At 60.6% G+C, this 230,686-nt stretch carries 195 protein-coding genes, 1 tRNA gene and 2 pseudogenes (2 of these 198 cut by a window edge); 103 read left to right on the forward strand and 95 right to left on the reverse strand.

The genetic code is table 11. The features are described 5' to 3' along the window. From HNQ40_RS04195 to HNQ40_RS04220, 6 genes are all read left to right on the forward strand, one after another. On the forward strand, positions 1 to 488 hold the 3' portion of the coding sequence (locus HNQ40_RS04195; RefSeq protein ID WP_184676629.1) for a glycoside hydrolase family protein. It extends 529 nt beyond the left edge of the window; only the last 488 of its 1,017 coding nucleotides appear in the window; its start codon lies off the left edge, out of view; the stop codon is at positions 486 to 488. A 209-nt stretch (positions 489 to 697) separates the two neighbouring features. Next, a complete protein-coding gene (locus tag HNQ40_RS04200) occupies positions 698 to 1,231 on the forward strand; it encodes a response regulator (RefSeq protein WP_184676630.1) in 534 nt (177 codons plus the stop codon). Positions 1,232 to 1,307: 76 nt separating this feature from the next. Next, positions 1,308 to 1,595 (forward strand): co-chaperone GroES, encoded by a 288-nt coding sequence (groES, locus tag HNQ40_RS04205; protein WP_184676631.1) that lies wholly within the window; start codon positions 1,308 to 1,310, stop codon positions 1,593 to 1,595. Positions 1,596 to 1,806: 211 nt separating this feature from the next. After that, positions 1,807 to 3,426 (forward strand): chaperonin GroEL, encoded by a 1,620-nt coding sequence (groL, locus tag HNQ40_RS04210; RefSeq protein ID WP_184676632.1) that lies wholly within the window; start codon positions 1,807 to 1,809, stop codon positions 3,424 to 3,426. A 141-nt stretch (positions 3,427 to 3,567) separates the two neighbouring features. Then, entirely contained in the window at positions 3,568 to 4,521 is a 954-nt protein-coding gene (locus HNQ40_RS04215; protein WP_184676633.1) for an SIR2 family protein, read from the forward strand. 428 nt (positions 4,522 to 4,949) lie between these two features. Further along, on the forward strand, positions 4,950 to 5,585 hold the full coding sequence (locus HNQ40_RS04220) for a class I SAM-dependent methyltransferase (protein WP_184676634.1): 636 nt from the start codon (positions 4,950 to 4,952) through the stop codon (positions 5,583 to 5,585). A 70-nt stretch (positions 5,586 to 5,655) separates the two neighbouring features. On the opposite strand, the gene HNQ40_RS04225 is transcribed toward HNQ40_RS04220, so the two are convergent. Together HNQ40_RS04225 and HNQ40_RS04230 are read right to left on the reverse strand one after the other, a co-directional pair. After that, positions 5,656 to 6,138: a prepilin-type N-terminal cleavage/methylation domain-containing protein gene (locus HNQ40_RS04225; protein WP_184676635.1), complete on the reverse strand. Its 483-nt coding sequence runs from the start codon at positions 6,136 to 6,138 to the stop codon at positions 5,656 to 5,658. Positions 6,139 to 6,251: 113 nt separating this feature from the next. Further along, positions 6,252 to 6,593 carry a hypothetical protein gene (locus HNQ40_RS04230; RefSeq protein ID WP_184676636.1) on the reverse strand — a complete coding sequence of 114 codons (342 nt, stop codon included), beginning with the start codon at positions 6,591 to 6,593 and terminating at the stop codon, positions 6,252 to 6,254. A gap of 630 nt (positions 6,594 to 7,223) precedes the next feature. On the opposite strand from HNQ40_RS04230, the gene HNQ40_RS18495 reads away from it, so the two are divergent. Then, complete coding sequence (locus HNQ40_RS18495) at positions 7,224 to 7,697, forward strand: beta-lactamase hydrolase domain-containing protein (RefSeq protein ID WP_184676637.1); 474 nt, start codon at positions 7,224 to 7,226, stop codon at positions 7,695 to 7,697. A gap of 162 nt (positions 7,698 to 7,859) precedes the next feature. Next, positions 7,860 to 8,810, forward strand: a complete 951-nt coding sequence (locus HNQ40_RS04240; protein WP_184676638.1) for a chemotaxis protein CheV — start codon at positions 7,860 to 7,862, stop codon at positions 8,808 to 8,810. A 50-nt stretch (positions 8,811 to 8,860) separates the two neighbouring features. Here the strand turns inward: HNQ40_RS04240 and HNQ40_RS04245 are convergent, their stop codons facing one another. The 3 genes from HNQ40_RS04245 to HNQ40_RS04255 all read right to left on the reverse strand — a co-directional run bounded on the left by HNQ40_RS04245 (position 8,861) and on the right by HNQ40_RS04255 (position 10,367). Beyond that, a complete protein-coding gene (locus tag HNQ40_RS04245; protein WP_184676639.1) occupies positions 8,861 to 9,232 on the reverse strand; it encodes a hypothetical protein in 372 nt (123 codons plus the stop codon). A gap of 301 nt (positions 9,233 to 9,533) precedes the next feature. Continuing rightward, positions 9,534 to 10,043, reverse strand: a complete 510-nt coding sequence (locus HNQ40_RS04250; RefSeq protein WP_184676640.1) for a potassium channel family protein — start codon at positions 10,041 to 10,043, stop codon at positions 9,534 to 9,536. 51 nt (positions 10,044 to 10,094) lie between these two features. Next, positions 10,095 to 10,367, reverse strand: a complete 273-nt coding sequence (locus HNQ40_RS04255) for a hypothetical protein (protein ID WP_184676641.1) — start codon at positions 10,365 to 10,367, stop codon at positions 10,095 to 10,097. A gap of 354 nt (positions 10,368 to 10,721) precedes the next feature. Here HNQ40_RS04255 and msrA point away from each other — a divergent pair, with 354 nt between their 5' ends. The 3 genes from msrA to HNQ40_RS04270 all read left to right on the forward strand — a co-directional run bounded on the left by msrA (position 10,722) and on the right by HNQ40_RS04270 (position 12,638). Further along, complete coding sequence (gene msrA, locus HNQ40_RS04260; RefSeq protein ID WP_221435369.1) at positions 10,722 to 11,381, forward strand: peptide-methionine (S)-S-oxide reductase MsrA; 660 nt, start codon at positions 10,722 to 10,724, stop codon at positions 11,379 to 11,381. A 274-nt stretch (positions 11,382 to 11,655) separates the two neighbouring features. Beyond that, complete coding sequence (locus tag HNQ40_RS04265; RefSeq protein WP_221435370.1) at positions 11,656 to 12,165, forward strand: DUF3568 family protein; 510 nt, start codon at positions 11,656 to 11,658, stop codon at positions 12,163 to 12,165. Continuing rightward, positions 12,162 to 12,638, forward strand: a complete 477-nt coding sequence (locus HNQ40_RS04270) for an META domain-containing protein (RefSeq protein WP_184676644.1) — start codon at positions 12,162 to 12,164, stop codon at positions 12,636 to 12,638. The genes HNQ40_RS04265 and HNQ40_RS04270 overlap by 4 nt, the downstream gene beginning before the upstream one ends. On the opposite strand, the gene HNQ40_RS04275 is transcribed toward HNQ40_RS04270, so the two are convergent. Beyond that, positions 12,625 to 13,125, reverse strand: coding sequence for a type II secretion system protein (locus HNQ40_RS04275; RefSeq protein ID WP_184676645.1), 501 nt, complete (start codon positions 13,123 to 13,125; stop codon positions 12,625 to 12,627). The genes HNQ40_RS04270 and HNQ40_RS04275 overlap by 14 nt on opposite strands. 103 nt (positions 13,126 to 13,228) lie before the next feature. Between HNQ40_RS04275 and HNQ40_RS04280 the strand changes: the two genes are divergently transcribed. Beyond that, positions 13,229 to 13,810 carry a thioredoxin family protein gene (locus tag HNQ40_RS04280; RefSeq protein ID WP_184676646.1) on the forward strand — a complete coding sequence of 194 codons (582 nt, stop codon included), beginning with the start codon at positions 13,229 to 13,231 and terminating at the stop codon, positions 13,808 to 13,810. A 61-nt stretch (positions 13,811 to 13,871) separates the two neighbouring features. Here HNQ40_RS04280 and HNQ40_RS04285 read toward each other — a convergent pair whose 3' ends face one another. Further along, entirely contained in the window at positions 13,872 to 14,315 is a 444-nt protein-coding gene (locus HNQ40_RS04285; RefSeq protein ID WP_184676647.1) for a helix-turn-helix domain-containing protein, read from the reverse strand. 184 nt (positions 14,316 to 14,499) lie between these two features. Between HNQ40_RS04285 and HNQ40_RS04290 the strand changes: the two genes are divergently transcribed. Further along, complete coding sequence (locus HNQ40_RS04290; RefSeq protein WP_184679176.1) at positions 14,500 to 15,300, forward strand: ion transporter; 801 nt, start codon at positions 14,500 to 14,502, stop codon at positions 15,298 to 15,300. Between the two features lie 29 nt (positions 15,301 to 15,329). On the opposite strand, the gene arfB is transcribed toward HNQ40_RS04290, so the two are convergent. After that, entirely contained in the window at positions 15,330 to 15,782 is a 453-nt protein-coding gene (gene arfB, locus HNQ40_RS04295; protein ID WP_184676648.1) for an alternative ribosome rescue aminoacyl-tRNA hydrolase ArfB, read from the reverse strand. 38 nt (positions 15,783 to 15,820) lie between these two features. Then, a complete protein-coding gene (locus HNQ40_RS04300) occupies positions 15,821 to 17,941 on the reverse strand; it encodes a putative bifunctional diguanylate cyclase/phosphodiesterase (RefSeq protein ID WP_184676649.1) in 2,121 nt (706 codons plus the stop codon). Positions 17,942 to 18,197: 256 nt separating this feature from the next. Between HNQ40_RS04300 and HNQ40_RS04305 the strand changes: the two genes are divergently transcribed. Then, the gene (locus tag HNQ40_RS04305; protein ID WP_184676650.1) at positions 18,198 to 19,682 is read left to right on the forward strand and encodes a WG repeat-containing protein; all 1,485 of its coding nucleotides are present in this window, start codon (positions 18,198 to 18,200) and stop codon (positions 19,680 to 19,682) included. A 45-nt stretch (positions 19,683 to 19,727) separates the two neighbouring features. Further along, positions 19,728 to 20,102, forward strand: a complete 375-nt coding sequence (gene hspQ, locus HNQ40_RS04310; protein WP_184676651.1) for a heat shock protein HspQ — start codon at positions 19,728 to 19,730, stop codon at positions 20,100 to 20,102. Positions 20,103 to 20,243: 141 nt separating this feature from the next. On the opposite strand, the gene HNQ40_RS04315 is transcribed toward hspQ, so the two are convergent. Both HNQ40_RS04315 and HNQ40_RS04320 read right to left on the reverse strand, forming a co-directional pair. Continuing rightward, positions 20,244 to 21,059 carry an alpha/beta fold hydrolase gene (locus tag HNQ40_RS04315; protein ID WP_184676652.1) on the reverse strand — a complete coding sequence of 272 codons (816 nt, stop codon included), beginning with the start codon at positions 21,057 to 21,059 and terminating at the stop codon, positions 20,244 to 20,246. 255 nt (positions 21,060 to 21,314) lie between these two features. Further along, a complete protein-coding gene (locus HNQ40_RS04320; protein WP_184676653.1) occupies positions 21,315 to 22,187 on the reverse strand; it encodes an FKBP-type peptidyl-prolyl cis-trans isomerase in 873 nt (290 codons plus the stop codon). Positions 22,188 to 22,356: 169 nt separating this feature from the next. Between HNQ40_RS04320 and HNQ40_RS04325 the strand changes: the two genes are divergently transcribed. From HNQ40_RS04325 to HNQ40_RS04355, 7 genes are all read left to right on the forward strand, one after another. Next, positions 22,357 to 22,815, forward strand: a complete 459-nt coding sequence (locus HNQ40_RS04325; RefSeq protein WP_184676654.1) for a hypothetical protein — start codon at positions 22,357 to 22,359, stop codon at positions 22,813 to 22,815. Between the two features lie 32 nt (positions 22,816 to 22,847). Then, entirely contained in the window at positions 22,848 to 23,564 is a 717-nt protein-coding gene (locus HNQ40_RS04330) for a transglutaminase family protein (RefSeq protein WP_184676655.1), read from the forward strand. 232 nt (positions 23,565 to 23,796) lie between these two features. Continuing rightward, the gene (locus HNQ40_RS04335; protein WP_184676656.1) at positions 23,797 to 24,180 is read left to right on the forward strand and encodes a hypothetical protein; all 384 of its coding nucleotides are present in this window, start codon (positions 23,797 to 23,799) and stop codon (positions 24,178 to 24,180) included. 200 nt (positions 24,181 to 24,380) lie between these two features. After that, the gene (locus tag HNQ40_RS04340; protein ID WP_184676657.1) at positions 24,381 to 25,424 is read left to right on the forward strand and encodes a putative zinc-binding metallopeptidase; all 1,044 of its coding nucleotides are present in this window, start codon (positions 24,381 to 24,383) and stop codon (positions 25,422 to 25,424) included. 46 nt (positions 25,425 to 25,470) lie between these two features. Further along, a complete protein-coding gene (locus HNQ40_RS04345) occupies positions 25,471 to 25,875 on the forward strand; it encodes a GxxExxY protein (RefSeq protein WP_184676658.1) in 405 nt (134 codons plus the stop codon). A 44-nt stretch (positions 25,876 to 25,919) separates the two neighbouring features. Further along, positions 25,920 to 26,957: a D-alanine--D-alanine ligase family protein gene (locus HNQ40_RS04350; protein WP_184676659.1), complete on the forward strand. Its 1,038-nt coding sequence runs from the start codon at positions 25,920 to 25,922 to the stop codon at positions 26,955 to 26,957. Between the two features lie 211 nt (positions 26,958 to 27,168). After that, positions 27,169 to 27,444 (forward strand): YkvA family protein, encoded by a 276-nt coding sequence (locus HNQ40_RS04355; RefSeq protein WP_184676660.1) that lies wholly within the window; start codon positions 27,169 to 27,171, stop codon positions 27,442 to 27,444. Positions 27,445 to 27,450: 6 nt separating this feature from the next. Here the strand turns inward: HNQ40_RS04355 and HNQ40_RS04360 are convergent, their stop codons facing one another. Further along, positions 27,451 to 28,386 (reverse strand): SMP-30/gluconolactonase/LRE family protein, encoded by a 936-nt coding sequence (locus HNQ40_RS04360; protein WP_184676661.1) that lies wholly within the window; start codon positions 28,384 to 28,386, stop codon positions 27,451 to 27,453. 23 nt (positions 28,387 to 28,409) lie between these two features. Between HNQ40_RS04360 and HNQ40_RS04365 the strand changes: the two genes are divergently transcribed. The 4 genes from HNQ40_RS04365 (at position 28,410) to rpiB (ending at position 33,407) form a co-directional block, all read left to right on the forward strand. Beyond that, positions 28,410 to 29,465, forward strand: a complete 1,056-nt coding sequence (locus HNQ40_RS04365) for a Gfo/Idh/MocA family oxidoreductase (protein ID WP_184676662.1) — start codon at positions 28,410 to 28,412, stop codon at positions 29,463 to 29,465. Positions 29,466 to 29,554: 89 nt separating this feature from the next. Continuing rightward, complete coding sequence (locus HNQ40_RS04370) at positions 29,555 to 30,907, forward strand: PP2C family protein-serine/threonine phosphatase (RefSeq protein ID WP_184676663.1); 1,353 nt, start codon at positions 29,555 to 29,557, stop codon at positions 30,905 to 30,907. 251 nt (positions 30,908 to 31,158) lie between these two features. Continuing rightward, positions 31,159 to 32,853 (forward strand): right-handed parallel beta-helix repeat-containing protein, encoded by a 1,695-nt coding sequence (locus HNQ40_RS04375; protein WP_184676664.1) that lies wholly within the window; start codon positions 31,159 to 31,161, stop codon positions 32,851 to 32,853. 104 nt (positions 32,854 to 32,957) lie between these two features. After that, a complete protein-coding gene (rpiB, locus tag HNQ40_RS04380; RefSeq protein WP_184676665.1) occupies positions 32,958 to 33,407 on the forward strand; it encodes a ribose 5-phosphate isomerase B in 450 nt (149 codons plus the stop codon). Positions 33,408 to 33,571: 164 nt separating this feature from the next. On the opposite strand, the gene HNQ40_RS04385 is transcribed toward rpiB, so the two are convergent. Continuing rightward, entirely contained in the window at positions 33,572 to 35,572 is a 2,001-nt protein-coding gene (locus HNQ40_RS04385) for a hypothetical protein (RefSeq protein WP_184676666.1), read from the reverse strand. Positions 35,573 to 36,140: 568 nt separating this feature from the next. Here HNQ40_RS04385 and HNQ40_RS04390 point away from each other — a divergent pair. From HNQ40_RS04390 to lepB, 8 genes are all read left to right on the forward strand, one after another. Beyond that, the gene (locus tag HNQ40_RS04390; protein ID WP_184676667.1) at positions 36,141 to 37,124 is read left to right on the forward strand and encodes a malate dehydrogenase; all 984 of its coding nucleotides are present in this window, start codon (positions 36,141 to 36,143) and stop codon (positions 37,122 to 37,124) included. A gap of 156 nt (positions 37,125 to 37,280) precedes the next feature. Continuing rightward, positions 37,281 to 37,883 carry a hypothetical protein gene (locus tag HNQ40_RS04395; protein WP_184676668.1) on the forward strand — a complete coding sequence of 201 codons (603 nt, stop codon included), beginning with the start codon at positions 37,281 to 37,283 and terminating at the stop codon, positions 37,881 to 37,883. A gap of 229 nt (positions 37,884 to 38,112) precedes the next feature. Next, positions 38,113 to 39,423, forward strand: coding sequence for a glyoxalase superfamily protein (locus HNQ40_RS04400; protein WP_184676669.1), 1,311 nt, complete (start codon positions 38,113 to 38,115; stop codon positions 39,421 to 39,423). A gap of 80 nt (positions 39,424 to 39,503) precedes the next feature. Continuing rightward, the gene (locus tag HNQ40_RS04405; RefSeq protein ID WP_184676670.1) at positions 39,504 to 40,577 is read left to right on the forward strand and encodes a phosphotransferase enzyme family protein; all 1,074 of its coding nucleotides are present in this window, start codon (positions 39,504 to 39,506) and stop codon (positions 40,575 to 40,577) included. Positions 40,578 to 40,659: 82 nt separating this feature from the next. After that, positions 40,660 to 41,124, forward strand: coding sequence for a 6,7-dimethyl-8-ribityllumazine synthase (gene ribH / locus HNQ40_RS04410; RefSeq protein ID WP_184676671.1), 465 nt, complete (start codon positions 40,660 to 40,662; stop codon positions 41,122 to 41,124). Positions 41,125 to 41,203: 79 nt separating this feature from the next. Then, a complete protein-coding gene (nusB, locus tag HNQ40_RS04415; RefSeq protein WP_184676672.1) occupies positions 41,204 to 41,674 on the forward strand; it encodes a transcription antitermination factor NusB in 471 nt (156 codons plus the stop codon). Between the two features lie 209 nt (positions 41,675 to 41,883). Beyond that, positions 41,884 to 42,825 carry a signal recognition particle-docking protein FtsY gene (ftsY, locus tag HNQ40_RS04420; RefSeq protein ID WP_184676673.1) on the forward strand — a complete coding sequence of 314 codons (942 nt, stop codon included), beginning with the start codon at positions 41,884 to 41,886 and terminating at the stop codon, positions 42,823 to 42,825. A gap of 57 nt (positions 42,826 to 42,882) precedes the next feature. Beyond that, on the forward strand, positions 42,883 to 43,887 hold the full coding sequence (gene lepB, locus HNQ40_RS04425) for a signal peptidase I (protein WP_184676674.1): 1,005 nt from the start codon (positions 42,883 to 42,885) through the stop codon (positions 43,885 to 43,887). Positions 43,888 to 43,929: 42 nt separating this feature from the next. On the opposite strand, the gene dtd is transcribed toward lepB, so the two are convergent. The 6 genes from dtd to HNQ40_RS04455 all read right to left on the reverse strand — a co-directional run bounded on the left by dtd (position 43,930) and on the right by HNQ40_RS04455 (position 52,576). After that, positions 43,930 to 44,379, reverse strand: a complete 450-nt coding sequence (dtd, locus tag HNQ40_RS04430) for a D-aminoacyl-tRNA deacylase (protein WP_184676675.1) — start codon at positions 44,377 to 44,379, stop codon at positions 43,930 to 43,932. Positions 44,380 to 44,464: 85 nt separating this feature from the next. Continuing rightward, positions 44,465 to 46,567, reverse strand: a complete 2,103-nt coding sequence (locus tag HNQ40_RS04435) for a DUF5060 domain-containing protein (protein ID WP_184676676.1) — start codon at positions 46,565 to 46,567, stop codon at positions 44,465 to 44,467. A gap of 183 nt (positions 46,568 to 46,750) precedes the next feature. Beyond that, entirely contained in the window at positions 46,751 to 48,550 is a 1,800-nt protein-coding gene (locus tag HNQ40_RS04440) for a VWA domain-containing protein (RefSeq protein ID WP_184676677.1), read from the reverse strand. Continuing rightward, positions 48,550 to 51,042: a tetratricopeptide repeat protein gene (locus HNQ40_RS04445; protein ID WP_221435372.1), complete on the reverse strand. Its 2,493-nt coding sequence runs from the start codon at positions 51,040 to 51,042 to the stop codon at positions 48,550 to 48,552. The genes HNQ40_RS04440 and HNQ40_RS04445 overlap by 1 nt, the downstream gene beginning before the upstream one ends. A 79-nt stretch (positions 51,043 to 51,121) precedes the next feature. Next, positions 51,122 to 51,541 (reverse strand): ExbD/TolR family protein, encoded by a 420-nt coding sequence (locus tag HNQ40_RS04450; protein ID WP_184676679.1) that lies wholly within the window; start codon positions 51,539 to 51,541, stop codon positions 51,122 to 51,124. A gap of 84 nt (positions 51,542 to 51,625) precedes the next feature. Beyond that, the gene (locus HNQ40_RS04455) at positions 51,626 to 52,576 is read right to left on the reverse strand and encodes a MotA/TolQ/ExbB proton channel family protein (RefSeq protein WP_221435373.1); all 951 of its coding nucleotides are present in this window, start codon (positions 52,574 to 52,576) and stop codon (positions 51,626 to 51,628) included. 144 nt (positions 52,577 to 52,720) lie between these two features. Between HNQ40_RS04455 and bioB the strand changes: the two genes are divergently transcribed. Continuing rightward, complete coding sequence (gene bioB, locus HNQ40_RS04460; RefSeq protein WP_184676681.1) at positions 52,721 to 53,848, forward strand: biotin synthase BioB; 1,128 nt, start codon at positions 52,721 to 52,723, stop codon at positions 53,846 to 53,848. A gap of 92 nt (positions 53,849 to 53,940) precedes the next feature. On the opposite strand, the gene HNQ40_RS04465 is transcribed toward bioB, so the two are convergent. From HNQ40_RS04465 to HNQ40_RS04475, 3 genes are all read right to left on the reverse strand, one after another. Then, positions 53,941 to 54,273 carry a hypothetical protein gene (locus HNQ40_RS04465; RefSeq protein WP_184676682.1) on the reverse strand — a complete coding sequence of 111 codons (333 nt, stop codon included), beginning with the start codon at positions 54,271 to 54,273 and terminating at the stop codon, positions 53,941 to 53,943. Between the two features lie 78 nt (positions 54,274 to 54,351). Next, entirely contained in the window at positions 54,352 to 54,645 is a 294-nt protein-coding gene (locus HNQ40_RS04470) for a hypothetical protein (protein ID WP_184676683.1), read from the reverse strand. 82 nt (positions 54,646 to 54,727) lie between these two features. Next, entirely contained in the window at positions 54,728 to 55,027 is a 300-nt protein-coding gene (locus tag HNQ40_RS04475) for a hypothetical protein (RefSeq protein ID WP_184676684.1), read from the reverse strand. A 56-nt stretch (positions 55,028 to 55,083) separates the two neighbouring features. Here HNQ40_RS04475 and plsY point away from each other — a divergent pair, with 56 nt between their 5' ends. After that, complete coding sequence (gene plsY, locus HNQ40_RS04480; RefSeq protein ID WP_184676685.1) at positions 55,084 to 55,830, forward strand: glycerol-3-phosphate 1-O-acyltransferase PlsY; 747 nt, start codon at positions 55,084 to 55,086, stop codon at positions 55,828 to 55,830. A gap of 89 nt (positions 55,831 to 55,919) precedes the next feature. On the opposite strand, the gene HNQ40_RS04485 is transcribed toward plsY, so the two are convergent. Next, entirely contained in the window at positions 55,920 to 56,264 is a 345-nt protein-coding gene (locus tag HNQ40_RS04485; RefSeq protein ID WP_184676686.1) for a hypothetical protein, read from the reverse strand. A gap of 177 nt (positions 56,265 to 56,441) precedes the next feature. Between HNQ40_RS04485 and gpmI the strand changes: the two genes are divergently transcribed. Further along, complete coding sequence (gene gpmI / locus HNQ40_RS04490; protein ID WP_184676687.1) at positions 56,442 to 58,073, forward strand: 2,3-bisphosphoglycerate-independent phosphoglycerate mutase; 1,632 nt, start codon at positions 56,442 to 56,444, stop codon at positions 58,071 to 58,073. 111 nt (positions 58,074 to 58,184) lie between these two features. Next, positions 58,185 to 59,438, forward strand: coding sequence for a glycosyltransferase (locus tag HNQ40_RS04495; protein WP_184676688.1), 1,254 nt, complete (start codon positions 58,185 to 58,187; stop codon positions 59,436 to 59,438). Between the two features lie 215 nt (positions 59,439 to 59,653). On the opposite strand, the gene HNQ40_RS04500 is transcribed toward HNQ40_RS04495, so the two are convergent. Both HNQ40_RS04500 and HNQ40_RS04505 read right to left on the reverse strand, forming a co-directional pair. Continuing rightward, positions 59,654 to 60,178 (reverse strand): acetolactate synthase, encoded by a 525-nt coding sequence (locus HNQ40_RS04500; RefSeq protein ID WP_184676689.1) that lies wholly within the window; start codon positions 60,176 to 60,178, stop codon positions 59,654 to 59,656. A gap of 187 nt (positions 60,179 to 60,365) precedes the next feature. Then, the gene (locus HNQ40_RS04505) at positions 60,366 to 61,406 is read right to left on the reverse strand and encodes an NAD-dependent epimerase/dehydratase family protein (protein WP_184676690.1); all 1,041 of its coding nucleotides are present in this window, start codon (positions 61,404 to 61,406) and stop codon (positions 60,366 to 60,368) included. 106 nt (positions 61,407 to 61,512) lie between these two features. Here HNQ40_RS04505 and HNQ40_RS04510 point away from each other — a divergent pair, with 106 nt between their 5' ends. Next, positions 61,513 to 63,459 carry an agarase gene (locus HNQ40_RS04510; RefSeq protein WP_184676691.1) on the forward strand — a complete coding sequence of 649 codons (1,947 nt, stop codon included), beginning with the start codon at positions 61,513 to 61,515 and terminating at the stop codon, positions 63,457 to 63,459. Positions 63,460 to 63,559: 100 nt separating this feature from the next. Here HNQ40_RS04510 and HNQ40_RS04515 read toward each other — a convergent pair whose 3' ends face one another. Next, the gene (locus tag HNQ40_RS04515) at positions 63,560 to 63,940 is read right to left on the reverse strand and encodes a rhodanese-like domain-containing protein (RefSeq protein ID WP_184676692.1); all 381 of its coding nucleotides are present in this window, start codon (positions 63,938 to 63,940) and stop codon (positions 63,560 to 63,562) included. A gap of 5 nt (positions 63,941 to 63,945) precedes the next feature. Continuing rightward, positions 63,946 to 64,266 (reverse strand): hypothetical protein, encoded by a 321-nt coding sequence (locus tag HNQ40_RS04520; RefSeq protein WP_184676693.1) that lies wholly within the window; start codon positions 64,264 to 64,266, stop codon positions 63,946 to 63,948. 183 nt (positions 64,267 to 64,449) lie between these two features. Between HNQ40_RS04520 and HNQ40_RS04525 the strand changes: the two genes are divergently transcribed. The 5 genes from HNQ40_RS04525 to HNQ40_RS04545 all read left to right on the forward strand — a co-directional run bounded on the left by HNQ40_RS04525 (position 64,450) and on the right by HNQ40_RS04545 (position 70,173). Continuing rightward, a tRNA-Ser gene (locus HNQ40_RS04525) sits at positions 64,450 to 64,536 on the forward strand. Between the two features lie 530 nt (positions 64,537 to 65,066). Beyond that, positions 65,067 to 66,548 (forward strand): efflux RND transporter periplasmic adaptor subunit, encoded by a 1,482-nt coding sequence (locus HNQ40_RS04530; protein ID WP_184676694.1) that lies wholly within the window; start codon positions 65,067 to 65,069, stop codon positions 66,546 to 66,548. Then, on the forward strand, positions 66,529 to 67,284 hold the full coding sequence (locus tag HNQ40_RS04535) for an ABC transporter ATP-binding protein (protein WP_246402768.1): 756 nt from the start codon (positions 66,529 to 66,531) through the stop codon (positions 67,282 to 67,284). Before HNQ40_RS04530 ends, HNQ40_RS04535 begins: the two co-directional genes overlap by 20 nt. Continuing rightward, positions 67,281 to 68,549, forward strand: a complete 1,269-nt coding sequence (locus tag HNQ40_RS04540) for an ABC transporter permease (protein ID WP_184676696.1) — start codon at positions 67,281 to 67,283, stop codon at positions 68,547 to 68,549. Before HNQ40_RS04535 ends, HNQ40_RS04540 begins: the two co-directional genes overlap by 4 nt. Continuing rightward, positions 68,542 to 70,173: a TolC family protein gene (locus HNQ40_RS04545; protein WP_184676697.1), complete on the forward strand. Its 1,632-nt coding sequence runs from the start codon at positions 68,542 to 68,544 to the stop codon at positions 70,171 to 70,173. Before HNQ40_RS04540 ends, HNQ40_RS04545 begins: the two co-directional genes overlap by 8 nt. Positions 70,174 to 70,243: 70 nt before the next feature. On the opposite strand, the gene HNQ40_RS04550 is transcribed toward HNQ40_RS04545, so the two are convergent. The 3 genes from HNQ40_RS04550 to HNQ40_RS04560 all read right to left on the reverse strand — a co-directional run bounded on the left by HNQ40_RS04550 (position 70,244) and on the right by HNQ40_RS04560 (position 73,634). Beyond that, positions 70,244 to 71,956 (reverse strand): recombinase family protein, encoded by a 1,713-nt coding sequence (locus tag HNQ40_RS04550; protein ID WP_184676698.1) that lies wholly within the window; start codon positions 71,954 to 71,956, stop codon positions 70,244 to 70,246. Continuing rightward, positions 71,953 to 72,423, reverse strand: a complete 471-nt coding sequence (locus HNQ40_RS18690) for a DUF2924 domain-containing protein (protein ID WP_390674833.1) — start codon at positions 72,421 to 72,423, stop codon at positions 71,953 to 71,955. The genes HNQ40_RS04550 and HNQ40_RS18690 overlap by 4 nt, the downstream gene beginning before the upstream one ends. 62 nt (positions 72,424 to 72,485) lie before the next feature. Further along, on the reverse strand, positions 72,486 to 73,634 hold the full coding sequence (locus HNQ40_RS04560) for a hypothetical protein (protein WP_184676700.1): 1,149 nt from the start codon (positions 73,632 to 73,634) through the stop codon (positions 72,486 to 72,488). A gap of 135 nt (positions 73,635 to 73,769) precedes the next feature. On the opposite strand from HNQ40_RS04560, the gene HNQ40_RS04565 reads away from it, so the two are divergent. Then, entirely contained in the window at positions 73,770 to 74,000 is a 231-nt protein-coding gene (locus tag HNQ40_RS04565; protein WP_221435374.1) for a helix-turn-helix domain-containing protein, read from the forward strand. Positions 74,001 to 74,012: 12 nt separating this feature from the next. Here HNQ40_RS04565 and terL read toward each other — a convergent pair whose 3' ends face one another. From terL to HNQ40_RS04585, 4 genes are all read right to left on the reverse strand, one after another. Further along, complete coding sequence (gene terL, locus HNQ40_RS04570; RefSeq protein WP_184676701.1) at positions 74,013 to 75,494, reverse strand: phage terminase large subunit; 1,482 nt, start codon at positions 75,492 to 75,494, stop codon at positions 74,013 to 74,015. A 233-nt stretch (positions 75,495 to 75,727) separates the two neighbouring features. Continuing rightward, positions 75,728 to 76,393 (reverse strand): hypothetical protein, encoded by a 666-nt coding sequence (locus HNQ40_RS04575; RefSeq protein ID WP_184676702.1) that lies wholly within the window; start codon positions 76,391 to 76,393, stop codon positions 75,728 to 75,730. Positions 76,394 to 76,471: 78 nt separating this feature from the next. After that, the gene (locus HNQ40_RS04580) at positions 76,472 to 77,767 is read right to left on the reverse strand and encodes a site-specific DNA-methyltransferase (protein WP_184676703.1); all 1,296 of its coding nucleotides are present in this window, start codon (positions 77,765 to 77,767) and stop codon (positions 76,472 to 76,474) included. Between the two features lie 503 nt (positions 77,768 to 78,270). Beyond that, positions 78,271 to 79,098 (reverse strand): helix-turn-helix transcriptional regulator, encoded by an 828-nt coding sequence (locus HNQ40_RS04585; protein WP_184676704.1) that lies wholly within the window; start codon positions 79,096 to 79,098, stop codon positions 78,271 to 78,273. Between the two features lie 316 nt (positions 79,099 to 79,414). Between HNQ40_RS04585 and HNQ40_RS04590 the strand changes: the two genes are divergently transcribed. After that, on the forward strand, positions 79,415 to 80,032 hold the full coding sequence (locus HNQ40_RS04590) for a PEP-CTERM sorting domain-containing protein (protein ID WP_184676705.1): 618 nt from the start codon (positions 79,415 to 79,417) through the stop codon (positions 80,030 to 80,032). A 221-nt stretch (positions 80,033 to 80,253) separates the two neighbouring features. Here the strand turns inward: HNQ40_RS04590 and HNQ40_RS04595 are convergent, their stop codons facing one another. Then, positions 80,254 to 80,487 (reverse strand): hypothetical protein, encoded by a 234-nt coding sequence (locus HNQ40_RS04595; RefSeq protein WP_184676706.1) that lies wholly within the window; start codon positions 80,485 to 80,487, stop codon positions 80,254 to 80,256. 90 nt (positions 80,488 to 80,577) lie between these two features. On the opposite strand from HNQ40_RS04595, the gene HNQ40_RS04600 reads away from it, so the two are divergent. After that, positions 80,578 to 81,585, forward strand: coding sequence for a PEP-CTERM sorting domain-containing protein (locus tag HNQ40_RS04600; protein WP_184676707.1), 1,008 nt, complete (start codon positions 80,578 to 80,580; stop codon positions 81,583 to 81,585). Positions 81,586 to 81,885: 300 nt separating this feature from the next. Beyond that, positions 81,886 to 81,975, forward strand: coding sequence for a transposase (locus HNQ40_RS04605; protein ID WP_184676708.1), 90 nt, complete (start codon positions 81,886 to 81,888; stop codon positions 81,973 to 81,975). Positions 81,976 to 82,353: 378 nt separating this feature from the next. On the opposite strand, the gene HNQ40_RS04610 is transcribed toward HNQ40_RS04605, so the two are convergent. After that, the gene (locus tag HNQ40_RS04610; protein ID WP_184676709.1) at positions 82,354 to 83,406 is read right to left on the reverse strand and encodes a LacI family DNA-binding transcriptional regulator; all 1,053 of its coding nucleotides are present in this window, start codon (positions 83,404 to 83,406) and stop codon (positions 82,354 to 82,356) included. 162 nt (positions 83,407 to 83,568) lie between these two features. Between HNQ40_RS04610 and HNQ40_RS04615 the strand changes: the two genes are divergently transcribed. The 6 genes from HNQ40_RS04615 to HNQ40_RS04640 all read left to right on the forward strand — a co-directional run bounded on the left by HNQ40_RS04615 (position 83,569) and on the right by HNQ40_RS04640 (position 91,816). Continuing rightward, complete coding sequence (locus HNQ40_RS04615) at positions 83,569 to 84,294, forward strand: PEP-CTERM sorting domain-containing protein (RefSeq protein WP_184676710.1); 726 nt, start codon at positions 83,569 to 83,571, stop codon at positions 84,292 to 84,294. Positions 84,295 to 84,475: 181 nt separating this feature from the next. After that, positions 84,476 to 85,300, forward strand: coding sequence for a type II secretion system protein (locus HNQ40_RS18220; protein ID WP_246402770.1), 825 nt, complete (start codon positions 84,476 to 84,478; stop codon positions 85,298 to 85,300). Positions 85,301 to 85,500: 200 nt separating this feature from the next. Further along, positions 85,501 to 87,018, forward strand: coding sequence for a sulfatase (locus HNQ40_RS04625; RefSeq protein WP_184676711.1), 1,518 nt, complete (start codon positions 85,501 to 85,503; stop codon positions 87,016 to 87,018). Positions 87,019 to 87,102: 84 nt separating this feature from the next. After that, complete coding sequence (locus tag HNQ40_RS04630) at positions 87,103 to 88,512, forward strand: GH1 family beta-glucosidase (protein WP_221435375.1); 1,410 nt, start codon at positions 87,103 to 87,105, stop codon at positions 88,510 to 88,512. A gap of 360 nt (positions 88,513 to 88,872) precedes the next feature. Next, positions 88,873 to 89,850, forward strand: coding sequence for a glycoside hydrolase family 5 protein (locus tag HNQ40_RS04635; protein WP_184676712.1), 978 nt, complete (start codon positions 88,873 to 88,875; stop codon positions 89,848 to 89,850). 436 nt (positions 89,851 to 90,286) lie between these two features. Beyond that, positions 90,287 to 91,816: a sulfatase family protein gene (locus tag HNQ40_RS04640; protein WP_390675677.1), complete on the forward strand. Its 1,530-nt coding sequence runs from the start codon at positions 90,287 to 90,289 to the stop codon at positions 91,814 to 91,816. A 231-nt stretch (positions 91,817 to 92,047) separates the two neighbouring features. On the opposite strand, the gene HNQ40_RS04645 is transcribed toward HNQ40_RS04640, so the two are convergent. The 7 genes from HNQ40_RS04645 to HNQ40_RS04675 form a co-directional block, all read right to left on the reverse strand. Then, positions 92,048 to 92,584: an integrase core domain-containing protein gene (locus HNQ40_RS04645; RefSeq protein ID WP_184676714.1), complete on the reverse strand. Its 537-nt coding sequence runs from the start codon at positions 92,582 to 92,584 to the stop codon at positions 92,048 to 92,050. Beyond that, positions 92,581 to 94,353 carry an ABC transporter ATP-binding protein gene (locus tag HNQ40_RS04650; protein ID WP_221435377.1) on the reverse strand — a complete coding sequence of 591 codons (1,773 nt, stop codon included), beginning with the start codon at positions 94,351 to 94,353 and terminating at the stop codon, positions 92,581 to 92,583. Before HNQ40_RS04650 ends, HNQ40_RS04645 begins: the two co-directional genes overlap by 4 nt. Before the next feature lie 112 nt (positions 94,354 to 94,465). Then, complete coding sequence (locus HNQ40_RS04655; RefSeq protein ID WP_221435378.1) at positions 94,466 to 96,277, reverse strand: ABC transporter ATP-binding protein; 1,812 nt, start codon at positions 96,275 to 96,277, stop codon at positions 94,466 to 94,468. A gap of 349 nt (positions 96,278 to 96,626) precedes the next feature. Then, a complete protein-coding gene (locus tag HNQ40_RS04660; RefSeq protein WP_184676716.1) occupies positions 96,627 to 97,844 on the reverse strand; it encodes a winged helix-turn-helix domain-containing protein in 1,218 nt (405 codons plus the stop codon). Between the two features lie 120 nt (positions 97,845 to 97,964). After that, entirely contained in the window at positions 97,965 to 99,278 is a 1,314-nt protein-coding gene (locus HNQ40_RS18055) for a carbohydrate ABC transporter permease (RefSeq protein WP_221435380.1), read from the reverse strand. A gap of 37 nt (positions 99,279 to 99,315) precedes the next feature. Next, complete coding sequence (locus HNQ40_RS04670) at positions 99,316 to 100,200, reverse strand: carbohydrate ABC transporter permease (RefSeq protein ID WP_184676717.1); 885 nt, start codon at positions 100,198 to 100,200, stop codon at positions 99,316 to 99,318. After that, positions 100,197 to 101,720 carry an ABC transporter substrate-binding protein gene (locus HNQ40_RS04675; RefSeq protein WP_221435381.1) on the reverse strand — a complete coding sequence of 508 codons (1,524 nt, stop codon included), beginning with the start codon at positions 101,718 to 101,720 and terminating at the stop codon, positions 100,197 to 100,199. Before HNQ40_RS04675 ends, HNQ40_RS04670 begins: the two co-directional genes overlap by 4 nt. Positions 101,721 to 101,840: 120 nt before the next feature. Between HNQ40_RS04675 and HNQ40_RS04680 the strand changes: the two genes are divergently transcribed. After that, entirely contained in the window at positions 101,841 to 103,862 is a 2,022-nt protein-coding gene (locus HNQ40_RS04680; RefSeq protein WP_184676719.1) for a hypothetical protein, read from the forward strand. Between the two features lie 194 nt (positions 103,863 to 104,056). Here HNQ40_RS04680 and HNQ40_RS04685 read toward each other — a convergent pair whose 3' ends face one another. Both HNQ40_RS04685 and HNQ40_RS04690 read right to left on the reverse strand, forming a co-directional pair. After that, positions 104,057 to 106,585, reverse strand: coding sequence for a beta-mannosidase (locus HNQ40_RS04685; RefSeq protein ID WP_184676720.1), 2,529 nt, complete (start codon positions 106,583 to 106,585; stop codon positions 104,057 to 104,059). Between the two features lie 6 nt (positions 106,586 to 106,591). Then, positions 106,592 to 107,617 (reverse strand): LacI family DNA-binding transcriptional regulator, encoded by a 1,026-nt coding sequence (locus tag HNQ40_RS04690; RefSeq protein ID WP_184676721.1) that lies wholly within the window; start codon positions 107,615 to 107,617, stop codon positions 106,592 to 106,594. A 718-nt stretch (positions 107,618 to 108,335) separates the two neighbouring features. On the opposite strand from HNQ40_RS04690, the gene HNQ40_RS04695 reads away from it, so the two are divergent. From HNQ40_RS04695 to HNQ40_RS04705, 3 genes are all read left to right on the forward strand, one after another. Next, positions 108,336 to 109,229, forward strand: coding sequence for a PEP-CTERM sorting domain-containing protein (locus HNQ40_RS04695; RefSeq protein WP_184676722.1), 894 nt, complete (start codon positions 108,336 to 108,338; stop codon positions 109,227 to 109,229). Between the two features lie 191 nt (positions 109,230 to 109,420). Beyond that, positions 109,421 to 110,824: a Gfo/Idh/MocA family protein gene (locus tag HNQ40_RS04700; protein ID WP_221435382.1), complete on the forward strand. Its 1,404-nt coding sequence runs from the start codon at positions 109,421 to 109,423 to the stop codon at positions 110,822 to 110,824. Positions 110,825 to 111,056: 232 nt separating this feature from the next. Further along, entirely contained in the window at positions 111,057 to 111,752 is a 696-nt protein-coding gene (locus tag HNQ40_RS04705; RefSeq protein ID WP_184676723.1) for a hypothetical protein, read from the forward strand. A 685-nt stretch (positions 111,753 to 112,437) separates the two neighbouring features. On the opposite strand, the gene HNQ40_RS04710 is transcribed toward HNQ40_RS04705, so the two are convergent. The 4 genes from HNQ40_RS04710 to HNQ40_RS04725 all read right to left on the reverse strand — a co-directional run bounded on the left by HNQ40_RS04710 (position 112,438) and on the right by HNQ40_RS04725 (position 116,459). Further along, on the reverse strand, positions 112,438 to 112,953 hold the full coding sequence (locus tag HNQ40_RS04710; RefSeq protein WP_184676724.1) for a hypothetical protein: 516 nt from the start codon (positions 112,951 to 112,953) through the stop codon (positions 112,438 to 112,440). 87 nt (positions 112,954 to 113,040) lie between these two features. Next, entirely contained in the window at positions 113,041 to 113,958 is a 918-nt protein-coding gene (locus tag HNQ40_RS04715; protein ID WP_184676725.1) for a type II secretion system protein, read from the reverse strand. A 596-nt stretch (positions 113,959 to 114,554) separates the two neighbouring features. After that, on the reverse strand, positions 114,555 to 115,526 hold the full coding sequence (locus HNQ40_RS04720) for a 3-keto-disaccharide hydrolase (protein ID WP_184676726.1): 972 nt from the start codon (positions 115,524 to 115,526) through the stop codon (positions 114,555 to 114,557). Between the two features lie 105 nt (positions 115,527 to 115,631). Next, positions 115,632 to 116,459, reverse strand: coding sequence for a hydroxypyruvate isomerase family protein (locus tag HNQ40_RS04725; RefSeq protein ID WP_221435383.1), 828 nt, complete (start codon positions 116,457 to 116,459; stop codon positions 115,632 to 115,634). A gap of 477 nt (positions 116,460 to 116,936) precedes the next feature. On the opposite strand from HNQ40_RS04725, the gene HNQ40_RS04730 reads away from it, so the two are divergent. Together HNQ40_RS04730 and HNQ40_RS04735 are read left to right on the forward strand one after the other, a co-directional pair. Beyond that, on the forward strand, positions 116,937 to 118,826 hold the full coding sequence (locus HNQ40_RS04730) for a solute:sodium symporter family transporter (protein ID WP_221435384.1): 1,890 nt from the start codon (positions 116,937 to 116,939) through the stop codon (positions 118,824 to 118,826). 198 nt (positions 118,827 to 119,024) lie between these two features. Continuing rightward, positions 119,025 to 121,034, forward strand: coding sequence for a Sip1-related alpha-galactosidase (locus HNQ40_RS04735; protein WP_184676727.1), 2,010 nt, complete (start codon positions 119,025 to 119,027; stop codon positions 121,032 to 121,034). 282 nt (positions 121,035 to 121,316) lie between these two features. Here the strand turns inward: HNQ40_RS04735 and HNQ40_RS18585 are convergent, their stop codons facing one another. After that, entirely contained in the window at positions 121,317 to 122,414 is a 1,098-nt protein-coding gene (locus HNQ40_RS18585) for an integrase core domain-containing protein (protein WP_221435385.1), read from the reverse strand. A 1,150-nt stretch (positions 122,415 to 123,564) separates the two neighbouring features. On the opposite strand from HNQ40_RS18585, the gene HNQ40_RS04745 reads away from it, so the two are divergent. Together HNQ40_RS04745 and HNQ40_RS04750 are read left to right on the forward strand one after the other, a co-directional pair. Then, positions 123,565 to 124,455: a type II secretion system protein gene (locus HNQ40_RS04745; protein ID WP_184676729.1), complete on the forward strand. Its 891-nt coding sequence runs from the start codon at positions 123,565 to 123,567 to the stop codon at positions 124,453 to 124,455. Between the two features lie 99 nt (positions 124,456 to 124,554). Continuing rightward, positions 124,555 to 125,532 carry an SDR family oxidoreductase gene (locus HNQ40_RS04750; protein WP_184676730.1) on the forward strand — a complete coding sequence of 326 codons (978 nt, stop codon included), beginning with the start codon at positions 124,555 to 124,557 and terminating at the stop codon, positions 125,530 to 125,532. Between the two features lie 280 nt (positions 125,533 to 125,812). Here HNQ40_RS04750 and HNQ40_RS04755 read toward each other — a convergent pair whose 3' ends face one another. The 21 genes from HNQ40_RS04755 to HNQ40_RS04855 form a co-directional block, all read right to left on the reverse strand. Then, positions 125,813 to 127,363 carry a family 4 glycosyl hydrolase gene (locus HNQ40_RS04755; protein WP_184676731.1) on the reverse strand — a complete coding sequence of 517 codons (1,551 nt, stop codon included), beginning with the start codon at positions 127,361 to 127,363 and terminating at the stop codon, positions 125,813 to 125,815. An 85-nt stretch (positions 127,364 to 127,448) separates the two neighbouring features. Further along, entirely contained in the window at positions 127,449 to 128,843 is a 1,395-nt protein-coding gene (locus tag HNQ40_RS04760; protein ID WP_184676732.1) for a family 16 glycosylhydrolase, read from the reverse strand. Between the two features lie 64 nt (positions 128,844 to 128,907). Beyond that, positions 128,908 to 131,382, reverse strand: coding sequence for a glycoside hydrolase family 2 TIM barrel-domain containing protein (locus HNQ40_RS04765; RefSeq protein ID WP_184676733.1), 2,475 nt, complete (start codon positions 131,380 to 131,382; stop codon positions 128,908 to 128,910). 18 nt (positions 131,383 to 131,400) lie between these two features. Continuing rightward, the gene (locus HNQ40_RS04770) at positions 131,401 to 132,402 is read right to left on the reverse strand and encodes a family 16 glycosylhydrolase (protein WP_184676734.1); all 1,002 of its coding nucleotides are present in this window, start codon (positions 132,400 to 132,402) and stop codon (positions 131,401 to 131,403) included. A 144-nt stretch (positions 132,403 to 132,546) separates the two neighbouring features. Beyond that, positions 132,547 to 133,497 (reverse strand): family 16 glycosylhydrolase, encoded by a 951-nt coding sequence (locus HNQ40_RS04775; RefSeq protein ID WP_221435386.1) that lies wholly within the window; start codon positions 133,495 to 133,497, stop codon positions 132,547 to 132,549. Positions 133,498 to 133,674: 177 nt separating this feature from the next. After that, on the reverse strand, positions 133,675 to 134,382 hold the full coding sequence (locus HNQ40_RS04780; protein ID WP_184676736.1) for a hypothetical protein: 708 nt from the start codon (positions 134,380 to 134,382) through the stop codon (positions 133,675 to 133,677). Between the two features lie 303 nt (positions 134,383 to 134,685). Continuing rightward, entirely contained in the window at positions 134,686 to 136,563 is a 1,878-nt protein-coding gene (locus HNQ40_RS04785) for an FAD-dependent oxidoreductase (protein WP_221435387.1), read from the reverse strand. Between the two features lie 101 nt (positions 136,564 to 136,664). Continuing rightward, on the reverse strand, positions 136,665 to 138,113 hold the full coding sequence (locus HNQ40_RS04790; RefSeq protein ID WP_184676737.1) for a sulfatase-like hydrolase/transferase: 1,449 nt from the start codon (positions 138,111 to 138,113) through the stop codon (positions 136,665 to 136,667). Positions 138,114 to 138,192: 79 nt separating this feature from the next. Continuing rightward, entirely contained in the window at positions 138,193 to 140,064 is a 1,872-nt protein-coding gene (locus HNQ40_RS04795; protein ID WP_184676738.1) for a CRTAC1 family protein, read from the reverse strand. A 193-nt stretch (positions 140,065 to 140,257) separates the two neighbouring features. Beyond that, a complete protein-coding gene (locus HNQ40_RS04800) occupies positions 140,258 to 140,974 on the reverse strand; it encodes a PEP-CTERM sorting domain-containing protein (protein WP_184676739.1) in 717 nt (238 codons plus the stop codon). A 292-nt stretch (positions 140,975 to 141,266) separates the two neighbouring features. Further along, positions 141,267 to 142,187 (reverse strand): AraC family transcriptional regulator, encoded by a 921-nt coding sequence (locus tag HNQ40_RS04805; RefSeq protein WP_184676740.1) that lies wholly within the window; start codon positions 142,185 to 142,187, stop codon positions 141,267 to 141,269. 93 nt (positions 142,188 to 142,280) lie between these two features. After that, positions 142,281 to 144,236, reverse strand: coding sequence for a glycoside hydrolase family 127 protein (locus HNQ40_RS04810; protein ID WP_221435388.1), 1,956 nt, complete (start codon positions 144,234 to 144,236; stop codon positions 142,281 to 142,283). A 174-nt stretch (positions 144,237 to 144,410) separates the two neighbouring features. After that, entirely contained in the window at positions 144,411 to 147,080 is a 2,670-nt protein-coding gene (locus HNQ40_RS04815; protein WP_184676742.1) for a sulfatase-like hydrolase/transferase, read from the reverse strand. A gap of 306 nt (positions 147,081 to 147,386) precedes the next feature. Continuing rightward, the gene (locus tag HNQ40_RS04820; RefSeq protein WP_184676743.1) at positions 147,387 to 148,604 is read right to left on the reverse strand and encodes a mandelate racemase/muconate lactonizing enzyme family protein; all 1,218 of its coding nucleotides are present in this window, start codon (positions 148,602 to 148,604) and stop codon (positions 147,387 to 147,389) included. 51 nt (positions 148,605 to 148,655) lie between these two features. Then, entirely contained in the window at positions 148,656 to 149,744 is a 1,089-nt protein-coding gene (locus HNQ40_RS04825) for a sugar kinase (RefSeq protein WP_184676744.1), read from the reverse strand. Between the two features lie 144 nt (positions 149,745 to 149,888). Continuing rightward, positions 149,889 to 150,560 (reverse strand): bifunctional 4-hydroxy-2-oxoglutarate aldolase/2-dehydro-3-deoxy-phosphogluconate aldolase, encoded by a 672-nt coding sequence (locus HNQ40_RS04830; protein WP_184676745.1) that lies wholly within the window; start codon positions 150,558 to 150,560, stop codon positions 149,889 to 149,891. Between the two features lie 66 nt (positions 150,561 to 150,626). Then, positions 150,627 to 152,033, reverse strand: coding sequence for an aldehyde dehydrogenase family protein (locus HNQ40_RS04835; protein WP_184676746.1), 1,407 nt, complete (start codon positions 152,031 to 152,033; stop codon positions 150,627 to 150,629). Positions 152,034 to 152,062: 29 nt separating this feature from the next. Beyond that, on the reverse strand, positions 152,063 to 153,499 hold the full coding sequence (locus tag HNQ40_RS04840) for a sulfatase family protein (RefSeq protein ID WP_184676747.1): 1,437 nt from the start codon (positions 153,497 to 153,499) through the stop codon (positions 152,063 to 152,065). Between the two features lie 200 nt (positions 153,500 to 153,699). Beyond that, positions 153,700 to 154,566: a type II secretion system protein gene (locus HNQ40_RS04845; RefSeq protein WP_184676748.1), complete on the reverse strand. Its 867-nt coding sequence runs from the start codon at positions 154,564 to 154,566 to the stop codon at positions 153,700 to 153,702. 458 nt (positions 154,567 to 155,024) lie between these two features. Then, the gene (locus HNQ40_RS04850) at positions 155,025 to 156,440 is read right to left on the reverse strand and encodes a sulfatase family protein (protein ID WP_315852785.1); all 1,416 of its coding nucleotides are present in this window, start codon (positions 156,438 to 156,440) and stop codon (positions 155,025 to 155,027) included. Between the two features lie 647 nt (positions 156,441 to 157,087). After that, positions 157,088 to 158,185, reverse strand: coding sequence for an ABC transporter permease (locus HNQ40_RS04855; RefSeq protein WP_246402774.1), 1,098 nt, complete (start codon positions 158,183 to 158,185; stop codon positions 157,088 to 157,090). Between HNQ40_RS04855 and HNQ40_RS04860 the strand changes: the two genes are divergently transcribed. The 5 genes from HNQ40_RS04860 (at position 158,184) to HNQ40_RS04880 (ending at position 165,687) form a co-directional block, all read left to right on the forward strand. Beyond that, positions 158,184 to 158,849, forward strand: coding sequence for a sulfatase-like hydrolase/transferase (locus HNQ40_RS04860; protein ID WP_184676751.1), 666 nt, complete (start codon positions 158,184 to 158,186; stop codon positions 158,847 to 158,849). The genes HNQ40_RS04855 and HNQ40_RS04860 overlap by 2 nt on opposite strands. A 148-nt stretch (positions 158,850 to 158,997) precedes the next feature. Then, positions 158,998 to 160,527 (forward strand): sulfatase family protein, encoded by a 1,530-nt coding sequence (locus HNQ40_RS04865; protein WP_184676752.1) that lies wholly within the window; start codon positions 158,998 to 159,000, stop codon positions 160,525 to 160,527. A 242-nt stretch (positions 160,528 to 160,769) separates the two neighbouring features. Continuing rightward, positions 160,770 to 161,393: a TetR/AcrR family transcriptional regulator gene (locus HNQ40_RS04870; protein ID WP_184676753.1), complete on the forward strand. Its 624-nt coding sequence runs from the start codon at positions 160,770 to 160,772 to the stop codon at positions 161,391 to 161,393. Beyond that, positions 161,390 to 162,541 (forward strand): efflux RND transporter periplasmic adaptor subunit, encoded by a 1,152-nt coding sequence (locus HNQ40_RS04875; protein WP_184676754.1) that lies wholly within the window; start codon positions 161,390 to 161,392, stop codon positions 162,539 to 162,541. The genes HNQ40_RS04870 and HNQ40_RS04875 overlap by 4 nt, the downstream gene beginning before the upstream one ends. Further along, entirely contained in the window at positions 162,538 to 165,687 is a 3,150-nt protein-coding gene (locus tag HNQ40_RS04880; RefSeq protein WP_184676755.1) for an efflux RND transporter permease subunit, read from the forward strand. The genes HNQ40_RS04875 and HNQ40_RS04880 overlap by 4 nt, the downstream gene beginning before the upstream one ends. A gap of 54 nt (positions 165,688 to 165,741) precedes the next feature. On the opposite strand, the gene HNQ40_RS04885 is transcribed toward HNQ40_RS04880, so the two are convergent. Next, positions 165,742 to 167,325 (reverse strand): DUF4955 domain-containing protein, encoded by a 1,584-nt coding sequence (locus HNQ40_RS04885; RefSeq protein ID WP_184676756.1) that lies wholly within the window; start codon positions 167,323 to 167,325, stop codon positions 165,742 to 165,744. A 59-nt stretch (positions 167,326 to 167,384) separates the two neighbouring features. Next, positions 167,385 to 168,746, reverse strand: a complete 1,362-nt coding sequence (locus HNQ40_RS04890) for an arylsulfatase B (protein WP_221435389.1) — start codon at positions 168,744 to 168,746, stop codon at positions 167,385 to 167,387. Positions 168,747 to 169,119: 373 nt separating this feature from the next. Here HNQ40_RS04890 and HNQ40_RS04895 point away from each other — a divergent pair, with 373 nt between their 5' ends. The 4 genes from HNQ40_RS04895 (at position 169,120) to HNQ40_RS04910 (ending at position 176,027) form a co-directional block, all read left to right on the forward strand. Then, complete coding sequence (locus HNQ40_RS04895; RefSeq protein ID WP_184676758.1) at positions 169,120 to 170,688, forward strand: sulfatase family protein; 1,569 nt, start codon at positions 169,120 to 169,122, stop codon at positions 170,686 to 170,688. Positions 170,689 to 170,765: 77 nt separating this feature from the next. Then, a complete protein-coding gene (locus HNQ40_RS04900) occupies positions 170,766 to 173,897 on the forward strand; it encodes a chondroitinase family polysaccharide lyase (protein ID WP_184676759.1) in 3,132 nt (1,043 codons plus the stop codon). A gap of 148 nt (positions 173,898 to 174,045) precedes the next feature. Further along, positions 174,046 to 174,780, forward strand: a complete 735-nt coding sequence (locus HNQ40_RS04905; RefSeq protein ID WP_184676760.1) for a DUF1961 family protein — start codon at positions 174,046 to 174,048, stop codon at positions 174,778 to 174,780. Between the two features lie 545 nt (positions 174,781 to 175,325). Then, positions 175,326 to 176,027: a hypothetical protein gene (locus HNQ40_RS04910; protein ID WP_184676761.1), complete on the forward strand. Its 702-nt coding sequence runs from the start codon at positions 175,326 to 175,328 to the stop codon at positions 176,025 to 176,027. 413 nt (positions 176,028 to 176,440) lie between these two features. Here HNQ40_RS04910 and HNQ40_RS04915 read toward each other — a convergent pair whose 3' ends face one another. After that, positions 176,441 to 176,986 (reverse strand): hypothetical protein, encoded by a 546-nt coding sequence (locus HNQ40_RS04915; RefSeq protein WP_221435390.1) that lies wholly within the window; start codon positions 176,984 to 176,986, stop codon positions 176,441 to 176,443. Positions 176,987 to 177,070: 84 nt separating this feature from the next. Further along, on the reverse strand, positions 177,071 to 177,985 hold the full coding sequence (locus HNQ40_RS04920) for a type II secretion system protein (RefSeq protein ID WP_184676763.1): 915 nt from the start codon (positions 177,983 to 177,985) through the stop codon (positions 177,071 to 177,073). Positions 177,986 to 178,402: 417 nt separating this feature from the next. Here HNQ40_RS04920 and HNQ40_RS04925 point away from each other — a divergent pair, with 417 nt between their 5' ends. Both HNQ40_RS04925 and HNQ40_RS04930 read left to right on the forward strand, forming a co-directional pair. Continuing rightward, a complete protein-coding gene (locus HNQ40_RS04925; protein WP_184676764.1) occupies positions 178,403 to 180,286 on the forward strand; it encodes a sodium:solute symporter family transporter in 1,884 nt (627 codons plus the stop codon). Then, positions 180,283 to 181,056, forward strand: coding sequence for an NAD-dependent epimerase/dehydratase family protein (locus HNQ40_RS04930; RefSeq protein ID WP_184676765.1), 774 nt, complete (start codon positions 180,283 to 180,285; stop codon positions 181,054 to 181,056). Before HNQ40_RS04925 ends, HNQ40_RS04930 begins: the two co-directional genes overlap by 4 nt. A 22-nt stretch (positions 181,057 to 181,078) precedes the next feature. On the opposite strand, the gene HNQ40_RS04935 is transcribed toward HNQ40_RS04930, so the two are convergent. After that, positions 181,079 to 182,152 (reverse strand): substrate-binding domain-containing protein, encoded by a 1,074-nt coding sequence (locus HNQ40_RS04935; RefSeq protein WP_184676766.1) that lies wholly within the window; start codon positions 182,150 to 182,152, stop codon positions 181,079 to 181,081. A 383-nt stretch (positions 182,153 to 182,535) separates the two neighbouring features. On the opposite strand from HNQ40_RS04935, the gene HNQ40_RS04940 reads away from it, so the two are divergent. Next, the gene (locus HNQ40_RS04940; protein WP_184676767.1) at positions 182,536 to 184,851 is read left to right on the forward strand and encodes a dockerin type I repeat-containing protein; all 2,316 of its coding nucleotides are present in this window, start codon (positions 182,536 to 182,538) and stop codon (positions 184,849 to 184,851) included. 38 nt (positions 184,852 to 184,889) lie between these two features. Here the strand turns inward: HNQ40_RS04940 and HNQ40_RS04945 are convergent, their stop codons facing one another. Together HNQ40_RS04945 and HNQ40_RS04950 are read right to left on the reverse strand one after the other, a co-directional pair. Beyond that, positions 184,890 to 187,382 carry an alpha-amylase family glycosyl hydrolase gene (locus tag HNQ40_RS04945; protein ID WP_184676768.1) on the reverse strand — a complete coding sequence of 831 codons (2,493 nt, stop codon included), beginning with the start codon at positions 187,380 to 187,382 and terminating at the stop codon, positions 184,890 to 184,892. A gap of 154 nt (positions 187,383 to 187,536) precedes the next feature. Further along, entirely contained in the window at positions 187,537 to 188,586 is a 1,050-nt protein-coding gene (locus tag HNQ40_RS04950; protein ID WP_184676769.1) for a LacI family DNA-binding transcriptional regulator, read from the reverse strand. Between the two features lie 601 nt (positions 188,587 to 189,187). On the opposite strand from HNQ40_RS04950, the gene HNQ40_RS04955 reads away from it, so the two are divergent. From HNQ40_RS04955 to HNQ40_RS18765, 3 genes and pseudogenes are all read left to right on the forward strand, one after another. After that, on the forward strand, positions 189,188 to 190,135 hold the full coding sequence (locus HNQ40_RS04955) for a type II secretion system protein (RefSeq protein ID WP_184679184.1): 948 nt from the start codon (positions 189,188 to 189,190) through the stop codon (positions 190,133 to 190,135). A 109-nt stretch (positions 190,136 to 190,244) separates the two neighbouring features. Beyond that, positions 190,245 to 191,090: a PEP-CTERM sorting domain-containing protein gene (locus tag HNQ40_RS04960; protein WP_184676770.1), complete on the forward strand. Its 846-nt coding sequence runs from the start codon at positions 190,245 to 190,247 to the stop codon at positions 191,088 to 191,090. 437 nt (positions 191,091 to 191,527) lie between these two features. Further along, positions 191,528 to 192,184 (forward strand): annotated as a pseudogene (locus HNQ40_RS18765) (alpha-amylase family glycosyl hydrolase); the annotation flags it as partial. Positions 192,185 to 194,581: 2,397 nt separating this feature from the next. On the opposite strand, the gene HNQ40_RS04970 reads toward HNQ40_RS18765, so the two are convergent. The 4 genes from HNQ40_RS04970 to HNQ40_RS04985 all read right to left on the reverse strand — a co-directional run bounded on the left by HNQ40_RS04970 (position 194,582) and on the right by HNQ40_RS04985 (position 198,994). Further along, positions 194,582 to 194,974, reverse strand: a complete 393-nt coding sequence (locus tag HNQ40_RS04970) for a VOC family protein (RefSeq protein WP_184676772.1) — start codon at positions 194,972 to 194,974, stop codon at positions 194,582 to 194,584. Positions 194,975 to 195,037: 63 nt separating this feature from the next. Then, entirely contained in the window at positions 195,038 to 197,191 is a 2,154-nt protein-coding gene (locus HNQ40_RS04975; protein WP_184676773.1) for a beta-agarase, read from the reverse strand. 1,097 nt (positions 197,192 to 198,288) lie between these two features. Next, complete coding sequence (locus tag HNQ40_RS04980; RefSeq protein WP_184676774.1) at positions 198,289 to 198,672, reverse strand: hypothetical protein; 384 nt, start codon at positions 198,670 to 198,672, stop codon at positions 198,289 to 198,291. Positions 198,673 to 198,682: 10 nt separating this feature from the next. After that, entirely contained in the window at positions 198,683 to 198,994 is a 312-nt protein-coding gene (locus HNQ40_RS04985; RefSeq protein ID WP_184676775.1) for a hypothetical protein, read from the reverse strand. Positions 198,995 to 199,107: 113 nt separating this feature from the next. Between HNQ40_RS04985 and HNQ40_RS04990 the strand changes: the two genes are divergently transcribed. Beyond that, positions 199,108 to 200,487 (forward strand): DUF6161 domain-containing protein, encoded by a 1,380-nt coding sequence (locus HNQ40_RS04990; RefSeq protein ID WP_184676776.1) that lies wholly within the window; start codon positions 199,108 to 199,110, stop codon positions 200,485 to 200,487. Between the two features lie 148 nt (positions 200,488 to 200,635). After that, a complete protein-coding gene (locus tag HNQ40_RS04995) occupies positions 200,636 to 201,004 on the forward strand; it encodes a hypothetical protein (protein ID WP_184676777.1) in 369 nt (122 codons plus the stop codon). 53 nt (positions 201,005 to 201,057) lie between these two features. Here the strand turns inward: HNQ40_RS04995 and HNQ40_RS05000 are convergent, their stop codons facing one another. From HNQ40_RS05000 to HNQ40_RS18695, 12 genes and pseudogenes are all read right to left on the reverse strand, one after another. Continuing rightward, the gene (locus tag HNQ40_RS05000) at positions 201,058 to 202,170 is read right to left on the reverse strand and encodes a DNA-methyltransferase (protein WP_184676778.1); all 1,113 of its coding nucleotides are present in this window, start codon (positions 202,168 to 202,170) and stop codon (positions 201,058 to 201,060) included. Further along, positions 202,145 to 202,660 (reverse strand): hypothetical protein, encoded by a 516-nt coding sequence (locus HNQ40_RS05005; protein WP_184676779.1) that lies wholly within the window; start codon positions 202,658 to 202,660, stop codon positions 202,145 to 202,147. The genes HNQ40_RS05000 and HNQ40_RS05005 overlap by 26 nt, the downstream gene beginning before the upstream one ends. Beyond that, positions 202,660 to 203,331, reverse strand: a complete 672-nt coding sequence (locus HNQ40_RS05010) for a hypothetical protein (RefSeq protein WP_184676780.1) — start codon at positions 203,329 to 203,331, stop codon at positions 202,660 to 202,662. The genes HNQ40_RS05005 and HNQ40_RS05010 overlap by 1 nt, the downstream gene beginning before the upstream one ends. A gap of 2 nt (positions 203,332 to 203,333) precedes the next feature. After that, the gene (locus tag HNQ40_RS05015) at positions 203,334 to 204,494 is read right to left on the reverse strand and encodes an AAA family ATPase (RefSeq protein ID WP_184676781.1); all 1,161 of its coding nucleotides are present in this window, start codon (positions 204,492 to 204,494) and stop codon (positions 203,334 to 203,336) included. Beyond that, positions 204,491 to 206,605, reverse strand: coding sequence for a DNA-binding domain-containing protein (locus tag HNQ40_RS05020; RefSeq protein WP_184676782.1), 2,115 nt, complete (start codon positions 206,603 to 206,605; stop codon positions 204,491 to 204,493). Before HNQ40_RS05020 ends, HNQ40_RS05015 begins: the two co-directional genes overlap by 4 nt. A gap of 53 nt (positions 206,606 to 206,658) precedes the next feature. Next, positions 206,659 to 206,922 carry a hypothetical protein gene (locus tag HNQ40_RS05025; protein WP_184676783.1) on the reverse strand — a complete coding sequence of 88 codons (264 nt, stop codon included), beginning with the start codon at positions 206,920 to 206,922 and terminating at the stop codon, positions 206,659 to 206,661. Next, a complete protein-coding gene (locus tag HNQ40_RS05030; RefSeq protein WP_184676784.1) occupies positions 206,906 to 207,154 on the reverse strand; it encodes a hypothetical protein in 249 nt (82 codons plus the stop codon). The genes HNQ40_RS05025 and HNQ40_RS05030 overlap by 17 nt, the downstream gene beginning before the upstream one ends. Beyond that, complete coding sequence (locus tag HNQ40_RS05035) at positions 207,148 to 207,531, reverse strand: hypothetical protein (RefSeq protein ID WP_184676785.1); 384 nt, start codon at positions 207,529 to 207,531, stop codon at positions 207,148 to 207,150. The genes HNQ40_RS05030 and HNQ40_RS05035 overlap by 7 nt, the downstream gene beginning before the upstream one ends. A gap of 23 nt (positions 207,532 to 207,554) precedes the next feature. Further along, positions 207,555 to 208,061: a hypothetical protein gene (locus HNQ40_RS05040; protein WP_221435391.1), complete on the reverse strand. Its 507-nt coding sequence runs from the start codon at positions 208,059 to 208,061 to the stop codon at positions 207,555 to 207,557. 130 nt (positions 208,062 to 208,191) lie between these two features. Then, a complete protein-coding gene (locus tag HNQ40_RS05045; RefSeq protein WP_184676787.1) occupies positions 208,192 to 208,461 on the reverse strand; it encodes a hypothetical protein in 270 nt (89 codons plus the stop codon). Positions 208,462 to 208,698: 237 nt separating this feature from the next. Further along, a complete protein-coding gene (locus HNQ40_RS18230) occupies positions 208,699 to 208,950 on the reverse strand; it encodes a hypothetical protein (RefSeq protein ID WP_246402777.1) in 252 nt (83 codons plus the stop codon). Positions 208,951 to 209,058: 108 nt separating this feature from the next. Further along, positions 209,059 to 209,262, reverse strand: a pseudogene (locus HNQ40_RS18695) (helix-turn-helix domain-containing protein); the annotation flags it as partial. A gap of 231 nt (positions 209,263 to 209,493) precedes the next feature. Here HNQ40_RS18695 and HNQ40_RS05055 point away from each other — a divergent pair. Both HNQ40_RS05055 and HNQ40_RS05060 read left to right on the forward strand, forming a co-directional pair. Then, on the forward strand, positions 209,494 to 210,360 hold the full coding sequence (locus tag HNQ40_RS05055) for a hypothetical protein (protein WP_184676789.1): 867 nt from the start codon (positions 209,494 to 209,496) through the stop codon (positions 210,358 to 210,360). A gap of 29 nt (positions 210,361 to 210,389) precedes the next feature. After that, positions 210,390 to 211,214 (forward strand): hypothetical protein, encoded by an 825-nt coding sequence (locus HNQ40_RS05060; protein WP_184676790.1) that lies wholly within the window; start codon positions 210,390 to 210,392, stop codon positions 211,212 to 211,214. Positions 211,215 to 211,454: 240 nt separating this feature from the next. Here HNQ40_RS05060 and HNQ40_RS05065 read toward each other — a convergent pair whose 3' ends face one another. Next, positions 211,455 to 212,108: a hypothetical protein gene (locus tag HNQ40_RS05065; RefSeq protein WP_184676791.1), complete on the reverse strand. Its 654-nt coding sequence runs from the start codon at positions 212,106 to 212,108 to the stop codon at positions 211,455 to 211,457. A 332-nt stretch (positions 212,109 to 212,440) separates the two neighbouring features. Here HNQ40_RS05065 and HNQ40_RS18590 point away from each other — a divergent pair, with 332 nt between their 5' ends. From HNQ40_RS18590 to HNQ40_RS05175, 22 genes are all read left to right on the forward strand, one after another. Beyond that, on the forward strand, positions 212,441 to 212,740 hold the full coding sequence (locus HNQ40_RS18590; RefSeq protein ID WP_184676792.1) for a phosphopantetheine-binding protein: 300 nt from the start codon (positions 212,441 to 212,443) through the stop codon (positions 212,738 to 212,740). Between the two features lie 36 nt (positions 212,741 to 212,776). Beyond that, positions 212,777 to 213,226, forward strand: coding sequence for a hypothetical protein (locus HNQ40_RS05075; protein WP_184676793.1), 450 nt, complete (start codon positions 212,777 to 212,779; stop codon positions 213,224 to 213,226). Beyond that, the gene (locus HNQ40_RS05080) at positions 213,226 to 213,873 is read left to right on the forward strand and encodes a hypothetical protein (RefSeq protein ID WP_184676794.1); all 648 of its coding nucleotides are present in this window, start codon (positions 213,226 to 213,228) and stop codon (positions 213,871 to 213,873) included. Before HNQ40_RS05075 ends, HNQ40_RS05080 begins: the two co-directional genes overlap by 1 nt. Positions 213,874 to 213,998: 125 nt before the next feature. Then, the gene (locus HNQ40_RS05085; RefSeq protein ID WP_184676795.1) at positions 213,999 to 214,388 is read left to right on the forward strand and encodes a hypothetical protein; all 390 of its coding nucleotides are present in this window, start codon (positions 213,999 to 214,001) and stop codon (positions 214,386 to 214,388) included. Next, positions 214,385 to 214,729, forward strand: a complete 345-nt coding sequence (locus HNQ40_RS05090) for a hypothetical protein (protein WP_184676796.1) — start codon at positions 214,385 to 214,387, stop codon at positions 214,727 to 214,729. The genes HNQ40_RS05085 and HNQ40_RS05090 overlap by 4 nt, the downstream gene beginning before the upstream one ends. Further along, positions 214,729 to 215,124, forward strand: coding sequence for a hypothetical protein (locus HNQ40_RS05095; RefSeq protein ID WP_184676797.1), 396 nt, complete (start codon positions 214,729 to 214,731; stop codon positions 215,122 to 215,124). Before HNQ40_RS05090 ends, HNQ40_RS05095 begins: the two co-directional genes overlap by 1 nt. Continuing rightward, a complete protein-coding gene (locus HNQ40_RS05100; protein WP_184676798.1) occupies positions 215,121 to 215,822 on the forward strand; it encodes a hypothetical protein in 702 nt (233 codons plus the stop codon). Before HNQ40_RS05095 ends, HNQ40_RS05100 begins: the two co-directional genes overlap by 4 nt. Continuing rightward, a complete protein-coding gene (locus tag HNQ40_RS05105; protein WP_184676799.1) occupies positions 215,822 to 217,261 on the forward strand; it encodes a hypothetical protein in 1,440 nt (479 codons plus the stop codon). Before HNQ40_RS05100 ends, HNQ40_RS05105 begins: the two co-directional genes overlap by 1 nt. After that, positions 217,258 to 219,642 carry a phage portal protein gene (locus tag HNQ40_RS05110; protein WP_184676800.1) on the forward strand — a complete coding sequence of 795 codons (2,385 nt, stop codon included), beginning with the start codon at positions 217,258 to 217,260 and terminating at the stop codon, positions 219,640 to 219,642. The genes HNQ40_RS05105 and HNQ40_RS05110 overlap by 4 nt, the downstream gene beginning before the upstream one ends. Beyond that, positions 219,639 to 220,469 (forward strand): HK97 family phage prohead protease, encoded by an 831-nt coding sequence (locus tag HNQ40_RS05115; protein ID WP_184676801.1) that lies wholly within the window; start codon positions 219,639 to 219,641, stop codon positions 220,467 to 220,469. Before HNQ40_RS05110 ends, HNQ40_RS05115 begins: the two co-directional genes overlap by 4 nt. A gap of 55 nt (positions 220,470 to 220,524) precedes the next feature. Then, entirely contained in the window at positions 220,525 to 221,820 is a 1,296-nt protein-coding gene (locus HNQ40_RS05120) for a phage major capsid protein (protein ID WP_184676802.1), read from the forward strand. A 102-nt stretch (positions 221,821 to 221,922) separates the two neighbouring features. Then, positions 221,923 to 222,171 (forward strand): hypothetical protein, encoded by a 249-nt coding sequence (locus tag HNQ40_RS05125; protein ID WP_184676803.1) that lies wholly within the window; start codon positions 221,923 to 221,925, stop codon positions 222,169 to 222,171. A gap of 168 nt (positions 222,172 to 222,339) precedes the next feature. Then, a complete protein-coding gene (locus HNQ40_RS05130) occupies positions 222,340 to 222,552 on the forward strand; it encodes a hypothetical protein (protein ID WP_184676804.1) in 213 nt (70 codons plus the stop codon). 3 nt (positions 222,553 to 222,555) lie between these two features. Next, positions 222,556 to 223,182, forward strand: a complete 627-nt coding sequence (locus HNQ40_RS05135) for a hypothetical protein (protein WP_184676805.1) — start codon at positions 222,556 to 222,558, stop codon at positions 223,180 to 223,182. Then, positions 223,179 to 223,898 (forward strand): hypothetical protein, encoded by a 720-nt coding sequence (locus HNQ40_RS05140; RefSeq protein WP_221435392.1) that lies wholly within the window; start codon positions 223,179 to 223,181, stop codon positions 223,896 to 223,898. Before HNQ40_RS05135 ends, HNQ40_RS05140 begins: the two co-directional genes overlap by 4 nt. After that, positions 223,895 to 224,347 carry a hypothetical protein gene (locus HNQ40_RS05145; RefSeq protein WP_184676807.1) on the forward strand — a complete coding sequence of 151 codons (453 nt, stop codon included), beginning with the start codon at positions 223,895 to 223,897 and terminating at the stop codon, positions 224,345 to 224,347. The genes HNQ40_RS05140 and HNQ40_RS05145 overlap by 4 nt, the downstream gene beginning before the upstream one ends. A gap of 32 nt (positions 224,348 to 224,379) precedes the next feature. After that, the gene (locus HNQ40_RS05150) at positions 224,380 to 224,787 is read left to right on the forward strand and encodes a hypothetical protein (protein ID WP_184676808.1); all 408 of its coding nucleotides are present in this window, start codon (positions 224,380 to 224,382) and stop codon (positions 224,785 to 224,787) included. A gap of 41 nt (positions 224,788 to 224,828) precedes the next feature. Beyond that, positions 224,829 to 226,682: a hypothetical protein gene (locus HNQ40_RS05155; protein ID WP_184676809.1), complete on the forward strand. Its 1,854-nt coding sequence runs from the start codon at positions 224,829 to 224,831 to the stop codon at positions 226,680 to 226,682. After that, positions 226,672 to 227,094, forward strand: a complete 423-nt coding sequence (locus HNQ40_RS05160) for a hypothetical protein (RefSeq protein ID WP_184676810.1) — start codon at positions 226,672 to 226,674, stop codon at positions 227,092 to 227,094. Before HNQ40_RS05155 ends, HNQ40_RS05160 begins: the two co-directional genes overlap by 11 nt. Then, on the forward strand, positions 227,091 to 229,292 hold the full coding sequence (locus tag HNQ40_RS05165; RefSeq protein WP_184676811.1) for a hypothetical protein: 2,202 nt from the start codon (positions 227,091 to 227,093) through the stop codon (positions 229,290 to 229,292). Before HNQ40_RS05160 ends, HNQ40_RS05165 begins: the two co-directional genes overlap by 4 nt. Next, on the forward strand, positions 229,292 to 229,687 hold the full coding sequence (locus tag HNQ40_RS05170; protein ID WP_184676812.1) for a hypothetical protein: 396 nt from the start codon (positions 229,292 to 229,294) through the stop codon (positions 229,685 to 229,687). The genes HNQ40_RS05165 and HNQ40_RS05170 overlap by 1 nt, the downstream gene beginning before the upstream one ends. Then, on the forward strand, positions 229,687 to 230,686 hold the 5' portion of the coding sequence (locus tag HNQ40_RS05175) for a hypothetical protein (RefSeq protein WP_184676813.1). 38 nt of this gene lie beyond the right edge of the window; the window shows 1,000 of its 1,038 coding nt (coding positions 1-1,000); its start codon is at positions 229,687 to 229,689; its stop codon lies beyond the right edge, outside the window. Before HNQ40_RS05170 ends, HNQ40_RS05175 begins: the two co-directional genes overlap by 1 nt.

Consider the following 230,686-nt stretch of genomic DNA (forward strand, 5'->3'; position numbering starts at 1 on the left):
TGGTACAGCGGCCAGATGGCAAGTTCCTGATGATCTACAAAGCCGTCGGCGACCAAAACCCCGCGCCCAAGTTCGGCCCGGTCGTCCACGTCGCTGCAATCGCTGACGCGCCCACCGGCCCATTCATCACGCTGCCCAAAGCGATCTTTACCGTGCCGGGCGTGGACTTCCCCGCGGAGGACCCGTTCGTGTGGGTCCAGGACGGCAGCTACCACGCCATCGTGAAGGACATGAACGGCTCGTTCACGCCCCACGGCATGTCGCTGGTCGCCTTCACCTCGCCCGACGGCCTGGACTGGTCCCCCGCCGAGGAGCCCTTCATCACCACGCCCCAGGTCGCCTGGAACGACGGCGAGGTGCAGCCCCTCGACCACCTCGAACGCCCCCAGATCTACCTCGAAGACGGCCAACCCAAAGTCCTGTTCTGTGCCGCCGACACGGGAGCCGAGCGGTCCCACAGCTTCAATCTGCACATCCCGCTGGGGTGATCCCGCCCCGCGATCCGCCGCCCGGGCTATGCCATTTCGACACCCGCGCCCGCCGCCGCCGAGCCACCCGGCAGCCGAGAGCGGTTTTTCGGGCCCACAAGCTTGCCCAATATTTAACGTAAGTCCTGAAAAATCAATAGCCTGATCGATTTCCCCCACCCCTGTCTCCGGCACACCGCTTGCATCTTTCCTGGCACATTATGGTGAACGTGCGCCCACCCATCCCGCCTGCCGACCCCGATGCCGGCTTCAAACCGCAGCCCGGTGGGCGGTTCAATGTCCTGCTCACCGAGGACCGGGCCCGCCCCGTCGAGCACTGGACCCGGCAGTTCCCCCGGCTGATGAAGCCCCTGGGCGTCGAGGCCCACCTCGCCACCTCCGCCAAGCAGGCCCTCGAGCTCACCGAACGCATCCGCTTCCACGCCGCGTTCGTCGACCTCGCCACCCCCAAAGACACCACCCCCTCTGCCACCCCCGCGGCCCAGTCCGACGGCGGGCTCTGGCTGCTCGAAGTCCTGCAACGCAAGCCTGACCACCCGCCGGTGGTGGTGATCAACAGCCGAGCGACCCAGCAGCAGGCCGCGCGTCTGCTCAACGATGCCCTGCGCCTCGGCGCGTTCTCCGTGGTCAACCGCCCGGACAACCTCGCGCCCCTCCTCAACGTCATCCAACGCCTGCTCAACCGCCACCACCAAGGCCAATGGCCCGCCCCCGGAAGCAACAACACTCAACCCCCCGCTTAACCCCGGCGTGCGGACTTCAGTCCGCATGCCCCCGACCTCTTTTAACTTTCAACCCTTTTTACGGAGTCTCAGTGTTATGAAAATCAAACCCCTCGGCGACAAGATCATCGTCCAGCGTCTCGAAGCCGAAGAAAAAACCGCTTCGGGCATCTTCCTCCCCGAAGGCGCTAAAGAAAAGCCCCAGCAAGCCAAAGTCATCCGCGTCGGCACCGGCAAGACCCTCGACAACGGCACCGTCACCGACTTCCAAGTCAAAGAAGGCGACACCATCATCCTCGGCAAATGGGGCGGCACCGAAATCAAAGTCGACGGCCAAGACTACATCGTCATGGGCGAAGACGAAGTCCTCGCCATCGTGGAGTGAGTGGGTAGGCGCTAGTCGTTAGGGATTAGGCGCTAGGCTTCGTTGCCAACGCCACTCGGAAGCCCCATTCCGCGGCTCCTCACTCCCGCCACACGACACGCCGATCTCCACCTCACCCCAAGGCCCTAGCGCCTAACCACGAGCGCCTAGCGCCTCAAATTCTTATCCCCAAGGCCCACTCAAACGGCCCCAAACCGAAAGCAACTAACAAATGCCCGCTAAAGACATCAAATTCGATAACGAAGCCCGCGCCGCCATCCTCCGCGGCGTGCAGAAACTCTCCAAAGCCGTCAAGACCACCCTCGGCCCCTCCGGCCGTGTCGTGATCCTCGAGAAATCCTTCGGCAGCCCCACCGTCACCAAGGACGGCGTCACCGTCGCCAAGGAAATCGAAGTCGAAGACCCCATCGAAAACATCGGCGCCCAGATGGTCAAGGAAGTCTCCGCCAAGTCCTCCAAGGACGCCGGCGACGGCACCACCACCGCCACCGTCTACGCCGAAGCCATCTTCGCCGAAGGCCTCAAGAACATCACCGCCGGCGCCAACGCCAACCAAGTGAAGCGCGGCATCGATAAGGCCGTCGACGCCATCGTCGAACAGCTCTACAAAGACTCCAAACGCATCAGCTCCTCCGAGCAAGTTGCCCAAGTCGGTACCTGTGCCGCCAACCACGACGGCACCGTCGGCGACATCATCGCCCAGGCCATGGACAAGGTCGGCAAGGACGGCGTCATCACCGTTGAAGAAGGCAAGTCCCTCGACACCAACGTCGAGCTCGTCGAAGGCATGCAGTTCGACAAGGGCTACCTCAGCCCCCACTTCGTCACCGACGCCTCCCGCATGGAAGCCGTCCTCGAAGACGCCTACGTCCTCATCCACGAAAAGAAGATCAGCTCCGCCAAGGACCTGATCCCGATCCTCGGCAAGGTCGCCGAGTCCGGCAAGCCCTGCCTCATCATCGCCGAAGACATCGACGGCGAAGCCCTCTCCACCCTCGTGGTCAACAAGCTCCGCGGCGTCCTCAACATCGCCGCCGTCAAAGCCCCCGGCTTCGGCGACCGCCGCAAGGCCATGCTCGAAGACATCGCCACCGTCACCGGCGGCCGCGCGATCATGGAAGAGCTCGGCATCGACCTCGAAAAACTCGAGCTCACCGACCTGGGCCGCATCAAGAAGGCCGTCCTCGACAAGGACAACACCACCCTCATCGAAGGTGCCGGCAAGTCCTCCGCCATCAAGGCCCGCATCGACATGATCCGCGGCCAGATCGATTCGACCGGCAGCGACTACGACCGCGAGAAGCTCCAGGAGCGCCTCGCCAAGCTCGCCGGCGGCGTGGCCCAGATCAACGTCGGCGCCGCGACCGAGTCGGAAATGAAAGAGAAGAAGGCCCGCGTCGAAGACGCCATGCACGCCTGCCGTGCGGCCGTGGAAGAAGGCGTCCTGCCCGGCGGCGGCTCGGCCGTGATCCGCGCCCGCAAGGCCCTGGCCAACATCGAAGGCCTCGTCGGCGACGAACAGCTCGGCGTCGACATCGTCTTCCGCGCCGTCTCGGCCCCGATCAAGCAGATCGCCACCAACGCCGGCCACGACGGCAGCGTCGTCGCCAAGGAAGTGGAAGACGGCAAGGGCAAGAACTTCGGCTTCAACGCCCTGACCGCCGAATACGGCGACCTGGTCGCCGCCGGCGTCATCGTCCCCACCAAGGTCGAACGTACTGCTTTGCAAAACGCCGCCAGCATCTCCGGCCTCCTGCTGACCACCGACGCGGTCATCACCGAGATCAAAGGCAAAGGCGACGACCACCACGACGACGGCATGGGCTACTAACCCCCCCCGTCTGAACCAACACCCCCTCAACACGGCCGGGTTAACGCCCGCCCGTGTTCTTCCCTTCAAAATACTTATTCCGAAGACTAGTACTTTATGCCACACACCGAGGCCACAATCCTTATTGGGAATGGGCTTGGTATGGCTTTGGATTCCCATTACCTCAACCTATCTACTGCACTCAATGCCGCTTGGAACTCTAGTGGAGATGGATCGTTATCTGCAAAAGACAAAACTAGAGTTATTCAATGCCTGCCGACAGATGACGCTAGCGATGCGCCGAAACAAGAAGCTGAACTCCATATCTTGCAACAAGTCATCACTGCTTGCGACCTAATAAACAGTATTGGTGAAGGGGAGATTCATTGGCTATCAAATGGGGGGCAGAAGTTTCCAAGAGCTGTTCGTCGATACTTCGGACTTGCGGCTTCACACTTCCACAACTACGACGAAGAGCTACCCGAAGATTTCACAAACAGTCTGTGCGAATTTATTAAGAAAACCCAATCGCATGTCGCAACCCTGAATTACGACAATTTACTCTATCGCCCCTTTGTATCCCAAGATATATGCAAGGGATACAATGGTTCTCTCGTGGATGGATTCCATCGATCCGGGTTTTCCGAATCAAATCTGAAACGGACTTACAGCAATTTCGGCTGGTACCTTCACTTACATGGATCGCCACTTTTTAAGGAAAACAGCTCTGGTGTTATCGAAAAAATCCAACTTAGTGGTTTGCAATCCACCCATTCTGAACGAAAACACCTCATCTTGACGCATCACGACTACAAGTTGGAAATCCTAAAAAGCAGTAGCATCCTCAGCGCATACTGGAAATATTTCCGACTCGCTATGAAGGAATCAAAGCGATTAATTATTTTTGGTTACTCTGGCACTGATACTCATGTGAATCGAAGAATCCGACTGCGATTGCAGCGACAGAAACTAAGAGTTGAAGTAATCGAGTGGAGCGGTATTGGGGAGCACAACAGTAGGATGAAATACTGGAAAGAAGCTCTCGGCAAGATTGACCGTCTAACTCATCTCGACAATATCCTTGATTATAATTTTGACTCTACCCCGGGTCATTGACCCGGGGCTAAAGTTTTGATTCATGTATTTCGGGAAATGGTCATGCGAAAGACGCTCGGGGTGATGATCACGTGTACGACCTACGGGATGTGGCTGCGTGGAGATCGACTTCCGGGGGCGGGGCTGGGTGGACGACGGCAAAATCCTGCCGGCCCACGCGGAACTCGAAGATGCCGACCGGGCGGCGATGAAACATTCGGCCTGGGGGTTGGCGGTCTTACCCCCTCTCCCTCCGGGAGAGGGCTGGGGTGAGGGCGGGTTGGTGATCTTGTGCGCGGGGCGTGACACGGGTGGAGCGTGGGTGCCCTCACCCTAACCCTCTCCCGGGGGGAGAGGGGATCAAGGCATGCATCTGCGGAACGGGGTGGGTGCTTCCCCGCTCGGGGTCATTGACCCCGGGCTAAAGTGGGGGGCGAAGGAGATTCGCCATGGCCGATGCGGGTTCGTTTTGGGACAAGATTGCCGAGGGGTATGACAAGGGGTCGCGGAACAAGGGGCCGAATTATGCGGCGCGGTTGGAGCGGGCCCAGGCGGTGTTTTCGCCGGAAGGCCGGGTGTTGGATGTGGGGTGTGCCTCGGGGGAGATCACGCTGGACCTGGCGGCGCACTGCGGGTCGATCCTGGGGATCGATCTGGGTGGGCGGATGATCGAGATGGCCAAGGCGAAGGTGCAGGAGCGCGGGGTGGAGAACGCCGAGTTCATGGCCATCGATCTGATGGATTCCGCGTTGCCGGTGCCGGAGGGTGGTTACGACGCGGTGACGATTTACAGCGTGTTTCACCTGGTGCCGGACGTGGAGGGGTTTGTCGAGCGGGTGCACGCGGTGCTGAAGCCCGGCGGGCATGTGCTGTGCGAGACGCCCTGCCTGGGCGACTGGATGTGGTTTTGGGGGTTGGCGATCGGCGCGGCGAAGCTGTTGGGCAAGGCCCCGGCGATCGTGCATCGGCTGAAGGCGGATGACCTCGAAGCGATGCTGCGCGACGCGGGGTTCGAGGTGCTGGATCGGAACATCTACAACCCCAAGAGCGGGCAGGTGTGCATGTTGGCGCGGAAGGCGGGGTGAGGGTGGTTGGTAAGACAATGCCCGGGGGTGGCGACGCCCGGGCATTCGAGTACAGGATTGTTTTGCGCGGCTAGAGGCCGCGGTTGAGCAGGTCGGGGTCGTTGGCCCAGATCTGGCCGGTGGAGGGGAGGTAGAGCCAGGCGATGGGGGTGGGATACGTGGTGTTGGGCGGGGCCGCGATGGTTGCCACGACGGTGCTGCCGGCTTGGGGGCCGGACTTGAGTTCGGGGATGGCGTGGACGTACGGGCCGAAGGGGTAGAGTTCGGACGGCGCTTCACTGGTTGAGCCGGCGGCATTGGAATAGAGAGTCAACGAGTTGACCAGGCCCATGCCCCCGGGGTAGTTGCCGTTGTGCTCGGCGGCGTACATGTCCAAAGCCTGGCGCAGGACCGCGAGGTCGGCGAGGGTGGCGTTCTCACTCGCGGCGGAGGCGCCCCGGCTGAAGCGCGGGATCGCGATCGCGGCGAGCAGGCCCACGATCACCACCACGATGATCAGCTCCACCAGACTAAAACCACGGCTCAGCGGTTTGCCCTGTCTCACGTTGCTCATGGGGAAGAAGCCCGAGGGTGCCGATGGCAGTAAACGCGGAAACGCGAACCCCCTAATCCCTTTATCGTGCGGATTTGGTGGTGGCTTAAGCCGGCCGGGGCGAGGGGCGGACGTTACGGGTTGTCGTTGAAATTCGGATCGAGGCGGCGGGCCTGGATCCACTCGGCGAGTTGGACGTCGGTGCGGCTGGGTCGGCTGTGGATCGCGTCGTCTCGGCCGAGACGCCAGGCGTCGCCCTCGAAGCCGGGCACGTCGCCGAGCCCGTAGCCCGCGCGGGTCCCCATCTGCAGGGCCTGCACATCGAAGTAGCCCTGGTCGTAGCCCCGGCGGGCGAGGTGCTGGGCCTGGTCGTCGGTGAGCTCAGATAAGCCGGGCGGCCCCGCGCCGCAGCCGGGCAGCAGCGTGATGAGGAGCAGGGTCGGGAGGCCGAGGGCGAGGGGGTGGCGGAGGTGCATGCGTGGGGTCCGGGTCGGTGGCGTTGGCCGGGGGTGGAGGCTCGGTTCAACATTATGTCCCGCATCGGGGCGGGGCCAGGTCGAACGGTGATGAAGGTCGGGTCGGGTTGAGCCATGACGGCCCGAAGACATTGGCTCGGGAAAACGTTGGAGCGGTGCGCACAGGGTGTCGCACTGAGGCCAAGAAAATACGGGGTAAAAAACATTTCTTAACCCTTGTCGTGAAGAGCCTCCGTGAATCTGGCGACGGTGTGGTGCGCATGTGCCCACCGCCCCACCCCTTGATGTGGGGAACTCGCACCGATCCACCACGGAGAGCGCGGAGGCACGGAGACACGGAGAAGAACAATGATTGAGCGTCAGTACCCATGGCTTCTGCCTTCCTCCGTGCCTCCGTGTCTCTCAAACTCCGTGGTGGATCGAAACGACTTTCAATCAGCCCGCGCGGAGACGGCGTGTTGCAAGCGTGGGAATAGTTGCGGTTACCCCCGACAGCAGCCCCAAAGCCCTAGCGATAGGATTGCGGGGCCACGGGCCCCACGCGGCACCCACTGGTCTGCTTTTGGTACGGCAGCAGACCACCAGACCAGACCACCAGTCCCCGACCAACCCCTGAAGGAAGCGTCCGACATGCCCCCCATCAACCTCGACGACCACGGCCTGGCGGTGCTGGGCCAACCCGATGAAGCGAAACTCACCGAGCTGGCCGAGGCGGGGGTGAAGACGGTGATCAACCTGCGGAACGACGGCGAGGACGCGATGCCGATGTCGGTGAAGGAGGAGGGCGAGGTTTGCGAGCGATTGGGGATGGATTACGTGAGCCTGCCGATGTCGATGCGGCCCCCGGAGCAAGGCGGCGCGGACGGGCGCTTGGCGACGGCGTTTGAGACCGTGCTGACCGGGGCGCGGGAGCACGGCCCGGTGGCGGTGCACTGCAAGCTGGGTCAGCGGGCGGGGGCGATGGCGCTGATCGCGCTAGCGCGGCATCAGGGGTGGAACGCCGAGACGGCCCTGGGCGCGGCGGAGGAGCTGGGGCTGGGCGAGGCGGTGAAGCCGGAGAAGCTGCGGGCGTATGTGGTGGCCTGTGTGACGGATCGAGGGTGAGCACGGCCGATAATCCCGCGGAAGATAGGGGAAACCGCCATTAAACGGACCGAGGCGGGGAAGGAGTAAACCCCGCATTCGGGCTGGCCGATCCGATTCCTAGCGGGTGTGGTCCCGCCCCGTCCGATCACGATCGATCTCCCTCATCCCGAGACCCCGAACATGCCCACTCCCTCGACCTCGGCCAAGAACAAAAGCAAAGACATCCTGCTCGAATCGGGGACCAACGAACTCGAGGTGCTGGTCTTCGAGGTAGGCGGCCAACGCTTTGGCGTTAACGTCGCCAAGGTCCGCGAGGTAATCCTGCACGTGGACGCCATCCCGACCCCCGGCCAGGCCGACACGGTCAAAGGCGTCATCCGCCTGCGCGGCAGCGTGCTGACGGTCGTGGACCTGCACAAGCAGCTCAACCGTATCCCTAAGCTGGAGGATGAAAACGAGTGGCGCATCATCGTCACCGAGTTCAACGGCGTCACCGCGGCGTTTGAAGTCGAGGTGGTGGATTCGATCTACCGCTTGTCGTGGGAAGACATCCGCCCCGTGCCCGACTCGGGCGCGAACGGCCACACCGCCGTCACGGGCATGGCCGAGGTCGGCGAAGAACTCATCATGATGCTCGACTTCGAGTCGATCTACGACACGATCACCAACAACGACAGCCACGCCAAGGCCGCCGCGGTCAACACGATGGGCGTTGATCGCAGCAAGCCGCGGATCTGGCTGGCGGAAGACTCAAGCTTCATCCGAGCGTCGATCGAGAAGATGATCCGCGACTCGGGCTTCGAGCAGTTCACCGCCTACCGCAACGGGCAGGAAGCCTGGGAAGCCTTTGCCGAAGCGGTGAAAAACAACTCGCCGCTTCCCGATGTGCTGATCTCGGATATCGAGATGCCGCAGATGGACGGGCTGCACCTTTGCAAAAAGGTCAAAGACAACCCCGCCACGTCCAAGATCAAGGTGGTGCTTTACAGCTCCTTGATCACCGCCGAGACCCGGCACAAAGGCATTGAGGTCGGAGCGGATCAGCAATTCAACAAGCCGAACCTCGAAGACGTGGTGCACACCATCGACGAGTGGATGGCCCAGGCCGCCGCGGATACGCAAGCCGCGTAACATCGACAAACACCCTGAGCCATCCCGTGACTCGCGACGCCTTGAGGGGTTCAGCGTTTCTTACGGCCGAGCTTCTTGAGCGCCCGGCGGGTGTAGGCCGAGTCGAGCTTCACCAGGTGTTGGCGACGCACGTCCAGCGTGACGTGCCGTTTATACGCGTTCTCCGCGAGGACAAACGGCAGGCACACGCCCACGATGCGCAGCGGATCGCCGGCGTCGTGCGGGATGTAGTCGGCCTTGAGCACGCGGTTGTGCGTCTCGCCCGGCGGCGGGTCTTCGCTGGCGAGCACCTGCAGCGTGACATACGCCACCGTCACCCCATCGCCCACGCGCAGGTCTTCCGCGGCCACCGTCCGCGCGGCCGACAGCTTCAGCGGCTTGGTCTGCTTGGCTTTTCGTTTTTTGTTTTTCGTCTTGGGCATCGTTCAAACCAGCCTCGCCGCGCAACCGCCAACACGGCCCGCAGCAACGAGGGAAAATCAATCCGTTCCGATACACGGCGACACCCCAACGGGTATCGCGTGAATTCATCGTTCAGTTTTTTGTGACACACAGCCCCGGGCACTCAACCGTGAGACGGTCAGGCTCGTTGCCGTGGATTCGAAATGGAAAGCAAAAGTAGACTCATCGCGGTGGCCCTCCGAAAGGGCGAGCCGACAAGATACCCGCGCCCAGCGCGGGTTCAAGCATCAATCTGAAAACGATTGAGAATTTGCCCCGGCCTCAAGGCAAGCCGGCCGGCTCGTCTTCGTTGGCAATCGCCGCGCCCGCGGCGGGCTTGGCCAGCTTCGACATCGCGACGAAAGTGAACGACGCCGACCAGGCGATCAACACCAGCCCGGCCAACGCCTCGAAGCCCACCATCAACCGCAAGTAGCCCACCGGCGTGATATCGCCGAAGCCCACGGTCGTGTACACCGCCGCGGAGAAGTAGACCGCGTCGTTGAACGTCCCGTCGTAGACACCCTGCAGCCCGTGCTCGGAATCGACCATGAAGTGGTAGGCCAACCCGAACAACACGATCTGAAACATATGGGTGAGCAGCAGGCTCAGGACCACCGCGGTCAGTCGGGCCCAAACGAATCGGCCGGGGAAGCACAGCCGCCTGAGCAGCTCGCGCATCACGACCGCGTGCACGCAGACCGACACCGAGATAATCACGCTGGACAGCGTCAGCGTCCACAACAACGATGTTTCGGCCAAGAGCACCGGCATCGTTCCTGCGTAGTCCATGAGCGATCCAAACGTGGAAATATTCACCGAGGCCAACACGCCCCGGGCGGGTCACTGGCCGCGCTGTTCGCGCTGAGCTTTGCGCTCGGCCTTGCCCTTGAGGCGGGTCATCGCCGCCTCTTCCAGGGCCTTGAGCCGGACGAGGGTGTCCTTGGCCTGCTTGATCTTCTCTTCGGGGGCCGCGGGGTCGCGGGCCAGCAGACGCTCGAGCTTCGCATTCATCCGCTGCTGTTCTTCCCTCAGCGACATGATCTTGACCGCGAGCTTCTCCATGTTCATGGCGTTGATCTTCGCCAGCGACGGCGAAGGCTCACCCAGTAGCATGGGCAGATCGGGCCCGCCGCGGCCTCCGCCGCGTGGCCGTCCGCCGCCGCCGGAGCCGAAGCTCCTGCCGCCGCGGTTTCCGCCTCCAGAGCTAAATCGGCGACCCCCGGGTCGATTGGAATTGGGTCGTCGTGGATTCATACCGTGAGTGTAACCGCATCGCCCCGGTTTTGCGGCTCCTCGCCGCGATCCTTCACCAAAGATGAACAAGCGGATCGGCTTCGGGGCGGACCGCAGCCCGAGGAATAGATTGCCGTGTCGGGGAGTTGGTCTTTCTGATCCCGCGCCTAAGATAAATGAGCCATGTCACACTTCAGACTTTCCCCTAACCGCCTGTTCCCCGGAGCCGTTCTCATGCTGCTGACTTGTTTCGCCGGGTTTGCCTGTAGCCGCCCTTCTCATGCCGCGACCGACCTGCCCGCCCCGGAAGTCGATCTTCAGGTCGAGGCTTCGGAAGAGCCGCAAACCGCCGTCGCCGTGTTGGCCGGCGGGTGCTTCTGGTGCACCGAGGCGGTCTTCGAAGAGCTCGAGGGCGTGAGCACCGTCGTCTCCGGCTACGCCGGCGGCGCGAACGACGACGCGAACTACAAAGCCGTCAGCGCCGGGATCACCGATCACGCCGAGGTTATCGCGATCACCTACGACCCCGCGGTCATCAGCTACGGGCAACTGCTCCAGGTGTTCTTCGCCGTGGCCCACAACCCCACGCACGTGAACCGCCAGGGCAATGACGTCGGCCGGCAGTACCGCTCGGCCGTGTTCTTCGCCAGCGAAGACGAGAAGCGTGTCGCCGAGGCGTACATCGCCCAGCTCACCGCCGCCGGCGTGTTCGACGCCCCGATCGCCACCACGCTCGAACCCCTCAAGCGGTTCCACCCCGCCGAGGACTACCACCAGGACTACGCCGCGCTGAACCCGAACCAGCCGTACGTCGCCTACACCTCGCTGCCCAAGGTCGACAAGCTCCGCAAGCAGTTCCCGGAACTTCTGAAATCAGAAGCTAAGTCGGAGTAAGTCTGAGTGAGGACTGCGAAATATAAACGGCCTTAATCCCCTCTCCCCCCGGGAGAGGGTTAGGGTGAGGGCACTCGCCGTCCACATGTGCCGGGCCCAACGCACACGGGCTTTCTGCCTCCCTCACCCCAGCCCTCTCCCGGGGGAGAGGGAGTAAGGCAATGCTCTGGTGCAGATTCCAATCCCCTAAACCCTACGCCTACACCTCACCTTCGAGTAAACTCCTGCTTGGTTCGAGCAGGAGTTTTCTTTGAATGGGATTCGTCGAAAAAGTGTGATCACCGCCGCGGCACTCGCCGTGCCGTTGACGTTTGTGCCGGGCTGTGGCGTCGAGCTGGCCGTGATCGGGGCGGCGGCGTCGGCCGCGTCTCAGGGCGCAGCGGTTTACAAACGCGGCAAGCTCACCGGGTCGTGGATGGGGCCGTTCGACCTGGTCGTGGCCGCGGGCGAGATCGCGATGGGCGACCTGGGCTTTGTCATCACCGATTCCAACGGCGACGTTGAAGAAGGCAAATGGAAAATCGTCGCGGTCGATGAAGACGGCGAGAAAGTCACCATCAAAATCGACCGCAAGACCCACCGCCTCACCGAGTTTCAGATCGACGTCACGTGGTTCGGCCAGGAAGCCACCGCCCGCCTCATCCTCAAACGCATGGCGTTGGCGATCGACATCGAGACCTACGAGGACGGCACGGGCAACATCATCCGCGCCTACGTCCCGCCGCCGGAGCCCGAGGCGTCAACCGAGCCCGAGCCTGCCCCCCCTTCCGAGGAGACCCCATGAACTTCGCCCCCGCGTTCTGCCTTGCCGTGTCGTGCGTCGCTTGCTTCATGTTGGCGGGATGCATCAGCCCCCAGGCCAACGAAGGCGATTGGGAGATCGTCTCCGGGCAAACCTGGAACCTCACGCGTCTGAACGGCAAAGCGCCGATCACCGCAACCGATGGCAACCTCGAGCCCCTCTCGCTGGAGCTGTCCAACGACGGCCGCGCCGCGGGCTTCGCCGGGGTCAACCGCTTCTTCGGAAGCTACGAATCGACGCCGCAGGGCGATATCCAATTCGCCGCGCTAGGCGCCACACGCATGTTCAGGGACGACCCCCCTGGACTGATGGACCAGGAGCAGGCGTTCTTCGAGACGCTCAGCGCGATCGATGCCTACCGACTCCAGGACGGCAATCTGATCCTGCTCAGCGCGGGCAAGAAACTGCTGGTCTTCGAACCCGCCCCCGAGCAGCCTGCCGCTACTCCCGAATAATGCGGTAGTACCGACCGTCTTCGAACTTGCGGAAGTTGCCGGTGCTCAGATCGCCGTCGTCGACCAACTCGTCGATCTCACGCATGTAGATGTCGTCGCGAGTCATGCCGGTGCCGTCGAAGTGCACGCCGATCGCCGACTGCACGCCACCGAGGTCCTGGTATTCGAGGTCCCAGACCCCACCGATCGGTGTCCCCGCCGACCATTTGCCTTCGTCGATGTAGTCGCCGAAGCCAGGCGGGATTTGCCCTGACGACGAGTCGGGCGGGAACTCGCCGGTGTCGAACATATAGAGCTGGGCCGCCTCGGTGTAGTGGCGGAGGTTGGAGACAAAGACAGACTTGCCCGACTGCTTGGTCGCGTCGGCAAACTGCGGAAGGACGATCGCGGTCAGCACGCCGAGGATCACCACAACAATCAGGATCTCGATGAGGGAGAAACCGTGAGAAGCGCGGGCCGTGCCGGAATACCTGGCTCGTTGATGCATGGCCCAACCATCCATTACCCCCTCAGTCATGTCCAATAAAATCACGCCCAATCGAGACACAAGGAAAAGCCTGCGGGTTGTGCGGGTCGGGTAAACTCTTGGCATGCTGATGGACCGCCCCGAGATGTTGCAGAGCTTTTTCGAAAAGGCCCTCCCGTACGAAGCGTTTGTCTCTGGCGGCGAATCGCTGGGCCACCGCACGGCCTGGGACCAGCGGTACGAACAGTGTGCGTTGACTGCCGACCAGCAAGCGATGGTCGCCGGCTTCACCCGGAAGATGCACGTGCTATGTCTTACCGGCACGTGGTGCGGGGACTGCGCCCTGCAGGGCGCGGCCATGCAGCGGGTCGCCGAGGCCAACCCCGATTGTATCGACCTGCGGTTTGTGCTGCGAGACGAAGAGAACGCGGAGCTGGTGGTGAAGTCACCGATCAACGCGGGATTCCGTGTGCCGGTGACGTGGTGGTTGGCCGAGGACTTCGCGCCCGTGGCGTGTTTCGGCGACCGCACCCTGAGCCGATACCGATCGATGGCGCGCAAGGCGTTCGGCGAGGCGTCCGGCGTCGTCGCCGAGCCGCCGGAGGACCCGGTGTTGGCGGTGCGTGACGAAGTCGTCGCCGAGTTTGAGCGGGTGCACCTGCTGCTGCGGACGAGTGCTCGGCTGCGGAAGATCCACAACGATTAAAACAACACCCGCCGGGGAAACCCACGGCGGGTGTGATCGTTGTCTTGCCCCAGAAAGAGATTTAGTCTTCGAGCATTTCGAGACGCTTGAGTGCTTCGCGTTTGCCGAGGTTGCGGATCTCGCCCCAAGCCAGGAGTTGCTTCTCGCGCGGGTTGGAATCGCCCTTTTCCCAGTTGTAGATCGTCAGGCCCGAAACACCGACCAGCTGGCCGTAGTCGGCGGCGCTGATACCGAGTTTTTCGCGGTGTTTCTTGACCCAGCCCGGGCTGAAGCGGGGACGCTTGGCACCGGACTCCTCGGCCGACGCGGGCTGGCCGAGGCGCTTCTTCTCTTGCTTCTCGACGTAGTTCAGCCGGCGTTCCAGGTCGCTGATCCGCCTTTTGAGTTCGGCGATTTCGCTGCGGTATTTGGCCACGGTCTTTTGCGTCGCGCCGACTTGGGCACGGATTTCTTTACGGGCCAGACGGCGGATTTCTTCGCCAAGAACAGTGTTTAGATTCGGCAAGACTGCCTCCTTCTCAAGGGGAAATTACGTAGAGGGCGAGGCATCGTATCAAAAACTATCTATAACATCGAATGCTTTATTCAAATATGCATTTTTGGCGACATTGCTATTTCCGCCGGGTTGGCGATCAAAACACCGACCTACCGATAGGAAATAGGTGTCTGAAGAGCAAAACAACTGCGGCATGCGTCCCTGGCAGCGGAAGTTGCACGACGTCATCTTTGAAGCCGAGACCCCCGCAGGCCGGCTATTCGATGTGCTGCTGCTGATCGCCATCCTCGCCAGTGTGTTGGCGGTCGTCCTGGAGAGCGTGGAGAGCGTCGACGAGCGGTACCACACCCAGCTCCGCGTGGCGGAATGGTCGTTCACGATTGTGTTCACCATCGAGTACGTGCTGCGTTTGATCTGCGTGCAGCGGCCCTGGCGTTACGCCCGCAGCTTCTTCGGGGTGGTGGACCTGCTCGCCATTCTGCCGAGCTTCCTCAGCCTGCTGATCCCGGGGTCGCACGAGTTGGCGGTGATCCGCGGGCTCCGGTTGCTGCGGGTGTTCAGGATTTTCAAACTCGCGCGGTACCTCGGAGAGGCCGAGGCTTTAGTCGAAGGGCTCAAAGCCAGCCGGGCCAAGATCACGGTGTTCCTGACGACGGTGTTGATCAGCGTCACGATCATGGGCGCGCTGATGCACCTGGTCGAGGGGCCGGAGAACGGCTTTGTCGATATCCCGCACGGCATCTACTGGGCGATCGTGACCATGACCACGGTGGGGTTTGGCGACCTGACCCCGATGACCGGGCCGGGCAAGTTCATCGCGTCGGTGATGATGGTCTTCGGGTACAGCCTGATCATCGTGCCCACGGGCATCATCAGCGCCGAGATCGCGGTCGGGAAATCACGGCAGAACAACACCGAGGCCTGCCCGCACTGCATGAAGGTCGGCCACGACCGCAAGGCCGAGTACTGCGACCGCTGCGTCGGTGCGTTGTAGAACGCGATTGCTTCACACCGTTAAACCCATCAACCGTCGTCGGGAGCGCGTCGCTGCGACTTGATCTGGCTGCGGTGTTTCTTAGCGTCGAGGCGGCGCTGCTTCGCGGCGGCGCTGGGGCGGGTGGGCCGGCGGATGCGCGGGCGGTTCATCGCGGCGACGATGAGTTGCCGGAGCTTGAGCACGCACGACCGGCGGTTGGCGAGTTGGCTGCGGCTGTCCGAGGCGTGGATGACCAGACGCGGCGGTTTGTCGGCCAGATACCGCCCCGCCGCATCACACAGACGGGCAAACGCCCAGGCCGGCATCGCGTTTTCGAGCGCCTCCAGCGGCAGCGTCAGCGTGGCGTGGGTGTTGACCTTGTTGACGTTCTGCCCGCCCGGCCCGCCGCCACGCGAAAACGTAAACGACATCGCCGACTCGTCGAGCCAAACCCCCGGCGCAATCGGGGCGCGTGAATCATCGTCGGGGATCGTCGGCATGGGCGTATTGTGGCACGGCCCTTTGCCGCCGCAACCCCTTAAGCCGAATTCATGTAGCTTCGGGGAGCGCTCAGGAATTCGAGCACTTCCTGCAGCGGCAACGGCTTGGCGAACAGGTAGCCCTGCAGGCTGTCGCAGTCGAGCGCCTGCAGCACCGCCAACTGTTCCATCGTCTCGATGCCCTCGGCTACGACGGTGAGCCCCAGCGTGTGGGCGAGCGTCACGATCGCCTGGATCACCGCGGCAAACTCGACGTGGTGGTCGAGGCTGCTCACAAACGAGCGGTCGATCTTCAGCACATCGATCGGGAACTGGTGCAGGCACGACAGCGAGGAGTGCCCCGTGCCGAAGTCGTCCATGGCCAGCTTGAAGCCGCGGCGGCGCATCTCTTCGAGCACCACGGTCACCTGTGCCTGGCCGTCCATAATGACCGACTCGGTGATCTCCAGCTTGATCCACTGCGGATCGACGCCGGCGTTCTCCACGACCTCGACGAGCATGTCGACGACGTCGGGCTGCACAAGTTGGCGTTTGGAGAGGTTGACGTTCATCGTGAACTCAAACCCGGGCATCGCCTGGCGAATCAGCATGAGTTCACGGCAAGACTCTTCGAGCACCCACCGGCCCAGCGGCACGATGAGCCCGGTTTCCTCGGCTACGTGGATGAAGTGATCAGGGCGGACCACGCCCATCTCGGGGTGCTTCCAGCGGACCAGGGCCTCGAACCCCACGACATCGCCCTCGGCGACGGTCACGATGGGCTGGTAGGCCATGAAGATCTGTTCGGTGCCGATGGCTTGACGCAGTTCGCGTTCGAGGACCAGGCGTTTGAGCGATTGGTCCTGCATGTCCTTGTCGAAGATGGCGTAGCGCGCCTTGCCCAGCGACTTGGCGTGATACATCGCCGAGTCGGCGTCGCAGATGGCGGCGTCGGGGTCTTCGTAACCCATGCCGCCGTCGATGATGCCGATGCTCGCGGTCGAGGTGACTTCGTTGCCGTCGATGTTGAACGGCTCGGCGAAGACCTCCAGCAGGCGGTCGGCGATGCGTTTGACCTGATCGAAATCCTCGACCTCTTCGAGGAGGATGATGAACTCGTCCCCGCCGATCCGGGCGGCGGTGTCGGTCGAACGGACCTGCCCGCGCAAGCGGTCGGCGATCTGGATGAGCAGTTGGTCGCCCGCGTCGTGGCCGAGGCTGTCGTTGATGACCTTGAACCGGTCGAAGTCCAGGAACATCATCGCGTAGTGGCGGCGTCCGCCGGTGAGCTTGTGACGACGGATGGCCTGGGCCAGCCGGGTGTGCAGCGTGGCGCGGTTGGGCAGGCCCGTGAGTTTGTCGGTCTCCGCGGCGTGGCGGAGTTTGGCCTCGGCGGCCTTGAATTCGGTGGTGTCGCTGATCGACCCGACCATGCGGATCGGCTCGCCGGCTTCGTCACGCACGAGCTCTGCACGGCACAGGACCCAACGCTTCTCGCCGGTGATGGTCGTGAGGCGGTGCTGGTTCCGCAGCGAATCGGTCTGCCCGGCCATGAACATCGCCAGATCCGCTTCGAGCTGCGCCAGGTCGCTCGACTCGACGTAGTTGAACCAGTCGTCGGGCTTGTGGACGACTTCGTCGTCGCCGTAACCCACGATCTGTTTCCACCGCTCGGAATACTCGACTTCGTTGGAGCGCAGGTCCCATTCGAAGACCCCTTCGCTCAGCCCCCGAACCATCGCGCGGTGACGCTGCTCGGCCAAATCGCTCGCACGTCGGACCTCGGCGCGGCGCACCCATTCCCCGCTGATCCACCGCGCACACGCCGCCACCAGTTCGATCTGGTTCGGCGTCACGGGCAGTTGGCGGGCCTGGCTCCAGTAGAGCACGATCACGCCCAACGGCTTGCCGGCCTCATCCATCAGCGGCCGTGCCAGACGTTGATCATCCTCGTACACCCCGCCGTCTTTCACCGCGGGGTGCCAGAAGTCGCGGAGGCATTCGGATTCTTCGGGGCCCGGCGACGAGAGCGAGATACGCTCCCCACGGCGTTCGGCCGCGGCGATGACCCGGCCGTCTCCGGCACCGGTATCCAACACATACACCCGGTCGGCTCCAAGCTCCTTGCAGCACAGCGACATCATCGAGCCGATCGCTTCGCCGAAGGGCTTGTCGGCCACAAAAGACGTAGCCCGCAGGATACGCGTGACTTGCGCCTCTGCGGCTGCGTGCTGTTTGGTTGGTTCTTGTTGCTCAGTGCCCATCTTTTTCTCTCGAAGTGTCTCCAATGAAACACCCCCCCACATCTAACATCTTCGGGTTTATCCTCGGATTGCTTAAGGTCAACATGTATAAAGTAGATAGGTCCCGACTATGATTTATCGGGACGTCTGCGATTCGCCCCTTGCTTCTGCGCATCACCCCGGGAAAGCGATCATGCAAGCCACTGCCCAACGTATTGATGAACGGAGCGGAGCGCCTTCCAAGACGCTTTTTATCTGGACTTGCTTGGTTTGGAGCGGGATCGTGGTCGCCTTGGCCTCGCCTGCCCAAGCTCAAATACACATCCCCGATCCGCGGACGCCCCTGTTTGGCGAAGTGCAAAACCCCGATGCTCTGAAGTTTGCGAACGCCGGGACCGGCGACGATCTGATCCCGCTGGAGATCAATGGCTACTGGGGCATCTTGAATCAGAACCGCCGGGTGGTGGCGTTGCCGGTGTTCGACTGGACCGATTACGGCGTCGACGGTTTGGTAAGGGCCACCCGCAACGGCAAGACCGGGATGCTCATCGGCAACGGCAAATGGCGTTTCGATCCCGAGTACGCCTACCTGGATCGTTTCGAAGAGGGCTTCGCGGTGTTCGGCAACGGAGAGAAGTACGGCTTCATCGACAAAGCCGAGAAGGTCCGCGTCGGCCCCGAGTTCGACGCGGCGCTGCGCTTCCGCGAGGGCTGGGCGGCGGTCCGCAAGGGCAACCGTTGCGGCTTCATCAACAAGACGTTTCGCCCCGCGACCGACATGCGGTTTACCGCGGTGCGTTCGTTCCACGAAGGCTACGCCGCGGTACGCTTGCCGATCAGCGGCGCCGCGCAAACCTCGGTTTCGGGAGCGACTCCCTCGCCGACGAACGAGCAAGAAGGCGACGCCACTCTGGCCACCCCAACACCATCCACTTCCGATGAACCGTTGCCGGGCACGTGGGGGTTCTTGAACAAGAACGGCAAGGTCGTCTACCACGACAGCTCCGGCCAGATCGAAATGCTGGGCGACTTCAACAACGGGCTGGCCCGCTTCCGCTCGGGCGGGTTGTGGGGCTACATGGACAAGAAGTTCCAGGTCGTCCTCCCGCCCACCTACGAAGGTGCGCGCGACTTCACCAACGGCAGCGCCGCGGTCAAGCTCGGCGGCAAGTGGGGCTACATCAATCGCCGATTCAACGTGACGATCCCGTTCCTCTACGACCTAGCGGATGACTTCGACAGCACGCTGGCGATGGTGACGCTGGGCGGGAAGAAGGGATACATCGGCCGGACCGGTCGCGTGGAGATCGAGCCCCAGTTCGACTGGGCCGAGCCGTTTCGTCTGGGTCTGGCACGCGTGGGGGTGGGCGACAGCTACGGCTACATCCGTACCTCGGGGTATGTGTTCTACGACCCGCGTGTTGGTCAACAGGGAATTATTGACATTACCCCGCGTGAGCAATTTCGGGCCAGCATTAGCACCTGGAAACGTTTCAATCGCCGGTTGATGCCGCCCGCCAAGCGCCCGGCCAAACCCTCGCCTTACGCCCCGGAATATCAGTACGACGAGGGGCTGTGGGTCGGCTCGCCCCCCGAAGATATCGAGCCGAAGAAGCCGAACCCCCCGAAAGAAACCGCCCCGGGCGAAACGAACCCGGAGGATGTTGAACGCGTATGATTCTCAGGATGGTATGGGCCAATGTGTTCCACGAAAGGACCCGCCATGAGTCAGCCCCACCCCACGAATCGCCCCGACCCTCAACCGGACGATTTCTTCCCCGACATCTTGCCGGCGTTCACGATCGGTCAGTGCGTGGTGCACCGCCGCTACGGCTACCGTGGCGTCATCGTGGATTTCGACATGAGCTGTCACGCCGACGAGGATTGGTACAACAGCAACCAAACCCAACCCGCGACCGATCAGCCGTGGTACCACGTGCTGGTGCACGGGTCGACCGGCAACACGTACGTCGCTGAAGAAAACCTGCTGGCCGACGCCACCGGACAGGAAGTGACCCACCCGTTGGTCACCGAGTTTTTCGGCGGCTACCGGGCCGGGCAATACGAGCGGAACGATGCGCTTTGGCCGTCGTGGTGACCTCGGCCACCCAACAATAGGGTGGTTGATGTTTAGCGGGTGACGCGAAGCGTCCCGCTTGGTATCGCTCGCTTTAAAAATAAAGACAACCACAGCCACAACGCGGGACGCTGCGCGTCACCCGCTAAACGTGACGGTAAGTTAGAACTGCGCGGCGAGTTCCGGGCGGCGCATGACTGTGAGGTCGGGGTCTTCGACGCGCGGGTCCGTCGACTCGTCGATGCCGCACAACTCGGTGATCCGATCAAACAGCCAACGGTTCACCGTGGTGGCGTGGCTGAGGTTGATCAGGTGTCGGCCGCGGTCGATGACCATGTCGCAGTCGTCCTCGCGCAGCGGGATCAACCAGTCGTGTCGGCCGTGGATCTGGTAGATGGCGGGGAACGCGTCGCCGTTGGGCAAGGACTCGCTCGGGCCGGGATAGGTCCACTCGGCGGTCGCGCCGATGGCCCACTTGAGGCGGGCGGGGTCGGACTGCTTGGCCATCTTCAGAAGAAGCTTGTAGCCGATGTCGTCCTGCCCATCGCGGATGCCGAAGGGGATCGCGCCGAGCTTCACCATCAACGCGACGTGATTGGGTTTCAGCGGTCCGGTGGTGCCGGCGGCGAGCTTGGCCCACCACGTGGCGGCCGGGCTGCTGCGGGCCGACGAGATCAGGAAGACCGCGGCGGGTTTGCGGTCGAGGTGGGGGATGAGTTCCAGGGCGAGCATCCCACCCATCGACATCCCGCTGAGGAACCAGGGGCGGTCGGTGCGGAAGGTGGCGATCTGTTGGTTGATCGACTCGGCCCAGCGTTCGGCGTATCGGCCGATGCTTTCGTTGTCGGCTTTGACGTCGATCCAATCGGGGGTGGTCACGGCGTCGCCGAAGGCCTGGCGTTGCGGGCCGAACAGGTCGCCGTCGGCCCCGAGGCCGGGCAGGAGCATCAACGGAGCGGGGAGGGTGAGTTCTCGCATACGCGGTATCGTAACCTTGGATGGGCGGGGCGTGGGAGTTGGGGTGGGGTGAAAGCAGATGCGCGGGTTGAGGTGGAGACGCGCGGGGTCAAGCCCCGCGGCTAACGCCGTTGTATTCCCGTGGCCGCCCGAGCGCAAGCCTCACGCCTCACGCCTCAAACCTCAAACCTCAAACCTCAAACCTGACGCCCCCAATAAAAAAACCACCGCCGGTAAGCGGTGGGTTTATCGTATAGCAAGTTGTTCTGCAGCCGATCAGTCGCCCAGAGCGGGCAGCTGGGCGGGGGTCGCCGGGGGCTGGGTGGCGATGATCTCGACGTCGAAGACGAGCGTGGCGTTGGGGCCGCCGGGGCCACCCTGCATGCCGTAGGCGATCTCGCCGGGGATGAAGAGCTTGCCCTTCGAGCCGACGGGCATGAGCTGGAGGCCTTCGCCGAAGCCGGGGATGACGCCGTTGATCGGGAAGGTGGCGGGCTCGCCGCGGTCGTAGGACGAGTCGAAGACTTCGCCGCCGAGCAGTTGGCCTTTGTAGTGAACGGTCACACTGTCGCTGGGGCCGGGGAGCGGGCCGTCACCCTTTTCGGTGATGACATACTGCAGGCCGGACTCGGTGGTGGTCACGCCTTCGGCGTCTTTGTTCTCGGCGAAGAAGGCCTCGGCGGCGGCGTTGTTGGCTGCGAGCGCTTCCTGCTGCTCTTTGAGCGCGGCTTCCATCTGTTCCTGCTGCATCTTCTGGGAGTAGGTCTGCAGGAAGGCCATGGCCTGGTCCATGGTCATGCGGCCTTCGGCGTCAGTGTAGCTGGCAGTGATGGCTTCGGCCAGGACAGCGGGATCGATCTCCAGGCTGTCGTTCTTCATGCTGGTGCCGATGTTCAGGCCGATGGCGTAGCTGAGGCGTTCGAGGTCGCTGGCGAAGCCGTCGTCGGCCGCGGCTGCTGCCTCGGCGGCGGCTTCAACCGACGCGGCTTCGACTTGCTCGACCAGCTCCTCGGTCGCCTCGACGGCTTCCGCGGCGGCCTCGCCGGTCACCTCGGCCACGTCGGCGTCGTCCGCGTGAACAACCGCCCAAGGGCCAGCCATCACGCCGGCGGTCAGAGCAAACAAACAGGTCTTGGAAAATGAAGTCACAGGAAAAATCTCCGGGGGAGGGAAAAAGACACGCCGTGGACCGGCGTGGGGGGCATAGATGATACGCCACTTCGCCCCCGGGGTTCAGAGGCCCGGTTGGGCCCCGACCGGTGAATCCGCCTCACAAACCGTAACTGGCCGGATACACTACGCCTAGGAGTTTCCACCTATGAGCAAGTTCGGCATCCCTCTGACCACCATCGCCCTCGGCCTGGCCCTCGTCGGCCTGGGCATGTTGTCCCACTATCTGGCCGGGGCCGAGGCCAGCACCACCGCCCTCATCCCTAGTTTTGTGGGCGGCGGGTTCCTCATCATTGGGGGCATCTCGTTCAGCCCCAAGCTCCGCAAACACGCGATCCACGGCGCACTCGTCCTCGCGCTGCTGCTCGGCGCCATGACCCTGTATATGGCGATCAAGGAACTTCTTAAGCCCGCTGAAGAAAGCTCGGCCCGCAAGCTCTTCGCGTTCGAAACCACCGCCGTGCTGTGTATCACCTACATCGTCATCGGCGTCCGCTCGTTCATCCACGCCCGCAAGCTCCGCAAGCAGGCCGACAAAGCGATGAAAAAAGCCGAGAAGGCTGCGCCCCCGACACCGGCCGAGCCCGAAGCGCCCGCCGAGGGCTAAGCCCGCCGCCCCTGTCCGTCTGAACCTTTTGTATGAACCCTTCCGAACCCACCCCGCTGCACTGCCGGCCCCAGGCCTTCGAGACCTTGGCCGAGGAACTCGACGCGATCGACACGACGCGTGGGCTGGTGCGTTGCGCGGTGGCCGTGTCGATGCATCAATTGGAAGAGGCAAGCCCCGACGACGTCGAGGGTGAGATCGTCACGCTGGCCACCTCGATCAGCGACCGGGTTAACTCCGATCAGCCCCAGGCGCTGCTCGCCCACACCCACGCGGTGCTGTTCGAAGAGGCCCGCTTCACCGGCAACACGTCCGACTACTACCACCCCGACAACAGCTACCTGCCCCGCGTGTTAGAGACCCGCCAGGGCCTGCCGATCACGCTCGTGATGGTGTACAAGGCGGTGCTCGAAACCGTCGGCGTGCGCGTCCTGGGCATCAACGCCCCGGGCCACTTCCTCGCCGGGGTCAGCGACCTGCCCGAAAACGAGAAGCCCGGCACGCCCAAGCTGCTGATCGATCCGTTCCACGGCGGGAAGATGCTCAACCGCGAAGAAGCCTTCACCCGCATCGAAGAAATCGCCGGCGGCAGCGTCCTCCGCGACGACTCGCTGCTCCGCCCCGCCACCCACACCGAGTGGCTCATCCGCCTGATCCAGAACCTGGTCACCGCGTTCGACAAGCTCGACCAACGCGACGACATGGCCGCCATGCTGGAGATGCGGGCGCTGGTTGAATCGATCCGCTAACACCGTTGGCGTTTGAACGGTTACGTAGCGACCGTAAACAACCACCCGATTAATTCACCCTACTGGATTACCCCCAACAAAAAGCCCGCGGGGCTTGGGCAAGCGATCCGCGGGCCTGAGGGGGTGGCAAACTAGCGTTGGATAGTAGGCTTCCTCCATACAACCCCGCCTGGTCCGAGACTATTTCCCGCCACGAAAAAAATTTCGCAATCCCCGGGGCTACACTTTCGCCATGAATCCCACCACCCAACTCACCCACGTCGCCCTGGTCGGCCACTGCGGCTTCGACAGCTCCTCGTTGACCCGGCTGGCCAAGTCCGCCCTGCCCGATGCGAAGATCGTTGCGGTCAACAGCCAGAGCGCCCTGGACGAGGTCGCCCACGCCCAGAGTCTGCTGCTGATCAACCGTGTGCTCGACGGCCGGTTTGATGCCGGGTCCAGCCTCGCCATGATCCAGCAGCTCGCCCAGCGCGACGACTCCCCGGCCATGATGCTCGTATCGAACTACCCCGACGCCCAAGCCGAGGCCGAGGCCGCCGGGGCGCTGCCGGGCTTCGGCAAGAGTGACCTGGGCAAACCCGAAACCGCTCAACGGCTGCGCAACGCCGGCGGTTGATCTTTCGCGGCCAAGTGCATTGGCCTTACCCCCTCTCCCCCCGGTAGAGGGCTGGGGTGAGGGCGGTCAAAAGTTCTTGTGCTTGGGGCGGACTCATGCAACACGCAAGTGCCCTCACCCTAACCCTCTCCCGAGGGGAGAGGGAACCGAACCCCCTCACTCCTCACTCCTCGCGCCTCACCCCGTAAACTATCTGACGCATGCCGCGTCCGACCCCAGCCAAATCCGCTGCATCTCTGAGCCGGCTCAGCGACGCTGATCTCCTGGACCTGCGGTTCTGTGATCTCAAGCTCACCATCCAACCGCCGCTCGCCAAGCGTATCGATCGGCTGTACGCCGACCTGGCCGAGAAGGGGCTGCCCCACTTCCGCCCCCACTGCTGGCTGAGCTCGGAGTGGTTCAGCCCCGATGGTGTGCCGGGCATCGCGATCCCGTTCTACCTCGCCCACCCCCGGCTCGCCAAGCTCGAGAAGTCGCAGATGCTCAGCGTCGAAGGCGGCAACGAAAAAGACTGTCTGCGCATCCTCCGGCACGAAGCGGGCCACTGCATCGACACCGCCTACCGCCTGCACCGCCGCAAGCGTTGGCGTGAATTGTTCGGCAGCTTCGCCGCGCCTTACCCCGACACCTACAAGCCCCGTCCGAACTCGCGCAAGTTCGTCACCCACCTCGACGGCTGGTACGCCCAGGCCCACCCCGCCGAGGACTTCGCCGAGACGTTCGCCGTTTGGCTCCAGCCCCGCTCGCGGTGGAAGAGCCAGTACCGCGGTTGGCCGGCGTTGCAAAAGCTCGAATACGTCGACCAACTCATGGCCGAGATCGCCGCCTCGCCCAGCCCGGCGCCGGTCCGTAGCCGCAAACAGATCGAGTCGATCCGCAACGACAAACGCACCCTCCGCGAGCACTACCGCCAAAAGAAGCTGCAGTACGCCGACGCGTTCCCCGAGTTTTTCGATGCCGACCTGCGCAAGATCTTTTCGGACGACAAACGCTTCGCCCACCGCCCCACCGCAGCGAGCTTCCTGCGTCGCGTCCAACCGGAACTGCGCGACACCGTCGCCCGCTGGACCGGCACCCACGCCTACACCATCGACCAGGTCCTCCGCGACATGATCGACCGCTGCAAGGAACTGCACCTGCGCCTGGCCGTCCCCGAATCCAAAGCACGCAGCGAAGCGACCATGATGGTCACCGTCCAAACCATGAACTACATGCTCTCGGGGCACCACCCCGTGGCGTTATAAAGTTGAACCGCGAAGGCGTGGAGGGCGCGAAGCAAGGCAATAAGACATGGGATTAGATCAAGGCAAGCAGATTGAATCGCTGGCTCATGAAGTAGTGGGTGCTGCGATCGAAGTGCATCGGCACATCGGACCCGGTCAGCTTGAATCGACTTATCACCGTGCGATTGAAATCGAACTCGGATTACGCGACATCCCATTCAAATCAGAGGTGGCTACGCCAATCACATACAAAGACCATCCGATTGGCGATGGACGGATCGACGTGTTGATAGGCGATAACGAAATCTTGCTCGAACTGAAAGCGGTCGATCAGCTCGCCCCGATCCACGAAGCTCAAATCATCGCCTACCTCAAAAACACGGGCTGCCCGCTCGGATTTCTCATCAATTTCAATGTCCCGTTACTCAAAGAAGGTTTACGCCGCTTCGCCAATACACGAAACTCTTCCTAACTGCCTTTCTTCGCGCTCTCCGCGCCTTCGCGGTTCACGCCCTCATGAAAAAACGCCTCCGCATCCTGCTGCTCTGCCACGAGAGCCTGATCCCGCCCGACACGGTCGAGGGGATCAGCGACGCGGAGGTTGCGCCTTACAAAACCGAATTCGATGTCATGGCCACGCTCCGCGAGATGGGCCACACCGTTTGGCCGATCGGCATCGGGTCGGACCTGGCGGTCATCAAAAACGCCGTCGACCACCTCAAACCCGACATCGCGTTCAACCTGCTCGAAGAGTTTGCGGGTGTCGGGGTCTACGACGCCCACGTCGCGTCGTACCTCGAGATGATCCGGCTGCCCTACACCGGCTGCAACCCACGCGGCCTCATGCTCGCGCACAACAAAGCCGTGTCCAAGATGATCTGCCGGTACCACCGCATCCCCGTGCCGGCGTTCCACGTCTTCCCCGTCGGGCGGTCCTCGGCCAAGCTCCGCCGGCCCAAACGCCTCGAGTTCCCACTCATCGTCAAGTCGCTTACCGAGGAAGGCAGCGTCGGCATCTCCCAAGCCTCGGTCGTGCACGACGAAGAAAAACTCGCTGAGCGTGTCGCCTTCATCCACCGCCAGCTCCGCACCGATGCGCTGGTCGAGCACTACATCGACGGCCGGGAGGTCTACGTCGGCGTCCTGGGCAACGACCGCCTGCAAACCCTGCCGCCCTGGGAAGTCCACTTCAAAGACCTGCGCGAGGGTGCGCCCAAGATCGCCACCAGCAAGGTGAAGTGGGACGAGAACTACCAAAAGAAAATCGGCCTCACCACCGAACACGCCAAGGACCTGCCCGGCAACCTCGAAACCACCCTCCCCAAACTCGCCAAACGCGTCTACCGCGCCCTGCAACTCTCCGGCTACGCCCGCATGGACTTCCGCCTCACCGACGACGGCCGGGCCTTCCTCCTCGAAGCCAACCCGAATCCCCAACTCATGTACGGCGAAGACTTCGCAGAATCCGCCGAGTTCGTGGGAATCCAATACGAAGCCCTGCTGCAAAAACTCCTGAGCCTTGGGATGCGGTATCGCTTAGTCGGGCAAGCTTGAGAAGTTGATTGCATGGGTTTTCCGAGGCAAGCGCCTGCGCGGCGAGCGGCAGGGGCTCTGCCCCTGCACCCCGAGAAGACGAAAACGCGGGACGCTTCGCGTCGCCCGCTAAACATTGCGTGAATGCCTTGGGGGGTGTCGGGGGTGAAACCCCTGACCGCTTGCCGCGCAGGCGACGGCGATCCAACCCATTCCCGATACACTTCAACCTATGGGACTTCTGCGGAAAATCGGACCGCTTGGGCGTGCTCTCGCGTTTTGGCGGATCCTGCGCGACAAGTCTGTGCCGTGGTGGGGCAAGGTCACGTTTATCGCGGCGTCGCTGGGGTATATCGCGAGTCCGATCGACATGATGCCGGATTTCCTGCTGGGCATCGGCTGGCTGGACGACCTGATTGTTCTGCCGATCTTCGCGTGGTTCTTCGGGAAAAAGCTGCCCGAGTGGCAATGCCAATGGGGCATGCGTGATGACGAACCCGAGCGGTGATCGAGTTCACTTGCCGGTGTTGAGCACCACGCGTTTCAGACTCTTTTCCGCGGTGACGTAGAGCGTCTTGCCGTCCGCGCCGAACACGCAGTTGGTCGTCTGCGGGCCGGTCTCGATGAAGCCGAGGCGTTCGCCTTCCGGTGAGAGGATCAGCACGCCCTCGTTGTAGATCGTGGTGTAGATGCGGCCGAGGTGGTCGACGGTCATGCCGTCGGGGCCTTTTTCATAATCGCCGAGATCGTTGAGCACCCAGCCTTCGCCGACCTGGCCGGGCTCGAGAATCGGGTAGGCCCAGATCTTCTTGTCGCCGTTGTCAGCCACGTAGAGCGTTTTGAAGTCGGGCGAGATGCCGATGCCGTTGGGGCGGACGAGGTTGTCGACGACACGGGTGACGGCATACTGCTCTTGAACACCGCTGTCGGTTAAGGCGAAGACCGCTTCGCTCGGAAGTTCCAGGCCATCGCGGTTTCCGTATCGGGGGTCCGTGAAATAAATGGCATCGGTCGAGAAGGCCAGATCGTTGGGGCTGTTTAAACGATTCTCGCCGTAGTGGGTGATCTGATGAGTGGCGGGAGGCGCATCGATTTGCCAAGGGGTGTCGGGTTTCGGGCCGCCGGTGTAAATATCAACGCTCCGGTTTTTTCCGGCGCAGGCGTAGAGATAGCCGCCAATAAACATCAACCCGTTCGCCCCGCCCGAGTCGCCGGTGAAGAGCGTGGTCTCGCCGGTCTCCGGGTCGTAGCGGTGGATATTGTTGTTGGGGATGTCGGTGAAGTAGATCGAGCCGTCGGGGGCGAGGGCGGGGCCTTCGGTGAATTTGTAGCCGCCGTCGGAGACGATCTCGGCCACCGCGCCCGCGGGGATGATCGACGTGTCGTCCGCCGCCGCGTTACTCAAGACACCGAACCACGCCAGAACCGCTACGAGGGGGAGAATCTTCATGGGCATAGCGTACACTCTCGGCCATGGAAACTCCCCTGCGATTCGGCATCCTCGGCACCGGCAACATCGCCCACCAGTTCGCTGACGGCGTCGCCCACGCCCGGCACAGCTCGATCGCCGCGGTCGGTTCACGCTCGGATGAATCCGCGCGAGCATTCGGCGCGGAATACGAAATCAACAATGCGATGTGTTTTGGAAGTTACGACCAGCTCATCGCCTGCGACGCGATCGACGCGGTGTACGTCTCGCTGCCGAACCACCTGCACGCACCGTGGACCATCAAGGCCCTCGAAGCGGGCAAGCACGTGTTGTGCGAGAAGCCGTTCGCGATGGATACCGCAGAAGCCGAGGCGATGTTTGCTGCTTCCCAGCGCACGGGCAAGCGATTGATGGAGGCGTTCATGTACCGATGCCACCCGCTTATGGACGCGGTGCGTGATGAAGTGACTTCCGGCAGCATCGGCGAGCTGCGCATGATCCGCGCCAGCTTCTGCTACCGCACCTCCAACATCGATCAAAACGTCCGCTTCCAGCCCGACATCGGAGGCGGCGCCCTGATGGACATCGGCAGCTACTGCCTGAGCTTTGCCCGCTTCATCGCCGGCCGTGAGCCCAGCGCCGCGCACATCGTCGGCCACCAACACGCCACCGGCGTCGACGACTACGCCACCGCCGTCCTGCGTTTCGATGAAGACCCCGCGCAGCCGGAACCGCTGCGCGGCACGATCACCGCGGCACTCACCTTCGGCATGACCGTCCAGCTCAACAACACCGCCCACCTCGGCGGGACCGACGGCCACCTGCAGGTCCCCATCCCGTGGAAGCCCCCCGCTTCGGGCGGCACGTACATCCTCGGCGGCCAAACCCCGCCGCGTCAGGACCTGGCCGACGGCAAACCCGGCCCGCCCGAGCCGAAGGCGGTGACCATCGCCTCGCCCGCCCCGCTCTACGGCCAGCAGGCGGATGCCTTCGCCCTGGCGGTCCACGCGGGCACGCCGATGCCCGTCACCCGCGATGACACACTGGGCAATATGCGGCTGATCAACGAGCTCAACCGGCAGCTGCGGGCGGCGTTCTGAGCGCGGCCCTCAGAGATTCACTGATGGGATAAAACCCGGGCAGATCGTCATTTCCAAGGCCGGGCCAAGCGGTATCATGTGCCCGACTCATGCCCAGCCATGTTCCCCAACTTCAACACGCGGTGCTGACCGATGTCGGTCGGAAGCGACTGGCCAACGAAGACGCGGTGTCGGCCGACACGCGTCTGGGGTTGTTCGTGGTATGCGACGGCGTGGGCGGGCGTCCCTCCGGCGAGGCGGCGTCGCAGATCGTGTCGCATACCTTAGCTCACGCGCTTCGGCGTCGGCTGCGTGGGCTCAAGAAGCTGGACGAAGAGCTGCTCAAAAAGCTGCTGTTCGAGTCGGCCGTCACGATGAACGAGCAGATGTACCTGCACAGCCAGGCGGTGCCCGCGCTGGTGGGCATGGGCTGCACGATGTGCGCCGCGTTGTTCGACGCCCGCACGATGTTCTACATGCACGCCGGCGACTCACGCATCTACTTGCTGCGCGACGGCCAACTCATGCCGCTCACCCGCGACCACACGCACACCCAGCAGAAGTTCAAAACACAGATCGACACCGGCGACCTGATCGACGTCGGCGAACGCCGATTGCTCATGGAGTACATCGGCTCGCCCGAACAGCTCAACCCCACTGTCGACACAATCCCGCTTCAAGCCGGCGACCGCGTGCTGTTGTGCAGCGATGGGCTGACCGACCCGGTGGACGACGACGAGTTGTTTGACCTGCTGAGTTTCCACGCCGACCCCGCCGCGGCGGCGCAGGCGTTGGTCGAGACGGCCAACAACGCCGGAGGTCCAGACAACATCACGGTGGCGGTGATCGACTACGAGGGGTATCGCCCGGTGACCGCGGCGGACCGCGTGCCGCCGACCAAGACCCCGCCGGAGCTGCCGCACGGGATCGCGGGCAAGACGCGTGATGCGCTGGCACTGCTCGAGGCCGACCTGAACTGGCTCAAGCAGGGTGCGCTCGAATCCGCCCACCCCAAGAAGCTCACCGCCCTAGCCGCGGCCAAGCGCCGCTTGGGCACCGAGGCGTACCGCGAGTTCCTGGTGCGCCACCCCAACCAGTCGGCCTCGCACGTGTTCCACCAGTGCTGCACCAACCCCGAGTCGGACTGGCGCAAGCAGTACCAGGCCCACCTGGCCCAGCTCGAGGTCCCGCTCGCCCGCATCACCGCCGGGGGCATTCGGCTCAGCCCGGTGCTCAAAGGCGACGAGACCGCTCGCATCTACCGCGACCTGTGGAACGGCTGGCGGCGGGTCGAGCAGCGCTACTTCTTCACCTGCCAGCGCGACGCGATCCACGACACCGAGCAGACGCTCAACATCCTGATCGATCACATGCTCCACAGCGTGCAGACACTTACGGGGCTGCTCTACTTCCTGCCGCGGTTCATGCGCGAGAGCCGTGCACCGCGGGCGGAGACGAAGTGAGTCGGTGATCGTGGAACGCCGAGTTCCGTCTTTGTGCGCACAATCCGACGCACCGGGGCGCGTTTTTTCGTAAACGGAATGTGTTTTTTAACTGCTTGCCGCCCCTCCGCTTAGCCGACAACAACACGGAGAACGGCGATTTGGTGCGCACCCGGCGTCCGCCGCGGCCCGGGGTAGAGGCCCTGGTTTTCCGAACGCGGCGGGGCCGAACCGTGTATCAAACTTTGTCCCCTTCGTTGGAGCACCCGGGTATGAGCGATGGAACCCTGAGCATCATTTTCAAACTTGGTCTGGCGTGTTGGAGCGTGGCGGTCGTCGGCTGGTCGTCGGTGGCACCCGCCCAGACCCTGATGGGCAACGTGGAAGTCGACGCCAGCGAGCTGGTCGAACGGCTCGATGCACAGGACGCCCGGCTCGACGCGGCCGAGCGCGAACGCGACGAGCTGCGCCTGGCGGTTGAGAGTCTCGCCCAGGCCGACCCCGGCAAGGCGCCGCTCGATCCCGCCGTTAAGCCCGTGCCGACAGACAAAGCCGCTGCGCCCGTGGCGGTGGCGACAGGGTTCACGGCGTTCCCTCGGTCGCCCGATGGACGCACGGTCTACGTCTCGGCCGAGGGCAACGACCGCAACCACGGCTACACCCCCGACAAACCCATGCGCACCGCCGCCGCCGCGTACCAACGCATCCGCGACGGCCGACCCGACCGCCTGTTCTTCCGCGCCGGCGACCAGTTCGTGGGCAACCTCGGCGCACTGAAGAAGTCCGGGCGCAACGCGGCGCAGCCCATCGTCATCGGCGTCTACGAAAACGCCGACCTGCCCAACGCCCCGCGGCCCGTGCTGCTCAGCCCCGGCGGGACGTGGGCGAAAAACGACTTCCGCGACACCGCCGACCACGTCGCCTTCGTCGGCCTGCACATCGTCGCCATGAACCGCGACCCCAGCCGGCCCGGCTTCAACGCGGCGGCCATGACCTCCGACCACTGGAACGCCTCGGCCATCACCTACCTCGGCGACGCACAGAACATCACCGTCGAAGACTGCGTCTTCGAATACTTCAAGTTCGCCCTGGTCTTCCAGTCCAACCCCAACAACGGCTTCGCCACCGACATCAAGCTCCACCGCAACATGATCCTGGGCAGCTACGGCCACTGGGACATAAAAGTCGCCGGCCACAGCTCGGGCATCTTCGCCGCCTACGTCGACGGCCTGGTCATCACCGACAACCTCTGGGACCACAACGGCTGGCACCCCGACGTCCCCGGCGCCAAACGCACCAAGTTCAACCACAACCTCTACATCCAGAAGAACTGCACCTTCGCCACCGACATCCGCAACAACATCATCTCCCGCGCCTCGGCCCACGGCCTGCAGCTCCGCTCGGGCGGCACCATCGCCGACAACCTCTTCGTGCAGAACCCGCTGGGCTTCTTCACCGGCCGATTCCCCAGCAACGTGAACGACAACGTCGTGCTCCAATCCATCGACATGAGCGACGACGACGGCGAAGCCCGCGGCCACGGCATCGAGATCCTGCCCTGCCTCCGCGCCAACGTCGAGGGCAACATCATCAGCCAAAAGAAAGGCACCCTGCCCAACGCCTACGCCATCCAGTTCAGCTGGGAAAAAGACTACGTCGAGTGGCTCAACGGCCGACCCTCCACCGGCACGCTGAAAAACAACAAGGTCTACCGCTGGCCCCGCGAAGGCCAGCCAACCATCGACGTGAAGTTCGGCGACATCGAGCAGGACAACAACATCATCGATGGCGACTTCCCCGACCCTGACCGCGACGTCGCGAGCTACCTCACGACCCTTGGGGTCTCCGCCGAGGACGCCTCCCTCGAAGCCTTCCTCGACACCGCCCGTACCCGCCCCCGCGGCGTATGGTGGCCCGCGTACTCGGCCGAAGCCGTGAACGCATATATCCGTGATGGCTTCGAATAAACCAGGTTCGGCGTCGCATATGGCGGCGTTTTGACAACCGCCCCGCCTTGCGGCGATCATGCGGCGGCTAACTATCTCCGCAACCTCGGCTTGGAGTCGTCCGAATGAAAATCGCCATCGCCTGTGACCACGGCGGGTTCCCGCTCAAAGACCAGATGAAGCAAGTCATCGAATCGATGGGCCACGAGGTCGTCGATCTGGGCGCTCACGAATACGACAAGCACGACGACTACCCCGACTTCGCCCGCTACATCGGCACCGCGATCCAGCACGGCAACGCCGAAAAAGGTGTCCTGCTGTGCGGCTCGGGCGTGGGCGCCTGCATCGCCGCCAACAAGATGGACGGCATCCGCGCCTCGGTCTGTCACGACGTCTACTCCGCCCACCAGGGTGTCGAGCACGACGCGATGAACGTGCTTTGCCTGGGCTCACGCATCATCGGCCCGCAATTGGCCGAGGACCTGGTCCGTGCGTTTGTCGCTGCGGAGTTCAGCGGTGAAGAGCGTCACGAACGCCGACTGGAAAAGGTCAACGCGCTCGAAAACGCGGGCTGAAGCAACGCGCCCGATGTAGGGTGGGCATTGCCCACCGTGTTTCGCCTTGATCGTGCTTGGTGGGCATTGCCCACCCTACGACTGAAAAATGATTCGCCGCTTGCGGCTTAGCACTCGCCCGCTAAGCCGCACGCGGCGTTTTTGATTTGCGTTGGGCCTCGCGGCTATTCCTCATCACCGCTCAGCGCTTCGAGGGTGTCGCGCATCTCCAGCAACGCCAGCAGCGTGATCGCCGAGGGCGCGATGTCGAGCGTGTTGTCCCACAGCGACAGGCGGATGCCGCCGACCGCTTCTTCGGGGCTGCGGATGGCGAAGCAGTTGGGCTCATCGATCATGAGTTGCCCCAGGAACCGTGCGCTGGCCGAGGCGGTGACCAGGGTGCCGGGGCGTTGCAGGCCGGGGACGATCTGCTCGTCGCGGAGCGTGGTGGCCATGAAGCTGAACAGCTGCGCGGTGTGCCAGGTCGGATTGGGCGGAGCACCCTCGGGGGCGGGGGTGAGCGCGACGCCGCCCTCGACGTCGGACGGGCCGAACTCGGGGCGTTCGATGACCTGCCACTCGGGGATCAGCAGGTTCATCGCGGCGAGGTCTTTGCTGCGGTTCGCACGCGTCTCGGCGTCGAGAAGGCCCGCGTCTTCCAACAGGTCGGCAGACCGCACGTGAGCGATCGCGATCCAGGGAAGGGTGCTGACGTTGAACCGGCCGTTCTCCTGCTCCCACAGTGCGGCGAGCGCCTTCGCAAACACCTCGCCCACCTGCGGGTCGCGCGTCTGCTCATACCACCGGGCGAGCGCCGCGAGCGCCGCCGCCCCGCTCGCCGACGGCAACGCCTTCTCGGGGTTGTTCGGGTCGGCCAGGAGTCGGCCGTCCTCCCCGATCATGTCCATGAGCAGCCCCGCGATGCGTTCGCTCAGAGCAGGAGCGAACGTGCCGGCCGGCGCTTCGAGGAGTGTCAACAACGTGAACGCCGAAGTCACCGCATCGGGCTGGGCGTCGGCGGCCAACAGCCGGCCCGACACGCGTTCGGCGGTGCGCTGGCTGGCTTCGACCATGGCGTTGAGGAACTGGTCGTTGTTGCCGTCGCGCTTCTGGCGGTCGACGTAACGCAGGAGCGTGTACGACGCGAGGGCCGATTCGAGGTCGCTGGCGAGCTCGGGGCGATACATCGCGCGGGACGGGTGGTAGGACCCGCGCACCTCGCCGTGGACGCCGATGAATCGGCCATACAGGTGCAACGCGACACGGTTGGCCATGTCGGTGAGCGTCTGCTCATCCACGAACCGCCCGGGCAGGAGTTGGCAGCCGCGCACCAGCCGCATCACCGGGAGTTCGGGCAGAGGCCGAACGACATGCACGACGCGGAACCGCCCCACCGTCACGCCGTCGGGCCGGCCGAGCAAACCCCCGTCGTCGGGCTTGAGCCCGCACCGTGTCAGCAGCCGGAGCGTTTGCCGCTGCGGGGACGCGTTGCTCGCCAGCGCCGAGGCGGGCCACACCGGCGTCTGCCGCGCTTCGAACCCATCGGCCCCGCCGCCGGGCAACGCAAACAGGCCGTGGTAACCCGGCGCGAATCGCGCAAAGATCATGTCGTCCGCGGCTTCGGTAGGAATGACGATCTGCTCGGGCCCGTAGGCGATCTGCACATCCACGATCAGTTGCGGCCCCAAAGCCTTGGCGTCGATGTCGGCTAGGGCCTGCGGCGCATCGGGGTCGCCCGCGGCGCGGATGCGGGCCTCCATGTTCCGGCGTTTGACCTGCTCCACCGCATCCCGCAACGCCTCTTCCGTCGCGGGCTCGATCAGATCGATCAGGTCAACCGCCGGCAGCGGCGCCCAAGGCGACCCGGGGCCGTTGGCCGTCAATTGCTTCACCAGGTCTCGGCGGACCCGCGAGCCCTCGCCGAGCTTGGCCCCGTCCAGCCGCAGCGTGACCCGCACGCCCATCACGCCCGTGGCCCGCACCGGTGCCGCCCGTTCGCCGGGCACCCCGCCGCGTTGCACCCATCGCTCGACCAGCCGGTGCGCGGTCCGGCCGTGCGATTCGTCCACCCCCGAGACCACCTCCGCCTGTGCCGTGGCCGGGGAACCCCCGGCCAGCATCAACCACACCACCAGCCCCAGCACCGCCACCAGGCGCCCCGCCCCCGTGTCGCGTCCACGCAACATCCCGAACATTCCGGGCAGAACGCAGGGCATACCGAGACGGCGGATATCGATGAAAATCATTGTCAATACTGACCTTAAAATAAATCGAATCAACAAGCTGGTTTAGCTTCCGGGCTGAGGCATGTTTGAGCAACCTCGATCAGGAGCCCCGCCATGAACAGCCTTCTCGCCCTCAACGCCGGCCCGAAATCGCACCGCAAACGCATCCTGGTCCTCATGGCGTTGACCTTCATCGCCCTCTGCTAGGGCCGGCACCTCATCATAACGGCCCTCGCTGCCCGCCGGTTCATCCGCCGCGGCCGCTGTTCCGATCCACGGCAACCCCTCCGCCGTAGGGTGGGCACCGCCCCCCACAAAATCCCCACATCACACCGACGCACGGTGGGCATTGCCCACCCTACGTTTCGTCCCCCCACGCCTCTCCACACCTCCCGTTTTCCCCGCAAAACTAGACGTTTTCGGTGCTGAATGGTTTCTTGGGCGGTCGTGCCACAGGCCCCGCAAAGTGTCTATACTCGCGGCCAGTGCCTCGTTTTGTTTCGTTTTCCCCCTTTGAAGGAATGCTCCCATGAACGCCCCGATTCGCGTGGCCGTCACCGGTGCCGCTGGTCAGATCTGCTACAGCCTGCTCTTCCGCATCGCCGCGGGCGAGATGTTTGGCCCCGATCAGCCGGTGATCCTGCAACTGCTCGAAATCCCCGTCGAAAAAGCCATGAAGGCACTCGAGGGCGTCGCCATGGAGCTCGACGACTGCGCCTTCCCGCTGCTCGATTCGATGGTGCTCACCGATGACCCCAACGTCGGCTTCAAGGACGCCAACTGGTGCTGCCTCGTCGGCAGCAAGCCCCGTGGACCTGGGATGGAACGTGCCGACCTGCTCAAAGACAACGGCAAGATCTTCATCGGCCAGGGCAAAGCCATCGACGAAAACGCCGCGGACAACGCCCGCGTCGCCGTGGTCGGCAACCCCGCCAACACCAACTGCATGATCGGCGCTTCGCACTGCAAGCGCATCACCGCCGAGCGCTGGAGCGCCATGGTCCGCCTCGACCAGAACCGTGCCCAGACCCAGCTCGCCCAGAAGGCCGGCGTCGGCACCGCCGCCGTCGAAGACATCTACATCTTCGGCAACCACAGCCCCACCATGTTCCCCGCCTTCGGCCTGGCAAAGATCAACGGCCAACCCGCCACCTCGGTCATCAACGACGACGCCTACCTCCAGGGCGAGTTCTGCTCGACCGTCGGCAAACGCGGCGCCGCCATCATCGCCGCCCGCGGCCTGTCCAGCGCCGCCTCCGCCGGCAACGCCCTGATCGACCACGTCCGCGACCTCTCGACCCCCGGCAAGATCCACTCGGTCGCCGTGAAGTCCGAAGGCCACTACGGCTTCCACCCCGACGTCTGGGCCGGCCTCCCGGTCAAGACCACCGCCCCCGGTGAATACGAAGTCATCGAAGGCCTGGAGATGGACGACTTCGCCAAGTCCAAGATCGCCGCGACCAACGACGAACTCGTCAGCGAACGCGAGACCGTGGCGGAGATGTTGGGGTAGGTCAGGTCTTCGACCTGACGGATCAACTCTAGCTCGGGCGTCAGGTCGAAGACCTGACCTACAGCTAGTTGATCGACAATCGCATCACCTACACGAAGCCGGCACATGATCTCAAATCATGTGCCGGCTTTTTGGTTGAAGATATATGATGTAAGTATGCGAAAGCAGATTCAATTGTGTCTAAAGCTTGTCGCTTTTTTTACTTTGCTAATAGCTTTGCTTTCTTCGGTGGCATGGCCGATCAGCTACACATGGACAATCGACATCGGGCACAACAAAGGGTGGCCTCACAGAATTTCGGGTAGTGAAGTTGCATCTATCACAAGTAAAGCAAGATCGTTTTTTCTCCATCTCACAGATGGAAAGTTGATTACATGGATGTATGGACAAGATTTTTTGCCCGGAAAGTATCACACCGGTGCCGCAACCGTAACTCCGCCGGAAGGTTGGAATATCCATGTCAGCCTGCGTGGCGTTGATCGATCGACGTACCAATGGCACCTTGAAGCAGTGGCACAGACGAGTGCCGACCGCAGTTTCTGGAGTTCGCTGTCATTACCAAAGCTTGTTTTGTTCTCATGGCTTACGGTATTATCGCTCTGGGCGATAAACCGCACTATTAACTTCTTCTACCGGGACCTCCGCCTCCAAACCAACCTCTGCCTCCACTGCGGCTACAACCTCACGGGCGTGGAGAGCGACAAGTGCCCCGAGTGCGGGGCGGAGCGGCCGTTGGTGACGGTGTCGTCGCAGGCGTGAATTTGGTTTCGGGGTGGGGGATCGCCCGCTAAACGAGGAAGGTCTTGACACGACCCGCGGGTCGGTTTTATGTTGCAGTTGGCCTTACGGGAGGCCGACGGTCCGCGTAAAGGGTTGAACCCACCCCCGACTCGTTTTTGGCTTGGCCGAGGTGGCCGGGCCGACATCACCTGACTTCCTATGCCCGACCACGCGGACGCCGGGCGCTGACGGAAGGAAGGTCTCGATCATGGCTGACACGCCACCCCCCACCCCCGGAAGTGTGCCCCCCGCCGCTTCGCTCCCCGAACGCCCCAACCTCGAATACCTCCGCAAGCTGGCCAAGGACCGGCTCGATGTCCTGCGCGACCGCGAGCCCGAGGCCCGGCTCTCGGCGGCACAGCTCGACGTGGCACGCGAGTACGGCTTCGCCAGCTGGCGGGCGCTCAAGAAACACGTGGATGACCTCAACGAGACGCGGTACCAGCCGTTTGTCGCGGCGATCCAGCGCGGCGACGTCGCGGCGGTGGCCGAGGCGCTCGACAAGGAACCCGGGTTGATCCGCGCCCGGCTGAACGCGCACAACCGGTCGGCGTTGCATCAGGCGGCGTGGCAGGGCCAGGCCGAAGTCGTGCGGTTGCTGCTGGAGCGTGGGGCCGAGGTGAACGCCCGTGACCGCGGCGACCACGCCTACCCCATCCACTTCGCGGCGGAGCTGGGGTTGATAGAGATCGTGAAGATGCTCGTCGAGGCCGGGGCCGAGGTCCGCGGCGGCGGCGACACGCACGGCCTGGGCGTCCTGGGCTGGGCCACGTGTTTCCAGGAAACACGGCCCGAGGTCGCGCGGTATCTGCTCAGCCGTGGCGCGACCCACCACATCTTCTCGGCGGTCGCGCTCGGCGACGCCGACGCGGTGCGTCACCTCGTGGAGCAAGACCCCACGGCGTTGACCCGGCCGATGTCGCAGTTCGAGAACCACCGCACCGCGTTGCACCTCGCCGTGATGAAGCGGCAGTACGAGATGGTCGGGTTGCTGCTGGAACTCGGCGCCGACCCGCACGCGACGGACAAGAACCAGCAGACCCCGTTGCATCTGGCGCTCGTGAAAGACGACCCCGCATCGTTGGCCATCTTCGAGCGGCACGGCGTAGAGCTCGATCAGTTCACCGACGAGAATTCTCCGCTTAACGGGGTGACGCCGATCCTGAACGTGAAGGACGTCGAGGCCAGCCTGGACTACTACGTCGACAAGCTCGGCTTCACGAAGCAGTGGGTCTGGGGCGACCCCATCGGCTTTGCTTCGGTCAAGCGAGGCGAGGTCACGCTGTTCCTCTGCCTCGGCGGTCAGGGGCAGCCGGGCATGTGGATGTCGTTGTGGGTGGACGATGTGGACGCGATGTATGCCGAGTACCAGAAACGCGGCGTGATCATCAAGCAGGCCCCGCACAACTTCCCGTGGGGCTGCCGGGAGATGAACGTCGCCGACCCGGATGGCCACCGCTTCCGCGTTTCTTCGAGCAGCACCGGCGAGCCGGACGGCGTGCCGTTGTGTGAAGACTGATCCGCTCCAACCACAACCATTTCTACAAAAAATCGCCCGCCCTGGTGATCCGGGGCGGGCGTTTGTTTTATGGTGCGGGGGTGAAACCCTTCGACCAACTCACCACCCGAGGCCAAGTGCGTCGGCTGCGTCGGCTTGCTGCAAACGCGTTGCAGGAGTTTGGTTTGTTTGAAGCGCATTTCGAGTTGATCCAGCACTGGGAGAACTCGACGTTCCGCGTGGATCACCCCGACGAGCGGGCGGCCTATTGCCTGACCGACCGCTCCGTGCCGGGACGCTACCTCTTGCGTCTGCATCGGCCGGACGAATTTTCGCTGGCGTACATCGAATCCGAAATGGCTTGGCTGGAGGCTCTGGCGCGAGACACCGATCTTTGCGTGCCCACGCCGGTCCGTGTTCCCGATGGGCGGCTGGCGTTGGAGTACGCCAACGCCGAGTTCCCCGAGCTCGGCGGAAAACCCGAGGGCCGCCGGGTGTGTTCGCTGCTGCGCTGGGTGCCGGGCCGACTCCTGAAAGGCGAGGCCCGGCGGCGGGTTCACATGCGTCGGCTGGGCGGTCTCATGGCCCAACTGCACCAACACGCCGACGCGTGGTCCCCGCCGTTTGAGTTGAACGTCAACCGCTGGGACGGGCCGACGCTGATGGGCCGGCGGGAGGCGCTCGGCATCGAGCCGGATGTCTGGGACGAGCTGCCCACGGATGAATTCGATCTGTTTGCGGCCTGCGAAGAACGGCTCACCTCTGCCATGCAAGACCTGGGACAGGGGCCCGAGGTGTTCGGGCTGATCCTCGCCGACCTCCACTTCAACAATGTCCTCTTCGCGGGAGGCGAGGCCCGCCCGATCGACTTCAACGATTGCGGGCACGGCCACTTCGTGCTCGACATCGCCAACGCCCTGCTGGGGTTCGACCCGCCCGGAGGCGAGCAGCCGTGGCGTACGGTCTTTGCCGAGGGTTACCAGCAGCACCGGCCGCTGCCGCCGCAGACCATGGACCACCTCGATCTATTTCTGGCGGCCCGGCAGGTCACGCTGATGCTGTGGTGCTACTCGTGCGCCCGCCACCGCGAGGCGTTCCGCCAGAGAATCCCTCGCTGGAGAGCATCGCTGATACCCGAGCTAACCGCCCGGATGAAGGGCCACTCGGCCCGATGAACCGCTGCCGGCTGGCGGGCAGGCAAGGACATGACAGCGGGGTGTGCTAAACTGTGGGACTCGCCTCCCCCAGAGCCCTCCCATGCCCCAAGAACACACCGGACAACTCACGCCCGGCGACCACAAGATCGCCATCGCCGTCGGCCGATTCAACGAGTTCATCACCGAGCACCTGCTCACCGCCTGCCTCGACACCTGGCAGCAGCTCGGCGGCAAAGACGAAAACGTCACCGTTGCCCGCGTGCCGGGGAGCTTTGAGCTGCCCGTGACGTCGCTCAAGCTGGCTGAGTCGGGCGACTACGCCGCGGTGGTGTGCCTGGGCTGTGTGATCCGCGGTGACACCGACCACTACGACCACGTCGTCGAGCAGACCGCCAAGGGCATCAAAGACGTGGGCGTCAACACCGGCGTCCCGACGATCTTCGGCGTGCTGACCTGCGACACCCTCGAACAGGCCATCCACCGAGCCGGGGCCAAGATGGGCAACGCCGGGCGGTCGGCTATGATGACCGCCGTCGAGATGGCGAACCTGATGCAAAAGCTGTGAGCCGCCCGCTTCGACCTTCCCCCCAACCACTCCACCCCGGGTCATTGACCCGGGGCTAAATTTTTTACCCCGAATCCCTATGTCCAAACGACACGCATCCCGCCGCCTGGCCATGCAGGTGCTCTACCAGATCGACGCCACCGGCGAGACCGACGCCGACACCATCTTCGCCGGCCTCGACGAAGACCACGACCCCGTCGAGGTCCGCCAGGAAGCCGTCGAGCTCGCCCTCGCCGCGTGGGCCCAGCACGAAGAGACCGACGAGAAAGTCACCGCCCTGGCCGAGGATTGGCCGACCCACCGCCAGCCCCCCGTGGACCGCGCGATCCTGCGTCTGGCGTTGTACGAGATGACCTCCGGCCGAACCCCCGCCAAGGTCGCGATCAACGAGGCCCTGGACCTCGCCAAGCAGTTCAGCAACGAAAACGCCCCCGCGTTCATCAACGGCGTCCTGGACAAGCTCCATAAATCCCTAGATCTGCCTGAGCCCGCCGCAGACACGCCCGCGGATGCGAGCGAGTGGTTGGATGATGCCAAGGCCGGGGAATAAGGGGTTGGGGACTTAGGGGCTTGGGTGTTGGGGGCTTGGATAGAGCAACTCCTACTTTTCAGATGGACCTGCTTGGTTCGAATGCCGTGGCCACACGAGCGGAGCGAGTGGTGGCGGGAACGGCCGCGGTTTTGCCTTGGCGTCTTGACCCTTTAGCCCCTCGGGCCCTCGGCCCCTCTCCCTCCCGAACCCGTTAGAATCTCCGCGACATGGCCCTCTTTAAATCCGCCTTCAAGAAGCTCTCCGGAGCGCTCGGCAAGACCCGCGAGGGGTCGGCGGGGGCGTTGCGGACGATCCTGTCCGGGAAACAACTGTCCAAGGAACTGCTCCGCGACCTCGAGCGGGCGATGATCCAGGCCGACATCGGCATCAAGACCGCGATCGAGATCCGCAAGGACATCGAGGCCGGCTGGGAGCGGGGCGAGATCGCCGACGGCGACGCGGCGCTGGACTTCCTCAAGGCCCAGCTCACCGCGTACTACCCCGAGTGGGACCGCACGCTGAACTTCGCCCCCGAGGGCGAAGGGCCAACGGTCATCCTCGTCGCCGGGATCAACGGCGCGGGCAAGACCACCAGCATCGCCAAGATCTGCAAAAGCCTTCGTGACGACGGGAAGAGCGTCCTGCTCGCGGCGTGCGACACGTTCCGCGCCGCGGCGGTCGAGCAGCTCGAAGTCTGGTCGGGTCGGCTGGGCGTCGAAGTCGTCAAGGGCCAGCAAGGCGGCGACCCCGCAGCGGTCGCGTTCGATGCGGCGGCGGCGGCGAAGGCCCGCGGCGTGGACGTCCTGATCATCGACACAGCCGGGCGTCTGCACACGCAGTCGCACTTGATGGATCAGCTCAGCAAAATCCGCCGTGTCGTCGAGAAGCAGATCCCCGGCGCGCCGCACGAAGTCATCCTGGTGATCGACGCGACCACCGGGCAGAACGGCGTGAACCAGGCCAAGGTTTTTGCCGATTCCATCGACGTGACCGGCATCTTCCTGTCCAAGCTCGACGGCAGCGCCCGCGGCGGCATCGTGATCGCGATCCGCGAAGCGCTCAACATCCCCGTGAAGTTTGTCGGGGTGGGCGAGACGCCGGCGGACGTGGAGCCGTTCGACCCCGCGTCGTTCATCGAGGCCATGTTCGCAGAACCCGCCGCAAGTTAACGCCTCGCTCACGCCACTCTTCCGAACCCCCGCCCCGCCTCCACGCGTAGCAATCCCATGACCGACTCCGACTCCCAGTCCGCTTCCGTTGACGACGAACCCACCCCCGCCGCCAAGGCTGCGGAAACGGCCGCGTCCCCAACGGAAGACGCCTCAGACTCCGACAAGAAGAAAAAGAAGGAGCCCCCGCAAGGCCTCTGGAAGGGTTGGATCCGTCCGCTGCTGACGGTGGTCATCATTGTGACCACCCTGCGGTCGTCGCTGATCGACTGGAACGATGTGCCGACCGGCTCGATGATCCCGACCATCGTTGAGGGCGATCGTATCGTGGTCAACAAGCTGGCGTATTCCTTCAACCTGCCGTTCAACGGGCCGGTGGTTTCCGTGCCGATCGTCAACGTGAGCTTCAACAACCCGCTCGACTTCCTGCCGGGGTTCTACTACGGCACGCCCGAGCGCAACGATATCGTGACCTTCTGGAAGCCCGGCGAGTTCTACGAGCCTTCGTACGACCTGTGGATCGAAGCCGGTTTCACCGAAGAATATGCTCTTGCACGTTCCACACCCACCGACGGCGGCATCCGCATGGTCAAGCGCATCGTTGCGGTGCCGGGCGACACCGTGGAGATGAAACTGGTGGTCGAGAAATTCGACGGCCGGCCGTTCGAATTCACCAAGCTCATCATCAACGGCGAAGAAGCGGTCTACAGCGACAAGAAGAACATCGAACTCACCGAAACCATCGGCGGGCACACCCGACGCGTGCGCTACGCCCGCTACACCGAAGTCAATGCGGGTGACGGTCGTATGATCACGCTGCCGCTCCACCCCCCCGCCCGGGCGTTCGGGCCACTCACCCTCGGCGAAGACGAATACTTCATGATCGGCGACAACCGCGACAACTCCGCGGACGGGCGTTTCTTCGGCCCGGTCAAGCTGGACCAGATCACCGGTAAGGCCAAGTTCGTTGCCGTGTCGTTCGACGGCAGCTACTTCAACCCGAACTGGTCGCGCTTCTTCCACGCGTTTGACAGCGACCTCGAACAACCCGCCACCGAGTAAGCCGCTTGCGGCTTAGCGTCGCGCAACCCGCAGGCTACACACTCACCATTCCGCCGAATCGAGCCACAACGTCACCGGGCCGTCGTTGTGGATATCGACTTTCATGTCCGCACCGAATCGTCCGGTGTCGACGTGGGGCACGCCCAGTTCCTTGAGCTTCACCGCGAAAAGATCGCACAGCGGCTCGGCGAGTTCGGGCCTTGCCGCAGCAATGAAACTCGGTCGACGGCCCTTGCGTGCGTCGCCGAACAGCGTGAACTGCGAGACGACCAGCGCCTCGCCGCCCACATCCAGCAGCGACTGATCGAACTTGCCCTCGTCGTTATTGAACAGCCGGAGATTGACCACCTTCTCGGCCATCTTGGCGATGGTCTGTTCGTCGTCGCCCTCGCCGACGCCGGCGAGCAGGACGTAGCCCCGGCCGATCTCGCCGACCACTTCTTCCGTGACCACGACCCGGCCTTCCGTCACTCGTTGGATCAATACACGCATGGCCGAATGATAATGCCCCGGCACGTGGCCGGGGCACATCAGGAGGAGACTTCGAGAGTGATCCGCCAAGCAAACCCGGAAGGGTTCAGGCTTGTTCGCGTCGACGCAGCAGGGCCAACCCGGCGATCACCGCCAGCGTTCCCGTGCCGGGCTCGGGGATGAGCGTGACCAGAGCGACCCAGTCGTTCACGTTGTTGCGGCCATCGGGGGTGTAGCCCAGCGCCGCCCAGTCGCCGCCCTCGAGACTCACCACCGCGCCTTCGAACAGGCCGGTGCGCGGGTTGTACCAACGCAGCTCAAACTCCATGGCGTCGTACAGGGTGAGGTTGAGTTCGGGCGAGTCGTCGGCACTCTGGCCGTTGTCGTCGTTCGAGCCGTCGGGCAGGTAGATCGCGTAGGTGTCGCCGACCAGGGCAAACACCTCCGCCCCGCCGTAGTCCGAGTCATCCCCGCGGACCAGTTCGTCGTCCGGGTCCATGAGCCAGAACGGGGTGTTCTCTTCGAGGAACTTCCGGGCGAAGTAAGACTCGCGGTAGACCTTCTCGTAGATGCGCTGGTCTTCGACATCCTGGTCGGCGTTGTGGATGAACCACTCGACGCCGCCGCCGGAGAACAGGATGTCGTACATCATCGTCTTGCGGACGGTGTTGAAGCGTTCGTTATTCGTGGTGCCGGACTCGGTGTTGTCGTTGACGCCGACCGCCATCCGGGTGATGGACTCGGGCTCGTCGATCTGTACCACCCACGGCCGACCTTCTTCAGCGGAGGTGCGGCGGAATGCCTCGACCACGTTCGACCATCCCTCGGCCACGCCGGGGCGTTGGAGGCTGGTGGTGTCGAAGTTGTCGTCGCCGTAGAAGAAGCGGTACGGCGAGTTGGGGAGCCGGGGGTCGGTCTCAAAGTTGTTGTGCTGGACCTGGTGCACGGTGACCGGGTGGTCGTAGGGGTCGATGGTCGAGAGGTATTCCGCGAACTCCTGGATGCGTGCCGCCTCCTCGGCGGTGCTGCCGCCGAAGCCGCTTCCCGCTTCGTATTCTTCACTCATGTTCCACTGCAACGCGTTGTGGTGGCCGAAGCGGGCGACCAGCTCGCGGTAGTAGAGCTTGCGTTCGTTACCGAGGGTGCCGTCGTCAAGCTCGCGCTTGTTGGCGAATTCGGCTTCGTTGAGGACGAAGTGCAGCTTGATGCCCTTCTCCTGGGCGTGCTGGAAGACGGTGTTCCACTGCTCGAGCTTGGAGATGTCGAAGCGGGTGTTGTCGTTGCTGCCGCCCACGTTCGTCTCGCCCGCAAGCCCCTGGGCCAAGTTGCCGCGGAGGTTAGCGTAGGGGTTCACGTCTTTGCCGTCGCCGCCGATGTTGTTCGGCAGGAAGTAGATCGAGTTGGCCGCAGCGTGGCCGGCCTCAACGCCGGGCAGGTCCAGGGTCTCGAGGTAGTTCAGGTAGCCGATGATGTTGCGGGCGTCGCCGCCGTTGGCCGCGGAGTTGCCGAAGTTGAAGTCCGGCGTATCCCAAGTCGGATCGCCGGCGTTGTAGTCGCCCGCGTGGGGTGCGTAGTTGTGCAGGATGCCGGGCCGTCCCGCAAAACCCGAGCTGTTGCCCTTGGTCTGGCTGTTGTCGAAGCCGCGGTAGGCCAGGAAGTTTTCGGGGCTGTCGATGCCGGTCTTGATCCAGTACTTCCCGTCGCCCAAGGTCTGCAGGTAGTGGTTGCCGGTGTAGGCCAAGCGACCACGGCTCATGAAGCCCGGGGCATTCGCGTCGCGCGCCGCGATATTGAATGAGCCGTTGGCACCGTTGAAGCTGGTCGCGGTGCCGGCGTTGGCGTCGAGGCTCACCGCGACGTTGGTGCCGCTGCGGAAGCTGGCTGTGTAGTCCCAGCTGCCCGCTTGGTCGGGCGTGAAGCGCGCTTTCCAGATGCTGTTGCCCTGGCTGTCCACCCCATCAAAGAAGCCCGGCACGTCGTAGTTCTTGCCGTTGCTGGTGAACTGCACCTGCAAACGGTAGTTCAGAAACGGGTTATTCCCGCCAACCTCACTCAACCCCGAGGGCCCGGAGAAGGTGACTTCGATGGGCTGCCATTGGGTCAGATTGCCCGTAACCTGAGCCAGGGCCTGACCACCACACATCCCGAAAACCAATGCGACAACAGAACCAACCGCCGCGGCGCGGCGAGCGAGAAACGTCTTCTGCATTACACCATCACTCCCGATGAAAGACGCAACCCCAAGGCAATGATTCGCCGCCCACCATCTCCAAATCTGATTATATAGAACACTCGGCCAAAAACCGCGCTAAATTCCGGGGATTGTTAACTGTTTATTTTTCGAGGGTATACCCGCAGGCTCTGAGACATCGGGCAAACGCAAAAGCGCGGCTCAGTAGAGCGTCTGGAGTTGGTACTTGCTGCGGAGCTTGCGGATCTCGGTCAGTAAGTCCGGCCGTTCACTCAGGCGGATGATCTCGCTGTAGAGGTGGTGCAGCTTCCAGAACGCCCAGCCCTGCGCGACCTCGTTGGTCCCCGCCGGCGCGTCATTCAGGTCCGCGCGGAACGTGAGGTCGACCGGCTTGCCGGCGCTCTGGCCGGTGACCTGCACGGTGAACGGCCCGGGCTGATCGAACCGGCCGTAGACCTCGAAGCTCTCGCCCTGGTGGATGTTGGGCAGCGTAAGCGGGTAGATCTGATCCATGCCCTGCCCGGCGAAACGGACCTGGACATCGTGGATGATCGGGTAGCGCAGCCGGCTCATCAGTTCGACAAGCTCGAGCGTCACGTCGGCGCGACGCTCGATGCTGACCGAGAAGCCCTTGTTGCGATAGGCCAGGAAGTCCAGCAGGCGGTTGTCCTGGTCTCGGCCTATGCCGACGCAGTAGATACTCGCCGCCAGGTCGTTCTCGCGGGTGATGAGGTTGATCAGCTCGCGGGTGTCGAGCACGCCCATGGTCGGGTTGCCGTCGCTGATAAGGATCAGTTCGTACACCCGGCCGGGCTCAATGTCGCGCTTGAGCAGTTGCCGAAGCGCGAGGTTCACGTCGGTCTGACCGCGGGCCCGGACGTTGCGCATCCAGCGGTCGGCCATCGTCAGGTTTTCTCGCGTCGTCGGCACCGGGTCGCCCGCAAAGGTGCGCACCTGGTCGCTGAAGAACACGAGGTTGAACCGGTCGTCGTCGTTCATCGTGCGGATCGACTGCTTGATGCCGTCGGTGATCTGCTCGATGGTTTTCTGCGGGATGCTGCGTGAGGTGTCGACCATGAACACCACGTCCTTGGGCATCGTGGCGAGCTTGCGCAGCGATCGCTTGCCGGTGATCTTCACCTGGAAGTAGCCGGCCTCGGTCGGCGAGTCCAGGCGGGTGATGCGGTAATCGAAGTCGTCGTCGAGGCGTTCGGGCGGCTCGAAGTCCTGCGGGTCGATCGCGCCAAAGCCCATGAAATCAAGGCCCAAACCATCGCCCACGGCAGCACCCGAAGCCGCGGAACTTCCCGCCGACCCGCCGCCGGCTCCGGGGCCCACGCCCGGACCCACACCGGGACCGGCGGCACTCGCGGCCGCCGCCCCGCTCGCGCCCAGGCCATCACCCGTGCCGGCCGCCAGATCGGGCAGGCCGCCGTCGGCAGCGCTGAGCTGAGCCAACAGGTCACCCGACAACGCCGCGCTGCCCGCGCCGACACTGCGCTGCGCATCGAACGCCGAGGTGTCGTCGTAGGCGATTTCTTCCGGCTCGATCACCATGTCGCTGAGCAGGTCGCCGAAGTCAAACACGTCTTGCGTGCTCGGCTGGGCCACCGCTTCGGTGCGCGGTAACGGCTCGGGGACCTCGCGTAGTTCCAGCTCCGGATCAAACACCTCGGAGCTCGCGGTCTCGACGTCACGCATCAGCGTCTCGGCCAAAGACTCGGCGGTTTCGTCGGGCTCCTGCGTTCCTTCGCCTTCGTCATTCGCCGCGCCGGTGATCTGGTCGAAGGTCGCACGCTTCACCCGCACCGGGGTGTCGTCGTCCATCAGCAGGCTCGGATCGAACTTGCCCAGCGTGCGGTCCTGCATCACGTAGCCCAGGCCCGCGTGGGTCCCCGCGCTGAGCACAAGGCCGATGATCAACATCAGCCCCGGCGCACGCGCCGCCAGCCCCGGGCGGAAACTCCTGAACCTCGGCTTGCGGTACTTGCGGGGCGGCATCAGCGCATCGCCTCCAGTTCGGCCTTCTTCGCCGCCACCCAACCGCCCAGCGTCGGGTCGAGCGACTCGGCGTCCATGCGGTTCAAGCGCACCAGCGCATCGTCCGCACGCTTACGGGATTTCTGATCCAGCAACGCGCGGCCGTACTCGGCATAGGGCGAGCCGTCGAAGGCGCGGGTCAATTCGTTGAGCTCTTTTACCAACACGTCGTCTTCGCCCAGCTCATCCGCGATCTCGGCGAGTTCGACCAGGCCCTGCTGCGGCAGCGGCTGGAGAGCCTCGACCGTGAGGTAAAGTACGACCATGCGTTTGATCGACGCCCGGGCCGAGAGCAGCGACTCGCGCATGCCCGCCTCATCGCCGCGGCGACGTAGCAGGTCGGCCCGCTGGCGATAAACCTTGCCGGTCTCGTAGAGCGATTCGGCGACGATCCGTCCGTCGTCGGCCTTGGTCAGGTCCGACAGCTCGATCAACGCCGCGTCGTGGTTGCCCTGCTTCGCTTCGGTGCGGGCCAGGAACAGCCGGGCTTCGAGGTCGAAGCCGCGTCCCAGCGCGACAACGCCGAAGAACGAGCGGTGGGCGTTCTCCAAATCGTCGAGCATGAAGTACGCCCGGCCACGGGTGAAGAGCATTTCCGATTCTTCGACGCCGACGAGCTTGCGTTTCTCGCCGTCGATCACCGCCAAGGTGCGGATCGCCTCGGCGGGCTCGTTGCGCTCGACCTCGTAGTTGCCCAACCAGAGGAGCTCGGCGTCCTTCAGCGTTTCCAGACCGCCGAGCTGTTCGATGCGGCGGAGCGTGAGGGCCGAGTCGTCGGTGCGGTTGGTATCACGCAGGTGGGCGGCGATGATGCGCAGGGCCGCGACGCGCTGGGGCGTGGGCATACGGGCGTCGTTGGCCGACTCGAGCAGCACCGCCATCGACTCGTCGGTGCGGCCGAGCTGATTCAACAACAAGCCGCGCCGCAGTTCGACCGCCTGGCGGTAGGGGTTGATCGGGTGATCGCGTTGCAGCTCGTCGAAGGTCGCCAGCGCTTCGCGGTACTGGGTCGCCCGGGTCTGTGCTTCGCCCTTGCGGTACAGCGCTTCCTGGGTCACGGCTGGGGGCATGGCTTTGGCGGCACCGAGGATCGCGTCGCAGGTCTCGATCGCGATCTCGTAGTTGCCCAGCCGGTGGTTGAGGTCGACGTAGCGGAGCGTGACCGTGGGCGACTCGACGTTGCCCTTCTGATCCATGTACTGCTTGAGGTCGGACGCGGCCGCGTCGAGCTCGTCGCCCTGTTCGAAGAGTGCGGCGCGACGCAGGAGTGCTTGGGCGTAGTACGGGTTGTCCGGCCCGGCTTCGATGAAGGTGTTCAGTCGGCCGATGCCTTCGACGGCGCGGCCCTGCTTGGCGTCGGCGGAGGCGAGCAGGAACGACGCGTCGATCTGCTGCGGCGACTCGGGGAACCATTTCTCGAGACGGGCCACGGTCTGGGCCATGTCGGTGTAGCGGGCGAGCTCGAACTGGCTGACCGCGAGCTTGTAGAGCACCAGGGCCGAGAGCGGCTGGTCGTCGCCGCCGCTGGCGTAGTCGGCCAGGAACTGCGTCGCCAGCGCGTGCTGGTCGATCGATTGATACGCCGAGGCCACGAGGTATTTCGCCTCGGCCTGGTTGGCCTTGGGCATCGACTCGGCAAACTGCTTGTACGCATTGACCACCGCGACGTTGCGCCCGGCCTGGAGGTCGGCCCACATCCGGCCCGTCACCGCGGCGGGGAACTCGCCCGAGGTCTGGTAGCGCTCGATCACGCGGGTGTAGTACGCGCTGGCTTCGTCGAGTTGTCCTTCGGAGAACGACAGGTCGCCGGCGTATCGCGCCGCCTCGGGGTTCACCGCGGCGTTGTCCATCGCCAACGCCTCGGCGAGGGTAACCAGGGCCGAGGTGGTGTCGCCGCCCAGCGCCTTGGCGCGGGCGAGTTCGAGCAGCGCCCGGGCTTTCACCGGCGACGCGAGTTTCGCCGCGGCGTCCGCCGAGTTGGCCGAGGCCTCGAAGTTGCCCGCGCCGCGGTAAGCGAGCGACCGCAGCAACAGCACCGACGCCATCGCGTTGTCCGGCAGACGATCCAGATCGATCTGTTCGAGCGATTCCAGGGCCTGGTCGTATTCCCCGAGGTCGGTCAGGACCTGGCCCCGCAGCAGCTGCACCGCGAACGCGGGCACGCGCTTGGGTGCGCTGGTGCCGGTCGCGCCGGCGAGCAGTTCGGCCGACGCCTGCAGCGCCCCGGACTGCTGGTAGATCAACGCCCGGAAGTACAGCGCATCTCCGCGCTGCTCGTCGTTGGGGAACTTCTCAAGAAACGTATCAAACGCCGCGCCAGCCTCGGCGGTGTCGCCGCGTTGCATGAGCTTGTAGGCGAATAGGAACTCCTGCTGCGACGCGGAGGCTTGCGCCAGGGACGAGGTAGCAGGGACGAGGGACGAGGCCAAGGCAAAGCACAGCCAAGCCGCCACCTTCACAGTCCACCGCGATTTGGATCGATTCCGATTCATAAAAACTCGTTCCTGTTCACTCGTCCCTCGCCCCTGATTTCTATTCCGCCGGTCGGATCGTCGCGGCCTGGACGTTGTCGAGGCCCACCTGCTGGGCGACGTCCATGATCCAGACCCCCAGACCCCAGTCGGCTTTCTGGTCGGCCCGGACAACCAGCGAGTCGATCGCGGTCACGTTCTTGAGCTGGGTTAGCAACTCGGGCAGTTCCTCGGCCGAAACCTCACGCTCGCCGAGGAAGATCCGGTTGTCATCGGAGACGGTGATGATCACCTGGTCCTGCGGGCCGACCGCGGCGCTGGCGGTCTCGGAGGTGGGCAGGCTTACGTCCATGCTCAGCTCGGCGTCGCGGAAGACCGAGGCGGTCATGAAGAAGATGAGCAGCAGGAACAGCACATCGACCATGCCGGCCAGGGGCAGGACCGGGGCGGAGCGTTCGCGGGTTTGGGTGGCGAAGGACATAAATCTGAAGTCCGTTAGCCCCGGGCTCGGCCCGGGGTCGGTGGGAGAGACAACCCCCCGGCAAAGCCGGGGGCTAACGGGTGGTTACAACAACTTCGAAGGCTCTTCCTCGGGCTCGTCGTCCTCGGCGTTGCGGATGCGGTCGGCAATGGTGTGGACGGCGGCCTCGGCCTCGGCCAAGGTCTTGGTGGCGCGGCTCTTGATGATGGAGTAGAAGACCAGGGCGCTGATGCCGACCATCAGGCCGAACATCGTGGTGGCCATCGCCTGGCCGACGCCTTGGGAGAGGACGGTCGAGTCGATCGAGCCGGACTCTTTGTCGAGGCCGAAGAACGCGGTGATCATGCCGATGACCGTGCCCAGCAGGCCGAGCATGGGGGCGACGTTGCTGATGTCGGCGAGGTAGCTGATGCGGTTCCAGATGATGTCGGAGAGGCGTCGGCCCTCGGCGTCGATCATGCTCATGATGATGGACTGGCTCTTGCCGTGGTTCTCGACGCAGCGGAGGATGATGGGGGCGATAAAAACGCCCTTGCTGCGGCGGCAGGCCTCGGCCGCGGCGTCGTAGCGGCCGACGAGCACGAGGTTGGTGATCTCGTTGACGAAAGCCGCGGGGGCGACGGATCGGCTGTTGATCGTGAACAGGAACCAGAGGAAGAACATCAGGCTGAGCACCGAGAGGCCGCCGATGATGCCGTTGATCACCGGGGCGAACTCAAACATCTGCCGGAGCTTGTAGATCGGTTGGACCGAGAGGTCGCCGAGGTTGCCGTAGTCCGTGGGCGTGGCCGGGGCCGAGGCGGGTACCGGCGCGGGGGTGGCCGGTACGACACCGGGCGACGCGGGGGCCGGGGCGGGCTGCGTCGGCGACGCAGTCGGAGCGGGCGGGAGGGCCGGGGAATTCTGGGCCCGGAGGGTCAGCGTCGAGCCGACGGCCAACAGCGCGGCGATCATCACCAGAGCACGGGGCCACAGCCGACGCGCAGGAACGGGGGCGCGCCCGGCCGACGGGGCGGAAGAAATCATTTGCCGCATGGGGTCGTCTCTCAATGTCACAACAGATCCTGATCGGTACACATCATACCCCCAGAGCCGGGGCTGCCCCTCTTTTATCGGTGGACCGCTCGGCTTGCTACAATCGCCCACCCGATAAAACCCCAACTATGGGAGCCCCCCGGCATGGATTTCGCGTTTTACCAACAGCTCGCCGACGACGCTCTGAACGACGTCGAGCCCTCCGAAGAGCTCTGCCTCCGCCTGCTCACCGATGAGTCGCTGCAGTTGATGCCGCTGCTCAACGCCGCCTACGCGGTCCGCCACGCCCACTTCGGCAACCAGGTCCAGGTCCACATCCTCAACAACGCCCAGAACGGCCGCTGCCCGGAAGACTGCTCCTACTGCACCCAGGCCAAGACCAGCGACGCCGACATCGAGCCCTACCCCATCAAGAACGAAGAAGAGGTCCTCGGCGAGGCCGAGCGCGCCTACAACGCCGGCGCCCACCGCTACTGCATGGTCTTCTCCGGCCGGGGCCCCACCGCCAAACGCACCGACCAGCTCGCCGGCTACATCAAGGCCGTGAAAGAGAAATTCCCCTCGCTGGAAGTCTGTGTCTCCGCGGGCCTGCTCGACGACGAAAAGGCCAAGGTGCTCAAAGAAGCGGGCCTCGACCGCCTGAACCACAACCTCAACACCTCGCGGGACAACTACGGCAAGATCTGCACGACCCACACCTACGACGACCGCCTCAACACCCTGCTGTCCGCCAAACGGGCCGGGCTGGAGACCTGCTCGGGCCTCATCGCGGGCATGGGTGAGACCCCGGAAGAGTTGATCGAGGTCGCCAAGACGCTCGCCTCGGTCAACGCCGAGTCGATCCCGGTGAACTTCCTACTGCCGTTCGAGGGCAACGTCCTGCCCGGCACGCCCGAAGACGCCAAACAGCTCACGCCCGAGTACTGCCTGCGCATCCTCTGCATGTTCCGCCTGACTAACCCGAGGGCGGACGTCCGCTGTGCCGCAGGCCGGGAGTTCCACCTGCGGTCGCTCGAAGCGATGTGCCTGTACCCCGCCAACTCGCTGTTCCTCGACGGCTACCTCAACGGCCAGGGGGCCGAGCGCCGCCGGACGTATCAGATGATCCAGGACGCGGGCTTCGCGATCGTGTCGGACCAGCCGCTGGAAGACCTGCTCGAAGAAATCCCCGCGGATGCCGACCCCAACGCCAAGATCAGCGAACTCACCCGCGACGGCGTTCAGATCAAATCGATGGACCAACTTCGTCCCGCGATGCCGGTCAAGTCGTGACCCCGCCTCGGCCACACAACACAGAGCAAAAGAAAAACGCGGCTGCGAGGCCGCGTTTTTCTTTAGTTTGCATGTTGTAGTTTTGCGAAAACTTACCGACGGCGACGGTCGTCATCATCCTCGCTGTCGTCCACACCGCCGCTGAAGATCTGATCCAGCCGAACACCGCCGGCGGGCTGGAGCGACTTCCGCGAGATCTCCAGGCGGTAGACCAGCAGCGTGCCGCTGGTGTTGTCGAGGACGAACAAGGCTTCTTCGCCACTGCGGACCTCGGCAGTCATCAGCGTGAAGTTTTCGCGGGCGATCACCAGCGCGGCCTCGGCGGAGTTGGGTTCGACGCGCTCAGAGAGCTGGACGACCAGCAGGCCCGAGAGGACCAGGGCCGAGGCGATCAGGCAGTAGCAGGCGGTTTGGATACGGTTCATGGGAAGACCACCAAAAGTTTGTAATTCAGGGGAAAGAACGAAGCACGCGGCGGGCGAGGGGAGCGAGTCCGGAACGAATCAGCGGGCGTCGCCGATGCGTTCCATGTCACGGGCGACCGATCGGCCGGCGAAGAACTCGAACTTCTTGCTGCTGCCGTTGTAGAACAGCGGAGCGACGCGGGCCGAGGACAGGTCGATCACGTAGATCGCGGCCTGGCTGCTGCGGCCGGTGACGCCGCCGGAAATCATGGTGTACTGCCGATTCGCCCCGAACTGGGCTTCAGCGGGCGTGGGGTTGAAGACCGTGACCGACAACGCCGCGAGCAGCACGACATTGAGCACGACCAGAACAGCGAGAGAACGTTGGGTCATGGCGAGACTCCGTGGGGACGCGTCGAGGGGAAACCAAAAGCAAAAACGACGCGGTGAAAACTTCAGAAAGCCCGGGAACGATTCAGTCCTGGTGGCCCCGGCGTGAACTCATGAAACTAGCGATCGCGACGATGATGAGCAACACGATCATCACCATAAACGACAACCAGTTGGCCACCGGCTTCGCTTCCGCGACGGGTTGGGCCATCGCGGAGGGCGCGGCGGTGACGATCAAGGCCAGCAGGGCTAGGGCAAGACTTCGCATGCGTTTATGGTACGGCGGGGCGCGGGGCGTGTAAATGGCCGAGTCGAGGATCGGGCCCTCGGTGCCCCTGTAGGTCAGGTCTTCGACCTGACGCGGTTTCGCTAGCGGCGGTGTCAAGTCGAAGACCTGACCTACAGCGCACACATTGCGGTAGGATGCGGGCCGGTGAATCCATGGCCGTAGAGATCTGGTTGTTGTGGCTGGTCGGGGCGTTTTTGTGCGGGTCGATCCCCTTCGCGGTGATCCTCGGCAAGGCCAAGGGCGTGGACATCCGCAAAGTCGGCAGCGGCAACCCCGGCGCGACCAACCTCGGCCGGGCCGTGGGGAAGAAGTGGGGGTTTGTTTGTTTTGGCTTGGATGTCGCTAAAGGGTTAGTGCCCACGCTCCTGTATGCCCATGGATACGAAATCGAAGTCATGACATGGGTCGAATCCGGGCGTGGCAATGCGTTTGCTCTTGGTGAACCCGAAACGATCGATCACACAGCTGGAATGATGGGCAGCGTGCAGTGGGTCCTCATCGCCGTTGCCGCGGTGTGCGGGCACGTCTTCAGCCCGTTCCTGAAGTTCAAAGGCGGTAAGGGCGTCGCCACAGGACTTGGTGCAGCTCTAGGCCTGTTCCCCATCGTCACCGTGCCGGGGCTGATCGCCTTTGCGCTGTGGTACGCCGTCTGCAAACTCTCGGGCTACGTGGGCCTGGCCAGCGTCATCGCCGCCGGGAGCCTCCCGGTGCTCACCATCGTCAGCGGGTTGGTCCTTGGCCTCAGCCCCGGCGAGATCGCCGTCTTCGCCGGCCTCACCGGCGTGCTCGCCGCGCTGGTCATCGTCCGCCACCGCGGTAACCTCGCCCGCATCCGCGCAGGCACCGAACCCAAGGCGGCTTGGACGGGCAAAGCCCGGCCAAGCGCCAGTGATGAGTGACGAATGAACAGTGATGAGTGAAAAGCAAAAGCCCCCCCTGTGTGTTGGGGAAGGAGGCCTTGTACTCATCACTGTTCACTCGTCACTCGTCACTTCCTTTCCGTAAACCAAGTCACAAACGCCCCGAATGCGAACAGCGAGGCGATGAGAGCCCCGAGCATGAGCGGCCGGCTGGGCTCGCTGGAGACCAGTGATAACAAGCCGCCGATCCCAAGGCAGGCCACCGCCGCGAAGGCCATGCCCCAGACCTTCACCAGATAGATCGCTTTGTCACCCCTCTGGTGGGCGAGCATGTTCGCCGAGACCTTGGTGACGCCCATGCCCAGCGCGAGGTCGTACCGCTGGCCACACTCCGGGCACCGCCCTTCCCGGGCCACCCCCATCAGGTCGTAGCCGCAATTGCTGCAACTCACTTTCGCGTCCAGATCAAGCATGTGAACCATGCTACGAAAAATGGCATAAAATCTCCGCCCCACCCCCGGCAGGGCCCCAATGGGCCCCAAACCCTCCCGGGACGTGGAAACCTGTAGGGTGGGCATCGCCCACCGACGAAACCCAAGCATCCACCCGGTGGGCCACCCCCACCGCCCCACTCACGGAGTGCCGATCCGATGTCCGCCAAACCCGTAGTCCTGATTGTCCGCGACGGCTGGGGCACCAACCCCAACGCCGAGCACGACGACTTCAACGCCATCAAGCTCGCCGAGACCCCGCGCTGCGACGCCCTGCTCGCCCGCTACCCCCACACGCTGATCCACACCTCCGGCCGGGACGTGGGGTTGCCCGAAGGCACCATGGGCAACTCCGAGGTCGGCCACCAGAACATCGGCGCCGGCCGAATCGTCTACCAGGAGTCGGTCCGCATCACCGTCTCCATCGAAGACGAATCCTTCTACGACAACGCCGCCATCACCGCAGCCATCAACGCCGCCAAGGAATCCGGCGGCAAGGTCCACCTCCTGGGCATCGCGTCCGACGCCGGCGTGCACGGCCGACTCGAACACCTCTACGCCTGTGTCGAAGCCTGCAAGCGGGCCGGCCTGGGTCCACGTGACGTCTGCCTACACCTGTTCACCGACGGCCGCGACACCGGGCCGTTCACCGGCAAGGACTTCCTCGAAGAGATCGAAGAGAAGATCGAAGACATCGGCTGCGGCCGGATCGTCTCGCTCTGCGGACGGTACTACGCCATGGACCGCGACAACCGCTGGGAACGCGTCCAGCTCGCCTACGACCTGCTCACCGGCCGGGCGAAAGAAGACGCCAACCCCGACTTCCCCACCGCCGCCGAGGCGCTCGCCGACTACTACGACGAGCCCACCAACGATTCGCAGAACGGCGACGAGTTCGTCACGCCCCGCACCATCGGCGGCGCCGAAAAGAACCGCATCGCCGACGGCGACACCGTCCTCTTCTACAACTACCGCGGCGACCGCCCCCGCGAGATCACCCGCGCCTTCATGCAGCCCGACTTCCGAGGCAACGTCCCCCCTTCGCCCGACTCCGGCGAGCAGGGCTTCGACCGCGGCGAGCAGCTCAAGCTCAACTACGTCTGCATGACCGCCTACGACGAGACCTTCACTGCGTTCCCGAACCTGTCGGTCGCTTTCGAGAAGTCCGGCAAGATGCCCGAGATCCTCGGCCAGTACCTCAGCGAACAGGGCAAGACCCAGCTCCGCGTCGCCGAGACCGAGAAGTTCCCCCACGTGACCTTCTTCGCCAACGACTACCGCGAAGACGCCTTCCCCGGCGAGACCCGTGAGATGGCCCAGTCGCCCCAGGTCGCGACCTACGACCTGCAACCCCAAATGTCCGCCCCCGAGATCCGCGACATCGTGCTCAAGCACGTCAACTCGGACGACTGCCCCGACTTCATCCTCGTCAACTTCGCCAACGGCGACATGGTCGGCCACACCGGCAAGCTCAACGCCGCGATCGCCGCGGTCGAGACCGTCGACACCTGCACCGGCGAGATCGTCGAGGCCGTGCTCGCCAAGGGCGGCAAGCTCATCGTCACCGCCGACCACGGCAACGCCGAGCAGATGTACGACCCCGACACCAAGGCCCCGCACACCGCCCACACGACCTACGACGTCGAGTGCATCATCGTCGACCCCAGCCTCAAGGTGGACACCCCCCTCCGCCCCGGCGGCCGGCTCGCCGACTGCGCCCCCACCGCCCTGCAGCTTATGGGACTCGACAAGCCCGAAGAAATGGACGGCGTGAGCCTGCTCAGCGTTTAGCCGCGAAAGTGATGGGTAACGGGTAAACCGTGACGAGCGAACAGCCCGATAGAACCGAGGGGGTTGCGTCCTGGACTCATACCGCCCCACCGTTGATTCATCGCTGATTTTATGTGGACCTGGCTTCTTCTCTGGAACCCCCTGATCGTCTTGTGGTGCCTCTGGGTCACCCAATCGATCCTCGTGGCGATCCAGAGCCGTAAGTTTGCCCGGCGGGTGGCGATGCCGCCGCGTGAGTGGTTCGACGACCACTCGCCCAAGACCGCGGTCATCATGCCGTTCAAGGGCCACGACCACGACCTGCCGCGCAACGTCCGGGCGATCCTCAATCAGCGGTACGACAACTACCGCCTGGTCTTCGTGTTCGAATCCGAAGACGACCCCGCCCGGCGGCTGGTCGAAGACGAGTTGGACAAGTTCGACGCGGCGCCGCAGGTCGATCTCGTGGTCGCCGGTATCGCCCCGCCGACGACCGGGCAGAAGGTGCACAACCAGCTCGCCGCCCTGTCGTTCCTCGACCAGCAAAACGACGACTCGGAGGTCTGGGTCTTCGCCGACTCCGACGCGGTGCCCGGCCCCGGCTGGCTACAGAAACTCGTCGGCCCCCACCAGCAAGAAGACCGGGTCGGCGTCACCACCGGCTACCGCTGGCTGATGCCCGAACTCCGCGCTCAGCGCCCCCGCACCGCGAGCATGTTCGCCAGCGTGATCAACTCCGCGGTGGCGATGTTCATGGGCCACGACAAGCTCACCCAGGCCTGGGGCGGGTCCATGGCCGTGCGTGCCGACTTCGCTCGGGAACACAACCTCGTCGATAACTACTTCCAGGGCTCGTTGTCCGACGACTACCAGATGACCCGACTCTGCCGCGACACCGGCCAACGCGTGTACTTCGTGCACCAGTCGCTCATCGCCTCGCCGATCAACCTCAACTGGGGCGAGCTGCTCGAGTTTGGCCGGCGGCAGTACCTCATCACCCGCATCCACGACCCCAAGCTATTCCGCAAGGCCGTGGGCGTGATCGCGCTGTACGTCGCGGGCTTCTTCACCGCCTGGCTCGGTTTAATCCTCGGGCTGATCAGCGGCTTCCTCGTCGCCCCCGTCCTCGCGGCGATGGCGATCGTGACGGTGGCCAGCGCCAACCAGCTCCGCGCGATGTACCGCCGACGCGCCATCGCCAGTGCCTTCGGCACCGACCAGCTCCGCTACCTCCGCCACACCATCCGTTTGGACCAGTGGGGCACCATCGCCGTGATGGTCGTCAACCTCGTCCTGCTGCTCAGCGCCACCCTCGGCAACACCCTCACCTGGCGCAACAACCGCTACCGCCTCGACGGCCCGCAGCAAATTGAAAAGATCACTTGACCCATAGGTCAGGTCTTCGACCTGACGCAGAGTTTCTTGCATATGGTGTCAGGTCGAAGACCTGACCTACGGGGCGTATTGCTCCCTCTCCCCCCGGGAGAGGGCTGGGGTGAGGGAAGTCGAAAGCTCATTGGGATTGGGGGAAGGCACAGGTTGGCGGCAAGTGCCCTCACCCTAACCCTCTCCCGGGGGGAGAGGGGACCAAGGCAAACCCATCAATTACCCTCGGGATCATTCGGCGTCCCGGGCGTGCTGCCGGGCGCGTTCTCGCCGAGGTCGTTTTCGGCCAACACCGTGAAGTGGCGCTTGCGTAGCACCTGCCCGGCGAAGGTGGTGTCGTCGGTGTGCAGCGCGACGACCGGCAACCCGCGCGGACGCACGAGCAGCGGGTAGGCGTAGTGGATGTTCAGCTCCACCGTGGTGAGCACTTCGCACACGCTGACCAGCGAGTTTTCGTAGGGCAGCTCGACGGCGATCACATCGATCTCGCTGAACGTGTACTCGCAGCGGTTGAGCAGACGTCGGGCGAGGTCGGCCTTGCTGGTGAGCAGACGCACCACGGCGTGGTCGGCGCTGTCAACGACACTCAGGCCCGCGAGCGTGAGGGCTGAGGCGTTGTCGAATTGCTCCAGGAGGTCCATCAGCCGGCCGACGCGGTTATCCAGAAACACCGAAAACTGAGTGTTCACCGGGGGCTGATAGCCGCGGGCCGTGGGCGTGTCGATGGGGATCTGAGACATGGACTTGTACTGTAGAGTCGGCGTGTGGGGCCGTAAAGGGATTTATTGAGGGTCCGGGAAATTGTGGGGTAATCCCGGCTATAGGCCGGCCCGCTCTCGCGGTTTTTGGCCGGAGCGTCACGATGACATTCTCCTAGACCACGGCACCGGGGGTGTTAGGCCCCGGCTAAATTTTTCGTTCCGCGTTTCACCGCTTGGACTCGGCCGCGTACCACTCGACCGTCGCCGCGAGGCCGTCCTTGAAATCCACGATCGGCTCGTAACCCAGCGTCGCGCGGGTGTGGTCGAGGTCTGCGAGCGAGTGCTTCACATCGCCGGTGCGAGCCTCGCGGTGCTCCGGCGTCAGCTCGGGCTTGCCCAACAGCTCGGCCATGTCTGCGGCGAGCTGGTTCACCGAAACCCGCTGCCCGCAGGCGACGTTACAAACTGTTCCAGCCAGTTGACCCTCGGCACGCGCGGCCAGGAGGTTGGCGTGGACGGCGTTGTCGATGAAGGTGAAGTCGCGGGACTGCTCGCCGTCGCCGTAGATCGCGGGACGCTTGCTGTTCAACAGCGCGGTGGCGAACGCGGCGATGACCGCGGCGTAGGCGGAGTTGGCGTTTTGGCGGGGACCGAAGATGTTGAAGTAACGCAGGTTCACGGTGTCGACGCCGGAGGTTTCCGCGCCGCTCTCGGAGGTGTTGGAAGTTCCCGGGGCGTAGCTGATGGCGTAGGCCCGCATGAGCGCTTCGCAGGCGACCTTGTTGGCGGCATACGGGCTGCGGGGCAGCACGGGCATGGTTTCGGTTTTGGGCAGCGTCGGCGTGTCGCCGTAGGCGCTGCTGCTGGCGGCGAACATGACGCGGGAGACGCCGGCGGCGCGGGCGGCCTCGAGCACGTTGAGCGTGCCGGTGGTGTTGTTCTCGTGGTACCGGCGGGGCATCGTCACGCTGCGCGGGACGCTGCCCATCGCCGCCTGGTGGAACACCAGATCGCAGCCCTGCATCGCGTCGGCGACGAGGTCGGCATCGAGGATCGTGCCGGTCACCTGGCGGCCGGTGAAGAAGGTGTTGAGGTTGGCCCAGCTCCCATCCGAACCGGACAGGTCGTCGAGGGCCACGACCTCGGCCCCGAGGGTGGTCAGCGCCTCGCAAAGGTGGCTGCCGATGAACCCCGCGGCCCCGGTGACGAGGGCGCGGCGGCCGGCGAACGCGTCGCCGTGAAGTGATTTCCAGTCGGTTAGTGCCATGGGCCAAAAAGTGTATCCGCCCCACCCCAGCAACGCGAAAAACACTGGTCAGGGCGGGGGATGCGGATATCATAGATTGTTAACAATCTCCCCTCCGGAATCTCCCATGCCACGTCTTCCCCGCCTGCTCGCGTCCGTCGCCGCCCTGTTGATCGCCCCGGCTTCGGCCCTCGCCGCCCCGCCGACAAATGTCGAGGTCTTCCCGAACGTCCGCCACGAGGTCGGCGGCGTCAGCGAACTCGATCGCTCGGTCTTCTTCGCCGCCCACACCACCCCCGTCAGCCCGGACTGGAACGGCGAGGAAGACAAGCTCGACTACTTCGCCAAGAAGCTCCGCGGCCACTTCGGCCGAGACACCGGGCAGATCAGCGGCACGCTCAACCGCGCCAAGCAAGACCCCAAACGCCCCGGCTACGCCGACCCGAAACACATCGAAGCGCTAGCCAAACAAGACGCCACTTCTTACCGCAAGATGTCCAAGACGCGGCAAAGATACCTGAGCGGATCCGACATGATCATCGGGGCCCAGCTCCACCCGTTCTGGCCGGGCGACAAAGCCACCCGCCACACCAACTGGAAGCTCTCCACCACCGACACCGCCGACGAACCCTTCGGCACCGCGACCGGCGAGTTCATGGGGCTCTACTTCCGCAACTTCCACAAACCCAAGGGCCACCGCCCACCCCCCGCCTGGATCGAGGTCGTCAACGAGCCGCTCTACGAGCTCTCTTCCCACGGCGACGTCGACCCCGACCAGGTCTTCCACTTCCACAACGTCGTCGCCGACCAGATCCGCAAGTATTACCCCGGCGTGCCGGTCGGCGGGTACACCATGGCCTTCGACCTGTTCGACCACGACGACTTCGGGCGGTGGGACAAACGCTTCAAGTCGTTCATCGACATCACCGGCGACAACATGGACTTCTACAGCGTCCACTTCTACGACTTCCCCGGCATCAGCCGCGGCAAGGTCCGCCTCCGCCGCGGCAGCAACCTCGAAGCCAGCTTCGACCTCATCGACCACTACTCCACGCTCAAGCTCGGCCAGCCCAAGCCCTACCTCATCTCCGAGTACGGCTCGCAGGTCCACGACTGGTACCACCAGCCCTGGTCGCCCTACCGCGACTGGCTTTGCGTCAAGGCGTTCAACACGATGGTCATGCAGTTCATGGAACGCCCCGACCTCGTGCTCAAGGCCCTGGCCTTCACCCCGCCCAAGGCCGAGTGGGGCCGCAACTCTGAAACCGTTCCCTACTACTGGCGGTTGCTACGCCGGGCCAACGAGGGCGACGGCAACACTGCCAACGACCAAGAGGGCCCGTGGGTCTTCAGCGAGCAGATCAAGTTCTGGGAACTCTGGTCGGACGTGCGTGGCACGAAAGTGCTCATCCACTCCGATCAACCTGATGTGCAAACCCAGGCATACCTCAGCAGCCGCAATCTCTTTGTCGCGCTCAACAACCTGTCAGACGACGACACCCAGCGCGTCCGGCTGAACCTCAAGCACGCCGCGCCCCCCGAAAGCGTCTCACTCAAACTTCTTTATCTCAAGGGCGAAACGCCTCAGCTCGATGAGGAATCGCTGGACGCCATCCCCGATCGCGTCGTGCTGCCGCCCAACGCCACCGCGATCCTGCACATCCGCCTGCCCGAGCGCGTCGAGCCCGAGCACACGGCCAGCGAGAGCAAGACCTTTGCCGATGTCTACCTCCAACCCATCCAGGGTAAGAAGGCGATCACCTTCAACATCGACGGCGTCGAGCTCGGCGAGCAGGGCACCGCAACCCTCCGCCTGGGTATCGGCCGAGACCACGGCAACGAGCTCACCCCCACCCGCATCAAGGTCAACGGCAAGTCCGTCCGCGTCCCCAAGCAGTTCCGCGGCGACGACACCCAGGCCGACCGCAAACGCTTCTTCGGCCTGCTCGAGGTGCCCGTGCCCTACAGCGTGCTCCAGGAAAACAACAAGGTCCAACTCGCCTTCCCCGAAACCAACGGCCACGTCAGCAGCGCCGCCCTGCGTGTGGTCACACACAGCGCACCGTTGGAGTAGGTATGCAAATAAGCGACGCGTGGCGTCACAGCTATAGGCACAACCAACTCACAAGCGTTTAGCCGGCGATCAAAGATCGCCGCTCGCCTTGCCCCGCAACTCAATACCGCGGCACACCCGCGTCGATATCCCGCGACCACAAGTCGATCCCCCCCGCCATCGACTTGACGTCCTGAAACCCCTGCTGCCGCAGGAACGCGGCCACCCGCATCGAGCGTACCCCGTGGTGGCACATCACCACGATCTTCTCCTGAGCCCGGGGTTCCAACTCGCTCAGCCGCGAGGGGATCTCGCCCATCGGCACGACCACCGCGCCATCGACCGCCGCCGCCGCGATCTCCCGCGGCTCGCGCACGTCCAGCAGCACGAAGTCTTCGCCCGCCTCACGCAGTGTCTTCACCGCACGCGGGGTCACTTCCCAATCGGGTTGGAGGGTGTAGCCGTCGGGCAGGCCTTGGCTGTCGAGGGGGCGCTCGGCCATCCGATTCAGTCCGCTTGGGCGTCGTCGCCGTCGTCTGCAGACGACTCACCCGCCGCGTCGGCGAGCTCGATCCTGCTGTAGGGATCGAGGTTGCACACCACGATCTCGCCGTCGTCTTTCTTGAGGATCAGCCGGTCCAGCCAGAGCTTGTCGTCTTTGGAGTGGGCATACCACGAGCCGGTCTTGCGCTGCTCCAGGCTCTCGATGACGCCGGTGACCGACGCGGTCCAGCCCTTGAGTTGCACCTGCTGGGTCACGGTCACCCGCATGCCCGGGGCGAGTTCGGGCAGCGTGTCCGGGGCGGTTTGTTCTGGCGAATCGGTCATCCAAATCGGCTCCTGAGGTGCCCTCACGATAGCCCAATCCGAGGCGACTGGAAAGCCCCCCGCCGATCTGGTTACAATGCTCGGCCTTGCCGATCGCCTGCCTGTCGCAGTGCTCCCCCGGTGGGCCGTGAACGACCCGTTCGCCGCCCACCCGCACTGCATCGACGAGCAGGCCATCCTCCCGGAGAGGTGTCCGAGCGGCTGAAGGAGCTGGTTTCGAAAACCAGTGTGCATCTAGGTGTACCGTGGGTTCGAATCCCACCCTCTCCGCTTCCCGCCAACATGCTCTCAAACAAGTAGAGAACATCAGGCTCTAAATTCAAAAACTCCCGCAGAATGCGGGAGTTTTTTGTTTTACACAAGCGTCTCTGCCAGGGCTTTCGGACCTAAAGCTGGCCCCACACACCAACAATCTCGCGAAACGTCTCTTTGGCCGCATATCGCGGTGCGCGCTGGGCACTTAATCGTGGCAATCAGAACTTGACACCAAGCGGATTAGATGGATTGGGGTGCTGCCTCTGGCACAGAAAACTGGAGTTAACGTCCGCGCCACAACTATACAGAATCTAGTAACAAGGGAGGAAACTGATCGTATATCGACTAGGACTTCGCCTTACGCATCTGTATATCACCGCAAAAGACAGTAATACGGATAAACCCTCCAGAAATTGAGCCTCCATTTCTCAAAAAATTTGGTACCGGTGAAGTAATTTGCTTTCGGCAACGTCATCAATATGCCATAGGCTATTGACCGCGGTTACGAATCGAGTCTCTTCTACATAATCATCTTGTCTTTATTTATGAAAAAGTTATTCAGAAGCCTCGCTTGGATCGCGGGAGTTTTACTGGCCATCGTGGTGGTGTTGGGAGTGGCGGGCAGCATTGTCGCGGCGCGGTTTGCCCCCGGCGATGACCAAGACCTCGAGGTCTGGCTCAAAACCGTCGAAACTGGTGAACTCGTCGAAACTCTGGCGGCCCCGGGATTGGTGGAGGCCGTTACGGAGGTAGAGATCAGCGCCCGGGTCTCCGCACGGATCCTCGATATCCCTCATGGTGAGGGCAAACAAGTCACGGCAGGGGACACCGCCTCCGATTCGCCGATCCCCCCGTCGATTTTGATCGAACTCGATGCCTCGGACCTTCGGGCCCAGCTCGATGCGGCCCAGAAACGCCGTGACAGCCTCATCGCCACAACCGCGGTCGACCGCGCGCGGATCCGCGGGCTCCAGGCCAGCCGTAAGAGCGCTCTGACGACTCTGGATGACGCCCGCTCCGACCTCGAGCGCCAGACCCAGCTGCTGGAGAGTGGCGATGTCAGCGCCATGGTGCTGGAAGATGCCCGTCAGGCCTTTGCGTCGGCCGAAGCCGCCGCCGCGTCTGCCGAGGCAAATCTGCAGGCGGCGGAACTCGGACTCGAAGTCACGGGGTTCAACATTGCTTCGTCTGAGGCCGAGATTCAACGCCTGCGGGAGAACCTGGCGTACACCACCATCACTTCACCGATCGACGGAATCGTCACCCGCGTCAACGTCGAGGCTGGCGAGATCGCAGTCACGGGGACGATGAATAATCCCGGCACGGTGCTTATTGAGGTTGCTGACCTCTCCGGGCTGGTCGTGACCGCCCGGGTCGACGAGTCGGACATCATCCGGGCCAAGGAGGGCCAACCCGCAAAGATCTACATCGCCGCGTACCCCGACCAGGTGTTCGACGGGATCGTCGAGCGAGTCGCATTGGCCACGTCGACACAAACCGCGGCTGGCCGGGGCAGCACGGGCTCCGCCTACTTCGAGACCCGCATCCGCCTGAACGAGCTACCAGACCCCATCCGCACCGGGCTCTCGGCCAGCGTCGAGATCGAGGCCGCCAAGTACCACGACGTTTTGCTGGTGCCCAATCAATCCGTGATGAGCGTGCCGATCGAGTCGCTGCCCACAGTCGAAGACGGGGACGACGAGCAGGACGGCGAAGACGCCGTGCCGGCCACTTACAACGTAGGCAGCCGGACGACTGCGCTAGCGGTCTACGCCGTGCGGGACGGAAAGGCGACGCTGGTGCCGGTCGAGATCGGCGCATCGGATGAGAACAACACCGTCATTACTGCAGGGCTCGAGGTCGGCGACACCGTGATCAGCGGGCCGTTCGCCTCCTTGAGCCAGCTGGCCAAAGACCTCAAGGTTCGGGTCACTCGCCGGGACGGCAAGACGATCGATGCCGAGGAATCATCATCAGACGCTGTGGATAAAGGCAAGGGTGGAGGCAATGATGACGACGCCCAGTGATCGCCCGCCACTCCTGGAGCTGACGGGGATCACCCGGATCTTCCACGTCGGCAGCGAAACCGTCCACGCGCTCGCGGGGGTCGACCTGACCATCCGGCACGGCGAATTCGTGTCCATCATGGGTAGCTCGGGCTCGGGTAAGAGTACGTTGATGAACGTCTTGGGCTGCCTCGACCGCCCGACGGACGGGGACTATTACCTGGATGGTCAAGCGGTGAGCCGGATGTCGAGCTGGGCCCTCGCTGATGTACGCAACGCCCGGCTGGGATTCGTGTTTCAAAGCTTCGAGCTCATGGCCCGCACCCCGGCGTGGAAGAACGTCGCGCTGCCGTTGATGTATGGCGAATCCGGCGGGCGGCGAGCGAAAGTTAAAGCGCTCGCTGCGCTCGATAAAGTCGGCTTGTCGGACCGCGCCTCGCACCGCCCCAGCCAGCTCTCTGGCGGGCAGAAACAGCGCGTCGCGATCGCCCGGGCTCTCGTGAACGAGCCCAAAATCCTTTTCGCCGACGAGCCCACCGGCAACCTCGACTCGCAGACAACCTCCGAGATCCTCGATCTCTTCGGCCAGCTTCACGCCGAAGGGCACACCCTCGTGATGGTCACTCACGAGTCCGACGTCGCCGCCCACGCGCAACGGGTGATCCGTATGAAAGACGGCCGGGCCGACTCAGATCTCTCCACGGACCAAGACCCAGTCACCGCGCCGTTCCGTCAGTCGATAGAGGTGACGGCGTGATCCAGCACGTACTCCTCGCTCCGCTACGGATGCTACGGCTGACCTACGTCAGTGTGCAGATGTCGCTCGGGCAGATCTGGGCCAACAAGCTGCGCAGCTTGTTGGCGACGCTGGGAATCGTGATCGGCATCGCGTCGGTCGTCGCGGTGATCGCGGCCCTGGCCGGACTCAAGACTAAGGTGCTTGCCGAATTCGAGACCTTCGGGGCCAACAAGGTCTTCGTCTTCCCCGACCGGCCCGACTCCGGCCCCGACCGCAACGCGCCGTTCTACGGCCGGATCAACCTCGAACCGCAGCAGTTCAACGGCCTGCTCGAACAGGCACCGTCAGTGGCCGACTTCTGTCGACTTGGCGAAGGCTCCTCGAATGTCGACTACCTCGACACGCATTTAGAGAACGTCAGCATCTACGGCATCGACTTCTCCTGGCACGGCATCCATAACCGCTGGGTTGAGAAAGGCCGAACCTTCAGCGTGGTCGATCAGCTCAACGCCCGCCCGGTTTGCCTAATCACCACCAAAACCCGCGATGACCTGAAACTGCCCGAAGACCCGATCGGCGAGAGCATCATCATGTACTCGCAGAAGTTCAGAATCGTCGGCATTGTGGAAGCGAGCCCCGCGGGCGCGGCGTTTGGCGGCGGCGTGGTGCGGCAGGAGATCTACGTCCCGTTCCCCACGCAGATACGCCGCGACACGCCGTGGGTCTACGCGGTGGCCGTCGCCCACTCGCCCGAAGTCGCCGAGGAAGCCAGCGCCGAGATCCAGGTGTTCCTCCGCAACACCCGCGGCATCGCGCCTGGCGACCCCGACAACTTCCGCATGGAGGTGCTCAGCCAAGCCATCGAGCAGTTTCAGAGCCTGGCTGCCGGCGTCACCGCCGTAGCGGGCGGCATCGTCTCGATCTCGCTGCTCGTCGGTGGCGTCGGCATCATGAACATCATGCTCGTGTCGGTCTCCGAACGCACCCGGGAGATAGGCCTGCGTAAAGCCGTCGGGGCCAAACCCACAGCCCTGCTGATGCAGTTCCTCATCGAGAGCGTCACCCTCTGCACCGTCGGCGGGATGATCGGCCTAGGTGTCGGCCAGCTCATGGTCGAGGGTATCCAGGGCATCCCCAACGCCAACCTCGACCAGGCCTACATCCCGCTATGGGCGGTGCTACTGGCCTTGGCGTTCTCCGGCGGCGTGGGCGTGACGTTCGGCTTTTTCCCCGCCCTCAAGGCGGCCCGTATGGACCCCATCGAGGCGCTGCGTCATGAGTAACCTCTTTCATCCCCCCCAAACCGGGGCCGCGCTGATCGTGGTCGCCTGCGGGCTCGTTGGCTGCGCCGACCCGTTCCGCCACGATCCAGTGACGCAAGAGGCCTACCGCGCGAAGCTGCAAAATATCGAGCCGGTCACGCTCGAGACGTTCACCGCGACCGAGCCCGCCCCGCCGATGCCCGAAGCCCCCGCCGAACTGGAGCTGACGCTCGAGCAATGCCGGGCCTGGGTCTTGGCCGACAGCCTCGACCTCGATGTTCGATTGCTCGATCCGACTCTCGCGGATCTCTCGGTCACCGCCGCCGAGGCGCGGTTCGAGGCGGTGCTGTTCGGCTCCGCCAACTACAGCGACACCGAAACCCCGACCGCCTCGACCCTCGACGGCAGCGAGGTGCAAAGCTCTCGCGGCCAACTCGGCGTCCGTCTGCCGCTGCGTACCGGCGGAACCCTGACCGCCGACTTCGTCGCGCAGCGCCTCGACACCGACAACACGTTCTCGACGCTCAATCCGTCGTTCGACGGCGACGCCAACATCTCGCTGTCCCAACCGCTGCTCCGTAACGCAGGCCAACGCGTCACCGAAGCCCCGATCCAGATCGCCCGGCTCGACGCTCAAGCCGTCTCCGCTCGAACCCGCGTTGATGTGATCCGCGTGCTGACCGCAATCGATCGAGCCTACTGGCAACTGTACCAAGCGCAGCAGGAACTCACCGTCCGGCAGCAGCAACATGAACTCGCCATCGCCCAACTCGAACGCGCCGAGCGTCTGGTCGAGGCCGGCGCCGCCGCGGACGTTGAGGTCATCCGCGCCCAGGCCGGGGTCGCCGACGGACTGGAGGCGATTATCACCGCCGAGAATACGCTCCGCCTCACCCAACGCTCGATCAAACGCCTGATCAACCAGCCCCATCTACCGCTCAACGGCCCGACCGCTTTGGTCGCCGTCACGCCTGCCAACCCCGTGAACTACGCCCTCGACGGCGATCGGCTGCTCGACACCGCGATGGATCAGCGCGTCGAACTTATCGAAACCGAGCTCCAACTTGCCCAAGACGCTTTGAATATCGATATCCGCCGCAACGCAACACTGCCCCTGGCCTCGCTCGACTACCGCTATACCCGCAACGGCCTAGGCGGCTCGTTCAACGACGCGTTCAGCCAGGTCTTCGAGGAAGACTTCGACGGCCACAGCATTGGACTGCGGGTTGAGGTACCACTTGGAAACCAAGCCGCCAAGTCAGAACTTCAGCGTGCCCTACTCACGCGCGTGCAACGGCTCTCGAACCGTCGGCTGCAAGAAGTTCAGATCGCCCAAGAAATCGCGAACGCCTTAGATACCCTCACCACGACGTGGCAGCGCATCCTGGCCACCCGGCAAGCCGTGTTGCTGGAAGCACGCGTGCTAGAGGCCGAACAGCGCCAGTTCGAGTTGGGGCTGGTCACCTCGACGCAAGTATTGGAAGCCCAAGCTCGACTGGCTGACGCTCGATCCCGAGAGGTGAGCGCCATTACCGCTTACCAGATCGCCCAAATCGACCTCGCATTTGCCACCGGCACCGTTCTCGGCGAAGCCCGCATCCGCTGGGAACCGCTCGGCTTAGACTCGGAAAGCCAGAAGCGATAGCTACGAATCGCAACCCAATGTCACCAAACGTTTCTTTGGCTACATACGGCCGTGTGTGCCAACCGATTGCCTAGGGGGCTACCTCGAGGCCGAGAAACTGGGCTTGTTTGCCCCAGTTCAACGTCTGCGCGGCCTCGAGCAGATTGGTCAGCGTGATCCGAACAGGCAATTCCCCACTTAGAGCCTGCTTCAGGATCGTGGGAGATAGTTGAACCAAGGGTAGGTACTTCCGGATCCGGCTCGCCGAGACGTTCTGCTGCTTCGCGAGTCTCGGCAGGTTGACACCGCTTTCCATGAATAACTCACGCCAGCGATAGGCTTGCCCAATCGCGGAAACAATGTGGCTTTGAGGCGTTGGGGTTCCGGGCGCTACGAGGTCTTGTCCGTCTGGTGAGACCAACATTCGCTTTCCGTCGAGCCGCTTGATCTGCAACGCGATACGCAGCCGGACCTTCTTCCGGTAGTTATCCACCCGCGGCTGATAGAGGCAGCGAGGACAAGGCGCAGCCTCTGCGTTAGGCGTATGGGGCCATTCAACCTCCCGCACCGCCTCAAGCTGATCCGGCAATAGTTTGACGGTCAGTTCATCCGGTGCCAGTACGATTCGGTGAATAAGACGCCTAATCCAGTAGTCACGCGTGCCAACATCGGATCGAAGCAGCGGATCTCTGACGTCCTCATCCAGGTAATTCAACACCAACGCGCGGACCAGCTCGTCGAGGTAGCTCGCATTGATCGTCTTGATGGGGCAATTCTTATACCCCTGCTGAATCCCTTTCTGGCTGACGTAGTACCGAACCAGACGCTTCTGGCCCCCGGAAGTGGCTGCCGCCCTATTGGAGATCGGCCGGTGGACCGAGCTGGGGCTCATTGCGTAACTTTCGTGTGTTCGAAGTTTGCCCTTCAGTAGGTGAGGTTGGCTCCAGCGATGCTGCGACTGGCGGATCACCGAGTCGATCTCCCCTTGCACCTGGTCCCACAACTTCCGGGACACGATGGGTTCGTGTTGGCCCTTCCAGTCTTTGTCCTTATGCACGATCCGGCCGATGTACAGCGGATTGGTCAGCATGTCGCGAAGGTACTTGGCCGTCAAGGGCTTCCCGCCGTGCTCTCTCCCCCTGCTGCTCACCCAGTACCTTGTGGTGTAGCCTTCACTGTTGAGCTTCTCCGCCAACGCCAACATGGAACCGTCCGCCTCCAAGAACCCCCGGAAGGTTTTTTCCACCAGTTCCGCTTCCGGGGGATGGATGTATAGCTTCCGCTCTTTCAGGCGGTAGCCGAGAGGAGGCTGGCCACCAACCCACAGCCCCTTCTTCTTGGTGGCGGCGATCTTGTCGCGTATCCGTTCACCGGTGACCTCACGCTCGAACTGGGCGAAACTCAGCAACATGTTTAAGGTCAGACGACCCATGCTGGTCGTGGTATTGAACTGCTGGGTCACAGACACGAACGAGACGTCGCGGTCCTCGAAGACCTTCATCATGGCGGCGAAGTCGCTCAAGGAGCGAGATAGTCGGTCTACTTTGTAGACCACCACCACATCGACAAGGCCGTAATCGATATCTTTGAGCAGTTGCTTGAGCCCGGGGCGTTCCATGTTCCCGCCGGTGAAGCCGCCGTCGTCGTAAGCCGTCTCGATCGCTACCCAGCCCTCGTGTATCTGGCTACGGATGTAGTCGAGACCTGCTTCACGCTGAGCGTCAAGTGAATTGAAGGCTTGATCGAGGCCTTCCTCATGGGATTTACGCGTGTACACCGCGCATCGAATCAGTTTGGAACTCATTGGATCCCCCTCACTCGGTTGAGGCCGAAGAAACGCGGACCGGACCAATGGGCCCGGGTGATCTCCTTAGCGATCTGGGTGAGGCTGCGGTACTCCTGGCCCCGGAACTCGAATCGCTTGCCGGGTTCGACCACCACCACTTCGTAGGTCTTACCCTGCCAATTCCGAATGAGCTTAGCCCCAGCCTGAAGTACCGGCTTGGACGGTGTTCGGATCTTCCGAGGTTTCCGGGAATTGACGCTTTGGGGAGGTGCTTGGACACCTCGAATCGCAGACTTCAGCATGGTTTGAGTAGCGGCGTCGATACCTCCACCTTGGGCTTGCCAAGCAAGGTCACGGCGAAGCAGAAGCTTGACCTTAGGGGGAGGCTTACCACGGTTCGTTTGCTGCCAGCTCTGCGATAGTTCGGGTAATGATAGACCCTTGAGATCATTCAGAGATCGTGGAGTGTTCATACCCACATACATCCATATCTACCGGCAGATATCAAGGCATGATCGATAGGATCATCCCTGTGTTCTGGCACTATCTATGGACGCTTCGGGGTGCTTCCGTGGATCACTTCCGGGGGGGTGAAGTGGGATAGGATGCCTTCGACGAGGGCGTGATCATGGAGCTTGCAGACCGTCTGGCGTCGGGCCTTGAGCCTCAGGGCTTCCTCACGGGGCACCACCGCAACCCAATTGACACCGATACACCAATCGCAGCGGTCCGGATCGTGGAGGTGCTCTTTCATGGGTGCCTTCTCGAGCGGCAACTCCAATAGACGCTTACTTTTAACCGGCGAGACGAAGTCACGCTGCATCACCGCTTCAGAGACCACCTCACCTACCCCCACATAACCGTGGCGGCTGAGGTAAGCCATGATCTTGTCGCCCGGCTGCAAGCGGCTAATCTGCCGGATCCATTTGGGACCCCCGCCTGCCTGCATGAACCCGTATCGCTGACAGTCTTCCCAGCAGCGACTATTGGTCGGTGATTCGCCGACATTCACGAACCAGTAACCCTCGCCGTCTATCCAGCCACCGCCTCGAGTGGCCCGGCGTACCCCTCGCGACTTGTCTTTGGCCCGGACCAAGAAGTCTCCTGCTTCAGGTAGCGGGATGATGCGTTGGACGTCGAGGATTAGTTCGTCTCCCTGGCGATGCGGCCGGATCCTCACACAAGTGATATCTAAGTCACGCTGATTGAGCCAGATGACGGACGTTGTGACCTCCTTGTGGAAGTCGGGTGCCACCAGAACGATGCGGACCTCCTGGCCGAAGAACTCCTCCTGAGGCCCGTCCCAGTCGAGGAAATCCAGCAAAACCTGCTCAGCTTCAGTCGACGTGGATCCGGAGTACTTGGCATAAGCAGCAACCGCCTGATCAAAGGTCATCGTCGAGGCCATGGCGGCGTATCGGATCGCCTGCAGGTCCAATTGTCCGTCGTTGGTGGTGCGTTTCAGTTCGATCACCACCAACCGGGCCTCGGTATCCAGGGCTAGCAAGTCGATGCGACGACGGCTGTCGTCCCAGTCAGCAAACTCGTCGGTCAACACCAAGGCATCGGGAAGCAGGACGTCGATCTGCTCCCGAAGCAGTCGCTGGAGGTCGTAGCGTTCGGAGACGCCCTCCTGAGCAAAATTGGTGACGGGAAGCGTGGTGAGTTGATCGGAATCGAGGCGGAATAAGGGCATATCGAATTCTCCGGAGCCGTCGAACTACCGTGCTGGGGAACACCCCCAACTGTTTGAACACGAGGAAGCTGCGGCATGGACCATATTGCCTGACAACAAAGAGTTGTCAATAGCAATCCACACGATCCTGTTGGGGTGCCCAAGCCGCAAATACGACCCGATTACGCCCCCCTACCCGAGCTCCTACGTGAGATGCGCGACCGCGCGGGGCTAACCCAACGTGACTTGGCCGAACGCCTGGGGATGCCGCAAAACACGATCTACCGTATGGAGCAAGGGATTCGCCGATGTGACGTCCTGGAGTTGATCGACTGGTGCCGGGCATGCGACTACAACCCGAAACGGGCCTTCAACAAGTTGCTGTAACTGCCCAGCGACTCAGAACTGCGACACACTCGTATAGCTCTTAGAAGTCTGCGCTATCCGAACCGCCATTTCCAAAGCGTCGGGACCATCGTCATGGGCCCCCAGTGGGAAGTGGCGCAATTGCTCGAGGAGCATCTGCTGGCGACGGGAGAACCTTAACTGCCCCTGCGCAATCAGCGGTTCTAAACTTGAAATCCTTACGCCTTTATTCTGAGTATTCTCGACTTTCTTGACTCGCAATGATCGGCCACCAACTCGCGTCCGATTGATGATCTGATCAACCAACAAACCCTTATGCAGATTGGTTTCCATTGCGAAGTCTCGATACGTATACGTCCGGCTCAGCCGCGCGATGTGTTCAACCAGTTGGTCAGGGCTACGTCGAGCGATGTCCGCTCCAATCACATACATCACCTTCGTCGATGAATCCCGAACCAGCGTGATCACCGCAGAGTAATCGCCTTTGCGGCCCCGCTGCCCCAAGCTCGGGTCGCACGCCCCATAGAACTGCGCCCGTGAACCCAACTTCCGTATCAATTCCGCTTCACCCCCCGCAGTCAGCCCCCCGGAAGTCGCGTTCGAGTTTCCGGGGGTGGTTACGGAGATAATTCCGGGGGCGGGGGTGTCCCAGAAGCGGAGGTTTTCTTCTTTGAAGAGGCATTCTTCCGGGTCCAGGGGCTCATTCTGCTTCTCGGATTGGAAGCTGGTCCTTCCTTCGTCCGCCCGGATCTGCATTAATCGTTCGTAACTCTCGACTTCAGGCCACAACACTTTGGTCCCTGTAAGCATGTCTTCTTCGTTGGCCTTGAAGAAGGCGTTGCTTGCCCCCGGCCCCGACTTATCCTCGAAGTCGTCTTCACCAAACCGGATCGCCTCCCACTGATCCCAGAGGTCATGCCGTTCACTGAACTTCTCCACAGCTCGGTAGACCTTTCCGTCCCAACCTCCGGCCTTGCCCCTTTGGGGTGTCTCACGTGTCAGGTTGGCCAACAGCGAGTCGTAGTGCAGGATCGTTCCGATCACCACCACGTTGGTCTGCGGATCACCGGCCTTCAAGAGCGTCTTCTGGAACCAGTCCATGGCCTTACGCCTCTGATCATCCGACAGCGTTGGCTCTAGCTCCTCCAGGTCGTCCGCAATGATCAGACTCGGCCGGTGCTGCCGGTGCTTCATGCCACGCAGCCCCTGCCCCGCACCCAAGACCCGCACGCAAGTGTCGTTGGGAAGCACCAAATGATGCGCCCTCACCTTCACCGCCCCGCCCCCGGAAAGTTCCGAGAGGCTTCCGGGGGTGTTAGTTGATGGCTTTGCCTGCCGGCCCTGGATCAAGGGGATACAGATCTCCGGAAAGTCTTGGATCAGACGAGTGTTGCCTCGCAATTCCCGAGTCAGGTCCTGCAGCAACTGCTTTGCCTGCTCACTTGTCGCCGAGATGATCAGGATGAATGCTTCTTTCCGGTACAGCAAGCACCACAACACATAGGCCAAACTCACGACCGTCGTCTTGGCGTGGCCTCTAGGAGCCGCAATAGCAACCCGGCTCCCACGCTTGTCTACAAGTACTTTCAACTTCCGGAAAAGAGACGCGTGCATACGTGAACCCTTGGCGCGGAGGTGATGCTCTAGGTACACCGCCGCGAATACACTGGGCGATTCACCGCCACGCTCGCGTCGGCGGAGCGATAACGCTCGGAGCAGCCCTCGATGATGGTCTAGTTCGACGCTGCTCATTTAGCTACCTTTCCGGTAGCAGGCGGAGTGGGCAAGGACTGAACCGAACCAACCCCCTTCGAAGCCTCCCCGTAACGCCTTTCCTGCATTCCATTCGGTAGCTCAATGCAGCCCACCCGCTTCGCTTCGGCATAGATTTCCTGCAAAGTCAACGGGTCTTCGAGACGATGGCTCAGCGTCGCCTCGATCTGCTGAGCCGATGAAGGCAGAAAACCCATGATTTGAAGCCGGTGAGCCGTCTTGTCCAGGATCTCCATAGCCGCCCGCTCGCCGTCGATCCGAACTGCTGGGGGTGTGGACTTGTCCCGCGTCGCCCGACGGATGTGTTCAACACCTACTCGTGCCTGATGCAACAGTTCACCCGCGACCTCGCCGGCCAGCTCGGGATCATTCTTCAAAGCCCTGCCTTCAAGGATGGCCTTGCGGTCGCGGGCGATGGTCCGCTCACTGCACGTCAGTAAGGCGGCCATCTCGGGGACCGACACGCCCTCGCCGCCAAGATGGGCAACGCAGGCTCGGCGTTCTTCTACTGCCAGGTCTTTGGGATTTAAACGCTTCTGCTTGAGATCACGTAGAAGATCAAGCACGTTCCTGGGATCGGAAATATCTGAGGGTTCACTCTGGGCTTCTAGAGTGGTTTGTTCAAGGGGTTCGTTGGTCATGGTGATGTGCTCACTGATGATGGATGTGTTTTAGAAATTCAGGTCTTAGTTGAATGAGTGATTAGTGCAATATGGCCACTAAGCAGCAGAGGAACCCTGAGTCCACGAATAGGCCTGCGCAACTTCCGGGGGCACGGCTTGAGGGCCGGCCAAAGCGATGTAGCGGCGAACGATGGTGTCGCAGTCACGCGGATCGATCTCCATCCCCAGGCAACGACGCCCCAAAGCCGCCGCGGCCAGCAGCGTGGTCCCGCTGCCCAGGAAGGGGTCGAAGACAATCTCGCCTCGTTTCGAAGAGTTGCGGATCGCTCGCTCGGCCAGCTCCAGGGGTTTCTGGGTAGGGTGCTTGTACTCCCGAGTACGGTCGCGATGAACGTCCCAGAGCGTTGACGCATTCCGAGGGCCGTACCAACGATGGCGGGCACCGGCTTTGTAGCCATACAGGCAGTACTCCACCTGCTCGTTGTAGTCACCAAACCCCGGGCTAAAGCTCTCCTTGGCCCAGGTAATCGTCGAAGACACCTTGAACTTCCGTTCCGTGAGCAGGTCGTGCATTAACCCAAAACACTTGTGCGCATTCCAGATGTAGAACGCTCCCCCCGGAATTAGGCTCTCATCCAGCGCCTCTAGGACTTTGGGGAACCACCTGGCGTACTGCCTGGGCGTGAGGTTGTCGTTAATGATCCGGTCTTCAGATGGCTTGCCCGAAGGTCCAGTCTTACCTCGCTTGGCCGACGTTGGGCGTTTATTGCGGTCATAGCTCACGCCGTAAGGCGGATCCGTATGGTTCATCGAGGCCCGTTCGTTGCCCAAGAGTCGAGCAACATCCGCGGGGCTGACAACTTCGCCGCACAGTAAGCGGTGCTCGCCGCTTGGCCCAAGGCAAATCAAGTCACCCGGCTTGGTAATTGGTTCTGCAGGCTCTTCAACCTCATCCAAAGCCTCTAGATCAAGCTCAGTGTCTTTAGCCAGGTCGGCTATGAGATGCTCGATCTCTACACCATAGAAACCGGTGACCGTCGCGTCGATATCCGGCTCGACCACGAGCTCGGTGAGGAGTTCGGCGAGCTTACCCTCGTCCCAAGCACCGTCGATCTTGTTCAGTGCGATGTTGAGGGCTTTTTCGTCAGCGAGGGACAGATCCACCTCGACGACATCGATCTCTGCGTCTCCACGGGCCTTAAGTACCTTGAATCGCTGATGCCCCCCTACCAAGTGGCCGGTCTGACGATTCCAGACCGGGGGCTCAACGCAGCCGTAGGTTTCGATACTACGCTGGAGTTTCTCGTACTCGGGATCACCCGGCTTCAAATCCTTCCGGGGGTTGTAGGGGGCAGGGTTGATCTTCTGAACTTCGATACTACGAACTTGCATGGCAACGCTCCTTTAGACGTGTAACGACCACGCCGTGTCGCCTCTCGGGCCAGTTAATGGCCTATGCAACGTGCACAAGCCACAAAAAAACGAACCAGCCCGAGAGGCAAAAGGTCCGATTGATTCGAAGCTACTGTGTTCTGTGATTTGAGGCGGCAAGAGCAATCTCAATGCCGGCTCGTTCAGCATTATCGCCAAAGCAATATGCCTGACAATAGTTGTGTGCTGACAAGAAGCTGTGAGCAGCTAAACTATTTGGGCTAGATAAACTATTCGGCTTATGCAGGCTACAGCTAAGCCCCAAGCAAGCGAAATCTGCAGCCACAGCCTACGGGTCATTTGTGAGTTACTGGATTAGCTGCGTAAGGAATGATCTGCCCCTAGGGTTCATTCCATCCCGATCTACCTCAGCTGTACATAACCCCCATTCATGGAACGGACTATTGCTTTCGTTGAACGAGAGTTCATATGCCGTACATCCCTGCCGTAACTGCCTGAATACCTCACGACGAATCGGTCCCATCGTTTGCCGGCTCGGGCTGGCCCTCCAGAAAACAGCGCATCAATTCGGGCTGCGAGCGGACACCGAACATCTTGAAGATGCGCTGGGTATAGGTGTTTACGGTGTTGATCGACAAGAGCCTGACATCGGCAATGTCCTGCCGGGAGTAACCTTTCACCAATAACGTCAGCAGCACCATATGGCTGGTTGGCAGTTCGGCGATCTGATGAACACGCGCGTCCTCGGGCCAACCCGCGGTATGCAGCCACGGCACCCCGCGGATGATGATGTGCAGCATGTCGCGCTGCCGGTCGGTAAACGGTGGCTCGCCATACGGCCGGAAGAGCGTGACGGTGCTGGACCCGTGGTCTTCGACCGCACAGATCGACGAGACGAACGTACCGATGCCCGCGGCGGCGGCCAGGGCCGAGGCCTCGCTCTTCTCCCACTCCGCCGCCCCGGCGTGGTCTTCCATACGGATGGTCAGCGGCTCAGGCTGGGTGAAGATGCGTTGGTAAGTCGGCGCAAAGACGCGATGCGTCGCGGGGTGGTTCACGCAAGTGGCGAGGCACTCGGCCTGCTCCAAGGAGAAGCCGCCCTGCAGCGCTCCGGCATGGTGCGGCTTGCAGTCCTCGTCGAACACGTTGATGGCCCAGCTCCACTGCGTCGCATCGACCAGCCGGCAGAGGCCGTCGAGCAGAAATCTTTTCTTGGCTAGGTGGTCGCCCTCGTAGGTCGAGGTCTGCGCCAACAACTCCACCAGACGCACCGCGTCTTCCTGGGAGATCGTCGCGTTTCCGGAATCGGGTTGGCGGATCGGGTCTGACATCGCATATCTCGTCAGGGTGGTGCGTCGCGAAAGACACCATGGCATGTTAGGCCATAAACAAACAATCTGGGTTGCCGTACGGGAAATTAAAGTGCCCAAATTTACGAGCGGTCTCAAATTTGAGACTTACGCCAAGCAAGGCGATCGGGTATCAATTTCACCAGTCAAACTTTTGCAGAGCTGCTCTTACAGCCTGATCGTATTCAGGCTATCAACCGAAGGGTTTACCCGTATCAAAATTGGGTAACGAGGTACTAAGGTTTTCAAACACGGTGCTGATACGACTGATTGAATTTTTGTAAGTAGGAAGACCTCCATGCGATTCATAGCAACGGCCGCGGCGCTCGGGCTTGTGTCACTGACCATCCAAGCCCGGGCCGATATCCTTGCCGGCTCGTCGGCGTTCAACCTCCAAGAGATCGTCGATGCGTTCGGCGACGAACAGGGGCAGACCTTAACGCTCCCGATCGCCGCCGACATCACTTCGATCGAGCTGCTCATAGGCCGGGCCAACATCGCGGTGGTGCTCACCGACCCGATTGTGGTGGACCTGTTCGCCACCGCTGAGTCGCCTCTCAACGGGCCGCAGCCCACGGGCAGCCCAATCGCTACAGGCTCCGTGGCCCCGTTCATGAGTAGCTCTTTCGAGTGGCGTTCGTTTGATTTCGGCGGCGTGGTCGCGCTGGAGACCGACACCACCTACGCGATTGTCGTTAGCAGCACCGACACCGGCGGCTACGCCTGGGCCGGAACGAACAACGGCGACTACGAGGACGGGAACGAGATCAGCCGAAACCTGGGGGACACCATCTGGGTGCAGCAACCCCAAGGCGAACAGACCTTCCGCGTCATCGGCACGTTCATTCCCGAGCCGGCTTCGGCGGTACTGCTGGCACTGTGTCTCGGTGGATTGACGCTCCGCCGCCGCAGATGACCCCACCGCGCGGCCGATTGCTGGGCTCGAAAAGATAATGCATCACAACGCCAAAACGGCGGCAAAGAACTTCAGAGCGGAGAACCATGCACGTGAATAACCCTATCGATCTTTCCGAGGCCGGCGGGTGGAACCGAGGGGTGTTGACGTCCCGTCGTGGACGCCGATTCTTGCGTGCCGGGCGTCTGGCCGTGTTGGCGGCACTCACGCTCGCCGCCCTTTCACACGGCCAGCAGGCCCGCGCACAGAACATCACCCCGTTCGTCTCGGGGGTTGAGACCGATTTGAATGTAAACGGCGGCACCATCATCGTTCATTATGGTTACGTCAATGTGCAACCATTTGAGATTTTTTTGCCCGTCAACCCTGGTACCGGGGTCAATTTCTTTCTCCCTAATTCCGACGATGTCGATGGATTCAGGGGCCAGCCGGACGAGTTTCTCCCAGGCATACACAGAGACGCTTTCCAGGTTCCGGGCACCGCGGCGGAGGCCATCATCTGGCAGATACAGCCCGGCGTTCAGGCGTTAGGGTCCGTGGAAAACTTGAGCGGGACCATCCCGGTCGTAGACGGTATCGCGTCTATCAGCGGGTACGACGACGGAGGCGTCCGGACACCCTACACCTACTTCCACAACGACGGCCCCGCAGGAAACCCTTACACCTTCACCAACCCCTCCCAGACCGGGAGGCCGACGCTGAGGGTTGAAGACGACGGGGTCCTGCAGATGCAAAGCAAGACCCTCCGGGCCGACGCCATGGTCGTTGGCGACGACGGATTAGTGGTGGCCACCGGCGGGTTGATGGCGATTGATGAGAGCCTGACCGTGGAATCGGGCGGCACCATGCAGACCATCGGCGGCGGCTTCAGCGCGGGCACGATGGTCGTCGAAACGGGTGGGCGTTGGACCGGGATCGGCGGCTCACTGGGCGGCGGGGACTCCTACGACGTGGGCTCGGGCCTGGTTAACTCAGGCCAGATCGATCTCAGCGGCGTCACCATCCAAGGCGACGTGTCCAACAACCAAGACGCGGTGATCAACCTCTTCGGCGACGTGGTCTTCAACGGCCTGGTCTCCGGCCCGGGCGGCTTCTTCGGCAGCGGCACGGCGATCTTCAACGGCGGCTACGCCCCCGGCGCCAGCCCCGCGGTCGTCGAGCACGAGAACAACGTCGTCTTCAGCGACACCAACACCCTCGAGATCGAGCTGGCCGGGCTCGCGCTCGGCGAGTTCGACCGGCTGGAGATCCTTCAGGACCTGGAAATCGACGGGCTGCTGGATATTAAATTGATCGATGGGTTCACGCTCGACCTGAACCAGGAGTTCGTGATCCTGGACGTCATGGGCACCACCACCGGACAATTCCTCGGGCTGGGCGAAGGCGATCTCGTCGACACGTTTGACGGTACCGATTTGTTCATCAGCTACGTCGCCGGCGACGGCAACGATGTTTCGCTGTTCGCGGTCCCTGAACCAACATCGCTAGTACTGCTTGGCTTGGGCGGGTTCATGTTCGGCCGGCGACGGCCATCCTTCCAAGCGTGCCGCTGACCCGCATATCTCGTAACCTCGGCCTTTTTCATACCCTCAGACAACTTCGCTGCTGTGCATCGCGATCGGCCTGTTCCGTGGTGCATATACTCGATATTTTCCACTGGATCGTTTGCGATTTTCAGAAAAATAACCCAATCTTAGACCAGCAGCTCAACCTTTCATCACTCGAACGACGACCTATCAAGCTAAACATATCCAGGTCTATTCCAATATGTAGGCACCTGATAATTTCTGGTAGAGGTTACGAAAACTGCATCACCTGAATCTATAATCTGGTCCACATGAAAGGGCCAGAAAATGAAAGGCAAACGATACACCACCGAGCAGAAGATCCGGATCGTCCGTGAAGGCCAACGTGCCGGCATGGCGATCGCCGATGTCTGCTGAGAACACCAGATCAGTGAGCAGAGCTACCATCGCTGGAAAGCGGAGCTGGGGATGCTCGAGGTCGACCAGTTGAGAGTCAACACTTTGCCTTGGCACGCTTGCAGAAAATTAAACATGTGTGGCAACATGTCGTCCGTAATGATGAAGATAAAGTTTGGCTGTGAGCGAACTGCCTCTTACGCGTCAACAGACTGCGTTGCCGTCAGGAGCAGCAACAAAGCCATCAAGGACATTATCACACGGTATGAGCATATTCTGGACTGAGAATCCATAAAGCTCTAAACCAATCGTTTGAACCGACGTGAAAACGAATGGCATATTAAGCACATGGAGCTTCCTATTCCTATTATTACGATGTGATTAGAATTCGAAAAGGGATTAGATTGACTCGACATGGCGCGTTTTGGCGTCAAAAAGCTGTTGGTAAGCGATCGACTTCGATGGGGGATGCATTGAGCTTTCGTCCCCTATGGCGCGGACCATCTCTACCGCAGCCATGCCCACCGCATCAAAGGGAATGAGGATCGTATCGATGGGCAGGTTGACAGTGGTGTAGGCGAGAGAATCAGCGAAAACTATGATGCGGAATTCGTCGGGTATAGAAAGATTTTTCCGCATAGCCGCCGCATACAACGCGACCGCATCGGCCAGCTCGTAACAGACCACGCCGTTCACATCGGGGTAGAGGTTCAAATAAGCTTCAGCTTGATCGACGCCATTTATATCTTGACCTTGTCGAAATCTCTGATCTCCGAGCACGCATCGATTACTAGGCAGCCCCGCATCGCGCATCGCATCGAGATATCCCTGATATCGATCCGACACCGAATAGTGTGATTCATTGCCATCGTCACAGGTTAATCGAAAATAACCTATATGCTTGCGCCCTTGCTGCAACAAATGGTTTGTAGCTGCCCGCGCACCTCCTATCTCATCTGGATAGATGCTGTTGGTATCGGACTTCCGATTGACCAAGACGCCGGGAACAGGCTGCGACATAAAAAAGCCGACCACCTGATCATCGAGCTTGGGGTCGTGGTTGAGCACGATCCCGTCCGTCGCTGATTCTTGAAATAGTCTGGGCACGAACTCCGGATCGCTAAACTTGTCCGCATCCAGTTCGCTGACGACCAAGCTTTCCCCCTGATCCTCGAGTTGTCTGTGTACCCCCCACAACAAGCGACGCGAAAACCAATCGAAGCCCATCTCGCCACAAGTCACGAAAGTCATCACACCAAATCGCCCCCGACTCATCGAGCGAGCCGCCGCGTTGGGCCGATACCCCAGCTCCGCTGCTAGTTGCCGTATCCGGGCACTTCGAGCGGCGATCGCGGGGCGATTTTCTTTGTTTTTCCCGTTCAGGATGCGTGAAACCGTCCCCGCCGAGACGCCTGCTTGCTTGGCGATCTGATCTATGGTTGTCCTTGTCATACATAAACCTTACTTCTAAGCCCTAATGGCGTCCAAACAAACTAATCTTTCAAAATAATAAATGCAATCGGTTGCAAATACAACCGTTTTCGTTTATTGTTCGTGCGGGCGACGTCCCGTCCCTGTTTCTTTCATGTCATTTTCTATGAATTAGGAGGCACTATGTCTTTTTGTGCAAAATTTGATTCGAAGCGGTGGTTCGGCTCCTTGCGGGTCGCAGCGGTATGTGGGCTGATGGGGCTGAGTGCTACTGCAGTAGCCCAAGAGTTCGTCCTCTACGACTTCGAAGGTACCGATGTAAACACCTTTGGCCCCAATGGTGCGCCTCAGCCGTATAGTGGGGTAATTGGAACTACTGGCGCCACATCGGGTACGCAGGCGCTGGCGGTCACCCGGGATGTGGGTGACTCCTTCTTTGGTTTTTTGTTTGGCATTACGGATGCTGGTTCCCGTGCAGCGCTGCTTGAATCCTTTGATAACGGCGGTAGTCTGTTGTTTGACATCTCGTCGGCGCCCGGAAGTTTTACTGATATCAATTTCTTTCAGTTCAACGTCGTTCTGAACATCGACGGTAACTTTTCGCAGATTCCTGGTAACGAAGCGGCCCTTCAGAATTTGGGGTACTTTGGCCCCGATGGAACGGGTGTTGATCTTACCTCGACAATCGAAGTCCCCTTGAGTGCATTCCCCGGAGTTACCTCGGGCTCTCTGGGCAGCTCTCCTTTCGCTGAGATTATTCTGAGCCACAACCATGAGGGTTCGGGTAGTTCGACGATATATTTTGACAACATTCGTCTGACCAACGTGCCTGAGCCGGGCAGTTTGGCGCTGATGGGCTTAGGGGGAGTAGCTTTGTTGTGTCGATCTAAGCGGAGAGGCGGCCGCTGATTCTGCGGGAAATTTGCTAGTGCTCGGATCGTATCGCTCTGGGCTCTGAATCAATCGGCCTTAGGTTACCGCCTGAGGTTGATTTTAGACAGAACGCTTGGTTCATCTGGCCAGTGTGTAGCTTCGATGCATATTGCAATAGGTTTCATGAATTAAATAGAAACAGACAAGGTCTCCCATAATGCGTAAAATAAAAGCATTTACTCTAATCGAACTTCTCGTGGTGATCTCGATCATCGCTTTGCTAATCGGCATTTTGCTTCCTGCACTCGGGGCCGCTCGTGAGACTGCACGTCAGTTAAAAAACTCGACACAGGTCCGGGGGATACATCAGGGGATGGTGACTTTTGCGCAATCGAATATGGGCTTTTATCCTGGTGTATCCGACCCGAGAGCAAGTGGCACTACGGCATTTACCAGTAGCGCGGATATCGATACTTACAGCGGTGGTGGTTTGGCGGCGGGCACACATAACGGGGCTCGCTTCGCCATCATGCTTGAAAACAACCTATTCACTTCGGAGTATGCGATATCCCCCGCAGAAACCGATTCTCGAATTGATTTATGGGATTCTACGATAACCAATTACAACGATTTCTTTGGCGACCGGTATATAGCTTCTTATGCACTCAACACCATTGCTAACGGCGCGAATGCTCCCAATGGAGATCGCTTCCTGGAGTGGAGCGATACAAACCTTGGATCGCAAACCATTATTTTAGGTGACCGTCTCATAATTACCCCCACGTTTGCTCGTGACAACCCAGACACATTTCAAAGTCTGTGGACAGACGATGCGGGCGAATGGGGTGGGTCTTTGACTTTTAACGATGGACACGTGATTTATAGCCCTTCCGCGGTCATCGAAAATACACGATACAACATGGTGACCAATCCCTCTGACAATATTTATCAGGAAGGGGCAGATGACCCCTCCGTTGTTTCCAATGACCAATCGAACTGTTCGCTGACATTTCGTGGCCGAGGGACTCCAGTCCTTCCTTAACTCTTTTTGTATGGGCCTGGGTGGTGTAGAAGTCGTGTTTGGCAAATAATAGATCGTCAACAAACGATTGAAGCCTTTGGCCGGCATAATGCAGCCCCGCTAATTTGCGTCGAGTTTTTTAAGATGGCTGCATTTAGTTTGAAGTTAAAGATGCGGTGCGAGAGGTGAGGGTTAAGGGCTGTAGTTGAGTAAATTTTCCTGTGCGTATTCTTTACATTGATTTAGACGCGTTGAATCCCAGCCATCTCGGTTGCTACGGGTATCACCGAGCAACGTCGCCGACGGTTGATCAGATTGCTCAAGGCGGAATTGTTTTTAACAACGTGTATTGCTCCGACGCCCCTTGCCTACCTTCGCGAACGGCTTTTTACCAAAGCCGCTTTGGGATCAAGACCGGAGTGGTCGGTCATGGGGGCACCGCTGCCGACCCCAAGCGCCAGGGTGTTTCCCGAAATTTTCGCTCAGACCTGGAAGAAGACAGCTTTCCGCGTCAATTGCAGAAGCTCGGCTACCACACCGCGATGATCTCCCCGTTCGGTCAGCGTCATGCGGCGCACCATTTCTATGCAGGCTTCCACGAGATATATAACACCGGCCAAGGAGGCGGGGAATCCGTAGCGAGAGTTCAACCGGTGGTTGAGCGTTGGCTCCAAGATCAGCAAGGCGAAGATAACTGGTACCTCCACCTGAACTACTGGGACATCCACACGCCCTACCGCACGCCGTTGGATTATGGAAATCCGTTTAAAGATACTCCGCTAGCGGATTGGTACACCGACGAGGTGATAGCAGAACACGTGAAACGCGGAGGACCGCATTCCGCGCAAGACTTGGATATGTACCAAGACGCCGACTCGGCGTCTTTCCCACGGATGCCAGTACGCATCCTCGACTGGTCGTCTTTGGAGCAGTGGATCGATGGCTACGATGTGGCCATACGTTACGTTGATGATGCGTTAGCGAAAATCTGCGAACTGCTTAAGAAGCAGGGCGTTTACGAAGATACCGCGATTATCATCTCTGCTGACCACGGCGAAAACCAGGGCGATCTCGGCATATACGGCGAGCACGGTACGGCAGACCACGGTACCTGCCATATACCGTTCATCGTCAAATGGCCCGGTGCCCGGTCGGGTGTTTGTCGAGAGGCGTTGCATTATCACCTCGACTGGGCTCCCACGTGTCTAGATCTCTTAGATGCCGATTCTTCGAATCTGAAAGCGCCCGAAGCCTGGGACGGCCAGAGCTTTGCCACTTCCATAGTGGGTGATTGTGATCGCGGACGTAACGAATTGGTCCTGTCCCAGTGCGCTCACGTGTGCCAGCGCTCGGTGCGTTTTAATTATGGCAAATATCAATGGCTGTACATGAGGACCTACCACGACGGCTTTCATCCTTTCTCGAAACACATGCTGTTTGATCTTGCCCAAGATCCACACGAGCAGCGCGATGTCGCCAGGCTATATCCGCAGGTTCTCAAGGAAGCGACCTGGCGGCTCTTGAATTGGCATGACGAGGCGATGGCATCCAATGTATCAGCGGGATCAGACGTCACCGACCCCATGTACACGGTTTTACATGAGGGTGGGCCTTTCCATGCCCGTGCTTACGAGGGCGGACGACGAACGGACAGCTTTAGCGGTTATCTCGAAAGGTTGCGTCAATCTGGACGTGAGGTTTATGCGCGCGGTTTAGACGCGAGGTACCCGTCTCTATAGTAAGAAGTGTTTTTTAAGGTATTGCGAGTATCAGATATTGCTGGGTGCGCTGTACGGCTTTGAATCGTTGAAGGCTATAAACCGATGAGCATCGAATTTCCTGATGATTTTGTATGGGGTGTCGCCGCGTCTTCTTACCAGATTGAAGGCGATAGCGCGGGCAGAGGGCGTAGCATCTGGGATAGCTTTGCGCGGTGGCCGGGCAAAGTGGTGTCGGGGCATAGCGGAGAATCGGCTTGTGAACACGTAAAACACTACGAAGCGGACGTCGACCTCATCTCGGACCTCGGTGCGCAAGCCTATCGGCTGTCTATCTCCTGGCCGCGTCTGCTCCCGTCCGGCACGGGTGCTGTCAACAAAGAGGGGCTAGAGTTTTACGACCGGCTCATCGACCGGCTTCTGAATCAGAATATACAGCCTTGGGTCACGCTGTTTCACTGGGACTTGCCATCGGACCTGCAGCGGCAAGGCGGCTTTAGCAACCCCGCTATGGTGGATTGGTTCGCCCAATACACCGAAATCATTGCTGACCGCTACGGCGACCGTGTTCAGCACTGGATGACGCTCAACGAGCTAGCCTGTTTCATCGGTCTGGGCTTGAGCAGCGGGGTCCACGCACCGGGGCTCAAACTCCCCGATGAAGAAGTCTTTGTGGCTCAACACCATGCGCTGATGGCCCACGGGCGATCGGTCCAGCTCCTTCGCGAGAAATGCACCCTCCCGCCACAGATCGGGTGTGCCCCCACCGGCGTGCTTGGCATCCCAAGCACTAGTCGCCAAGAAGACATCGACGCAGCGTACAATTGGACATTCAAGCTTGACTTCTCCGCTGATCCGAACTTCTTTTCGTATCTGTGGACGACCGAGCCTACGGTCCTGGGGCGATACCCCGAAGGGTTCGATGACAAATACGGCCACGCCATGCCCAGGGGCTACGAAGATGATTTGTCGCTTATTAAACAGCCCCTCGATTTCCTGGGGATGAACATCTACAACGGAAAAACGATACGGGCCGGCGAAGACGGCAAGCCGATCGAAGTGCCGCACGCCCTGGGCCATGGGCAAACTGCGATCGGGTGGCCCGTGACCCCATCGTGTCTGGCTTGGGGCGCGCGGCATGCGTTTCGTCGCTATGGGCTACCCATCTACATCACCGAAAATGGTCTTGCGGGAACGGATTGGGTATCACTGTACGGCGGAGTCCACGATACGCCGAGGATTGATTTTATGGCCCAGCACCTCTTACCTCTGCAGGAGGCTATCGCTGAGGGGGTAGATTGCCGGGGCTATTTTCATTGGTCTTTGATGGATAATTTTGAGTGGGCCGAAGGATATCAGAAGCGCTTTGGGATTGTTTATGTCGACTTCCAGACCCAACAGCGCATCCCCAAAGACTCGTTCTGGTTCTACCGTGACCTCATCAATAGTAATGGAGGCAATTTAGATGAAGTTCATCAGCACTATGGTCAATGGGCTATATCTTCATCGGGCTGAAATGGAGCGATTTACTGCAATTTATATCGGTGTGTTCTCGTGTATATAAACAACCGTTTCTGAATCGGCAGGTTGAGCCCCTATATAAGTACCCCGGCCCGTTGATCGGAAGTGAGTCTACAAGTCGTGGGTGGGACACCAGGCCGTTATCCGACTTTCCTACACCAAAACACAAAAATCGATCGAGACAGATGGAAACCCTACAGTCGCATTCGACCATCGAATAATTAATTAAGGATCCTCGCCAATGTTCGCAACTAAGAATTCCTCCTTTATATCGTTCTGTTTCAGACTGTGAGACTACACATTCTTCATCACCAGTATGTGAAGAAATGGCGATTTGCTCGAAGGTACTTACGCATGTCTACTTACGCTGTATATCTAATGATTGGTGTCCTCCTCATGAGTTGTGTCGGAGTGGTTGCTCAGGAAACCCTCCGAGATGCAACCCCCGTTTCGGTCCATGGCCCTTTAGGAATCCATGGGAATCAAATTGTGGATAAGAATGGTGAAGTTGTCGTGCTTCGAGGGATGTCGCTATTCCACAGTCAATGGGGAGGGGAGTACTTCAAACCAGAGGTGGTCGCCTGGCTGGTTGATGACTGGAAGTGCCAGATTATTCGCGTTCCTTTGGGAGTACACTTTGGCGGTTATCTTGAGAACCCCCAACGCGAGATGGAAAAAATTGAACGTGTCGTGGACGCTGCACTTCAAGAGGGGGTTTACGTAATCGTCGACTGGCACGCGCACAAGCCCGAAATTGAGGCCGCCGTGGGCTTTTTTACTGGGATCGCACAGAAATACGGCCACCACCCTAATCTAATTTACGAAACATGGAACGAGCCGCTTGAACATCACGACTGGGCTACCGTCGTGAAGCCGTATCACGAGCGTGTGGTCGAAGCTATTCGCCACCATGATCCAGATAACCTGATCGTACTCGGAACACCGTTTTGGTCGCAGCATGTTGACGTCGCGGCCGATGATCCCGTGACAGGACACAACTTGGCATACACGCTGCATTTCTACAGCGGCTCTCATGGGGAGCAGCTACGGGAGCGTGCTGATGCAGCGATGCGGGCCGGCGTGGCTCTCTTCGTGACCGAATGGGGTACCAGCAAGGCCAACGGCGACGATGGCGTATTTATCGATGAGTCTGAAGTGTGGCTGGACTATCTCAGTGCCCACAGCATTAGTTGGTGTAACTGGTCGCTGTTCGATAAACAGGAAAGCTCGGCGGCTTTGAAACCAGACGCATCGACACAAGGCGGGTGGGACGAAAGTGAGCTTACACAATCTGGCCGATTTGTCCGCGATGTGCTTATGGGGACCAGATGACACCCTGGTTGGTTTGGTTTGAATCGATCAAGTAAGGCACCAACCCGGAGCGACAAGCAGTTCTCTTCGGATCTGCGGATGTTTGAACCAATCGTGATTATGGCTTATCTGCAAGCGTCGAAACTTCGATTGCGCGCCCTTGGTGTAGGAGATAGCTGTAGTCGAATTGCCTGGACATGCCGGAGCATTTTTAGTTGTGTTGGTGAAATCAAAATTCGTATTCGTTTCTTCTTCACTTATCTCTCACCCCTATTCCCCTTCGACAAAGGACATCCGAATGCAACCTGTGGCACAAACAACGACTCGCCGGTACATCTACCGCCGATCCATTTTCGCGTGGCTAAATAGTTTGCTGCTAGCGGTAGCCACTGGTTGCCTGCTGACCACGTCGCCCGTAGCGCATGCACAGCCGAAAGCAGACCGCCCCCCCAACGTGGTGTTCATCATCACTGATGACATGCTGCCGAAAATGTTTAACTTCCTCCCGGAAGCCCAGGGCAGGTACCTCACGCCCAACCTTGACCGTCTGGCCGCGGAAGGCACGGTCATGATGGGCCAGCACGTGGTCTCGCCCGTCTGCACCCCCAGCCGCTACAACTGCTTGACCGGGGAGTACGCCAGTCGCGCCCAGAGTCAGTGGTTCCTGAACCATCTGCGCGACAACGGCCAGACCGTGGTTCAATGGACCACCTTCATCGTGTCCGGCCAGGAAACGCTGCCTCGGCGGCTTCAGCGTGCCGGCTACGTGACCGGCATGGTCGGGAAAAACCATGTGATCGAAGTGATGGGCATCAACAAGCCGAAGTGGAAAGATAACCCCCGCGACCCCGAGGTGCTCGAACTCCTGCGTAAGAACGCGCAGCTTGTTGAAGCCGCGGCCAAGACGGCTGGCTTCGATTACGCCGAGAGCTTGTACCATAACAATCCCAACCATAACGGAATCGAGGCGTTGGCGGTGCATAACGTTGACTGGATCACCAAGGCGGGGCTGGACTTCATCGACCAGAACGCCGACCGCCCATTCTTCCTTTACTTCGCGACCACGCTGCCCCACGGTCCAGCGGACAGCCCGCGTTCGTGGAACGCCAACCCAGCCGCGACCGCCGAGGGCTACCTCGACCAGCCGCTCGACGTGCAGCCCGCCCGGGAGACGATCCCCCAACGCCTTGCGGAGGCAGGCTTGAACCCGGAGCATAACGTCGGCAACATGCTCTGGCTGGACGACGCGGTGGGTGCGTTGATGGATAGTCTCGAAGCGCATAGCCTCGACGACAATACCATTGTCGTCTTCTTCAACGATCACGGCCAGACCGCCAAAGGCACCGTCTATCAGGGCGGCGTACACAACCCCAGCGTCGTGTGGCGCAAGGGCGGATTCCCCTCCGGCGGCGTCAACCACGCGATGGTATCGAATATCGATTTCGCCCCGACGATCCTGGACTGGGTCGGCGTCGATTACGACGAGGCGGCCTTCGATGGCCGCAGCTTCGCGCCGGTCCTGGAAGGCCAGAGCGATGAAATTCATGAATCGCTCTACTTCGAGATGGGCTACACCCGTGGCGTCCGCAAGGGTGATTGGAAGTACCTTGCGTTACGCTACCCGACGCACATCGCCAACATGACGATCGAAGAGCGTCAGCGTCGCCTCGATAAGTTCAACAACGACTTGGCCGCGCGGGGTTCCAAAGGGTGGACCACCGACCCCAGTGCCCCGTTCAGCCACATCCAGATCGTCCCTGGTGGTGGGAGTGCGGAGCGTGCGTCTATCGGCAAGTACCCCGCATACTACGAGCCTGACCAGCTCTACAACCTGGCGTTGGACCCCAACGAACAGGTGAACCTCGCCGGCAATCCGGAGTACGCCCAACAGTTGGTCGAGATGAAAGCTGAACTAAAGCTGTACCTGAACGACCTGCCCGGCGATTTTGCCGAACTCGCTTCGCCGCAGATCGATAGCGCTGAGTAAAGGATTATAACAGTTGACGGATTCGATCCTGAGACGCAGCACTGGGTCGGTCTATTCCAATTTGTAGGTGCTCGATGAATCTCGCCGAATGACCCGAAGCTTGTGATCGATCCATGAATTTCGTGATGATCCTTCAGGGAAGGATACAGGATTAAGCCGCAACATCGGCTCGTCACGCAGGCAATTCAGGTTAATCCTTGAAATGTGAGGAGAAGAGGTCGGCAAGTGAGTTCAAGCGGCCGACCGGTAGTAGTGCTTGAGCAAACCGCCCAATTCCGATCGACAACCGATCTTACCAACGACCGCTTGTTCTTGAGCTAGACCCAATGATGGCATATCCGACGCGTCGAGCGTTCGATTCCCTAGGCTTTGGTGCGGCCGATGATCATTGTAGAACCCACCGAAAGTCTGCACGAGGAAATCTGAATGCTTGAGGCTGAAGCACGCGAAGTAGTCCAAGCACTCTCGCTTGATGGTTGAGATCCATGACTCTGCATATGCGTTGGCATTGGGCGCTCTTACCGGCGACTTCACAACGTCGATACCGGATGAATTCTCGAACAATGCGCCAAACGTATCCGTGAACTTCGTGTCCCGGTCGTGAATTAGATGCGTTGCTCTAAGGCGGCCTGTTCCATAATGTAGGCGATCGATGAGTTTTACCAGATCGCTAACGACATGCTGCATATTAGTCTGATCTTCAAAGATCAGGCCATAAGCGAAGTAAACATAACCCCGGTTCTCGCTAGCAATACATAGATAACTCATGACCGCAACACCTGCACCTCATGCTCCTCGGTGAACTGATTCGTATACAGCTCAAAATAACATTCACGACGAGCAATTAATTCTTGGTGTGTCCCTTGTTCGACAATCTGGCCCTGATCGATAAACAGGATCTGATCCGCATTCTTGATAGTCGATAGACGGTGGGCGATCACGAACGCGATACGGCCTTCCATTACACGGTCGAGCGCAGCTTGGATCAGGCCTTCGGTCTCGGTATCAACACTCGATGTAGCTTCGTCCATGACAAACACCTGCGGGTCGGACAAGACCGCACGAGCTAGCGCAATGAGCTGCTTCTGGCCGGTCGAGAGCTGGTTACCGCCTTCGCCGACCTTAGTGCCGTAGCCCTCGGCCAACCCCTCGATGAAGCCGTGAGCGTTGACCCACTGAGCCGCCTCGACCACCTGTTCGTCGCTGGCGTCGAGGTTACCGTAGCGGATGTTCTCGCGAATCGTGTCATTGAACAGCTGCGGCACCTGAAGCACGATGCCGAGCTGAGACTGATACCAGGCCAGCGAACGGTCTCGGTATTCGGTGCCGTCAAGCAGAATGTCTCCTTGCTGCGGCTCGTAGAAACGGCAGAGCAGCGAGACGATCGTCGACTTGCCGCCGCCGGTGGGGCCGACCAAAGCGATCGTTTGGCCCGCCTTGGCCGTGAGTGAACAGCCCCGGAGGATCGGCTCGTCGGAGGTGTAGGCAAACTCGACGTCTTGGAAGCTCACCTCGCGAATGGTGGAACGTAAGCCGTCGTCCGCCGTGCCGCTGTCCACATCAAGGTTCGTCTCGATTCGCCGCGATACTTCTTCGGAGTCTTGAATCGCGGGCTCAACTTCGAGGACTTGCTGGATCCGCTCAGCGGACGCCTGCGCACTCAAGATCATGGTCACGGTCCGCGACATCTCCTGGATCGGGTTGGAGAACTGGGTCGCCAGGCCGATGAACATCACCAGCTGACCGACGGTGAGCGTACCCTCGAGCACGTTCAGCCCGCCGTACCACAGTACGACCCCTGTAGCCGCAGAACATAACGTCAGCAATACCGGCCAGAACGCCGCGGTGTACACCGCGTTGCGCATCGAGTCTAGGTACATCGCGTCGGTCAACTGCTGGAACTCCTCGAGGTTGCGTTCCTCACGGACCAGAGACTTGGTCGTCCGCACCCCCTGAATCGATTCGTTGAACCCGGCGGTGAGGTGGGAGTTGGCCTTACGGACCTTGCGCGATGCACCGAGCAGCCGCCACTGGAACCACCGAGCGACCAGCACCAACGGCGGCACAACCGCCAGGACCAGCAACGCTAGCTTCCAATTAAGGATAAGCATGGCCACACTGATGCCGGCCAGCATGCACACGCCCCAGACCACGTCCAACAACGACCAACCCATGATCCGCGACAGCAGGTTGCAGTCGCTCGTCAGCCGGGCCATCAACCAACCCACCGGGCGCTGGTCGAAGTAGCCGAAGTGCAGCTCTTGGAGGTGGCGGAAAGACCCCTCGCGGATGTCGTAGCAGATCGCAATCGACAGCTTCCCGGCCAGCGCAATAAAGCCGAAGATCAAACCGGCGAACACCACCGACAACACCGCGAAACCGGCAGCGTAAGGCCAGAGCGTGGAATCCACGCCGTGCTGGGTCACGTGGTCGATGACGGCTCCTACTAACAACGGCATCGTGACCTCACAAGCTGCAACCAGCACCGCCACTACAGCCAGCGCCGCAAACAGCTTCAGGTAAGGTCGTCCAAACATCAGGATCTTCCGCCACAACACCCAATCGAAATGGGTATGTACAGCGTGTTCGTCTTCTGCAAACGTTGAATGAGACATCGAATCGTTCCTATCGTTTCGGCCGTCAATGAAATCAGACGGCAGTCATTTCTTGTTTCAAGTCCTCTTCGAGCGCCGTCTGGATGTGCCAGAGCCGGCGGTACAAGCCATCGGCCTGCAAGAGCTGATCGTGGGTGCCTTGCTGCATCACCCGGCCACGTTCCAATACCAGGATGCGATCGGCGTGCATCAGCGTGGACAGCCGGTGCGCGATCAGGATCGTCGTGGCTCGGCCCTGGCGCTGCCGCAAAAAGTTCACGATCATCGCTTCGGTCTTTGTGTCCACCGCCGAGAAGGCGTCGTCGAGGATAATGACCGGTTTGTCCTGCAGCAACGCCCGTGCGATGGCAACACGCTGCCGTTGGCCACCGGACAGCGTGACGCCTCGCTCGCCGACCATTGTGTCGTAGCCCTCGTCGAACCGCTCGATGGCGTCATGCACCGCCGCGCAATTCGCAACGTCGATCATGTCTTCGTCCGGCGCTTCATGTTGGCCGAGCTTCAAGTTGTCGCGCAACGATTTGGTGTACAGGAACGGCTCCTGCATCACTGCTCCGATTTGTGAACGGACGTACTTCCGGGGCAACTGGCCAAGGTCGTAGCCGTCAATCTCGATAACTCCAGAGTCGGGATCGTAGAATCGAAGTAGCAAGTTCACGATCGTGGACTTCCCGCTACCCGACGGACCGAGTAACGCCAGCGTCTGACCTGGTTCGACCTCGAACGACAAGCCGTCCAAGACTGATTGGTCATCCTGGTGGCCGAACACGACGTCACGCAGGGTGATACGGCCGGCCAGCCGATCGGTCAGCGAAGCAGGAGAGTCTGCCGCGTCCAGTTCCACCGGAGCGGAGAGCACCTCGTCGATCCGCTGCAGCGCGACCAATGCTTTGCCCAGCTCTGACAGCGTTCTCCCCATCTGCCGGGCCGGCCAAACCACCAAGCCCACGTAAAGCCAGAACGTCACCAATTCGCCGACCGGCATCTTCCCCGAGGCCACAAAAGCCGCCCCTGCGAACAACGCCAGCCCCATCTGCACAAACACCAGAAAGTCCGACACCGACCAATACACCGCAAACACCCGGTAGAGCGTCCAGTGCTTGGCCCGGTGGTCGGCGTTGCGCTTATCGAACTTCTCTTGCTCAAACGCCTGCCGGGCGAACGCTCGGACCACGCGGATGTTCGTGAGGTTTTCCTGCAGCCGGGCGGTCAAAGCGCCCTCGGCCTCGTCCATGTTCTTGAACGTGAACTGCACCACCCGGAAGAACACTAACGCAAAGCCGACGAGGATCGGCAGCACACACGTCGAAATCAGGGCGAGCCGCCAGTCCAGCCAAAACAACACGGGCAACGCAATGAACAAGTTCGCCAGCGCCCGAACGACCTCAACCACCTGCGTCGCGAGGAACTCGCGCGTCGTGTCGACATCGGAAGTGCACCTTTGCACGAGATCGCCGGCCTCGGCCTCGTCGTGGTACGCGCAGGTCAGGTGTTGGAGCCGGTCAAACAGCCGATCGCGCAACCGACGCACGATCGACTCCGACGCCTGGTTGGCCAGGGCGCCTTCCAAAAACATGAAAAATGAAGCAAAAACCGTCAGCCCAACGATGAGCAGGCCGATCCACCCAAGCCCGTCGCGCAGCGTTTCCGCTGAAATGATCTTGGCCAGCCAAGCCTCATTGATCGGCTCCCCACCGAGGCCGTGGTCGATGGTGATGCCGATGACCAGTGGCACCAGAAACGTGAGCCCGATCGCAAACGCCAAGGCGACCAGCGCCGCGGTGTAGCGCAGCCGCTGTCCCGCCATCTGCCGCCAAAGCATGAGGTATTTGTGAGTCCAACGCATAGAAATAGCCCAAAAGAAAGCATTGTTCAGGAAGAGGTTTTCCGAACGGCTTGCTGTCGGGCCACGGATACGCGTGGCGAACAACCAACAAAACAACCCGCTCGGGGACAAGCGGGTGTGGTCGTGATCCTCGATAGAGACTCGGAATTATCCGTAGTTGAGGAGTACATCACCCGCGACCGGCTCGTTGATGCCGGCGATGAAGCCGAATGCGATCGGCTTGATCATCCAGATGTAGGTTTCGCGGGTGTGCATAGAGTATTTCCTCGTTGGAAGACACAAGTTAAGGCCAGGGATCGACTGGATCAAGCATCAATTCTGCGAATCTCAAAAAAATCAAATCGCCTCGTCAAAGCGCACGGCAGGCCCGCCGGAGCTCATTGGCCAAACGCACCCGCCGGCCGATCACGACCTCGGCAAGGCCCAACCAATCGGCAAGCTCACGTAACGCCTGGGCCAATTCGACGGCGGTCTCGTCGGGGGCAACCGTTTCAACATGTGCCGCTTTGACCTGAAGGACACCCGATTGGCGATCAGCCTTCAGGTCCACGCGAGCCACAAGCGTCTCGCCCAGCAAAAACGGTAGCACGTAATACCCGTGCACCCGTTTCGCCTCAGGAACATAGATCTCTAAACGGAAACGCATCCCAAAGAGTCGCTCCGTGCGTTCGCGAGTCCAGATCAACGAATCGAACGGGCAGAGCAGAGCACGTGAAGCGACCTGTCGCGGAACCCGCAAGCCCGGTGCCGTGTAGGCGGCCGGCCAATCCTCGACAGAGACGGGGACCGCGTCACCTGATTCGATCAGCTCGGCAAGACGCGCACGGGTGTCCGCCAGAGGCAGCCGCAGATAATCACGGAGGTCTTTTTCGGTCGCCACACCGGAAGCGTCGAGCGCTCCGCGAAGTAGCTCACGTTGCGCCTCTTCGCGAGACGGCGCAGGCGCTTGCGTCACATTCCTAGGCAAGACTCTATCGGTGAGGTCGTAGACCCGTTCAAACGTACCGCGTCGAGTCGCGGTACTCACAAGGCCCGCCCAGAACAGCCATTCGATGGCTCGCTTCCCTTTAGACCATCCACACCAAGAGCCGCGGGAACGCCCCCCTTCCGTCAGCTCCCCCGCCGATAGTGGCCCCCTCATTTCGATCTCAGCCAAGACCGAATCGATGAACTTCGCATTGTCTTTTCGGAAACGTACGAGACCGCTGTAGATGCCTACCCCCGCGCGAGCATCGTCCATACGCCACCGCCACAGCGGATAAGACTCGACAGGAAGTAAAGACGCCTCGTGTCCCCAATACTCAAACAATCGACGATCTTTCCCCGAATACGCGGCTTGATGTAGAGCTTGGGGCTTGGAGGCACCAACTCGCGCGTACAAAGTCAAGCAATGAGCACGCGCCAGAACATTCACGGAGTCGATCTGTATTATCCCCAACCGACGGACGACATTGCTAATCTTAGGAGCCGTGACAGGCCGAGTTGAGGTAGCGGGAGGCTTACTCAAGCCTTGAGCGACGATGGCGACTCGACGAGCTTCTGAGATTGAAAGACGGCTACGCGGCATAGCCTATAGATTAGGCCTTTGACAATTCAGTTGCTTTCAGCATAGCTTTACACAACCCCCACTAGAGGAACATAGCAAGACTAGCTTCCAGATTAAAAAGATCACCGTCGAGCAGTAACCTCAGCCCTTAAGTCCCGACATCGAGACTCCCTCGACAAAAGTTCGCTGGGCCATAAAGAATAAGATCAAGACGGGCATTACGATCAAACAGCTTGCAGCCATCAGGAGGTGCCACTGCGTTCCCCCGTGCTGGCTTTGGAAAAACTGCAGGCCTAAAGCAAGAGTAAAATCACTTTGATCCGTCAAGTAAATCAATGGACCCAGGTAGTCGTTCCACGTAGCAAGGAACTGGAAAAGCGCCACAACCGTTAATGCGGGCTTCGCTAAGGGGAGGATGATCTGCCAAAAGATCCGCCATTCATTGCAACCGTCGATGCGCGCCGCCTCGGATAGCTCTTTGGGAATCGTTCGAAAAAACTGCCTCAGCAGAAACACGTTGAAAGCCGATGCGAAAAACGCAGGCACCCACAATGGTTTGAGCGTTCCGATCCAACCAAGCTCGCGGAACAACCCGTACAGCGGGACCATGGTGACCGGGAACGGTATCATCATGGTGGCTAACACGATCACAAATATTTTGTCTCGGCCAGGCCAATCGATCCTTGAGAACCCATAGGCCACCACGGCGCTCGAAAAAACCGTGCCTCCGACCGTTAGCACACAGAGGATTAGCGTGTTGGATAGATAGCGAGGAAACTGCCCCATCTCTTCTACTGCCTGACCGAAGTTGCCCCAGCGCACGTCTGCGCTAGATCGCAGTGATTCCAACGAAACAAAACGGGCCTCCGTCTCCGTATGGGCTAAGCGTTTACGATCATCCCAAGCGATGTATCGTTTTTCCAACGTCTCCATACCGACTTCGATTTCTCGGGCAAAGCTATAAGAACGCTGTGTGGCACGCTGAGTTTGGTCGTAGTGCAGCACAAGGTCTTTCCGCATCACTTTATGTGGGAAGCCCATGACCTCTGATTCGTAGATGTACACCCGGACCAAGTCTTCGTCGGCTATACCTTCGATAGGCTCCAAAATGCGGACAGGACGATCGTCGTGCGCAATACTCCGCCAGTGTGCGTTGATCTTATGAGTTGAGTTCAGGACCTTGTCCGAAACAAGCACGGGAACCGCATCGCCACCACGATCAACCACCCACTGGTATGCAAAGTTGACCTCGACAGAATCGTCGCCTGCCGAAACCGCGGCGTCGTAACTCTGCTGATCGACATGGACAAAAACTGTCTGGCCCGACTCTGCCACATCCCAACTCACCGGAATCCACTGAGGCGGCATTGTCATGGTTTGCTCGGCTGGTTTCACCGCGGTCACAAACATCCAAGCCAACGGCATCAAGAACACCAATGCGCCGATTGTGAGCAAGACGAATCTCAGGAGTTGTAAGCCTTTAAATCGCATATTATTCGCCTGCGTAATACACGTGGCGGCTTACGAGACGATTTGCCGCCCACGTTAATCCCAAGATGATGAGAAAGAGAACAACGGCCATCGCGCAGGCGTACCCCATGTTGCTGTACTGAAAAGCATTTTGATAGATGTAGACCGCGTAGAACAACGCCGAGCGATCCGGGCCGCCGTCAGGCATCATGACGAAGGGCTTCACAAATTCTTGTACCCCAGCAATGATGCCCATGATCAGGTTGAAGTAGAGGACCGGCGAAACCACCGGAACCGTGATGTGCCAAAACTGGTTAAACGGCCCCGCCCCATCAATGTCCGCCGACTCGTACAAGGAACGTGGCACATCCTGAAGGCCGGCGAGGAACAAGACCATCGATCCGCCGATCTGCCAGACGGAAGACATAATCAGCATCGGCTTGGTCCATGCGGGGTCGCCGGTCCACTGCGGCCCCTCAATACCCACCAAAGTCAACGCATGGTTGATTAATCCCAAGTCGCCATTGAAGAGCCAGATCCAGATCATGCCCACCGCCACCAGCGGCACGATTGCCGGGATGTAGTAGCAGGTGCGGAATACAGAACGGCCCAAGATCGGACGGTTCAATAGCACCGCCACAACCAACGACAAGCCCAGCGACATCGGAACCGCGAATAACGAGTAGACCATGGTGTTCCACAAGGCCCGCCAGAACACGCCGTCGACCACCATCTCGCGGTAATTCATACTGCCGACCCAGACGGGCTTACGTAGGACGTCGTAATCGGTGAACGAGTAGTAGACTGCCATGCCGATCGGGTAAAGGCTGAAAACCAGCGCGCCGATGACCCAAGGGCTCACGAATAGCAGGCCGGAGGTCAAGCGCCGGCGGGTATCGCGTGTCATTGCTCCGCCCACTCTTTCATCCGCTGTTCGCCAGTCAGGGCCCACCTCTGGCATTCCCGGTCGAACTTGCGCTGGATGCGCCGACCGGCATCCGACAAAGCCTCTTCCGGCTCAGCCAACCCCGTATACACACGATTCGCCGCCAGAGCCAACTCGTCGCGGTACTCGCTCCAGATCGACAGCTTTGGAATCGGTTCGGCGTGCGGGCTGCTAGCAAGTTCGATAAACACACCGATTGCTGGATTTGGGTGATCTTCAATAAAGCTGTCAGAATATGCTGCGAGTGGACTGAACTTGCGGTGGCCAAGGCAAAGCTTTTCGATAGCGGGCCGACTTGCAAGGTATTTCATGAACTCAAACGCTTCGTCGATGTTCTTGGCTCCGCGTGGAATGACCACAACATCGCTGCTAATCAGGCTAATGTTTTGACCAATCAGATCACCTTTAGCCGGAAACGGCGCGGCGCCCCAATCCAAGGCCGGGGCGTATTGATCGATGAAGTTGTACATCCACACCCCCTGCATCACCATGGCGACCCGGCCATCCAAAAATGGGTTCTGCGGCGAAGCAAATTCGCCTGTCGAGTCGCCGAAGCGTTGGTAGTTCACGATGCCGTACTTCTCGGTGTAGCTCCCAAACCAGCTCATTGCTTCGATGTTTGCTGGGTGTGTGGCGGTGACCACATCACCACCGTCCCAAAGCTCGGCCCCAAACCAAGCCCCCCACTGCTCGTTCCACCAGCCCGGCTCGTTTGGATTGAAGCCCACACGCAATAACCGAAAATCTTTTGCAGCTTTTTCTTGCTCGGTGAGCTCGGGGTAGTAAAGCTGAACCGGCTCGCCCCCACGGATCACCTCCACGTAAGTGAGTCGCTCGGCCATTTCGTCGAGCTCAGCCAAAGTGACAGGTGGAATCTCGGGGTCCAGTCCCGCTTCACGGAACATGGCTTTGTTCCAATGCAAAGCAGTGGTAGCCGGGGTGGTGGGCAAAGCCCACATGAATCCACGGTGCTCGCAAAGGCTCCATAGCGATGGAAGGTAATCTTGCTTTTGAATCCCGCCTTGTTCCAGTCGGCGGTTGAGCGGTGTCAGCGCTCCTTTTTCTGCCAGGGTCGCGACGTTGCGGTCCCACAAGCCTGCAAGATCGGGTGGGTTTCCTCCTGCCGTCGCCAAGAGCAGTTTGTGCTCGATCTGACTTACTGTAAGGCGTTGGACGAAGATGCGGTCTTGCGAGACATTGAAATCGTCGATGACCGATTGGATGGCGTCTCCCTCAAATCCTGCCCACTTCTCCCAATACGTCACAATGATCCGTCCGTCGGGCGTGTATTCGGGGTCTGAGCCACTGCAACCGGTCATAAAACAAGACAGGAAAAGGATATGTGTCAAAATCAAGCGCATGATTGATTCCTGCGTCTTGAATTCGGGATGGAGATCTACGGCTTGAAACACTTTACAGATGATAAAATACCACTTAACTAAAGTAAACCGATACAGTATAATTTTAGCATCCTGTGTCAACCCCTTCTCTTTTTGATTGGCAAGCCCTTGCGCCGACTCAGATTCAAGCTAGCAGTACTGGCCGCCTCTTTGGCCTGCCTACTTACAGTCAACAGCAGATCAAGCGAAGTACCCGCGCCGTTGTCGACAGATACCCAGGACTGGTTTGGCTGGAATGGAGAGAAGCTGGCCGAGCCCCACGCAAAGAAATCCGACGCTAATCGTGGTTTGCACATCAGATCAGGAGGGCTCAAGAATCATGCAGTCTTCCTGAAGCAGCCACTCGAAGGAGCTTTCGATTTATCGATCTCACTCGAGCCCTTTGATGGCACAGCAACCCATGGCGTCATCCTCGCGGAGAATCGCTCAGGCATGCCGGATCCAAGCAACTGGGTAGCCATCGAACGCCTGCCGTCTGATGGCCACGTCGCAGTGCGAATCCACGGGGTTCGCGATGGGCAACCAATCGAAATTCAGCCGCCGCGGCTGGCCCTCATTGAAGATGGATCGAGCGAGGACACCCTTCGTGATTCGATAGCACGCGGAATCCTATTCCCGCCTGACGATCCACCACGGTTGCGGGTCATGCGAAACACCCTGGGGGGGGTGTTTCATTTTTTGTTTTCAGACCACCGTCTAATTGATGGGGAGATGGCTCGTGGCTGGTCGGAGCTTCCCACCCTTAGCGACCGCGATGGAGCTGCGTATTTCTTTGGTGTATACGCAAGCGATCTCTCGCCAAACCAATACGCGGTGTTCTCTTCTCCAACATCTTCGCCGATGCCGGCTACCGATAACCATCCATCCGACCAATATTTTGGAGCCAATCGCCGCGGCTATACCTGGGCCGGCTACCACGGCGACGCGGTTGTGGTGAGTTTCGACGAACGGGCCGATTGGCCAGACGCAAAGTTCGTATTCTGGTCCGAAGCGAACTATATCCCGTGGTGGCATATCAACGATCACGTATCACTGACTTACGAATTTGTTGAAATTTGGGGAGGGGGTACGGTCGGCTGTAACGAGCCTATGTCAGACCACCTCCTGCGGTGGACCCGGGCTAAGATCATTGAATCTAATCCCGCCCGCGTGGTGGTTCAGTGGGACTACACCCTTATTACCAGCAACTACCAGTGGTGGAACAGCCACCCCAGCATCCGCCCCACAGTCCGGGAAACGTTCACGTTCTATCCCGATGGCGTAGGGGTGCGCAAGGTGACCTATCGGCCGCCTCTCGAAGACAAGGACACGCATCACAAGTGGGGCCACGAACTCGGCGAGATCATCGTCAGCTTCGGCGGAGGCAAGTTCAGTCACGATTTTCTCACCACCCCCTCGCTTTCGGTTTTCGACCTTAAAGACGAACGCCACGACTACAGTTGGGACACCAGCAAACCAACCGGAAATACTTGGACCCACCAGACCGAGGGGTGGCCCGCGGTCATCATCCAGAGCAACTTCAAGAAAGGATTGGCTAGCCCGTTTATTGCTTTTGCGCAAGATGAGAGAGTACACGAATTCACTTCACCCACTGTGCCGATTCAATTCGGCAGCGACTGGGAGCTCAACGCCTGGCCAGGCCCGGAAGAGTTCACCGACGATGCCGGACGCCTTGACCTCGGCGGCTTTTCACATTGGCCGGTCATGAAACAACCCTACGATTCGCGTAGCTGGATCGGCAGTACCGTCTTACGCGAGCCACGGCACCTCTCGCTTATCTCCGTGCTCAGCGGGCCCGGTGGTTACGAATGGCCTGTCGGCCCAAAGAAACGAACCTTCGCCATGCTGATCGGCCTGAACAACGATCCACAAAGCGGCGAGGCCAACGCCCGGAAGCTGACTCGATCCTGGATTTACCCCGGCCGCGTCTCAAACGTAACTACAGATTTTGAATTTGCCTCATTTGATTATTACGAACGGGCAATACGCTTCCGCGCGACCGGCGAATCCTCCAGGCTACAGTTCACATTGACCCCCGAAGCCGATATCCACCACCCCGTAATCATCGTCGAAGACTGGAAGCTCGCAACCCAAGAGGTCAAGGTTACGATCAATGGCACCTCGCTCTCAAAATCCAAATACGCTGCGGCCATCGAAAATGGCAGACTGATTCTTTGGCTTGATACGTCCATCCGGCAAGCCACATCGATCCAGATCGAGTAGTCACTGCCCAGAGAAGTACCAAGCCCTAGCCTGCTAGAGCCGACCAGCCCCAATAACGTTACAGATGTTCCCCTAATCGGCTCATCCGCTTCGAGCCATGTACACAAGAAAACCCTGACTGCATCTAAAGCGAACCGCTTCGTAGACAGTCAGGGTTATCTCGGAGGCCGGGTCCCCACCCGCGATGGCCTTACTCAGTTGGCATAGGTATTAAGAAGATGCTTAACCTCAAGCTTCTGAATGAATTGCTCATGATCCAAAGGCTGATTTACTTTGACATGAACTGTTTTGGGCTGCCCCCCTCGCAGGTGGAAGAAATTATCGCTGCATCGCAAATCAACCTCGGGATGCGTCAACCAGACCCAAGCGGCACACCGCTCAGCCTTAATTGTCACATCAAAACCACTCTTGTTTGCTTCACACCCGACGACAGCCAACTCCGGATTGCTTAGACCCATGTGCTTGGGGCGCTCAAAGAATAGATTGGCAGACAAGACATCTTGAGCGTCTTCCGGCTCGAATTCAAGCCAAAGTGCCACAGAACTTTTGCCGTATTCTGCCAGCTGATCCGCGAGATCGATCCAATACACTGGTCGGCCCATCATCGGCTTTGCGGTAATCTCGGCCTCCCCCGACTTAATGGCTTCGCCAGTCAAAGCTGTGAGTGTCCACGTCAGCCTACCCTTCACCCAACGAGATTCTTCGTGCGTGAGATGAACTTCCACGACACCATCTTTTGCGGAAACCACCGAAAGCAGGCGCGGAGCAAAACTCCGCCTCATCACATAATGAAGCCCCTTCCATCTCCCGTAATAGTCGATGGACGACCAACTCGGCCCGGGCCACACGTCGTTGAGCTGCCAATACAATGCACCCATGGTTCGTGGAGCACAACGTCGCCAGTGTTCAACAGCAGTTTGGACGCAATGAGACTGAAGGATCTGGGTCAACCACAGCGTGTGTTCAAAATCGTGCGGCAGCTTGAACCAACGCGCCAGATCATACATGATCCGCCCCGTGCCAGCTCCCGCGCGTTGGCGGTGGTCCACCACTTGCGAACACAGATTGCCGTCTCCAAGAGAGTGATCAATCACCGCAGCCATCGTCTTTGGCTCGGGGAAGCCCTGGAAGCCAAACTCGCTCGCAAAACGCGGTGCGGTTTCGCGATACCAATCGATATCTTCGCCAGAGTGCCATACGCCCCAGACATGGTTATCCCCACTGCGCTCGTCCATGACGTCGATGCGATCCCCGATGGTCTTGAGCGGACTACAAGGCCAGTACGTCGTATCGGGGGCGTTCTCCTTAACCACGGTTCCCAGCATGCCATCAAAATCGAAGAACGGAAGGTACTGCTCCCATGACATCTTGCCGTTACCCGGGGTATCGGCCATATTCAGCCATTCGAGCTCGTTGTTTCCGCACCACAGACAAATCGATGCGCGATGGTTTAAACGCTGCGTGGCTTGAATTGCTTCTTGGCGAACGTTCTCGATAAAGCTTGGATCAGTCGTCGGATATGGCGCACAGGCGAACATAAAGTCCTGCCAAACGCAGAGTCCGAGCTCATCGCAGATATCGTAGAACTCCTCAGACTCGTAAACCCCTCCGCCCCACACCCGGATCATGTTCATATTGGCATCGACGGCATCACCCAGAAGTGACCGGATACGGCCTTTAGGGATGCGAGAAGGAATCACATCGGCTGGGATCCAATTGGCACCTTTGGCAAAAAAACGCCGTCCGTTGGCTTCAAACGCAAAAGATTCACCCCATTCGTCGGCCTCCCGAACGAGCTTAAACTCACGAAGACCGATATGACGGCGAGCAACATCGAATACACCGCCCAATTCATCACGCAACTCTATCTCTACGTCATAGAGCGGCTGCTCGCCCATACCCGCCGGCCACCAGAGCTCGGGCTGCTCGATTAAAAGCTCGGCGTCCAAAACTCCATCTTTAGACTCAACATCACAGGAGGCAACCTCCATACCCAGTCGAGTGATCTTGATCTTCGATCGCAACGCTGAATAGCCCTCGAACTGAGACAAAGGCGCCTCAACCCTAACCACTACGCCCTTCTGGCTATGTTGCTGACGGACACCCACTCTTTCCAAACGAGGAGTATCAAGCGCTACGAGGCGAATCGGTGCGTGTATACCCGAGGTCACGATCATCGGACCCCAATCCCATCCAAACTGCGACTGCTGCTTTCGGATCCACGCACGCCCTTTCGCATCGGGCAAGTCCCAGAAAACATGCGGGATTGGAGCCTGCTTAATTTTTTCAAGACTGTAATTCACCGAAGATTCAAAAAAGACCTGAATCGAGTTTTCTCCAGCTACCAACGCCTGACGGACATCAAAGCGCCACCGACGGAACATGTTATTCGCGGCCCCGCACTCTTCCCCATTGACTACCACACGGGCGAGCGTATCCAAACCCTCGCAATCAAGTGCAACGCAGTTATACGACAGCCAGTCTTTGCTCACATCAAATACACGCTCGTAAACCCAGTCTGTCTTACCAACCCACTGGACCTGGTGCTCGTTCATGCGGTAATAGGGATCGGGCACCAATCCTGCGGCAAGTAAATCCGCATGTACACACCCAGGGACCTGCCCAGGGAGGTCGTACTGGCCGTCTTTGCTACGAAGAGACCAAGTGCCGCCCAAGTCAAGCACTTGGGCGGTGTCGGCATGAGACGTTAAGTTGGCTGTCATTCTTACTTATTCTTTCACGCGGGTTGAATCCCTCTGAACCAGCTTTCCCGGCACCCGCAGATGGACCAATGGCTGAGGCTTGTCTATGAGCTGCAAAACTCGATCAAAGGCATGAGCCCCGATTGCATGTAGGTCGATGTGGATAGTAGTCAGAGCCGGACGCAGGTAACGGACCGGCTCAATATCGTCGAAGCCCACGATGCTGAGGTCGCCCGGGATTTCAAGCCCCGCGTCATGAGCAGCATCGTAAGCCCCGATCGCCAGATAGTCCCCACCAGCAAACACCGCAGTGACGCCACTCGATCTCGACAGAACATTCGCTAGTGCGGTGCGGCCTCCGGGCGGTGAGAAGTCTTGGAACTCCACGAGATCTTCGTCCAACTCGATACCGGCTTCTTGCACCGCCATGCGATAGCCCAAATACCGTTCCTGAGCATCAACATTGTCAACGTTACCGCCCAAAAAAGCGATCCGGCTGTGCCCTAGTTCAATCAAGTGCCGGGTCGCCAGCCATGAACCCTCGATGTTCTCCGGGCGGACCGAGTCGGCCACCACGTGTGGCGTCGAGGGAGAAACCATCACCGTAGGCTTGCTCGATTTGGATATCGAACGCAATATCTCCAAGGAGGGGCGCCCCGTGATCAAGCACCCATCCAACGCATCAAGATTTACTTGAGGCGGCAGCTTCCCGGCTGTGTCGGGCTCGGGGACCTGGAAAAACGAAAGCCTGGCCCCGAGTTTTTGCGCATGAATCGAAGCCCCAGCCAAGACCTGACCGTAGTAGCTGTGGCTGCTATCCGCCCAGGCGTCAAACGCTAGAAATCCATATTGACCGATTTCCCCCTGAGAATCCCGTCCACCTAGACGACGAGCAGCGGTATTCGGTCGAAAGCCAAGATCTTTGATGGCCTTGCGGATCCGGTCACGTGTCTGATCCGAAACCCCCCGGCGGTTGTTGATGACCAACGAGACCGCCGACTTCGAGACACCGCAGCGCTCCGCAACTTCTTTGATACCTACTTTTTCCGACATATTGAACTCTAGATTTGTGCTGTGAACGCAAAGAACGCCCGGACCACTAAACCGCTAAAGTATGCTTGACTAGGACTAAAATGTCAAGCAAAACATCCCTTCGCCGCATGGGTATTTAGTGTTTTTTTCAATAAATATATATGTTTAAATTATTTATATAACTTTTTGCTCCCTTTATTCCGCTGAACTGCGCATTCATCATACGCTCTAATCCAAAATCGACTTTCGCCAGGCTGTTTTTTCAACCCCCAGGTTAGCCCATTAGGGATTAACTGAACACGAGACACACAGACAAGAGCAAGACCATTAAATGGCAGCCCGCACACTCTTAAGCGACCCCAGCTTGCAGGGCGTCTCGGTGGCCACGGAATCTTCGCTTATACGAAACAAGGCTGCTCGAGACACGAAAACCCGAAAGACGATCGATGGAATAGGCCTCGCGTACACCGCCATGAAAAGCCGCAGCCGAAAAACCCCAAGTCGGACGCTTTTGAAAAATACCCACAAAAGCCAGCCAACTAAACTTCATTAAACCGCATAGATTCACTTAAATAAGCATTTTAAGACCTTTTACACCATCGGCACTAACACATAGTGGGCAAAAACTTAAAATAATACTTGACAGTGCAGTATATTTTAGTAGAATTTGCGTACGTTTTAGTTCTAGGCCAACTTAAATTGGCATCATTTCATTTAATCACGAGGAAAGGAAGAGATCATGAACACTAAGTCTTTGCTTGCAGGAGTGGCTGTCGCCGCTGTAACTACCAGTGGAGCCTCAGCCGCAGTGCTTAGCGCGTCCAATACCCGCTTGGCGTTTGGCCCCGTCGCCAACGGTCAAAATGCGTACGACGTGAACATCACTACCGGCCTAGGAGGAGGTCTTACCTACGAAGGTGAAGGCAACATCGAAATGAACGGCATTCCCGATGCCGACGACGTCATGGGCGGTTCTGCAGGCGGCCAATACGTGGTTGACTACGCCTTCTACAACGGAACTCCTGGTTCCGACCGTATCGATAATGGTTCGGGCGGGACTTCGAGTACCTTCCTGTTCCAAGAATGGGCTGGCGGTGCCGCTAACGTCATTACATTCGATCCTTTAGATTTTGACGAATTGAACGAGAATGGTGAAGGCGGCAGCGACGGCGGCGACAACCGCATGGACCTTTTCGTTGATGGCTCCCAAGTACTTCCCCTCGGTTCCGGTGGAAGTCCTGAAGATGGTGCGGATAACACCGCCCGTCTCGCTGAGGGTTCTTTCACCATCGATCTTACGGGACTAACCTCCGGCTCGGTGTTCGTTTTCCACGGCGGTTTCAACAACGGAACCAACGACCAAGTAGTCACCGCAACCATTGGTGCGACCTCCATGATGTCCACGGTGGACCCGGCCAACGACTTGGAGCGGGCCCAGTACGTGTCCGTGTTCGAGTACGACACCTCGGCTGGCACCACCCTGGACCTGGACTTCATCATCAACGGAAACAGTGGTAGCCGTAGCCGCTTCGCCGGTATCGTAGTCACCGACGTCGTTCCTGAACCCGGCTCGTTGGCTCTTCTCGGAGCTGGTAGCGTGTTGATGGCCGTACGTCGCCGTTCGGCTCGCTAATACAAACTTTTGTACCTCCACATAAATACTCTTGTCGAAAGGCAAGAGTGTTTTTTTAGACGACTTACATAAAACTTTTCCTGCAGAGCCTCTGGTCAAGGCAATCAATAGCTTGATTTAGATTAGCCGCACATGATTACCGAAATTGTTTGCGTAACTAAGCCCAAAATTTACCCCGCCCTGGATAGTGCATGATGCCTAAAGCCATGAACCGTCGTAAATTCCTCAAAGCCTCTGCCGCTTCCGCGGTCGGCGCAGGCTTGGCTCCTAACATCGCAATGGGGCAATCCACACAATCCGCGAATGATAAGTTGAATATCGCCATGATCGGGGCGGGCAACATCGCCGGTATGGCCTACGGCCCTTGCAGCACAGAGAACCTCGTCGCAATCGCGGACGTCGACGAAAAAATGATGTTTCAGAAAGTAGACGAAGCACCCCAAATCAAAAAGGCTAAGAAATTCAAAGACTTCCGCGTAATGCTTGACAAGATGGGCAAACACATCGATGCGGTCTGTATCAACACTCCTGACCATACTCACTTCGTCGCCACCATCGCTGCCATGGAGCGTGGAATCCATGTCATCACTCAAAAGCCATTGACGCACAATATCTGGGAAGCCCAGACTCTCCAGAAAGCAAAGCATAAGTACAACGTCGTCACAAACATGGCAGTGCAAGGGCACACCTATCCAGGCATCCGCCAGATGCGTGAGTGGGTAGAAGCCGACGTCTTTGGCCAAATCACCGAAATTCACTCCTGGCGAAAAGGACCGCCATGGCGTCCGGACGATGGAGAAAGCAACTATTGGCGTAAGCCTTCAGAGTTTCCACCGCCCGCGACCCCTAAGCCAAGTAGCCTTGATTGGGACCTGTGGAAAGGTCCGGTCGTCACGGACCTTCCCTACAGCCGCTTCTACCACCCCAGCGGTTGGCGTGGACACTACGCCTTCGGAAACGGCCTGATCGGCGACTGGATGGTCCATATTGCTGACGGACCGGTTTGGATTTTAGATCTCTACGACCCAGTGGCAGTAGAGCTCGAATGGATCGAAGGCGGTAATAAATGGATAGCGCCGGATGCAAGCCGTGTCCGCTGGGATTTCGAGCGACGGGGTGACAAGAAACCATGCACCTTCTATTGGCATCACGGCCCAGATGTTGACAAATTAACGCCGAAGCCCGAAAACTGGAGCTGGGGTGACCATCTACCTGATCACGGCACGCTCTACTTCGGAGACAAGCAAATCGGCTATACGGACGAGCGTTCAAATAAACCTCGACTGGCGAGCCGCGAAGATACTCGCGATTTCAAGAGGTCTGGCTATCCAGACGAGAAATACCCCCGAGTTGAAGGTGGGCCGTATAAAGAATGGATTCGCGCGATTAAACAGCTTGGCCCAGAGCCAGGCGCCAACTTCGACTATGCAACCCCATTTACTGTTACTGCCCTACTTGGCGCATTAGTAACACGCTTCGGCGGGCGTATCGAATGGGATCCCGTGAAGGGCATCACCAACCGTCCTGAGCTCAACACTTATATCAAACCTGAAGTTGTACCCGGATGGGAATACGGCAACGAGTTATGGACGTAGCGATATGTGTAATTGACGCTGAGCTCTTGGAGCGATGCAATTTTCACCGCATTGAATTCGCCCTGCGAGGCAATACTCAATATGACAGTCTGCACATCGTTGATAAACAGATCCACGCCAATCGTACTATACAAGCGTGCCAAAGGAGACCTCCAGATTGCTTTCTTTCAGACTCCAGAATGACACTAGCAAAGACGCGACCGGCCCAAGTGTTGCCTACCTAGCCATATGCTTGGGACTCATCGCCCCGAATGTAACAGCCGATCCTGTGATTGACGGCACAGTCAAAAGCGAGGAATACTCTTTCTCAATTTCTGGTGTTGGTGACAGCTTTGCGGACTTCTTTGGCCGCAGCTCACACCTCCATCTACACAAAAATGAGAAGCTGCTTTTCGTTGCACTTGAATCAGGCGGGAACAATCAGGACCCAAATGCAGGCGTACTCTATCTTGACGTCAGAGAAGGAGGACCTAGCACGACATCCGAAATAGAGAATATTTCGGGAAACAACGATCAAACGTACATAGCAGGTAACGTCCGAGACTCCACACGCGCTGCAGATCTTGAATTTGCTCCAGGATTCAATCCTGACTACGCATTGCTGTTCGAGTTTACTGGATCTACGCGGCTGTACCCAATTATCCACGACGATGGTATCTACAAAGTCGGCAAAGCCGAAAGTATTGAGCTATTAGCCAGCGACGACATTCTGTACGTGCGAGAGCTAGCCATACCACTTGACGTTTTAGGTAACCCAGAAGAGATTAAATTGCTAGGTACGGTCATAAGCAATACCGCATGGCGGTCAAATGAGTTCTTCGGGGTATTCGATTGGAATATCCCTGATGGAAGTATTGGTCGCGCGGCATTCTCTCTCGAATCCGGTGACTACGAAACTTTTTCACTTTCAATATCTGAACCTGATTAAGCACTAAAAACTATCTTCAAGAATATCAACCTCCATTAGATCAGAAAATAGACCGGCATTTCTGAATAGATTGCATTCAATAGAATTGGATTGACAACGAATAGAAAAAGTTCGCAATTGATAACCGTAGTTCTGCGGCGTTGCAACAGCGCACTTGTAATTTTTTCCTTGCCATATGTACAGTCTGTTCGCAATGAATTTGGGGCAGAGCTAGGTATTGGGGCCATATCTAATAACTACATTATCCGGTTGAATCTGCAATCACCGCGCTTACTCAAAATTACAGGTAGAAGCTAATCTCGGTCTATTTCCATCGAATGGATAGGTATACTCAATCTACAAATGCAGGGAAATCAACGTGCCGCTGCACATTGATACCCGCATAAATCGAGTAAATTATCGATTGGACTGCGTTGGAAAATTACTGACTAACAGTGAAGCTGCCAAGTACTTCTGAAGTGTACTTGCATACCGCCTATGGTTTGCACCTGATATGCATGCCGATTTCAGGATATTGCGTAATGTTTCACTATATCTGAATCAACTCAGTCACAGCAGCTAGCTGCTAATCAAGATATCTGAAGCAAGGAAAGAGTGATTAGCGTACATATTTTGCAATCTGGACTGCAGCGAATAGGGTAGCTGTCGTTGCTCATTATGCATCTAGATTTCAGATCTTTATTAATCACGGGACACAATAAATAGCTTTATCGCCTGATTGACATAGCCCTAGCCTAGCATCGCTTCTCATCTTGTTTCCTGCACTAGACTCAGCGCCTATCCATACTCCAGATTCAGTGTCAGCAGTAATCAAGTCAAGTTCTTGCGAGCCCGTACCGAATCGATCTGTCGTTGTAGCAAAATAGACAACGGTAGCATCGACCGACGCCAACTCCTCAATTGACATACCGGCTCTGACATCGCTTGGGTCGCCGCAGGTATAAACGCCCACCTCGAGGACTGACCCAACAGTACCTAAGCCGACTAAATCGACGGTCGCATTATTTATGTTACTGGGAGATGCTTCCTCAAAGTCCGCAAGAATCAGACGGTTGGTATTAAGGTCATACATCCACTTGGCCTTAATACCCTCGCGGCCATCATCAGAAAAATGCTGATACACAAACCATCCTGCAATAATTGTCAAAATTACTGCTACTCCGCTTACGAGCTGTGGTGAATCATTGAGCTTATTTAGCATGACAAATGTTTCTTCGAAAAACGCGTTGATCGAGTCAACTACCTAAATTACGACAGACGTTTTCTTTGCCCATTAACTACATTTGTATTACTTGGATGCGTCATACATCGAAGTAAGAAATCCAGCTGCAGCAGCATCTGATTTCGCATGAGCATCATCGTTGTCTACAAGGGCTACGTGTGAGTCGACAAACAACCAGTTTGTAGAGATTTCCCCGGTAGCCAATAGCGATTCACGACCTTGCCGCGAATGGTGGAGGAACGTACGGACCGCCTCCGCGGGATCATTCGTCGAAGCCGCACGAATCTCTGCTCCGGCAAATCCACCGGCCACAGACCTAGAAAGTGAACTTGTTGTGTTCTGGAGCCGGATATGTTCACCCGTCATGAATGTATCCGCACCCTGATTGACAAAATCAATCCGGTACGAGAAACCTTCAGTCCCCGCAAGGCCCGGCGCATCTGGATTGATGTCTCCCGATATGGTGTTTGTAGTCGTCTCCAAACGATTCATGCCGTACGTGCGACCATGCACATCTGGTACTGTTTTCGCAAAATTATCAAGCGGGCACAAGTAGATCGCAGGTTCCGGTAAACGCTCAGGTATCCCATTTGACATGATGATGTTGGTACCACCATCATTAAATGCTGATATCCCTCCACGACCGTCATAGCCACCAGCTCCTAGAAGGTCATCAAAAGTTGCATGATTGGGGTTGCCGCCAACATCTCCTCCTGGCTGTGCTGGCGAGTTGGTCAAGTCGTTATAGCTTCGACTATTAGCCGGAGTAATAAAGCCGTCGTAGTCATTCGTGTATGCCGCCTGAGCACGCCCAATCTGCTGGAGCTGAGTCGCGCACCGCGTCACATTTGCCGTAAAACGAGCACCGCTCAAGGCCGGCAGCAAGATACTAATCAACAGCGCAATAATACTAATAACCACTAGAAGTTCGATCAGAGTAAATGCAGTCTTTCTACGGCGGTAGTTCGCAAAATGGTTTCGCATGAGATTGACTCCGTTTATGAATGTGTGCGAGATGCGTAAGAAGGCAGATTACAAGGATCAACGTGAAGCTAATTGGACTTAAGGTTTAGATACTTCAAGCTATCCACAAATGAGTGTTAAGTTCTGCTAAGCCGCGACATACCGGCAAGCGACTATATAGCTAGGCATTCATGCGACAAACGAGTGTTTCTACAACAGCACTTACTAGCCATACCCTAAAGTTTAGCTAAATTTTTAGTTCTGTCAAGTAGTATTTAGATTATTTTAGTGATGACTTCTATAGGGCTTCAACCGCACATCAACACCACCCGCACACGCGCTAGCGGACCTTTTGGCCGAAGCGACTAAAGCTTATGTTTGACGGAAACCTCACGGTAATTCGACCGCACCGGGCAAGCGCTCCCCCGTCGCCTTAGTTCTGGCAGTTCGGAATTTCGAGACGAACCCGATTTACTTCTTACAAGCCAATAGCCCACCCCTTTGCAGGCGCACACCAAGGTAGGCAATTAGCCGAGCACAAGAGGGCTACCCCTTACCGGCGGCTAGCCTAGCGACAAGCAGAAGACATCGGGATTACTCCAACAAGGGCACTCAGTTCAGTCACTCAGGCAACTACTTGAATCAACCACCGACAAGGGACGCTCGGGAAGACGCCGCACCCAAATATTTCGATACCGCACAGCATCGCCGTGTTCTTGAAACTGAATCGGCTCCTCATCGGCGTGTTTCCAGTAACGGGCACGCTTCTCAAAACGGGTCTGCCCTTCGAGATGCCAATTGTCTTGAATCAACACGCCGTTGTGCAGTACCGTCAGCGTAGCGGGGCGCAACACCTCGTCGCCATCGCCGAAAATCGGTCGGCGGAAGATAATGTCGTAGGTCTGCCAACGCCCCAGCCCGAGACCCGGGTTCACCAGCGGCGGGTTCTGCCCGTAGATCGCCCCTGCCATGCCGTCGGCGTAGGTAGGGTTCGCCAAGCTGTCGAGGATCTGCACCTCGTAACGACTCATCAGCTTAATTCCGGAGTTACCTCGGCTCTGAAAAAACTTCTCGTCGTAGCGTTCCGGCACCATCCATTCAACGTGAAGCTGAACATCACCAAACGACTCCTTGGTCAGCAGATTACTGGTGCTGCGTTTGACTTCGAAGTATCCGTCTCTAACAACCCATGAGTCAGTTGGATCCCCCTTCTCGGGCTTCTCAAACCGAAACGCAGAGAGATCCGCATCTGGCTGAGTTCCGTCAAAGAGGACGACCGCATCCGAAGGCGTCAACCCTGGGCGCTGCTGTAGGCTGGGGGTGGGTGGCTCGACCACCTCGGGCTGCGGCCGCTTGGGGTCGTGTACCTTCCATCGGTAGACTTCGTTCGCTCGCTCGCCTTCGGGGAACTTCTGAGACCTATACGGGGGGTGCTTCTTCTCCGGCGGGTTCGAGCGCACGTGGCCTTCAAGCATGCACACATCCGTTTCGGCGGATGGCTCGACCTCATCGGCCCCACCCGTCTCCACGACAAAGCTTGCGACCAGGACCCCAGTCAAAACAAAGCCACAACCCATTGAAGTCTTCATCAAACACCTTTTTAAATAGTAGAATTCTGACAATCCCACATCATGATTAGACGACGAATCTAAATCACGAACCGTACGAACCCATAGCTTCCAATCAGACCAGACTCACTTGATCACATCGCACCGTCGATAGGCCTCGATGAGTTTGCGCTCGCCCTCTTTACCATCGATGCTTATACCGTGCTCCATTCCTAAAACACCGGAATACCCCCTGCGATCGAGCTCGGCGAAGATATTGGCGTAGTTGATTTCCCCCGTCCCGGGTTCGTTTCGCCCAGGACTATCTCCGATCTGAAAATACGCTGTCCGCAACCACGTCTTGTCGATGTTTAACATCAGGCTGCCTTCCATAATCTGGGCGTGATACAGGTCATTCAGGATCTTGCAGCTCGGCGAATTTACAGCCTCACAAATCAGATAGGCCTGCGGAATGTGAGACAAGAACATCTCCGGATGGTTGGCCCAACGGTTTAATGGTTCCAGCGCCATGACAAGGCCAGCGGGCTCGCATACTTCTGCCATCGCCCGCAAACAATCGATCGCATTTGCGGTTTGATAGTCCCACTCCAAATCCTGGACGTACGGCCCGGGCACAATGGTGCACCACCGGGCGTTCACACGCTTAGCCACCTCCACCGCCTCGCGCATTTTCTGCTTAAGCTTCTCTCTCGCCTCCTTGCCTCCTCGGACGTAGATCGGCTCCCCCCAGAATGTCTTGGCCACAAAGACCCCCATAGTCATCCCAAGATCATCCAAGGCCGAGGCGATCTTATCCTGCACCGCCACCTCTCGATCCATCAGGTGATTGTCCTCCCAGGCCCGAAAGCCCGCGTCGTGACAGAACTTGATTTGATCCACCAGATCGTCTCCCGCGTGGTGCTTGAACATGCCATAGTGAGGAGCGAAAAGCATGTTGAATGGCTGTGAAGGCATAGACGGCCGCCCTTCTGTCAATTGACCGGCAGACGAGAGCGTAAGTCCAGAGCCAGTAGCGACGCCTGCCACCATGAATTCTCGCCGGCTGATCAAATCCACCCCCTAAGAAACACGGTAAACCCAATACTCGCAGGCGACACGTGATCAACATACATAATTTACTACATCGATCCACTAAAATTTTTCAATATTAAGCTAAATTTTGCTGAAAATACTTATTTTTGACTTGAAATTTAACTAAATCGTTTTATCATTATCCCGCATATTTGTGACCAGATACACGCTACACAGAATGAATTTATCTCCGTGATTCAACGACAGAAGCCAGTGGTGGCGTGGATACGACACCAGTTACCAGGGCCCACTTTTACGGCAATCGAATCTTTCACGGCCCATAGATCGCGGTCTATTACAGCCTCATACATGACTTCTTGACCGGCCCCACGCCTCTCCACCTCCATTTCGCGAGCCTCCATGACGCTGATCTCGTTTCTCTTCTTCACCGCGTTTGTCGCTGCGATCACGTTCGTCCTGACCCGTAAAGACGACCACGGAACCTCTGCGGGCTACTTCCTCGGCGGACGGCAGCTCGGCGGGATCGTCATCGCGGGTTCGCTGCTGCTGACCAATCTCTCGACCGAGCAGATGGTGGGCCTCAACGGCGCCGCGTTCACCGATGGGCTCGCCGTGATGGTCTGGGAGGTCGTGGCAGTACTCGCATTGGTGTGCATGGCGCTGTTCTTCCTGCCCCGCTTCCTGCGCAGCGGGATCGCGACCGTGCCCCAGTTCCTCGAGGCTCGCTTCGATGCAGGCACGCGGACGTTTACCGATCTGATCTTTCTCGCGGCATACGCCGTGATCCTCTTGCCGATCGTGCTCTACACCGGGGCGACCGGGCTAGTGGATATCATCAGTGTCAAAGCACTCATCGGGCTGGAAGCCAGCCAGGCCACCGTCTCGCTGCTGGGCGCGGAACTTGACGCCGACACTTTCGTACTCTGGCTGACCGTATGGGTCGTCGGGATCATCGGCTCGTGCTACGCCCTGTTCGGCGGCCTCCGCACCGTTGCGGTGTCCGACACGATCAACGGTATCGGTTTGCTCGTCGGCGGCCTGCTCATCACCGTGTTCGGCCTCGCCGCTATCAGCCACACCCTCGGCGATGGGTCGGGGGTCCTCGACGGCTGGTCGACCATGAAAGCCAACGGCGTCGAAGATAAAACTTTCAACTCCATCGGCACCAGTGACACCAGCGTGCCTTTCAGCACGATCTTCACCGGCATCGCACTGCTCAACCTCTTCTACTGGTGCACCAACCAGCAGATTATCCAACGCACGTTCGGCGCCAAAAGCCTGAAAGAAGGGCAAAAAGGCGTGTTGATCTGTGCCTTGCTCAAGCTGCTCGGGCCGCTCTACCTCGTGCTACCCGGGATCATGGCCTATGTGCTCTATAGCGACGACATCGGGTTTAAGGCCGACAAGGCCTACGGCACCCTCGTGGGCGATGTGCTGCCGCCCTACCTCGCGGGCTTCTTCGCCGCGGTCCTAGTCGGCGCGATCCTCAGCTCGTTCAACTCGGCCCTCAACGCGACCTGTACCCTCTTCTCGCTTGGCATCTACAAAAACTTCATCAACAAGCAGGCTGACGAGCAACAGACCGTCCGCTCGGGCAAGACCGTGGGCTGGATCATCGCGGTGGTGGCAATGCTCCTCGCTCCCATGCTCGCACAGACCTCGAGCATCTTCGGCTACCTGCAGACGATGAACGCTATCTACTTCATCCCGATCCTCGCGGTGGTTTTGGTGGGCATGCTCACCAAACGCGTGCCGGGCAAAGCCGCCAACATCGCGTTGGTCGTCGGCATCGTATCGCTGATGCTGGGCTATTGGGTTCCGATCGGCGAGAAGCAATCCGAGGGCACGTTCGTTGTGCCGATCGCCCAGAAAGCAGAGGAATATGCCAAATGGGAAAGCGACCCGCTCGTGGTCAGCGGCAAAGTCAGCGTCACATTTCTTGAAGAATTGACGATTGAACGCCGCGTCGTAAAGACCGGCTTCAGCGAACAAGCGCCTGCGGAACCCCCCGAATCGGTGACCTACGCTCAGTTCGCCAAGACCCAAACCGTAGCCAAGACATTCGCCCCCGATGTGATGCACCCGTTCCACTTCATGGGGCTGGTCTTCGGCTGCCTGATCGTTCTGATGCTGGCTATTGGCAAGATCTCACCCCGCCCCGAGGCTTGGGTGCACGAGCACTCGGGCGACGTCGAACTCACCCCGTGGAAGGGCGCCAAGACCATGGCCGTTGTACTTGTCATCCTAGTAATCGCGATCTACGCCTCGTTCGCGGAATTTGCTACCTAGGCCAACCCCCATATGTATCCGGAGGGTCAGTGGACCCGCAGCTGTTTGATCCCATAGAGGTAGTTACCCGTGACTGATTTTCTTAAGCGTCGCACTTTCCTGAAGACTTCGGTCGTGACGATGACCGGGGCCGGACTGGCCCCGTCCCATCTCTTGGCCCAATCCAAACCTCCCTATAGCCTCGACCCACACAAACCCATGAAGCCCCCTCTCTCACATGAACACGTGGTTACAAACCTCACCCTCGATGACGCGGGCTTTGCGGTGCTCGATGGTTCGACGGAAGCCCTCGAACTGCCCAGCCACGGCCGGATGATGGCGCTACGCCGCAACTCGCCTTACTGGACCGAGCCAGCGATGATTGGCCAGGGCGATGAGGTTCCCGAAGACACCATCCTTCTATTGTGGGAACGCCACGACCCCGCTGCACCGTTCGGCGCGATCCTGCCCTTGGCTTCAGGCAAAAGGCGAGCCTCATTGGCTGGCGGAGATGGTGGATTGCGTATTGTGGTCGATGGCCCAAGCGATGCACCAGCCGAACCAGTTGCAGCTATTGGTGCAGGCAGTAACCCCCGCAACTTGGTCGCCGAGCTTGCCGCCCGCGCCAGCGCTCGTCTTGGCACATTTAAGCTCCGTTCAGAAAAACCGCAACCCGCTTGGGCCGATCGTTTGGGTTGGTGCACCTGGAATGCGTTTTACCACGAGGTGACCGCAGAACGCGTGTTCGAAGGCCTGCAGCGGCTGCACGAGCAGGGAATCCATCCCAGCCTTCTCATCCTCGACGACGGCTGGCTGCAACACACCGACCAAAAGCTCACCCACTTCGAGCCCGATCCGACCAAGTTTCCCGATGGGCTCAAGCCGATGATAGATCGCTGCAAGTCTGAGTTTGGCGTCGAACAGTTCGGCGTCTGGCATACGCTGCAGGGCTACTGGCACGGCGTCCACCCCGACAGCCCGTTGGCCGACCACTACCGCATCGTCAACCGCCCCGGCAACACCCTGGACATTGAAAACCCAGGCGACTGGCTTAAGGGCACCCTATCCACGGTCCACCCCGACGACATCGGCCAGTTCTTCGACGATTGGCACGGCTACCTCGCCGACTCGGGCGTCGATATGGTCAAGGTCGACAACCAAGGCGGCATCATGTACTTCGGCGGAAACGAAACACAAGGCGGCTACAACCGTGTCCGCCTCGCTCACGCCTACCGTAACGCCCTGCACGCCAGCGGCACCAAACACTTCAACGGCGAAGTACTCAACTGCATGAGCATGAACAACACACTTGCCACCGCCGCCTTCCAGGGCAACGCCACCCGTAACAGCGACGACTACTTCCCCGCTCGAGTCCGCTATCAGGGCAAGCACATCCACACCAACGCCAAGAACGGCCTCTGGACCGATTGCTTCGCCGTCGCCGATTGGGACATGTTCCAGAGCGATCGGACCGAGGCGCACATGCATGCTGTCGCACGGGCGATCAGCGGCGGTCCCGTCTACCTTGCCGACAAGCCCGGCGAACACGACGGCAACCTCGCCCGCACGCTCGCAGACGAGCGCGGCCACGTCCTTCGCTACAACGCCGGATCGGGCATGCCCACCAACGACCGCTGGTTCGATAATCCAGAAGTAGAAAGCGTATTACTCAAGATCCAAAATACTCAACGTGACGCGAAGGGAAATGTACTGGTCGGCGCTATCGCGCTATTCCACTGTGGCTGGGAAGGTAATGACAGTACGCCTACCCACGAAATCGAGGCCGGCCGTGCCGAAATGCCTGCCAACGAAGCGCCTGCAATTACCGATCACTGGTCGCCTCAAGATATTGAAGGCCTAGAAGGCAAACGTTTCGCGGCGTGGTCCCCAACCAGCCAGAATCTGATAGTTCTACATGTTGACAGTAGTCAGGAAATCACGCTTAAAGGCGACGAGGCGGAACTATTCAATCTTACTCCGATACAGAATGGCTTCGCCCCGTTGGGCATCCTTGATCGCTTAAGCGGTGGCGCAGCGATTTTAGACAGAAGTCATCACAGCTGTGTCATCGGTTCCGCTGGGAGGTTCGGAGCGTACGTAGAGTTTGCGCCAAAGCGAATTGAGGTTGATGGTAAAAACTGGCAGTTCACTTATGACACTAAGACGAAATTGATGATAGTAGACTTGAATAGCTCACAATCGTTCAGTCTTTCGATCTTTGCTTCATGATCCGAATTTATACTCGGCCTATCCCGATTTGTAGGCGTTGGATAATTCCATCCTAATCACTCTCAATTTACAGCAGACAGTTGAATTTTAGAACGACCCGGTCTATTCCAATTTGTAGGCGCTCAATAATTCCACCCGAGTCACCCTCGATTTGTAACAGATGGTTCAATTTTAGAACGATCCTCCAAGTACTGGAGCGGTCTTGAATGACAACATCGATTCGCCGTACAGGCGATTCGATGTGATCTTTGAAATGCGAAGCCCAAAAGCTGAATAGCGAGTTCAAGCAGCCGACCGGAAGTAGTGCTTGAGTAAGCCACCCAATTCCGAACGACAAGTGATCTTGCCAGCGATCGGTGGCGTTTGGGCTGAACCTATTGATGGCTTATCCGCTGAGTCGAGCGTTCGATTATCGAGGCTTTGGTGAGGCCTATGGTCGCTGTAGAAAGCCACAAATGCCTGAACGATGTGATCGGCATGCCGTAGGCTAAAGCAAGCAAAGTAGTCTAGACATTCTCGCTTCACCGTCGCAATCCACGACTCAGCAAATGAGTTGGCGTTCGGAGCCTTCACCGGCGACCTCAAGACGTCGATACCCGCTAAATGCTCAAAAAGAGCATCAAAACCGGCCGTGAACTTCGTATCCCGGTCGTGGATGAGATGCGTCGCTTCAAGGCCCAGTTCTTCGAGCAACATCAATAGGTTCCGACCTTGCTGCAGTACCCACTCACCGTTTGGGTGATACGTAGCTGGAGACACCCAGACCTTGCGTGATCCCACATGGATAAAGGCTAGAAAATAGGCCTGCCGCTTACCCATCGGGGTCCAGATGCTTTTGCAGAAGAAGTCACAAGCCACCAGCGTGTTGAGGTGTAGCTTTAGGAACTGATCCCACGGCTGGAATTCATGTCGCCCCGATCGATCAGGTCTTGGCCGTGGGTTAATGCCTTCTTGCAGCAAAATCCGCCGCACACTGGTCTTACCGACCGGACACCGCAGCTTGATCAGCTCGCCCACGATCCGCAGATAACCCCAGCCCGGGTTATCCCTGGCCATCCGAGCAATCAAATCTCGAATCTGTTGCCCAATCTTCCGGGGGCGGCCGACTCGGCCCGGCTTTCGACCGCCCTGCTGCTCCCGAATCCATCGTTGATAGGTTCGGAACTGGACCACACTGATGAGATCTTTGACCTGATGCCGGAGCTCGGCCCCGATGGCTAAGAGTCGGACTCGCTCCTCTGGAGCCAAGATCAGCCGCTGCTGATCCAGACGAGATCGTAGAATCCGGTTCTCCTCACGGAGGAACCGAACCTGGGCGTCGCGGCGACGCTGCAACCACTCCTGAAGGAGGCCTATTAGCACAAACAAAGCGTGATTCACCCCAAACCCTCAAAACGCGTAACTGTAGAACTGGGAAGGCGCCAACAAATAGGAACACCCCTAGAACACGCCTCAAATGTGCTCGAATTCTACTCCCCTACAGCTCCCCCGATAGCCACGATATCGAGGGATACCCCTGCCCAACATAAGCGCGTCAGGGTCAAGCGGCCTGACATCACGCAACCTCAGATGGAGCAAATGCTTATCGATAACAACACTCTCTGACACCTGACAAAACAGACATTATTTAGCCGATTTTCGGCTGGTGATCGTGATATCTCGCAGGATTTACCCTGCCGAGTCAGAGACGGTTGTATGTATTTAAGGGAACACACCGGTGCTGTGTTTGCCAGTCCACATCCCGACCCGCCTCTATCAGGTGAAGTGATGTCGTTGAGAACGGAAACTCGCCGGCATGTCCCGCTTGTAGACTTCCGGCCCAAGGCATGTAAGCCGCATGAGTGTGAATTCGCATCCGGCCAACCCCAACCCGGACCGACAGCTCGGTCACCGTGATCCCATCGTCGATCTACGTCTCCCTCGATGAGTAGGCGGTCCCGATCGCTCGCACGATATGCGGCGGGGACACCGGCGCTAGCGATTGAACCAGATCACGCCCCTCTGGCGACAACAACACAACCTTACCCGCCAGGCGTCTAATTTGAAGCCACCGCTTCAGCCAAACTTACCACGTTTCGAGAGAACCTCTACTGCAGATGTATAGACAGAACATGAAATTGATCTCGCATGGCCCTGTCCCTGCGACAGCAGCGGCCATTTCATACAAAACACGTCAGATCCCACCAAATCATCTGTGGCAAACAGGCGATAAAACGATTGACGCTTGCCCCGTAAGTGCACAAGTAGATACCAAGAACATCAAACCATCGTTCGCAATCACCGCATGACCAGCGTATAGCGAAATCGCCATCTATTAAAGTCAAGTAGACAAGATTGACCTAACGGGTTAGCGGTAAGATATATGGCCAAACTTATCCTGACCGCATAATTATACAGCAACCATATCTAATACCGTAGCCCGCTTAAGACATTCAAAACATCGGCTACATCTCAGTATTTGTGTCGTAATACTTTGCCAAATCCACAATACCATTTCTCGGTATATACGCATATCACAAAGGATCTCATCATGCATCTACGCTTCAATACACTCGAATCAAAATCTGGATTCACCTTAATTGAATTGTTAGTGGTCATAAGTATTATCGCTCTGCTGATTGGGATACTGCTTCCCGCCTTGGGAGCAGCACGACGTTCAGGACGCCAATTGGCGAACTCCACTCAGCTACGAGGCATCCATCAAGGAATGGTCGTATTCGCACAATCAAATAAGAGTGGCGGTAAGGATGGATACTTCCCAAGACTCGATGTTGATGGAAAAGTAGCGATTACGCCGGCAGCCGTAGCCGGCCAAAGTTATGGCTTCGCCATCGCTGGTGATAAAGCGGGTCTACCACAAGCCGTATATGTAGAAATGCTCAATGCGAATGCGATTCCGCCTGAATACTGCCTAAATCCAGCTGATGCAGACGGTGAAGAAGCAACACTGGATGCCGCAAGTTCCGGCGGGATCATCACAGGGCGGAACTATTCATACGCCATGCTGGATTTCGGCGCCCCTCCTGGCGTCGGAAGCACACCAACCCGCAAGGATGTAGCACTCGAGTGGTCCGAGACGCTCAATACCAAAGCCGTGATTATGGCAGACTTCAATACCGGCGTTAATGCAAACAACAAAAGCTCCGTTTGGACCGAGCGAAATGACGGCACCGGCATCAACGAATGGATCGGAACGATTGTTCGCAATGACAACTCAACGTCGTTCGAAACTAGCCCAGGGGTTGAGCAAACTCAATATGGAGCAGCAAAATCTGTTCCCGTGGACGACATCTTCGCCAATGGCAATGGAGCTGGGGAGGAAGTTTGGACAAGCCCCGCTGATAACCAAAACAAAAACGCCTTCATGATCCTTAACCGACTAGCGATCTCCGCCCAAGGCAATTTCACCCGAGATGATTGATTCATTAATCAAATCAGTATCGTAAGACGTACACAAATCGTTTTAATCACTAATGGCCCACTTACTGCCGTTTTATTTATACAAGACTGTACCAAAACAATGAACCGTCGCGAATTATTACTTGCCGGTGCCGCTGCTTGTTTATACTCCCAAACCGCAAGAACCGAGGCGCAACCAGCCAATAAAGCAGACTTAAACAATAAGACAATTTTAATTACCGGAGCCTCGAGCGGATTCGGCAGGCTTGGCGCTGAGCATTATGCACGGCTAGGAGCCAAGGTGATTGCCAGCATGCGCAACATGCCACGGCCGGAAGCCGAAGCATTGTCAGCCCTAGCTGCGAAAGACAACCTTGACCTCCACGTAGTCGAGATCGATGTACTCGATGAAGAAAGCGTGACACGAGGCGTAAACGAAGCGATCGAGATCTGTGGCGGCGTCCCCGATGTGCTGATCAACAACGCGGGCATCGCGATCGTTGGCCCGGTCGAAGCGCAGGACGAGACGGCCACGAAACTCGCCTACGACACCAATGTCTTCGGGTATCAACGCATGCAACGGGCGGTGCTGCCGTTGATGCGTCATCGCGGGTCGGGCCACATCATTAATCTGTCTTCGCAATCGGGCCGGGTGATCTGGCCGGGCCTGGGGCACTATTGTCCGACTAAGTTTGCGATCGAAGCGATGTCGGAATCGCTCGCCTACGAGCTTTCGTCGTTCGGCGTCGAGGTCACGCTGATTCAGCCGGGCGGCTACCCCACCGAGCTATGGAATACGCGTGAAAAGCTCACGGCAGATTTGAAGGCACGATCCGAAGCGAAGTATCTGGAAGGGTACGGCGAGATGGCCGACAACATGGGCTCGGGGAACATCCCCAATCTGCAGGGTGACCTGATGGATGTGCCCAAAGCAATCGCTTCCGCCATCGCGGCGCCTTCAGGCAAGAAGCCGATGCGCGTGATGGTTAGCGCAAGCGGGCATCCCCAGTCATCCATCAATTCTGAGAACCGGGAAACACACCTTAAGCTTTTAGGGCGCGGTCCCTACAAAGACGCGGTTCGTTCGGTCCAAGACTAACGATTGGGCCGCTAGACTTTCTATAACACGTGAAGCAAGCGAATCGAATCCGGTCACGGGTTCTCTATCGTAATACTATCGTGTTTGATCATCCATCGGTTTGAGATAGCCAAGAGCCGGGAATTCATAATCACAGTGTTTTAATTATTTTCCTGAAATAAGTGGGGCTCCACCGGATCATTTTTGTGGAGCGATTACAAGTTTATTTCAGCGGTTATACCACTGTGTGGAATTCAAGCCGTTGCCGTTTCAGCGCCGGACAGGTCGAAGTTCTTGGTGATCAGCTGTACTCCGGCAGGAACTCACGTTCCGCGTCAAACATCTCCATGGTCATCATCTCGATCTCACGCGGTGTGAGCACCGCGGCACATAGAGGGTCTAACATGAGTGCGTGGGCGGCCGCCTGCTTGCTGCGATGGATGATGGATTGGGCCGCGAGGTCGAACATCGCCATGTTGCTTGCGCAGATGTGTGCCATCTGTGGCGGCAGACTACCGTAACGTGTCGGTTGGATGCCGTTCTTGTCGACGTAGCACGCCACTTCGACGCAGCCATCGCCCGGGAGGTTGGTGATGAGTTTGCCTGCTTCTCCGCGTGAGGTTTTGCCCAGAGCGGTAGCGTGGTTCATGACGTTGCCGTGGATACGCAAGGGGGCGTTCTTCTCCATCGCTTCGATGATCCACGAGCCGTACTCCCAAGATCGGTTGAGATCGAACGCCTCTTCGCCCGTCACCCAGCGGTTGCGTTGTTCATCCATGTGTTTGCGCCAGCTCGGCCAGTTGCTCGCGTAGAACCGGCTTCCGCCGTGGTACCCCAAACGCAGCAGTTTCTTCCCTTCCTCCGACTTGCGGTAGTACGGGAGGTATTCCGACAGGTGGCCCGAGCTCTCGGTGATGAAGGCACCGAAATGCACGCACATGTCCTTGCGGATGAGCTCCTCGAATTCATATTGCTTTTCAGCGGTTTCCCCGTTTGAGTCGCCGCGGTTATCAAACGATGCTTTGCCCGCCTCGGCCTCGGCGATCCCCGCTTCGAGGTCTCGGCGGAACTGTTCGAAGAGCCGACTCTCGTACAGATCCCGGCCGCGGTGCTCAAGCTTGGTGAACCACGCCAGGTGGTTGATGCCGGCACATTCCCAGTCGAGTTCGTCGTAGGGCACCTCGGCCAGGTCGGCCAAGAGGTGGCTGGTGCCCTGCACGGAGTGACACAAGCCCACCACCGGCACCTCGGGGATCGCGCGGCCGGCGGCGAGCACCATCATGTTCATGGGGTTGGTGTAGTTGAGCATGACCGCGCCCGGACACAACTCACGCATGTCGCGCAGGATGTCAAGAAACACGGGGACGGTCCGCAGGCCTTTGAACAAGCCGCCGGGGCCGATGGTGTCGCCGATGCATTGATCGACGCCGTACTTGAGCGGGATGTCGTTGTCCCAGGCCACGCAGTCGAGCCCCGAGACTTCGACACTACACACCGCGTAGTGCGCACCGGGCAATACCGCTCGTCGATCGGTCGTGGATTGAACCGACCATCCGCCTTGCTTTCCCAGATCGCTTATGATTTTCTCGACGACCTGGGTCGTGAGTGCCAAGCGGTCAGCGTCGATATCGACCAGCCGTAATTCACCCCGATCGGCGGATTCAATGGTCAGGATGTCGCGACATATCTTCGGGCAGAAGGTCGAACCCGCGCCAAGAAACACCACATTAATCGGGCGATCGATACGCCCGGGCAACGGAGTCGTGGACTCCGCCGCCTTGGTGTGTGCGTCGTGTCCTTTTGCGTCATCGTCAACCTCAGAGATCACAGGCGTGTCCAGGCTTGCGGGCATTGGAGGGCTCCATCTTTGTTTTGACCAACTTCATTCCAGCCAGCGAGAAGAAGTATGTTGCGCGGCATCCGACAAACCCGCCGCCTTAGTCTTTGATTGTGGTCAAATCGATCGACTCGTAAAGCTCGAACGCATCGGCAAGGGCGCGGTTGGTGCTGGTGTCGTTGGTAAAGAAGATTGTTGCGGTGTCGCTATCGGGGCCGGTCGTAAACTCGAGGCTGCTCCGGTAGAAGTCCGAGCGGAATAGCGTCCGGCGGATCGGCTCGCCGCCGTAGTCTTTCACGCCCAGCCAGGCGTTTTCCCAGACGTCTTTCCCGTTGGTTCCGGGCAGGCGTGCCCATGTGCTGAGGATGTACGTCGTGTTCGGCTGAACATTCACGGTCTGCGAAACCGTGCTGCTGCTCTCGCCGAGCGCCACGACCTTCCGGCCGTCCTGGGCTTTGTTTGAGATCACGCGGGTGTCGCCATCGAGGACCCAGCCGCGCGAGCCGGCTTCGAATGAGGGGTTGGCGAGTAGGTTTTCGGGGTTGTTCGGGACTGGAACCGTGGCATCCCCGCTACGCTGCCAGATGCGGACATAATCCACATTGAAAATCAGCCCCTCGCCCGGGAAGTCCTCGGCGGTGACGTCGGCGGGGTTCATCTCCCATGGGAAGAACTCACAGTCGAGCCAAACCTTCATCATCCCGTCTGCGACCCAGTTGTCGCCGATCTCGGTGCGCGAGATGTGGCGTATGAGTCGGCCGTCGATATAGATGCTGATGAAGTTCGGGTCCCACTCCAGGCCGTAGACGTGGTAGTCCTCGCCGATGCGGAAATCCAGGAGGTGGTCGTTGGTCCAGACGCGCTGCGACCAAGTCGGTGATTCGGGGTCACGCCAGTCGTGAAACGAGGTGTGGTAGCGCTGGTCCGATTCCGGGTTCTTGGGGTTTCGTCCGAAGTGTTCGAACACGTCGAGCTCGCCGTTGCCGCCGATCGCCCAGAAAGCGCTCGAGATCGGTCCGTCGGCGGCTTTGCATCGGGTCTCCATGTAGCCGTAACGAAATTCCGCTTTGGTGATGACCGCGGCGGTGGTGATGTTTTCGTATTTGTTGCCGTTGTTGATCTTGTCGGTGAACGGGAAGTCGGGTTCCCACTTGGTCACAATCTGCAGCTCCCCGTCGCGGACCCGGGCGTTGCGGGGGACGAACTGGGAAGGTGCTCGGCCCATGAAGTGGTTGTTGTAATGGTCGTCGGTGCCCTGGACGTGCCATTTCTCGGTATCAAGCGTCGGGCCGTTGAACTCGTCGCTGACCTCCGGGACCAGCACCCAGCCGCCTTTGTTCTGGGGGTCGGTGTGTGGGGTGAAAGACTGCTGTGGCAGGTCTGAATCCATGGGTTCTCCCGCGATCCCGTGGCAACCCAGCAAGACACAAGGCACCACCAACCCCATGATCTTGGCGAACCAGGGCTTCGAATGTGCAGTTTGATTGGCATGCATCGTGTTATCTCCGGGCGCTTTGTTCATCAGTATTTTGATATTCGTATCAGCCGACACAACAGGTTTATTCAACTTCCACCTGGGCCGTGCCGGGCTGAATACGCGGGTCGCTTGCACCCGCGGTGATCTGAAGCGACGAGGGGGTGTCGGTGGCCTGCAACATCAGCAAGGCCCGGCCGAAGGCGGTCGTAACCTGGTGGCGTTTGAAACTTTCGAGTTTTGAGGTGTCGCCACAATCGGTTCCGAGGAACGTGTGTTCGCCGTTGATCTCAAAGGTGAGTTCGGCGTCCTCGTATTTCACGTTCCGGCCTTGCTCGTCGATCAGTTGAGCGACAACGTGAGCCACGTCGGTCTTGTTGGCCGCCATGCGGTCGCGGTCGGGGGTGAGGCGAATGCCGACAGTTTGACCAACGGTTTGCAGAACGGTTTCGGTGCTCGTTCCGCCGAATTGGCCAACGGCTTTCAGCTCGCCCGCTTCATACGGGACCGCCCACTTGTAGATATGGTCGGCTTGATCCTCGAGGCGCTGCGTGCCACAGGTTTGCCCATTCAGGAAGAGCTCAACCGATTCGCAGTTGGAGTAGACCTCAACGACCGTGGCTTCGCCTGGTTCATAGTTCCAGTGTGGGTTGACCGCCTGCCACTCGCGGGGCGCGTTTTCCCAGGCGCCGGGTTCTTTCTCGACCGCCCTACCCGATTCGTCTCTGCGGAAGATCGATCGCGCTTCGGTCTGGGTGTACATCGCCAGCACCGGGATGTCGTCACGCCACAGCGATTGGTACATGTAGAACGAGCCGCGGGGGAAGCCCGCCACGTCGAGCGGGCCTTGCGGCGTGACCTTGACGGGCCAGTGTTCCTCACGGCATTCGCCCATGTAATCGACACCGGTCCAGAGGAAGACACCCGCGATGAATTCGCGCTCGGCGGCGGCCTTCCACTCGTACCACTGCGGGACGTTCTCGGTGCCCATCATGCAGTAGTCGCCGTAGGTTTCTTTGAAGTAGTCGTACTTGTCGGGCTTGTAGCTGAAGCCGACGACGTCGAGCACTTCGGTGTAGCCGGTCTCGAAGCTAGACGTGGGCAGGATGCAGTTGGCCGTGACCGGGCGGGTGGTGTCGAGTTCCCGGGTCCAGTCGGCGAGCTTGCGGGCGGTGTCGCCGATGTTGAATGTCTGCTCGGGGTAGTCGACCCAAAACGCGCGGACCTGTTCGACACTGTGCGGGGGGATGCTGGTACGCCACAGCGTCCAGTCCATTGTGTCGTTGGCGTCGGTGTTCTTGAAGATCCCCGTCGCTTCGCGGTTCCCGGGGTAGGTCCATTCGATCTCGTTGCCGATACTCCATTGGAAGATGCTGGGGTGGTTGCGGCTGGAACGCATGACGTTCTTGAGGTCGGTCTCGGCCCACGTTTGGAAGTGCTGTGAGTGGCCACGGGTAATCGTGTCCACCTGCTTGTCCTGCATGTTGAATCGCTTGTCTTTCGGCAGGTCCCACTCGTCGTAGAACTCGTTCTGAACAAGCAGGCCCAGCTCGTCGCAGAGGTCGAGGAACTCGTCGGACGCGGGGTTGTGTGCGCTGCGGATGGCGTTGCAGCCGCCGTCCTTGAGCAGCGCAAGGCGGCGCCGCCAAACATCTTTGGGAACGGCGGTTCCGACCACGCCCGCGTCGTGGTGCAGGCAGACGCCCTTGACCTTCAGGCTGCGCCCGTTGAGGAAGAACCCCTGGTCTTTGTCGAAATAGAAACGACGGATGCCAAAGCGGGTGACGCGGGTTTCGAGGGGCTGTCCGTCGACCGCGAGGTAGGTGTTCGCGGTGTAGAGGTTGGGGGCGTCAACATCCCAAAGCATGGGGCTGCTGACCTGGGTTTGCAGGGTGATCGTGGACGTGGCGCCGGCGGCAAGATCAAACGCCGACCGAGCGGTCGCCACCACCGTGCCGTTGGCGTCCAGGATGTCGGTCACGGCCTGCCCCTCACGTGCCTGGGGGTGGTCGTTCGCAACCTCGACGCGCACTTCGACCGTGGCGAGATCGGTTGAAACATCGGGCGTCGTGACGAAGGTGCCCCACACCGGGATGTGGAGCTTGTCAGTCACCAGCAGGAGCACGTCGCGGTAGATGCCCGAGCCGGTGTACCACCGCGAATCGGCGTATCGGCTGTGGTCGACGCGCACCGAGATCCGGTTGTCGTTGCCCGCGGGTTCGAGCAGGTCGGTGAGGTCGTAATAGGTCGGGGCATAGCCGTAGGGGTGGTCGCCGAGCTTGATCCCGTTGAGCCAGAACTCGGCGTTGTTGTATACCCCGTCGAAAACGATGTAGCACTTCTCGTGCTTTGTGGTCGGCGTGGAAAACGTCTTGGTGTACCAGCCGATCCCGCCGGGCAGGAAGGCGGTGCAGCCCTCGAGGTCCGGGTCGAAATCGCTTTCGATCGACCAGTCGTGCGGGAGCGTGACCGTCCGCCAGCCTTCGGGCTGATAGGTCGTGAGGGTATAGTCGTCGGAGTCACTGAGCGTGAACAGCCAGTCGTCGTTGAACTTGATCATACTTCTGAAAGAGGTTGGCTATGGGTTGGCGGTAATGGCTGACTGCTTCATCTGTTCGTGGGTCTGCCAAACGCGGACGTATTCAATCTCGTAATCGACCACACCATCACCGCGCAGCTCGGGCGGGCTCCCGGCTTCGAGTTCTTCCTTTGAAGTCGGTATCCCGACCCAGGGGAAGATCTCGTTATCGATCCAGAGGTGGATCGGCACCGTTGCGACGTAGCCGTCGTAGTCTTCTGGGACTTGGGGCATGCTTCGGTTTTCCAGTGCCCAACGGTGCGCATCCTCGGCGGATACATCTGAGAACAGCTTCCCGTCGATGAAGTACTTGATGCCGTCTTCGCTCCACTCAACGCCCCAGATGTGAAAGTCGTCCGCCACGTTGAAACCCACATCGCGTTTCTCGGTGTACGTGGGTTTGCCGTAGGGCTTCACCTTCCAGTCGCGGATGGACCACCACAGCAGGCTGTCGAGGTAGTCGTTCTTCTCGGGGTCGTTGCTGTGGCCCACGAGCTCGTAGAAATCGAACTCCAAGCCATCGCCCATCGACCAGAACCCCGAGGCGACCTCGGCGGGGGCGGCTTTGCTTTTGATCTCGACGTAGCCGTACTTGAACTCACGTCGACCGATGAAGCAGGCGGTGGTGATGTTTTCGTAGGGCACCGACGGGCCGAAGTGAGGCTTGGGGACGTCTTCAGAGAACGGGAAATCGGGTTCCCATCGCGTCTCCAGGATAAGCTTGCCGTCTTCCAATCGATAGTTACGGCCAGAGAATTGTGAAGGCGCTCGGCCCTTCCACACCTTCTTGTTTGGATTGTCGGGGTGGATGTATTGGGGGCGGCCGTCTTCGAATTTGCCGACGATAAACCAGCGGTCTTCATCGATGGTGTCGCCGTCGAATTCGTCACTTACTCGTTCGTTGTAGATCCACGCGCCTTCGTTGGCGGGATCGGAATACGGCAGCGGATGGGTGACGTCTGCTTGAGCCAGTACGCTGAACCCCACGAGAAAAACCGTCATGGCCAGATTGAGATGAGAGAGTGGGGTGCGCACAAGGGGCCTGCTTTCAAATGCAATGTGCCTGATGGTTCCGGTGGAATGACCAATGGCGGCCGAGCGGGTGAAGATCTATGAAGCCGTTGATCGACAAGGTGTCGGGGCTCTTTAGCGATTGCCCTTCATCTGTTCGCGGGTCTGCCAGACGCGGACGTATTCGACTTCGAACTCGACTTTTCCGTCGCCCTGCTTATGCGGGGGTTCGTTCTTCTCCAGGTCTTCCTGGCTTTCGGGGAGGCTCGCCCACGGGAAGGCCTCTTGGTCGATCCAGAGGTAGACCGGTGCCATCGCGACTTCCCAGCCGTCGTAACCCTCGTCGACTTCCGGTCGGTTTTTCAGAGCCCAGGCCCGGACCTGATCCGCGGAGACTTCGGAGAACAGCTCGCCGTCGACGAAGTACTTCACGCCGTGCTCGTTCCACTCGAAGCCATAGACGTGGAAGTCGTCCGCGACCCGGAAGCCCAGGTCTTTCTTCTCGGTGTACACCGGCTTGCCGAGCACCGGCCGTTCCCAGTCGCGGATGGACCACCAGAGCTGGCGCTCGTTCTGTTTCTTGTGCGGCTCGTCATAAGCGCCGAACAGTTCGAAGAAGTCGATCTCAAGCCCATTGCCCAGCGACCAGAACGCACTGGAGATCTCGGCGTCGGCGGCCTTGCTCTTGATCTCGATGTAGCCGTACTGGAATGCCCGGCGGCCGATGAAGCAGGCCGTGGTCAGGTTCTCGTAGGGCAGCGCGGGGCCGTGGTGCGGCTGGTGGATGGTCTTCTCAAACGGGAAATCGGGTTCCCAACGGGTCTCGAGGATCAGCTTGCCGTCTTCCAATCGATAGTTACGCCCCGAAAACTGGGACGGCGCTCGCCCCTTCCAGACCCGTTTATTGGGGTTGTCGGGATGCCGATAGAAAGGTTTGCCGTCTTCAAATTTGCCGACGATGTACCACTTGTCTTCATCCACGGCGGGTTCATCAAACTCGTCGCTGACTTCGCCGTTGTAGATCCATTGGCCTTGGTTGTTTGGGTCCGAAAGCGGCAGGAAATCGCCCTCTCCGGCGGACGCCACGGGGGCCAGGGCCCATGCCGAACAGTAAGTTGCGCTTGCCAATGCGGTCGCGATGAATCTCATGGAATTGCTTTCTGGTTTCGTGATGGGCCAACGAGGAATTGAGGCTCAAACCTTGGATGCCGTAGCTGCCGACGAATGGTCACGCCGGTTCAATTGAAATGCTCGTGGAGGAACTCACTCGGGTTCAGCGCTCGGCGTAGATTCGCCGGGATGGACCTCCAGCCTGACGGCATCGAAACGAGGGAAGATCGAGCGCCCGCCTTCGGGCGATTGAGGGTCGACGAGTTCAAGCCCCAGGAAAACGGTTTTGCCGATGTCTTGTTCGGTCGTCGTGTAGAAGCCATCGGCAGACACGGTCAGCCAGGTCCCTGTGATCATGAGCTGGGTCGACGCAACGATCTCGATGTCGGCGACCTCGGTGCTGGTGTTTAGATTTTTGGCCACCGTGAAGAGCACGGCGTTGATGTACTCGTCGCCGTGATAATTAGCGGTTCTGCCGAACTGATGCAGAGCCATCTCGATGCTGAAAGACTCCCCCGCCGACTGGATGGTGTAGCCCGTGTCGTTCGCGGCGTAGCGGTCGCCTTGCGAGCTGTCGTCGTTATCGAACAGGTACGCCGCCTGCCGGTCATTACGGCCGTCGGCCGCGCTGTCGGGGCTGCCGTTTGTTCCCTGGAGCGTGCCAAACGTGGTCGAGGTTTCATTGCCTCCGATGAGATGCCAATGGCTCACGTTTTTGTACGCCACCGCCTTTGAGCCAAACGCCTCGGCCTCGAAGTTACCGTTGCCGATCTCGTCGCCAATAATCGTCTCTCCATACATCGAACTGGTAATCGCAAGATTCGCCAGCAAGGCGTATGCAACGGACCGGGTAATTTTCATCTGAACCTATCCTTAATCGAGCCGTGGAGGGGCAAAGAAACAAAGTGGAGTCGGATGCGATCCGACCTAGATGCGTACAACGCGATGACTGTGCCATCGCGATGAACAGGTCGGTATTTCACCATTTGCAAGTTAAGGATTGGGGGCGACCAAGTCTTGGTCTTTTTTACAAAAAACGGGTGCTTTCCGTGTGGATTTACGGCTTTGGTATGTCGTATTTTCTATTTTTAGGCCTTGGCGGCCCGGCGAATGGCGTTGCCGCAAGGGCCTGCAATGCCTGAGCTTCTGGCGTGATGCGAGACGTCAGTCTGAAGCCGGGCCCGTCGAGCCGTAGCACCGGACTTCAAACAACTTGGCTTGGTCGGCCCCGTATGTCCGAAGCACGCATACCCGCAGCGCTTTGGTTGTGACCGGTTCAAACGAAAGGTGTATCCGCCGAGTCGGGTTCTGTTCGATTGATGCGACCCGCCGCCACTCCCCGTTGTCTTGCTGCACTTCGACTTCGAGGGCCTCGACCAACTCGATGGGAACCGTGCTGGTATGGTCCGCGTCATCCTTTGGCCGTTTGAGCATCATGATGTTGCGGTGAACGTTGGTGTCCGCTTTGATCAAGACGGCGTGGAGCTCGACGGGTTCGCTCCAGCTCAAAGTCACGTTTGCGGGCAGCTCTTGAGATTGCCAATGATGGGTCTCGCCGTGCTCGTCGCGGGGGACGCCGTCAATCAACAACGACGGATCGCCGCTTTGCGTTGAAGAGGCTTCGAAGTGCCTCGCCTGACGGGCCAAGTCCGCGCGATCGTGGGCCGGCCGTTGGGGTATGTAGGCGTCGTCGCGGAGCAGCTGTTCCTGCAGTTCGTCGATGTGTGCTTCGTAAACGCCGCGGGGATTGACGCCGTGACGTACGCAGAGCGCCGCAGCCGTGCCCACCGCTTGCCCCATCGTGGCGCACGTCGCCATCACCCTAGAAGACGACAGGGCGACGTGGGTCTGGCTGACATTCCGCCCGGCAAAGAGCAGGTTTTCGATATTGCCCGAATACAGACTTCGGAAGGGTATTTGATACACCCGGTCGAAGTGCTCGTGCCAGAAGCTCGGCGGGTCGCCGATGCGTTCGATGCCGCCGGGGTTGTGTTCGTCCAAGGGCCAGCCGCCGTAGGCCACGGCATCGTCGAAGTGTTTGTGCTCGAGTTGATCGGGCTCGGAGAGGATGTAATCCCCAATGAAACGGCGTGACTCGCGTCGCCCCGACAGCGATCCGACCCAACCGAGCGCGTAGTTCTCTGCCTCCGGGTACTTCCCCGAGTTTTTCACGTATTCCCACACGCCGTAGGCGTAGCCCAGCAGTTTGTGTCGAATCACTTCGGCGTCGGCGATGATGTCGTCGTCGCTGCCCACCTCGACCCACCAGAACCCCTCGACGAACGGCGTGATCCGGCGGTTGGGGTGGGCGTGATCGACGTCGAACGGGATCGTGAACGAAGGCGCCTTAAACGGAACCGGCTTGCCCATATCCTCCGACGAGAGAAGAATCGTCGGCCCCATCTGCCAGCCGTCAGCCTGTTCGGGCGCGAACTTCTCGCCGAATTCCGACGAAGCCTCCCGCCCGGTTCGGTACAACGCGCCGGCGGTTGCCGCTAAGAGGCCGTCGCCAGAACAATCGATGAACTGTTGTGCCCGCACGGTGACGACCGACTCGGTGGTGGCTTGCCAGCAGACCGCGCTGCGGATGCGGTTCCCCTCCATCTCGGCCCGCAACGCCTGGGTGTTGAGCATCAACTCCAGGTTGGGTTCACGAACGACAAAATCATACAGCACGTGGTCCCAGACCGGATAAGAATGCTGGGGGTTGTGGAAGCGGTTGTGCAGCAGGATCTCTTCAATGATGCCGGTTTCGCGCTCGGCCTTGCCGGTGTTGAGTCGGGTGACCCCGTGAACGATCACGCGGATTTCGCTCGATGCGTTTCCCCCCAGAACCGCCCGGTCCTGGATTAGCAGGACCTTGGCTCCGTTGCGGGCCGCGGAAACCGCGGCGCAGATCCCCGCCATCCCGCCCCCGAGAACCGCTACGTCAACCGCGTGCGTTTGCGAGCGGTTGGGCAGGCCCAGCTCCGCGGTGGCGAGCTTGAGCCATTGATCGCCCCGGCGATCCGTCAGCTGTTGAGTTGAAATCCCTTCCGACACGTTTGCTCTTTTCCTAATCTGGCTCGGGTTGATGATGACACGGTCCCGCCCCGCCCCAGCCCTGGCCGGCGGTTCGTTTACGGATGCGAAGGATTCAAGGGTCAGTTGCGATAGGGATTGACGTGCACCACCTGCCCGGGAGTCGGCCAGGCTTCGACGTGACGGATGGGGTCGTCGATCGCTTCGAGAAATTCGTCGAGTTGCCGAGAAAGAACAGCGAGGGGTTCGCGGTATCCGGGCGTGTCGATAAGGTTTTTTAGTTCGTGCGGGTCTTGGGTGAGATCGTAAAACTCGTCAACCGCGTTTAAGTTACGAACATACTTGTGTCGTGCGTCTCGGATAGCGCGGATACCGAACCAATGGCCGTTGTACATGTCGTACACGCCGTGGGCGTAGGTGCTGTCTTGTGGTTGCTGCTTGGTTTTGCCAAGCTCATCTTCCAAGCGTAAACCCTCTGTGGGTTCGTTGGTCCCGCCAAAAAAGCGGTTGAAGTAGCGTCCCAGATCAATCAGTGAGGCAAACTCGGCGTTTTCGCATGGCGCGACGCCGGGCATCGAAATCAAGAGGGGCACCCGCCAGACCTCGTCGTAGAAATAAGGTCCTTTGTCGAAACGGTTGTGAGCGCCGCACATGTCGCCGTGGTCCGAGGTGAACACGATGAGCGTGTCCTCCTCGAGTCCTGATTGCCGCAAGGCATCCAATAGCTTGCCGATCTGTGCGTCGACGTATTCGCGGTGACGCAGGGCGTAATCGAAGATGTGCTTCCAGTCGTTATCCGTTAACGTGTCGGTGTCATGGCAGGGCCACCAGTGACCGTTCTGAAACGCGGGCTTGTTGGAAAAATCATCATCGAAATTCGCGGGGTAAGGCAGGTCGAGCGAATCTCTCTGCGCCAATACATGCGAGGGTAGGTAATGCGGAAAATGCGGGTCGGCGATGGAAACCGTTAGGAAAAAGGGTTGGTCGTTATGGCTGTCGCGCTGTTGTTGGAGGAACGACAACCCAGAATCGACAGCCATGCCGCATTTCGAGGGGCCGGCGTCGGGACCGGTCTCGCCCCAAAACGGTGCGGTGCCCTGCTTGAGGATTTGTTGGCCGTGCTTGAGGTAATAGTCTTTGGTGTTTTCGTAGCTAAAGCCGGGGCGCTCGTCATAAGGCGTATGCACCTCGCCCGGATCATCGAATCCGTCTAAGCCGCGGTCTTTCAAGCCGTCCGTTCCCAGGTGCCATTTCCCGAAATAGCCGACGCGGTAACCCACTTCCTTGGCGTGGTCGAGCCAGGTGGCCGTTTCGTTGCGCATCCTGGGCTGATTGGAATAGCCGACGCCGCAGTTGTCGTAGACGCCGGTTTCGTGTGGCCAACGCCCGGTGAGCAAGGCGCCGCGTGCCGGCGTGCAGAGCGGGCAGGTTGTGAATGCGTTGACGAAATCTGTGGACCGGGACTTCAGCTGGTCGAGGTTGGGGGTTGCGCAGGAGCTCCCCCTGAATCCAAACGAATCAGCAGGCCATTGATCGACCAGCAGGAATAGAACGTTTAAGGGTTGGCTCATGGGGGTGATCTAAAATCAAAATCAGATCATCGAATCCGTGTGGCATCGACCGTGTTCGGCCACTTCGGGCAAGTCCACATCACTCGTGGTACCCGAATTGCACGATGCGGTCCACTTCATCGATGGTGATCGATTGCTGCTCGCCGTTGGTCCAGGTGACGGTCGCGCTATCGATCTGGTTGATCGGGCCCAGGCCGATATGCTGGTAGGTATTCAGGGGGTGAGAGAACGCCGCGGGTGTGGTGCCCACCGTTCGGGTGTAGGTGTGGCCGCCCGCTTCGACGACTATCTTGGCGCCCTGAGGTGTTGCTTCTTTCCTGGGCGACCACCCGATGTCGGCGATGAGGTAGTGGCGATCCGCCGCCGCTTCGAGATGGTTTTCGTAGAGGTACCACCGGCCCTTTTCGTTGTTGTAGACCAAGTCCAGGTCGCCGTCGAGGTCAAAGTCAAACACCTCCGCGCCGCCGCCGGTCGCCCCTAGTTCTTCGGAGACAATACCGTGGCCTTCAACACGCGTGAACGACTCGCCTTTCTGATTCATAAACAGGACCTGAGCCTGGGCCTTGGTCGGATCACCGTAGCGGACGACAAAGATGTCCGACCAGCCGTCGTTGTCGAAGTCGCCGACCGCAGCGCTGGTGGTCTGCTCCGGAAGATCGATTCCGAACTCTGCGGTCACATCGACAAACTTGCCGTCGCGGTTCTCAAAGAGGAGTGCGGGCATGTCTTCTTCGAGGATGATTTCGGGGGCGGAGATTACGTTGTGCACCACCGCGGAGGTACCCGCACGGGTTTCACCCGCGATACGCCAGCGCCCTTCGCCGGTGTGCCCGAGGTACAGGCCGGGGTCTGACCAATCCTCTGGGAAACCTTGGGCCTGGTCGGTTGTGAGGGTGAAGTCTTTATGGCCGTGTCGGTCGACATCGAACGTAATCAGGTCTTTTGCCTCACCCGAGAACACATCAAAGTGCGGATAGGCCATTTGGAGGTTTTCGACTTTCATATCGCCGTCGATCTCGATCCTCTCGACATCGAATTTCGCCCGGCGGAAATGGAAGTAGTAGGTGTGCTCTTCCCCGCAGTAGCAACGCTTTTCGGAGAACGGGTGCCCGGCTCGGGTCACAAACAGATCGAGATCGCCGTCGTTGTCGAAGTCGATCTCGGCCAAGCCTTTTACAAAGTTGGTGTGTTTCAGGTCGCCCAGGACACTGTCGGTTGCGTCGATGAAGGAGTGCGATTCTCCCCCTTGGGCCACCTTGATGTCATCCCCGCCATAGAGAAACACATCGACTTTCCCATCGCCGTTGAAATCGGTGGTGAGGATGCGGAACCCCATCCATTTGGTCTGCGGGAAACGGCTGGTCTGGAGGAATTGCCCGGTGCCGTCGTTCGTGTAGAGGATGTCGGCACCGTCGGCCTGCGTCTTCAACGGAAACGCGGTGAGGACAAGGTCCAGAACACCGTTGTTGTCCGTGTCGATGAGTTTCGCGGCTCGGCCACGGGCGCGTTCGAAGTGTTCGAATTCATCGCCCCCTTCGATCGTGCGGTCGCGGTTGACGTGGTACCAAACCGGGTTGCGAGGGTTGGAGCCGTCGCCCCCTCCCCGGGAGACGACCAGGTCGATACGACCGTCCTGGTCGTAATCGCCCGCCGCGATGCCGTGCGTATCCCCATTGACCAAGAGCTGCGGCTCTTCAGAGAACTGCCCTTCGTCATTCCAGTAAATCCGAGCGCGTTGGCTGTGCTCGGTGATGATGATGTCTTCCCACCCGTTCTGATCGAGGTCGGCGATCAACGCGCTGTCCCATTTCCGACGCGACCGGTCTTCAAACGTGATGTTGTCGGATTTGGCAAACTTCGGAGCCTTGTCCTCTTCACCCGCGACGGCGGCGGAAGGCGGCATCGCAAACGCCAAAGCAATCAGGCCCAGTGAACAGGTGGAGGTTTTCATATGAAGTTCCTGTATGAGTTTAATGGGAGTCGCTAGAGATTCGCCAGGAAATACAAGTGTGAATTGAGTCAGCGGGGCGTGGTTTCACAAGCCGAGCATCTTGGCTAGCAAAGAGGTGGCTCGGGAGTATTCCCGAGCCACCCGCATCATTTAGTAAAGACGTTACCGGTTCGACCGGCAGGGGAACCGGACCTTACGAAGTACGACGGCGGCTCAGCATGGCCAGCGAGCCCAGGCCGAGGAGTGCCAGCGAAGCGGGTTCCGGCACGGGGTTGACTTCCCAGGTAATCACATCGATGCGGGGGAAGACGTCGTTGCCGGTCGCGTTATCGACCGAGAAGCCCAGGTAGATCGTGCTGCCGACATCGCCAGCCGTGGTGGTGTAGATGCCGTCCTGGGTGTACTGGTTCCAACCCGAATCAATCGAGAACGTGGTCGTGCTGAGCACGGTGATATCGCCTTCGGTGGTGGTATCATCGATCGTCGAGGGGCCGGAGAACAGGATGACTTCAAAGCTCTCGTCGCCGTTGTACCCACCGCCGAAGCGGTTGCCGTAGAAGTCGATGTCGAACACATCACCGGCCGCGCCCACCGCATAGCCGGTGTCGTTGGCGCTGATGCGGTTCTGGAACAGGAACGCGCCGCGCGAGTTGACTTCGGGGCTGGCACCAAAGCCAGCGTCTTGACCGAAGTTGATCGAATCAGCACCGCTGACGTTGACCCAGTTGGCCATGCTGAGGTAGTTCAGGGCGCCGCTGGAGGCTTGCTCCGCCTCGAAGTTGCCGTTGCCCAGCGTCGGCGTACGGGGCGTCGTGTTAACCGCGGGTCCACCAACAATGATGGCAGCATCCACACCCACCGAGAAGCACGCGGCCAAACCAACCCCAAAAATACATTTAAACTTTGACATGATATTCCTCCAATTTGAGAAGTCTTGCGATTCAGTCGGATTGGTGATGCGGCACGGCCAAATTGATGTGCAGAGAAACTTGAAAACAGCCGTACGTTGCAGCCAAACCTTAACGATGGAGTAAATTTACAACACATATCGCCAGATAAAATGGCTGATCAGATAAACAAGCGTGCAGATATTACTTTGCTTTAAGCGGCTTTGTTTTATTGGTTTAGATGTGTGTTCAGCCTCTTCCGGCAGCGCGAGAAGTTTGTATTTAAGCCAGAATTGGCCATGAGGCTTTGGGGGTTTAGGCTTGGCGACGATAGTCGCGAGGACTATGCCCGGTTACGGCTTTGAATCGTTTACTGAAATTCGAATAGTCGCTGTAGCCCACCTTGAAACAGATATCCAGCATGCTGTCGGAAGTGCTGCGCATCAGCGACTTTGCTAAGTCCATGCGGAGGCTGGTCAGATAGTTGACGAAGGACATGCCGGTGTATTGCTTGATCAAAAGGCTGAAGTAGCTCACCGAAACATTGGCGACTTCGGCGACCTCTTCAAGCGTAATCGGTTCCGCCAGGTGCTCGTGGATATAGGCCAGGGCCTTGAGAAGCCCCGCGCGGTGGCGGGTTGCGGCCACTTTAATCGAGCGTTGCGAGCTTTCGACCGATTCCTTTTGCGTTGAGCTGTGGTCTGAGATCCCGAGCAGCAGATTGAGGAAGACACATTTGGACTTAGCGGTCGAAGCGACATCGTCGTGAGTGGCCAAATCGGCGAGCTGGATGAACAATTGCTCGAGCAATTCGATACTGTCTTGGGGGACCGAGAGCCGAACGGCCGAGACGTCCTCTTCGGCAAGCGGGAGCATGGCGTTGAAGAAGTAGTAGTTCGGTGATTTTGACGTCACGATCTCCTCAAGCCCTGAAACGCTTGAGTCGATCGCCCGGGGCAGGAAGCTGCAGGAATACGCTCGCGGGGCTGCTTTGGGCGACCACGTCTCGAGCTGGTGCTGGATAAACGGCTTGAGGATTAAGATGTCACCCGCCTCGAGCGACATCTCCATGTCGGCCAGCCGATTGTGCAGTGTTCCCTCGGCCACAAAAATGATCTCAAAGAACTCGTGTCGGTGGAGATCGCTCTGTGGCAGCGGACGTTCAGCGATGCGCGTTGCCGTAACGGGCAACACTTCGTTGTGGAACAACTCTTTTGCGAGAATGAGGAATGACACGTGTCAGCTCAGATAAAGATGGATACTCAGATTGAATTTGTGGTTAGCGAGTCTTAACTCATTATATCTCAGGCTCAAAATGGGCCGGGTATATTATGACCAGATGACCGGCATGAAGACCGTCATCTCGCTCTGTCCGCGGTTGGCCCAGGCGAAGTAAGGAACAAGCTGCGAAGAGTAATCCGACCAGTCGGTTTGGTTGACAGCCCGGTACATGCCTTCTGACTGATCGCGACGAAGCGTGAGGGTGCCATTCAGAACGGTCACGCCGCCGAGGAAATCAGGCCGGTATTCGGGAGCAAAATCATCACTCGCTTTGAGATAGACATCGAGAATACTGGTTTTTTCCGGTAGATCAGGCGATTCGATGCAGTACACGATCGGGCCGCGGGTCATCGCGATCTGGTTGCGCAGCTCTTCGATACGCGGGTGGCCTTCGATTTTTTGGACCGGCATCGGCAGTGTCAATTCGACAACGTCGCCCGCCTTCCAAGACCGGTTAAGGGTTAGGAATTGGCCCTGTGTGGTCTGCTCTGCCACGGCTTCGCCGTTGACGGTTGCCTGAGCGCCGTGGGCCCAGCCGGGGATCCGCAGCATCACCGCAAACGGTTCGGTTTTGCATTCGTCCACGGTGAACCGGACCTGGCCGTCCCATGGATACTGAGTTTCTTGACGCAGCTTGAGTGCGGAACCGTCTTGCAGCTGCGTGCTGAGTTCGTTGCCGCCATACAAGTTCACGGCAATGCCATTCTCGGCGATGCTGTAAGCCCAGGACGATGCTTTGCCGATCGTGCGCACCAGGTTGGGCGGGCAGCAGAAACACTCGATGTAGGGCAGGCGGCAGGGTTTCTCTGTCGGCGTGTGCGAGTAGTCGCGGCCGCCGTCCACCATCCGCAGCGGGTTGGCGTAGAAATATTCTTTCCCGCAAGTGCTGATGCCCGACAGGGAGCTGTTGAGCAGGGCGAGCTCCATGAAGTCGCCGTGCTTCGATTCGGAGTTAATCGACATCATCCGCCAGTTGAACATGGCGTTGGCGATGTTTGCGCACGTCTCGTTGTAAGCCATGCCGTTGTGCATCATGTATTCGGTGATGAAGGCTTCGTGTACAAAATCGACGCGCGGCGAGGAGCCGTGGTGGGTCTGGCCGATCGCGCCGGTCAGGTACATCTTCTTATCCACGACATCGGCCCAGATGCGGTCGAGCGCGTCGAGCAGCGCTTTCTCACCGGTCTCGGCGTAGACGTCGGCGACTCCGGCGTAGAGGTACATCGCCAACACGGCGTGGCCCACGGCTTGGGTTTCTTCGCGGATCGGCACCCGGTCTTGGCACATGTCACCGCGGAACGCAGCGTTCACGCCGGGCTCGGGCTCGTTCCATTCGTAGTCGCGGTTGGCCCCGCGCATATCGACGAAGATCTGGGCCAGCTCGAGATACTTCTGGTCCCGTGTTAAGCGGTAGAGTTCAACGAGCCCCATGATCTGCGATGGGTTGAAGCCGAAGCGGGCCAGCTTTGCCGGGCGGGGCTGGAAGACGGTGTAGATGTAGTCGGCGTTCTTGATCGCGATGTCGAGGAAGTTGGTCTTCCCGGTCAACCGGTTGTGGATGACCCCGCCGGTAAACAGGTGGCCTGCGTTGTAGAGCTCGTGCATCTGGCGATTATCAAACCGCTCGAACTTGTTGATGGTGACGTGTGTCGAGAGGTAGCCGTCGTCTTCCTGGGCCTGGCCGATGACTTCGATGATCTCATCCAACTCTTCGAGGATCTTTTCATCGCCGTTGAGGGCATACATGTAGACCGCGGCTTCCATCCATTTATAGAAGTCGCCGTCGTGCCACCATTCGCCTTTGTGCTCGCCTTCCTTAAGGCCCGCGGCGATCTTGAAGTTGTTGTATGCGTGGCCGATATCGCCTTTGAGGATGGTCCCCATGTGTGGCACCATCACATCCTCACAAAGCTTGACCTTGTCGGCCCAGAACCCTTCGGTCCAACGGCAATCGCGCACGCCGATCGAACGCAGCTTGACGTAGGGGCTCTCGCTATTGTCCATAACGGCGTGCTTCTGCGGAGGGGTTTGGCCCAGAGCGGTCGCAGTGGAGGATAGATTCGTAGAACTCATGGTTTGTTTCCTGGCTCGATGAGCCGTTTTGGGTGTGGTTCAAATAGTGTTGGGTGTTTACGGTGAATTGCCGAATGGACGCCGCTGGCCAGACATGAAAGTGAGTTACTGGCGCGGGCGTCGTCGGCCATAGGCCAAAGCCCCCGAAACGAGTATCGCCAAGGCGGTCGAGGGCTCGGGCACAACCCGAATGGTGCCCGAGGTCAAAAGGCTGTCCGCATCCCACGTTAAGCCTTGCCCAAGTTCTGGCAAGATCAAGACATCAAATTCACCTTGGGCCGAGTCGAAGCTTAACAAGTCAAAAACGTCGCCCAGATTTGCGTTGTATGAAGGGGCTGTTCTGACTTCAAGCGTACCTCCTGTCACCTGCAATTGCCCCAAAATTTCCAGTTGATCGTACGCGGTACCTGCCACACCCGATCCGTCGATTTCGAGGAGCAGTGTTGAGCCGTCTTCAAACGTCGTGTCGCCATCAATGGTCAAGCGGCCGGGGCTCGATCCGGGCTGCACGGTGGCACCCGATGAGATGGTTAGCTCGCCGACCAATGTTCCGGATCCGCCGATGGTTTGGCCGTCCATCAGCGTGAGTCCACCGGTATTCGTTGCCGAGGCGTCCAGCGTGGCCCCTTCAGAAATTTGGATCGAAGAAGTCTGATCCAGTGCCGCCCCACCGATGAGGGCCAAGGTGCCGCCCTCGACAAGCGTGGCGCCCGAGTGGATGGCTTGGCCGTTCAGGCTGACGGTGCTGGTGCCACGCTTGATGAGATCGCGAGACTCAAAATACTCTCGGACGGTGCCGTTGACGTTGACCGTGACGTCGCCGTCGCCGGTGAACGCCAGGTTGTCGTAAAGGATCAGATCAAGGTCGAGATCGTAGGTGAAGCGTCCGGTCGAGGAGTGGGTGGCGTCGACCGCAATCTCGGCCTGTTGGCCGGTGAGGCTCTCGGTGAACAGCACGGACAGGCCGTCGATCGTCGCGCGGTGGTTGTCTGCCTCGGTGTAATCGCCGCTGAGGACCATTTGGTTGAGCATAAACTCGAGGCCGGTGCGGCGGAGCAAATCGTTCGTGGCGGTGTAGTCACTGTCGTGTGTGCCAAACTCGAGCACAGCGCTCGCAAAGCCGTCGGCACGGAGCAGAAACTTTTCGTCGTTGGTCCCCGCTTCAAACCAGTTCAGCGTGCCGTTGGGATTGCCCGAAGCATCGAAATACGAGACGCCGTCGGCTTTCCCGCCCGACCAGGCGGTGCTCCCGGCATTGGGGTTGAACACGTGGTGGTCGAACACGTTGAGCGGCTCTTCTTCGAGCGTACGAGCCAGAATCGAATACCGCGGCTTATCGAAGAATGCTTCGTAGTCCGTTAGGTCACGCTTGAGTTCTTCGATCAGGTCGGCGTGGACGGCGTTGCCGCTCAGGTCATTCGATTCGTCGATGTCGTCGGCTACGTTGTACAGGCGGAAGCGGTCTTCCCGAGCGTTGGTCGTGTTCGTATTGACCAGTTTCCATTGATCGTCGTCTTTATCCTTGATGACCGCGAAAGTCCCGCGCCACCGGTGGACCAAGACCTCATGCGGATCGTCGCTGGTCTGGCCGTTGATGAAGGGCAGGAGGTTGACGCCATCGATCTGTTCCTCCCCTTCAATCGGTTGAGCCCCGGAAAGCGAGAGAACGGTGGGGAGGATATCGATCCCGTGTACGGGCTTGTTGTAGATCGTGCCCTGGGCCGATTCATCGATGCCCGCACCCGCGATGAGCATCGGGACCCGGATGCCGCCCTCTTTGGGTGAGCCTTTTACATTGGGAAACAGGCCGTTATCCGTGCCGTCGCCGAACGCATCGGAGCCCGAGACGCCGCCGTTGTCGTTCACAAACACGATGGTTGTGTCGTCGGCGATGCTGTCGCTGGTGTTCCCGTCCCCGTTGGGGTCTTCCAGCCGATCGAGGATCCGGCCGATTTCTCTGTCCATCGTGATCATCATCGACCCGACTTCCTTACGCACGCCTTGAAGGCCCGCAAGGCGGGGGTCGTTGAAGTCTGGTGAATCGTCGCTCCAGGGTTTGTGAGGAGCGGTGAACGACTGGTAGAGAACAAACGGGTCTTCGTTGGCGTGGTCTTCGATGAACTGAACACCATAATCGCCGAAAACATTGGTGATGTATTCGCCGCTGCGGGTGCCTTCGACCACGGTATCGGTCACCGTGCCGTCCGATTGGCGTACGGTTTCGCGCATGTAGCGCGGCTGCAGAGCACTGTTGGGGTTGTTGATCTGGTTCAGGTTGTAGCTGCGCCCAAGGATGTAGTCGCGCGAACCGTGCCAGTGGCCGTAGAACTCATCGACACCCTGGTCTTGAGGTCGGTTGATCCCTTCGATCGAGCCGAGGTGCCATTTCCCGACGGCGCCCGTGGCGTAGCCTTCGGCTTTAAACCGATCCCAAAGGGTGGGGGTGGCGTCGGGGATGCCTTCGAATCCAAACTCAGCGATCTGGCTCTGAAGAAACAGGTTGTTGCCGACACTCTCGTTGCCGATGCGTTGCTGGTACGCCCCGGTGATGATTGCCGCGCGGGTCGGTTGGCAGTTCGCGGCCACATAAGCGCGATCAAACGTCACGCCCCGGTTGGCCAACGCGTCGAGGTTGGGGGTGAGCGAAGTCGCAAATCCGGTTGTGGGGTCGGTCCCACTGATCCCGTTGTTTTGCATAAAGCCGAAGTCGGCATATCCCGCATCATCCGCAACAATCACAATGACGTTCTTGGCGTTTTGGCCCTGAGCGGGCATGCCCGCAAGCGCAACACACAAGAAGATTGGGCAGGCCGCAAATCTCAATTTTGTATGCCACTGGCTAGGAAACAGGTTGCGAGAATTGAAGGGAATCATGGTGATGCCAACTTTGAAACGAAAAGCGATGAATCAGTTGTGAGGTGTCTGCTTGCCGGAGAAGCACTCAAACCAGGCGACCACCTTAGCTTGAGAATCATTCTGAATAATGGTTATTTCTCTACAATTCTCGGCACAATAACGAGGGTTTTACCTCCAATGCCTAGATACGCATTGATTGAGAATTTCGCAGCATCTCTAAAGTTGTCAGATTTTCGAAACGCGAGACTTGCTAGGCCAGCTTGATGTGGTCCCAATGCTTAGGGGTGTTTTGGGGGTTAGAGTCTCGGTATCTTGCACGCAGTACTTGCGCAGCATGTCGAGGTCCGGCTCGACTCCGAGCCCGGGGCGGGTGGGTACCTGGATTTTCCCGTCGATCACGTCCAGGGGATTGATGTACATATCGTCCCGCATCGGGTTGGGGGTCCGGTCGACTTCCAGCAATAATTCGTTGGGGGTAAGTCGGCCCGGCTCTACATAACTTGAGGCCAGGAAGTGGGTGGCGGCCGCCAAGTTAAGCATGGTGCCCCAAACATGCGGGACCGCGCGGACCCCAAAAGAGGAGGCGATCGCTCTGATCTTCAAAGCTTCGGTGGGGCCGCCGCAGTAAGCCAGGTCGGGCTGAGCGATATGGACGCCGCCGTGATCCAGCAGGTCCTTGAAGCCCCATCGGGTTTGTTCGCATTCGCCGGTGGCGATGGGCACATCGATTTTGTTGGCGAGCTTGCGGAACTGGTCGGGGTGTTGGGGCGAGAGCGGTTCTTCAAACCATGCAAACGCGTTCTCTTCGAGGGCTCGACCGATCTCAATCGCCTCGGGCAGGTCGTAGGCGTGATTCGAGTCCGCCATCAGTTGGGCCTTCGGCGCAAGCTTGCGGAGTTCATGGATCTGCCGTTTGTCGAAGTCCAGGTTCTTGCCCACCTTGATCTTCAGTGCTTTGAAACCCTGGCTCAGGTACTCGCTCGCCTCATTCAGAATGGTGTCGAGTAGTTGCGGCTCGGGCTGATCTCGGAAGTACATGCCGGTGGCGTAACAACTCACGGTGTCTCGGAGCCGTCCGCCCATAAGTTCTGAGGCCGAGACGTGAAGCAGCTTGCCTTTCAGGTCCAGCATCGCCATATCCAGGCCCGAAATCGCCCCCATCATGATGCCCTTGCGGGCGAAGTCGAGAGAGGACCGCCAGCAGTGTTGCCAAGCGGCTTCATTACGCAACGGATCCATGCCGATCAGTTTGTCGGCATAAAAGGTCGAGATCGCGGATTGCGTGACCGCGGCGGGCCCGTAGCACTCGCCCCACCCAATGGTTCCCGAGTCGTCGACGATCTCAACCAGAAGGCCGTGCCGCGTTTTATAGTTCCACTGAGAAAAACCAAATGGTTCGTCTAGCTCATGTTCAATTCGGTAGGTGCGGATGCATTCGATCATGTTAAGAACTCAGGGAAAGATGAAAACAGAAAGGAATTGGCATGGGCCTCGTCAACGAACGACACGCCCTGAAGCAGCGCCGTGCATCAACGCTTCGACCTCGGGCCGGGTAGAGAAATTGAAATCGCCCTTGATCGAGTGTTTGAGGCAAGACGCCGCCACCGCGTAACGCACGGCATCACCGGGCGCTTGTAACGCCGGGGTGTTTAGCGCGAAAATTAGGCCGCCCGCGAATGAGTCGCCACCCCCGACCCGGTCGACAATGTTCTTGATCTCGTAGGGCTGATAGTCGGCGTTATCGTTGAGCGGCGCGAAGTAAGGCTTATCCTCGGCGGAGTCGTAGAGCATCGCACCCCAGTTGTTGTGATTAGCCGAGAGGCTTTCTCTTAGAGTGATCGCTACTTTCTGCACATTGGGGAACTGTTCCACCACGCGCCGGGCGACCAACGGATACCCATCGATCTCCAGCGAACCCGCCTCAACGTCGGTATCTCCCGCACGGATGTCCAGGACGTCCGCGCAGTCTTCTTCGTTGGCGATCACCACCGAGACTTGCGGCAGGATTCGCCCCATGACCTGGCGAGCCAATTCACGGCTTGGGAGATCGGGCGACCAGCCCCAAAGCTTCTTGCGAAAGTTCAGATCGATCGACACCGGGACGCCGGCTTGCTGGGCCGCCTTTGCCGCACGTTCGGTGGCATCCGCCGCAACTTCCGACAAGGCGGGGGTGATGCCGCTGAGGTGGAGCCAGCCGGCGCCTTCGAAGATGGCTTCCCAGTCGTACTGATCCGCGGGGGTGATGGCCACCGCGGCGTCGGCCCGGTCGTAGAGCACATTGCTGGGTCTCTGGTTGGCGCCCGTCTCTAAGAAGTACAGGCCCATCCGGCCGTGTTCGGGGCGGACAATATGGCTGGCGTCGATCCCCACCGCCCGGATGGTGTCCATCGCGGCTTCGCCGAGGGCATTGTTGGGCAGCGCGGTGACGTACCGGGCCGAGCCTCCGAAATTACAGATCGAGGCGCAGACGCTCGCTTCTGCGCCGGCGTATGTCACGTCCAGAGCGCGTGTCTGACGTAGCCGGAGACGTTCCGGGCAAGCCAGGCGGCACATAATTTCACCAAAACCAACGACGGGCTTCATCGAACCAAAACTCCCAAAACAATGTGCAATTCACACATCAACAAACAATCGTCACATACGGCTCGCTTGCCGTTGTTACGCGCTCCGTCTGTTATCCTGCCGCCGGGATCCATCACCGGGGCTTGGCTTGAGGTGGTCTTCACCTCAAGCAACTTCTGATAGCGCTAATCGCTCAACCGTGGCCCGCGCCTCCTCGGCCCGTCGCGTGATTCCCGCCCAATCACGCGCGGCAATCATCGACGCCGGCGCGATCCACGTGCCCCCCACCGCTGCGACCGCCGGAAGGCTGAGATAGTCGGCGACGTTTTCGTTCTTCACGCCACCAAACGGGAAGTAGCGGATGCCGTAAGAGGCAAACGGTGCCGCCAGGCTATTTAGATAGTCTTTGCCGCCTGCCGCCTCGGCGGGAAAGAGCTTGACGAAACGCAAGCCCAGTTCGATCGCCTGGGTCAGGTCGCTGGGGGTCATGACCCCCGGAGCGAAAGGAAGCTCCGCGTCACGTGCGGCTTGGATCACCTGGGGGCTGAGACCCGGGGCGACCCCGAAGGCCGCTCCCGCATCTTTCACTTGGTGGACTTGGTCTGGTGTCAGGATCGTGCCGACTCCCACCAACATCTCGGGCCGCGCTTCGGCGATCGCGCGGATTCCGTCGATCGCCGCGGGGGTTCGCAACGTCACTTCCAACGCATCGATGCCCCCGTCGTACAACGCGTTGGCCGTGGCGACCGCGTCGTCGACTTCTTCTGTCGAGAAGCCCGCCACCACGCGGGTGGATTCAAGCCGTTCGATGAGATGGTTGGGGAAGGCGTTGTGCATGGTGTTGTCGTATCGAGTCCTGAATCTCGGGTTGGTACTCCAACCGCTTGGGGCGAGCGAATAGGGTTACGTCGGATCGATCTGAATCGAAACACGCTTGAGCGTGAGGTATTCCTCAAGGCTGTACTTCGAGCAGTCTTTTCCGACGCCGCTCTGCTTGAGGCCGCCGTGCGGGAGTTGCACGCTGTAGTGCGGCTCGTTGATGCAAACGCTCCCGGCTTTGATCTCCCGTGCCGCACGCAACCCTTTGGTGAGGTTGGTGGTGAACACGTAGGCCGCGAGACCAAACTCGGTGTCGTTCGCCAATGCGATCTCGTTGTCGGTGTCGGAGAACGGCAGCACGGACAACACGGGGCCGAAGACCTCGCTGCAGGCCACCGACATCGAGCGATCGACATCGCGGAGGATGGTGGGAGGCATGAAAAAGCCCGGGCCGTCCTCCGCGTGGCCACCACAAAGCACCGTGGCTCCGCCCTCTTTGGCGGTTTCCACGAGGCCGAGTATGCGAGTGCGTGCCTCTGCGGAGACCAAGGGGCCGATCTTGTTCAGGCTGGTGGTGTGTTGAACCGCGGCGTCCAGAAATGCCTCGTAAATACTTTCGTGAACAAAGCAACGGTTGGGGGACACACAGACCTGGCCGGTGTTTGCGAACTTGAGGTCCACGATTTGCCGGGCCGCGTCTTCGATCGGGGCGTCGGGGTAGACGACGGCAGGCGAGTTGCCGCCCAATTCAACGGAGAATCGTTTCACGCTGGTGCACGAACGATCCATGACCTGCAGGCCGCCGCGTGTCGAGCCGATCATCGTCACCAGTGAGGGGATGTCGCTCTCGAGCAGGCCGCCCACGACGTCGTGGTCCGAACAGGTCACTATGTTGACGACCCCGTCGGGCAGCCCCGCCTTCTTGGCTAGGTAGCCAACTTCAAGCGAGGCCAGCGGGGTTTCCAGCGCTGGCTTGAGGATGACGCTACACCCCGCCGCGAGCGCGGGGCCCAGCTTGTATCCCAGGTTGAGGAGTGGGAAGTTCCAGGCCAAAACGCCGACGACAACCCCCAAGGGCTGACGCAGCGTGTAGTGAAGGAACCGGCCATCCGGATCGTGCAGAACGGGCTGATCCAGCCGCTCGGCCTCCTCCACGAAATACCGCAAGCACGTCGTGAGCATCCCGAAGTCGTACTCCGCGTTGTCACGCGGCTTGCCGGTTTCCGAGATCAAGAGATCAATCAGTCGATCTTTCTCGGCTTCGATGAGTTCGGCATACCGCAAGACGATTTCGCGCCTCGCCGCAGGCGACATCGTGGACCAGACCTGGAACCCCTTCTCTGCGGCAACGAGTGATTGCTGAATCAGCGCAGGGCTGATGTCGGGGACCTCGCCCGCCGGTTGCCCGGTGGCGGGGTTGATCACGGTTGCGGTGGCGTCGGCTTCGAGCTGTTCGCCGTTGATAAGAACAGGGTAAAGGGTGCTCAGCATGGTCTTCGGTTATCGCTTCCCAAGAGGTATTAATCGAGATCGGTCGAGAAGGTCTTCTCGTACTTGGGCATATCTTCTTTGATCCAGCGTTCGCGTGCTTCGGGAGCATGGAACCAGCCGGGCTCGGTGTGCTGCTTGGCCAACTCACGCATCTCGCCGACAATCTCTTTGATCTTTTCGGGATAGCGCTGACGCAGGTTGTTGTTCTCGCCGGGGTCTTCGGCCACGTTGTAGAGCAGCCACGGACGGTGGTTGAAACGCACCACCTTGAAGTCACCCATCCGGGCACCCACATCGCTGTAGCCGGCTTTGTGGTTCACGGTGTAGATAATCCGTGTGTCGCTGGGCGAGCTTCCATCTTGTACCGAGGCCATGATGTCCAGGCCGTCGAGTTCCTTGTCGCTGGGGATCTCGGCTTCCGCTAGCCCGGCGAACGTCGGGTAGAAGTCCAACGCGGTGACCGGGTGGCGATACGTCCGTCCGCCCTCGATCCCCTTGGGCCAGTGCATGAACATCGGAACGCGGAAGCCACCCTCAAAGGTGCTGCCTTTACCCGCACGGAGCGGTGCGTTGTTGCCGCCCTTATCCGTACGACCGCCGTTGTCGCTGAGGAAAACGATCAGGGTGTTCTCGAACTCGCCCTGGTCTTTCAGCGTGTCGACGATTTCGCCCACACCGCGGTCGACCGCGTACACCATGCCGGCGTATATCTTGCGTTGCTCGTCGGTGATGTCGGGGAACATGGCCATGTCTTCTTCTTTGGCCTGCAGCGGCGTGTGTGGTGCGTTGTAGGAAACAAAGAGGAAGAACGGTTGATCCTTGTCGCCGGCTTCACGGATAAACCGGCAAGCCTCGCGCGACAAACCGTCGGTCACGTATTCGGTTTCTCTGACTTCCTGGCCGTTGTGCTCCAGCGGATGGAGGTAGTCCCACGGGTTGTTGTTGCCGTTGGCGATCTGCAGATCGTACTGGGCGTGGAACCTGTCGGGGAAGTACTCCTTGCCGCCGCCCAGGAAGCCGTAGAAGTCGTCGAAGCCCCGCTTGTTGGGGTGGTACGGGGCCGTGCTGCCCAGGTGCCACTTACCGATCAGGCCGGTGTAATACCCCGCGTCTTGAAGGGTACTGCTCATGAGTTTTTCGGAGACGGGGATCCCCCAGTCGTTCGGGCCGTAGCGGTTCGGGGGCAGGTTGTAGGGGCCGCCGAATTCGTGGGGGTAACGCCCCGACAACATCCCCATACGCGACGGGCCGCAGAAAGGGTGGACCACGTAACCGGAGGTAAAGATCACGCCGTCGTGTGCGAGCTTGTCGAGTTCTGGGGTGATGATGTCGGGTGAGTCGTTAAAACCGACATCGGCGTAGCCCTGGTCGTCGGTGAGGATCAAGATGATGTTGGGACGGTCGTCTGCCCGCACTGCCGGGGAGATTGCGACAACAAGTAGGGTCAGTAGAAGTCGAAGATTCATGGGTATTTCCGCGATAACGGCCGAAGCCGGGTCAATAGCGATTACTAGATACGGATACGGAGCGATATTGCGATCAGCGAAATGCCTTGATGTGTCAACTAGCAATACCGGTGCGGGCGCTTATCTTGTCCGGGCGAGATTCAAGCCGACGTAAAGTGACTTCAAACTATGCCAGGTAGCCACCCGCTGTCCTGAAACCATCAAGGGTTGGGGTCGTTACGAAAGTCTTCCTGGTTGTTGCTTGTGGCGCTTCCGAAGATCAGCACCACGTCTTCACCCTTGTCCATACCGCCGTTGGCCGGAGCGGCCTGATTCGAGAAGATGTTGTCGGATTGGTTAACAGGCAGGTTTCCGAGTTTTGTATTTTCAACGATAGTCGTCGGCTGATAAGAAGTACTGTTGTCATTCTTCACGATACCGCCGCCCCACTCGCCGGAATTTTCTTCGGTCCACCAAGAGCTGGCTTGATCCCCGACGTTGTTGCCGGTGTTGATATCGCCGACGACAACCGCCTGGCTGTTCAGGGTTTCCTGCCACTCGGCTTTACGGCCTTCTTGGTTGGCCGGCAATTCGAGGCTGGCCGCTTGAGCACCGCCCAGCGTGAGCATGCCGTAGGAGTAGTGCTGGCAGGTGAAGAAGTCGGTCGGACCAACACCCGGCGACGCTTCCTCTGCTCCCGGGTCAGCGGGATTCAGGATGTATTCAGGTGTAAACAGGTTTTCGTTCAGCATGATCGCGAAACGGACCTGGGGCAGCTTCCGCTTGTTACCGCCGGTGTAGTAGGGGTCGCCGCCGCCCGGGAAAGGGTTGTTGGCAACGGTGCCGTCGGGGTTGAGCCCCGGGAAGTAGCCGTCTCGCGTGCCCGATTTGTTGCTCTGAGCAAACACAACCATCCCCTGCTGGATGCCGCGCAGCTGAGTGCTGCTAGCCAGTTGCCGCGCGGTTTTTCGCGCGGCCCCAAGGGCCGGAAGCAGGAGGCCGATGAGCAGGGCAATGATGCTGATGACAACCAGCAATTCAATGAGCGTGAAAGCATGCCGAGTACGACGGTTGGGAGTAGAAAGCATGGTGAGAAGTCCTTGGCAGAAGACTGAAGTGACGGTGGTGATGACGAAAGAGTCCGGGGCGGAGCTTCGACAAGCCGAAGCCGATTTTCGGGACAACGAGCTATGTCGCTGCCGCCGAAACGTGCATTCATAATCTAGGGAGGGTGCCCGATTCGATGAATAGCGGGATCACCAATCGACATGGTCGTTTCGACTTTTCGTCGCCATCACGAGCTCGTTCAGAAGCCCTGTGAACACATGGTTTCGGGCGTCGAAATTGGGCTACAACCCCCAGAAGGGGCGATTTTGTGGCACGCAGGGCTATTTCTTGGAAGAATTGCCATGTTGCGGCAATCGTGCCCCACCGGCGTGGCATTTGAGCCTAGGGATGGGGATTTGGACAATCCAGCGGGTTGTCACATGTGGGGGTTCTGGGTCAGCAGGCGCCTCCCAATGAGGCGTGGGCGCTTTGGCGTTGTTCAGATTTCAGGCGACGGCGGGTCGGATTGGTCGTTCCACGGTGCTTTGTGGCGAGGGCTGAGTCGCATGACTTCGTCGAGCAGCATGGCACGCATCGACTCGCGTTTTGCAAAGTGTTGTGGTGATGCCCATAGGTTGTTCTTTTCCCATGGGTCCGAGGCGAGATCGTAGAGTTCGCCGTAGTCTCGCTCGAAGTAATGGCTGATCTTCCAATCACCGACCCGTAACCCGCGGATCCGGCCGACTTCCATGTAGATCCGGTCGGGCTGTGCGGGCGGGCGGTCATCATTCGACGCGACATCCGCCAGATCGCGCCCCAGCCATTCCCCCGGCCGATCCAGTTTTGCCGCCGCCATACACGTGGGGGCAATGTCAACGAGGTTGACGAAGGCCGAGTGATGAACACCTGCCGCAGTGGGGCCTGCGGGCTTATAGATCAACGGGATCCGAATTAACACCTCAGCAAGACACTGCGATTTGCCCAGCTTGCCGAAATCGCCGAGATAGTCGCCGTGATCGGAGATGAACAGAATGAGTGTCTGGTCATACAGGTCCTCGGCCTTGAGGTAATCGATCATTCGGCCGATTTGCTCATCAATCAGCGAGACGTTCGCGTGACTTGAAAGCCGGGCTTGGCGGATTTGTTCATCGGATAAAGCGCCAGGTTCCGTGGTGCCGTGGGCAACCATCTGGTGCGGCGGCTTATTTTTCAGGTCTTCAACCGTTGTTTGGGGCATGTCGATTTCTGTATCGTCATACCAACGTTCATGCGGAAGGCCCAGGCCATCGAAAGGCATATGCGGCCCCGAAAACGAACTGAACATGAACCAGGGTTTGTCGTGAGGGCGATCTTCGCGGAGCCATCGCAGGGTTTGCTGGCCGATATGCGTGTCTATATGAAAACCGGGGTCCGCCTTCCACCGCTGCACGAACGGAAACAAAGGCTCGGCCAAGTCGTTGAGTCCCGACACGCCGTTTGCTGCCAGGTAGTCGAACCAGCTGTTTTCGCCAAGGTGTTCCGCGAGATTGTCCGGGGCGAAGTGCGGATCGATGATCTCTTCGTAGTCGTAGCCCTTGTCGATGGCGGTTGGCCCAAAGTGTTGTTTGCCGACCACGGCCGTGGTGTATCCGCCGTCGCGCAGGCGAGTCATGAATGTCTTTTCATGGTCGGGTAGATAGGTGACGTAGGTGGGCACGCCGCACTGTGACGGGTACTGCCCCGTCATCAGCGATGCCCGTGCCGGCACACACGAAGGGTTGGTTGTGTATGTGTTCTCAAAGAGAACGCCGTCCGCCGCAAGCCGATCGAGATTGGGGGTATGCAGCGAGGGATTGATACAACCCAGCTGATCGAATCGCTGCTCATCGGTCATTAGTATCAGGATGTTCGGTCGTTGATCCCTCATAACTGCCATGTGGCCAATACCTTCTTGCACCGAGCAATAATTAGGGGGATTCGATTGCGTAGAAGTTAAAGCTTATTTATCTCGAACTCCTGAACGTATCCGGATTAACGCCAATAACCAGTATTTTTATTCTGAAATACATGGCATATCTCGTTCGGTCTACACCTATACGTCGCCGTACAACAAACTCTGCCAAATTTGCTGGGAGTAGCTCCGAATCCGCGATACACGCCAATGAAGAAATGACAATGCACCGACTATTCGGAACACCTCGAAATGCTGTCCATACAAACCCAGATATCTCCCACCACTACCTCGGGCGGTTCGGTATCGAGGGATTCCACTGCTTACGATCAACGTGCCAGTGGCAACCGGGACGGCATCACTCAACCTCAATTGAAGGAGTTGCTTATTGAAAACAACTTTCTCTGACACCTGACCGAGCAGACATCACTTAGCCGCATTCGGCTGGCGATGGAGATACCGCATAGGACTTACTCTGCCGACCCAGAGACGGTATGTACTTAAGAAAACACTCCGCTTCGATCCGGCACACGACGGACCGATCCGCAGCGTGCAGATAAACCAACACATCTGATCTCGGTGCTCCAAGTCGCCCCAAACTAAGCGAATTGCTTACCGCTTTGTTGTGCTTTTTATCCCTTAACGGCGCCGGCGGTGAGTCCGGCGATGAAGTCTTTTTGGAGTAAGAGGAACAGGGCCAGGACCGGGCCGATGGCGACGAGGGTGCCGGCCATGATCATGCCGTACTCGATGCTGAACGGGCCGCGGAGTTGGGCGACCGCAACCGCCAGCGGGTACTTCTCGGGGGTCTGGATGATGATCTGCGGGCCGATGAAGTTGGTCCACGTGCCGAGATAAGTGATCAGCACGAACGCCCCCACCATCGGCTTGACCATCGGCAGGCCCATCTGGAAGAACATCCGCCACTCGCCACAACCGTCGATCCGCCCCGCCTCCATCATCTCGTGCGGCAGCGACGAGATGAACGCCTGGCGGAACAGGTACACCCCGAACGCCGGGGCCACCCCCGGAAGGATCAGGCCCGCGTAGCTGTCGAGCAAGCCCAGCTGGAACAAGAGGAAGTAGCCCGGCGCGATCAGCAAAGCGCCGGGGATGACCAACGCGCCGAGCACGACCGTCGTGATGAACTCCCGGCCCTTGAACTTGAACATCGCCAGGCCGTAGCCCCCCATCGCCGCGCCCAGCGTGCCGACCACGCTCATGACCGAGGCGAAGAAGAACGAGTTCAGCACCGCCCGCATGAACGACGCCTCGCCGATCTTCACCTCGCTCCACAGCCGGGTGAAGTTCGTGAACGTGAAGCCCGACCAGTCCACCGCCCACCAACCGCCGTCTTCTTCCACCGGCCAGAACGGCCCGCTGAAGAACGCCTCCTTGGTCTTGAACGCCGAGAACATCAGGTACGCGAACGGCCAACCGATCGCGCTGGCGTACCCCAGGTCCCCCGCGTCGAAGCCCTTGCTGAACAGGTGCATCACCGGCGTCAGCCCCTTCTTGCCCGGCCCGCCGTCGGGGCCCACCAGCAGGTACGGCAGCTCGAACAGCTGCACGCTGCCGATGAACGACAGCAGCACCACGAACGTTCCCACCGGACGGATCGCCGGCACCGTCACGTTCAGGAACCGCTGCCACGGCCCCGCCCCGTCGACCTCGGCCGCCTCCATCAGGTCCTTGCTCACGTTCTGCAACGCCGCCAGGAAGTAGATCATGTTGAACCCCACGTACATCCAGAACGACGCGATGATCATCGCGATGGACCGCGCGGTGGGCCGGATGCACGAAAGCCTCGAAGCCCACGGCCTGGTGGACAACACGCTCATCATCTTCCTCAGCGACCACGGCGGCGTCGTGCAGAAAAAGAACAAGCCGGCGTGGGCGGACAACGGCCCGGTCCGCGCGGGCAAGGGCACGCTCTGGGAAGGTGGCCTGCGTACGCCCCTGTTCTTCCGCTGGCCTAACGGCCTGCCCGCCGGCGAAACCCTTGAGGGCACCGTGTCGAGCCTCGACCTCGTGCCGACGCTCGTGAGCGTTGCGGGCGGCGAAGTTCAATCCGATTGGGAACTCGACGGCATCAACCTGCTGCCCTACCTCACCGGCGAACGAAACGCAGAACCCCTGGCGGAACGCACCCTGTTCTGGCGACAAAACGCGATGTGGGCGGTGCGGTCCGGCTCGTGGAAACTCATCCAGGACCGCGGCAACAACCCGCCCCAGCTGTACAACCTGGATGATGATCCCCGGGAGGCCACCGATGTGGTCAACGCCTACCCCGAGGAAGCGGCCCGCCTGCAAGAAACCTTTGACGCCTGGCAAGGCACCGTCGAATCCCCGCGTTTCGGCTGGTGGTCGGAGATCGGGCCCAAGGTCGAGTAGCCGCCAACGATCAACTCATCCCGGCCGGCTTGGAGAAGTGGGCCCGCTTGGCTCACCGCCGGGTCCTGTCGCGGTGCACCATTGATATGATCGCAAGGCAGAAGGTTGTTGCGATCTCACTGAATCATTGTCCGGAGTTTTTTCACCGATGACCCGCATTCTTTATCTCGACCTCGATGCCCTCAACCCGACGCATCTGGGCTGCTATGGCTATCACCGCAACACCTCGCCCAACATCGACGCGATCGCGCAGCAGGGCATCCGTTTCGACAACGTCTACTGCTCCGACGCCCCCTGCCTGCCGTCGCGGACCGCGTTGTATCAGTGCCGCTTCGGGATCCGCACCGGCGTGGTCGGGCACGGCGGCACCGCGGCCGATCCCAAACGGCAGGGCGAGACGCGCGGCTTCCGCTCCGTCCTCGAAGAGCACAGCTTCCCCCGCATGCTGCAGAAGCGCGGCTACCACACCGCGATGATCTCGCCGTTCGGCCAACGCCATGCGGCCCACCAGTACTACGCGGGTTTCAACGAGATGCACAACACCGGCGAGGGCGGGCAGGAACCTGTCGAAACCGTGCAGCCCGTGGTCGAGCGCTGGCTAGACGCCCACGCTGCTGAGCCGTCCTGGTACCTGCACCTGAACTACTGGGACATCCACACGCCCTACCGCACACCGCTCGATTACGGCAACCCGTTCGACGATGTCCCGATCGCGGACTGGTACACGGATGAGTTGATCGCAGAACACGTCGCCCGCGGCGGGCCGCACTCGGCGCAAGACCTCGACATGTATCACGACGCCGATTCCGATCGGTACCCGCGCTTGCCGCGGCGGATCACCGACCGTGCGTCCCTGAAACAATGGATCGACGGCTACGACGTGGCCATCCGCTACGTGGACGAGGCGGTCGGCAAACTCGTCGACCAGCTCAAGCGGGCCGGCGTGTACGACGACACCGCGATCATCATCTCCGCGGACCACGGCGAGAACCAGGGCGAACTAGAGATCTACGGCGAACACGGCACCGCCGACCACGCCACCTGCCACATCCCCTTCATCTTGAAATGGCCCGGCGGCCAGGCCGGCGCCACCGACGACGGCCTGCACTACCACCTCGACTGGCCCGCGACCTGCCTCGAGCTGCTGGGCGAGTCGGATGAACACGAACCGACCCCCGCGGGTTGGGACGGGCGCAGCTTTACCCCGACCGTTACCGAAGGCAAAGCCCAGGGGCGCGACGAGCTGGTCCTGTCGCAATGTGCTCACGTGTGTCAGCGCTCGGTCCGGTTCGACGAAGGCGATCACCGCTGGCTCTACATCCGGACCTACCACGATGGGTTCCACCCCTTCCCCGATCACATGTTGTTCGACCTGGCCAGCGATCCGCAGGAGCAGCACAACCTAGCCGATGCGCATCCCGAGGTGCTGCGTGAGGCGAACTGGCGTTTGTCGGGGTGGCACGACGAGGCGATGTCCAAGATCGCCCGCGATTCTGCCGACGTGACCGATCCGATGCGCACGGTGCTCCGCGAAGGCGGCCCGTACCACGCGTGCTCGTACATCCACGGCCGACGATCGGAAGAACTGACGCGGTACCTTCAGAAGCTCCGGGACTCGGGCCGAGCAGCCGCCGCCGAGAATTTAGAACGCCGCTATCCGCTGGTGAAGGGGGCCTAGGACTCCACGACTCGCCGACGGCAGATTCACCGCTCACCTCACGCTTCACGGCGCGTGGATCGCGATTCATTTCGGCCACGCATCCATTCCTATCCCCCGCCCTAACCGACTCGTCACCAACGGTTTGGCGTCGCGGCCCACGTGACCCAAATACCGTAAAAAATACGACAAAGAGATAAAAAACCGCGTTTTCTCGGCAAAGATGTGGCCGAATCAAAATATGATGACTATCATATTCAGCCATGCCCTACCCCGCCGAACACAAACTCGAAACGCGCGAACGCATCCTGCGGGCCGCCGCCCGCCAGTTCCGGGAGAAGGGGTTCGCGGCGGCGTCGCTCTCGGCGATCATGAAGGAAGCCGGGCTCACGCACGGGGGGTTCTACGCCCACTTCGAGAATAAAGACGCGCTGGTCGCCGAGGTGATCCGCTCGGGGTTTGACCACGTCAGCGAGAAGTTTGAATCGCAGTTTGCCCAACTCGACGGCGAGGACTGGCTCCACGCCTGGGTCCGCGGCTACCTCGGCGACGCCCACCTCTCCCACGCCGACCAAGGCTGCCCCCTGCCCACGATGTCTTCCGAGATCGCCCGCATCGGCGAACAGGCGGTCGCCGCGTTCACCACTTTGTTTTACGAACGCCTGGCTCACACCTCGAGCATGGTGCAAGCGCCCCCCGAGGAAGCGCGTCGGCGTGTGCTGGCGGCGTTCTCACAGATGGTGGGCGGACTCATGCTGGCGCGTGCGGTCGAGCCCGAACTTGCCCGCGAGATCCTCGAATCGGTTGAAGCCCAGGCGATCGAAACGCTCTGCCCCCAAACCCACGACACCCCCGCAACCAAAGCCGTAAGGACCGGCCAACTATGAAACGCTCCGCTCTCATCACAAACCCGCGCGTGGTTTCGCTGGCCACGATCACCACGGTGCTCCTCGGCGTCACCGCGTTGGCGATCTTTGCGCAGAAAGACGACACCGCCGTCGCCGACGGGCCCGGCTCCCAAGCGCTCACGGTGCGTTGGCAAAGCATCCAACCCGAGCCGGGCTATTCGATCACCCGGGCTTTCGTGGGCCGGGTGGAAGCGCAGCAGGAAAGTCAACTCGGCTTCGAGGTTCCGGGGAAGGTCAAACAGCTCCTGTACCGCGAAGGCGATCGGGTCACCGCCGGCCAGATCTTGGCCCGGCTGGATACGCAACTGCTCGAAGCCCGCCGGGAAGAGCTGCGGGCGGCGCGTGATCAGGCCCAGGCCGAGCTCGACCTCGCGGATATCCGCCTGGAGCGCATCACACGGGCGCACAAACGAAAAGCCGCCACCGACGATGAGCTCGACGAAGCCCAGCAGTCGCGCCTCGCCGCCGCGGCCAACCTGGCGCGGGCCAGCGCGGGCATCCAAACCCTGGAGGTTGAACTCGAGAAAAGCGAATTGGTCGCCCCGTACGACGCGGTGGTGGCCGCCAAACACATCGACGCCGGCCAAGTGGTCTCGGCGGGGACCACCGTGATCGAGCTCTACGACATCGAGCGCCCCGAGGTACGCCTGGGCGTCGGCGGCGGGTTGCTTGAAGACCTCGCCATCGATCAAACCCACGAAGTCTCGGTCAACGGCCAAACCCTCACCGGCACCATCCGCCAAATCCTTCCGGCCCGCGAGCGCGTCGGCCGGGACGTCGATGTCATCCTCGAATTCGACGCCCAACTCGACGGCATCCGCCGCGGCGACCTTGCTCGGGTGCAGATCGAGCAAGCCATCGAGCAGCCCGGCGTGTGGCTGCCGATCCAGGCACTCACCGAAGGGGTACGCGGGCTGTGGTCGGTCTACACGATCGAGCGCGGGCCCGACGACAACGGCACCGCGGTGATCCGGCGGTCGGACGTGGAAGTCCTGCACCCCGAATCCAACCGGGTCTTCGTGCGTAGCGCGTTGCCCGCGGGGACCGAGGTGGTGGTGGGCGGCCTCCACCGACTGGCGCCCGGCATGGAAGTTCGCCCGGCCGACACGGAGATCGACGCGCCGTGAACACCGACGCCCCTCAACCAACCCAACCAACCGAAGAACCCGCCCGCGGCATCGCCACCCTCTTCTTCCGCAACCGCTACCTCTTATGGCTGAGCATCGCGGTGATCGGCGTGGCGGGGCTCTCAGCAATCCTCAATCTGCCGCGCCTCGAAGACCCGCGCATCGTGAACCGGGGGCCGTTGATCGTGACCGCGGTCCCCGGAGCGAACGCCGAGCGTGTCGAGGCGCTGGTGACCGAGGTGCTCGAAGAAGCGCTCGACGAGATCGAGACGATCAAACACATCAGTTCGACTTCGCGGGCGGGGGTTTCCGTGGTTTCGATCGAACTCGCCGACGACGTCCACGCGGGGAACAACGAGCAGATCTTCGCCGAGGTCCGCGACAAGGTACGCAGCGCCACGCCGCTGCTCCCCCCTGAAGCGCAGACCCCGGTGGTGGACGACAAGCGCGAGGCGGTGGCCTTTACGCTGCTGCTTGGGGTGACCTGGGACGGCCCCGGCGATCCGCAGCTGGGCGTCATGGCCCGACTCGCCGACGAACTGGGCGATCAACTCCGCAACCTCCCGGGGACCGAACTCGTCCGCGTGTACGGCGAACCCCAAGAAGAGATCGTGGTCGAGGTGGACCGCGACGAACTCGCCGAAGCGGGCATCGACGTCCGCAGCCTGGCCCAGCAGATCGGCAACGCCGACGCCAAGCGCCCCGCCGGCACGCTCCGCGGCGCGACCTCGGACCTCATCATCGAGGTGGATGGCGAACTCGACACGCTCCGCCGGGTGGCCTCGCTCCCTATCGCCACTGGGCTGGGCGATTCGCTGCTCACGGTCGGCGACCTCGCGACCGTCGAGCGCGGCTGGCAGTCTCCCGAGGGAGAGATCGGCCTGTACAACGGGCAGCGCACCGTCTTCGTCGCCGCGCGGGTCGGGGCCGCGGTCCAGGTGACCGACTGGGCCGCCGCCGCCTACGAACTCACCGACCGCTTCGCCGCCGAGCGTGGCCCGAGCATCCGCATCGACCGCATCTTCGAGCAAGAGCCGTACACCACGACCCGTCTGCGCGAACTGGTGTTCAACCTGTTGGCGGGTGCGGTGGTCATCATCCTCGCGGTCATGATCATCATGGGTTTGCGTTCGGCCGTGATCGTTTGCGCCGCCCTGCCGTTGACCGTGGCGCTGGTGATGTTCGGCTGGCAGCTGCTGGGCGTTCCGATCCACCAGATGTCGGTGTTCGGCCTGATCATCGCGCTGGGGCTGCTCATCGACAACGCGATCGTGATGACCGACGAGGTGTTTTCACGCAAAGCGCAGGGCGATTCGTCGCTGGCCGCGGTCGGCTACGCGGTCGGCCATTTGTTCCTGCCCCTGCTCGCGTCGACGATCACCACCGTGCTCGCGTTCGCTCCAATCCTGCTGCTGCCCGGCGGCGCGGGTGACTTTGTGGGAACGATCGGGCTCAGCGTGATCCTGGCGATCTGCGCCTCGTTCCTCGTGGCCATGACCATCACGGCCTCTCTCGCGGGGCTTTTCACCAAGCCGACCCCGGCGGATGAGAAGCGGCGGTGGTACCGGGACGGTGCAACGCTGGGGCCGGTGAGCCGGGCGTATCCGAAGCTCTTGCGCCGGTTGTACGCGATGCCGATCGCCGCGATCTTCGTCGCTGCGGCACTGCCCTTCGCGGGGTTTGCCGTCGCCCCGACCTTGGGCAGCCAGTTCTTCCCGCCGGTGGACCGCAACATGTTCGAGCTGCGGCTGTGGATGCCCAGCGACACCGCGATCCACGCCACACTGGACGAAGCCCGGGCGGTGGAGCAGACCCTGCGCACGCTCGACGGAGTCGAAGAGGTCTCCTGGCTAGTGGGCGGCAGCCACCCCACGGTGTACTACAACTTGGTCATGGACCAGGACCGGTCGGCCAACTACGCCCAGGCCGCGGTCACCACCACGTCCGCCGCCGCGACACGCCGGCTAGTGGAAGAAGCGCAGCAACTGCTCGACGAGAAACACCCCGGGGCGCAGATCCTCACGCGGAACTTCGGCCAGGGCCCGCCGGTGGTCGCCGACCTCGAATACCGCATCTACGGCCCCGACATCACCCGCCTGCAACAACTGGGGGACGACCTGCGTGTCGTGCTGCAAAAACACCCGCAGGTGCTGCACACGCAGGCCGCGATGCCGCGTGGTGAACCGAAGCTGTTTTTCAATGCCGACGAAGACGCCGCCCGACTCGCGGGGTTGTCGCTGGCCGACATCGGCAACCAACTCGAAGCCGGCCTCGAGGGCGGGGTCTCGGGAAGCATCCTCGAAAGCCCGGAAGCGATGCCGGTGCGCGTGCGCTTCCCCGAATCCCAACGCGCAGAGCTTGACGATATCGCCAGCTCACCTTTGGTGGTGCCCGCCTCGAACCAGTGGGTCAACGCCGCGTCGCTGGGGCGTTTCGAACTCCGCCCGGAGCTGGGCGGGATCGCGCGCTTCGACGGCCGACGCACCAACACCGTCTCGGCCTACACCCGCAGCGGCTCGCTGCCCATCGACATCAGCAACGAGGTGATGAGCAACCTGAGCGACCGGGGCTTTGTCCTGCCCGCGGGCTACCGCCTGTCGCTCGGCGGCGCGTCCGAGCAGAGCTCCGAGGCCAACGCCAACCTCGCGCGCTACGCCCCGATCCTCGTGGTCATGATGGTCGCCACGCTGATCCTGACCTTCCGCAGCATCCGCATGGCCCTTATCCTGGGCGGCGTCGCGTTCTCCGCGGTGGGCCTCGCGCTCCTCGCGACGTGGTGCTACTCGTTCCCGGTGAGTTTCAACATGATCCTGGGCACGCTGGGGCTCATCGGCGTCGCGCTCAACGACAGCATCGTCGTCCTGGCGGCACTCAAGGCCGACCCGCGCATCGCTCAACGCGACCTCGACGCAACGGTCCAGACCGTGGTGGGATGCACCCGGCACATCATCTCGACCACCGCCACGACCGTCGGCGGGTTCCTGCCGCTGCTCGTCCTGGTCGGCGGAGCGTTCTGGCCCCAACTCGCCATCGTGCTGGTGGGTGGCATCATCGGCGCCACGCTGGTCGCCTTGATCTTCGTGCCCGCCGCGTTCCTGCTGCTTCAGCCGGGCGCTAAGCGAACGACACCAAGCCCCGCGGCGTGATCCAACGTATACCGCTCAGATTCGGCCAACCGTTTTCTTCGACAAGCAGATTTCTCAACGCGCCCGCGATTCGGGAGACGCCATCCACTCCGGCAGTTCGCCCAGCCGCTGCAGGACTTGATACTCGAACAACGACTCCGGCTCGACCGGTTTGCCGTGGCAGTGGATGTGCGAACAGCTCTCGGGCTTGAAGGTGGTGCGGATGCCGTGGTAACCGACGATGCGTGGGTAGACGACTTTGGTGCCCGAGTACTTCTGGTCGCCACGGCGGGCAGACCACCAGTCGTAGTTGTCGTAGCGCTTGTCGTGGGTCTGCTTGAAGTTCCAGAACGTGAGGTCGTGGAGGTGGTTGGGCAGGTTTTTGTAGTTGCCGCCGCTTCCGAAGATCCCGCCGGTGTTGACGTCGATGAGCGTGGCGTAAGCGATGGCCGTGCCCGAGTGGTGGTCGAAGCCGCGCTTGGAATTGACGTTGCGATAGATGACCGTTCCGACCGCGCCGTGGCTGGAGCCGAAGCCGTGCCACTGGCCTTCTTTGGTGAGGTCCTTGTTGAACGCGATCAGGGTGCCGTAGCTACCGCCGCCGGAGCTGATCGAATAGTGGCCACGCCGCCCCAGGACGACGTTGTCGATCGCGGTCCCGCCGTAGCTGCCGTTGATGAACGCGCCGGTGGACACACTGACAAACTTGCACCGGCGGATCACCGGCGCGAAGCCGCGATTGAAGCCGATCATGGTCCAGCCGCTGTCGTGGTCGGCGTTTTTGTGGTGGACCCAGGGCGTGGGCACTTCACCGACAAACGTGATGTCCTCGACCACCCAGCCTTCGGCCATCGGGCAGGACCTCACCTCCCAGCCGTGCTCGGCAAAGACATCAATCATCATCGGCTCGTGGAAGGTGACCGTCGATCCGTCGATGGCCACGATGCGGTGGCGTTCGCCGTGGACGATCGGGCCGTTCTCGATGGTGTTGGTCCAGATCGACCAGGGCTCCAGCCCCGCGAGCAGCGTGCTGGTCGCGGCGGGGTTGCGCATGTAGAGCGTGACGTACTGCCCGACCTTCAGCTTGCCGGGGTCTTTGACGCTGATCTCGAAACCGCCCTTCTCCGAGTCCGACACGATCGAGGTCAGCTTCTTGCCCTTGGTGGGGTGCTGGAACTTCAGGAGCGGCGGGCAGGAGTACATCTTCTTCGGGTCCGCCGGGGCCAGCGAGTGACGCATGTACAACACCGTGCCCTTAGGCGCGCTGGCGGTGGGCTCGGCGCCGCGGATGACGATGTTGGGGCTGGTGATGAAAAAGCCTTGTTTTTCCTGCTTTTTCTCGCCGACCCAGTACTCCCCGGCTTCGAACTGAATAATCGCCCCGCCCTTCTCTTCGCCCGCACGGATCGCTGCGGCGATCGCCGCCTTGTCGCTCTTGCGGTCGTTGGGCTTCGCGCCGTGATCACCCACATGCACCACGGGCAGGTCTTTCGGCTCGATCGATTCGGGCACCAGCGCGTAGCCCGCGTATGAGTAGTTGGGCAGCTCCAGCGCCTCCATCCACTCGGGCACGTCGTCGGCGCCTTGCGCCAACGCGGTGGATGACACCGCGGCAATCGCCAACACCGACATTCGACCAAGCAAACTACTGAAACCCATGGGTCGAGATCCTTTCTGAACGTTCGCCGAGTGGGCGAACCGAAGCATAAACCAGTTCACTACTCCGCCGCGGACGAGTGGTCGCGTGGCGCTTTCCATCCCTTCGGGGCCGAGGTGCAGTACTCCTTCGCGGAGACCACTTCCGGGCCGCGTGCCTTGAGCTTGCCCCAGAGTTCATCGACGAGCTCGGGGCGTTGCTTGGCCAGGTTCTTGGTTTCGTTGGGGTCCTCGGCGATGTTGAACAGCAACCCGTGCAGCTTGCCGCCAGGGAGCGGGACGCTGTCCTTCGGGGCTTTGGCTTTCTTGATCGCCATGAACTTCCAGTCGCCGCTGCGGACCGAACCTCGGCCGGAGGTGTCGGCGACGTTGTGGTAAATAACGCGTTCGGGCAGCGTTTCGCCGGTGGACAGGGCCGGCCAGAAATCCAGGCCGTCCAACGGCTGGCCCAGCGTCGTGTCCCCGCCCGCCAGGCCCACGAACGTGGGAAACAGGTCGACCACGTGCAACGGCGTTGAGAAGCGTTGCCCCGGCTTGAGTGTGCCCGGCCAAGTCACCGCGGCGGGAACCCGCACGCCGCCCTCGTACTGCGATCCCTTGCCGCCCCGCAGCGGCTCGTTGCTCGAGGCGTTGCTGCCCGCCCCGCCGTTGTCGCTGAAGAAGATGACCAGCGTGTTGTCATCCACCCCGCGCTTCTCCAGGGCATCGAGCACCCGGCCGACCTGAACATCCGTCGCGTGCATCATCGCGGAGTAGGTCCTCCGCCGGGAGTCTTTCACGTGGTTGAAGCGTTTGACGTCCTCGGGCTTGGCCTGCATCGGGGTGTGCGGCGCGTTGAAGGAAAGGTAGAGAAACAAGGGCCTTTGGTCGAAATCATGCTCGCCGATCAGCTTCACCGCCCGCTGCCCGAGCAGGTCGGTGGTGTAGCCCTTTTCACGCAGCGGCTGCTTCCACACCGAGCGGTCGGCGTGGAGTTCCTGCCAATCGAGCGTAACCTTGTCGTTGATGTGCGTGAAGTAGTCGAGCCCGCCGCTGAGCAGGCCGTAGTGCATCTCGAACCCGCGCGACGTCGGCCAATACGCCTGGCGGTACATACCCAGGTGCCACTTACCCAGCACCGCGGTGTAGTAGCCCACCTCCTGCATCGCTTCAGACATAAACCGTTCGTCGAGCGATGCGCCGTGCGTGTGGTGCGAGCGCAGGTTACAGATGTGGGCGCCATACCGATAGGGGTACCGCCCGGTCATCAGGGCGTGCCGCGTGGGCGAGCAGGTCGGCTGAACGTAGAACTGTTCGAGGATCACGCCGGTGGACGCGATGCGGTCGATGTTGGGCGTGGGGATGTCCCCGCCATGAAAACCGACGTCCGCCCAGCCCATGTCGTCGGTCAGGATCACCAACACATTGGGCTGGGATGCCTGCACCCGAAAACAAGCCAACAGAACCGTCACGAGAATCAGTAGGAGCGGGGTACGGCGCAAGAGATGCCCTCAAAGATGGATACGAAGGGATGACGACGGACGACAGGAGCACGGATAATCTGAACCTCACAGTTTATCGGCCCGCCGATTGAAATCAAGCCTCAATCCATTTTCTTCGACCCCGCTGGCCGAATCAAGCAATTTGCATTGACTAGACAATGCCTAGGTGATCAAGCCTGGCAAGGATTTGCTCTCGACCGCGAACGGGGCGTATAAATTCTGATCAAAAGCCTTGCCGTTTTGTGAGGTTCAGTTTAAAGTCACTTCCCCGGGCGTGAATCCCAGCTCCACCCCCTCCTTTCCCAAGACTCCAATCATGAAGCGTCGAGAGTTCAACAAAGCCATGGGGTTCTACGCCGCCGCCGGCCTGGCCACCCCCTCAGTCCATGCCGCCAACAGCAGCCCCGCCGCCGCACCAGGCGATCGGCCCAACCTCCTCTACATCTTCCCCGACCAATACCGCCTCCACGCCCTGAGCCTGTGGCGCGACCCCGCGTTCCGGGACGCGATCCGCGGCGTGTCCGACCCGGTCGAGACCCCCAACCTCGATGCCCTGGCCCGCGAAAGCGTCGTGCTCAACCAGGCCTGCAGCACCCACCCCGTGTGCAGCCCCCACCGGGCCATGCTCATGTCCGGCATGTACCCCAGCCAGAACGGCGTCATGCACATGAACTGCAAGGCCGGCCGAACCCTGGGACTCAAGCACAGCATCACCTGCTTCACCGACGTCCTCGCCGCCGAGGGATACGAAACCGCGTACGTCGGCAAGACCCACTGGGAACGCACCGAACCCTTGTTTGACACGGAAAATCGCTACGTCGGCACCCCGGAAGACCCCGGCGGACACTACGCCAACCCCTTCGACACCTACATCCCCCCGGGCCCCGGGCGGCGCGGCAACCGTTATTGGTTCCAGAACATTGGAGATAACCACAAAAACCCGCTGTCGTACTCCAACCGCCCCGAGCTGGTCAACGGCAAGCCGGACGGCCACCCCCACCGCCACCGCCGATTCACCCCCGAGCAAGAAGCCGACATCGTCGTCGACTACCTGAAGAATGAGTCCGGCCAACGCGACGAGAGCAAACCCTTCAGCCTGATCTGGTCGCCCAACCCGCCGCACAACCCCTACTCCGACGTCGATCGCGACTGCGACCGCGCGGTGTACGAACAGTTCTACGCCGACATGCCCCTGGACGAGGCGCTGAACCGCCCCAATGTCGCCCCGACCAAGGACAACCTGGCCGAGCGTGCGGCGCGGATCTACTTCGCCCTAGTGACCAGTATCGACCAGCAGGTCGGCCGCGTGCTGCAGGCCCTGGAAGATGCCGGGCAGGCCGACAACACGCTGGTCGTGTTCACATCCGACCACGGCGAATTGCTCGGAAGTCACGGGAAAATGGGCAAAAACCTCATTTACGACGAGTCGTTCCTTGTGCCCTACCTCATCCGTTTCCCCGGCGTGCTGCAGCCGCGCGTGGACGACCTCCTGCTCGGCACCGTCGACATTATGCCGACCATGCTCAGCCTGCTGGGGCTCAGCCAATCGATCCCGAGCTCGGTCCAGGGCTACGACTACGCCAGCGGCCTGCGCGACGGCGTTTACGACCAAACCCCCAAGCCGCAGTCGGCGTTGTACCTCAACGGCCGAACCAAAAAAGGCGTTCGCACCAACCAATACACCTACCTCGTCCACGAGGACGATCTGCCCGAGCTCTACGACAACACGACCGACCCGTATCAGATGACGCCGATCGCGCTGGACGCGATCGATCGTTCGGACCTCGACATGCTCCAGGGCGAGCTCGGCCGCTGGCTGGTGCGCGCCACGGATGATTGGGTCAAGACCAAAAAGTGTGCCGAGCTCATCCAATACCCCGCTTAGCCCTCACGAATCGATTTCTGCATCCCTACGATCCCATACCCGCTGCAGTTACGGCCGGGCCGATGGGACCGCTCACCATGGACCCACGCATGCGCATCCTTTCTTTGTTCACACCCGCCCTGCTACTCGCCATGAGCACCGCCCACACCCAAGCAGCCGCCACCACTTCCGACCCGTCTCCCCGAAAGATCATGGAGAGCTTCGAAGACGGCATCCCCGCGCACGTCACCAGCGCAGGCGGCACACTCTCGATCAACCAGGACCGGATGAAGCACGGCAACCAATCCCTGAAGTGGGACTGGCAGGGCAACGCCACGCTGGTGTACGACGGGCACCTGGGCTACCGCAAGCAGCAACCCATGAAGCCCGGCGACGACCCCGAAGTCCTGATGTCACGGGCCGACCCCAGCCAGGGGGTGCTCGAACCGCCCCGCGCGTTTTTTGCCTGGATTTACAACGAAAAACCACGCCAACAACGCCTCCGCATCCAGTTCGGTCGGGGCGATCAGGCCGACTGCGAATTCGACTACAACCTGAGCTTCAAGGGCTGGCGCACCATCGTCGTGGGCTACGACCGCGGCGACATGCGCGGCACGCCGCACCCGGACATGGACCGCATGACCATCAACGCGCCCGCCACCGGCTCCGGCACGTTCTACCTCGACATGCTCGGCACCTCGGTGCCCTCCAACCCCCGCACCGTCAACGCCAACCCCCAGCTCCCCGAGATCGATCGCCACCCCCGATTGGTCGGCCAGTACCCGCACCTGCTCTTCGAGTTCAGCAAGCAAACCCCCACGTTCGACCTGCTGCCGCTCGACGAGCAATCGCTCCGCGACATCCGCACGCTCGAGCAGCGCGTGGAAGCGATCTGGCTGCCCGATTCGACCCGCGCGGCATGGAACCCCTCCAAGATCGAAGGCATCCGCAAAGCGTTCGCAAAATTTGAGATCCGCCGCGATGGCGACCAGATCTTCGGCCGACCGCTGATGAACAAGAACGTGTTCGGCGACCACTTCTCCGAACTCGGCTTATCGCAAGACGAATGGCGAGAAGACGTCCTCACTTGGCGATGGGACTTCAACGCGATGCTGCTACGCGTCGCCCGCGCCTGGCAGTTCAGCGAAGACCAAGCGATCCGCCTGGAACTCGAGCAGATGTTCATCGACCTTTTCGACTACGGCGTCGACCAGGGTTTTGCCGAGGGCGCCGGCCTCGGCTGGATCCACCACTATTCCTACGTGATCCGCGAATACGCCCCGTCGATGTTTTTCATGCGATCCGTGCTAAAAAAACACGATCGGCTCGACGAGGCGATCGCCGTTTCGAAGTACCTGCACGGGTTTAACCGGATCTACCGGGAAGACGTGGTTTACGACGTGCCCGGCCGAATTTCCGCCAACGCCGACGACCTGCAGGGCCTGCTCACGCAACGCCTGCTCTGCGCCCTGCTCATGGACGACTCGCCGGAGAAGCTGCGCGACCTGCGCCACTACAGCTCCTACCTGTCCAACATCAGCACGGGCTACACCAACGCGCTCGACGAAACCTTCAAGCCGGATGGCAGCCTGTTCCACCACGCCGGGCACGCCTTCGGCTACGGCGGACGGGCGTTGTATTCCACGGTCCGCACGCTCTACCTCCTCCGCGACACGTCGTTCGCCGCCTCGCCGGAATCGGTCGCGCGGATCAAGAAATGCGTGGATTCTTATGAGCAAAGCTTGTTCGGCCCCGCAAAGGTTGCCTCAAAAGCGTTTGCGACCTGCCGATTCAGCAACTACGAATCTCCGAAGAACTTCGCAGACATGGCCGACATGATGGAGGCGGTTCTGGGCGGCGATGTGGTTCACGGCCCCGACTACGAGGGCTTCCGGATGATGTCGTACAACAGCGTCGGCCTGAAGCGAAGCGGGGACGAATGGATGACCACCGTGCGCGGCCACGGCAAGTACGTCTACCCCTACGAGAGTTGGGGCACGCACTTCTTCGCCTACCCGCTGTTCATCGCCAACGGCTACCTCGACGTGACTTACCCCGATAGCATCGACAGCCTGACCCCCGAGAAAGGCATCTGGCACCCCGGGCTCGACTGGCGACGCTACCCCGGCACGACCGCGGTGCGGCTCGACTACGACCAGATCATCTGCCGACTCAACCAGGTCCGCGACGAGGGCGGCGAGTACCTGTTCAGCGACCAGCCGTTCGTCGGCGGCGTCGAAACCTCCTATGGCGCAGGCGTTTTCGTGTTCCCCTTCCGCGGCCACGACAAGTACGGCCTCGAGTCGTTCGCCGGCAAGAAGACCTATTTCTTTATGGACAACATGGTCGTCAGCCTCGGCTCGGAGATCACCAGCGACATCGCCGGCCACGCGGTCGAAACCACACTGTTCCAGAACGCCCTGACCGAAGGCCACCGCCCCGTCGTGCTCAACGGCCAAGCCATCACGGCCTACCCGCACCAACAAGACCTCAACACCGAGCAGGCGAACTGGATGATCGACGCGCGGGGCACCGGCTTCTGGACCCCGCCGAGCCGCGACGACGCCACGCTCAAGCTGAGCCTGGGCGATCAAGAAAACCCCGGACCCCACGGCAAGGAGATGACCACCGGGAGCTTTGCCACCGCGTGGCTGGACCACGGCGAAGTGCCGTCTAACGCCAGCTACCAGTTCGTCATGCTCGCCGACACGGACGCGCAGGCGATGACGCGCTTCGCCCAAGCGATGGCGTCTGACTCAGCTCCCGCACAAGTCCTCCAAGCCGATGCGAACGCCCACGTCGTTGCGTTTCCCAAAGCCAAGGCCACCGCCTACGCCGTCTACGCAACCGAGGGCGCCACACTCGACCTCGGCGTCGTTCGCCAGGTCAGCAAACAAGCCACGCTGATGACCAAAGCCGAGGGCAAGCAGCTGCGGCTGTCGCTGGCCGACCCCGACCTGAACATCTACGACGGCCAAGAGGACCGCCTGCCCGATGGTTCCCGCATCGAGCTTTCGGTGTATGAGCGCGAATGGTTCTTCTGGCCCAGCCGACCCAGCGCTGTGCGGGTCACCCTCCAAGGCGAGTGGGACATCCAGAGCCTGGCCCAACCGATGGAAACCGCGACGACACAACCCCGCATTATCCTTGCAGAGCAAGGGAAAACGGTCGTTGAGTTCACCTGCCGAGACGGGCTGAGTGCCGAGCTCGTGCTGACCCCCAAAGACTAAACGCAATACCCGCACCACCGAGCCGAGCAACCCGACCATGCCGTTCAATTCACGGCCCCAACTCCTAGCGTTAGCCCTAAGCTTGGTCGCAACCATATTTGCCGACCGCCCCGCAATGGGCGAGCCGCCCCTTTCGTCAGAGTCCCCCATGGATATCTTTCAAGAACTCGACTCAATGGATTGGCAACCCGTTTTCTTCGACCCTTGCACCGAAGACTGGACCGAGCATTGGTCGCTCGACGGGCTGAAGGCCACGATCACCCATGACGCCCAAGGCATGTCGTTTTCGGCTGGGCCGGTGGAGGGCGAAGACGCCAGCCACGCGGTGCTTTGGACCAAGCCCAGCTTCGAGGGCAGCATCAAAGTCGAGTACGAATACACCCGGCTCGACGACGCCGTCTCCGCGGTCAACATCATCTACCTCTTGGCCAGCGGAAGCGGAGTGGGCCCTCACGACGAAGACATCGCCGAGTGGGCGGACGAACGCGGTGTGCCAAGCATGCGGTTGTACTTCAACCACATGCACACGTACCACATCAGCTACGCCGCCTTTAATTTGGACAACGACGACCGAAGTCAGGACTACGTCCGCGCTCGCCGCTACCTGCCCGAACGCCCCGAAGGACTCAAAGGCACGGACCTCCCCCCCGACCACTTCTCGACCGGCCTCTTCCAGACCGGCGTGCCCCACCAGATCACGCTCATCAAACACGGGGACGAGCTGGTCATGCACGCCACCAACGCGGAGCAGGAGCAGACGTTCCGCTGGGACACCTCGATCTACCCCCCCATCACGGCCGGCCGCATCGGCCTCCGGCACATGTGGACCCGGTCCTCGCGGTACCAGGATTTCAAAGTCTCGGTCCTGACCGTGGACGACTAAGCCCGACAAGCATCACGAATGGCAAGCCCCCGTTTCGCCACATCGGCAGGCGGTCGCTGCCTCACGCCCCAACCCTCCACACGACACGGAGAGGGACGCCATATCTACAAAAATATTTTGAACCTCACAAAACAAATTTACCTACAGCTCCCCATGAATACCCAATTAAAACCGACCACACATGAACAACCTAAACGCAATTAAATTGTAAACATATCAATTTAAGCCATTTAAATCTATTTATCAGCTTCGAACATCAAAAAACACCCCCTCCGCACACATATTTTCACTTGGCGCACCCCAACCCTCGATCTATACTGTGAGGTATAGTTTTGGCGGGGCGTCCGCCATACGATTCGCGACCGACAGGCCCTATCTCATCTTCAGCCTGCACCGCTGCTTCACGCCACCCGCGTCCACACCTGAACCCGAGGGGCTCGAATCCTGGCCCAACCAAGCAGCGGCCGAATCCACGTCATGTCCATAAGGAGGAACCCATGTTTTCGAAATTCAGAACCGCATCTCAACAAGGAACACCCGCCGCTATGAAACGCATCTCATCCCGATTCGGCACCGCCGCCCTGCTCGCCGCGCTCTGCGCCGCACCCACCACCCACGCCGCCCTGATCGACTCCACCGTCGATACGTTCAGCAACGACGGCACCACCGGCGTGGTCCCCGCGGCCTACTCCGCCAGCGGCACCGTGCAACGCAACGAAACCACCTCGGCCGCATTCACCAGCGTGCAGTCCCTGGTTAACCCCGGCAGCGACGGCGACAGCCTCGACGCCGCCAACGACGGCTACCTGCTCATCGTGCGGGACGGCAGCTCCACCTCCGGCTTCACCCGTGACCTGGGCACCATCGAAGCGGGCGACGTCGGCAAGACCATCACCATCGACTTCGACATCCTCAAACCCGGCAGCAGCGGCGTGAACTCGTTCTACATGCTGCAGCTGGTCAACCCCGACACCACCCTCGAGAGCGCCGTCGCCGAGGTCGCGGTCGGCTTCAACGACACCGGCCTGTTCTCGACCCTCACCGGCAGCAGCCTGTCGTACACCGTCGAAGCAGGCGACGTCGGCAAGACCGCCCAATTCGCCGGCCGGGCCTTCGTCAGCAGCAACCCGCAACGCCAACTGGGTATCGACGCGGTCTCCATCAGCGTGATCCCCGAGCCCGGATCCCTGGGGCTCGCCGCTTGCGGCCTGGGCCTGCTGCTCGGCCGAAAGCGTCGCGAAGCCTAAGCCCTTTCCATCCAACGCTATTACCTCCAGAAATCGCGGCCCCTCGTGGACCGCGATTTCTTTTTGCGCGCCCAAGCTGGCCGCACAGACCTACAGCAAGCTCCGCTACCAAACTCAAGAGATTGAGACACGAAGCCACGCAAACACGAAGCCCCCGATGGTCTTCACATACCAGCATCCACACAGCGAGACCATGCCACCGCAAATGGCCATCACCCTGACATCCCGGACCACACCCAAGCCCACGAACCCCAACGCCCCAACCCTAAGCCCCAACCCCACCACACGATCGAACCCCAAGCCAAAGAACACCTCACCCCCCTAAGAAAAGCCTGGGTAAAAGAAAAGCCTGGGTAACGGCACTTCACGCCATTACCCAGACTTCCCCCACACTGCATTTGATGGAGACGCGACTAGTAGAGAATCATTCTTCCACGCTCGCCGTCACAGAGCGTCGAAATGGCGCCGAAGATCGCCTCGCCCTGGCTTGAACCCTCCCAGACCCATTCCTCGCCGGTAGCGTCAGAATACAGGACCGGCGGCTCGGGCATCGCCTCGTAACCCTTGGCCTCGAGCTCAGGCAACACCGAATCGGGGTGTCTCGAAAGAAAGACGATGCGCACACCTTTATCGCCCATGGATTCAAGAGACATCCCGTCCTTCAGCTTTGGCGTGCCCCCACACGCGTAGAGCCCGACATCAACAACCGCACCCGCCTCGCCCATGCCTTTGAACTCATAAACCCCCGAATCCATGACCAGGGGCGATATCGAAGACCGGGGGGCCTGGACGAGGACCTGCCGATTGAGGTCGTACATCCACTTGTAATCTGGCAACTCGGTCGAGCCTTGACTCATGATGCGCCAGCCAGCCAGAACCAGCATCAGCATCGAGACCACCAAGACTACCGCTGAGTTTTCTTGTATCAGTTTTTTCAGGCCCATCGCGGGCACCACCATTTCGATACTGAAGACACGACAAGCCAGAAACAAATCAAGGCAGCCAGGCAGGCTTGATTTAAACCAAACCCCGGGTACACCCAGTCATTTTTTCATGGGGTCCCAGTGCGTCTCGTACTGGTTATTGGAATTGAGCGTGCCATCATCTTTCCGATAGGTTTCGATTGGATCCAGATTCTCGACGTGGCCATCGGTATAGGCATAGTTGGGGCGGAACTCCGCACGCGACAACTCGCCAACCAGGTGGTGACGGATGCTTCGGATCTGCCGGTCAGCCCGATCGGGGTGATGCATGCCGCAGAACGTTGTCGACCCCGTGTGGTGACCCAGGCCGTTAGAAGAGATCACACCTCCGCCACCCGGTAAAGCTACGTCCTCAACAAACAAAAGCGTGGCTGCTGTCTGAAAAACATCGGTATCACGACGGCTAATACTTACGCCTGTGTCGCTGTTTATCCCGGTAATCCCGATGTAGTTGCCCGAGCGGTCCGCTCCACCCCGGATCTCCCACCTAGTCAAACCATAAGACCTTTTCGCAAACTCAACCCCATCCACAGGGACATCAATGCGTTGAAAATCATCGAGCGGACACGCATATATATCACCGCCGGTCTCTTCGTCGACCGAAAACCCGCCCGGCTGGTAAGTCAGAGCATTTCTTGTTGTCCCACCTGGAAGCGAACGCCCGTCGTAGCCCCCGATCATGAATTGGTCGTCGTAGCTCATGTAAGCCCCGGGGTTATTCGGTCGCTCCAAGCCGATGACATGGAAACCGTCATAGTCGTTTCGGTAGGTCGCCTCCGCCCGGGTGAGTTGCTGGAGCTGCGTCGCACACTTAATGGTCCGCGCCGCCTGCCTCGCACTACCCAACGCGGGGAGAAGGATGCTAATCAGCAGCGCGATGATGCTGATGACCACAAGCAACTCAATCAGCGTGAAGCCGTACAAACGAGCGGGGCGGACGACAGAAGACTTGGACGAAGAAGGAAAGTTATTCATTTGAAAACGAGCTTTCAAAAACAATAGAGATGACGAGAAGGGATTGATGGAGCCAAGACCACGAAATCATTGAGCAAGCCAAACCGGCCCAATGTGAACCTCACAGATAAATGCTATATCCCCGCCGCCCTCAATGCAAGACCTTTGTTGAGAAAAATTCTGACGGACACTGACGCCAAAGAAAAAGCAGCCAATACACCATAAAACACGACACAGACCATCGCTCCGAGCCCCATACCGCCGAATATCTGGCCGGTATTCGTAAGAAATGGATTGACGGTCTTGATTTGTGAGGTATAGTTTTACCTGTCGTTCGAGCATCTCGGAATCGCCATCCCCTCCCCCGTGGCCCCGAAACTCGTCTCTCCCGCCGGGCCCCGCCCCGGCGGCCCACTCCGTACACCCTCGGCTCTCCACATGGTCAATCACTGGGACTGGACTGTCATCGGGGTCTACTTCGCGTTCATGATCGCGATCGGGGTGGCGTGCAAACGGCTCAACAGCAACAGCAGCGATTACTTCCGCGGCGGCGGGCAGATGCTCTGGTGGATGAGCGGCACCTCGATGTGCATCTCCAGTATCTCGCTGTGGACCTTCTCCGCCGCGGGCGTCCGGGTCTACGAGACCGGCTTCTACCAGGTCATCGCGTACCTGGTCGCGATCCTCGGCATCCCGCCGCTGTACTTCTACTTCGCCAAACGCTTCCGGCGGATGCGGGTCATCACCTCGGCCGACGCGGTCCGTCGGCGGTACGGCCGGGCCTCGGAACAGGTGTGGGTCTGGATCACGGTGCCCATCAACGTGTTCTACTCGGGCGTGGGCCTTCACATCATCGCGCTGTTCGTGGCGGCAGCGCTGAACATCGAGGTGCACTACACCGCGATCGGCCTGGGTGTGGTCATCACGTTCATGGCGATCCTCGGCGGGGCTTGGGCGGTTTCGGCCAGCGACTTTATTCAAGGCCTGGTCACGATGGTGGTTGCCACGCTGGTCTGCATCAAGACCATGCTCCTGCCCGAAGTCGGCGGCCTTGGGGGGTTCGCCGACAAGCTCCCCGAGGAATTCGTCAACTTCAACCTGTGGAGCCGTGAGATCATCTGGGTGCCCTGGCTGATCACCCAGGCGATCACCACGATCTTCCGCGTCGCGAATATCAACGACACCGGCTCCTACTTCCTGAAAGTCAAAAACGACCGCCACGCCCAGTGGCAGGTGATTCTTTACGCTTTCACGCCCGTGCTCCCGCTGCTGGTGTTCCTACCGATCATGGCCTCGGCGTGGGTGATCCCGAACATGGAGGCACTCTTCCCGACGCTCAACCGGGCGGAGGAAGGCGCGTATGTCGCCATCGCCACCAAGGTCTTGCCGCAGGGCATGGTCGGCCTGCTGGTGTGCACGATCTTCGCCGTGCAGATGTCCAGCCTCGACACCGGGCTCAACAAGAGCGCGGGCTTTGTGGTCTGCAACTTCTACCGCGACATCCTCCGGCCCAAGGCCTCAGAGAAAGAACTGCTCTGGGTGGGCATGCTGTTTACCTGCTTTTTCGGGGTGCTCATCATCGCGATCGCGTTGCTGGTTACCGCGCAGCGCGACGCCAACATCTTCGAGTTCACGCTGCTGCTTGCTCCGATCCTGCAGCTGCCGATGGTCATCCCGATGATCATGACGGTGGTTATGAAAAAGACGCCGGGCTGGAGTGCGTGGAGCAGCGCACTGGTCGGCATCCTCGCGGGGGTCCTGGTCAACCTGGTGTGGCTCGACAGCGACCAGAAGGTCTCGGACTTCGCCGGCATGCTCGGGCTGGCCACGCCGTTGTCACGCATCGAGGCGGCGGACTTCCGGTTCATCATCGCCTACACCTCGGTCATCTCGAGCACGCTCGTGTGGTTTGTCGCGACCCGGTTCTTCTGGAATCTCACCACCGAGGCGTTCAAGCTCGAGGTCGATCGCTTCTTCGCGGACATGAACATCCCGATCGGCGAACACCCCGAAGACGCCCCCGCCGAGGCGCCCGGGGCCGACCTCGCCCTGGTCACGGAAGACCGCGACCGCGATCAATACACCCTGATCGGCTGGATGACCGTCGCCTACGGCGTGATCATCACCGCGGGCATCGTCATCCCCAACGATCTGAACGACCGGCTGTTGTTTGCCCTTTCCGGAGGCATCATCACGCTGGTGGGCGCGGCGCTGCTTTGGCAGCGCAAGCGCCGCACCGGCGAAGAGATTTCTGCTCCCCCCACCACACAACCTCTCCCCGCGGTTGCCACGCAACGGCTGAGTGAAAGCGAGAACGTATGAATGTGTTACTGACCGGTGCCGCTGGATTCCTCGGCCAAAAACTCCACCTGCCATTTTTGAACCGCGGGCACCAGGTACTGCGGACCGACATCGTGCCGATCGATTGCGACGAGCCGTTCGTGCAAGCCGACCTGTCCGACCCGCAGGCCGCCAAAAGTCTGACGCAGGGCGTCGACGCAATGGTGATCGCGCACATGAGCCCGAAGAACGAGCAAGACCCTTCGCGGGTGTTTACCACCATGGGCGTGGGGACGATCAATCTGTTCCAAGCCGCCGCGGACGCGGGCATCCGCAAGGTCTGCCTGATCTCGAGTGTGGATGCGGTGCGTGGCTACCCCAAAGACACACGCCGGATGCGCAGCTTCCCGCCCAAGGCCGACGAACTCTACGGCCTGGGCAAGGCGTCGCAAGAACACATCGCCGAGTACTACGCCCGCCTGCACGGCCTGGAAGTGACCGTGCTGCGCATCGGCTACGTCATCGACGCGACCACCCTGACCAACAAATACGACGTGGTCGAGAAGTCCTTCGCCCCCAACATGGTCGACCGCCTCGACGTCGGCGAGGCCTGCGCCCGGTGCCTGCAACGCAAGGGCAAAGGCTACGAAGTCTTTTACGTGCTCGGCATCCGAGAGAACGGCAGGTTCGAGGTCGAACCCACGTGGGAAGCCCTGGACTGGCACCCCCAACACCTCGCCAAACCAACGCCCATGCCGCAGATCAGGGTCAAGGCCAAGAACCCGAAAGGATTCGCACAACCCGCGACCTGATCGTTTTACGTTTGGACGCGTGTTAAGCCTTGGGCGAGAAATCGCTGGACGCACGCACCAGGAGCTCGGGGCGGATGGTTTCCGAAGTGGGGTCATCGCCCGCCTCTAGCTGCTCGAGGATCTTGATCACCAGATCAACGCCCTCGTAGGCCGAGACGCGAACGCTGGACAAAGGCGGGTCCATGTACTCACACCACACCATGCCGTTGACGCTGACCAGGGCGAGGTCTTTGCCGACCTCCAGGCCGTTATTTTTGATCGCGTCGTAGACGTGTTTCCCCTGCCGGTCGCCCGACAACACGATGGCGGTAGGGCGATCATCCGTGGCGAGCACCTCGTCCACCGCCCCGGCGATCAACTCCGAGCTGTGCCCCACGTAACGCATCCACTCGGGCCGAAGGCTGACCCCGAGGCGCACCGCCTCTTCGTGGAACGCGACCCAACGCATGTGTTCGGCACGGACCCATCTCGCCTCGTCGTAGCGGTGGAGGTAGGCGATGCGCGTGTGGCCTTGCTCAACCAGGTGCTGGAGCTGCAGGCGGATGATCTCGCGGTCGTCGATATTCACCGAAGCGGGGATCTGCCCGATCATATCGGGCAAGACGTGGACCACGGTGTAGTTCACACGATCGCGGTTCTGGGTGTATTCGAGGTCGCTCGACTTGATGCCGAAGGTGAGGATGCGCGAGTTGGTGCTGCCGATGTTGCCCAGCAGATCGACAAACTCGTCGCGGTCCGCGACCGCGTGGAGGCGGACCGCGTGGCCGTGCTCGGAGAGCCCGAGGATGAGCTGGCTGATGAACTCGCCGTAGAACCCTCGGCCGCGGAGGTCTTTGGTCTTGTGGCGATACACGACGTAGATCGGCAGCTCGTGCGGCTCGGAGCGATAGCTGCCGGACTTGGGCTTGACGACGATCAAGCCTTCATCGCGGAGCTTGGTCAGGATACGCACCACCGTGGCCTGCCCCAGGCTGAAGCGGTCACGGAACTCGCGGATCGAAGGCAATCGCCCCCCCACGGGAACCGAGCGAACGGTCTTGCGTATCGCCTGCTCGGGGTCTACAGGACGTTGTGACGCGGCACGATCTTCATTCATAGTCACGGCCAAGCATACACTCCAATCTGCATCACTTCACACCGCCCAAACCACGCCGTCCCGAATTCCTCAGGCCGCCGGCAGCTTGCCCGAGGGGACGCGTCGCGGGTATTCCGAAACAAAAGCCTTGAATCACAAACTGAACCTCATAAAATAAGAGCCCCGCCGATCGATTCAATATACCCTCGAATCAAAATAAACCCTATATCTAATTGCAAACAATATATTTTCGGCTGTTTTTTCACTTTCGTTTATCAGCTTCCGGACACCGGTTCTTTTGTCGGGTTCAATTCAATTACCCGCCTTTACGGCTCAAATCGGCCGCCCCATCGTAACCCGCACGGGACCCGGCCCCCAGGTTTCATTTAACAGTAAGGATTCATATGTTCGAATCTCGGTCCATGGTCTGCGGCCTGCTGGCGTGCGGTGTGTCGGTTTCTGCGATGGGCCAGTCGCAGTGGGTCAGTCAGGGCCAAACCGGACTCCTGTATCAGATGGATAGCCGGGGCGACCGCGTCCTCGACTACAGCGCCGCGGGCTACATGGGCGGGGTCGCGTTGCCCGACCCGTTGTCGCTGGTCGATGCTTCACGCATCGTCGACCTCACGCCCATCAGCGGAGACAACCTCGCACAGATCCGTGCCGCGATCCAACAGGTCTCGGGTATGTCGCAGCAGGCCAACGGCTATCGCGGCATCGTCCGTTTCGCGCCGGGACAGTACGACATCTCCAACTCCCTGCGGATCGAAAGCAGCGGTGTCGTCCTGCTGGGCGCGGGCGACGGGGCTAACCCCGCAAGCAACACCATCCTCCGATCGACGTCGACCAACGACATCGACATCATCGACGTCGGCGACCGCGACGCGTCCAACGACATCAGCCGTGTGGGTTCGCCGATCAACATCCTCGACAAGGTCGTGCCCGCCGGAGCGACGAGCCTGCGTGTTGCCGACGCCTCGGGCTTCTCGGCGGGCGACTGGGTCAACGTCAAGCACACGCCCACGCAGGCCTGGTTCGATGCCGTAGGCGTGAACGATCCGGAGTGGAACACTTCGAACGATCGCTTCACCACCCAGCACGAACGCCGGATCACCCGCGTGGAGGGCGACCGCGTCTTCTTCCACGCCCCGATCTCCCACAGCATCGACAGCCGACTCGCACAGGGCACGGTCGAGTTCTACTCCGACGACCGCGTGGACCACGTGGGCATCGCCAACATCCGCGGGACGTCGGTGTACAACGCCGCCGAGACGGGCACCGCCAGCGGTCGGCCGATCTTCACCGACGAAGACCACGCCCGCACCTTCATCGCCTTCAACCACGCCGAGGAGAGCTGGGCCACCGGCGTGACGGGCCAGCACCTGATCTCCTCGGCGGTTTCCGTCGGGGTGGTGTCGCGTTCGATCACCGTGGAAGACGCGACGTACATCGACCCGGTGTCGCAGGTCACCGGCGGGCGGCGCTACGCGTTCAACACCCAGGGCGGCCTGGTGCTTATGAAAGACCTCGAGGCCGACTCCGCCCGGCGGGCGTTCATCAACAACTCCACCTTCAACGGCTTCAACCGCGGGCCCAACGTGTTTCTCGACGGCGAGGGCACCAACTCGTTTGTCCGCAGCGGGCCCCACGCCGGCTACTCCACCGGCGCGCTCTACGACAACATCTCCGACGACGGCGGCTTCGAAGCCCGCAAAGCCTCCAGCCCCAGCGTGCACGGCTGGCGCGGCGCACACACCGTCGTCTGGAACTCGGCCGCCAGCGAGTTCCAGATCGCCAACCCGCCCTTCGCCCGCAACTTCCTCATCGGCAGCGAGGGCGCTCTGTCCAGCAGCACCACCGCGAGCGGCGCCACCCTCGACTCCCACGGCCAACGCATCGCGTTCAACGACCCCGACAACCCGCTCGACAGCCTCTACGTCCAGCAGTTGCTCGAACAACAGCGCAACCCCAACATCGAAAAACGCGAGTACTGGCTCGGCGATTTCGATCAGTTCGAGGTGGACGGCCCGGGCAGCGCTGACGACCTCTACGTCGATGCGGATTGGCGCACCCAGGTCGAGAACATCACCGGGTGGCGCAGCGGCATGCCGCTGGTCGGGACGGACGACGAGGGCATCAACCGCCTGATCCCCTTCTCGTTCCAATACGAACTCGCACCCGACGAAGAAGTCGTGTCCGCAGTACTCACCCTCGCCACCCGTCGGCTGGGCTCCCACAGCGACAACGACACCCTCTTCCTCGACGGCCTGACCGAATCCCACCAACTGCTCTTCGGCAGCCAAGAAGCCTGGGGCATGATGTTCGACGACGACATCCAGGTCGTCTCCATCGAACTCCTCGGCGACATCGACTTCATGCAAGACGGGCTGTTCAACGTGCTGGTCAGCGACGACCGCCCGGTCGACTGGGCCCACCTCCAATTGAGTGTCGCCACGATCACCGACATCCTGCTGGGGGACTACAACGGCAACGGGATCGTCGATGCGGCCGACTACACCGTCTGGCAAGACTCGTTCGGCAGCACCACCGATCTGGCCGCCGACGGCAACGGCAACGGCGTCATCGACGCCGCCGACTTCACCATCTGGCAGGACAACTTCGGCAACACCCAAGCCGCCCCCACCAGCAACATCCCCGAACCGACCAGCGCGGCGACGATCATCGCCGTGTTCGCGCTCGCCGGCTACCGTCAGCGGTAGACCATTCGCTCGACCAGCAATCTCTTACGACCATCACATCAAGGCTTCGTCACAGGCACCAGAACCGCCGCGCGGTACTTGCCCAACGACAGCGTCAGGGCTTGATCTTCCCCAGCGACAAGCACCTCGGCACCTTCCTTGATCGCCAGGGTCAGCCGATCTTCGGGACGCTCGGGCTCGACGATCTCGGTATTGCCGGGGGTCAGCACATCGACGTATTGCCCCTCGGCCAACGGCAGAGAGACCTTCCGGGAACGGTCGCTGTTATTGAGCACGACGTAGATGCGTTCATCGCCGAGCACGCGTTCGTAGGCCAGCACACCCCGCGCGTCGTCGGTGTAGACCGGGTGGAACGCGCCGAGGCGCAGGGCTTCGTAGGTGTGGCGCATCGCCATGAGGTGGCGCACGTCATCGAACATGCCCTGGTCGAACGTGACCTGCGGGTTGTCGTACGGCTCGAGGTCGGGCCAGGTCATCGGCTGGCGGTTGCTCGGGTCGTCGGGCGACCACATGCCCGCCTCGGTGCCGTAGTAGATCATCGGGGCGCCGACGAACGTGAACTGGCAGACCATCGCAAGCTTCATCCGCTGCTTCTCGACCTTGTTGGGCTGCCGCGGATCGTAGTTCGGGCCGGTGTCCTGGAGGCGGTTCTGCCCGTCGTACGATCGGCCGGGGTTGACGAACATCGAGGCCAGGCGATCGGTGTCGTGACTGTCGAAGAGATTCATCTGCGCGAGGCTCACCTGCATCGGGTAGCTATACGCCACGCGGTTGAGCCGCTGGGCGAATTCCGACGGCGTGAGCTGCTTGTCGACGAAGAAGTCGACCGCGGGCATCGCGAACTGGTAGTTCATCACCGCATCAAACTGATCGCCCTTGAGCCAGGGGTGGGCCCACGGCCAGATCTCGCCGGTGATGTACGCGTCGGGGTTGATGCCCTTCACGAGCTCCCGCCATTCGATCCAGAACGGGTGGGCGATATCGCCGGGCACGTCGAGCCGCCAGCCATCGACGCCGTCGGACGGGTCGCCGTCGCCGTTGGGATCGAGCCAGCGTTCGGTGATGGCGAAGATGTGCTGACGCGGGCCGTCGCCCAGCCCTGTCTCGTGGTCGTTCTTGAACACGGGCAGTGCGCCATTGGGCCCGTCCCAGGCCACGTAGCCGATGCCGTGGGGGTTCCACGCGTTTCGGAATTGGTCGTTGTCCCAATCCGTGATCTCGAACCAGTGGACGTACCGGGATTCTTTGCCGTTTTTCAGGACGTCCTGGAAGAACGGGTGCGACGTGCCGACGTGGTTGAACACGCCATCGATCACGACCTTGAACCCCATCGCCTTGGCTTCCTGCAGGAAGTCGAGGAACACCTTGTCGGACTCAGACCAGCCCCAGGTCGCGGGGTCGTCGGTTTCGCCGGCCACCTGATCGAAACGCTTCTTCGCTTTCACCCCGAGGTTGTCGTCGACATGCCGGAAGTCGGCGGTGTCGTACTTGTGCATCGAGTCGGCCTCGAAGATCGGGTTGAAGTAGATCGCGTTGACCCCGAGCTTGCGCAGGTAAGGCAGGGCTTCGCGCACGCCCTGGATGTCGCCGCCGTAGCGCCGCCGCCAGACGTTGCCGTGGCCGGTGTAGAAGTTGTCGTCGCCACGTACCTCGCCGACATCCGTGCGGACCTTCCACCAGTCGGACGTCCAGGGCAGCAGGGTTTCGAACTCAGCCTCCCCGGGATCGTTGGACGGGTCGCCGTTACGGAAGCGCTCGGGGAAGATCTGGTACCACGTGGCGTGCTTGGCCCAGTCGGGCGTAGTGAAGGTCGGGGTTAGCGAAACCGTGAAATAGCTCGCTTCCTCTGAGTCCATATCCGGAGCAAGCACCGCCTCGGCATCGCCATCCGATATCAGGAAGTGATAGTTGATGTGTTGATTCTTATGCCGCGATACCGGGACCAGGCCCACCCAGAAATCGCGCCCAAGCTCGGTTTTTTCGTGCTGCAGGGGATAAGTCACCTCGGTGCCTTGCCAGAAATACACTAAGACCTCTTCGACATCGTCGGCCTGAGTTGTCAGACCAAACAAGACCAGGTTCTCATTCACAACGCTGAGGTGCGTGAAGTCGTCGGGGTTGTGGCTCAGCGCTTCGACGCGGATGTGGTTGGGCTCGGGCGCGGGAAGTTTGCGGGCGTCTTCGCCGATGAGCACGGCCGAGTTCATCCCGCCGTGGCCGTCGGGCTCTTCGAGTTCGGGGTCGGAGTGGACCTTGTCGTTGATCCAGTTGCTGCCGTTGACGACAAACTTGTAGAGATAGATGCCCGGGTCGAGATCGACCGTGGCGGTGTAGAGGCCGTCGCCGTTGCGCTCCATGGGGTGGGTGGTCATGCTCCAGCCGTTGAACGTTCCGGCCACCGCGACACTCTGCGGGACCTCGTGCCAACCCGTCGGGTCGAGCTCGAAAGTGTGCTCCACCGCAACGGCAGAGAAGGCGAAAAGCAGGCATGCAGACAGCAGCAACCGATGGAGGAGAGGGCGTGGATTCACGGGAAAACTCGCAGAACAGGCGTTAAGGGAAGGGACGTTGAAGCGGCCGGCCCCGAGGGGCCCCGCGTTGAGCTGGATCGAAAAATAGAGTCGGCACGGGCACGTGGTGGCCCGCTTGATGGAATAACGATGGCAGCGCAAAACGCGCTGAAGGTCAGGCCCGCGGGACAATGCCGGTGGATTCGCGGAGGACCAGGTGGGTCGAGAGCGTTTCGTTGATGCGGTCGTTCTTGCCGCGGATGCGTTGGATGAGCCGTTCACACGCCAGGTCGCCCGCCTCGTAGAACGGCAGGTGCACCGTGGTCAGGGCCGGCGTCACGAATTTGGAATACGGGATGTCGTCGAAGCCCACGACCGAGATCTGCTCGGGCACCTTGATGCCGCGCAGGCTCAGGGCACGCATGGCACCGAGCGCCATCTTGTCGTTGCCCGCGAAGATGGCGGTGAGGTCGGGGTGACGTTCGAGTAGTGCGTGGGTCGCAGCGATGCCGTGCTCTTCGGTGAAGTGGCCGTCTTCGAGGAAGGTGTCGTCGAGTTCGGGCGTGCGGTGTTTGAACACATCGATGATGACCCGCGAGGTAAACACGTCCGGCGAGCCGTGGATCAAACCGATCTTGGTGTGGCCCAGCTGCTGGAGATAGGTCATGACCTGGTCCGTGCCCGAGCGGTAGTCGCACACCACCTGATCAACGCCCCAGGAGTCGAACTGGTTATTCACCACAACCATCGGGTGGCCGGCCTTGGCGAAGTCTTTCAGAAAGACGTGGCGGTCGTTGAAGCCGATGCACAACACGCCGTCGACGAATCGCCGGTCGAATAATTCGAGGTGCTTCTTCTCACGGATGAAGTCGGGCTTGGCGGATTCGAGCGTGACCTTGTGGCCCAGGCGTGCGGCGCGGTCGCAGATGCCCGAGATCAGCTCGCCGAAGTACGGGTCGGCCAGGGCGTGGCGGAGCGTCGGCAGCAACACGCCCAGCACCCGGGTGTACTTGCCCGAGAGCGACTGCGCGATGCGGTTGGGCTGATACCCGGCCCGGTCGATGACCTTGCGCACCTTCTCGCGGGTGGCCTGGGTGATCTTGGGGTTGTCGTTCAGGACCATCGAGACCGTCGCGGTGGAGACGCCGGCCTGGCGGGCGATCTCGCGGATGCTCACGCGCTTGGCGGGCTTGGCGCGGGTGATCGGCTCGGAGGGTGCGGCCACCGAAGCACGGGGCGACGCGGGATTTTGGCCGTTGGTAAAGGCTGAGGATGGAGAGGTTGGAGACTTGGCCAAGGCGGGGGCTCACGGGAATCGGTAAACAGGTCGTTTAACAAAAACTTAGGTCAAACCAGCGGTAAATCGAGGGCGGATCGGCCATTAAGGCTTAAAAATTCTCGATCCAAGAGGTCAAAAAATGCTCTATTTCACCTATTTTGACAGAAATGGACTTCAGAAGGGTCGGTATTCAAGAAAAAAACGAAAGGGGTTGACATTTCATTTAAACAGTTTACCATCATGGTTAACAGATTCAAGGTGTTGTTTGAAATTTCTGTGCCCGTCTCATCGAGACCTTTCCGAACGACACCCTTCTTTAAATGGAAGCAAGCGACCTGGATTCGGCAAAAATCTTTTGACTCACCCGTGAGTCCGCCTATAATTCACATACGCTTGGCAACGAATCACTTTCTTTTCTTTTTTGCGTATCTCTGTTCCCTGTTTTTTCATCTTCTGTTGCTAACCGCCCCGCCTCCTCAAACCCACCGTGACACGAACTTTTATCTTCGGCATGCACGGTTAACCGTTTAAATCACTGGACGACACCATGATCACTTCTCCCCCCGCCGCACGTCACATCACCTCGAAGGCATTCACCCTCATCGAACTCCTCGTGGTCATCTCGATCATCGCCCTGCTCATCGGTATCCTCCTGCCGGCACTCGGCGCAGCGCGTAACTCAGCTCGCGATTTAAAGTGTTTGTCCAACGTACGTCAGCTTGGAATCTCTGGCTTTACGTTCGCCACAGAACACAAACAACGCTTTCAGGCGACCAGCGAAGATTATGTGGTCCGCAACACCTCGTTCTACAAATACCAAGACATCAGCCCGACGACCGGCATTATGAAAGACTGGGCCTCGGCGTTAGTTCCCTACCTCGGCGGCAGCCCAAGCTTAGCTTTCGATCAACTCGACCCGGATATGGCTGATTTTTATCTCTGCCCCAATGACCCAACACTCAATGATCAGTTTCCGGGTTACGAGGTGATCATCAATATCGGTTTTAATTACAAGCCGATTTCCTACGGTGTCAATGCGGACCTGTGTTCAATCCCAATGCCGGGCTCAAGCACCGAAGGCAGCTTCGCTGGCGGTGCGGGAATCGGCGTTCGGAAGGCCGACAATTCCGCGACGTTTCCCTCGCTGGGAGGAAACCTCGATCAAGTGGCCAAGCCTTCAGAGACCCTTCTCTACGCCGACGTTGGAACCCGTCCTGCAGGCTTTACACCTGGCGGAAGCGTACAAGACCGTAACGACACCACTTACTACACCACCAACTATGGAAATGGCGGATCATTGGGAGATGTCTACGACACCCCTTGGCTCCGCGGTCGAATCCCTGTGGATCGCCCGGGCATCACGGTTAATGGCGGAGAGCTTGTTGGAGTCGAACGCCACAAAGAATCGATCAATATCGCCTTCGCCGATGGTCACGGTGCAAACGTGAAAGTTGACGAATTTGACGAAGTCCGTGTCTCGCCCCTGAATTACTAAACCATTCACCAATTCCGCTGTGATGATCGCAGCGGATTGGTTAACCCTTCCGTACCGTGTTTCTAGTTTCGACTCATTCCCATCGTTTTCACCTAGGAGGATTCTCATCATGAAACAAGCTTTGTTTAGTCTCACCGCGGCCGCGTCGGTCGCCTTGACCGGGGCCGCGTCGGCGGCCATCACCGTGGACGGCTCCCTCGGCGGGGGCGAATACGGCCCGGCACTGTCCGTGCAAACCATCAACACCCAGTTCGGCGACAACGAAACCGAACTGAACGCCGCGTTCGGCCAGGTTGCGAGTGGCGCGCTTGAGTTGCTGGTCACCGGCAACGTTCAACAGAACGGCAACCGCATCTACCTGTTCCTGGACACCGCCGCGGGCGGATCGTCGACCCTGGCTGCCGCCGGTGGCGACTTCGACCTGGACCAGATTCAGGGCAACGTCCTGGATATCGCTCCCGAATTCATGTTCGTGATCAATGAACAGTTCGGCAGCGTCAACGCACGGCTCATCGATCTGTCCGACGGTTCGCAGGTGTTTGCCTCGGACCTGACCGGTGACGTCAACGCCGGTGCGGGCACCGCCAGCGGTGCGGGCTTCTCGGTTGCGCTGAACAACACCAACTCCGCTGGGGTGGGTGGCGGCAGCGGCGAACCCGATGCCAACGCGCTGACCGCGACGACCGGCCTCGAGCTGTCGATCGACCTGACCTCGCTGGGCAGCCCCACTCAGGACATCAACATCACCGCGGCCTCGGGCAGCTTCGACGGCTTCTTCTCCAACCAGGTTCTTGGTTCGCTTCCGGATAACACCGGCAACCTCGGCAATGGTGGCTTCGACCTGAGCACCATCGCGGGCGACCAGTTCTTCACGGTTGCGATCCCCGAGCCCGCCAGCCTCGCGCTGGTCGGCATGGGTGCCTTGGCGATGCTTGGCCGTCGCCGCTCGGCCTGATCGGTCCTCCTCACTTGGTCGACCCGTCGCGTCATCCGGACCGACGGGGCCGACCAATTCGGATTCTCAACCTCCGGTAGCGGGGTGGCGTGGCGACGCCGCTCCACCCCGCTTTTTCCGCTCTTTTCCAGCTGACTCCCCCTTGATTTCAGGGATCCGGCCAACCGCGTCGGAACACCCACCAGTGTTTCTGCGCCTTCTCACTCGACACTTATTTCTCCGCCGAGGCCTGTGTGATGATTGTCTTCTCCGCCCCACTCCGTACCGCCCGACGCGTCGTGACCTTTTCGACCGCGGCCCTGCTCACCGCCGTTGGCCTGAGCTCGACATCGCTCGCGCAAGACGCCTCGGCCCCGGCGATCCTGCAATACTTCGAATCACGTTGGGACACCATCGAAGACCGCACCATCGACAGCTTCTACGCCGGCTACGGCGGGATGTGGGTGCCCCCGCCCGGCCGGGCCGACTCCGGCGGGTTCTCCGTGGGCTACGACGTCTTCGATCGCTTCGATTTGGGCAGCGCCAACAACGAAACACTCTACGGCACGCAGCGCTCGTTCAAAGCCATGACCGCCCAATCCAAGAAGGCCGGCGTCGCGGTGTACGCCGACTTCATCCTCAACCACAACGGCTTCAGCGACAACAACCGCCCCGGCTTTATCGAAGCGGGCGACTACCCCGGCTTCGTGCTTGAACTGCCCGACGATCCTTACGGCGATTTCCACCCGCCCATCTTCGACGGCAACGACGTCAAACGCTTCCGCCTCTCGGGCCTTATCGACCTCGACCAATCCAAGAACTACCAGTTCATCCGCCACCCCGTCGATCCGAACGACCCGCGCAACATCCCGGGCGGCACGTTCACCGATCAGGCCGACCCCAACAACGCCCGCTTCTACACCGACATCGACCTCGGTGGACAGACCGTGTGGGACCCGGACCTGAATCAGAACGTCACGATCTACGACTTCAACCTCGACAACCCCCTCGCGGGCGACGCGGTGACCGAGAACGCACTGGGGCTGATCCTGCGTAACGCCCGCTGGATGATCCAGGAAGCCGGTGTGGATGGGTTCCGCCTCGACGCGGTGAAGCACTTCGACCCGTTCGTGCTTGAGTTCTTCGACCAGGCGGTGCACGACGCGGCCCCGCGGAACCTCGACGGCTCGCAACGCCGGGTGTTCGCGTTCAGCGAAGTGTTCGACGGCGACTTCGGGCTGATCCAGTCCTACGTGCAAGACATCGATCGCGGCGACAATCAGGTCGGCGGCAACCGCGATGCGCTGGACCTGCCCTTGTTCTTCGCGCTCCGCAACAACCTGACCGGCAATGGCCAGGCGAACGACTGGCGCAACATCAAGAACGCCAGCTTCGATATCAACGACGACGGCTTGGCCAACAACGGCTCGCAAGGCGTCGGCCACGTGTCGAGCCACGACGAACCCGGAGCCGAGCTGTCCAACGTCGCCCACGCCTTCATCCTGATGCGGCCCGGCAACGCCAACGTGTACTTCAACGCCAAGCAGTTCGGCGAAGGCCGCGACTTCCCCAAAGACGGCCGGGGCGATGCGCTGGGCGGGCAGTTTGGCGACGCGATCACCACGCTCGTGGACATCCGCAACACCCACGGCCGAGGCAACTACCTCGACCGTACCCCCGGCGGCGATGAGAAAGAAATCCTGATCTACGAACGTGAGAAATCGGCGCTCGTGGTGCTTAGCAACCGCGTGGACGCAGGCTTCGACAGCCGGACGGTGCAGACCTCGTTTGCCCCCGGGACCTACCTCGTGGAACTCACCGGCAACGCTTCGGACAACAACATCGACCCGTTCGACGACTTCCCCGAAGTGCTTCAGGTGAAAGCCGACGGCACGGTCGACCTCCGCGTGCTCCGCAACGTCGCGCCTGACGGCGATCGCCACGACTCGGGCTACCTGATCTACGGCCTCGCCGGCCCGCAAGGCACGATGAGTCTGAGCAACGTCGATTCGGTCCTCGCCGGTGGCACGGGTACCACGCTCGAAGAAAACGCCACCGTCCGCATCAACGATGTCGACGTGATCACCGCCGACTCGTTCAACCTGACGCTCAACACCAATGCGGTCAACCTCTTGGGCAGCATCCGCGACCGCGACGCCGACGGCGATGCTGCTTTTTTCAAGATCGACGGCGGCATCGACGCCAACGGCAACGGCGGGGTCGATTTCGTCACCCCCAACTCCGTGCTCTACGGCTTCGAAAACTTCACCGACGTCAACGACGCGGGATTCTTCAACGAAGACGGCAACGGCACCTTCCAGCAAAATATCGACACCACCCAACTTGAAGAGGGCTACCACTTCATCACCACCCGCGCCTTCCGTCACCGCAACCCCGGCACAGGCGGCGACGGCGGCCCCGCGGTCTTTGAAGACTTCCGCCGAGCGATCTATGTCGACCGTCTCGCCCCCGAAGCCCAAATCGAAGCGTTGGTCGCCTTCAACGAATCGGGCAGCAACCTCGACTTCCAGGTCGCCAGTGTTGATCAGACCGCCACCGAGATGTTCACCTTCCTGAACCTCGGCGCCGCCATCGACGACGAGACGATCCTGGGCTTCGTCGAAGACGACCCCAACGGCAGCCAGACCACGCAGATCGATCGCGACCTCTTCCAACGCGGCTACTTCGACGTGCAAGACGGCCACAACGTCCTCACCGTCGTCACCCGTGAAATCACCGGCAACACCAATATCCAACGCCTGATCATCGACATCGAAAACGGCAACGGCGCGGGTATCGGCGACGTCAACAAGGACGGCGTGATCGACTCCGACGACCTGACCAACAGCCCAAACAACTTCGAGACGTTCCTCTACTCACGCAACGCGCTGTTCAACCCCGCGGCCGACACAAACGCCGACGGAATGGTCGACACCTTCGACCTGCTCGGGCTCGAGATGGTGCTATCCGATGCGGGGGTTAGCCAAGCCACGAACGACACCTACCAGGTCATCAAGAACCGCCGGGGCAACCTCAACGGCAACGGTAATGTGGATTCGTTCGACCTGCTGTTCATGCGGGACAACCGCTTCACCGCGGATGAAGACCTGCTGTGGAACCTCGATATCAACCCCGACGGGACCATCGACGGCGATGACGCCGAGCTCTTCGTCACCGCGTTCCTCGGCGAGATCACCGGCGACCTCACTCGCGACGGCGACATCAACCTCGACGACGCCAACGCCTTCGTCCTCGCCCTGGAAGACGTCAACGCCTACCAGACCCAGTACGCGATCGACGCGCTCGTCACCGCCGACGTGAACCGCGACTGGGTGTTCGATGTCAACGACATCGAAGCATTCCTCGGCCTGTTCGACGATCCGAGCGCCGCGGCGCAGATCTTCCTGGACGCGGGCCTGCCGATCCCCGAGCCGGGCACCGCGGCGTTGCTGGTCACGGTACTCATGGGCCTGCGGCGGGTGGATCGCCGGCGGTAAGGTTCACGTAAGCGGTCACTGGCTCTGCGCGAGCCCGATGATTTCGCCGTTCGGGCCGACAAAGAACGTGTACTTGTCCTGTGCATAGTTTTCGTTCTCGAGCTCGTACCCCTCCTGCTTCAATTGATCGCCGATGGTCGTGATGTCGTCGACGTAGAGCATGAAGTGGTTGTGGTTCGTGTTGCCGATCGGGCCGATGGTGTCGAGGTACTCCGGCGCGGTCAGCGAGAGATGGATCCGGCAGTCGTTGGCCTCGAGGCCCATGACGAGCATGCCTTCGATCCCCTCGCCGTGCAGCACCTCGGCATCAACCAGCGTGAACCCAAGGATCTCGCGGTAGAGCCGAAGCGTCTTCTCCAGCTCGAGGATATGCACACAGATGTATTTCAAACCCACAACTTTAGCCATGACACTTTGCTCGCTTTGATTATTCTTCAGAGTTGATTTCGATCGCCCGCCACGGTGCGGCGGTCAGTCCTGTAGCCCCGCGCGGACATCGTACATGCGGTAGCCGATGTCACGCATGCCTTCGATGAGGCCGGCGTGGGGGTAGTCGGTGAGGCTGACGATGCCGACGTTCCAGTTCTCCCCGTCGGGTCGGCCGGCGGGGGACTGGTCGATGTACTGGAACCAGTGGGCTCCGACGATCTGCGGGTTTTCCAAGCCGCTGCGGATGTATTCAACGAACCGTTCGCCGCGGTGCGTCTGGTCGGTGGCGCTGATCATGAGTCCGCCGAAGCCGCGGGCGTCGGCCGCGGAGAACGTGAACTCGCCGATCATCAGCGGGCGGTCGATGCCTTCGGGGAGTTTCAGGTCGCCGATGGTGCCCTGGTACGCGTTGTAGCTGACCACGTCGCAGTACTTGGCCGAGGCCTTCACGACGATGTCGTTCCGCCAGGCAAACCGCACGCCGAGGTAGAGCTTGTCGGGGGCCTGCTTCTTGAGCTCTTCCTTGATCGTGCGGAAGTAGGTCTCGCACAGCTTGCGGTAGAACGGCTCGAGGTCGGGCCGGGCACGGTCCAACTCCGGCGGCGCATCCTGACGTTGGACCATGTCGTCCCACGATTCGTAATCACTGCCCCACGCGGCGTTGAGCGCTTCGATGTTGCGGTGGTTCACCTTCAGGTCTTCGATCAACGCGAGCTTGGCGGCCTGATCGGCGGGGCTGGTGAGCGCCGCCACCGCGAGGTCGGTGGTGTTGCCCCAGCTCATCTCGTTGTCGATGTAGTAACCGATGTTCCACGGGTCGGTGCGCTCCTGCTCGTACTCCGCGATGGAGTCACGGGCCGCGTCACGGAAGCCCGGGTCGAACACATCGGGGAACTGGCCCCAGTAGCCGCTCGAGCCCTCGATCGGCCGCGAGCCGCGGACCCAGACGTGGGTGGTGTACGCGGTTTTCTGTTGGCGGTAGATCAGCGGGTCGCCCCAGGCCGCGATCGTGTTCATGCCCCAGCTGCGGATGCGCTGGTGAGCGAGGTCGGCGAACGACTCACGCCACGTCTCGCCGTACTTCCGCTGAAGGTTGGCGTTGTGGAAGTCGTACATCATGAACGGCAGCTTGTCTTTGTAGAAGCCGTGCGGCGCCCAGCCGGCGTTCTCCATGTAGTGCTGGGACAGCGGATCGCCTTCCTGCGGCGGCAGCCAGGCGAAGTAGTCTTCGCGGTATTGCACACCCGTGTACCCGCCGAAGCGGACGTCGATGCAGTCGGGACCGTTGGACCAGAACAGCCGGCCATCCGGATCGACCAGCCACCATTTGCCCTCGTGTTTGGTGACGCGGAAGTGGCCGGTGGCCTCGAGCTGCGGGCCGTCGGCCCAACCGCCGTACTTGTTGAAATTCGACGGGCCGGGGTTGGAGGCGAGGTCCTGCGCTTCGGACTCGATCTGCGCGATCAGGTCTTCGTCCGTATGGGCTTTGCCGTCCCACTCGGCGTGGACGTACTGGCCGAACTTATCGATGAACGGCAGGAACTCCGATAGCTCGAGCTTCTTCACTTCGCCCACCGCCCGGAGGTTGCTGACCACCAACGACTCTTCTTGATAGGGCCGAACCGAGAACAGGATGATCTTCACCACCTCGCTCGGATCGATCTTGCACTGCCCCGGCGTGTCGCGCATCCCCACGAGCTCAACCGAACGATCGAGCGCCCAATTGGTGGAGTAGATCGGCAGAGAGATTGTCTGCTTTTGGCCGGCGTTGACATCGATGATCACGTGCATGCGTCGCTTGTCATCGTCGTCCGCCCCGGGGTTGTCCGCCCGCAGCCCGAGCCGCACGTTCTTCGCCCCGGTGTTCTCGACATCCAAACGTATCCAACGCCAAGACGACAAGTCCCACGCCCCATCGGGTGCATGGAGCTTGATCCCCGGATACCCATTACGTGCTGCGGGCCACCCGGCTTTGAGCGCCCCGTCCTCGGCCAACAAGGACACCGTCGTGTTCTCCCCCGCGACCCCGTCCAGCGAGAAGTCGGCATCGAAGGCGATCATCGGCATCGACTTGGCGGAGTCGTCCACGTTCTCAGCCAACCCCATCTCCAGGAGTTGTTGGGCTTGGGTTTTGGGAGCGGCGAGAAAGGCGAAGACGAACAAGCCGAGCAGTCCGATCAGTGGCTGAATGTTCATGATGGCGGGGGTCCTTGGTGGAGGAGAGGACGTGGCGAGGGTTGTGGTGGTCTGGTGGATCGACCGCGATGAATCTGTTTGGGAGTCGATTCGAATGAAAATGGATTCAGAAGTCTGAGAGGACCTTCGCGGCAATTTGTAAACAATATACATAATTTTGGTGCGGTCAAGCTTCATCTGAGGTTTGACTAAATTGTCTTATTTCAATTAATTGCAAGTAGATACGGGCAAGAAACTCTCAAATCGACCACCCCTCAACAGACCCCTGTTATTCGTCCAATCCGTAGGTCAGGTCTTCGACCTGACATTCTCATAAGTCAAAGATGCACGCGTCAGGTCGAAGACCTGACCTACAAAACGACCCGCGTTGCGAAGCAACGTCGCTACCTCAGAAAACGTTCGGCGCGCAGCCCAAGCCCCTAAGCCCCCAACACCCATTTCCCAACTTGCCAAAGAGCGAACGCCCGGCTCAACCCCGCCACACGCATCGGCCCGTGTCGCGCAGTTCACTTCAAGCCAACGTCCTCGACCCGCGTGCTGGGGGTGGCCGCGCGATTACGCCACGGTCCATCGTGTCTGTTGCCGGCAAGGTAGCTCACCGACGAACGCCGAAACCCCCACGCTTTACAACGCGAGCCCGGCCTTCCCCACGCATCTCACGGAACGGTCCTTGCCTGAAACCGTCCCGCCGCCGCAGGGTTGTACCCCCCTAAGCAATATGGCAATCGGCGGCGAAGCACGGCAAGAAACGGCGAGCGGCCGAATCTCCTATGAATCCAAGGGCTTAGCGATCTGAGGCCCAGTCACGGGCCTTGCGTGCGCTCCAAATCAAAATGGCAACGCCTCGCCGATCGCTCAATCGAGTGACGGCGATATGGCAAATTGATCCCGCTTCACGGCCCCGTTAAACGGGTTTCGAGCGGCCGCTCCCTGTGCGCTGTGCGCGCAGCGTGCGCAGAGGTGACCAATCTGTAACCACGGAGTTTCCGACATTCTTAGCCCAGGTCCACGAAAACAAGCCCACACGTTGGAGGGCTTTTCCGAGGGTGAAGATGTCGCCGGGTCGTTCGGCTCGCTGCCGACCCGGTTTGGTTCAGTCAGAACAGGCTGCGCTGACCGGCCGCCTCCTTGCTCGCCGACGATCGGCGGGAACGCGACCGGCTCGCCAGGTGGGTCAGGCCCATCCGGCGGAGCATGTCTTGGTAACGGGTAAAGTCTTCGGGGACCTTGGCGATCCAATAGCCGCTGAAGTCTGAGCTGATCGGCACCCCCTTGTCGCGCATCGATCGCACCAATATGCGGACCCCCTTCTTGCGGGAGTCGTCGGAGCCATTTACGCGGACCTTCAGAGCCTTGGCAAGCATCAGCGCATTGGCCTTACGCGCTCCGCGGCGGTGACGTCGGTCCTCCAAGAAGCGCAGCAGGTCGTGCTCCTGGTCCGTGAGGTCGTGATGTCTGCCGTCGCGTCCTTGCTCGGGCATTGGGCGTCTCCTAGATCACGAGTTCTTCCGGGGCGAGTCGTTCGGCAAGCCGGACCTTGAGCAGCTCTAGCTCCCCGCCCATGTGTTTCAGGCGGCGGGCGTTCTTGACCAGGTCCATCACGGTGCTGTGGCTGTCGAGTTCCAGCTCGACGGCGATTTCCTGGTAGGTGAGGTCTAGCTCTTCGTACATGAGCACCGCGGCGTAGGTCCGGCAGCGGACGAATGAGCTGCCCTGGCTATTGCTGGTGATGATCTTCCGGGGCCACGTCGTGAAGCCCTGGATTACCGCGAAAACGCACGTAATCTGCTCTTCCCGGATCATGCAGCCACCAGTCTGGTCGTCGAACGAATCCCATTCCCGATTGTTTTCTGCGTCTCCGATCCGCTGTATAAAACAGGGGATAATCTCCAAATTTTTCTGGGATCAAATTCAAAATGCCTAAAGACGAATCCGAACACACCCAAGACAAGTACATCATCAAGGTCCCAGGGGAGGGTGAGAATAGAGAGTACGTTGTCGATGGAATCGATGAGCTTAAAGAGTTCCTGGTAGCACAGAAGGAATTCGTTCGCCTCATTACTGAGAGTAATCCTCAAGACGGCCGAGATCGGGGCTATGTCAGCCACCCCCTGGTAAACCAGGTCGTCCGGAGGATGCAGTGGATACAACGGTTCGATCGCGACGAGTTCGAGCAAATGCAGGACAAAGGCGACGGAGACGCCCTGAGCACATACGTCAAGCGTACTCTTATCGAACTTAACTCCTGGCTTAGTGAAACCAAGATGCCAACTAGGGACTCGCTGCTGGGTGAGACCCTCATCGATATACATGATCGGGCAGGCTTGCCGGGAACGATCAACGCGCTGGCTTATCTTTTGAACGAATCGACTACGCCAATGGTTGCCCACGGAAGACCGTTGGCCGCCTCTGAGATGACTCAGTGGGCTGCTGATGGCGTCGCTTCCATCAAACTTGCACAAATGGGGCTGTCTGAGTCGCTGACTTTGGAGCGTATGCTCCATCAAAAGCTTGATGATTTTGCGAAGAGAAGCGATGAAGCACTTGGCTCCATTGAGCAGAGCAAAGACACATTTAACGATTTCTATGCCACCTCGGTGGAGCAGATGAAAGACTTCGGCCGAAACGTTGGCACGGCTTTGAATAATTTCAACAGCGTTTTCGAGGACGAAAAGAAGGCCAGGGCCGATGAATTTCAGGCAGCGTCTTCCAATTGGCAAGTGGTTCTCGAAGATATGCAAAAGACACAACAAACTGCCATTAATGACCTCGATGCCTTCATGAGGCTGAGCCCGGCTACACGGTTTTGGAATCGCCGAGACAAAGAGGCCAGGAAGATTGCGAAGAAGATGTGGAGGGTCTTCTTCGGGTGGCTGGGTGGTGGTGGCTTCATCGTCCTGAGCGTGGTCATCCTCCTGATGATCGAACACACCATTGCCGACTGGGGTCTCCACATGCTCTCGGGCAGGACCCATACCGAAGTTCCCGAGAGTAGCTACACCACGGCTCAGCTGATCCAACGCCTCGGCGTGGTCGGTGTTTTTGTGACCGTGTATGTGTTTGGGCTCAGAGTCTTCTCTAAGTTGGCGATGAGCGCTGAGCACGCAGCGGTTGATGCCCGGGAGCGGGTGTCGCTGATCCGCACCTATCAGGCGCTCGTTCACAAAAACACCGGGTTCAGCGAGGCCTCGTTCGATGCGGTCGTTAAGCGTCTCACGCGGCCCGTGCCAACAGGCTTGGTGAAGGCCGATCCGATTTCGCCGATCAGCTTCTCGGGCTTCGGCGGCAAGCCGTAGGCGGTTTTGAATTCTTAAAGGCATCCGTGCCTCTGTTTTCTCGGTCTTGGGGAAGTTGCTGAGTGTTTGTGTAACGCGGGCTGTGCGTAACCTGGGGTTCTCGGTCGGCCGTGGGGGTTAATTCCTATCAAGCGGCGAGATTTCCCTTGTGGCCGACGCCACGCTGGGCTATGGTCGAGTTATGGACCTCTGGACCCTGCTCACCGAGTCGCAAGACCTGCTGCACACACTGCTGGAAGTAGTGCTGGGTGCCGCTTTGGCGGTCTGGGTCGTGGATTCGGTAATAAAAAAACGCCATGCAGATGACAATTTTTCCACACCCAGTGGTCAGGTGTCGGGCTATAACGGCAGCCAGAGCAACAAGCCTCTTTTGAAAAAGTCCCTTAAAAAAAAGAACCGAAAACAAGAAGCCCCCGACGAAAAAACCCCAGAACCGTACCCACAAGCGGATCATCGATATTCGCCCGACGGCGTATGGCCCCCTCAAAAAAACAAAGTGCTTGTGCACGGTCCGTAAAAATCCTACACTTATCGGTTCGCCTTCTTCCGGTTTGTAGAACCTGCTGAAATTCATTGAATCACCTCCGTGGATATCGCGGAGGTTTTTCTCATGCCCGCGGCAAGCTGACGGGTAGAATCTAGAAAACCTTCGCGGTCACAACCAAAAGGAACAGTCCTATGGTCGAAGTGATCGCAGCTACGCTCTCGATCACCGCTTCCATGCTCGCCATCGGCCGATGGTGGGTGACTCGGAAGCCGTGAATGAACTCGCCAGCGGCTTGTTGACCTACGGGCCTGACCCAAGGGTGATCGAGATGAATCAGGCCCGTGGACACTTGCCCGCAACTGAAGCAAGTCAGGTGCGGAGGGAATGTTTGCTCTGTTCGCACCCGGCCGCGAAGGTTTTTTTTCATCAACTACAACCCCGGCGTGCACGGGGTAGGCGTGCGACATCCTCGCCAGCTTGGGCTTGGGCCGGCGAGCCTTCGCCCGCAGCTCATCGTCGATTCGTTTCTTGGCGACGGCGAAGTTCCCCGGGTCCAGCTCGATCCCGATGAAGCGATAGCCGTGACGCAACGCCGCCACGCCGGTGCTGCCGCTGCCCATGGTCGGGTCGATCACGATGCCCCCGGAACGGCACAACGCCTTGATGAGGTACGCCATCACTTCGACGGGTTTCTCAGTCGAGTGGTGACGCTTGCCGGGCGGGATGTTGGCGCAGCGCAGGATGTTGTCGGGCCGTCCGTTGGGTAGGCGCCACCGCCCCTTGCTGGCGATCCACGCCCGTTCGTCACACGGAGCCAACGCGCGGGCGGTGTCGCCCATGCCGCCGTGGCCTTTGTCCCAGATGAACTGGTTGTGGCAGCGGAAGCCCGCGGTCTCGATCGCCATCTTCCACCGGTCCTGCAGGCGTTCGACGTGGAAGCACGCCAGCGCCGCCGAGGGTTTGAGTACGCGGAACGTCTCGCCCAGGAACCAGATGTAAGGGTGCTTATCGTTGGCGATCGCCGACCGCTGATTCTCAAAGCCGCGGTAGTCCATGCCGTAAGGCGGATCGACCGCGCAGCAGTCGATCACTTCCGGGGGCATGGCCTGCAACGCTTCGAGGCAGGAGCCGTTGATCAACAGGTGACGTCGTCGGCCCGCGACTAGGTCTTCAAAATGGGAGCGCCATCTCGGCATCGGCTGGGGAGTCCTTTCCCGTAGTGGTGTTGGTGTTGTGCCCGTCGCGGTTGAGGGCGTTGAGGATGTGTTCGAGCTGTCGGGTGTCGCAGTTGTCCAGGTCGCCCGACCAGGGGCCGATCGCCTTGCGTATGACACCGTCGACATAAGCAGTGCCGTAGGCGTTGGCGAGTTCGTCGGCGCGTTCCTGCACGCAGAAGCGTTTGCGCTTCCAGTCGCCCTCGCGCTCGGCGTGGTGCCAGTAGAACGGCGGCTGGCCGCCGACGCGGTCGTCGTCCGACGCCTCTTCGCACCGCGCCATGAACCACTCGAAGTCGCTGTTGGTCAGCTCGCTGCAGCGCGTCGAAAACCGCTCGGCCCGGTCATCCCAAGCCCGGCCGTCGAGCTGCCGCAACAGAAGGTCCTTGCGCGAGGTGTCTTTGCCTTTGACCAGGCCCGCTTCCCGCGCGGCCTGGTTGGCGATCCGGACTTGTTTGGTCGTCCATCCCATCAGGCGGCCCCCTTCAATGCGCCGTTGCTTGTGCCGCCGATCGTCTCCAGGCGGTGACGCTGCGGCTCGGTCAGGCGCTGCCAGGTCGGCATCCGCCGGACGTGGTCGAGCAGGTTGGCGGGATGGATCAACGCGGCCTTCTGCCCGGCGGGCTCGTGACGAACCGGCAGTCCCCCGGAAACGATCCAGTAGCGAATCGCCTGGACGCTCACGCCACAGAGCTTGGCCGCCGCGACGGTGGTCAACAGCCCGTCGGCACTACGCGGGGTGATGCCGAGCTGCTTTGCCCGGCTCCGCACCGCGTTGGCACTCCGACCGAGGTGACGGCCGATGGTTTGATGCGTCGCCTTCCCGAGGCGGTCTTCGAGGTATTGGTCTTCCTCGACCGACCAACGCCGCTCGCTCATAGGCTTGTAACCCCTGGCGGCCTTCAACGTCTGGTCGAGCGGCCAGGCGGTCAGCACACCGTTGGGGGCCTTGGAGCTGCGCGGCACTTTGAAGCGCAGCGGTGTGATCTTGCCCAAACGAATCCAGCATGTCTGACCGCCCGGCCCGATGCCGATGATCTTCGACGCCACCGACGCGCGGACGTAGCGCACCCCCTCGTGCAGCACCGACGCGTCGGTGAGCCGCTGCTCGATCATCGTGATGTCGCGGGTCGGTGTGGTCATGGTCAGGCGGTCATCTGGCGGAGGGACTGCGGGCGTTCGATCGCTTCGGCCTGGGCGAGGATGTCGTCGGCCTCGTCGGCGGCTTCGTCCAGGACCTGGGCGACGAAGTGGTCGCAGCTCACGACCTCGTCGCGGCCCCAGGCGTCGACGATGCCTTCGAGTACCGCGTTGGCGAAGCCCAAGGCACCCCAGTCCAGGAGGTTGGCCACCGACCAGACCATCGCCAGCACGTCGTCGTCGGCCAGCTTGATCTGCTTCATCCGCACGAACTCGCGGATCTCTTCGACTGAGTAGAGCGGGCGGCCAATCCGATTCGGGTCGTCGGGGTGCGCTTCCCGCGCCATGCGGTCGACGATGTTGAGCTTCTTGCAGCGTCGGTGGAACTGGCCACCGCCCGACGCGCGGTCGTCGATGAACTCGAAGATCTTGGCCGAGCCGAACATCAGCACCGGGACCTTGGTCTCGTCGTGGATCGCCCGCACGATGCCCGCCGCTTCCGGCGGAAGGTTCTGGGCCTCGTTGAGGATCAGCGTGCAGTTCTTGTTCCGCAGCTCCTCGCAGAGCCGGTCGATCATCTCGGCGCTGCCCCGCCGTTTCTGGGGCATCCCTACCTTGGTGAAGATGGTGCGGACCAGCGCGGTGCCGGTCATCTTCGAGTTGCAGTTCACCACGTAGCCGTTGAGTTCCTCGGCCAGGTAGTCGATCACCATGTCCTTGCCCGCGCCCGAGGGGGCGACGATCGCGGCCATCCGTTCGAGGCGGTGGGCGGCGCGGGCGGCCTGCATCATCAGCTCGCAGACCCAGGTGGGGACGTACTCGCGAGTGCTCTTGCTGACCCGGCGTCGGGCCTCGCGTTCGAGCCAGAGGTTCACCGAGTGGGTGACCTTGTCGACCTTGCCCTTGTACTTGTCGGCCAGCCACTGGCTCAGCGTCGAGGGCTTGTAGTCGATCTGATCGGCCAGGGCCGTCAGCGTCACGGGGTCGTCGGTGCCCTCGGTGTCCTCCATCATCTTGCGGAGGCGCGAGCGGACGGATTCGGTTTCGTAACGGGTCAGTTTGCGGTTCTTGGGCAGCATCCGTGCCTCCACGATGATTCGGTCGTTCTCGACCAGGCGTTCCTTCACCTGGTCACGCAGTCGCGCGTAGGGGTCGCGCGGGTTCATTCCTCGGCCCCTCGTTTCGGTCGTTTGAGGTTGGGCATGGCCACCCGGCCCCCGGAAGTGATCCGCCCAGCAGTGCCTTTGGCGGCGGACTTGGCCCGCGTCTGTTGCAGGTGCGAGACCACATTGCCCCCGGAAACCACCCCGGAAGCATCGGCGGGATCGGGGGCGGCGACCTCAGCGCCTGCGGCTTGCTTGAAGTCGGGCTTGAACGGGTCTTTCGGGGGCGTGTCGAGGGGCGTTTGAATGCCCTTCAAAAGGTCGGGCTGGGCCTGGGGCTTGCGGTAGGCTTCGAGCGCCAGCGTCTGCTCGGGCGTGGCGACCCGCCGCGCCGGGCCACGCTTGTTGACCACCTTCATCGCCTTTTCGTACTCGCGCTTCTCACGCATCAGCTCCTTGACGTTGCTCTCGGCCACCGGGCCGGGCACACCGCCCAGGCGGTTGCTGGCGATGGTGCCGACCAGCTTCATCTGCTGCGTGTAGACGTTGACCGAGCGGACGTCGGCCGGGTCGTAGGTCACCAGGACCTTCTCGCCGCCCGCCTTGAACTTGCGGAGGCGGTGGTCGTTCATGCCGTAGCGTATGGTCATGCCGCGGACGCGGATCGACACGCCGCCGCGCCCGACCGTGACCGGGCGGTGCCAACGCTGAAGCAAGAGGTCCAGCACCGACGGGTCGGCCAGGCCCCGGAAGTGCGTTGTCCAGTTCGCCAGCGCCTGAGCCGGTGACAACAGGCGGCGTTCTTCGTCGCGCAGGTCTTCGATGGTGTGCTCGTTCGAGCGGTTGTAGCCTTCGATCTGCAGCGCCATCGCCTCGACGACCTCGTCGTAGGCCGGAACCATGCCGGGGGTCTTGAGGATCTTCGCCAATCGCTCGGGCCGGTTCTCGGGCGTGTTGCCGCTGTAGCTCGCCCAGCTCTTACAGAAGCGTTCGTGCAGCGGGCGGTAGAAGCTCTCCTGGCGTGGCTTGCCGGTCGGGTTGTAGGGCAGGCTGAAGTGGACCTCGATCCCCAGCATCGCGTAGATGCCCTGGAAGCTGGTCTCATCGATATAGCCCTTGGGGACGACGGTCTTCTGCCGCTCCTGCTTGGTCTGGCCGTGGAAGATGTACCCCGCGTAGTCTTTGCCGTTGTCGATCCACGCGACGCGAGGCAGCCCCGCGTCGGGGTTGTCGATGATCGCTCGCCGCAGCGCCGCCAGGATCGTGCTGCCGTCGGGCCCGGTCGAGACGGCATAACCCATGATCTTGCGGGTACGCCAGTCCTGCCAGGTGGTGATCCACGGCCGGACCAGCTCGTTGCCGAACCAGCACCACATATCGAGTTGGCTGTGGTCGGACACCCAGCACTCGTTGGCCGAGAAACGTTCGGGGTGCTGCTCGATGTACGGGGAGGCCGAGTTGCGCCACTTCCGGGGCTCGCGGTTCTTGAGCGCCGTCTCCCGGTCGAAGTGTTCCCACATCCGCCGCCGCACCACCGCGAGGCTGGGCCACTGGAGCTGCTCGGCGCGGGCGTGGTCGCGGACCATGCGCCAGCAGGTCGCGGCGTGGCGTTTGTTCTCGTCGAGGTAGAGCTGCTTGAAGTAGTCCCAGCACGCCGGGTCGCCGCCGCTGCGGTTGTCGCCGCCGCGGGTGTCGACCAGCGCCCCCATGCCCTTGTCCTTCTTCTGCTTCTCCCACCGCAGCAGCGATCGCGGCGAAACCTTCAGGCCGTGCTGCTGGCTCAGCTGAGCGCACAGCGGGCCGATCCAATCCTTCTGCGGGACGCTTCGCGTGGACCGCTCGCGGTTGAGCGCCTCGATGCAGATCAACCGGATGCCCATGTCACGGCGCTGCTTGGCGGTGAGCTGGGCGACACCGTCGGGCATCTGCTCCCCCACCGGGGCTTCGACCAGCGCCGGGTCGTAGCGGCGATCGATCCACCACCGCACGTTGCCGCCGCCCGGGGGCGGGGCCTGGAACGCCAGGGCCTTGCCCATCAGCTCGCTGGCACACTTGCGTCGCAACGCGCCGGGGTTCATACCCAGCAGCGGCGCGGCGTCGGCCACCTCGATGAGGTACGGCCAGTCCGGCATCGCGTGGTCGGGCTTCGAGCTGAGGGGTTGAAGAAGGGACATCGTGGGGCTTAGGGTCTTCCGTGGTTCGTGGCTACCGGGGGTCCGGGGGGGGGTTAGTCGGCGAGGCGGAGGGTTTGGTCGAAGGTGCGGCGGTGGGCTTGGAGCTCGCGTTCAACCTTGTGGCTTCGGTAGCGTTCGATGAGGGTGTCGGTGGCGATGTAGACGATCAGGGTGCAGCCGATGAGCGTGAGCACGAACGCCTGGGTGAAGTTGCCCACGCCCAGGCGGTGACCGCCAAGCCACATCAACAGGAAGGTGAGGTTGAGCGCCCACACCGCGAGCGACAGACCGAGGAGGAAATCAACCAGCCTTTTCATGTTTGGGCTCCTTCTGAAGAACGGGTAGGCGTTCGTGGGGTTTGGCGATGCGCAGGATCTGATCGCGGGGGATCGGGCGGATGTACTCGTCGAAGCAGCCCGGCCAGGGCAGCCACGCCTTGGCGTACACCGCGTCACCTTCGACCGAGTCGATCTCGAAGTACTCGACCGGATCGTCGGGCCGGAGACCGGCGACGACGATGGTCAGGTTGGGACGCAGCTGGCTCAGCACATCACCCCCGCGGCTTCGGGGTAGGCGTTCAGAAAGGTCTCGACGGCCTTGGGGTCGCTGTAGCGCAGCGGCGCGGTCAGGCGGACGCCGGTGAGTTCGCCGGTCTCGTCGCACTGCTCGAACCAGGAGGTGACCGTCTCGCAGTGGGGGCAGTAGAAACGCCGAACCACCACCCAGCACTTCGCCTTTCGGTCGAAAGTCGGTGCGCCGTCGAAGACCGCGCCCGGCGCGAACTTGCGCCCGCAGCCCCGGCCGTTTCCGTCTTCCAGCCCGTTGCAGTACACGCCGAACGGCGTGGCCTCGGGCAGGTGGTTGCGGCGCTGGGGTGCTTCGGTGGTTTCGACTTCGTCGATCGGGTGGTAGGTCAGCTCAGGCATAGCGGCTCCGGAAGGAATCGGGGTTAGGGGTGCAGCCCAACCGGACGCCGGACACACTTCCGGCGCGGGGGGTTGAGCTTCTTCAGTTCGTTGACGATGTTGCGGGTGATGACCGCTTCGGAGATCAGGTGGTCCAGCTCGAAGCAGATCTCTTCGGCTTCGCCGTGATCGATGCGGCCGTCCTCGACGGCGCTGTGCAGGCGTCGCACGGTCTCGGCCGAGCGGGCCATCTGATCGATGCCCGCCTTCAGCGCGTCGTTGGTGTCCACCACGCCGTCACCGTTGATGTCGCGAGCGCTGTCGACCCACTGCACAAAGCAAGGCAGGCCCTGCAAGAGGTTGGCCAGGAAGACTTCGCGGACGGCGTCGGCTTTGGCCCGGCGGAACAGCGTGCGGAACTGCTCGAAGCTGAGGCTGCTGCGACCGAAGTAGTTGTAGCCCGCGCCGGTGCTGATGTTGAAAAGGTCGGCGAGTTCGGCGGCGTCGATCGCGTGTTGTTCACGGAGCTTCTGGAGGAGTTCTGCGCTCATGGGCTGCGGCGGGCTTTCGTTGTTGGTACTGCGCGGGTCCATTGATTCGCATCCATGCTGAACGGGGTGGGGTTAATCTCAGGGGGTGGAATCCGTCACACTCCCAACTACAAACAAAGGTGGTCATCGCTTAGTCCAGGAAGTACTCCAGAAAGCAGAAGACGCCGTGGACCATGCTGTTGCTGCCCGGACACCCGTCGATGTGCGGCTGGACCGATCGGGCCAGGCGGAGGACGCTTTCGCGGCAAGAGGCAGGTGCCGAGTGCTCGACAGTGATCTTGCCCTGGACGTCGTAGACGTGGACGGTGATGTCGGGGCTGCCGATCTCGCGAAACGCCTCGACCCGGTCCTTGCCGGATGTGTTCCATTCAAAGCGTGTGAGTTGCTTGGCGCGGGGCATGGGGTCAGTTCCTTTAAAGAGACGGGGGCGGCCGGGAGGCCAACCCCCATCCTTCCGGGGGGCGGGGCCAACCCCGTTAAGGGTTGGGTAATGCGCGACAGCTTCAGTCTCCGAGCCCGTCGCACGATGAAGGCCGGTGGGCCTCAAAGGTCTCGGCAGGTGTCGGCCCGCCGAGGCCGGGGCGGTGTCGCCCGTTTCAAACTCGCGCCCGGAACGTCCGAGCGCTGGAAAACAAACTCACGCGGTGTCCCGCATAGGTGTGGTGGATTCGAGGTTGTCTCGACGTTGGCGGCCGGTCGGGGTCAGGCCAACCAGACGGATGTGTTCGCGGGTGGTGTGCTCTTCACGAAGCTCGCCTTGATCCAGCAGCCGAGCGATCGCGGCGCTGATGGGTTCGCCGCTGATGCGGAAGCCGTAGGTTCGTTGGATCTGGAGGACGAGGTCGCCCCAGGCGACAAAGGTTCCTTCTCCGCGAGGAGCTGCAAACAAGACAGCACTGTCGAAGGTTGCGTCGGTCGAAGGTATAGAGAGACTGTTCTGAGACTGAGAGCAATCGAAGAGGTGAGCATATGGAAGGACGCGTTCATCTATGCCCAGTTCTTCGCAGAGTCGTAGCACATATCTCTTTTGCACCCCCGCCATGCGATCAAGCGAGCACCAGCGATTGACTGTTGTCGACTTGGTTCCGAGGCGTCGGGCAAGTTCTCTTTGCGAAATGCCCTGGCTCTTTAGCAGTGCAACCAGCCAGCTACCCCACTTGGGGGGATTATTATTTTTGATCTTTAAAATCAAATTTTGCATTGCATCGATGTTTTACGGCCATTGCCGCTCGATTGCAATAGTTTTTGATCTTTAAAATCAAAAAACCCTCACCCCGAGTTTCGAGTGCAAATCCGTAACTGTTGAATCAAATGAGGCTTGTGGTAAAAACAGACTGTGACTGAAGGCGAAAAAAAAGATTGGGGCCAATGGGCGAAAGCCCGCCTACGTCACCTTGAGATTGCTCACGGTGATTTAGCAGATCAATTAGGCGTGCAGCGAGAGACAGTAAGCCGCTGGTTTGCGGTTCCAAAGTATTACGCCAGGGACAAGTACGACGCACCCCTGGCAACTATTCTTTCTGTCCATCCTGATGACCTCCCCTACGCCCACCTCCTCTTTCAACCCGACGCCGACATCGACCCCACCGTCGCTGCCCACCAACACCTTCAGCCCCTCGACAACCTGAAAACCCTTTCCCAACGGGAGTCACGGGGCGGAACGACCTACTCCGGCACCGGCCCACTTGCCGAAGCCTCGCTGCCCGAGTTGCTCTACGAAGCTGCCCGGCGGCTCATGTTCGACGCCGACCGCACCCGCGAGCGGATCAACCGGGCTGTCGCCCATCCCTGGTACGCCTACGTCCGGGCCATGATCGAGAGCGACCCGCCCGAGCCCCAGAAAGACGATCTGCTTCTTCCCGGCGAGATGACTCCTTTGGTGCGAGAGGCCGAGGGCTTGGCCCGCACTTTTGACGTGCCCGGCCTGGCGACTTCAATGCGTGGCGAAGACCCCTTGGACGGTCTGGTCGACACGATCCGCGGGTTGTGTGGCTCGAAGATCTATCAGCTCTACGATGACCTGATGAAAGCCCGCTTGCGGCTCCGCGTGGGCACGATCACGCTCGCCGAATACCACAATGCCGTGGACCCCATCAAGGCCGAACACCGAGAGTTACTGCAATCCCAGAGCCACGCTGAACTCGATAAAGCGCAGCGGCAATTCGAGGTACACACAACCGGCGAAGCCGAACAAGACGCCCCCGGCACCGGCAGCTTCCGGTTGATGATCGACCAGAATACCGAGGGGCGTAAGGCCGCGAAGCGGGCTTTGGAAGACCGTCATTTCCCTTCGAAATAATGATTTTTTGATTCCGAGGAGTCCGAGGCATGTTCAAACATACACCGCGCCGCGTGACGGTGGAAATGCCTGTAAACGAGGAAGATGACAGCACATTTCTCGGTGTGCTTAACAAGCTCGCCCTACCTCTTTCTATCGTTGCGGTGCCGCTGATTCTCGGATTTGCTGGTTACATTTATCAAGAGCTGGGGTCGAAGCGTGAGTCAGAACTTCAAGCAGTAATTTCAAAGCAAGAGATCGCGCTCCAAGAGTTGATCTCAAAGCGTGACGTTGACCTCCAGGAATTGATCTCGAAACGTGAATCTGATCTCAAATATGTCGACCTTTCGCTAAAGATTTTGGCGGAAGACGCCGAACGGGTTGATGGCCAAATAACTCCAGAAGATCAAAAACTGCGTGAATGGGCCGTATCTGTTCTGGCAAAAACGTCTCCTGTTGATTTGCCTGAAGGTCTGGCAGAGATCTTCTCTACGGGCGGGGTTTACCTGCCTCTCACTGAACCCCCGTCCTTTGATCAATCTTCTGAACAGGATAAATTCGAACATATAAAAGAGTTTGCTATGCAAGCCGCGAAGTCACTTCCGGCTCTCGATGATTTGCCTTGGGGGCACACAGATTACTCTTCTGCTCTTCGTTTTATTGCTGGCGAGCGAGGGGGCTTGCGTTCTGCTTCTGGATCTCTAGCATCACTGAGGGCACGGGCGAGAATAACTCTAAAAAACGAAGACTTTCTGCCGGAGCACCACCCGGTACCTTCTCATCAGTACTATCACGCAATTATCTACAAGCTGTATCACTCGGAAGAGGTGAAGGTTGAAGCCGCAAAAACAGTTGGCTTCTCTACACTTGAGTAGGCCATAACCGAATAGTCAGCAGCAGCACACCATCGCTCTTCCCCGCATTGGACTCAACGCGGCCATATGGGATGAACTCATCGCGTGAAGCGGCGTATTGGCAAACGGCTTTGACCAAGTTTTCGGGGGTCAGTTCCACGACACAGGTCGCATCGACGTTGTTCTGAGTGTGGGTAGAGTTCGGCGGAAAACACTTATATTTCAAGGGTAAACGATCCTTCCCCGGATTCTTTAGCGGTGTTATGTGGCCGGATGAAACGCCGTCTTGTCGGGGTTACGCTCGCAGAACGCACGCGTCTCTTCCGGGGTGAGGTATTCGGGTTCGAGGCAGCACACGCCGGTCGGATTCCCCGCGGTGTTCGCAAGCTCACCCCAGTGCTGGACGTGGTTGCAGTTATCGCAGTAGAAGGCGAGCCCCACCATCGATGAGCCGAGCGTGGGGTGTGGGCGTGGACTGGTCAGAAGCACACTGCCGGGACCGACGGGTTGTTGGCAGACGTTGCACGCGTGGCGTCGATCAAGCCCGCGTTCCACGAGGGTACCGGTGAACTTCGCCGGGTCGAAGTCGGTGAGCACGTCCATCTCCATCGCCAGCAACATGCCGGGGCCGCCTTGATCCATGATCTGCTTCAGGATGCAGGCCGTCATCGCTGCATAGTGGTCGGCGTCGCCTTCGTCGTCGTGTGGCCGAGGGAAGCGATCGTTCCAGGCGTGTCGTAGCTCGTGCAGAAGGACATCGAGCCGTCGGCCGGGTGGGCACTTGGGGCAGATCTCGATGAGGTTGCGGTCGCTGTGGTTGAGGCCCCAGCAGTGGTGGCCGTGGTGTTCGAGCGGCTCCTTTGCGAGGGTGGTCTTGATCGTGTCGTGGCCGATTTTGAAGCGAGGCAGGTGCATACGACAGCTCTCCCGGTGAGCAGTGAAGGGTGTTTGAAAGGCCCTTCCGTGGGCGTGTGATGTCCGTTCGGTAGAACCTTACATTAACCTTACAACATGTCAAGCCTTACTCCAAAGTACGGAGGTGTAGTGTGGCTGTTTTTCCTTGACCCTACGGCGGGGCAGCGCTTATGGTGCTTTCTCTGTCGGGCTTAACTCACCCGACTGCACCCGGCCGCCATCCGCCGCCGAACCCCACCCGTTTCAAACTCACAACCGTGTCCCCCGGGCCACGGATCGCAACCACGGGCAGTGTCGACCAGCGATCTGTGCGCTCAATTTTGGGCCAAGTTGTGAACCCCTCACCCATCCAACCCCCGGAACTCAGCCGCGACCACGTCGCATTGGCGGCTGTCTCGGCCATCGTCGAGGTCACCTCGCTGGTGGTGGCAGACGGCGCGGATGCCGAGGCGATGCGGCTGGCCCAGGACCTGGGCATGGACAGCGCCCAACGGATCGAAGTCGCGTTGGAGGTCGAGGACGACTTGGACGTCGCCCTGGATGACCTGCGCGTGGGCGAGATTCGAACCCTCGGTGAACTCATCGACCACGTCTGCGCTGCGGTGCTGAACCCCGTCGCGAACGCCGCCTGACACCAACCCAAACTCCACACCGGCAAGGACGCCACCGTGAAGAACTCTCCCGCAAAACAAGCGATCAACGCCAAGCCCGCCGTGGTCACACCCGGCGCGGCTTGTGTGTATTCGCAGACGGGAGACGTCCGCCACGACGGCGAGATCGTCACGGTCGACAGCACGCCGGACACCCGTATCGCGGCCAAGCGTGCCCAGTTCATTCCCCTCGGCGAAACACTCTCGCCCGACGCCATGATCCTCAAGGACGGCGACGTTTTGCTGGTTCCGATCTACGACGAGAGCCGCGAAACCCTACTCGGTCACGTCGAGCAAATCGTTCACGTTGTGTTCTATCCGCGCGTCAATGTCAGCTCGCTCGAAGCCGATCCAACCCGCCCCGAAGGCGAGCGCGACGAGCTATCGCAAACCGCTTACGTCCACCACCTCGCCACCGCGCCGCAAGCCGAGCGCAGCCACCCCGTAACCGGAGCTTTGAAACGATGATGAAACGACGCCCTCCCTGGAAATCCTTCTCTCTTGTCGCCCTCGCGTTTACCGCGTGTCTGTCTCTGACCGGCTGCAATTCGCAGCAGCTGGAAGATCTGAAAGCCGGTCTCGCCGAGATCCAGCAGGTCTCCACCGAACTCGATGGCACCATCGCCAAGATCGAGAAGCAAATGCAGGGCGCACCGATCGATCAGGACATCCAGCCATTCATCGACGCGATCGCCAAGGCCCGCGAAAAGAAGGCGGATTACGACGCGATGGGGCAAGCCTATCTGACCAAAATCCAAGACATCGAAGACCCCGGCGTGTTGTTTGGCGAAACGCTCAAGAGCGTGGGAACGGTTGTGCCTGGGCCATGGGGAGCGTGGCTTGGCATCACAAAAACGGCTATCGCCGGGATCGCAGAGACACGGCGGCGACGAACGGTCAAGGCCGCTGAGAACATCGTGATCTCGCTGGAGCGGTCCAAGACGCCCGACGGTGTGGTCGACTTCCATATCGGTGCCGACGAGCTGCGTAGCCGTATGACCCCCGACGCCAAGGACCTGGTCGAGAAGGCACAGAACAAGGCGCGACCCCAAGGGCCGGTCCTCGGTGTCCTTGGTGATGTCTCCACCGAGCCGCCCCAAGACATCGCCGCGTAATTCACTTTCTTGCCCCACGCCGCGAACGTGGAGGCGTTGATCCAGCGGTCGGCTTAGCGGCCGACACGCTGGTTTGGTGACCACCCGAGCATTCCGGAATCTGCCCTATGTACCCGACACTAGCCATGGATACAGCCCTCACCATCTCGATGTTCGCCGTGAACCTCGTGGTCTCGATCGTGATGGCGATCGGCTTGATGTGGGTCAGACACCGCACTAGCAAGATCGACGGCCTAGAAGCCGAAGTGAAGCAGTTCACGGCCAACCTCATCGACACGAAGTTCGAAGCGATCGAGGGATCGATCAAGGCCATCGAGAAGAGGCTTGAAGCTGGCGACCACGCGTTCCGCCAAAACCTCAGCCGAGACCACGAGCTTGAGCTGAAGACTCTCCAGGCCGTCACGGAGATCCAGCGTGACATGGCGACGCGAGAGGACCTGCAGGTCCTGGGGGACAAGGTCAACGAACTCAACAGCCGTGTCACCGTTCTTGAGCAACGCGGGGGTGCCGCATGAGCGAAGCAGCCATGAAGCGAGCCCGCCACGCGATCTTGGTGGTCTTGGACGCGCAGAAGATCAACGAGCACGGGGGATGGGTGACCGGGCGTTTCCTCAGTGATATCGTTGGCAAGCCTCTGACCAGCGCCTCGCCTCGCCTGGATGACGAGCAGATGCTCGGCCTGCTGCGGGATCTGATCGCGGCAGGATACATCGATGAGGAAGACAACCGCGAAGACCACAGCCAGCCGTTTGGGCTGGATTACCTGACCTACAAAGCCACCGACAAGGGGCTGGGGTTTGTACGCCGGACCGAACCCGCGGACCCGGATATCGACGACGGGAGGATCGTGCGCTAGTGAGCGAACGCCTCACCGAGTACTGCCGCCTGGCCCGCCGACGTCACGAGCTCAAAGCGAAGCTCGCTGATGTCGAACGCTTGATGCAATCGTCGCGTCCCGCCGTCGTCGATGAGGTCGAACACCTTCGAGCTATGGGCCGCCCGCGCTTCAGTCGACACGGTATGGAGCTGCGGCTCACCAACGAAACCAAGGTCAAGGCCATTGGCGACACCGACGATCTGGTCGATGCGCTGCGTAAAGACAAGAAAAAAGAACTGATCGGTGTGAACTGGCCCGCGTTGATCGCTTGGGCGAAACGTGTACGCACCGTCCCCGATGCCATCGCCAAGGTGCTGGACGTTCGTGTGGTTCCGGGCGTCGACGCCAAGCGCGTGAAGCGGGGTGGCAAGTGAGCGATAGCAGCACCCCGATCATGCCTGCGGCCGAGGAACTCGCGGCCCGCACCATCAGCTTCCTGGCGGCGGACGGTTACACGTCCAGCGTGATGAAACTGCCGCGCCCACTCCTAAACGAGCTAGGGCGTCGACTGGTTGAGCCGGGTGCCAAGCGAAGCAAGATCATCGACTGGCTGCGTGAGGAAGAGATCGATACGCCCGAGCGTAATCTCGATCGCTTCGCCCAGCGATTCCGCGAAGCCTACAAGGTCGAGTGGGGCAAGGCCGCCGACGAGTTGCTCATGGCCGAGCGAGCCGCAGCGGGAGACTTTGATCGGCTCAGCTACGAGCGTGTCACCCGCAACCGCGGTGCCGTCCTCATCGCACAGAAGCTGGCCACAACCAACGTCGCGGATTTGGACATCGGTGATATCCAGCGCATCACCAACGTGCTTTCGTCGATGGACCACGGCGACATCGAAGCGGCCAAGCTCGCTCTGCAAGAGCGTCAGGCCGATGATCGGGCAACCAAGCTGCAAGCCGAGGTCGATCGCATCAAGCTCGAAACCGAGCAGAAGAAAGCACGGATCGAAGAGCGTGTGAAGGGGCTTCAAGCCCGCATCGACGATCTGGAAAACCGAGCCAAACGCGGCGGCTCGATCGATCCGACGATCTTCCAGCAGATCCGTGAAGAGCTGACGGGGGTGGCCGCCTGATGGTTGCACCTGCCGCCAACTCGATCGGGGTGATCCTCGACCCCGCACAGCAGCGTTTCTTCGCCGACGACTCGCGGGTTCAGGCGGTCTGTTGGCACCGCCAAAAGGGCAAGGACTTCACCACTGCGGCCAAGGCGGTGCTCAGTGCGATGGAGACCGGCGAGAGCTGGTTCATCGTCTCGCTGACTCAGCGGCAGGCCGACGCGACCTTCGCCAAGTGCAAGGAATGGGCTCACCGTTTCCGCGACTACATCGGCAACGTGCGTGAGGTCAATCACGAGGAACGCGAAGAGTGGGACAAAGAGCTGGAGCACATGTTCACGTTCAAGTCGCGTGAGCTGCTCCTACCCAACGGCGGCCGCGTGGTGTCGCTGCCCGGCCGTGACCCCGACGCCCTGGCGGGTTTGACCGGCAACGTGATCTTCACCGAGTTCGGACTGTTCCCCAAGGGTGGGTATGACCACTGGCGTGTGGTGTTCCCCTTGGCCACGCGTGGCTTCCGTGTCATCGCGATCAGCACGCCACGCGGCAAGGAGACCAAGTTCTACGAGCTGGTCAGCCAGCCCAAGCTATACAGCGTGCACCGCTGCGACATCTACGAGTCGATCGCCGACGGTTATGTCCTCCGTGACCAGAACGGCAAGCCCACCGATGTCGAGACGTTCAAGGCGCTGTACGGCGACGACATCGGCTGGAAGCGTGAGTATGAGTGTGAGTTCATGGGGGCGCTCGATGCCTTGATCAAGTGGGCATTGATCGAGCAGGCCGCCGCCCTGGGCAAGGACCGGCCTTTTAACTTCCTGCGCGTGGACAACAACGAGGGCTGGGACGATTCATTCTTCGGCTTCCTCCGCGGTTCCAAGCAACGCGGCGAGCACGGCTGGGACGTGGCCCGTCGCGGTGACCTTTCGGTGCTATGGACCAACCAGGCTCACGGCGACATGCGGCAGCTACGCAGCCTTGTGGTTATGAGCAACACCACCTTCGCGATGCAACGCAAGATCGTGAAGGCGGGCATGGACGCAAACCACGCGTCGGTGGGGTGTGGCGACTCGACCGGCCTGGGCATGGACTCCAACGAAACCCTCGAAGCCGCCTACCCCGATCGATGGGAAGGCGTGAACTTCGGCGGCAAGCGCAAGAGCGATCTGGGCAGCGGCCTCGCCACCGCGTTCCGCGACAACAGCCAGACCCTGCCCGGCATGGATGAGTTCAAGTTCATCGCCACCGACGTCTACGCGGTACAGCGTGACTCGACGAAGGAAGGATCAACCGGAGTCGACGGCAAGAGCACTCTCAAGCTTGTCGAATCGCAGAACCCGCTGCTTGACGAGTCGCACTGCGACATCGCCTACGCCGGAGCCTTGGCGATCCGCGCCGGTCACAACCAACACCTACCGACCCCGCAGATCGGCTTTAGCGCGGAGGTGGCCGCATGAGATACCTGAACCGCCTGGTCGCCGCCGCCCAGCTCCTAGTCCGTGGCCCGGTCCCGTTCAGCCGTTGGCTCAGCCAGGTCGCGGCCGGTGGCAAGGACCGACCAACCGAGGTCTACAACCAGGTCGCCCCGGTTCGCGTATGCGTTCAATACATCTCGCGGATTGTGGGCTCGATCCCGTTCCGCATCTCGACGCCCGACAGCGAGATCATCGAGACCGGCCCACTCGCACAGCTGGCCGTGCGGCCGAACCCCAAGCAGAGCATGGGCCAGTTCATGCGGGACAGCGCTGCGTTCTGGTTGATCTACGGCCGGGTTCATTTCTGGACCACCGGCCAGACCGTCAACGAACTCGAAAGCATCACGATCAACCCCCTCCAGATGGAAGCCATCGAAGAAGAGGGCGAGCTTGTCGGGTGGTGGTACTCGCCCCTGGGTAACGGCGAGCGCGTCCGCCTGCCTCTCGACGAGGTTCACACCTTTGTCGATCCCGACTACCACGCCCCGGACAAGGCCTGGAAGGGGATGGGCGCACGCGAAGCGGTGGCCATGGCGATCGCTCAGTACTACAAGGCGGACCTCGCCAACGAAGCCAGCCTGGACAACGATGTCCAGCCGAGCGGAGCGGTCAGCACCGAGCAGAACCTGTCCCCCGATCAAGAGCGGTCTCTGCTGAAGCAGATCGACGCCGAGTACGCGGGCAGCCGCAACCGTCGCCGCATCATGCTCCTACAGGGCGGCCTGAGCTGGCAGCAGATGGCCGCCAACTTCACCGACATGGAGTTCATGGAAGGCCGGGCGTTCAGCCGCGAAGAGATCTGTGCGGCGTTCGGTTTGAAGGCCATTCTGTTCTACGGCCAATCGGGCAGCGGCCTCAATGACGACCAGGCCCAAAGCGCCGGGGTCACCGCCCACCAGGGCGTGATCCGTCCGCTGATGCGGATGCTCGCCGAAGAGTTCAACTGCGCGGTGTTGTCGCGCCTCCAGAACGATCGGAGCATGACTCTCCGCGATGGCTTGAAGCGTGGCGACTGGTCGCGTCGCAAGATGCTGGACCGACAACGCGGCAGCGACTGCTACCTCCGCGTGCGTGATGCCGCGGTGGCTCAGGACCTGCTTGCCGTCTCGTGGTTCGATGACACCGGCGAGGCCGTCACCGTTGAGCTGTGGCAGCATCAGGCAACGGGGGCCAAGACCTGGTTCGACATGGGCGTACCGCTCAACGCCATCATCGACGCCACCGACGCGCCGTTCGAGAAGCTTCCGCACGGCGACATCCCGCGGATCGCGATGGGATTGGTCGCTGCGGATGAGACCGGTGCGGCCGAGCCCGGCTTCGATGATCCCGATGGCTCGATCTCCCCAGGCGATGAGCTGGGCGACCCGCTGACCGAGCCCGAAGAGGCCTCGGCACAGCCGGTGCAGCGCGAGCTTTCCGAGTCTCAGCTGACCGCGATGTGGCGGAACCTTCGTGCCCAAGTGACGGGAATCGAGAAGCAGCTCCTGAACCCCTATAAGCGTCACCTCATGCAGCTCCGGGCCGAGAGCTTGGGCAACATCCGGCGGCTTGATCCCGGCCGCCCCGAGGTCGATCGGTCCGCGGATCTGAAGAACGTCGTCGTGTGGTACGACGACTTCGACGGCCGCGAACGTCAGGTCAAGGTCCAGCTCAGCCGACAGCAGCGAGATCTCCTCGGCGATCTTCTCTTCGATCTCCGCAAGGCGACCGACGGCCGCTGGGCGATCGTCGCCAAGTTCATGCGACAGGGGTTGGCTATCGGGGGCAACCAGTCGATGGCTGAGGCCGCCTCGGCCGAAGATCGTGATGAGCCCGATCCGTTCTCCCTGGATGATCCGGGTGTTACCGAAGCGCTGCGCCGCCGAGAGTTCGACATCGCCGGGCTCACCACCGCCCAGCGTGATCGTCTCCGCGCGGTCTACGCCCAAGCCCTGGCCGATGGCAAGACCACCGCCGAGCTGGTCGAGATCGGACGCAAGCAGTTCAACATCGAGTCGGGCCGCGCCAAGCTCGTTGCGTTCCAGGAGTCGTCCTCGGCCGTCGAGGAAGGACGGCAGCTCGGTCGTGAGCAGGCGGGCGTTCCGGCGAAGAGCTGGCTGTGGAGCCGCAAGGAAACCGGGCGATCGGCCCACGCCGCCACCGAACGCGCGACCCTTGCCGACCCCGTGCCCATTGACCAGGACTTCACGATCGCAGGAACCTCCATCACCTGCCCCCACCCGCGTGCCACCGGCATCGCCGAGCAGGACATCAACTGCGGCTGCACCACGATCAGCCGCTACCCCGGCGATCGCGTCCGTGATCTGGCGGTGCTTCGTTTCATAGCCACCGCTCGAACCCCAATGGAAACGAACACCCCATGAAGAACCGCACCCACATCCTGTCCAACGGAAAGCTGGCCGACGCTCCCGAAGTGAAGTCGAAGGCGTTCGGATACACCGAGCACCGCATCTTGAGCGTTGACCCTGAGACCCGCACGGTCGAAGCCATCGTGAGCACGGCCGCCCTGGACAGCTACCGCGAGAGTGTGCTGCCCGAGGCGTTCGCCAAACGCCTGCCCGATCGTTTCAACAAGAACGCTCCGCTGCTAGCCGGGCACGTCTACCACGCCGAAGACGGCACCCCGGGCAAGATCGGCGAGTGGACCGAGATGTCGGTGAAGACCGTCGAAGGTGTCGGCAAGGCGCTGGTCGGCAAAGCCACGATCTTCTCGGGTTACGAGCTGGCCGACACCTGCTGGATGATCATCTCGCAGAGCAAGTCCGTCGCGTTCAGCGTGGGCTGGCTGACCCACGCCTCGGAGCTGCGCGAGATGGACGTCGAGGGGCAGAAGACCAAGGTCCGCGTCTACACCGACGTCGAGCTGGTCGAGGTGTCGTTCGTCACCGTTCCCGCCAACCCCGAGGCCGTCGTTCAAGCCTCGATCAAAGCTCAACGGGACGTCACCGTCGCGTGGGGAGCGCCCGAAGAACTCGCCCAATTCATGGCCGATTGGAACCAGCGTTTCGATCAGCTGACCCAAAGCATTGAAGAACTCCAGGCCGACTTCGACTTCGAGCCCGGAAGCAAAGCGCACGAGCTGGTGAGGCACACCATCCGACAGATGCGCAGCTCCGGACACCAGGAAGCCGACGACGGCGGTGTGCCACCCACGTCGCACCCGGTGCTAGAGCACCTGGCGCAACAGTAACCCTTCGCCCCGATCGGGCGTTGCTTTCCCCCACCACCCAAACAGGAATCCACCTATGAAACTCTCTTCCGCCGCTCAGAAGTTCCTCGACTCGATGATCGAAAAAGTCGAGGACGGCGACACCTTCCTCGATGTCGTCGGCCGCGCCGTCGGCGAAGTCGAAGACGTCAAGGACCTCGGCGACATGCGTTCTGCGATCAAGCAGCTCGAAACCAAGGTCGCCGAGGACCACACCAAGGAAATCAAGGATCTGCGCCTCCGCGTCGAGCGGGCCGAGAAGCGGGCCTACAACGGCGTCAATCAGTACCGGGGCGCGTTCCCCAGTGAGGACGCCGCCCGCACCTTCGGCCTCACCATGATCGGCCGGTTCGCCACCAACAGCGAAACCCGCGACTGGGCCCAGGACGTCCTGAAGACCGACCACAAGACCCTCCACGACGGCCTGGCCAAGAACCGGGTCTTCACGACCACCACCGCCGACGCCGTCATCCCCGAGATCTGGCTGACCACGATGGAAGACCTGCTGGACACCCACGGCGTCTTCGAGCGTGACGCGCTGTCGGTGCCCATGACCTCGGACCTGGTCCACTGGTCGAAGAAGACCGGCCGGGTCTCCGCGGTTCCCATGGCCGAGGGCGGTTCCCTGGCCAGCAGCCAGCCGACGATCGACGGGCGTGAACTCACCGCCCGCAAGTGGGGTGCCTACACCGAAGTCAACAACGAAGCCGCCGAAGACGCGATCATCGCGATCGCCGAGTTCATCGCTGCGGACATGGCCGAGGCCCACGCCTTGGCCGTGGACGAGGCGGGCTTCCTCGGCGATGGCAGCGGGACCTACAACCAGATCACCGGCGTGCTCAACGCACTGGGGGCCGGTGCCATCGTGAACGCCGGGGACAACGCCTGGGGCGGCTACACCTACGAAGCCCTCACCGCCGGGATCGGCAAGTGCACGGTGAAGACCTTCTCGGGCATCGGCCAGCCCAAGTGGTACTGCTCGCACACGTTCTACTGGACGGTGCTGGCTCCGCTCCAGCTGGCGGCCGGTGGCAACACCATCGCCGATATCGGTCGGGGTCCGGTTCCGATGTTCGCGGGCTTCCCGGTGCAGTACACCCAAGTGCTGCCGCAGACCGCCGCGGGCACTCAGATCCCGCTGATCTTCGGCAATCTGCGCCGTGGTGCCGCGTTCGGGGATCGCCGCCGCCTGACCTTCAAGGCCAGTGATCACTTCAAGTTCGCCAACGACCAGACCGCGATGCTCAGCACGCGCCGCTACGACATCGACGTGCACGGCGGTGGTGACGGCAGCAACGCCGAGACCCTCGTCGGCTTCCGTACCGCCGCGTAAGCCTCGGCGTCGCTCGACGACCCTTCACATCCCCGCCGAAGACCGATTCGGCGGGGTTTGAAAGACCCTCGAAACCCTCACCCTCCAACCAAGGAACCCAACATGGCAAAGAAGAAAAGCGAACTCATCGAAGAAGCAAAGAAGCTCGGTATCGAAGGTGCCGACGACATGACCGTGGCCCAGCTTGAAGTCGCGATCGAAGAGGCAAGCGAGACCAAGATCAAGATCTTCGTGAAGGACCGTGTGATCACGGCCAACGCGATCGAGGTCCCCGCGGGCGAGCACGAGCTTTCCGCCCACGAGCTGGCCGCCAGCGGCCTGCGCGAAGACCAGTACACCGTCGTCGAGTAATTCCGCCACGGTGAGCTGTTCGAGCCGAGGGAAGTCCGTCCCTGCTGGCAAGCGCAAACGGCGCGTCATTGAAAAGGGCGTCACGTACTGCCGGTCCACCTCCAGCCGGTGCCCCATCGACAGCGGAGGCATTTTGCATCAACCACGGAGCAACCTATGCGAATCCAAATGACAAAAACAGTCCGACACAAACGCGGCGGGATCTGGAACCAGCACGCCGTCATCGACACCACCGAAGAAGACATCGCCGATCGCGGGGTGCCCGAAGAAGCTTACCGCGTCCTCGGCGAGCAGACCCGCACCTCCGACCTTAAGCCTGGTCGCACCACGACCAAAAAGACCACCAAGAAGAAGGCCAGCAAAAAGAAACCCAACCGCTAAGCCATGCCCAACGCCCTCGCCAAACTCGACGACCTCAAGGCTGCTCTCGGATTCTCCGGGGACAGCGAGGACGCCACATTGACCTCGATGCTCGAAGCCGCCACGGCCTCGGCGGCGCGGCTGGTTGGCGTGGCCACGCTCATGCGGCAGGTTGACATCGTGGAGTACCCGCGGCCCCGTGGATCGACGGGTAGCCCGCTGGCCTACCTGTCTCACTACCCCGTCGAGTCGATCAACCAGATCAAGCTCGCGGGCTACACGTCAGACAGCGACGGCTTCGCCGAGATCGATCCGCTTGAGGCCAACCAATTCGCTCTCCTGCAATCCTTGGGTGAGATCGAGCTGTTCTTCGGCGAACGGTTTGCGCCGTATCCCTACGCCAACCTCGTCGTCTACACGGCCGGGTACATCGACCCGTCCGAGGCGTCGCCCCCGGCCACCGCGTTGCAGGCCCCGGCCGATCTCCAGCGTGCGATTGTGGTCGAGGCTACGCGTCTATGGAACACCCGGCGCGACGCAGGGATCGACGAGGTCGATGCGGGCCAGGGCGACACGCATCGACCGGGAGAGGAATCGGCTCACCCCCAATTGGTAGCGGCGTGCGAAGCGCTGGGGAGGATCAAAGCTTGAAGCCCTCTCGCCTACTGATCGGAGTCCTGCTCATGGCCACCGCCGCCATCTCAATCGCTTTCACCGATGAGTCCACCCGCCTGATGGACGAGTGGCGCAAGTTCCCGCAGCTGGTTGGTCCGGCGCTGGAACGTGGCGTGATCCAGGTGCTTCAGGAAGCCGAGTCCGAGGTCAAGAACACCCAGTTCGGCCCGGACGGCGTGATCAACAACCGCAGCGGCAACCTCCGCCAGGACATCACCCACAAGCGCACCGACCGCATGGAGGGGGTGGTCGGTACGACATCGAGGACCGCGCCGTATGCCCGGACCATCCTCGGGCCGGGCTCGACCACGATCACGCCGAAGAGCGCAGGCAAGCGCCTGTGGATTCCCGTCGCGGACAACCTCAACCCCAGCGGGGTAGCTCGTTTCAGCCCGCGGGCGTTCTTCGACACCTTCGACCGAAAACGCATCAAGATCTTCACCAGCAAGAACGGCAATAAAGTCGTTTTCCTGGAAGACCGCGACGCCGAGGGCAGGCGTGTTATCCGCAAGCGTGACGGCCGTGGCCGCGCCGAGGGTCGTAAGGCCGGTGAGGTACGCGGCAAGCTGATGTTTGTGCTCAAGGACCGCGTGGTCATCCAGGGCACCGACGCGCTGGCGTCGGCGGTGCGTGAGTACATGCCCCGCGCCCAGGAAGTCATCACCGAAAAACTCCGGGAGGTGCTGACATGAGCCGCGTGACCCGCAACGACGTCCTTAAGGCGTTCGTCGCCGTCGTGGAGTCCACCGGTGTCACCACCGAGGCGGACGCCAAGAAGAAGGGCAAAGACGACAAGACGCGTGCGATGGTGTTCTTTCATCGGCACGTCCAGACCCAAGCCGACGGCATGGAACGCCACAACATGATCGTGGTGGTGACGCTCCGCCACCTAGACGACCCCACGCTTGACGGTGCCGAGCAGACCGAACTGCTCCGATTGTCCGACGCCTTCCAGGCCATCGAAGACGCGATCGATGCGGCAAACGAAGATCCCGCTGGGACGCCCTTTGAAAGTGTGAAGATCGCCGTCTCCAACAACCCCAACAAACCCGGCACCGAAGCCGACGGCTACGACGACGACGATCGGCGTGCTCGAATCGGCCAACAGTACGACGTGACCTGGAAAACCACCTCCGAGTAACCCACCCGCACCCCAATCCGCAAGGAGAACCCATGCCCGATATCGAAGAGAAGCAGATCATGAAGCCCCGCAACCTGACGATGGGTGGCGACGTTCACAAGGGCGTCACCAACATCAGCTTCAGGCTGAACAAGAAGAACCTCTACCCGGTCTTCAAGGAAGACGACCTCACCCCCTCGGCCTACGAGCAGGTCCGCTCCAACCAGCCCGCTGTCACCGTTCGCATCACCACCATGAGTCGCGAGGCTTTGGAAGGACTGGTTGACCTGGTCGGCGACATGACTGTCGAGGGCAAAGAGCCCGGCACCAGCAACAAAACCGTCTTCACCTTCACCAGCGCCCAGTTCCTCGGCGGCGAGGGAAGCATCCAGAACGAACGCGCTGGCGAGTTCACGCTCGAAGCCCAGGCGATCGGCTACAGCACCGCGCCCAAAGCCTGATCCGTCCGCTGATTCGACTTACCCGCCTCGCCTGATTCGTCATGACCACCAACCCCCAGCCCATCGAGCAGCAGATCAAGGTCACCGCCGACACCGGCGGTGTGGCCGAGACGTCGCAGGCGCTGGAGCAGTTGACGGCACAGAACGAGCAGGCCAGTCAGGAAGACCAGCTCCGCGAGCAGCAGATTCTTTCGATGCGTATCGAGCTGAAGAATCTGATCCGCGAGCAGCGTGAAGCGGAGCGGGCGGTCGAGGCGGGCGAGCAGGCCACCGAGGAAACGAGACGGGCTGAAGAGCAGCGCCGTCAGAAGATCCGCGTGCTCAGCCAGGAGATCGCACGGGCCGAAGACGAGCAGGAACAGCTCAACCGTCGTCTTGACCAGGGCGTGGCTGCGCATCGACGACTGGGCCAAGCAAACGACGGCACCACTCAAGGCGTTAGCAGGCTCGATGATGTGGTCAACGCGGCAACAGGTCGACTTGCCGGAATGGTCGGGGGCATCCTCGGAGCTGGTGGGCTAGTCCGAGCGTTGCAGGTCCTGGGGGAGGAACTAGATCGCCGCATCGAGCAGACTCGGGAGTTCGCCGAGGCCCAGCTCAACCTGCAGTTCTTGGACACGTCGTTCAATGAACAGGAGCGTGAGTTCCTCGGTCAGGCGGCCCAACTGGGTGGCCGTAGTCCCGCCGAGATCGCACGTGCATACACGTCGCTCCGTAGCCGTTTCCCGGATCGATCCAACACTGAGTTGCAGGGGTTGTTCCTTGAGATCGTTGAAACAGGCGTTACCACCGACGCCGACCTCGGCACGCTGACCGATGCCTTTGCGGGTTTGTTTGCGGAGAACGGCGATTCTCAACGCTCCCAGAACATCCTCCGTGAAACCATCACGCAAGCGGGCGTGGGCGACCCGGGTGTGATCTCTCGGCTCCTGGGCAAGTTCCTCGGCCCCGGTCAGCAGATCGGTAATGTCAGCGAAGCCGAAGCGGCGGGCCTTGTCGCGGGCGCTACGGGCCTGGATACCCGACAGCCCGAGGAGCAAATCACCGGGCTGCGTAGTGTGCTCCTCTCGCTCCTGGGCAGCCTCAGCGACGAGCAGTTGGAGATTGCCCAGGGCGCGGGTATAGATCGGAGTTCGATCAACACTGCGCTGCTCACACTGGGGCAGGCAATCGAGGCAGGCCGCATCGACGCGGCGGGTCTTGAGCAGCTTGTTGGTGCCGAGGGCGTGACTACTGCGACTGCCTTGGGTGATCCGGCCAAGCGCGGCGCCTTCTTCGAGAAACAAGCCGCCGTCGTCAGAGCGGCAGATTCCGAGGAAGACCTGACGGGGTTGGCGATCGATAACATCTTCGCGCAAGACGAGGTACAAGCCCTCAACTTTGCCATCAAGCAAGTCGATGCCCGCACGGCAGTCGCCGAGAGTCAGGACGTCGATGCGCTGCGTGGTGAGCTGGCGATCAAACTTCAACAGGCCGAACAGCGCGATGCCGGTGTGGGGGCCATCGGCCGCTCGATCTCCGGTCTGACGAACCGAATAGCACGGCTTCTAGGCGCGGATGCAGACACATCCATCACCGCGGGCGAGGTGGCTCTGGATTACACCGACGCCTTCGGCCCCGCGTTGCTTGGGCTTTCGGCTGATCAGTCTGATCGCTATGCCGGTGAGCAACGAGCCCGCGAACAGCTGCAGCGTGTGAGAGAGACCGGCCGTATCGATGAACCGGAGATTGCATCGCCCGCCCAACTCAACGCTGATGCGGTGGAAGTCCTGGGCGAGATCCGTGATGAACTCAAGAATGGCTCACGCGGTGACATCACGATTCACGGCGATGTATATGGCGACCAGGACCCCGCGCTTAAGGGGCTAGGGGGGGCGTACGGCAATGCCCGATAGCGTCTACCTCATAGACAACGATCCCGTTAACGACCGGCAGGATTGGACGAATCGGCCCGCGGTGTCGGCGACTGGGCCGGTGCGTCAGGAGGCTTTCCCTGGTTCAGGGATCACCTACACCATGACCGGGCCGAAGCGTGGGGCTCGCGTAATTGTCGAGGGCTGGCTAGAAGCAGAAACCAGCGCCGCCTTGCGTGCTCTCGTAGAAGAGCAAGACGATCTGCGATTCGATGCGGCCACCCATGCGGTGGAGATCCTTGGCACGACCTACAACGACTGCCAGCTCGCCGAACCCCTTCGTGTGGTTGGTGACCCTGTTCCCTTCGTAGCCGTGGGCAACTCCAACAGGATGCGGCAAAAGGTCCGCTACGTCTGGCAGCAGCTGAGCGCCGAGGGAGGGACCACGTCATGAGTGGAAACATCGGCCCCCTCACCCACAGCGTCTACGTAAAGAAGGTCCGCACCCCCGGTAGTTCGTTCGATGGTTCGCCGGTGGGCGCACCGACCGACGGCGGCTTCACGATCGACTACAGCATCCGCTGCCTCATGTTCTCGTGCATCCTGGGCGCATCGGTCGGCCGGGCCGACTTCGACTTCATCTCACAGGACGGCGGCCTGCCTGAGTTTGAGCATGTGCTCAATACCTACACCACCGACGACCAGATCCGTGTCACGGTCTCGCCGATGGATCACGAGGTCCTGGGCGTCGAGCTGCCCGACGGCGTGAGTGAGTTGACCGTCTTCGAGGGCGTGATCGAACGCATGCCCTTCTCGGTTGGCCTGCCTGGTGCACGCGATGACGAGCGGGTGGACTTCATCGCCATGCCGCTGCCCGCTTTGGACAACGTCGCGCCCGAGCACTTGATCACCGGCCGATGGGTCGCCGTCGATCCCACCGCCCAAACCATCGAGCCCGCGGTCATCGAGTCGCTGGACCTGCCCGCGGCGTTCAACCTGGGCGGCAAACCCAACCGCAGCGACCAGACCGTCAACGCCACCCTCAGCGGCCTGGCCGGCCACGTCTTCACTCATGATCGCGACCCCAACGGTTCCTACTGGACCGTGGCCGAGGCGATCCGATCGATCCTGGTGATGTGGGGCTTTGGCCCCGACTCCGCGACGGCACTGCCCCGCGGCTTCGACCTGGATAAGGAAACGCTCGCCGCGATCATGGCCGACACCGCCCCCGAGGGCCGCCGCTGGGAAGGGCTCGACGCGATGCTGCCCGAGATCAACGTCCACGGCATGGGCGTCCTGGAGGCCATCGACGCCGTCTGTGACGCGGCCGGGTTCGAGCTGGCGGTTATGCCACACTACGGCCTCAAGACCGAGTACGACCGGCTCTACGTCCTCGGCATCAACCGCATCGGCGGAGGCACCGAGGCGTTCTTCAAGCTCGAACCGCGCGGGGCGTTTGCCAGCGACGACCACAACGAAGTACTGCGCAACAACTCGGTGTCTACCTTCCGGGGTACGCGTGACGCGGCGCGGATTCGCAACCAGATTATGAGCGTGGGCCACGCCTACGTCGAGGCGGCGCTGCAGCTCAAGCCGTTGTGGCTCCCGTCCCAGGTCACCCAGGACACGACCGACACCAACTACACCGCCCGTCACGTCCGCGGTGGTGCCGAGTTCGCAGCCTATCGGCGTGTGGGCCGCGCCTGGGGCATCGACTGCCTGGGCACCTGGGCGGCAACCGCGGGCGGCTACAGCAACGCGATCTACCAGCACCCCAGCGGCGGCTTTGACTGGGTGAGCGAGCTGGGCCTGACGGGCGGCGGCTCGGAACTGGTCGCCGATCGCCTGGCCAACGGCAACGCGACGCCGATCGTGTGGACCCGCAAGATGCGCAACCTGCTCCCGCTCAAACGGGCGGAGGCCCAGGCCAACGGCCAGCAGTACATCGTGGAGGTCACCGAAGACGGCGGCTCGACGTGGACGGAGGTGGACATCCAGATCACCACACTCCAGGAAGAGTGCGGGCTGCAGTTGGGTATCCAGGACCTGTCGAAGATCAACCTGGCCAGCCTCGAAAACCCGAGCCTAATCCCCGCGCCCGAAGACAGCTGGTGGGGCCTGATGTTCCCAACTTCCGGGGGCGGTCAGCCGCAGTTTGCGGTTCGCGTGACCTGCTGCGTTGCGGCCGACCACGGCGCGACCGCGTTGGCCCCGCGGCGATCGTCGGCCGGTTCGGTCTACCCACGCCAACGCCTGGTCCGCTCGGCCACCGAAGAAGTCTGGTCGGTCCCCGGAAGCATCCTCAACACCTCGGGCGAACTGCAGCGGATCGAGGGATGGGGCACCACCGCGTACACCGATCGGCTGCCTCCCTTGGACCTGGCCGAGCGCGAACGCGACGCCCACGAGACCCTCCGCGTCTCGGCCGCCGCGACGACCTGGGCGATGGACTTCTGGCTGTGGTTCTTGGGCGACCGTGTGAGCCAGCTGCAGGGGCGCAACTACCGCTTCGACATCTCGGCCGACGGCGACCGCAGCCCGTCGATCGCGGGCATCTACGTCACGCTGTCGGGCAAGGGCGAAGAGCCCGAGAAGGACCAGAACATCCGCCTGGCGTTGAGTGACACCAGCTACATCGGGGGGCGGCGCTGATGGCACAGATTTCCTGCAACGTCCAGCTCAACCTGAGCCACGAGCCCACCGACAAGCTCCTGCTGTTCATCGGCACCGGCCACGGTCTGACCCTCGCCGAGTCCGGCGGCGGCAAGCTCCTGGCCGACCAGGTCATCGGAGCGCAGGCCGACGCGAGCCCCGCCGCTGTGATCGTGCTTAGCGGTTCGCACCGGCCGCCCAACGGCTGCGCCGTGCTCGCCCTGGGCGTGTCGGTCCAGGACGAGGTGGGCAACGTCTCGGAGCTCTTCGAGACGTTCGTCGAGGTCGTCGATCACCCGCGTGGTGTGGACACCAACCCCGTCGAAGCCACCGCCAACACCAACGAAGCGATTTTTAACTGGACCGAATCCCCCGACCTTGAAGGAGTTTCATGATGCGATTGAAGACGTTTCAAATGCTGTTCGTGAGTGCTGTGATGCTGGCCACCTTCCCCGCGTTGGGCCAGGCCACCGAGGGCACGATCACGATCGAAGAGCCCGACTTCGTCCAGCCGATGAACGACAAGCTCGACGCGATTCAAGAACAGAACAAGTTGATCATCGATCTACTGCGTAGTCTCGGGCAGATCGAGGATGAGCCCGGCGTGGTAACGCCTCCCGTGGTTGAGCCTGGCCCCGCCGTCGAGCTTGAGCCGTCCGGCCCGATTCGCATCATCGCCGCACCGGGTGAAGACGTTGTGATTCGAGGCAAGCGAATCCAAAACGACGGCCGCCCCGGAATTGATGGGCCGCAGCACGGCATCTATGTGGGCGGTCAACCCAACTCGGTGCTGGTGGAGGACGTCGAGGTTTCGGGGTTCCCGTATGGGATTGCAGTGGAGTCGCGTCGGCAGTCTGCGGACGAGCCGTTCCCCGATCCGGTCCCCGTGGTCACGACGCGTAGGGTCTATGCCCACGATAACTACAACGCGGGGGAAGGCGACGCTCACGACCGGCGTGGCAGCGGCATGTTCGGCTTCAATATCGAACACTGGATCATCGAAGACAGCTTCTTTGAGAACAACGGCTTCAAGCCCGGAGTTCACCCCGCCAACACGTTCAGCCACAACCTCTACATCGTGAACCGTGTCGGCCTGCTGACCCTCAACCGCGTCTTGCTGAAGGACGGGTCGAGCCATGGCATCAACGGCGGCGCGGTGAGATTCGACGGTGTGATCGCCTCGGGCAATGCGGTGAACTTCGGCGTCAAGGAGAACGTCGAACCCCAGCGTGATGGTTGGTCGCTTGCGGTGTCCGACCGAGAGCTGCGTGGTTACGGCAACCAGGTCGTTGCACCGGCGTGGCATTGGTACAACTCGAATCCGCTTGACGGAAAGGTGCAGACCCGCGAGCAAGACCCGATCGAATGGGATCTGATCCGCCGCCTTCCGCCTG

This window comes from Algisphaera agarilytica (genome assembly GCF_014207595.1).
GTDB lineage: Bacteria > Planctomycetota > Phycisphaerae > Phycisphaerales > Phycisphaeraceae > Algisphaera > Algisphaera agarilytica.

Excerpts from the sequence above, each read along its gene's own strand:
- HNQ40_RS04815 (WP_184676742.1), bottom strand. The coding sequence starts at position 147,080 with ATGCCCGCTCAGGGCCAAAACGCCAAGAACGTCATTGTGATTGTTGCG.
- HNQ40_RS04915 (WP_221435390.1), bottom strand. The coding sequence starts at position 176,986 with ATGGTGGTGCCCGCGATGGGCCTGAAAAAACTGATACAAGAAAACTCA.
- HNQ40_RS04810 (WP_221435388.1), bottom strand. The coding sequence starts at position 144,236 with ATGGACAATAGCGAGAGCCCCTACGTCAAGCTGCGTTCGATCGGCGTG.
- HNQ40_RS04760 (WP_184676732.1), bottom strand. The coding sequence starts at position 128,843 with ATGCATGCCAATCAAACTGCACATTCGAAGCCCTGGTTCGCCAAGATC.
- HNQ40_RS04795 (WP_184676738.1), bottom strand. The coding sequence starts at position 140,064 with ATGAAAACCTCCACCTGTTCACTGGGCCTGATTGCTTTGGCGTTTGCG.
- HNQ40_RS05115 (WP_184676801.1), top strand. The coding sequence starts at position 219,639 with ATGAAGAACCGCACCCACATCCTGTCCAACGGAAAGCTGGCCGACGCT.
- HNQ40_RS04575 (WP_184676702.1), bottom strand. The coding sequence starts at position 76,393 with ATGACCAACGAACCCCTTGAACAAACCACTCTAGAAGCCCAGAGTGAA.
- HNQ40_RS05150 (WP_184676808.1), top strand. The coding sequence starts at position 224,380 with ATGCCCGATATCGAAGAGAAGCAGATCATGAAGCCCCGCAACCTGACG.
- HNQ40_RS04530 (WP_184676694.1), top strand. The coding sequence starts at position 65,067 with ATGAAAAAGTTATTCAGAAGCCTCGCTTGGATCGCGGGAGTTTTACTG.
- HNQ40_RS04495 (WP_184676688.1), top strand. The coding sequence starts at position 58,185 with ATGTGGACCTGGCTTCTTCTCTGGAACCCCCTGATCGTCTTGTGGTGC.
- HNQ40_RS04390 (WP_184676667.1), top strand. The coding sequence starts at position 36,141 with ATGAACGCCCCGATTCGCGTGGCCGTCACCGGTGCCGCTGGTCAGATC.
- HNQ40_RS04250 (WP_184676640.1), bottom strand. The coding sequence starts at position 10,043 with ATGGACTACGCAGGAACGATGCCGGTGCTCTTGGCCGAAACATCGTTG.
- HNQ40_RS04935 (WP_184676766.1), bottom strand. The coding sequence starts at position 182,152 with ATGAATGAAGATCGTGCCGCGTCACAACGTCCTGTAGACCCCGAGCAG.
- HNQ40_RS05120 (WP_184676802.1), top strand. The coding sequence starts at position 220,525 with ATGAAACTCTCTTCCGCCGCTCAGAAGTTCCTCGACTCGATGATCGAA.
- HNQ40_RS05135 (WP_184676805.1), top strand. The coding sequence starts at position 222,556 with ATGCCCAACGCCCTCGCCAAACTCGACGACCTCAAGGCTGCTCTCGGA.
- HNQ40_RS04955 (WP_184679184.1), top strand. The coding sequence starts at position 189,188 with ATGATCACTTCTCCCCCCGCCGCACGTCACATCACCTCGAAGGCATTC.
- dtd (WP_184676675.1), bottom strand. The coding sequence starts at position 44,379 with ATGCGTGTATTGATCCAACGAGTGACGGAAGGCCGGGTCGTGGTCACG.
- HNQ40_RS04590 (WP_184676705.1), top strand. The coding sequence starts at position 79,415 with ATGCGATTCATAGCAACGGCCGCGGCGCTCGGGCTTGTGTCACTGACC.
- HNQ40_RS04900 (WP_184676759.1), top strand. The coding sequence starts at position 170,766 with ATGGACCCACGCATGCGCATCCTTTCTTTGTTCACACCCGCCCTGCTA.
- HNQ40_RS04520 (WP_184676693.1), bottom strand. The coding sequence starts at position 64,266 with ATGACCGATTCGCCAGAACAAACCGCCCCGGACACGCTGCCCGAACTC.
- HNQ40_RS04710 (WP_184676724.1), bottom strand. The coding sequence starts at position 112,953 with ATGCTAAATAAGCTCAATGATTCACCACAGCTCGTAAGCGGAGTAGCA.
- HNQ40_RS04455 (WP_221435373.1), bottom strand. The coding sequence starts at position 52,576 with ATGCGGCAAATGATTTCTTCCGCCCCGTCGGCCGGGCGCGCCCCCGTT.
- HNQ40_RS05040 (WP_221435391.1), bottom strand. The coding sequence starts at position 208,061 with ATGAGCGCAGAACTCCTCCAGAAGCTCCGTGAACAACACGCGATCGAC.
- HNQ40_RS04885 (WP_184676756.1), bottom strand. The coding sequence starts at position 167,325 with ATGGGTTTCAGTAGTTTGCTTGGTCGAATGTCGGTGTTGGCGATTGCC.
- HNQ40_RS04485 (WP_184676686.1), bottom strand. The coding sequence starts at position 56,264 with ATGCTTGATCTGGACGCGAAAGTGAGTTGCAGCAATTGCGGCTACGAC.
- HNQ40_RS04510 (WP_184676691.1), top strand. The coding sequence starts at position 61,513 with ATGCCACGTCTTCCCCGCCTGCTCGCGTCCGTCGCCGCCCTGTTGATC.
- HNQ40_RS04960 (WP_184676770.1), top strand. The coding sequence starts at position 190,245 with ATGAAACAAGCTTTGTTTAGTCTCACCGCGGCCGCGTCGGTCGCCTTG.
- HNQ40_RS04245 (WP_184676639.1), bottom strand. The coding sequence starts at position 9,232 with ATGCCCAAGACGAAAAACAAAAAACGAAAAGCCAAGCAGACCAAGCCG.
- HNQ40_RS04695 (WP_184676722.1), top strand. The coding sequence starts at position 108,336 with ATGAACACTAAGTCTTTGCTTGCAGGAGTGGCTGTCGCCGCTGTAACT.
- HNQ40_RS04690 (WP_184676721.1), bottom strand. The coding sequence starts at position 107,617 with ATGTCGGAAAAAGTAGGTATCAAAGAAGTTGCGGAGCGCTGCGGTGTC.
- HNQ40_RS04350 (WP_184676659.1), top strand. The coding sequence starts at position 25,920 with ATGAAAAAACGCCTCCGCATCCTGCTGCTCTGCCACGAGAGCCTGATC.
- HNQ40_RS05000 (WP_184676778.1), bottom strand. The coding sequence starts at position 202,170 with ATGCCGAGATGGCGCTCCCATTTTGAAGACCTAGTCGCGGGCCGACGA.
- HNQ40_RS04580 (WP_184676703.1), bottom strand. The coding sequence starts at position 77,767 with ATGCAAGTTCGTAGTATCGAAGTTCAGAAGATCAACCCTGCCCCCTAC.
- HNQ40_RS04315 (WP_184676652.1), bottom strand. The coding sequence starts at position 21,059 with ATGCGAGAACTCACCCTCCCCGCTCCGTTGATGCTCCTGCCCGGCCTC.
- HNQ40_RS04670 (WP_184676717.1), bottom strand. The coding sequence starts at position 100,200 with ATGACACGCGATACCCGCCGGCGCTTGACCTCCGGCCTGCTATTCGTG.
- HNQ40_RS04970 (WP_184676772.1), bottom strand. The coding sequence starts at position 194,974 with ATGGCTAAAGTTGTGGGTTTGAAATACATCTGTGTGCATATCCTCGAG.
- HNQ40_RS04340 (WP_184676657.1), top strand. The coding sequence starts at position 24,381 with ATGCCGCGTCCGACCCCAGCCAAATCCGCTGCATCTCTGAGCCGGCTC.
- plsY (WP_184676685.1), top strand. The coding sequence starts at position 55,084 with ATGGCCGTAGAGATCTGGTTGTTGTGGCTGGTCGGGGCGTTTTTGTGC.
- HNQ40_RS05060 (WP_184676790.1), top strand. The coding sequence starts at position 210,390 with ATGTTCAAACATACACCGCGCCGCGTGACGGTGGAAATGCCTGTAAAC.
- HNQ40_RS05165 (WP_184676811.1), top strand. The coding sequence starts at position 227,091 with ATGAGTGGAAACATCGGCCCCCTCACCCACAGCGTCTACGTAAAGAAG.
- HNQ40_RS04435 (WP_184676676.1), bottom strand. The coding sequence starts at position 46,567 with ATGCAGAAGACGTTTCTCGCTCGCCGCGCCGCGGCGGTTGGTTCTGTT.
- HNQ40_RS04645 (WP_184676714.1), bottom strand. The coding sequence starts at position 92,584 with ATGAGTTATCTATGTATTGCTAGCGAGAACCGGGGTTATGTTTACTTC.
- HNQ40_RS04225 (WP_184676635.1), bottom strand. The coding sequence starts at position 6,138 with ATGAGCAACGTGAGACAGGGCAAACCGCTGAGCCGTGGTTTTAGTCTG.
- HNQ40_RS04930 (WP_184676765.1), top strand. The coding sequence starts at position 180,283 with ATGAATGTGTTACTGACCGGTGCCGCTGGATTCCTCGGCCAAAAACTC.
- HNQ40_RS04875 (WP_184676754.1), top strand. The coding sequence starts at position 161,390 with ATGAAACGCTCCGCTCTCATCACAAACCCGCGCGTGGTTTCGCTGGCC.
- HNQ40_RS04355 (WP_184676660.1), top strand. The coding sequence starts at position 27,169 with ATGGGACTTCTGCGGAAAATCGGACCGCTTGGGCGTGCTCTCGCGTTT.
- HNQ40_RS04840 (WP_184676747.1), bottom strand. The coding sequence starts at position 153,499 with ATGAATCTTCGACTTCTACTGACCCTACTTGTTGTCGCAATCTCCCCG.
- HNQ40_RS18495 (WP_184676637.1), top strand. The coding sequence starts at position 7,224 with ATGCCCCCCATCAACCTCGACGACCACGGCCTGGCGGTGCTGGGCCAA.
- arfB (WP_184676648.1), bottom strand. The coding sequence starts at position 15,782 with ATGCCGACGATCCCCGACGATGATTCACGCGCCCCGATTGCGCCGGGG.
- HNQ40_RS04220 (WP_184676634.1), top strand. The coding sequence starts at position 4,950 with ATGGCCGATGCGGGTTCGTTTTGGGACAAGATTGCCGAGGGGTATGAC.
- HNQ40_RS04745 (WP_184676729.1), top strand. The coding sequence starts at position 123,565 with ATGCATCTACGCTTCAATACACTCGAATCAAAATCTGGATTCACCTTA.
- HNQ40_RS04305 (WP_184676650.1), top strand. The coding sequence starts at position 18,198 with ATGCAAGCCACTGCCCAACGTATTGATGAACGGAGCGGAGCGCCTTCC.
- HNQ40_RS18690 (WP_390674833.1), bottom strand. The coding sequence starts at position 72,423 with ATGTATGTGGGTATGAACACTCCACGATCTCTGAATGATCTCAAGGGT.
- HNQ40_RS05170 (WP_184676812.1), top strand. The coding sequence starts at position 229,292 with ATGGCACAGATTTCCTGCAACGTCCAGCTCAACCTGAGCCACGAGCCC.
- HNQ40_RS05155 (WP_184676809.1), top strand. The coding sequence starts at position 224,829 with ATGACCACCAACCCCCAGCCCATCGAGCAGCAGATCAAGGTCACCGCC.
- HNQ40_RS05080 (WP_184676794.1), top strand. The coding sequence starts at position 213,226 with ATGAAACGACGCCCTCCCTGGAAATCCTTCTCTCTTGTCGCCCTCGCG.
- HNQ40_RS04865 (WP_184676752.1), top strand. The coding sequence starts at position 158,998 with ATGACCCGCATTCTTTATCTCGACCTCGATGCCCTCAACCCGACGCAT.
- HNQ40_RS04610 (WP_184676709.1), bottom strand. The coding sequence starts at position 83,406 with ATGACAAGGACAACCATAGATCAGATCGCCAAGCAAGCAGGCGTCTCG.
- HNQ40_RS04440 (WP_184676677.1), bottom strand. The coding sequence starts at position 48,550 with ATGCCGCCCCGCAAGTACCGCAAGCCGAGGTTCAGGAGTTTCCGCCCG.
- HNQ40_RS04990 (WP_184676776.1), top strand. The coding sequence starts at position 199,108 with ATGCCTAAAGACGAATCCGAACACACCCAAGACAAGTACATCATCAAG.
- HNQ40_RS04375 (WP_184676664.1), top strand. The coding sequence starts at position 31,159 with ATGAGCGATGGAACCCTGAGCATCATTTTCAAACTTGGTCTGGCGTGT.
- lepB (WP_184676674.1), top strand. The coding sequence starts at position 42,883 with ATGACCGACTCCGACTCCCAGTCCGCTTCCGTTGACGACGAACCCACC.
- HNQ40_RS04345 (WP_184676658.1), top strand. The coding sequence starts at position 25,471 with ATGGGATTAGATCAAGGCAAGCAGATTGAATCGCTGGCTCATGAAGTA.
- HNQ40_RS04370 (WP_184676663.1), top strand. The coding sequence starts at position 29,555 with ATGCCCAGCCATGTTCCCCAACTTCAACACGCGGTGCTGACCGATGTC.
- HNQ40_RS04720 (WP_184676726.1), bottom strand. The coding sequence starts at position 115,526 with ATGAAGACTTCAATGGGTTGTGGCTTTGTTTTGACTGGGGTCCTGGTC.
- HNQ40_RS04735 (WP_184676727.1), top strand. The coding sequence starts at position 119,025 with ATGAAGCCCCCTCTCTCACATGAACACGTGGTTACAAACCTCACCCTC.
- HNQ40_RS04715 (WP_184676725.1), bottom strand. The coding sequence starts at position 113,958 with ATGCGAAACCATTTTGCGAACTACCGCCGTAGAAAGACTGCATTTACT.
- HNQ40_RS04365 (WP_184676662.1), top strand. The coding sequence starts at position 28,410 with ATGGAAACTCCCCTGCGATTCGGCATCCTCGGCACCGGCAACATCGCC.
- HNQ40_RS04860 (WP_184676751.1), top strand. The coding sequence starts at position 158,184 with ATGTTGAACCCCACGTACATCCAGAACGACGCGATGATCATCGCGATG.
- HNQ40_RS04940 (WP_184676767.1), top strand. The coding sequence starts at position 182,536 with ATGTTCGAATCTCGGTCCATGGTCTGCGGCCTGCTGGCGTGCGGTGTG.
- HNQ40_RS04465 (WP_184676682.1), bottom strand. The coding sequence starts at position 54,273 with ATGAACCGTATCCAAACCGCCTGCTACTGCCTGATCGCCTCGGCCCTG.
- HNQ40_RS04290 (WP_184679176.1), top strand. The coding sequence starts at position 14,500 with ATGCGTCCCTGGCAGCGGAAGTTGCACGACGTCATCTTTGAAGCCGAG.
- HNQ40_RS04395 (WP_184676668.1), top strand. The coding sequence starts at position 37,281 with ATGCGAAAGCAGATTCAATTGTGTCTAAAGCTTGTCGCTTTTTTTACT.
- hspQ (WP_184676651.1), top strand. The coding sequence starts at position 19,728 with ATGAGTCAGCCCCACCCCACGAATCGCCCCGACCCTCAACCGGACGAT.
- HNQ40_RS04660 (WP_184676716.1), bottom strand. The coding sequence starts at position 97,844 with ATGCCGCGTAGCCGTCTTTCAATCTCAGAAGCTCGTCGAGTCGCCATC.
- HNQ40_RS04545 (WP_184676697.1), top strand. The coding sequence starts at position 68,542 with ATGAGTAACCTCTTTCATCCCCCCCAAACCGGGGCCGCGCTGATCGTG.
- HNQ40_RS04275 (WP_184676645.1), bottom strand. The coding sequence starts at position 13,125 with ATGCATCAACGAGCCAGGTATTCCGGCACGGCCCGCGCTTCTCACGGT.
- HNQ40_RS04755 (WP_184676731.1), bottom strand. The coding sequence starts at position 127,363 with ATGCCCGCAAGCCTGGACACGCCTGTGATCTCTGAGGTTGACGATGAC.
- HNQ40_RS05090 (WP_184676796.1), top strand. The coding sequence starts at position 214,385 with ATGAGCGAAGCAGCCATGAAGCGAGCCCGCCACGCGATCTTGGTGGTC.
- HNQ40_RS04980 (WP_184676774.1), bottom strand. The coding sequence starts at position 198,672 with ATGCCCGAGCAAGGACGCGACGGCAGACATCACGACCTCACGGACCAG.
- HNQ40_RS04725 (WP_221435383.1), bottom strand. The coding sequence starts at position 116,459 with ATGCCTTCACAGCCATTCAACATGCTTTTCGCTCCTCACTATGGCATG.
- ftsY (WP_184676673.1), top strand. The coding sequence starts at position 41,884 with ATGGCCCTCTTTAAATCCGCCTTCAAGAAGCTCTCCGGAGCGCTCGGC.
- HNQ40_RS05045 (WP_184676787.1), bottom strand. The coding sequence starts at position 208,461 with ATGCCCCGCGCCAAGCAACTCACACGCTTTGAATGGAACACATCCGGC.
- HNQ40_RS04925 (WP_184676764.1), top strand. The coding sequence starts at position 178,403 with ATGGTCAATCACTGGGACTGGACTGTCATCGGGGTCTACTTCGCGTTC.
- groL (WP_184676632.1), top strand. The coding sequence starts at position 1,807 with ATGCCCGCTAAAGACATCAAATTCGATAACGAAGCCCGCGCCGCCATC.
- nusB (WP_184676672.1), top strand. The coding sequence starts at position 41,204 with ATGTCCAAACGACACGCATCCCGCCGCCTGGCCATGCAGGTGCTCTAC.
- gpmI (WP_184676687.1), top strand. The coding sequence starts at position 56,442 with ATGTCCGCCAAACCCGTAGTCCTGATTGTCCGCGACGGCTGGGGCACC.
- HNQ40_RS04825 (WP_184676744.1), bottom strand. The coding sequence starts at position 149,744 with ATGAAGCCCGTCGTTGGTTTTGGTGAAATTATGTGCCGCCTGGCTTGC.
- HNQ40_RS04505 (WP_184676690.1), bottom strand. The coding sequence starts at position 61,406 with ATGGCACTAACCGACTGGAAATCACTTCACGGCGACGCGTTCGCCGGC.
- HNQ40_RS04325 (WP_184676654.1), top strand. The coding sequence starts at position 22,357 with ATGAGCAAGTTCGGCATCCCTCTGACCACCATCGCCCTCGGCCTGGCC.
- HNQ40_RS05130 (WP_184676804.1), top strand. The coding sequence starts at position 222,340 with ATGACAAAAACAGTCCGACACAAACGCGGCGGGATCTGGAACCAGCAC.
- HNQ40_RS04920 (WP_184676763.1), bottom strand. The coding sequence starts at position 177,985 with ATGAATAACTTTCCTTCTTCGTCCAAGTCTTCTGTCGTCCGCCCCGCT.
- HNQ40_RS05015 (WP_184676781.1), bottom strand. The coding sequence starts at position 204,494 with ATGAACCCGCGCGACCCCTACGCGCGACTGCGTGACCAGGTGAAGGAA.
- HNQ40_RS04255 (WP_184676641.1), bottom strand. The coding sequence starts at position 10,367 with ATGCTACTGGGTGAGCCTTCGCCGTCGCTGGCGAAGATCAACGCCATG.
- HNQ40_RS04280 (WP_184676646.1), top strand. The coding sequence starts at position 13,229 with ATGCTGATGGACCGCCCCGAGATGTTGCAGAGCTTTTTCGAAAAGGCC.
- HNQ40_RS04330 (WP_184676655.1), top strand. The coding sequence starts at position 22,848 with ATGAACCCTTCCGAACCCACCCCGCTGCACTGCCGGCCCCAGGCCTTC.
- HNQ40_RS04850 (WP_315852785.1), bottom strand. The coding sequence starts at position 156,440 with ATGGCAGTTATGAGGGATCAACGACCGAACATCCTGATACTAATGACC.
- ribH (WP_184676671.1), top strand. The coding sequence starts at position 40,660 with ATGCCCCAAGAACACACCGGACAACTCACGCCCGGCGACCACAAGATC.
- HNQ40_RS04515 (WP_184676692.1), bottom strand. The coding sequence starts at position 63,940 with ATGGCCGAGCGCCCCCTCGACAGCCAAGGCCTGCCCGACGGCTACACC.
- HNQ40_RS04845 (WP_184676748.1), bottom strand. The coding sequence starts at position 154,566 with ATGCTTTCTACTCCCAACCGTCGTACTCGGCATGCTTTCACGCTCATT.
- HNQ40_RS05035 (WP_184676785.1), bottom strand. The coding sequence starts at position 207,531 with ATGCCTGAGCTGACCTACCACCCGATCGACGAAGTCGAAACCACCGAA.
- HNQ40_RS05020 (WP_184676782.1), bottom strand. The coding sequence starts at position 206,605 with ATGTCCCTTCTTCAACCCCTCAGCTCGAAGCCCGACCACGCGATGCCG.
- HNQ40_RS04830 (WP_184676745.1), bottom strand. The coding sequence starts at position 150,560 with ATGCACAACGCCTTCCCCAACCATCTCATCGAACGGCTTGAATCCACC.
- HNQ40_RS04835 (WP_184676746.1), bottom strand. The coding sequence starts at position 152,033 with ATGCTGAGCACCCTTTACCCTGTTCTTATCAACGGCGAACAGCTCGAA.
- HNQ40_RS04780 (WP_184676736.1), bottom strand. The coding sequence starts at position 134,382 with ATGAAAATTACCCGGTCCGTTGCATACGCCTTGCTGGCGAATCTTGCG.
- HNQ40_RS05065 (WP_184676791.1), bottom strand. The coding sequence starts at position 212,108 with ATGCACCTGCCTCGCTTCAAAATCGGCCACGACACGATCAAGACCACC.
- rpiB (WP_184676665.1), top strand. The coding sequence starts at position 32,958 with ATGAAAATCGCCATCGCCTGTGACCACGGCGGGTTCCCGCTCAAAGAC.
- groES (WP_184676631.1), top strand. The coding sequence starts at position 1,308 with ATGAAAATCAAACCCCTCGGCGACAAGATCATCGTCCAGCGTCTCGAA.
- HNQ40_RS04650 (WP_221435377.1), bottom strand. The coding sequence starts at position 94,353 with ATGTTTGGACGACCTTACCTGAAGCTGTTTGCGGCGCTGGCTGTAGTG.
- HNQ40_RS04770 (WP_184676734.1), bottom strand. The coding sequence starts at position 132,402 with ATGACGGTTTTTCTCGTGGGGTTCAGCGTACTGGCTCAAGCAGACGTC.
- HNQ40_RS04635 (WP_184676712.1), top strand. The coding sequence starts at position 88,873 with ATGTCTACTTACGCTGTATATCTAATGATTGGTGTCCTCCTCATGAGT.
- HNQ40_RS04240 (WP_184676638.1), top strand. The coding sequence starts at position 7,860 with ATGCCCACTCCCTCGACCTCGGCCAAGAACAAAAGCAAAGACATCCTG.
- HNQ40_RS04910 (WP_184676761.1), top strand. The coding sequence starts at position 175,326 with ATGAAACGCATCTCATCCCGATTCGGCACCGCCGCCCTGCTCGCCGCG.
- HNQ40_RS04800 (WP_184676739.1), bottom strand. The coding sequence starts at position 140,974 with ATGTCAAAGTTTAAATGTATTTTTGGGGTTGGTTTGGCCGCGTGCTTC.
- HNQ40_RS04765 (WP_184676733.1), bottom strand. The coding sequence starts at position 131,382 with ATGATCAAGTTCAACGACGACTGGCTGTTCACGCTCAGTGACTCCGAC.
- HNQ40_RS05005 (WP_184676779.1), bottom strand. The coding sequence starts at position 202,660 with ATGGGATGGACGACCAAACAAGTCCGGATCGCCAACCAGGCCGCGCGG.
- HNQ40_RS04385 (WP_184676666.1), bottom strand. The coding sequence starts at position 35,572 with ATGTTGCGTGGACGCGACACGGGGGCGGGGCGCCTGGTGGCGGTGCTG.
- HNQ40_RS04630 (WP_221435375.1), top strand. The coding sequence starts at position 87,103 with ATGAGCATCGAATTTCCTGATGATTTTGTATGGGGTGTCGCCGCGTCT.
- HNQ40_RS05160 (WP_184676810.1), top strand. The coding sequence starts at position 226,672 with ATGCCCGATAGCGTCTACCTCATAGACAACGATCCCGTTAACGACCGG.
- HNQ40_RS04855 (WP_246402774.1), bottom strand. The coding sequence starts at position 158,185 with ATGATCTACTTCCTGGCGGCGTTGCAGAACGTGAGCAAGGACCTGATG.
- HNQ40_RS04605 (WP_184676708.1), top strand. The coding sequence starts at position 81,886 with ATGAAAGGCAAACGATACACCACCGAGCAGAAGATCCGGATCGTCCGT.
- HNQ40_RS04655 (WP_221435378.1), bottom strand. The coding sequence starts at position 96,277 with ATGCGTTGGACTCACAAATACCTCATGCTTTGGCGGCAGATGGCGGGA.
- HNQ40_RS04905 (WP_184676760.1), top strand. The coding sequence starts at position 174,046 with ATGGATATCTTTCAAGAACTCGACTCAATGGATTGGCAACCCGTTTTC.
- HNQ40_RS04230 (WP_184676636.1), bottom strand. The coding sequence starts at position 6,593 with ATGCACCTCCGCCACCCCCTCGCCCTCGGCCTCCCGACCCTGCTCCTC.
- HNQ40_RS05085 (WP_184676795.1), top strand. The coding sequence starts at position 213,999 with ATGGATACAGCCCTCACCATCTCGATGTTCGCCGTGAACCTCGTGGTC.
- HNQ40_RS04985 (WP_184676775.1), bottom strand. The coding sequence starts at position 198,994 with ATGATCCGGGAAGAGCAGATTACGTGCGTTTTCGCGGTAATCCAGGGC.
- HNQ40_RS04500 (WP_184676689.1), bottom strand. The coding sequence starts at position 60,178 with ATGTCTCAGATCCCCATCGACACGCCCACGGCCCGCGGCTATCAGCCC.
- bioB (WP_184676681.1), top strand. The coding sequence starts at position 52,721 with ATGGATTTCGCGTTTTACCAACAGCTCGCCGACGACGCTCTGAACGAC.
- HNQ40_RS04870 (WP_184676753.1), top strand. The coding sequence starts at position 160,770 with ATGCCCTACCCCGCCGAACACAAACTCGAAACGCGCGAACGCATCCTG.
- HNQ40_RS04215 (WP_184676633.1), top strand. The coding sequence starts at position 3,568 with ATGGCTTTGGATTCCCATTACCTCAACCTATCTACTGCACTCAATGCC.
- HNQ40_RS04585 (WP_184676704.1), bottom strand. The coding sequence starts at position 79,098 with ATGTCAGACCCGATCCGCCAACCCGATTCCGGAAACGCGACGATCTCC.
- HNQ40_RS04550 (WP_184676698.1), bottom strand. The coding sequence starts at position 71,956 with ATGAGTTCCAAACTGATTCGATGCGCGGTGTACACGCGTAAATCCCAT.
- HNQ40_RS05010 (WP_184676780.1), bottom strand. The coding sequence starts at position 203,331 with ATGACCACACCGACCCGCGACATCACGATGATCGAGCAGCGGCTCACC.
- HNQ40_RS05110 (WP_184676800.1), top strand. The coding sequence starts at position 217,258 with ATGAGATACCTGAACCGCCTGGTCGCCGCCGCCCAGCTCCTAGTCCGT.
- HNQ40_RS04685 (WP_184676720.1), bottom strand. The coding sequence starts at position 106,585 with ATGACAGCCAACTTAACGTCTCATGCCGACACCGCCCAAGTGCTTGAC.
- HNQ40_RS05105 (WP_184676799.1), top strand. The coding sequence starts at position 215,822 with ATGGTTGCACCTGCCGCCAACTCGATCGGGGTGATCCTCGACCCCGCA.
- HNQ40_RS04535 (WP_246402768.1), top strand. The coding sequence starts at position 66,529 with ATGATGACGACGCCCAGTGATCGCCCGCCACTCCTGGAGCTGACGGGG.
- HNQ40_RS04750 (WP_184676730.1), top strand. The coding sequence starts at position 124,555 with ATGAACCGTCGCGAATTATTACTTGCCGGTGCCGCTGCTTGTTTATAC.
- HNQ40_RS04470 (WP_184676683.1), bottom strand. The coding sequence starts at position 54,645 with ATGACCCAACGTTCTCTCGCTGTTCTGGTCGTGCTCAATGTCGTGCTG.
- HNQ40_RS05125 (WP_184676803.1), top strand. The coding sequence starts at position 221,923 with ATGGCAAAGAAGAAAAGCGAACTCATCGAAGAAGCAAAGAAGCTCGGT.
- msrA (WP_221435369.1), top strand. The coding sequence starts at position 10,722 with ATGCTGCTGACTTGTTTCGCCGGGTTTGCCTGTAGCCGCCCTTCTCAT.
- HNQ40_RS04975 (WP_184676773.1), bottom strand. The coding sequence starts at position 197,191 with ATGAACATTCAGCCACTGATCGGACTGCTCGGCTTGTTCGTCTTCGCC.
- HNQ40_RS04895 (WP_184676758.1), top strand. The coding sequence starts at position 169,120 with ATGAAGCGTCGAGAGTTCAACAAAGCCATGGGGTTCTACGCCGCCGCC.
- HNQ40_RS04400 (WP_184676669.1), top strand. The coding sequence starts at position 38,113 with ATGGCTGACACGCCACCCCCCACCCCCGGAAGTGTGCCCCCCGCCGCT.
- HNQ40_RS04730 (WP_221435384.1), top strand. The coding sequence starts at position 116,937 with ATGACGCTGATCTCGTTTCTCTTCTTCACCGCGTTTGTCGCTGCGATC.
- HNQ40_RS04450 (WP_184676679.1), bottom strand. The coding sequence starts at position 51,541 with ATGTCCTTCGCCACCCAAACCCGCGAACGCTCCGCCCCGGTCCTGCCC.
- HNQ40_RS05145 (WP_184676807.1), top strand. The coding sequence starts at position 223,895 with ATGAGCCGCGTGACCCGCAACGACGTCCTTAAGGCGTTCGTCGCCGTC.
- HNQ40_RS04615 (WP_184676710.1), top strand. The coding sequence starts at position 83,569 with ATGTCTTTTTGTGCAAAATTTGATTCGAAGCGGTGGTTCGGCTCCTTG.
- HNQ40_RS04820 (WP_184676743.1), bottom strand. The coding sequence starts at position 148,604 with ATGATCGAATGCATCCGCACCTACCGAATTGAACATGAGCTAGACGAA.
- HNQ40_RS04270 (WP_184676644.1), top strand. The coding sequence starts at position 12,162 with ATGAACTTCGCCCCCGCGTTCTGCCTTGCCGTGTCGTGCGTCGCTTGC.
- HNQ40_RS04335 (WP_184676656.1), top strand. The coding sequence starts at position 23,797 with ATGAATCCCACCACCCAACTCACCCACGTCGCCCTGGTCGGCCACTGC.
- HNQ40_RS04700 (WP_221435382.1), top strand. The coding sequence starts at position 109,421 with ATGATGCCTAAAGCCATGAACCGTCGTAAATTCCTCAAAGCCTCTGCC.
- HNQ40_RS05025 (WP_184676783.1), bottom strand. The coding sequence starts at position 206,922 with ATGAAAAGGCTGGTTGATTTCCTCCTCGGTCTGTCGCTCGCGGTGTGG.
- HNQ40_RS04360 (WP_184676661.1), bottom strand. The coding sequence starts at position 28,386 with ATGAAGATTCTCCCCCTCGTAGCGGTTCTGGCGTGGTTCGGTGTCTTG.
- HNQ40_RS18220 (WP_246402770.1), top strand. The coding sequence starts at position 84,476 with ATGCGTAAAATAAAAGCATTTACTCTAATCGAACTTCTCGTGGTGATC.
- HNQ40_RS04560 (WP_184676700.1), bottom strand. The coding sequence starts at position 73,634 with ATGCCCTTATTCCGCCTCGATTCCGATCAACTCACCACGCTTCCCGTC.
- HNQ40_RS04790 (WP_184676737.1), bottom strand. The coding sequence starts at position 138,113 with ATGAGCCAACCCTTAAACGTTCTATTCCTGCTGGTCGATCAATGGCCT.